The organism is Arthrobacter sp. P4_H3, from assembly GCF_056400885.1.
In genome coordinates, this window is record NZ_JBFUKK010000002.1 from 170,712 (window position 1) to 400,664 (window position 229,953).

At 65.9% G+C, this 229,953-nt stretch carries 206 protein-coding genes, 5 tRNA genes, 1 other RNA gene and 2 riboswitches (1 of these 214 cut by a window edge); of the genes, 139 read left to right on the top strand and 73 right to left on the bottom strand.

Going from position 1 to position 229,953, the window contains the following annotated elements; all coding sequences use genetic code 11:
- From prfB to ssrA, 6 genes are all read left to right on the top strand, one after another.
- Window positions 1–340 carry the end of a peptide chain release factor 2 gene (prfB, locus tag AC1DRE_RS04105; RefSeq protein ID WP_476983456.1) on the top strand. 776 nt of this gene lie to the left of the window's left edge, so the window shows 340 of its 1,116 coding nt (coding positions 777–1,116); its start codon lies beyond the left edge, outside the window; the stop codon is at window positions 338–340.
- A 188-nt stretch (window positions 341–528) separates the two neighbouring features.
- Window positions 529–1,326, top strand: coding sequence for a cell division ATP-binding protein FtsE (gene ftsE, locus AC1DRE_RS04110; RefSeq protein ID WP_364123180.1), 798 nt, complete (start codon window positions 529–531; stop codon window positions 1,324–1,326).
- The gene (ftsX, locus tag AC1DRE_RS04115; protein ID WP_104172294.1) at window positions 1,323–2,237 is read left to right on the top strand and encodes a permease-like cell division protein FtsX; all 915 of its coding nucleotides are present in this window, start codon (window positions 1,323–1,325) and stop codon (window positions 2,235–2,237) included. Before ftsE ends, ftsX begins: the two co-directional genes overlap by 4 nt.
- Before the next feature lie 36 nt (window positions 2,238–2,273).
- A complete protein-coding gene (locus tag AC1DRE_RS04120) occupies window positions 2,274–3,653 on the top strand; it encodes a peptidoglycan DD-metalloendopeptidase family protein (protein ID WP_476983615.1) in 1,380 nt (459 codons plus the stop codon).
- Window positions 3,654–3,791: 138 nt separating this feature from the next.
- Window positions 3,792–4,262 (top strand): SsrA-binding protein SmpB, encoded by a 471-nt coding sequence (gene smpB, locus AC1DRE_RS04125; RefSeq protein WP_214842159.1) that lies wholly within the window; start codon window positions 3,792–3,794, stop codon window positions 4,260–4,262.
- 163 nt (window positions 4,263–4,425) lie between these two features.
- Window positions 4,426–4,794, top strand: a transfer-messenger RNA (tmRNA) gene (gene ssrA / locus AC1DRE_RS04130).
- Between the two features lie 118 nt (window positions 4,795–4,912).
- Here the strand turns inward: ssrA and AC1DRE_RS04135 are convergent.
- From AC1DRE_RS04135 to AC1DRE_RS04185, 11 genes are all read right to left on the bottom strand, one after another.
- Window positions 4,913–5,047, bottom strand: coding sequence for a hypothetical protein (locus tag AC1DRE_RS04135; protein WP_258073794.1), 135 nt, complete (start codon window positions 5,045–5,047; stop codon window positions 4,913–4,915).
- Between the two features lie 145 nt (window positions 5,048–5,192).
- Window positions 5,193–5,564: a hypothetical protein gene (locus tag AC1DRE_RS04140; RefSeq protein WP_364123175.1), complete on the bottom strand. Its 372-nt coding sequence runs from the start codon at window positions 5,562–5,564 to the stop codon at window positions 5,193–5,195.
- 91 nt (window positions 5,565–5,655) lie between these two features.
- Entirely contained in the window at window positions 5,656–6,024 is a 369-nt protein-coding gene (locus AC1DRE_RS04145; protein ID WP_476983457.1) for a fluoride efflux transporter FluC, read from the bottom strand.
- Window positions 6,021–6,440 (bottom strand): fluoride efflux transporter FluC, encoded by a 420-nt coding sequence (locus AC1DRE_RS04150; protein ID WP_476983458.1) that lies wholly within the window; start codon window positions 6,438–6,440, stop codon window positions 6,021–6,023. The genes AC1DRE_RS04145 and AC1DRE_RS04150 overlap by 4 nt, the downstream gene beginning before the upstream one ends.
- Window positions 6,441–6,470: 30 nt before the next feature.
- Window positions 6,471–7,184 (bottom strand): metal-dependent transcriptional regulator, encoded by a 714-nt coding sequence (locus AC1DRE_RS04155; RefSeq protein WP_476983459.1) that lies wholly within the window; start codon window positions 7,182–7,184, stop codon window positions 6,471–6,473.
- Window positions 7,185–7,215: 31 nt separating this feature from the next.
- Window positions 7,216–7,989, bottom strand: a complete 774-nt coding sequence (locus AC1DRE_RS04160) for a class I SAM-dependent methyltransferase (protein ID WP_476983460.1) — start codon at window positions 7,987–7,989, stop codon at window positions 7,216–7,218.
- Between the two features lie 63 nt (window positions 7,990–8,052).
- Window positions 8,053–9,480, bottom strand: coding sequence for an aminotransferase class V-fold PLP-dependent enzyme (locus AC1DRE_RS04165; protein WP_476983461.1), 1,428 nt, complete (start codon window positions 9,478–9,480; stop codon window positions 8,053–8,055).
- A gap of 34 nt (window positions 9,481–9,514) precedes the next feature.
- Window positions 9,515–9,628, bottom strand: a riboswitch (SAM riboswitch).
- Window positions 9,629–9,821: 193 nt separating this feature from the next.
- Window positions 9,822–10,634, bottom strand: coding sequence for a histidinol-phosphatase (gene hisN, locus AC1DRE_RS04170; protein ID WP_476983462.1), 813 nt, complete (start codon window positions 10,632–10,634; stop codon window positions 9,822–9,824).
- A gap of 111 nt (window positions 10,635–10,745) precedes the next feature.
- Window positions 10,746–11,861: a ribosome small subunit-dependent GTPase A gene (gene rsgA, locus AC1DRE_RS04175; protein ID WP_476983463.1), complete on the bottom strand. Its 1,116-nt coding sequence runs from the start codon at window positions 11,859–11,861 to the stop codon at window positions 10,746–10,748.
- Complete coding sequence (gene aroA, locus AC1DRE_RS04180; protein ID WP_476983464.1) at window positions 11,851–13,227, bottom strand: 3-phosphoshikimate 1-carboxyvinyltransferase; 1,377 nt, start codon at window positions 13,225–13,227, stop codon at window positions 11,851–11,853. Before aroA ends, rsgA begins: the two co-directional genes overlap by 11 nt.
- A 6-nt stretch (window positions 13,228–13,233) precedes the next feature.
- Window positions 13,234–13,782, bottom strand: a complete 549-nt coding sequence (locus AC1DRE_RS04185) for a DoxX family protein (protein ID WP_476983465.1) — start codon at window positions 13,780–13,782, stop codon at window positions 13,234–13,236.
- A gap of 363 nt (window positions 13,783–14,145) precedes the next feature.
- Here AC1DRE_RS04185 and AC1DRE_RS04190 point away from each other — a divergent pair, with 363 nt between their 5' ends.
- Together AC1DRE_RS04190 and rsrA are read left to right on the top strand one after the other, a co-directional pair.
- On the top strand, window positions 14,146–14,934 hold the full coding sequence (locus tag AC1DRE_RS04190; protein ID WP_476983466.1) for a sigma-70 family RNA polymerase sigma factor: 789 nt from the start codon (window positions 14,146–14,148) through the stop codon (window positions 14,932–14,934).
- On the top strand, window positions 14,931–15,191 hold the full coding sequence (gene rsrA, locus AC1DRE_RS04195) for a mycothiol system anti-sigma-R factor (RefSeq protein WP_028270137.1): 261 nt from the start codon (window positions 14,931–14,933) through the stop codon (window positions 15,189–15,191). Before AC1DRE_RS04190 ends, rsrA begins: the two co-directional genes overlap by 4 nt.
- 139 nt (window positions 15,192–15,330) lie before the next feature.
- Here rsrA and AC1DRE_RS04200 read toward each other — a convergent pair whose 3' ends face one another.
- From AC1DRE_RS04200 to AC1DRE_RS04225, 6 genes are all read right to left on the bottom strand, one after another.
- Window positions 15,331–15,405 carry a 50S ribosomal protein bL37 gene (locus AC1DRE_RS04200; protein ID WP_104061284.1) on the bottom strand — a complete coding sequence of 25 codons (75 nt, stop codon included), beginning with the start codon at window positions 15,403–15,405 and terminating at the stop codon, window positions 15,331–15,333.
- Window positions 15,406–15,488: 83 nt separating this feature from the next.
- Window positions 15,489–16,112, bottom strand: coding sequence for a PadR family transcriptional regulator (locus tag AC1DRE_RS04205; protein ID WP_476983467.1), 624 nt, complete (start codon window positions 16,110–16,112; stop codon window positions 15,489–15,491).
- Window positions 16,113–16,940 carry a DUF4097 family beta strand repeat-containing protein gene (locus AC1DRE_RS04210; protein ID WP_476983468.1) on the bottom strand — a complete coding sequence of 276 codons (828 nt, stop codon included), beginning with the start codon at window positions 16,938–16,940 and terminating at the stop codon, window positions 16,113–16,115.
- Window positions 16,941–17,020: 80 nt separating this feature from the next.
- Window positions 17,021–18,307 (bottom strand): serine hydrolase domain-containing protein, encoded by a 1,287-nt coding sequence (locus AC1DRE_RS04215; RefSeq protein WP_476983469.1) that lies wholly within the window; start codon window positions 18,305–18,307, stop codon window positions 17,021–17,023.
- Between the two features lie 122 nt (window positions 18,308–18,429).
- Window positions 18,430–19,029, bottom strand: coding sequence for a GDSL-type esterase/lipase family protein (locus AC1DRE_RS04220; protein ID WP_104172308.1), 600 nt, complete (start codon window positions 19,027–19,029; stop codon window positions 18,430–18,432).
- A gap of 163 nt (window positions 19,030–19,192) precedes the next feature.
- A complete protein-coding gene (locus AC1DRE_RS04225) occupies window positions 19,193–23,002 on the bottom strand; it encodes a multifunctional oxoglutarate decarboxylase/oxoglutarate dehydrogenase thiamine pyrophosphate-binding subunit/dihydrolipoyllysine-residue succinyltransferase subunit (protein ID WP_476983470.1) in 3,810 nt (1,269 codons plus the stop codon).
- Between the two features lie 271 nt (window positions 23,003–23,273).
- Here AC1DRE_RS04225 and AC1DRE_RS04230 point away from each other — a divergent pair, with 271 nt between their 5' ends.
- From AC1DRE_RS04230 to AC1DRE_RS04255, 6 genes are all read left to right on the top strand, one after another.
- Window positions 23,274–24,776, top strand: a complete 1,503-nt coding sequence (locus AC1DRE_RS04230; RefSeq protein ID WP_476983471.1) for a GuaB1 family IMP dehydrogenase-related protein — start codon at window positions 23,274–23,276, stop codon at window positions 24,774–24,776.
- A 364-nt stretch (window positions 24,777–25,140) separates the two neighbouring features.
- Window positions 25,141–26,478 (top strand): hemolysin family protein, encoded by a 1,338-nt coding sequence (locus tag AC1DRE_RS04235; RefSeq protein WP_476983472.1) that lies wholly within the window; start codon window positions 25,141–25,143, stop codon window positions 26,476–26,478.
- Window positions 26,475–27,545, top strand: coding sequence for a hemolysin family protein (locus AC1DRE_RS04240; protein WP_476983473.1), 1,071 nt, complete (start codon window positions 26,475–26,477; stop codon window positions 27,543–27,545). Before AC1DRE_RS04235 ends, AC1DRE_RS04240 begins: the two co-directional genes overlap by 4 nt.
- A gap of 134 nt (window positions 27,546–27,679) precedes the next feature.
- Entirely contained in the window at window positions 27,680–28,645 is a 966-nt protein-coding gene (locus AC1DRE_RS04245) for a metal ABC transporter solute-binding protein, Zn/Mn family (protein WP_476983474.1), read from the top strand.
- Between the two features lie 138 nt (window positions 28,646–28,783).
- Window positions 28,784–29,599: a metal ABC transporter ATP-binding protein gene (locus AC1DRE_RS04250; protein WP_476983475.1), complete on the top strand. Its 816-nt coding sequence runs from the start codon at window positions 28,784–28,786 to the stop codon at window positions 29,597–29,599.
- A complete protein-coding gene (locus AC1DRE_RS04255; protein ID WP_476983476.1) occupies window positions 29,600–30,487 on the top strand; it encodes a metal ABC transporter permease in 888 nt (295 codons plus the stop codon).
- Window positions 30,488–30,495: 8 nt separating this feature from the next.
- On the opposite strand, the gene AC1DRE_RS04260 is transcribed toward AC1DRE_RS04255, so the two are convergent.
- Entirely contained in the window at window positions 30,496–30,960 is a 465-nt protein-coding gene (locus AC1DRE_RS04260; RefSeq protein ID WP_476983616.1) for a Fur family transcriptional regulator, read from the bottom strand.
- A 144-nt stretch (window positions 30,961–31,104) separates the two neighbouring features.
- Between AC1DRE_RS04260 and AC1DRE_RS04265 the strand changes: the two genes are divergently transcribed.
- Entirely contained in the window at window positions 31,105–31,761 is a 657-nt protein-coding gene (locus AC1DRE_RS04265; RefSeq protein WP_476983477.1) for an MBL fold metallo-hydrolase, read from the top strand.
- Here the strand turns inward: AC1DRE_RS04265 and AC1DRE_RS04270 are convergent.
- Window positions 31,758–32,858, bottom strand: a complete 1,101-nt coding sequence (locus AC1DRE_RS04270; RefSeq protein WP_476983478.1) for a PLP-dependent cysteine synthase family protein — start codon at window positions 32,856–32,858, stop codon at window positions 31,758–31,760. The two genes, AC1DRE_RS04265 and AC1DRE_RS04270, sit on opposite strands and share 4 nt — an antisense overlap.
- A 136-nt stretch (window positions 32,859–32,994) precedes the next feature.
- On the opposite strand from AC1DRE_RS04270, the gene AC1DRE_RS04275 reads away from it, so the two are divergent.
- From AC1DRE_RS04275 to AC1DRE_RS04285, 3 genes are all read left to right on the top strand, one after another.
- Entirely contained in the window at window positions 32,995–33,831 is an 837-nt protein-coding gene (locus tag AC1DRE_RS04275) for a sulfurtransferase (RefSeq protein WP_476983479.1), read from the top strand.
- Window positions 33,832–33,893: 62 nt separating this feature from the next.
- Window positions 33,894–35,075: an NAD(P)-dependent alcohol dehydrogenase gene (locus AC1DRE_RS04280; protein ID WP_476983480.1), complete on the top strand. Its 1,182-nt coding sequence runs from the start codon at window positions 33,894–33,896 to the stop codon at window positions 35,073–35,075.
- Window positions 35,072–35,500 (top strand): HIT family protein, encoded by a 429-nt coding sequence (locus AC1DRE_RS04285; protein WP_476983481.1) that lies wholly within the window; start codon window positions 35,072–35,074, stop codon window positions 35,498–35,500. Before AC1DRE_RS04280 ends, AC1DRE_RS04285 begins: the two co-directional genes overlap by 4 nt.
- A gap of 119 nt (window positions 35,501–35,619) precedes the next feature.
- Here the strand turns inward: AC1DRE_RS04285 and hrpA are convergent, their stop codons facing one another.
- The 3 genes from hrpA to AC1DRE_RS04300 all read right to left on the bottom strand — a co-directional run bounded on the left by hrpA (window position 35,620) and on the right by AC1DRE_RS04300 (window position 40,896).
- Window positions 35,620–39,573 carry an ATP-dependent RNA helicase HrpA gene (gene hrpA / locus AC1DRE_RS04290; RefSeq protein WP_476983482.1) on the bottom strand — a complete coding sequence of 1,318 codons (3,954 nt, stop codon included), beginning with the start codon at window positions 39,571–39,573 and terminating at the stop codon, window positions 35,620–35,622.
- Between the two features lie 13 nt (window positions 39,574–39,586).
- A complete protein-coding gene (locus AC1DRE_RS04295; RefSeq protein WP_476983483.1) occupies window positions 39,587–40,603 on the bottom strand; it encodes a helix-turn-helix transcriptional regulator in 1,017 nt (338 codons plus the stop codon).
- A 125-nt stretch (window positions 40,604–40,728) separates the two neighbouring features.
- Complete coding sequence (locus AC1DRE_RS04300; protein ID WP_476983484.1) at window positions 40,729–40,896, bottom strand: hypothetical protein; 168 nt, start codon at window positions 40,894–40,896, stop codon at window positions 40,729–40,731.
- 81 nt (window positions 40,897–40,977) lie between these two features.
- On the opposite strand from AC1DRE_RS04300, the gene AC1DRE_RS04305 reads away from it, so the two are divergent.
- Window positions 40,978–41,946 (top strand): GlxA family transcriptional regulator, encoded by a 969-nt coding sequence (locus AC1DRE_RS04305; RefSeq protein ID WP_476983485.1) that lies wholly within the window; start codon window positions 40,978–40,980, stop codon window positions 41,944–41,946.
- Here AC1DRE_RS04305 and AC1DRE_RS04310 read toward each other — a convergent pair.
- From AC1DRE_RS04310 to AC1DRE_RS04335, 6 genes are all read right to left on the bottom strand, one after another.
- A complete protein-coding gene (locus tag AC1DRE_RS04310) occupies window positions 41,943–42,245 on the bottom strand; it encodes a protealysin inhibitor emfourin (protein WP_476983486.1) in 303 nt (100 codons plus the stop codon). The two genes, AC1DRE_RS04305 and AC1DRE_RS04310, sit on opposite strands and share 4 nt — an antisense overlap.
- A gap of 62 nt (window positions 42,246–42,307) precedes the next feature.
- Entirely contained in the window at window positions 42,308–43,354 is a 1,047-nt protein-coding gene (locus AC1DRE_RS04315) for a M4 family metallopeptidase (RefSeq protein ID WP_476983487.1), read from the bottom strand.
- A gap of 136 nt (window positions 43,355–43,490) precedes the next feature.
- Window positions 43,491–43,563 (bottom strand) — tRNA-Arg (locus tag AC1DRE_RS04320).
- A gap of 76 nt (window positions 43,564–43,639) precedes the next feature.
- Complete coding sequence (locus tag AC1DRE_RS04325; protein ID WP_476983617.1) at window positions 43,640–45,151, bottom strand: FAD-dependent oxidoreductase; 1,512 nt, start codon at window positions 45,149–45,151, stop codon at window positions 43,640–43,642.
- Window positions 45,152–45,156: 5 nt separating this feature from the next.
- Window positions 45,157–46,029, bottom strand: coding sequence for an FAD:protein FMN transferase (locus AC1DRE_RS04330; protein ID WP_476983488.1), 873 nt, complete (start codon window positions 46,027–46,029; stop codon window positions 45,157–45,159).
- Window positions 46,030–46,073: 44 nt separating this feature from the next.
- A complete protein-coding gene (locus tag AC1DRE_RS04335) occupies window positions 46,074–46,550 on the bottom strand; it encodes an FMN-binding protein (protein ID WP_476983489.1) in 477 nt (158 codons plus the stop codon).
- Between the two features lie 229 nt (window positions 46,551–46,779).
- Between AC1DRE_RS04335 and argS the strand changes: the two genes are divergently transcribed.
- The 10 genes from argS (at window position 46,780) to AC1DRE_RS04385 (ending at window position 59,608) form a co-directional block, all read left to right on the top strand.
- On the top strand, window positions 46,780–48,444 hold the full coding sequence (argS, locus tag AC1DRE_RS04340; RefSeq protein WP_476983490.1) for an arginine--tRNA ligase: 1,665 nt from the start codon (window positions 46,780–46,782) through the stop codon (window positions 48,442–48,444).
- Window positions 48,445–48,449: 5 nt separating this feature from the next.
- A complete protein-coding gene (lysA, locus tag AC1DRE_RS04345) occupies window positions 48,450–49,952 on the top strand; it encodes a diaminopimelate decarboxylase (protein ID WP_476983491.1) in 1,503 nt (500 codons plus the stop codon).
- The gene (locus AC1DRE_RS04350) at window positions 49,953–51,269 is read left to right on the top strand and encodes a homoserine dehydrogenase (RefSeq protein ID WP_476983492.1); all 1,317 of its coding nucleotides are present in this window, start codon (window positions 49,953–49,955) and stop codon (window positions 51,267–51,269) included.
- Window positions 51,270–52,376 carry a threonine synthase gene (thrC, locus tag AC1DRE_RS04355; RefSeq protein ID WP_476983493.1) on the top strand — a complete coding sequence of 369 codons (1,107 nt, stop codon included), beginning with the start codon at window positions 51,270–51,272 and terminating at the stop codon, window positions 52,374–52,376.
- A gap of 2 nt (window positions 52,377–52,378) precedes the next feature.
- Window positions 52,379–53,365: a homoserine kinase gene (thrB, locus tag AC1DRE_RS04360; protein WP_214952977.1), complete on the top strand. Its 987-nt coding sequence runs from the start codon at window positions 52,379–52,381 to the stop codon at window positions 53,363–53,365.
- A 346-nt stretch (window positions 53,366–53,711) separates the two neighbouring features.
- The gene (gene rho, locus AC1DRE_RS04365) at window positions 53,712–55,898 is read left to right on the top strand and encodes a transcription termination factor Rho (protein ID WP_476983494.1); all 2,187 of its coding nucleotides are present in this window, start codon (window positions 53,712–53,714) and stop codon (window positions 55,896–55,898) included.
- 157 nt (window positions 55,899–56,055) lie between these two features.
- On the top strand, window positions 56,056–57,129 hold the full coding sequence (gene prfA, locus AC1DRE_RS04370) for a peptide chain release factor 1 (RefSeq protein ID WP_476983495.1): 1,074 nt from the start codon (window positions 56,056–56,058) through the stop codon (window positions 57,127–57,129).
- Between the two features lie 18 nt (window positions 57,130–57,147).
- Complete coding sequence (prmC, locus tag AC1DRE_RS04375; protein ID WP_476983496.1) at window positions 57,148–58,056, top strand: peptide chain release factor N(5)-glutamine methyltransferase; 909 nt, start codon at window positions 57,148–57,150, stop codon at window positions 58,054–58,056.
- The gene (locus AC1DRE_RS04380; RefSeq protein ID WP_476983497.1) at window positions 58,053–58,853 is read left to right on the top strand and encodes an L-threonylcarbamoyladenylate synthase; all 801 of its coding nucleotides are present in this window, start codon (window positions 58,053–58,055) and stop codon (window positions 58,851–58,853) included. Before prmC ends, AC1DRE_RS04380 begins: the two co-directional genes overlap by 4 nt.
- Window positions 58,850–59,608: a WecB/TagA/CpsF family glycosyltransferase gene (locus AC1DRE_RS04385; protein ID WP_476983498.1), complete on the top strand. Its 759-nt coding sequence runs from the start codon at window positions 58,850–58,852 to the stop codon at window positions 59,606–59,608. The genes AC1DRE_RS04380 and AC1DRE_RS04385 overlap by 4 nt, the downstream gene beginning before the upstream one ends.
- Here the strand turns inward: AC1DRE_RS04385 and AC1DRE_RS04390 are convergent.
- Window positions 59,605–60,501, bottom strand: a complete 897-nt coding sequence (locus AC1DRE_RS04390; RefSeq protein WP_104172339.1) for a glycosyltransferase — start codon at window positions 60,499–60,501, stop codon at window positions 59,605–59,607. The genes AC1DRE_RS04385 and AC1DRE_RS04390 overlap by 4 nt on opposite strands.
- Window positions 60,502–60,797: 296 nt before the next feature.
- On the opposite strand from AC1DRE_RS04390, the gene AC1DRE_RS04395 reads away from it, so the two are divergent.
- From AC1DRE_RS04395 to AC1DRE_RS04460, 14 genes are all read left to right on the top strand, one after another.
- Window positions 60,798–61,958: an MraY family glycosyltransferase gene (locus tag AC1DRE_RS04395; protein WP_476983499.1), complete on the top strand. Its 1,161-nt coding sequence runs from the start codon at window positions 60,798–60,800 to the stop codon at window positions 61,956–61,958.
- A gap of 107 nt (window positions 61,959–62,065) precedes the next feature.
- Window positions 62,066–62,557: a hypothetical protein gene (locus AC1DRE_RS04400; RefSeq protein ID WP_476983500.1), complete on the top strand. Its 492-nt coding sequence runs from the start codon at window positions 62,066–62,068 to the stop codon at window positions 62,555–62,557.
- Window positions 62,544–62,873, top strand: coding sequence for a hypothetical protein (locus AC1DRE_RS04405; protein WP_476983618.1), 330 nt, complete (start codon window positions 62,544–62,546; stop codon window positions 62,871–62,873). Before AC1DRE_RS04400 ends, AC1DRE_RS04405 begins: the two co-directional genes overlap by 14 nt.
- Before the next feature lie 91 nt (window positions 62,874–62,964).
- Complete coding sequence (gene atpB, locus AC1DRE_RS04410; protein ID WP_104172342.1) at window positions 62,965–63,765, top strand: F0F1 ATP synthase subunit A; 801 nt, start codon at window positions 62,965–62,967, stop codon at window positions 63,763–63,765.
- An 80-nt stretch (window positions 63,766–63,845) separates the two neighbouring features.
- Complete coding sequence (gene atpE, locus AC1DRE_RS04415) at window positions 63,846–64,064, top strand: ATP synthase F0 subunit C (protein ID WP_011692451.1); 219 nt, start codon at window positions 63,846–63,848, stop codon at window positions 64,062–64,064.
- 52 nt (window positions 64,065–64,116) lie between these two features.
- Entirely contained in the window at window positions 64,117–64,674 is a 558-nt protein-coding gene (locus tag AC1DRE_RS04420) for a F0F1 ATP synthase subunit B (RefSeq protein ID WP_476983501.1), read from the top strand.
- Window positions 64,674–65,501: a F0F1 ATP synthase subunit delta gene (locus tag AC1DRE_RS04425; protein WP_476983502.1), complete on the top strand. Its 828-nt coding sequence runs from the start codon at window positions 64,674–64,676 to the stop codon at window positions 65,499–65,501. The genes AC1DRE_RS04420 and AC1DRE_RS04425 overlap by 1 nt, the downstream gene beginning before the upstream one ends.
- Before the next feature lie 82 nt (window positions 65,502–65,583).
- Window positions 65,584–67,221: a F0F1 ATP synthase subunit alpha gene (gene atpA / locus AC1DRE_RS04430; protein WP_104172345.1), complete on the top strand. Its 1,638-nt coding sequence runs from the start codon at window positions 65,584–65,586 to the stop codon at window positions 67,219–67,221.
- A 76-nt stretch (window positions 67,222–67,297) separates the two neighbouring features.
- On the top strand, window positions 67,298–68,191 hold the full coding sequence (locus AC1DRE_RS04435; RefSeq protein WP_104172346.1) for a F0F1 ATP synthase subunit gamma: 894 nt from the start codon (window positions 67,298–67,300) through the stop codon (window positions 68,189–68,191).
- A gap of 81 nt (window positions 68,192–68,272) precedes the next feature.
- On the top strand, window positions 68,273–69,727 hold the full coding sequence (gene atpD / locus AC1DRE_RS04440) for a F0F1 ATP synthase subunit beta (protein WP_214952964.1): 1,455 nt from the start codon (window positions 68,273–68,275) through the stop codon (window positions 69,725–69,727).
- A gap of 1 nt (window position 69,728) precedes the next feature.
- Window positions 69,729–70,013, top strand: coding sequence for a F0F1 ATP synthase subunit epsilon (locus AC1DRE_RS04445; RefSeq protein ID WP_104172348.1), 285 nt, complete (start codon window positions 69,729–69,731; stop codon window positions 70,011–70,013).
- Between the two features lie 10 nt (window positions 70,014–70,023).
- Window positions 70,024–70,455: a DUF2550 domain-containing protein gene (locus AC1DRE_RS04450; RefSeq protein WP_476983503.1), complete on the top strand. Its 432-nt coding sequence runs from the start codon at window positions 70,024–70,026 to the stop codon at window positions 70,453–70,455.
- A gap of 5 nt (window positions 70,456–70,460) precedes the next feature.
- On the top strand, window positions 70,461–71,789 hold the full coding sequence (locus AC1DRE_RS04455; RefSeq protein ID WP_476983504.1) for an alpha/beta hydrolase: 1,329 nt from the start codon (window positions 70,461–70,463) through the stop codon (window positions 71,787–71,789).
- Window positions 71,786–74,407 (top strand): phosphatidylglycerol lysyltransferase domain-containing protein, encoded by a 2,622-nt coding sequence (locus AC1DRE_RS04460; RefSeq protein WP_476983505.1) that lies wholly within the window; start codon window positions 71,786–71,788, stop codon window positions 74,405–74,407. The genes AC1DRE_RS04455 and AC1DRE_RS04460 overlap by 4 nt, the downstream gene beginning before the upstream one ends.
- Window positions 74,408–74,584: 177 nt before the next feature.
- On the opposite strand, the gene AC1DRE_RS04465 is transcribed toward AC1DRE_RS04460, so the two are convergent.
- Window positions 74,585–74,788, bottom strand: a complete 204-nt coding sequence (locus tag AC1DRE_RS04465; RefSeq protein WP_011692441.1) for a cold-shock protein — start codon at window positions 74,786–74,788, stop codon at window positions 74,585–74,587.
- A 298-nt stretch (window positions 74,789–75,086) separates the two neighbouring features.
- Window positions 75,087–75,782 (bottom strand): endonuclease NucS, encoded by a 696-nt coding sequence (nucS, locus tag AC1DRE_RS04470; protein WP_011692440.1) that lies wholly within the window; start codon window positions 75,780–75,782, stop codon window positions 75,087–75,089.
- Window positions 75,783–75,851: 69 nt separating this feature from the next.
- Here nucS and AC1DRE_RS04475 point away from each other — a divergent pair, with 69 nt between their 5' ends.
- Both AC1DRE_RS04475 and AC1DRE_RS04480 read left to right on the top strand, forming a co-directional pair.
- Entirely contained in the window at window positions 75,852–76,196 is a 345-nt protein-coding gene (locus AC1DRE_RS04475; protein ID WP_214952954.1) for an ATP/GTP-binding protein, read from the top strand.
- Window positions 76,197–76,206: 10 nt separating this feature from the next.
- The gene (locus AC1DRE_RS04480) at window positions 76,207–77,007 is read left to right on the top strand and encodes an alpha/beta hydrolase (protein ID WP_476983506.1); all 801 of its coding nucleotides are present in this window, start codon (window positions 76,207–76,209) and stop codon (window positions 77,005–77,007) included.
- A gap of 111 nt (window positions 77,008–77,118) precedes the next feature.
- Here the strand turns inward: AC1DRE_RS04480 and AC1DRE_RS04485 are convergent, their stop codons facing one another.
- Window positions 77,119–78,312: an AI-2E family transporter gene (locus AC1DRE_RS04485; RefSeq protein ID WP_476983619.1), complete on the bottom strand. Its 1,194-nt coding sequence runs from the start codon at window positions 78,310–78,312 to the stop codon at window positions 77,119–77,121.
- Window positions 78,313–78,609: 297 nt separating this feature from the next.
- Between AC1DRE_RS04485 and AC1DRE_RS04490 the strand changes: the two genes are divergently transcribed.
- The 8 genes from AC1DRE_RS04490 (at window position 78,610) to AC1DRE_RS04525 (ending at window position 88,182) form a co-directional block, all read left to right on the top strand.
- Window positions 78,610–80,400, top strand: coding sequence for a hypothetical protein (locus AC1DRE_RS04490; RefSeq protein ID WP_476983507.1), 1,791 nt, complete (start codon window positions 78,610–78,612; stop codon window positions 80,398–80,400).
- Between the two features lie 51 nt (window positions 80,401–80,451).
- On the top strand, window positions 80,452–81,477 hold the full coding sequence (locus tag AC1DRE_RS04495; RefSeq protein ID WP_476983508.1) for a co-chaperone YbbN: 1,026 nt from the start codon (window positions 80,452–80,454) through the stop codon (window positions 81,475–81,477).
- Complete coding sequence (locus tag AC1DRE_RS04500; RefSeq protein WP_476983509.1) at window positions 81,477–82,577, top strand: NADH:flavin oxidoreductase/NADH oxidase; 1,101 nt, start codon at window positions 81,477–81,479, stop codon at window positions 82,575–82,577. The genes AC1DRE_RS04495 and AC1DRE_RS04500 overlap by 1 nt, the downstream gene beginning before the upstream one ends.
- Window positions 82,578–82,632: 55 nt before the next feature.
- A complete protein-coding gene (locus AC1DRE_RS04505) occupies window positions 82,633–83,439 on the top strand; it encodes an ABC transporter ATP-binding protein (protein WP_104172359.1) in 807 nt (268 codons plus the stop codon).
- Window positions 83,421–84,992 (top strand): transporter, encoded by a 1,572-nt coding sequence (locus AC1DRE_RS04510; RefSeq protein WP_476983510.1) that lies wholly within the window; start codon window positions 83,421–83,423, stop codon window positions 84,990–84,992. The genes AC1DRE_RS04505 and AC1DRE_RS04510 overlap by 19 nt, the downstream gene beginning before the upstream one ends.
- A 50-nt stretch (window positions 84,993–85,042) precedes the next feature.
- Window positions 85,043–85,825: a glucosamine-6-phosphate deaminase gene (nagB, locus tag AC1DRE_RS04515; RefSeq protein WP_476983511.1), complete on the top strand. Its 783-nt coding sequence runs from the start codon at window positions 85,043–85,045 to the stop codon at window positions 85,823–85,825.
- Between the two features lie 38 nt (window positions 85,826–85,863).
- Window positions 85,864–86,199: a DUF3039 domain-containing protein gene (locus AC1DRE_RS04520; protein WP_104172362.1), complete on the top strand. Its 336-nt coding sequence runs from the start codon at window positions 85,864–85,866 to the stop codon at window positions 86,197–86,199.
- Between the two features lie 207 nt (window positions 86,200–86,406).
- On the top strand, window positions 86,407–88,182 hold the full coding sequence (locus AC1DRE_RS04525; protein ID WP_104172363.1) for a DEAD/DEAH box helicase: 1,776 nt from the start codon (window positions 86,407–86,409) through the stop codon (window positions 88,180–88,182).
- Between the two features lie 25 nt (window positions 88,183–88,207).
- Here the strand turns inward: AC1DRE_RS04525 and AC1DRE_RS04530 are convergent, their stop codons facing one another.
- Both AC1DRE_RS04530 and AC1DRE_RS04535 read right to left on the bottom strand, forming a co-directional pair.
- Window positions 88,208–88,858 carry an isochorismatase family protein gene (locus AC1DRE_RS04530; protein ID WP_476983512.1) on the bottom strand — a complete coding sequence of 217 codons (651 nt, stop codon included), beginning with the start codon at window positions 88,856–88,858 and terminating at the stop codon, window positions 88,208–88,210.
- 9 nt (window positions 88,859–88,867) lie between these two features.
- Window positions 88,868–90,196, bottom strand: coding sequence for a nicotinate phosphoribosyltransferase (locus AC1DRE_RS04535; protein WP_476983513.1), 1,329 nt, complete (start codon window positions 90,194–90,196; stop codon window positions 88,868–88,870).
- A gap of 95 nt (window positions 90,197–90,291) precedes the next feature.
- Between AC1DRE_RS04535 and clpS the strand changes: the two genes are divergently transcribed.
- The 6 genes from clpS to rdgB all read left to right on the top strand — a co-directional run bounded on the left by clpS (window position 90,292) and on the right by rdgB (window position 94,657).
- Window positions 90,292–90,660: an ATP-dependent Clp protease adapter ClpS gene (gene clpS / locus AC1DRE_RS04540; RefSeq protein ID WP_028270073.1), complete on the top strand. Its 369-nt coding sequence runs from the start codon at window positions 90,292–90,294 to the stop codon at window positions 90,658–90,660.
- Window positions 90,653–91,219, top strand: coding sequence for a DUF2017 domain-containing protein (locus tag AC1DRE_RS04545; RefSeq protein WP_104172367.1), 567 nt, complete (start codon window positions 90,653–90,655; stop codon window positions 91,217–91,219). The genes clpS and AC1DRE_RS04545 overlap by 8 nt, the downstream gene beginning before the upstream one ends.
- A gap of 112 nt (window positions 91,220–91,331) precedes the next feature.
- Window positions 91,332–92,348, top strand: a complete 1,017-nt coding sequence (murI, locus tag AC1DRE_RS04550; protein ID WP_476983514.1) for a glutamate racemase — start codon at window positions 91,332–91,334, stop codon at window positions 92,346–92,348.
- A complete protein-coding gene (locus AC1DRE_RS04555; protein ID WP_476983515.1) occupies window positions 92,345–93,142 on the top strand; it encodes an MBL fold metallo-hydrolase in 798 nt (265 codons plus the stop codon). Before murI ends, AC1DRE_RS04555 begins: the two co-directional genes overlap by 4 nt.
- A gap of 82 nt (window positions 93,143–93,224) precedes the next feature.
- Window positions 93,225–93,983 (top strand): ribonuclease PH, encoded by a 759-nt coding sequence (gene rph, locus AC1DRE_RS04560; RefSeq protein WP_104172370.1) that lies wholly within the window; start codon window positions 93,225–93,227, stop codon window positions 93,981–93,983.
- Window positions 93,980–94,657 (top strand): RdgB/HAM1 family non-canonical purine NTP pyrophosphatase, encoded by a 678-nt coding sequence (gene rdgB, locus AC1DRE_RS04565; protein ID WP_476983516.1) that lies wholly within the window; start codon window positions 93,980–93,982, stop codon window positions 94,655–94,657. The genes rph and rdgB overlap by 4 nt, the downstream gene beginning before the upstream one ends.
- Before the next feature lie 117 nt (window positions 94,658–94,774).
- On the opposite strand, the gene AC1DRE_RS04570 is transcribed toward rdgB, so the two are convergent.
- Window positions 94,775–95,545: a VTT domain-containing protein gene (locus AC1DRE_RS04570; protein WP_476983517.1), complete on the bottom strand. Its 771-nt coding sequence runs from the start codon at window positions 95,543–95,545 to the stop codon at window positions 94,775–94,777.
- A gap of 139 nt (window positions 95,546–95,684) precedes the next feature.
- Here AC1DRE_RS04570 and AC1DRE_RS04575 point away from each other — a divergent pair, with 139 nt between their 5' ends.
- On the top strand, window positions 95,685–96,701 hold the full coding sequence (locus AC1DRE_RS04575; RefSeq protein ID WP_104172373.1) for a 3'-5' exonuclease: 1,017 nt from the start codon (window positions 95,685–95,687) through the stop codon (window positions 96,699–96,701).
- 102 nt (window positions 96,702–96,803) lie between these two features.
- Entirely contained in the window at window positions 96,804–97,388 is a 585-nt protein-coding gene (locus AC1DRE_RS04580) for a DUF4395 domain-containing protein (RefSeq protein WP_476983518.1), read from the top strand.
- On the opposite strand, the gene AC1DRE_RS04585 is transcribed toward AC1DRE_RS04580, so the two are convergent.
- Complete coding sequence (locus tag AC1DRE_RS04585; RefSeq protein WP_476983519.1) at window positions 97,375–98,496, bottom strand: ADP-ribosylglycohydrolase family protein; 1,122 nt, start codon at window positions 98,494–98,496, stop codon at window positions 97,375–97,377. The two genes, AC1DRE_RS04580 and AC1DRE_RS04585, sit on opposite strands and share 14 nt — an antisense overlap.
- 209 nt (window positions 98,497–98,705) lie before the next feature.
- On the opposite strand from AC1DRE_RS04585, the gene AC1DRE_RS04590 reads away from it, so the two are divergent.
- From AC1DRE_RS04590 to AC1DRE_RS04605, 4 genes are all read left to right on the top strand, one after another.
- Complete coding sequence (locus AC1DRE_RS04590) at window positions 98,706–99,713, top strand: MIP/aquaporin family protein (RefSeq protein WP_476983520.1); 1,008 nt, start codon at window positions 98,706–98,708, stop codon at window positions 99,711–99,713.
- Window positions 99,714–99,773: 60 nt separating this feature from the next.
- Complete coding sequence (locus AC1DRE_RS04595) at window positions 99,774–100,946, top strand: exonuclease SbcCD subunit D (protein WP_476983521.1); 1,173 nt, start codon at window positions 99,774–99,776, stop codon at window positions 100,944–100,946.
- Window positions 100,943–103,999 carry an AAA family ATPase gene (locus tag AC1DRE_RS04600; protein WP_476983522.1) on the top strand — a complete coding sequence of 1,019 codons (3,057 nt, stop codon included), beginning with the start codon at window positions 100,943–100,945 and terminating at the stop codon, window positions 103,997–103,999. The genes AC1DRE_RS04595 and AC1DRE_RS04600 overlap by 4 nt, the downstream gene beginning before the upstream one ends.
- 120 nt (window positions 104,000–104,119) lie before the next feature.
- On the top strand, window positions 104,120–105,517 hold the full coding sequence (locus AC1DRE_RS04605) for an MFS transporter (protein WP_476983523.1): 1,398 nt from the start codon (window positions 104,120–104,122) through the stop codon (window positions 105,515–105,517).
- An 18-nt stretch (window positions 105,518–105,535) separates the two neighbouring features.
- Here the strand turns inward: AC1DRE_RS04605 and AC1DRE_RS04610 are convergent, their stop codons facing one another.
- On the bottom strand, window positions 105,536–106,270 hold the full coding sequence (locus AC1DRE_RS04610; RefSeq protein WP_476983524.1) for an IclR family transcriptional regulator: 735 nt from the start codon (window positions 106,268–106,270) through the stop codon (window positions 105,536–105,538).
- Between the two features lie 184 nt (window positions 106,271–106,454).
- Here AC1DRE_RS04610 and AC1DRE_RS04615 point away from each other — a divergent pair, with 184 nt between their 5' ends.
- The 3 genes from AC1DRE_RS04615 (at window position 106,455) to AC1DRE_RS04625 (ending at window position 109,993) form a co-directional block, all read left to right on the top strand.
- Entirely contained in the window at window positions 106,455–106,952 is a 498-nt protein-coding gene (locus AC1DRE_RS04615) for a flavin reductase family protein (protein ID WP_476983525.1), read from the top strand.
- Window positions 106,953–107,024: 72 nt separating this feature from the next.
- A complete protein-coding gene (gene hpaB / locus AC1DRE_RS04620) occupies window positions 107,025–108,479 on the top strand; it encodes a 4-hydroxyphenylacetate 3-monooxygenase, oxygenase component (RefSeq protein ID WP_476983526.1) in 1,455 nt (484 codons plus the stop codon).
- Window positions 108,480–108,658: 179 nt separating this feature from the next.
- Window positions 108,659–109,993 carry an MFS transporter gene (locus AC1DRE_RS04625; protein WP_476983527.1) on the top strand — a complete coding sequence of 445 codons (1,335 nt, stop codon included), beginning with the start codon at window positions 108,659–108,661 and terminating at the stop codon, window positions 109,991–109,993.
- Window positions 109,994–110,065: 72 nt separating this feature from the next.
- Here the strand turns inward: AC1DRE_RS04625 and AC1DRE_RS04630 are convergent, their stop codons facing one another.
- The 5 genes from AC1DRE_RS04630 to AC1DRE_RS04650 all read right to left on the bottom strand — a co-directional run bounded on the left by AC1DRE_RS04630 (window position 110,066) and on the right by AC1DRE_RS04650 (window position 114,975).
- A complete protein-coding gene (locus AC1DRE_RS04630) occupies window positions 110,066–110,893 on the bottom strand; it encodes an alpha/beta fold hydrolase (protein ID WP_476983528.1) in 828 nt (275 codons plus the stop codon).
- Window positions 110,894–110,897: 4 nt separating this feature from the next.
- Window positions 110,898–111,227 carry a biotin/lipoyl-containing protein gene (locus AC1DRE_RS04635; protein ID WP_476983529.1) on the bottom strand — a complete coding sequence of 110 codons (330 nt, stop codon included), beginning with the start codon at window positions 111,225–111,227 and terminating at the stop codon, window positions 110,898–110,900.
- On the bottom strand, window positions 111,220–112,272 hold the full coding sequence (locus AC1DRE_RS04640) for an alpha-ketoacid dehydrogenase subunit beta (RefSeq protein WP_476983530.1): 1,053 nt from the start codon (window positions 112,270–112,272) through the stop codon (window positions 111,220–111,222). Before AC1DRE_RS04640 ends, AC1DRE_RS04635 begins: the two co-directional genes overlap by 8 nt.
- Window positions 112,265–113,233, bottom strand: a complete 969-nt coding sequence (locus AC1DRE_RS04645; protein WP_476983620.1) for a thiamine pyrophosphate-dependent enzyme — start codon at window positions 113,231–113,233, stop codon at window positions 112,265–112,267. The genes AC1DRE_RS04640 and AC1DRE_RS04645 overlap by 8 nt, the downstream gene beginning before the upstream one ends.
- Before the next feature lie 356 nt (window positions 113,234–113,589).
- Entirely contained in the window at window positions 113,590–114,975 is a 1,386-nt protein-coding gene (locus AC1DRE_RS04650) for an amino acid permease (protein ID WP_476983531.1), read from the bottom strand.
- A 172-nt stretch (window positions 114,976–115,147) separates the two neighbouring features.
- Between AC1DRE_RS04650 and AC1DRE_RS04655 the strand changes: the two genes are divergently transcribed.
- The 6 genes from AC1DRE_RS04655 to AC1DRE_RS04680 all read left to right on the top strand — a co-directional run bounded on the left by AC1DRE_RS04655 (window position 115,148) and on the right by AC1DRE_RS04680 (window position 121,635).
- A complete protein-coding gene (locus AC1DRE_RS04655) occupies window positions 115,148–115,618 on the top strand; it encodes an Lrp/AsnC family transcriptional regulator (protein WP_476983532.1) in 471 nt (156 codons plus the stop codon).
- A gap of 143 nt (window positions 115,619–115,761) precedes the next feature.
- Window positions 115,762–116,472, top strand: coding sequence for an NUDIX hydrolase (locus AC1DRE_RS04660; protein WP_476983533.1), 711 nt, complete (start codon window positions 115,762–115,764; stop codon window positions 116,470–116,472).
- Entirely contained in the window at window positions 116,469–117,785 is a 1,317-nt protein-coding gene (nadA, locus tag AC1DRE_RS04665; RefSeq protein ID WP_476983534.1) for a quinolinate synthase NadA, read from the top strand. Before AC1DRE_RS04660 ends, nadA begins: the two co-directional genes overlap by 4 nt.
- Window positions 117,786–117,796: 11 nt before the next feature.
- Window positions 117,797–119,563 (top strand): L-aspartate oxidase, encoded by a 1,767-nt coding sequence (gene nadB / locus AC1DRE_RS04670; RefSeq protein ID WP_476983621.1) that lies wholly within the window; start codon window positions 117,797–117,799, stop codon window positions 119,561–119,563.
- Entirely contained in the window at window positions 119,560–120,474 is a 915-nt protein-coding gene (nadC, locus tag AC1DRE_RS04675) for a carboxylating nicotinate-nucleotide diphosphorylase (RefSeq protein WP_476983535.1), read from the top strand. The genes nadB and nadC overlap by 4 nt, the downstream gene beginning before the upstream one ends.
- A gap of 6 nt (window positions 120,475–120,480) precedes the next feature.
- Entirely contained in the window at window positions 120,481–121,635 is a 1,155-nt protein-coding gene (locus AC1DRE_RS04680) for a cysteine desulfurase family protein (protein ID WP_476983536.1), read from the top strand.
- A gap of 31 nt (window positions 121,636–121,666) precedes the next feature.
- Here the strand turns inward: AC1DRE_RS04680 and AC1DRE_RS04685 are convergent, their stop codons facing one another.
- The 4 genes from AC1DRE_RS04685 to AC1DRE_RS04700 form a co-directional block, all read right to left on the bottom strand.
- The gene (locus tag AC1DRE_RS04685; RefSeq protein ID WP_476983537.1) at window positions 121,667–122,203 is read right to left on the bottom strand and encodes a GtrA family protein; all 537 of its coding nucleotides are present in this window, start codon (window positions 122,201–122,203) and stop codon (window positions 121,667–121,669) included.
- 35 nt (window positions 122,204–122,238) lie between these two features.
- The gene (locus AC1DRE_RS04690; RefSeq protein WP_476983538.1) at window positions 122,239–123,081 is read right to left on the bottom strand and encodes a fumarylacetoacetate hydrolase family protein; all 843 of its coding nucleotides are present in this window, start codon (window positions 123,079–123,081) and stop codon (window positions 122,239–122,241) included.
- A gap of 74 nt (window positions 123,082–123,155) precedes the next feature.
- The gene (locus AC1DRE_RS04695; RefSeq protein ID WP_476983539.1) at window positions 123,156–123,737 is read right to left on the bottom strand and encodes a DM13 domain-containing protein; all 582 of its coding nucleotides are present in this window, start codon (window positions 123,735–123,737) and stop codon (window positions 123,156–123,158) included.
- A 75-nt stretch (window positions 123,738–123,812) separates the two neighbouring features.
- Entirely contained in the window at window positions 123,813–124,475 is a 663-nt protein-coding gene (locus AC1DRE_RS04700) for a DUF1684 domain-containing protein (protein WP_214952879.1), read from the bottom strand.
- Between the two features lie 136 nt (window positions 124,476–124,611).
- Between AC1DRE_RS04700 and AC1DRE_RS04705 the strand changes: the two genes are divergently transcribed.
- Both AC1DRE_RS04705 and AC1DRE_RS04710 read left to right on the top strand, forming a co-directional pair.
- Window positions 124,612–125,418: a hypothetical protein gene (locus AC1DRE_RS04705; protein ID WP_476983540.1), complete on the top strand. Its 807-nt coding sequence runs from the start codon at window positions 124,612–124,614 to the stop codon at window positions 125,416–125,418.
- Window positions 125,419–125,493: 75 nt separating this feature from the next.
- Entirely contained in the window at window positions 125,494–126,300 is an 807-nt protein-coding gene (locus AC1DRE_RS04710) for a transglutaminase-like domain-containing protein (RefSeq protein WP_476983541.1), read from the top strand.
- Window positions 126,301–126,316: 16 nt separating this feature from the next.
- On the opposite strand, the gene AC1DRE_RS04715 is transcribed toward AC1DRE_RS04710, so the two are convergent.
- The 8 genes from AC1DRE_RS04715 to bcp all read right to left on the bottom strand — a co-directional run bounded on the left by AC1DRE_RS04715 (window position 126,317) and on the right by bcp (window position 136,516).
- Complete coding sequence (locus AC1DRE_RS04715; protein WP_476983542.1) at window positions 126,317–126,778, bottom strand: MarR family winged helix-turn-helix transcriptional regulator; 462 nt, start codon at window positions 126,776–126,778, stop codon at window positions 126,317–126,319.
- Window positions 126,778–127,902: an LLM class flavin-dependent oxidoreductase gene (locus AC1DRE_RS04720; RefSeq protein WP_476983543.1), complete on the bottom strand. Its 1,125-nt coding sequence runs from the start codon at window positions 127,900–127,902 to the stop codon at window positions 126,778–126,780. The genes AC1DRE_RS04715 and AC1DRE_RS04720 overlap by 1 nt, the downstream gene beginning before the upstream one ends.
- A gap of 213 nt (window positions 127,903–128,115) precedes the next feature.
- Window positions 128,116–131,343, bottom strand: a complete 3,228-nt coding sequence (locus AC1DRE_RS04725; protein ID WP_476983544.1) for an efflux RND transporter permease subunit — start codon at window positions 131,341–131,343, stop codon at window positions 128,116–128,118.
- A gap of 69 nt (window positions 131,344–131,412) precedes the next feature.
- Window positions 131,413–132,918, bottom strand: a complete 1,506-nt coding sequence (locus AC1DRE_RS04730) for a malate:quinone oxidoreductase (protein ID WP_476983545.1) — start codon at window positions 132,916–132,918, stop codon at window positions 131,413–131,415.
- Between the two features lie 79 nt (window positions 132,919–132,997).
- On the bottom strand, window positions 132,998–134,674 hold the full coding sequence (locus AC1DRE_RS04735) for an ABC transporter substrate-binding protein (protein ID WP_476983546.1): 1,677 nt from the start codon (window positions 134,672–134,674) through the stop codon (window positions 132,998–133,000).
- 222 nt (window positions 134,675–134,896) lie between these two features.
- The gene (locus AC1DRE_RS04740; RefSeq protein ID WP_476983547.1) at window positions 134,897–135,571 is read right to left on the bottom strand and encodes a fasciclin domain-containing protein; all 675 of its coding nucleotides are present in this window, start codon (window positions 135,569–135,571) and stop codon (window positions 134,897–134,899) included.
- A gap of 248 nt (window positions 135,572–135,819) precedes the next feature.
- Window positions 135,820–135,901, bottom strand: a tRNA-Leu gene (locus tag AC1DRE_RS04745).
- A gap of 144 nt (window positions 135,902–136,045) precedes the next feature.
- Window positions 136,046–136,516 (bottom strand): thioredoxin-dependent thiol peroxidase, encoded by a 471-nt coding sequence (gene bcp, locus AC1DRE_RS04750; protein ID WP_476983548.1) that lies wholly within the window; start codon window positions 136,514–136,516, stop codon window positions 136,046–136,048.
- 96 nt (window positions 136,517–136,612) lie between these two features.
- Here bcp and AC1DRE_RS04755 point away from each other — a divergent pair, with 96 nt between their 5' ends.
- Entirely contained in the window at window positions 136,613–137,095 is a 483-nt protein-coding gene (locus AC1DRE_RS04755; protein WP_476983622.1) for a MarR family winged helix-turn-helix transcriptional regulator, read from the top strand.
- A gap of 269 nt (window positions 137,096–137,364) precedes the next feature.
- Here the strand turns inward: AC1DRE_RS04755 and AC1DRE_RS04760 are convergent.
- The 3 genes from AC1DRE_RS04760 to AC1DRE_RS04770 all read right to left on the bottom strand — a co-directional run bounded on the left by AC1DRE_RS04760 (window position 137,365) and on the right by AC1DRE_RS04770 (window position 139,909).
- Window positions 137,365–137,440: transfer RNA gene (locus AC1DRE_RS04760), tRNA-Lys, on the bottom strand.
- A gap of 106 nt (window positions 137,441–137,546) precedes the next feature.
- Entirely contained in the window at window positions 137,547–138,683 is a 1,137-nt protein-coding gene (locus tag AC1DRE_RS04765) for a PQQ-dependent sugar dehydrogenase (protein ID WP_476983549.1), read from the bottom strand.
- A gap of 29 nt (window positions 138,684–138,712) precedes the next feature.
- Window positions 138,713–139,909, bottom strand: a complete 1,197-nt coding sequence (locus AC1DRE_RS04770; RefSeq protein ID WP_476983550.1) for a sunset domain-containing protein — start codon at window positions 139,907–139,909, stop codon at window positions 138,713–138,715.
- A gap of 115 nt (window positions 139,910–140,024) precedes the next feature.
- Here AC1DRE_RS04770 and AC1DRE_RS04775 point away from each other — a divergent pair, with 115 nt between their 5' ends.
- The 17 genes from AC1DRE_RS04775 (at window position 140,025) to AC1DRE_RS04855 (ending at window position 162,529) form a co-directional block, all read left to right on the top strand.
- Window positions 140,025–140,948, top strand: coding sequence for a LysR family transcriptional regulator (locus AC1DRE_RS04775; RefSeq protein WP_476983551.1), 924 nt, complete (start codon window positions 140,025–140,027; stop codon window positions 140,946–140,948).
- Window positions 140,949–141,088: 140 nt separating this feature from the next.
- Window positions 141,089–142,810: a dihydroxy-acid dehydratase gene (gene ilvD, locus AC1DRE_RS04780; protein WP_476983552.1), complete on the top strand. Its 1,722-nt coding sequence runs from the start codon at window positions 141,089–141,091 to the stop codon at window positions 142,808–142,810.
- A 383-nt stretch (window positions 142,811–143,193) separates the two neighbouring features.
- Window positions 143,194–145,095 (top strand): acetolactate synthase large subunit, encoded by a 1,902-nt coding sequence (locus tag AC1DRE_RS04785; protein WP_476983553.1) that lies wholly within the window; start codon window positions 143,194–143,196, stop codon window positions 145,093–145,095.
- A 2-nt stretch (window positions 145,096–145,097) separates the two neighbouring features.
- On the top strand, window positions 145,098–145,610 hold the full coding sequence (gene ilvN / locus AC1DRE_RS04790; protein ID WP_056628144.1) for an acetolactate synthase small subunit: 513 nt from the start codon (window positions 145,098–145,100) through the stop codon (window positions 145,608–145,610).
- A gap of 117 nt (window positions 145,611–145,727) precedes the next feature.
- Window positions 145,728–146,753 carry a ketol-acid reductoisomerase gene (ilvC, locus tag AC1DRE_RS04795; protein ID WP_476983554.1) on the top strand — a complete coding sequence of 342 codons (1,026 nt, stop codon included), beginning with the start codon at window positions 145,728–145,730 and terminating at the stop codon, window positions 146,751–146,753.
- 126 nt (window positions 146,754–146,879) lie between these two features.
- Window positions 146,880–148,469: a phosphoglycerate dehydrogenase gene (gene serA / locus AC1DRE_RS04800; protein WP_364122980.1), complete on the top strand. Its 1,590-nt coding sequence runs from the start codon at window positions 146,880–146,882 to the stop codon at window positions 148,467–148,469.
- A gap of 209 nt (window positions 148,470–148,678) precedes the next feature.
- Window positions 148,679–151,474, top strand: a complete 2,796-nt coding sequence (locus AC1DRE_RS04805) for an ABC transporter permease (RefSeq protein ID WP_476983555.1) — start codon at window positions 148,679–148,681, stop codon at window positions 151,472–151,474.
- On the top strand, window positions 151,471–152,226 hold the full coding sequence (locus tag AC1DRE_RS04810) for an ABC transporter ATP-binding protein (protein WP_476983556.1): 756 nt from the start codon (window positions 151,471–151,473) through the stop codon (window positions 152,224–152,226). Before AC1DRE_RS04805 ends, AC1DRE_RS04810 begins: the two co-directional genes overlap by 4 nt.
- 66 nt (window positions 152,227–152,292) lie before the next feature.
- The gene (metG, locus tag AC1DRE_RS04815) at window positions 152,293–153,852 is read left to right on the top strand and encodes a methionine--tRNA ligase (RefSeq protein ID WP_476983557.1); all 1,560 of its coding nucleotides are present in this window, start codon (window positions 152,293–152,295) and stop codon (window positions 153,850–153,852) included.
- 419 nt (window positions 153,853–154,271) lie between these two features.
- A complete protein-coding gene (locus AC1DRE_RS04820; RefSeq protein WP_476983558.1) occupies window positions 154,272–155,018 on the top strand; it encodes a hypothetical protein in 747 nt (248 codons plus the stop codon).
- An 89-nt stretch (window positions 155,019–155,107) separates the two neighbouring features.
- Entirely contained in the window at window positions 155,108–155,896 is a 789-nt protein-coding gene (locus AC1DRE_RS04825) for a class F sortase (RefSeq protein WP_476983559.1), read from the top strand.
- Window positions 155,897–156,008: 112 nt separating this feature from the next.
- Entirely contained in the window at window positions 156,009–157,061 is a 1,053-nt protein-coding gene (locus AC1DRE_RS04830) for a 3-isopropylmalate dehydrogenase (protein ID WP_476983560.1), read from the top strand.
- A gap of 101 nt (window positions 157,062–157,162) precedes the next feature.
- On the top strand, window positions 157,163–158,275 hold the full coding sequence (locus tag AC1DRE_RS04835) for a branched-chain amino acid aminotransferase (protein WP_476983561.1): 1,113 nt from the start codon (window positions 157,163–157,165) through the stop codon (window positions 158,273–158,275).
- 196 nt (window positions 158,276–158,471) lie between these two features.
- Complete coding sequence (locus tag AC1DRE_RS04840) at window positions 158,472–159,254, top strand: MBL fold metallo-hydrolase (protein ID WP_476983562.1); 783 nt, start codon at window positions 158,472–158,474, stop codon at window positions 159,252–159,254.
- A gap of 97 nt (window positions 159,255–159,351) precedes the next feature.
- Window positions 159,352–160,128, top strand: coding sequence for a fumarylacetoacetate hydrolase family protein (locus AC1DRE_RS04845; protein ID WP_476983563.1), 777 nt, complete (start codon window positions 159,352–159,354; stop codon window positions 160,126–160,128).
- Between the two features lie 149 nt (window positions 160,129–160,277).
- Complete coding sequence (gene gltX, locus AC1DRE_RS04850) at window positions 160,278–161,792, top strand: glutamate--tRNA ligase (protein ID WP_476983564.1); 1,515 nt, start codon at window positions 160,278–160,280, stop codon at window positions 161,790–161,792.
- Window positions 161,792–162,529, top strand: a complete 738-nt coding sequence (locus tag AC1DRE_RS04855) for an HAD family hydrolase (protein ID WP_214952820.1) — start codon at window positions 161,792–161,794, stop codon at window positions 162,527–162,529. The genes gltX and AC1DRE_RS04855 overlap by 1 nt, the downstream gene beginning before the upstream one ends.
- Window positions 162,530–162,546: 17 nt before the next feature.
- Here the strand turns inward: AC1DRE_RS04855 and AC1DRE_RS04860 are convergent, their stop codons facing one another.
- A complete protein-coding gene (locus AC1DRE_RS04860; RefSeq protein ID WP_476983565.1) occupies window positions 162,547–163,947 on the bottom strand; it encodes a hypothetical protein in 1,401 nt (466 codons plus the stop codon).
- A gap of 343 nt (window positions 163,948–164,290) precedes the next feature.
- Here AC1DRE_RS04860 and AC1DRE_RS04865 point away from each other — a divergent pair.
- From AC1DRE_RS04865 to AC1DRE_RS04880, 4 genes are all read left to right on the top strand, one after another.
- Window positions 164,291–164,362, top strand: a tRNA-Gln gene (locus tag AC1DRE_RS04865).
- Window positions 164,363–164,489: 127 nt separating this feature from the next.
- Window positions 164,490–164,565: transfer RNA gene (locus AC1DRE_RS04870), tRNA-Glu, on the top strand.
- Between the two features lie 178 nt (window positions 164,566–164,743).
- The gene (locus AC1DRE_RS04875) at window positions 164,744–166,525 is read left to right on the top strand and encodes a dynamin family protein (RefSeq protein ID WP_476983566.1); all 1,782 of its coding nucleotides are present in this window, start codon (window positions 164,744–164,746) and stop codon (window positions 166,523–166,525) included.
- Window positions 166,522–168,141, top strand: coding sequence for a GTPase (locus AC1DRE_RS04880; protein WP_476983567.1), 1,620 nt, complete (start codon window positions 166,522–166,524; stop codon window positions 168,139–168,141). Before AC1DRE_RS04875 ends, AC1DRE_RS04880 begins: the two co-directional genes overlap by 4 nt.
- Before the next feature lie 14 nt (window positions 168,142–168,155).
- Here AC1DRE_RS04880 and AC1DRE_RS04885 read toward each other — a convergent pair whose 3' ends face one another.
- Both AC1DRE_RS04885 and AC1DRE_RS04890 read right to left on the bottom strand, forming a co-directional pair.
- Window positions 168,156–168,701 (bottom strand): DUF1697 domain-containing protein, encoded by a 546-nt coding sequence (locus AC1DRE_RS04885; RefSeq protein ID WP_476983568.1) that lies wholly within the window; start codon window positions 168,699–168,701, stop codon window positions 168,156–168,158.
- A 71-nt stretch (window positions 168,702–168,772) separates the two neighbouring features.
- Window positions 168,773–169,492 carry an IclR family transcriptional regulator gene (locus AC1DRE_RS04890; protein ID WP_011692361.1) on the bottom strand — a complete coding sequence of 240 codons (720 nt, stop codon included), beginning with the start codon at window positions 169,490–169,492 and terminating at the stop codon, window positions 168,773–168,775.
- A 112-nt stretch (window positions 169,493–169,604) separates the two neighbouring features.
- Between AC1DRE_RS04890 and leuC the strand changes: the two genes are divergently transcribed.
- From leuC to AC1DRE_RS04920, 6 genes are all read left to right on the top strand, one after another.
- Window positions 169,605–171,059, top strand: coding sequence for a 3-isopropylmalate dehydratase large subunit (leuC, locus tag AC1DRE_RS04895; RefSeq protein ID WP_476983569.1), 1,455 nt, complete (start codon window positions 169,605–169,607; stop codon window positions 171,057–171,059).
- Between the two features lie 65 nt (window positions 171,060–171,124).
- A complete protein-coding gene (leuD, locus tag AC1DRE_RS04900; protein ID WP_104175385.1) occupies window positions 171,125–171,727 on the top strand; it encodes a 3-isopropylmalate dehydratase small subunit in 603 nt (200 codons plus the stop codon).
- 245 nt (window positions 171,728–171,972) lie between these two features.
- Window positions 171,973–173,298: a UDP-N-acetylglucosamine 1-carboxyvinyltransferase gene (murA, locus tag AC1DRE_RS04905; protein WP_364122949.1), complete on the top strand. Its 1,326-nt coding sequence runs from the start codon at window positions 171,973–171,975 to the stop codon at window positions 173,296–173,298.
- A 10-nt stretch (window positions 173,299–173,308) separates the two neighbouring features.
- Window positions 173,309–174,055, top strand: coding sequence for a lysophospholipid acyltransferase family protein (locus tag AC1DRE_RS04910; RefSeq protein WP_476983570.1), 747 nt, complete (start codon window positions 173,309–173,311; stop codon window positions 174,053–174,055).
- Complete coding sequence (locus tag AC1DRE_RS04915) at window positions 174,052–175,104, top strand: NAD(P)H-dependent glycerol-3-phosphate dehydrogenase (RefSeq protein WP_476983571.1); 1,053 nt, start codon at window positions 174,052–174,054, stop codon at window positions 175,102–175,104. The genes AC1DRE_RS04910 and AC1DRE_RS04915 overlap by 4 nt, the downstream gene beginning before the upstream one ends.
- 2 nt (window positions 175,105–175,106) lie before the next feature.
- Window positions 175,107–176,255 (top strand): D-alanine--D-alanine ligase family protein, encoded by a 1,149-nt coding sequence (locus tag AC1DRE_RS04920; RefSeq protein WP_476983572.1) that lies wholly within the window; start codon window positions 175,107–175,109, stop codon window positions 176,253–176,255.
- Between the two features lie 35 nt (window positions 176,256–176,290).
- On the opposite strand, the gene AC1DRE_RS04925 is transcribed toward AC1DRE_RS04920, so the two are convergent.
- A complete protein-coding gene (locus AC1DRE_RS04925) occupies window positions 176,291–176,791 on the bottom strand; it encodes a DUF3515 domain-containing protein (RefSeq protein WP_476983573.1) in 501 nt (166 codons plus the stop codon).
- 74 nt (window positions 176,792–176,865) lie between these two features.
- Here AC1DRE_RS04925 and thiL point away from each other — a divergent pair, with 74 nt between their 5' ends.
- Genes thiL through rsmD form a run of 4 tightly spaced genes read left to right on the top strand, consistent with a single transcriptional unit; the run spans window position 176,866 to window position 181,793 of the window.
- Complete coding sequence (thiL, locus tag AC1DRE_RS04930; protein ID WP_476983574.1) at window positions 176,866–177,891, top strand: thiamine-phosphate kinase; 1,026 nt, start codon at window positions 176,866–176,868, stop codon at window positions 177,889–177,891.
- Window positions 177,892–177,913: 22 nt separating this feature from the next.
- The gene (locus AC1DRE_RS04935; RefSeq protein WP_476983623.1) at window positions 177,914–178,915 is read left to right on the top strand and encodes a DAK2 domain-containing protein; all 1,002 of its coding nucleotides are present in this window, start codon (window positions 177,914–177,916) and stop codon (window positions 178,913–178,915) included.
- Entirely contained in the window at window positions 178,905–181,175 is a 2,271-nt protein-coding gene (locus tag AC1DRE_RS04940; protein ID WP_476983575.1) for an ATP-dependent DNA helicase RecG, read from the top strand. The genes AC1DRE_RS04935 and AC1DRE_RS04940 overlap by 11 nt, the downstream gene beginning before the upstream one ends.
- A gap of 39 nt (window positions 181,176–181,214) precedes the next feature.
- A complete protein-coding gene (rsmD, locus tag AC1DRE_RS04945; protein ID WP_476983576.1) occupies window positions 181,215–181,793 on the top strand; it encodes a 16S rRNA (guanine(966)-N(2))-methyltransferase RsmD in 579 nt (192 codons plus the stop codon).
- Window positions 181,794–181,838: 45 nt separating this feature from the next.
- On the opposite strand, the gene AC1DRE_RS04950 is transcribed toward rsmD, so the two are convergent.
- Both AC1DRE_RS04950 and AC1DRE_RS04955 read right to left on the bottom strand, forming a co-directional pair.
- The gene (locus tag AC1DRE_RS04950; RefSeq protein WP_476983577.1) at window positions 181,839–182,624 is read right to left on the bottom strand and encodes a spermidine synthase; all 786 of its coding nucleotides are present in this window, start codon (window positions 182,622–182,624) and stop codon (window positions 181,839–181,841) included.
- A gap of 2 nt (window positions 182,625–182,626) precedes the next feature.
- Window positions 182,627–183,835 (bottom strand): aminotransferase class I/II-fold pyridoxal phosphate-dependent enzyme, encoded by a 1,209-nt coding sequence (locus AC1DRE_RS04955; protein ID WP_476983578.1) that lies wholly within the window; start codon window positions 183,833–183,835, stop codon window positions 182,627–182,629.
- A 138-nt stretch (window positions 183,836–183,973) separates the two neighbouring features.
- Between AC1DRE_RS04955 and coaD the strand changes: the two genes are divergently transcribed.
- From coaD to AC1DRE_RS04995, 8 genes are all read left to right on the top strand, one after another.
- Window positions 183,974–184,474 carry a pantetheine-phosphate adenylyltransferase gene (coaD, locus tag AC1DRE_RS04960; protein ID WP_476983579.1) on the top strand — a complete coding sequence of 167 codons (501 nt, stop codon included), beginning with the start codon at window positions 183,974–183,976 and terminating at the stop codon, window positions 184,472–184,474.
- 175 nt (window positions 184,475–184,649) lie between these two features.
- The gene (locus AC1DRE_RS04965; protein ID WP_476983580.1) at window positions 184,650–185,174 is read left to right on the top strand and encodes a YceD family protein; all 525 of its coding nucleotides are present in this window, start codon (window positions 184,650–184,652) and stop codon (window positions 185,172–185,174) included.
- Window positions 185,175–185,210: 36 nt separating this feature from the next.
- Window positions 185,211–185,414: a 50S ribosomal protein L32 gene (rpmF, locus tag AC1DRE_RS04970; protein ID WP_009356569.1), complete on the top strand. Its 204-nt coding sequence runs from the start codon at window positions 185,211–185,213 to the stop codon at window positions 185,412–185,414.
- An 18-nt stretch (window positions 185,415–185,432) separates the two neighbouring features.
- Window positions 185,433–186,155, top strand: coding sequence for a ribonuclease III (gene rnc, locus AC1DRE_RS04975; RefSeq protein WP_364122926.1), 723 nt, complete (start codon window positions 185,433–185,435; stop codon window positions 186,153–186,155).
- 7 nt (window positions 186,156–186,162) lie between these two features.
- Window positions 186,163–187,137 (top strand): bifunctional DNA-formamidopyrimidine glycosylase/DNA-(apurinic or apyrimidinic site) lyase, encoded by a 975-nt coding sequence (mutM, locus tag AC1DRE_RS04980; RefSeq protein ID WP_476983581.1) that lies wholly within the window; start codon window positions 186,163–186,165, stop codon window positions 187,135–187,137.
- Window positions 187,138–187,270: 133 nt separating this feature from the next.
- Window positions 187,271–188,002 (top strand): hypothetical protein, encoded by a 732-nt coding sequence (locus AC1DRE_RS04985; protein WP_476983582.1) that lies wholly within the window; start codon window positions 187,271–187,273, stop codon window positions 188,000–188,002.
- Window positions 188,003–188,007: 5 nt separating this feature from the next.
- The gene (locus AC1DRE_RS04990) at window positions 188,008–189,297 is read left to right on the top strand and encodes an MFS transporter (RefSeq protein ID WP_476983583.1); all 1,290 of its coding nucleotides are present in this window, start codon (window positions 188,008–188,010) and stop codon (window positions 189,295–189,297) included.
- Entirely contained in the window at window positions 189,294–190,322 is a 1,029-nt protein-coding gene (locus AC1DRE_RS04995) for a TolB family protein (protein ID WP_476983584.1), read from the top strand. Before AC1DRE_RS04990 ends, AC1DRE_RS04995 begins: the two co-directional genes overlap by 4 nt.
- A 242-nt stretch (window positions 190,323–190,564) precedes the next feature.
- Here AC1DRE_RS04995 and AC1DRE_RS05000 read toward each other — a convergent pair whose 3' ends face one another.
- The gene (locus AC1DRE_RS05000; protein WP_476983585.1) at window positions 190,565–195,340 is read right to left on the bottom strand and encodes a DUF4082 domain-containing protein; all 4,776 of its coding nucleotides are present in this window, start codon (window positions 195,338–195,340) and stop codon (window positions 190,565–190,567) included.
- Between the two features lie 366 nt (window positions 195,341–195,706).
- Between AC1DRE_RS05000 and smc the strand changes: the two genes are divergently transcribed.
- Entirely contained in the window at window positions 195,707–199,315 is a 3,609-nt protein-coding gene (gene smc, locus AC1DRE_RS05005) for a chromosome segregation protein SMC (protein ID WP_476983586.1), read from the top strand.
- 74 nt (window positions 199,316–199,389) lie between these two features.
- Window positions 199,390–200,604 (top strand): signal recognition particle-docking protein FtsY, encoded by a 1,215-nt coding sequence (ftsY, locus tag AC1DRE_RS05010; RefSeq protein WP_476983587.1) that lies wholly within the window; start codon window positions 199,390–199,392, stop codon window positions 200,602–200,604.
- Here the strand turns inward: ftsY and AC1DRE_RS05015 are convergent.
- Window positions 200,601–201,767, bottom strand: a complete 1,167-nt coding sequence (locus AC1DRE_RS05015; RefSeq protein WP_476983624.1) for an MFS transporter — start codon at window positions 201,765–201,767, stop codon at window positions 200,601–200,603. The two genes, ftsY and AC1DRE_RS05015, sit on opposite strands and share 4 nt — an antisense overlap.
- A gap of 344 nt (window positions 201,768–202,111) precedes the next feature.
- Here AC1DRE_RS05015 and AC1DRE_RS05020 point away from each other — a divergent pair, with 344 nt between their 5' ends.
- Window positions 202,112–203,467: an ammonium transporter gene (locus AC1DRE_RS05020; protein WP_476983588.1), complete on the top strand. Its 1,356-nt coding sequence runs from the start codon at window positions 202,112–202,114 to the stop codon at window positions 203,465–203,467.
- Entirely contained in the window at window positions 203,464–203,802 is a 339-nt protein-coding gene (locus tag AC1DRE_RS05025) for a P-II family nitrogen regulator (protein ID WP_011692333.1), read from the top strand. The genes AC1DRE_RS05020 and AC1DRE_RS05025 overlap by 4 nt, the downstream gene beginning before the upstream one ends.
- Window positions 203,803–203,883: 81 nt before the next feature.
- On the opposite strand, the gene AC1DRE_RS05030 is transcribed toward AC1DRE_RS05025, so the two are convergent.
- Window positions 203,884–205,272, bottom strand: coding sequence for a glucose-6-phosphate dehydrogenase (locus AC1DRE_RS05030; protein ID WP_476983589.1), 1,389 nt, complete (start codon window positions 205,270–205,272; stop codon window positions 203,884–203,886).
- Window positions 205,273–205,423: 151 nt separating this feature from the next.
- On the opposite strand from AC1DRE_RS05030, the gene ffh reads away from it, so the two are divergent.
- Both ffh and AC1DRE_RS05040 read left to right on the top strand, forming a co-directional pair.
- Window positions 205,424–207,013 carry a signal recognition particle protein gene (ffh, locus tag AC1DRE_RS05035; RefSeq protein ID WP_476983590.1) on the top strand — a complete coding sequence of 530 codons (1,590 nt, stop codon included), beginning with the start codon at window positions 205,424–205,426 and terminating at the stop codon, window positions 207,011–207,013.
- An 81-nt stretch (window positions 207,014–207,094) separates the two neighbouring features.
- Complete coding sequence (locus tag AC1DRE_RS05040) at window positions 207,095–207,829, top strand: alpha/beta fold hydrolase (protein ID WP_476983591.1); 735 nt, start codon at window positions 207,095–207,097, stop codon at window positions 207,827–207,829.
- Here the strand turns inward: AC1DRE_RS05040 and thiC are convergent.
- Complete coding sequence (gene thiC / locus AC1DRE_RS05045) at window positions 207,798–209,681, bottom strand: phosphomethylpyrimidine synthase ThiC (RefSeq protein WP_476983592.1); 1,884 nt, start codon at window positions 209,679–209,681, stop codon at window positions 207,798–207,800. The two genes, AC1DRE_RS05040 and thiC, sit on opposite strands and share 32 nt — an antisense overlap.
- Window positions 209,676–209,783: riboswitch (TPP riboswitch) on the bottom strand. (Overlaps the previous gene by 6 nt.)
- 85 nt (window positions 209,784–209,868) lie before the next feature.
- Here thiC and AC1DRE_RS05050 point away from each other — a divergent pair.
- From AC1DRE_RS05050 to AC1DRE_RS05130, 17 genes are all read left to right on the top strand, one after another.
- Window positions 209,869–210,951 (top strand): amidohydrolase family protein, encoded by a 1,083-nt coding sequence (locus tag AC1DRE_RS05050; protein ID WP_476983593.1) that lies wholly within the window; start codon window positions 209,869–209,871, stop codon window positions 210,949–210,951.
- Between the two features lie 84 nt (window positions 210,952–211,035).
- Window positions 211,036–211,911: a VOC family protein gene (locus AC1DRE_RS05055; protein ID WP_476983594.1), complete on the top strand. Its 876-nt coding sequence runs from the start codon at window positions 211,036–211,038 to the stop codon at window positions 211,909–211,911.
- Window positions 211,912–212,024: 113 nt separating this feature from the next.
- Window positions 212,025–212,462, top strand: a complete 438-nt coding sequence (locus tag AC1DRE_RS05060) for a hypothetical protein (RefSeq protein ID WP_476983595.1) — start codon at window positions 212,025–212,027, stop codon at window positions 212,460–212,462.
- 184 nt (window positions 212,463–212,646) lie between these two features.
- Window positions 212,647–213,069 carry a 30S ribosomal protein S16 gene (rpsP, locus tag AC1DRE_RS05065; protein WP_104175432.1) on the top strand — a complete coding sequence of 141 codons (423 nt, stop codon included), beginning with the start codon at window positions 212,647–212,649 and terminating at the stop codon, window positions 213,067–213,069.
- 1 nt (window position 213,070) lies between these two features.
- The gene (locus AC1DRE_RS05070) at window positions 213,071–213,313 is read left to right on the top strand and encodes an RNA-binding protein (RefSeq protein ID WP_011692324.1); all 243 of its coding nucleotides are present in this window, start codon (window positions 213,071–213,073) and stop codon (window positions 213,311–213,313) included.
- Window positions 213,314–213,454: 141 nt separating this feature from the next.
- The gene (gene rimM / locus AC1DRE_RS05075; protein ID WP_476983596.1) at window positions 213,455–214,033 is read left to right on the top strand and encodes a ribosome maturation factor RimM; all 579 of its coding nucleotides are present in this window, start codon (window positions 213,455–213,457) and stop codon (window positions 214,031–214,033) included.
- The gene (gene trmD, locus AC1DRE_RS05080; protein WP_476983597.1) at window positions 214,034–214,858 is read left to right on the top strand and encodes a tRNA (guanosine(37)-N1)-methyltransferase TrmD; all 825 of its coding nucleotides are present in this window, start codon (window positions 214,034–214,036) and stop codon (window positions 214,856–214,858) included. It begins immediately after the preceding gene.
- Between the two features lie 258 nt (window positions 214,859–215,116).
- Window positions 215,117–215,476 (top strand): 50S ribosomal protein L19, encoded by a 360-nt coding sequence (gene rplS, locus AC1DRE_RS05085; RefSeq protein ID WP_011692321.1) that lies wholly within the window; start codon window positions 215,117–215,119, stop codon window positions 215,474–215,476.
- A gap of 84 nt (window positions 215,477–215,560) precedes the next feature.
- Window positions 215,561–216,238: a signal peptidase I gene (gene lepB, locus AC1DRE_RS05090; RefSeq protein WP_476983598.1), complete on the top strand. Its 678-nt coding sequence runs from the start codon at window positions 215,561–215,563 to the stop codon at window positions 216,236–216,238.
- Window positions 216,239–217,201: a signal peptidase I gene (lepB, locus tag AC1DRE_RS05095; RefSeq protein ID WP_476983599.1), complete on the top strand. Its 963-nt coding sequence runs from the start codon at window positions 216,239–216,241 to the stop codon at window positions 217,199–217,201. It abuts the gene before it with no gap.
- A complete protein-coding gene (locus AC1DRE_RS05100; protein WP_476983600.1) occupies window positions 217,202–217,867 on the top strand; it encodes a ribonuclease HII in 666 nt (221 codons plus the stop codon).
- A gap of 96 nt (window positions 217,868–217,963) precedes the next feature.
- Window positions 217,964–218,290 (top strand): DUF2469 domain-containing protein, encoded by a 327-nt coding sequence (locus tag AC1DRE_RS05105; RefSeq protein ID WP_003806068.1) that lies wholly within the window; start codon window positions 217,964–217,966, stop codon window positions 218,288–218,290.
- Window positions 218,291–218,785: 495 nt separating this feature from the next.
- Window positions 218,786–219,142 (top strand): YraN family protein, encoded by a 357-nt coding sequence (locus tag AC1DRE_RS05110; RefSeq protein ID WP_476983601.1) that lies wholly within the window; start codon window positions 218,786–218,788, stop codon window positions 219,140–219,142.
- Window positions 219,143–220,687, top strand: a complete 1,545-nt coding sequence (locus AC1DRE_RS05115; RefSeq protein ID WP_476983602.1) for a YifB family Mg chelatase-like AAA ATPase — start codon at window positions 219,143–219,145, stop codon at window positions 220,685–220,687. It begins immediately after the preceding gene.
- Between the two features lie 10 nt (window positions 220,688–220,697).
- Window positions 220,698–221,882, top strand: a complete 1,185-nt coding sequence (dprA, locus tag AC1DRE_RS05120) for a DNA-processing protein DprA (RefSeq protein WP_476983603.1) — start codon at window positions 220,698–220,700, stop codon at window positions 221,880–221,882.
- Between the two features lie 105 nt (window positions 221,883–221,987).
- The gene (locus AC1DRE_RS05125; RefSeq protein WP_476983604.1) at window positions 221,988–222,914 is read left to right on the top strand and encodes a tyrosine recombinase XerC; all 927 of its coding nucleotides are present in this window, start codon (window positions 221,988–221,990) and stop codon (window positions 222,912–222,914) included.
- A 304-nt stretch (window positions 222,915–223,218) separates the two neighbouring features.
- The gene (locus AC1DRE_RS05130; protein WP_011692312.1) at window positions 223,219–223,722 is read left to right on the top strand and encodes a DUF3145 domain-containing protein; all 504 of its coding nucleotides are present in this window, start codon (window positions 223,219–223,221) and stop codon (window positions 223,720–223,722) included.
- An 81-nt stretch (window positions 223,723–223,803) separates the two neighbouring features.
- Here the strand turns inward: AC1DRE_RS05130 and fabF are convergent, their stop codons facing one another.
- The 6 genes from fabF to AC1DRE_RS05160 all read right to left on the bottom strand — a co-directional run.
- A complete protein-coding gene (gene fabF / locus AC1DRE_RS05135; RefSeq protein ID WP_476983605.1) occupies window positions 223,804–225,042 on the bottom strand; it encodes a beta-ketoacyl-ACP synthase II in 1,239 nt (412 codons plus the stop codon).
- 159 nt (window positions 225,043–225,201) lie between these two features.
- A complete protein-coding gene (locus tag AC1DRE_RS05140; RefSeq protein ID WP_011692310.1) occupies window positions 225,202–225,447 on the bottom strand; it encodes an acyl carrier protein in 246 nt (81 codons plus the stop codon).
- Window positions 225,448–225,571: 124 nt separating this feature from the next.
- Window positions 225,572–226,633, bottom strand: coding sequence for a beta-ketoacyl-ACP synthase III (locus AC1DRE_RS05145; protein ID WP_476983606.1), 1,062 nt, complete (start codon window positions 226,631–226,633; stop codon window positions 225,572–225,574).
- Window positions 226,630–227,559, bottom strand: coding sequence for an ACP S-malonyltransferase (locus AC1DRE_RS05150; RefSeq protein WP_476983607.1), 930 nt, complete (start codon window positions 227,557–227,559; stop codon window positions 226,630–226,632). Before AC1DRE_RS05150 ends, AC1DRE_RS05145 begins: the two co-directional genes overlap by 4 nt.
- Before the next feature lie 87 nt (window positions 227,560–227,646).
- Window positions 227,647–228,891, bottom strand: a complete 1,245-nt coding sequence (locus AC1DRE_RS05155) for a PucR family transcriptional regulator (protein WP_214952738.1) — start codon at window positions 228,889–228,891, stop codon at window positions 227,647–227,649.
- Window positions 228,892–229,058: 167 nt separating this feature from the next.
- The coding region (locus AC1DRE_RS05160) for a transketolase-like TK C-terminal-containing protein (RefSeq protein WP_476983608.1) at window positions 229,059–229,953 on the bottom strand (895 nt) is incomplete at its 5' end.

The window sequence follows — 229,953 nt, forward strand, 5'->3', positions numbered from 1 at the left end:
CGTGCGCCTCACCCACATCCCCACGGGCACCGTGGTGTCCATGCAGAACGAAAAGTCCCAGCTCCAGAACCGGGCCGCCGCCCTGCGGGTCCTCCAGTCCCGGCTCCTGCTCCTCAAGAAGGAGCAGGAGGACGCGGAAAAGAAGGCCTTCGCCGGAGATGTCAAGGCGTCGTGGGGAGACCAGATGCGCTCCTACGTGCTGAACCCGTACCAGATGGTCAAAGACCTCCGGACCGAGCACGAAGTCGGCAACACCTCGGCCGTGTTCGACGGCGAAATCGACGATTTCATTGACGCCGGCATCCGCTGGCGCACCGACAACCGCAACGCCGCCAACTAGGACCACACAGTTACGGGGCATTCCATTCGGTGGCTGAAAACACGCGACACGCCCCGGAACTCAAGCTTTTCTGCAGGTGCCCGTGCGTATAGTCGAGGAGCCGGAGCTCTACTTCCCCCAAAAGAAAGCCCGTGCGCCGGCTGCAGTACGGGGCTCCATCAGCCGTGTCCTGCAGGGTACTTAGGGCAATGATCCGTTTCGAAAATGTCACCAAGGTCTACGACCAGACGGCCCGGCCGGCGCTGGACTCTGTCAACCTTGAAATTGACCGTGGCGAGTTCGCGTTCCTCGTGGGCGCTTCCGGTTCCGGCAAATCCACCTTCCTCCGACTGGTACTCAAGGAAGACCGGGCCACCTCCGGCGCCGTGTACGTGGCCGGCCAGAACGTAGCGAACATTTCAAGCTGGCGCGTTCCGCGGCTGCGCCGGGGGATCGGCGTTGTGTTCCAGGACTTCCGGCTCCTCCCGCAGAAGAATGTCTTCGCGAACGTCGCCTTCGCCATGCAGGTCATTGGCAAAAGCCGCAGCATCATCCGGGACACGGTCCCCGAGGTCCTCAAAACGGTGGGCCTGGAGGGCAAGGAACACCGGATGCCCCACGAGCTCTCCGGCGGCGAGCAGCAGCGCGTGGCGATCGCCCGCGCCGTCGTCAACCGTCCGGGAATCCTCCTGGCGGACGAACCCACCGGAAACCTCGATCCCACCACTTCGATGGGCATCATGGGCGTCCTGGACAAGATCAACCAGAACGGCACCACTGTGGTGATGGCAACGCACGACGACGACATCGTCAACGAGATGCGTAAACGCGTGGTGGAGCTCCGGAACGGCGTTGTCATCCGTGACGAGGCCCGTGCCCTGTACACCTCGATGATTCCGGTCGTAGGGCAGTCCCGGCGCCTCAAGGATGCCAGCGGACGCCCGGATGAGTCCGCAACCGAACCCGGTGACGGGTCCGTCCCCTCGTCCGCAGGGGAGGCCAAGTGAGGCTCGCATTCATCCTCGGCGAAATTGGCAGCGGGCTGAGGCGCAACCTGTCCATGGTGGTGTCGGTGATCCTGGTGACTTTCGTGTCGCTGACGTTCGTTGGCGCGGCGGGTATGCTCCAGCTGCAGATCAACCAGATGAAGGGCTACTGGTACGACAAAGTCCAGGTGGCAATCTTCCTTTGCGGTGACGGCTCGACGGCGGCCGGATGCGCCACGGGGACGGCCACCCCGGAACAGCAGGAGAACCTGCGCACGCTCCTGGAATCGCCCGCCGTGTCCCAGTACATCAACGACTTCCAGTTCGAATCCAAGGACGACGCGTACAAGCACTTCAAGGAGCAGTTCTCCAATTCACCGATCGTTGACTCGGTGACCCCGGACCAGCTGCCCGCCTCCTTCCGGATCAATATGAAGGATCCGGAAAAGTACCAGATCATCAGCGAGACGTTTGCGTCACAGCCCGGAGTTGAAACCGTGATCGACCAGCGCCAGGTCCTGGAACGGCTCTTTTCGGTGATGAACGCCGCCTCGCTGGTGGCTGTCATCATCGCCGGCGTGATGATCGTCTGCGCAATCCTGCTGATTGCCACCACCATCCGGTTGTCCGCGTTCAGCAGGCGACGGGAGACCGGAATCATGCGGCTGGTCGGCGCCTCCAAGATCGTCATCCAGCTGCCGTTCATTCTCGAAGGCGTCATCGCCGCCGTGATTGGAGCGGCGCTGGCTTCCGGCACCCTCTGGGCCGTGGCCCACTTCTTCCTTGGCGAGTACATGTCCAAGCAGTATCCGGACACGGCATTCATCTCGCCGGCGCAGACGCTGCTCCTGGCCCCGGCGCTGCTCGCCCTTGGCGCAACCTTGGCTGGAATTTCGTCTCTCTTGACCTTACGTAGATATTTGCGGGTCTAGGCTGTGGCTACCAACGAAGGAATGATGATGACAGCTATGGACCGCAAGGCCCGCCGGTTCCGGACCGCGGGACGGGGCAGCCGCATGATCAGTGCCGTCCTGGCGCTATTTCTGGCCGCGAGCCTGGGTGCCTCGACACCCGTGGCCTTCGCAGACGAGCTTGAGGACAAGCAGGCCGCTCTGGAAGCCGAGGCCGCCCGCGTACAGCAGTCCCTTGAGTTCGTGGACGCCAAGATTGCCAAGGCTGCAGGCGACCTGGTGATCTACCAAGGGCAGCTCCCTGCCGCGCAGCAGGCGCTGCTCGAGGCACAAGGCCGGGTTGCGAGTGCAGTCAAGGAAGTCGAGGCCCTCGCCGCCCGTGTGGATCTTGCACAGCAGAACAAGGCCAAGATCACCCAGCAGCTTGAAACCGACAAGCAGAAGATCGCCGACACCAAGAAACTCATCGGCCAGATTGCCACCCAGGCCTACAAATCCGGGGGCGTTCCGTCGAACCTCACGCTCTTCTTTGGATCCAAGAGCGGCGGAAGCCTGACGGACACCATCGACCTCGCGGACCAGGCCATGCGCAGCCAGAACTCCGCCATGGACAAGCTGTCACAGCAGAATGCCACCAACGTCAATTCGCAGGCCCGCCTGCAAGCCGTTGAGGCGGAGATCAAGGACCTCAAAGCCAAGGCGGACGCCGCCCTGGCCCGGGAGAAGGCAGCCCGCGACGAGGCTGCCGCCAAGAAGGAACAGGTGGACAAGCTCATCGCTGACACCACCCGCCTCAACAACGAGCTGCAGGCAGCCAAGCCCGGTATCCAGAGCCAGCTCTCCAAGGTCCAGGCGGCGCAGGATGCAGTAGCCTCCGAGATCGTGGAGCGCGACCGGAAACTCCGGGAAGCCTGGGAAGCGGAACAGCGCCGCATTGCCGAGGCTGCCGCCGCCGCGGCAAGGGCAGCCGGCCAGGCAGCCCAGCCGTACGTCCCGCAGATCGGGCCGCCCTCAGCCTTCGGGCTGCGGCACCCGTTCTCGTCCGACGTCCCCATCACCTCGGGATTCGGCTGGCGCGCGACGCCGCCCGGCACCGTGGACTTCTACGGCTCCGGCGGATACATGCACACCGGAATCGACTTCGGCGCCAGCTGCGGCACCCCTGTCTACGCCCCTGCGGCCGGCACCATCGTGTCAGCCGGATGGAGCAACGACGGCGGCGGCAACAACGTCAAGATTTCCCACGGCGTTGTCCAAGGCAACTCGTTGACCACCATCTACTACCACAACAGCAGCGTGGTGGTTTCGATGGGCCAACAGGTCAGCCAGGGCCAGCTCATCGCCTACTCAGGAACGACCGGCAACTCAACCGGCTGCCATTCGCACTTCGAGACGTGGCTCAACGGCAAGGCCGTAGATCCCATGATCCTGCTCTGACAGACCCTGGGCGCCGGGCCCTGGGTACAGGGTAGTGACCGGGTCAAACGGCATGCCCCGCGCCTGCCGTAGAATTAAGTAGCTTCGAGCCGCCGCGGCCGGGGCATCCATCAAGACCAAGAGCTGAGGAGTTCCACCGTGCCGAAAGAAAGTGGCCGTAAGGTAGTGGCCACCAACCGGAAGGCCCGGCACGACTACCATGTCCTCGACACCTATGAGGCCGGCATCGCCCTGATGGGGACGGAAGTCAAGTCCCTCCGCGAGGGCCATGCCTCCATGGTGGACGGGTTCTGCACGTTCTACAATGACGAGCTGTGGATGGAGGGTATCCACATCCCCGAATACAACCAGGGAAGCTGGACGAATCACTCCGCCCGCAGGCGGCGCAAACTGCTGCTCCACCGCGAGGAACTGACCAAGATCTCGCACAAGATCCGTGAATCCGGCTTCACCATCGTCCCTCTCCAGCTGTATTTCCTGGACGGCCGGGCGAAGGTGGAGATCGGCGTCGCCCGCGGTAAAAAGGAATACGACAAGCGGCAGACGCTCCGCGAACAGCAGGACAAGCGCGAGGCGCTGCGGGTCATGCGCGAACGCAACCGCGGCTGACCTCCCGGCCAGCGGCGCGAAAGCAGCCGCCGTCCGCAACACGCAGGTTGCTGCCGGGAATGATTCCGCGCGGCAGTGCGTTATGATTGGTAGTCCGGGAAGGAACGGCGCGGAACCCATGAAAGGTTCTGCAAGGGTCCGGACCGGTTTGATAACAAAATACGGGGATGATCGGTTTCGACGATGTTAGTCGCGACAGGTGAAGCGGGCCGAGGATGCAGAATTATCTCGTAAACGCTGTCTGCAAAACAATAAGTGCCAAACAAACGCGCACTGACTTCGCTCTCGCTGCCTAAGCAGTAAGACAGTCCGTCAGCCCGGGAATGCTATCGTCCCGGATCCTGGCGTCATTAAGATAGCCACTGCTGTTTACCCTCGTCATTGGGGTGAACGGGACTCTTAAATGACTGGGCCCGGATCAGCTACCTGTTCGCAGGATAGCTGGGGCCGAGAAAATCCGACGCGAACTGCGCCCGGAGAAGCCCTGACAACACGACATCGGACGGGGGTTCAATTCCCCCCATCTCCACCATCGGGACGGCGGCAACGCCGTTCCACCCCGTGCAAAAGGCCGGAAGCGAAAGCTTCCGGCCTTTTGTGTTTCGGCACCGTTCCTGCGTCCGCCAGCGGCCAGCCGTGGCTGCGGCGCGTCAGCGCTTCTTGATGTGCGCTACAGGGTCCACGTGGGCGTCCACCTCATGCTTGGACTTCTTTTCGGCCCTTTTTTGCTTGATGGTCTTGTCCGACTTCTTGGTGACCTGCCGGTGCGGCGATTTGTCAGGCATGTCGCCCTCCCTAACGTCGGGGCCCTGAATAGGCCCCGTGTTTGTAAGGTACGCCTGTTTTGTCGTGAATGAAACTGGCACCAACGCCGGCTTCGGGCCCTGCCCGATTCACGCGGTCAGGCGGGCACCGCCCGGGCGCCGGCCGTCAGGAAGCGGGGACTTCAACGTCAACAATGCCGACGAACCGGCTGCCGATCCCCTCATACTCGCTGCGAACCAGGCCCGGCAGGACCGGCGGGAGGTCATCGAGGGCGTGATGGGCGCAGCACACGTACGTGAACGGCGGCCACCATTTCTTGGGCCGGGCGGCTTCCGAGAAGCCGCAGACGGCACAGGTCAGCTGGACCCAGACAGGGCGCTTGCCGGTCCGGTTGGCCTTGGACTGGACGAGCCAGGCCGGGGGATTGTCCAGGAGCTCGGACAGCTCGGCATCCGACAGCCTGGCAGGGATACCGTGACGGTGTGCCATTTCCAGTGGAATATCAAGGATCTGAGCTGCTTCACGTCGCGTAACCATCGTTTAACGATACGGGATGCAGGACCCCTCGAGATTCACATATTCAGACCGCAGGGCGCTGGCTGGCGTCGGTTGGAAAGCCGCGGGCCTGTCAGCCCGCGAGGACTATGCCTGCCGCCGCCGCGGAGAGCCCTGCGACGAGATTGACAGCCACGTTCAGCGCCGCCGCCGGGTACCGCCCTTCACTGACAAGCCGGATGGTTGCAGTGGTCCAGGAGCTGAACGTCGTCAGGCCGCCCGCGAGACCCGTGGCGACCGCGGCATGCCATTCCTCGTCGAGCCCCAGCCGTCCGCTGACGCCCACGGAAAGGCCGATGATGAGTGACCCGGTGACATTGACCAGCAGCGTTGCCCAGGGCCAGTGCCGGCGCGTGCCGGTGCGGTGCGCGAACCAGGTGTCGATGGAAAACCTGAGCAAGGCCCCGGCAACGCCAAAAATACCCACCAGCACAGCTGTCATGAGGCTCCTCCGGTCCGGTCACTCAATGCCTTGCCGGCCTTCCAGCCCGCAGCGGCCGCACCAAGCCCCAGGACCAGCGAGAGCCCGAGATAGATCAGCCATGGCGTGTGTAGGCCGGAACGTGCCTGCTGGTCAACGGAGAAGACCACCGCCGAGAAGGTGGTGAAGGATCCCAGGAGCCCCGGCCCGATTCCGGCCCTCAGCCAGAACGCCGTCGTCGGCCGTGCGATCCAGAGCGTGGTGAGGGCCGCGAGGACGAAGCTGCCGCTGACGTTGATGGCCAGGGTGGTCCAGGGGACCGCTCCGGCGGTTTCCGGGATGACCACGCCCAGGCCGTAGCGGAGCTCTGTCCCAACGAGCGCCCCGACGGCCACCGCCGTCCAGGCGCGCCAGCCCGGGCCCGCGACACCCTTCATTCAGGCCGCACCGTTACAGGCGGCACGCGTTCAGGCGTCCGCAAGCCGGCATCCGGCATGGCCCGTGTCGCTGTGCACCCACAGTGCTGACGAAACCTCGTCGGCAAGATCGAATTCGCGGTCGGCGCCCGGCGGGCCGATCCGGACGACGAGGGCACCGCCGAAGGGTTTCCGGCCGAGTACTTCTATGTCTGCATCGAGATCGATCTTCTCGGCGGACAGATAGCGCAGGAGATCGGGGTTTTCGTCGCTGATCCTGGTGATCCGGCCTGTGTGGCCCTCGTCGAGTTCGCTCATACGGTGGGCGCGGGGCATGCGGACGGTGCCGTCCGCTGCGGGGATGGGATCGCCGTGCGGGTCGCGGAGCGGATTGCCGAGCTTGCCGGCCATCCGCTCGATGAAGGTGTCGGAGACGGCGTGTTCCAGGAGCTCCGCTTCGTCGTGGACCTCGTCCCAGCTGTAGCCCAGTTCCTGGACGAGGTAGGTCTCGATGAGCCGATGACGCCGGACCATGGACAGCGCCAGCCGGATGCCGTCGGCCGTGAGCGTGATGGCGCTGTACGGCTTGTGGTCAACCAGGCCCTGGTCCTTGAGCTTGCGGACCATTTCCGAGACCGAGGAGTTGGCGACCCCGAGCCGCTGTGCAAGCTGCGAGGAGGTGATGGCTTTGTCCTGCCACTCCGTGAAGGAGTAGATGACCTTGACGTAGTCCTCAATAGAGGAGGAGGGCGCGCTGGTCTTCACGGGTCCTAGCCTACCGCTTTGTCTGCAGGACTCATGCTTTGAACGCCCGCCAGGTCTGGGTCAGGTAGGGGAGTCCGACGACGTCGCCGCGCGAGTGCGCCAGATGCTCATGCAGGTACCAGTCCAGGTTGTCCCGGACTTTGGCCCTGGTGCCTTCGCTGGCGGCAAGGTAATAGCTGCGGGACTTCGCCAATTCCACAATGTCCCCGGAGGTCACCGGGTCTTCCCAGCGTGTCAGGTGGCTCTCAAGCCCGGTGAACTCCGGCCCGATCGCGGGACGGAAGTCCGGCTTGTGCACATCCCCGGCATGCATGATCCGGGAGAGCCGGTGAACCCACGGGACCGACGTATCCAACTGGTTCCAGACCAGCCCCAGCACGCCGCCGGGGCGGAGGATGCGGGAAAGTTCCGTGCTCGCAAGGAGCGGATCGCACCAGTGCCACGCCTGGGCAACGCTTACGACGTCGAACGCACCGTCCGCGAGTCCGGTCGCCTCTGCGGTGCCCTCCGCCGCGGGAACTCCCGGCAGCGCAAGCCGCAGCTGGGCGAGCATGTCCGGCGAGGGGTCCACGGCGGAGACCGTGAGACCACGCTGCACCAGCAAGGCAGTGAATTTGCCCGTCCCGGCTCCAATGTCAGCGGCGTTGGCGGCCCCGGCTGTCCCGCCGGCGCTTCGGATCAGCCAGTCCGCCGAATCGGCAGGATAACCCGGACGGACACGGTCATAATGCTCACCGCCGTCCTGGAAGCTCTGTCCGAGTTCGTACCGGCGGCGGTGGTGCAGTTTGGGGCCTCCCCGTGCCACGTGCAGTCTCCTTCGGGCAGGCTGGATTACTTACCCCTCGAATTTACCGCAAACGCCGGGCCCTTAGTCTTCGGTGCAGGGCGCGGCTCCCGCGGTGCCGGGGGTGTTGGGTGCCCAGTCCGGGTAGCTGCGGGTGTCGTTGGCCGGCACCCAGCGTCCGGAGTCCACCACGTAGTCCCAGCCGAGACCGGTCCGGCGGAGTTCCTCGATGCCGGCCAGCAGGCGCTGGGCGTCCTCCAGCCTGGATCCGACGCCGAAGCTTGCCCGCAGCGAACCGGACGGAAGGCCCAAGCGCTTGAGCAGCGGGTGGGCGCAGAAGCGGCCGTCGCGGAGGCCAACACCGTGTTCCGCGGACAGGTAGGCGGCCACGAGGCCCGCGTCGTAGCCCTCGACCGAGAAGTTGACCACGCCGATGGTGTCCGTTGCCTGGTCGGTGTCGCTGAAGATCTGGTGGACCGTAACGCCGTCGATCCTCCGCAGGCCTTCAACGAGGAAGGACCTGATGGCGGTCTCGTGCGCGTGCCACAGCTCCTGGTCCAGCGCACCGATGACCTGCGTGGCGCGGGCCAGCGTGGCTGCACCCAGCACGTTGGGCGACCCGCCCTCATGCCGGGCCGGTCCGGTGGCCCAGCTGACGGAGTCCAGCCGGGCCTCACGGACGGCTCCGCCGCCTGCAAGGTGGGGCGTGCCGGCGTCGAGCCAGTCCGGCCGTCCCACGAGGACACCCGAGCCGAACGGTGCGTACAGCTTGTGGCCGGAGAAGGCGAGGTAGTCGACGTCGTCCGCCGCGATGTCGATGCGGCGGTGCGGGGCCAGCTGCGCCGCGTCCACGACGATCCTTGCGCCGTGTTCGTGGGCCAGCGCGGCCAGCTCGCGGACGGGGAGGATTTCACCGGTGACGTTGGAGGCTCCCGTGACGGCCAGCAGGCTGATGTCGCCCTGGCTGAGCTCGGAGCGCAGGTTCTCGAGCGTGGCGCTCAGCGTGGGAGCGGCAACAACGCTGCGGTGCGGGACGCCCTGCCAGGGGAGCAGGTTGGCGTGGTGTTCGATGTCGAGATACAGCACCTCACCGGTGTGGCGGCCGTCCGCCACGGGCAGGCAGCCCGCCAGCAGGTTCAGGGAGTCCGTGGTGTTCCTGGTGAAGATGACGGAATCGTCAGTCCTGCCGCCGACGAATGCGCGGACAATGTTCCGGGAGTTTTCGTACACTGAGGTGCTGATCTGCGAGGCGTAGCCGGCGCCGCGGTGAACGCTGGCGTAGTACGGCAGGATTTCGTTCAGGTAGGCCGATACGACGGACAGGGCCGGAGCGGACGCTCCATAGTCCAGGTTCGCGTAGCGGACGTGGCCCCCCTGGATCAGCGGTGCCTGGATCTCGGCGCCGGTGACGGCCGAGAGCGGCCGCTTGGCAATGGTGAAGCGTTCGTCCAGGAGGCCTGCGGCCGTCGCGGACGCGGTTCCGGGGTTTGCGGGGAAAGTGGCAGTAGTCATGGGGACCTCACTGTAAAGGACCCCTCACTCCGGGGATCCGCGCTTGCCGGGTCCGTTCCGGACCGGCCTGGTCGTCACCCGGGGCACCCCACCGCGAATGGAGGGTTGCCGGCCAGCAAACCGGGGTTTCGCGCTGGCACTCGTGACCTGTTTCGAGATTAGGACATTCGCGGCGCCGCGGGAAAGCCACGCCAATTATTAAGCCGTTTGTTACGCATGCCTGGAGAAGCGGGTTCCGGCCGAATAAACGACGGCGGACACCCACTTGGGAGGGGTGTCCGCCGTCGTTTATTCTGCAGTCCGTCCATGCGTCCGCACCGTGTTCCAGTGCGGGGCACGCGTCAGAGGAGGTCGTCGAGGTCCGGGTTCAGCCGTTTGAGGACTTCGGAGTGGAGGATCGAGTTGGTGGCCAGGGCGTTTCCGCCGAAGGGGCCGTCCACTCCCTCCAAGGACGTGAAGCGGCCGCCCGCTTCGGTGACAATCGGCACCAGCGCGGCCATGTCGTAGAGGTTCAGCTCCGGCTCGCAGGCGATGTCCACGCATCCCTCGGCCACCATGCAATAGGACCAGAAGTCGCCGTAGGCGCGGGTCCGCCAAACCTCCTCGGTGAGGCCGAGGAACTCGTTGAGGTTGCCGCGTTCCTTCCAGCCGCCCAGGCTCGAGTAGGAGAGTGAAGCGTCCGAAAGCTCGGACACGTTCGAGACCTTCAGCCGCGTGGCCGCAGCAAGGGACCGCCCCATGTAGGCGCCGGCGCCCTTCGCGGCCCACCAGCGCTTGCCCAGTGCCGGCGCGCTGACCAGGCCAACCACGGGTTCGCCCTCATCCACGAGGGCAATCAGGGTGGCCCAGACAGGCACACCACGGACGAAGTTTTTGGTGCCGTCGATCGGATCGATGATCCAGCGGCGGGAACCATGCCCGGAACTGCCGAACTCTTCACCGAGGACGGCGTCGCGCGGGCGGGAGCGCGAGAGCTGTCCGCGGATGGATTCTTCAGCTGCCTTGTCAGCATCCGTGACCGGGGTAAGATCCGGTTTGGTTTCAATCTGAAGATCCAGCGCCTTGAAACGGCTCATGGTCTGGGAGTCAACAGAGTCGGCCAGGACATGGGCGAGGCGCAGGTCATCGTTGTAGCTCGAAGCGGGTTGGGTCATGCTTCCAAACTACCGTCTCTGCGGCCGGCTGGCTGGGAGGCCACGTCCTGCACCGTGCTGCCCGGGAACCCGCCCCGCGGCGGGGCCCCTGGCACAGGCGGCGAAACGGCGCTACGAAACAATGCCGAGTTCCTTGGCTTCCTGCGCTTCCATCCGGGGATCGGTGCCGAGCAGACGGCGCAGTGACGCCAGCCGTGCTGCGCCGGACGGCCCTGCGTGCCCTTCGGACACCCAGGCGTCCACTCCGCAGTTAACGGCGGAGGAATCATGCTTGCAGCCGCGTTCGCAGGCGTCCGTGCCGGGTTCGAGATCGGGAAAGGACCGGAGGATCCGGTCCGGGTCCACGTGGGCGAGGCCGAATGACCGGATGCCCGGGGTGTCGATAATCCAGCTCCCGGCGGGCGCGTCACTGATCCGCAGGGCCAGTGCCGACGACGACGTGTGCCGTCCCCGCCCGGTGACGGCGTTGACGCCTCCGGTAGCGCGCTCTGCGCCGGTCAGGGCGTTGACCATGGTGGACTTCCCCACGCCGGAATGGCCAAGCATGACCGTCACCTTTCCGTCGAGGTGGGTGCGCAGCTGCGACACGGCGTCGCTGTCGAGCCGGGCGGACAGCCCGTCATCGGAGCGCGCATCGATTCCCGAGGCGGCCGCATCGGCGGTCCTGCTGATGATCACGGGGAAGTCCAGGTGCCGGTAGTTGGACAGGAGTTCGGTGGGATCCTTGACGTCCGCCTTGGTGACGAGGAGCAGCGGCTCGATCCCGGCGTCGTAGGCCGCCACCAGGGCGCGGTCAATAAAACCGGTGCGCGGTTCGGGATTGGCCGCGGCCACGACCACCACGAGCTGGTCGGCATTCGCAACCACCGCCCGTTCGATCGGGTCGGTGTCATCGGCGCTGCGCCGCAGGAGAGTGTGGCGGTCCTGGATCTTCACGAGCCGGGCAAGGGTGTCCGGCTCGCCGGAGACATCGCCGACGAGGGACACGAAGTCACCGGCCACCACCGGCGAACGCCGCAATTCGCGCGCCCGCGCCGCGATGACAATGCGTTCGTTGCCGGTATCCTCGCCCACCACAGCCGTGTAGCGGCCGCGGTCCACGGTGATGATGCGACCGGTGACGGCGTCGTCATGGCTGGGCCGGTCCTTGGTCCGGGGACGGGTGCCTTTCTTATTGGGGCGGATCCGGATATCGGACTCGTCCCAGGAACCGGTGCTACGCCCCACTGGCCTGTTCCGTCTGCCGGCCAAGCTGCGTCAGCATGGCTTCCCACAATTGCGGGAAGTCCGGCATGGTCTTGGATGTGGTGCCGATGTCTTCGACTTCGACTCCGTGGACGGCGAGGCCCAGGATTGCCCCCGCCGTGGCCATGCGGTGGTCAGCATAGCTGTGGACGACGCCGCCGTGGAGCTTCGCGGGCCGGATCACCAGGCCATCGGCTGTTTCCTCGGCATCACCGCCCAGGCGGTTGATTTCGGTGACGAGGGCGGCAAGCCTGTCCGTCTCATGGCCCCGGAGGTGCGCTATGCCGCTGAGCCGTGAGGGGCCGGTGGCCAGCGCGCACAAGGCGGCCACTGTGGGCGCCAGTTCACTGGTGTCGGCGAAGTCCGCGCCCTTGATTTCGGGGCCGCCTGTGACGGTGAGTGTCCCGTTCTCCAGCGTGACAGCGGCACCCATCTCTGCCAGGATGCTGCGCCAAAGATCGCCCACCTGTGTGGTGGGGGCCGGCCAGTTGGGAATGCGGACCGTGCCGCCGGTTGCCAGCGCCGCGGCGAGGAAGGGACCGGCGTTGGACAGGTCCTGCTCAATCCGGCGGTCGAACGCCCGGATGGAGCCGGGTGCCACGATCCAGTGGTTCGGGACGGAATCGTCGACGGACACGCCGACTTCGCGCAGAACGGCCACGGTCATGTTGATGTGGTCCAGGCTCGGCACGGGCTTGCCGACGTGCTCCAGGTGCAGGCCCTCGGTGAAACGCGCACCCACGAGGAGCAGTGCCGACACGAACTGCGATGATGCGCTCGCGTCAATCACCAGGTGGCCGCCGCGCACTTCGCCCGTGCCTTCCACTACGAAGGGAAGCGACGTCGGCCTCGTCCCGTCGGCGGCAGTGACCTCAACGCCGAGTGCAGCCAGTGCCTCGATGATGGTGCCCATGGGCCGCTTGCGGGCGTGCGGATCGCCGTCGAAAACGGTGGCGCCGTTGCGGAGCGCAGCCACCGGGGGGACAAACCGCATCACGGTTCCGGCCAGGCCACAGTCGATCGCGGTACCGGCCGCCGCCGCGTCCGGGCTGAGCGGCGTGATCTCCAGGTCGGGCCCGAACGAGCCGTCCCCCGGGACCTCACGGATACCGGCTCCCAGCTGGCGCAGGGCCTGGATCATCAGCGCGGAGTCGCGCGAATGCAGGGGTGCACGGAGGCGTGACGGGCCGTCGGCCAGGGCAGCAAGGACCAGGTACCTGTTGGTCAGCGACTTGGAGCCCGGGACGGTAACCGTCGCGTTTACCGGTGTGTCAGCGAACGGTGCGGGCCAGTGGGTTCCATCCGCGGGTGCTGAGGGAGCCGGGGTGGTGGGGGCAGTGCCTGTCATTCGTGCCTATGCTTTCACTGCGTGGTCCACGGCCTTGCGGACGGCCTTGTCGGCCTTCTTAAGTTGCTTGCCGGTGGTCTTGCGAACGTCCGACGTCAGGTGGCTGGCACCTTTGCGGGCATCAGCGGCCAGGTGTTCGGCCCGCCAGGCCAGGCTCGGCGTGCCGGCGGTGTCCACGGAGGCCAGCAGCACGCCGCCAGTGAGCGTGACGTTCTTGAGAAGCTGCGTGCGGCGTGCGTCCCGTGCTGCCTTGGACGTGATATCCGCGCTGCGCCACTCGACGTAGGCATTCAGAACTGAAATAACCGCGAGCACGGAGGCGGCGAGCCGGGCTGACTTGCCCAGGGCGAACAGCACGCCGGCGCCCACCTGGGTGCCACCGATGACCCGGGCCAGCACCTTTTCGTTCGTGGCGAACGGGAGGGTGTCCGCCGCACGCCGCAGCAGGGGGGACAACTGCGTCGCAGTGTCATCCGCGTTCTTGAGCTTGTCCAGGCCGGCGAGGACGAAACTGGAAGCCAGCATGGGCCGGGCGAGAAAACGGACTAAGGACATGAATTTCCTCCTGGGTGGACGAGCCGCGGAACTTCTGCGGGGGAACCGGTTCTAGTCTTGCACTTTTGCGGAATATTTGCCCGCCGGACGTGGTTGTGAAAAGCAGGTCCCAAGGAGTCAGGGGCCGCGCATGGGCGCGGCCTTGGGACGTTTGCGGACACCGGGCGGTTGCTCGCTCCAGCGTCAGCGCGGGGCGTTAACAACAAGGGCCCCCACAGTAAGGACACGGAGCGGAGATGGAGCTTGACATTGGTTAGGGACAGCGTGGAAGTCCTCGCTCCGTTGGAGTTCCCCGGAGGCGACGGCGAAGCCGGCGGACTCCCGCCGGGAGCTGCCGGACGCGTCACAGTAGACTTGAAGGCAATGAGCACCATTGACCCGGCCGTTGCGGCCATATATGAGGCTGCCGGAAACGACGCCAAGACCATCAGTGAGCCCCCGAAGGACGCTGCGGTCCGCCCTGGCGGCGCGCCGCAAGCTGCGGAGACAGACGCTGAGGAGACGGACGCTGCGGAGGCGGAAGTCGACGTGGTGTCCGAGACCACGGAGCAGCGCAGGCAGCGGTTTGAACGCGACGCCATGCAGTACGTCGACCAGCTCTATTCCGCTGCCATGAGGATGGCGCGGAACCCTGCTGACGCAGAAGACCTGGTCCAGGAGGCGTACACCAAAGCCTTCTCCGCCTTCCACCAGTACAAGCCCGGCACGAACCTCAAGGCGTGGCTCTACCGGATCCTCACGAACACGTACATCAACCTGTACCGCAAAAGGCAGCGCGAGCCGCTGCAGTCGAACTCGGACACGATTGAGGACTGGCAGCTGGCACGGGCGGAGTCGCACACCTCAACGGGTCTGCGCTCCGCGGAAGCCGAAGCGCTGGACCACCTTCCCGATTCCGATGTGAAGCGGGCCCTGCAGGCGATCCCGGAAGAATTCCGGCTCGCGGTGTACTTCGCTGACGTGGAGGGGTTCGCCTACAAGGAAATCTCGGACATCATGAACACCCCCATCGGCACCGTGATGTCCCGGCTCCACCGCGGCCGGAAAATGCTGCGGGACATGCTCGCGGACTATGCCGCAGAGCGGGGTTTCAAAGCCGCAACCGATTCAGGCGCAGCGGCCGAAAGCACAAAACAGGAGAACAGGAAATGAGCGACTGCCAGGGACTGGGCGATTGCGACGACGCCCGGATGCAACGTATTTACGAATACCTGGACGGTGCGCTGACACATAGCGACATCGCCGAGATCAAGGATCACCTGGACGGTTGCCCGGAGTGCCTTGAGGAGTACGATCTCGAGTGCGTCATCCGCAAGGTGGTCAAGCGGTCCTGTACGGAAGCCGCTCCGGAGAACCTGAAAAACGCGATCCTGGACCGGATCCACTCGATTCGTCCCGTGGAGGCTTAGCTCCCCGTCGGCGGTCCGACTGCCGGGTGGCCGCCAGGTCAGTTCCGGCAGCCCGCCCCGGATTGTTAAAGCGAAGGGCCCCGGAAACCATGTGGTTTCCGGGGCCCTTCGCTTTAAAGCTCATGTTCCAAACCGTAGTTTAGGCGTTGGGGCGCTTCCCGTGGTTCGCGCCGCCACGCTTACGGTCACGACGTTTACGTGCTCGCTTGCTCATAGCTGGCCTCCTTAATCTTGGTACTCAAAAGAGCTGCCCTCAAGTCTCCCACATCACGCGACGGCCCGCGAACCGAGTCAGGCTCAGTGACTGTCGGCCTTCAGCGAGTTACGGATGGATATCCGGGCCTGATCCAGTACCGTTCGGATCGTTTCCAGGGTGACGCCGCTGATGGGGGCGGAGCCGGCCCTAACCCGAAGCTCAACCCGGAGGCTGTCCCTGAATGCCTGGAGCAGCATTTCCGCTTCTTTGAGCGTTCGGTCGCTTTCGGGGCCATGCCGGGTGGCGCGGTCGGGAAATGCGGCGGAACGTGCTGATGACCTCGCAGCTTCCGCGGTAGCGGCAAGATCGGCCCGGAGTCCGCGCATATTGGCGCGGGTGTCCTCGCGCAGGTTGTCGGCCAGCCTGCGCACGGAGTCCGAAATATCATTTTCGACTCCGGCGAGTTCGTCCCTTCGCCGGTTGAGCTCCACCAGCCCGGCGGGCGTGATGCGGTAGTTGGTGCGGCGCCCCGCGGACTCCGTGGCCACTAGCCCCTCTTCCTCCAGCTTGCCGAGCCGCGGGTAGATGGTGCCGGCGCTGGGGGAGTAGGTTCCCCCGAACCGCTCGCTGAGGGCCTTGATGAGTTCGTAGCCGTGTTTGGGGCCGGACTCCAGCAGGGAGAGGAGATAGAGACGCAGTGCGCCATGGGCGAAGACCGGAGGCATCTAGGCCCCCGAGTCGGCTTCTGCGGGCGACCCGCTGTGGATGATGGACGTCTTGCCGGAGATGGAGTTGGTCCGGACCAACATAAGCTGCGTATCCGGGCCGGCGATGGTTTGGACCTTGCCGCCGGGCTGGACGTATTTGTGGTCGTCAATGACCACGGCGCCGCTGGCGGACTTTGCCACGATGTCCACGCCGACGTCCTGGGGCACCCGGACCGTGAGGTCGCCTGACACTGAATTCGCCCCGAAGTCGTGGGTGAAGCCGTGCAGGTCAAAGCTCATGTCGCCGCTCACGGTGTTGGCGCGGATGTTGCTGAACCGGCCGGAGGCAGTGACTTCGCCGGAGACGCTCTTGGCGGTGAGGACGCCGTCGTGGTTCCGGGCGATGACTTCGCCGCTGACCGTGTTGACGTGGAGCTCGCCAGCCGTGCCGTCCGCCATGACTGATCCTGAGACGGTATTCAGCCTGGTGTGCCCGCTGATCCCGGAGACGAGGCCGTCGCCGCTGACGGTACCGGCTTCGACTTCGACTCCGGCCGGGAGCGCAATGCTGATCACGATGGAGTTGGTGCTGTTGTTGTGGACTGTTCCCATCAGGTTCTTGAACCAGCCCTGGGCGCCTTGAAGCTGGTGGCGCACCTCAAGCCTTCCGTTGGCCAGCGTCACGGTCAGCGGGTCGCCGTGTATTTCGGAGACTTCGATCCGCGTGACATCCTCGGCGTGGGTGACCACATCGAACCGGCCCCGGATGATTCCGAGTTTGAGTGACCTGACGCCGTCGACGTCGATGGTCTGCGGACCGGTGACGGTCCAGGAGTTGTCGTCCACAGTTCCTCCAAGTTGCGATATATCGTGAATATGAATTGACGATATATCGCGTCTTGGCCAAAAGCAAGAGTCCACAGCCGTTAGCTGTAGAGCTTCCCGATGAGGGTGCGGGCGATGGCCGTCGCCGGGTCCCGGCCGTCCGGCGTTGGGGCCAGGTTGGTCCAGACAATCAGGGTGACCTTGTTCCCGGGGTCATAGCCGGCGAAGCTGTTGAACCCCGGCAGTTCACCGGTGTGCCCGAAGAGGTTGCCGAATTTTGCGATGCCCAGCCCGTAAAGGGCGCCGCCCGGGTCGTCGGCCTTAACCGGCTGGAGGCTGTCCAAACGCAACTTCTGCAAGTCGGGCCCGAGCACCTTCCCGCCGCCTAGCGCCTCGGCCCAGGTGGCCAGGTCCTCCGCCGTCGAGATTCCCGCCCCGGCGGCCCAGCCCCATGACGGGTTCATGGCTGTCTGGTCTGTGGGCTGGAGCGTCCCGTCCGCGGCAGCCTTTTGCATGTCCTCGGGGAGGGCCGGATCGTCGAGGGTCAGCACGTTATTCCCGAACATGTACCCCTGCGGATGCGGGGCGGGAATCTCGTTGGACGCCCGCTCGGGAAACACGGATCCGGTCAGGCCAAGCGGCGTGAACAGCCTGTCGCGGAAGGACGCTGCCAGCGGTTTACGGTCCAGGGCTTCCGCGATCAGGCCTAGGAGCACCGTATTCGTATTGGAATAGTGGAAGCCCTCGCCGGGAGGAAAGTACGGCGGGTTGCGGAAGGCAACGGCGAGCAGTTCGTCGGTGTTCCACGTCTTCCCGGGATCCGAGTCGAGGACCTGGTTTATTTCCTGGGCCTCCGTGTAGTTGTAGAGCCCGCTGCGCATCGTCAGTAGCTGCTCGATGGTGATGCTGGCACCGTTCGGTACATCCGGGCGGTAGTCCGCCACCGGGTCATCGAGCTTGATCCTGCCTTCCTGGACCAACTGCAGGATGACCGTGGCGGTCCATGTCTTGGTGATGGAGCCGATCCGGACGTGGTCTTCCGGCGTCACCGGATCGGATCCGCCAATGCTTCGCACGCCGTAGGTGCGCGTGAGGTTACCGCCAGGGGTCCGCAGCAACATCACTGCCCCGGGGACGCGCAGTTCGCGGGCAGCTTCGCTGAAGGTCTGCTCAAGCGCGGCCTGGTCAAAGGGGTGCAGCGCACTGTCGCCCGATGACGGTGTCGGTGGACCTCCGGTGGCGTTGGACGGCGACGTTGGGGCTGAGTCCGACCCCGGGCTGGACGGAACCGGAGACTGGCCCGGACTGCACCCTGCCAGGGCAAGCATCAGTGCCACGGCCAGGGCTGCGGGGGCAAAGGAGGCCTTGGAATTTCCGGGAGCGGTCATGACCCACAACCTTCTGTCGACGGCGCTATGGGGCCATTGGGTCACGGGCGCGACTCAGGTGTCGAGCCTTACCGGGTGCGGTGCAGCGAATTGCCCGCGGCGCCGCGGCAGGGATGTGGTTCTTACTCCGGAGCGGCGATGCCGAGCCACTGGAACCAGCCGCGGTGCAGCACCAGCCAGGCCATCAGTCCGTAGCCGGCCTGTCCCGGTGTGCCGCTGTTGGCGGCGAGGTCCTGGCGCCACTGCTCGTGGTTGAGCAACGGCGAAAACGTGTCAACGTAGAGGTGCTTGCGCCGTGTGGTGACGTCCGCGAACGCCGTGTTCAGTTCACCCAACCGCCGGTTTTGCGCCGGATCGAGCGACGGCGGCGGGCCCACCACAAAGACCTCGATTTTGTTCTGCGATGCGGAGTCCAGGATGTTGGCGAGGTTCAGCCGGCTGCGGGCCGTGGACAGCCCGAACTCGACGTCGCGCCCGCTGAGCCCGATCACGAGCCGGTTTTCGTGGTTGTTGCCGAAGCGACGCCCCGCCTCGTCAAGCCACCGTGCGGCCAGGCCTTCGGTGCCTTCCTGCGGACAGGGGAGGGCATAGCACTCGACGGTGATGCCGTCCTGCGGAGTGCGGGCCAGCACGCGGCCCAGCCAGCCCAGCGCCCGGGGATCGCCCAAGCCGGCCAACAGTTCATCTCCAACAGCCGCAATCCGCAGCTTCCTGTCTTCCACGACTACCTCTTTACCTCAATATGCAACTAAATTCAGCGTTCCATGGAAACGGGCTCCCGGCCAACTCCGGCGGCGGACGGTCTGTTGACGGCAGCCCCTTCCATTAAGCAGCGCTGCCCGGCCGGAGTCGTGAATTTCGAGCTCCGACCGGGCAGCGTTCAAGCTACTTCCGTGCGAACGCCTGCTTAAGGAGGGCATCCTGCTCCGCGGCGTGCCGCTTCATGGAACCGGCGGCCGTGGAGGCCGAGGCCGGACGGGAAACCAGCCTGACCCTGCGGTCCAGTGCCTCGGGCAGGTTCAGGCCCATGAACGGCCACGGACCCTGGTTGGCCGGTTCGTCCTGTGCCCACACCACTTCGGCGTTCGGGTACTTGGCGAGCTCGGCAGCGATTTCAGCGGCGGGCAGCGGGTAGAGCTGCTCGACGCGGACGATCGCGGTGGTCTTGTCGCCGGTCTTCTGCCGGGTGGACAGGAGATCGTAGTACAGCCGGCCGGAGACCAGCAGCACACGCTCGACAGCGTCTGCCTGCAGGTGCTCGTGCTCGCCGATGACGGGCCGGAAAGCGCCCGTCGTGAAGTCCTCCACGGACGAGGCTGCGGCCTTCAGGCGGAGCAGCTGCTTGGGCGTGAAGATGATGAGCGGCTTCCGCGGCCGGCTGTACGCCTGGCGGCGCAGGAGGTGGAAGTGGGAGGCCGACGTCGTGGGGTTGGCCACGATCATGTTCTCTTCGGCGCACATCTGCAGGAAGCGCTCGATCCGTGCCGACGAGTGGTCCGGACCCTGGCCTTCGTAGCCGTGGGGCAGCATGAGCACCAGCGAGGACCGCTGGCCCCACTTCTGCTCGGCCGAGGAGATGAACTCATCGATGATGGTCTGGGCACCGTTGACGAAGTCACCGAACTGCGCTTCCCACAGGACCAGTGCGTCAGGGCGCTCCACCGAGTAGCCGTACTCAAAGCCCATGGCGGCGTATTCGGACAGCAGGGAATCGTAGATCCAGAGCTTGGCCTGGTCATCGGAAAGGTTGCCGAGGGGCAGCCACTCGTTGCCGTTGGCGCGGTCGTGGAACACAGCGTGGCGCTGCACGAAGGTGCCGCGGCGGGAGTCCTGGCCGGCAAGCCGGACGGGGACGCCTTCCATGATGAGCGAGCCGAAGGCTGCGATCTCGCCAAAGCCCCAGTCGATGCCGCCTTCGCGTGACATCTGTTCCCGCTTTTCCAGCAGCTGCTTGAGCTTGGCGTGGACGGTGAAGCCCTCGGGGATTTCAACGTGTGCCTTGCCGATGCGCGCCAGGGTTTCGGCGGAAATCGCGGTGGAGGCCGGTGCGTTGATGCCGAAGTCGGCCTGCTGGGCGATGGGCCGTTCGATGTCCGACACGGCAGCGGAATCCGCAGTGATGATCGGGATCGGGGAGGTCTGGGCCGCGTGGGTTTCTGCGAAGACGCGTTCCAGCCGTTCCTGGTAGTCGCGGAGCAGCTGCTCGGCTTCTTCCTCAGTGATGTCGCCTCGGCCGATCAGCGATTCGGTGTACAGCTTGCGCACCGAACGCTTGGCTTCGATCAGGTTGTACATCAGCGGCTGGGTCATCGAGGGGTCATCGCCCTCGTTGTGCCCGCGGCGCCGGTAGCAGACCATGTCGATGACGACATCCTTGTGGAAACGCTGGCGGAATTCGTAGGCGAGCTGGCCGATGCGGACCACAGCCTCAGGGTCGTCGCCGTTCACGTGGAACACCGGCGCCTGGATCATCTTGGCGACGTCCGTGGAGTAGGTGGAGGAACGTGACGAGGACGGCGCGGTGGTGAAGCCGACCTGGTTGTTGACCACCACGTGGATGGTACCGCCGGTGCGGTAGCCGCGCAGCTGGGAGAGGTTGAGCGTTTCCGCCACCACACCCTGGCCTGCGAAGGCGGCGTCACCGTGCACCATGATGGGCAGCACGGGGAAGGCCTCGCCCTGGTCCAGGCGGTCCTGCTTGGCGCGGACGATGCCTTCGAGGACCGAGTCCACGGCCTCGAGGTGCGAGGGGTTGGCCGCGAGGTAGACCTTGGTCTCCTTGCCGTTATCCGACGTGAAGGTACCCTCGGTGCCGAGGTGGTACTTGACGTCGCCGGAACCCTGCACGGAGCGCGGGTCCTGGGTGCCTTCGAATTCGCGGAAGACCTGTGCGTAGGTCTTGCCGGCGATGTTGGTGAGCACGTTCAGGCGGCCGCGGTGGGCCATGCCGATTGCGACTTCGTCGAGGTTGTCGTCGGCCGCATCGGAGATGATGGCGTCCAGCAGCGGGATCAGCGATTCGCCGCCTTCCAGCGAGAACCGCTTCTGGCCCACGAACTTGGTCTGCAGGAAGGTTTCGAAGGCTTCCGCGGCATTGAGCTTGGATACGATGCGCAGCTGCTCTTCGCGGCTCGGCTTGGAGTACGGGTGCTCCAGCTGGTCCTGGAACCACTTGCGTTCGGCCGGGTCCTGGATGTGCATGTATTCGATGCCGGTGGTGCGGCAGTAGGCATCGCGGAGCACGCCCAGGATGTCGCGGAACGCGAGCATGGGCTTGCCGCCGAAGCCGCCGGTGGGCCACTCGCGGTCCAGGTCCCACAGGGTCAGTCCGTAGGTGAGGACGTCCAGGTCAGGGTGCTTGCGCTGGACGTACTCCAGGGGATCGGTGTCCGCCATGAGGTGGCCGCGGACACGGTAGGAGTGGATGAGCTGCTGGATCCGGGCGACCTTGTTGATCTGGTCGGCGGGGTCAACCTGCAGGTCCGGGCTCCAGCGCACGGGTTCGTACGGGATGCGCAGGGACTCGAAGATCTCGTCATAGAAGTTCTGCGCGCCCAGCAGGAGCTGGTGCACGAGCTTCAGGAATTCGCCGCTGCCGGCACCCTGGATGACGCGGTGGTCGTAGGTGGAGGTCAGCGTGAGGACCTTGCTGATGGCGTTGTGCGCAATGATCTTCTCGCTGGCGCCCTGGAACTCGGCCGGGTAATCGAGTGCGCCGACGCCGATGATGGCCGCCTGACCCTTGGAGAGGCGCGGCACCGAGTGCACGGTGCCGATCCCGCCCGGGTTGGTCAGGGACACGGTGGTGCCCGAGTGGTCATCCGCGGTCAGCTTGCCGTTGCGGGCGCGCTTGATCAGGTCCTCGTAGGTGTGCCAGAACTCGGAGAAGTTGAGGGTCTCCGCCTTCTTGATGTTCGGCACCATCAGCAGGCGGGTGCCGTCCGGCTTGGGCATGTCGATGGCGATGCCGAAGTTCACGTGTGCCGGCTGGACCGCTACGGGCTTGCCGTCCACTTCGTCGTAGTAGACGTTCATGGAGGGGAACTGGGACAGCGCACGGATGACGGCATAGCCGATCAGGTGCGTGAAGGAGACCTTGCCGCCGCGGGCACGGGCCAGGTTGGAGTTGATGACCACGCGGTTGTCGATCAGCAGCTTGGCAGGGATGGCCCGGACGCTCGTGGCGGTGGGAACCTCCAGGCTGGTGACCATGTTGGAGGCGATGGCCTTCGCCGGCCCGCGGAGGACGGAGACGACGTCCTCTTCGGGTGCCGTGGGGGCCTTGATGTTCTTGGGCAGCTGTGCCGGGATCGGCGAGGTGCCTGCGGACTCGGGCTTCTTTGCGCCGTCGCGGGCAATAGTGGCAGGAGCTTTCTTTGCCGGGGCCGCCTGCGGCTGGGCAGCGGCGGGCTGGGCAGGAGCAGCCGGCTTGGCAGGGGCTGCCGGCGACGCTGCCGGTGCTGCCGCAGCGGGGGCTACAACTGGAAGTTCGCGAGTTGCGGGGTCGGCGGGCGCCGGTGCCCCCGAGGTCCCGTTGGAAGACGAGCTGTCACCGGCGTCGAAGGATTCGAACAGCGGCCACCACTTGGCATCAACCGTGTTCTTGTCCTGCTGGTAACGCTCGTACAGTTCGTCAACGAGCCACTCGTTTCCGCCAAATTCCTCTGGTAGACGGTGGCTAGGCTGCTCTGGCACTTGAAATACGCCTCTTCCATGAGTTTGATTTCCCTCTGGTCGCCTTCGGTGCCTCAGCACAACAATCGAACCAGTTTCTGCGTCCTGTGAACCCAGACCTTTGCCAGTCTAGTGACGATTCTTGGTTAACTGCCAATAAGGGTGACCCAAATCATGTAGCGGCGAAACTATTGCGGGAATAAGCCTCCGGAGCCGTCCCCGGCATCGTCCCTCTGGGGGTGCGCCCTCGCCTAGACTCGCAGGGAGAACCCCTTTTCGATGAGGAGCAGACGTGCGTTTTCTGAGTGAACCGTCCACCGACCTGACTTATTCGGATGCCTTCCTGGTGCCCTCGCGTTCGGACGTGACGTCACGGCTGGATGTGGACCTTGCAGCCGACGACGGCACCGGCTCGTCCATCCCGCTGGTGGTGGCCAACATGACGGCCGTGACCGGAAAGCGGATGGCCGAGACGATGGCCCGCCGCGGCGGGCTGGCGGTCCTGCCGCAGGACGTTCCGCTGGAGGTGCTTCGGGACGTCACAGCCTGGATCAAGTCCCGCCACACGGTATTCGAAACTCCGGTGAGCCTGATGGCCTCGGAAACCGTCATTGACGCCCTCCACCTGATGGGCAAGCGGCCGCACGGGGCAGTAGTGGTGGTGGACGACGCCGGCAAGGTTGCCGGAGTGGTCCGGGCGGCGGACTGCGAGGGGCAGGACCGTTTTGCCTCCCTCGCGTCCGTGATGCGGCAGTCCCTGGTGCTCGACGCCGCCGATTTCGACGCCGCCGATTTCGGCGCCGGTGCCGGCACCGCGGACAGGGCAGGAACAGGCCCGGCCGCCCGTGATGCCTCGCTCCGTGCTGCTTTTGCCGCCATGGACTCCGCGGGTACGGACTTCGCGCCCGTTCAGCTGGGCAGTTCCCTCGCCGGGGTCCTCACCCGCAAGGGCGCGCTCCGTTCCACCATCTACCGGCCGCTGCTGGATGCGGAGGGGAACCTCAAGGTGGCTGCCGCCGTCGGAATCAACGGTGACGTGGCGGGCCGGGCAGCGGAACTCCTGGCCGCCGGAGTGGACGTACTCGTCATCGATACGGCCCACGGGCACCAGCAGAAGATGTTCGACGCCCTGGCGGCCGTCCGCAGCCTGGACCCCTCCGTTCCCCTCGTGGCCGGCAACGTCGTGACCGCGGATGCCACCCGCGAGCTGATCCACGCCGGCGCGAACATCGTCAAGGTGGGCGTTGGCCCGGGCGCCATGTGCACCACCCGCATGATGACCGCGGTCGGTCGACCCCAACTGTCCGCCGTGCTTGAGTGCGCGGCTGCGGCGCGCGCCGCGGGAGGGCGGATCTGGGCTGACGGCGGCGTGCGTTACCCGCGTGACGTTGCCCTGGCACTGGCGGCAGGGGCAAGCCAGGTGATGATCGGCTCGTGGTTCGCAGGAACCCACGAAAGCCCGGGGGATCTGCAACCGGATGTGAACGGCCGTTTATATAAGGAGAGCTTCGGCATGGCGTCGGCCAGGGCAGTGCAGAACCGCAACCAGCGTGAAGGCGCCTTCGAAAAGGATCGGAAGGCGCTCTTCGAAGAAGGCATATCCACGTCGCGCATGTATCTGGACCCCGCCCGGCCGGGTGTGGAGGACCTCGTGGACATGATCACCGCCGGACTTCGCAGTTCCATGAGCTATGCCGGCGCCGCCGACCTCGCCGGCTTCCGCGAGCGTGCCGTTGCCGGAATCCAGTCTGCAGCCGGCTACGAGGAAGGCCGGCCCGTTCCGCAAAGCTGGTGAGGGGTGCGGGCGTTGGCGCGGCGGCGGCTGCCGGCCGCCGCACCGGTACGCCGTGGCTGCTCCTGTAGACTGAAACTCTTATGGACAGTAAATCTAGGTGCCGGCCTGGGGGCTGTCAGCGGAGCAGGAACACCAGCTCCCCGCAGCACACCCACAGAGCCGGCAAACCCCGTTCACGCGCCCATCACTCTGCAGCAGTTCACTCCGCCGCAGCCTTTCAGGAAACAGGGTCGGCACCGGCCGACCATCCTCCGCCGGCCAGTTTCCCCGGCAACACCTTCCACTCTTTGCCCTGTGGATCCCCGGCGCCCACTGATCCCGGGAAGGGACATCTGCTCGCCGGACATCCGGAGGCCAGCCGCTGATGGAATGGTTTTTGCTTGGAGCAGGCCTCCTGCTCATCCTTGGCACGGGCTTCTTCGTCGCCGTCGAGTTTTCCCTCGTCGCCCTTGACCAGGCCACGGTCCAGCGGGCCGTGGACAACGGCGACGCCGCGGCCGTGCCGCTGCTCAAGTGCCTCAAATCGCTATCGACCCAGCTTTCCAGCTGCCAGCTGGGCATTACCCTGACCACCCTGCTGACCGGCTACGTTATGGAGCCATCCGTCGGACAGCTGCTGGAAGGTCCGCTGGCCGCGGCCGGCGTTCCCGAGGCGGCAGCGGCGTCAGTATCCCTGGTGCTCGCCATGACCATCGCCACCCTGCTGTCGATGCTGATCGGCGAACTGGTCCCCAAGAACATGGCCATTGCGCTCTCGCTGCCCATCGGCAAGGCAGTGGCGCGCCCGCAGCTGGTGTTCACCGCGATCTTCAAACCGGCCATCGTCGTGCTCAACGGATTCTCCAACAAGGTGCTGAACGTCTTCGGACTCGAAGCCAAGGAAGAGATTTCGGGGGCGCGGACACCGGCCGAACTGGCCTCCCTGGTGCGGCGCTCGGCCGCCATGGGAACGCTCGACGCCGGCACGGCCAACTTCATCGACCGGACGCTCAAGTTCTCCGGCCGCACGGCCGCGGACGTTATGACGCCCAGGATCAGGGTGGAGACCATCGCGGCCGAACAGCCGGTGTCGGACATTGTGGACGCCGCGAAGCGCACGGGGTATTCGCGTTTCCCGATCATCGGCGAGTCCGCGGACGACATCCGCGGCCTGGTTCACGTCAAGAAAGCAATTGCCGTGCCCTGGGACCGGCGCGCCAACCTCGAAGCCGGCGCCATCATGACGGATGTGCTGAGGGTGCCCGAAACCATCCACCTGGATGCACTCCTGGCTGAACTGCGGGAAGGAAACCTGCAGCTCGCCGTCGTGCTGGACGAATACGGCGGCACGGCCGGCATTGCCACTCTGGAAGACCTCGTCGAGGAAATCGTCGGCGAAGTCGCGGATGAACACGACAAAGTCAGGCCCGGGCTCCTCCAGAGCGCTTCGGGTGACTGGTACTTCCCGGGGCTGCTGCGCCCGGACGAGCTCTCGGAACAGATTCCCGGCCTGACAGTTCCCGATGAGTCCGCCTACGAGACGGTCGGCGGCTATGTCATGAGCCAGCTCGGCCGGATCGCGGTGGTGGGGGACAGGGTCGACGTCGGAGGCGGAACACTGAGCGTGACCCGCATGGAGGGCCGCCGGATCGACCGGATCTGTTTCAAGCCATCTCCTGTCCACGGCGAAGAGCATGTTGCCGGCAAGGGAGGCACCGTATGAGCGACTGGGTAGGAATCCTGTGGCTCGTCATCCTCCTGATCGGCAACGCCTTTTTCGTGGCTGCGGAGTTCGCCGTGATGTCGGCGCGCCGGAGCCAGATCGAGCCGCTGGCGGAAGCCGGGTCCATGCGGGCCCAGACCACGCTGCGGGCCATGGAAAATGTCTCGCTGATGCTGGCCTGTGCACAGCTGGGCATCACGGTCTGTTCCCTGCTCATCCTGCAGGTGGCTGAACCGGCGATCCACCACCTGATGGCGGCGCCTCTGGAAGCAGTGGGCCTGCCGATGGAAATCGCCGATGTCGTGGCGTTCGCCGTGGCGCTCCTCGTGGTGACCTTCCTGCATGTGACCTTCGGCGAGATGGTGCCGAAGAACATTTCGGTTTCCGTCGCGGACAAGGCGGCCCTGTTGCTGGCGCCGCCGCTCATGTTCATTGCGCGGCTCGTGAATCCGGCCATTGTGGCCCTCAACTGGTCCGCAAACCACATCCTCCGCGCCATGCGGATCGAACCCAAGGATGAGGTCAACTCCTCGTTCACGCTGGAGGAAGTCCAGTCGATCGTGCAGGAATCCACCCGGCACGGGCTGGTGGACGATGATGCCGGACTGATCACGGGTGCATTGGAATTCTCGGAACATACGGCCTCCCACATCATGGTCCCGCTGGACAAGCTGGTCATGATGAAAGCGGCCACCACGCCGGTTGAGTTCGAAAAGGCTGTGAGCCGCACCGGGTTCTCCCGCTTCCCGATGATGGATGAGGACGGCATGCTCTCGGGATACCTCCACATCAAGGATGTGCTGTCCATTCCGGAAGGCGACTACGAGCATCCGATTGCGGAAAGCCGGATCAGGTCGCTGGCGAACCTGTCCATGGACGACGAGATCGAAAAAGCGATGTCCGTGATGCAGCGCACCGGTTCGCACCTGGCGCGCGTCATCGGGCCCGACGGGAACACCCGGGGCGTGCTGTTCCTGGAAGACGTGATCGAGCAGCTGGTCGGCGAGATCCGCGATGCGACGCAGGCGAAGGGTATCCGCCGGCTGGGTCAGCCGGACGGAGAGTAGCCGCCGGCAGCGCCCGCGCTTGACCGGTGTAGCCCTAAATAGGAATCATTCCCATTTAGGGCTACACTCGTCTTGTTGCTAATGCTCCTGATTCTCATGTAGCAAGTCCTAACAACCAGATCCGAGGTCCTTCCGTGCGCCGTTCAGCCGTCCTTTCCGTCACCGCCCTTGCCGGCCTGAGCATGCTGCTGTCAGCCTGCAGTACGACGGCGGGCAGCCAGCAGGAGGGTTCCGGCGCCATCGAGGTGGTCACCTCTACGAACGTCTACGGGGACATCGTCCGCGAAATCGGCGGGGACAAGGTCAATGTCAAGGCACTCATCACCAAGGCCAGCCAGGATCCGCATTCCTACGAGGCCACCACCCAGGACAAACTGGCGGTCTCCAAAGCCAAGCTGGTCGTTGAAAACGGTGGCGGCTATGACGACTTCATCCACAAGCTTGCCGATGACAGCAACCTTGGCCATGACAACATCATCAACGCCGTTGAGGTGTCCGGGCTTGCCCCCGAGGAGGAGCCGGCCGCCGGTTCCACAGCCGAGGCCGACGAGCACGGTCACTCCCATGACCACGGCGCCTTCAACGAACATGTTTGGTACAGCCTCGGCGCCATGACCAAGCTGGCCGATGCCGTTGAGGCCAAACTCGCAGCGCTGGAGCCGGCCTCGGCCCAGACCTTCCAGGCCAATGCCGCCGCGTTCAAGCAGGAGATTTCCGGGCTCAACGCGCAGGTCACCGGCCTCACGGCGACGTCCGCCCAGGCGCCCGTGGCCGTCACGGAACCTGTACCCCTCTACCTGCTCGAAGCCGCCGGCCTGGTGAACAAAACGCCGGCCGACTATACGGCCGCGATCGAGGAAGGCTCCGATGTGCCGCCCGCGGCGCTCAAGGAAGCCACGGAACTGGCCGGTTCAAAGGACATCAAGTTCCTGGCGTACAACACGCAGACCGAAGGCCCGCAGACGCAGGCCCTCAAGAAGGCGGCCGAGGGAGCAGGGGTTCCGGTGCTGGACTTCAGTGAAACCCTTCCCGACGGGAAGACCTACGTTCAGTGGATGACCGCCAACGTGGACAGCATCAAGCAGGCGCTGGTCAAGTAGCCTGCCGCAACTTGACCGCTGGCAAAACGCCGCAACTGGACCGCCGGCAGCGGACCGTGCCGGATTGAACCATCCTTGGGCGGGCCGTCCTAAGATGGTGGGGGCGCTTCGCCCCGCATGAATCGAGGATATAGAACGTTGAAACCGGTAGTGAGCCTCCGCGGAGCCACCCTGAAGTTCGGCAAACGGACGCTCTGGGAGGACCTGGACCTCGACATCAATCCCGGCGAGTTCTTTGCCGTCCTCGGCCCGAACGGCAGCGGAAAGACCACGTTCCTGAAGGTCCTGCTGGGACTCCAGGAGCTCCATTCCGGGTCCGCGACCTTGGGTGGCCGACCGGTGGAACGGGGCAGCAACCTGATCGGCTACATTCCGCAGCAGAAATCATTCGCACCGGACACGCCCCTGCGCGCCCGGGACCTTGTGGGCCTGGGCGTTGACGGCCACCGCTGGGGCCTGCGGGTGGGTGCCGCCAAAACCAACCGCCGGATCGATGAACTGCTGGACCTTGTAGGCGCCACGGAGTATGCCAAGGTGCCGGTGGGTCAGCTCTCCGGCGGTGAACAACAGCGGCTCAGGGTGGCCCAGTCGCTGGCCGCGGATCCGCAGGTCCTCCTGTGCGACGAGCCGCTGCTCTCTTTGGACCTCCAACATCAGCAGGCTGTGAGCGCACTGATCAACAAGCAGTGCCGCAGCCAGGACAGCGCCGTGGTCTTCGTGACGCACGAGATCAACCCGATCATCGATTACGTGGACCGCGTCCTCTACCTTGCCGGCGGACGGTTCCGGGTGGGCACGCCGTCCGAAGTGATGACTACCGAGGTGCTCTCCGACCTCTACGGCAGCCGGGTGGAAGTGATCCACGCCAACGGCCGGATGATCGTGGTGGGGCTGCCCGAGGCCGCAACGCACCACCACGAGGACGCACACTCCGTGGCAGGGGAGGCGGGCTAAATGGATTTCGACAGCATCCTGCGAGCCATTTTCAATTTCGAGAACTACGGCGAGCTCCTGGCCCTGGTGCAGAACTCCATCTGGGCTGGCGCGCTGCTCGGCCTCCTGGGCGGCCTCATGGGCACCTTCGTGATGAAGCGCGACCTCGCTTTCGCGGTCCACGGAATCTCCGAGCTATCCTTCGCCGGCGCAGCCTTTGCGCTGCTCATCGGGGCAGACATCGTTTTCGGATCCCTCATCGGTTCGGTGCTCGCGGCGCTGCTCCTGGGAGTGATGGGCGTCCGCGCCCGGGACAAGAATTCCATCATTGGCGTGATCATGCCGTTCGGCCTCGGCCTGGGCATCCTGTTCCTCTCGCTTTACGAGGGGCGGGCTTCAAACAAGTTCGGACTCCTGACGGGACAGATCGTGTCTGTGGACACCGTCCAGCTCCAGGTGCTGGCCACGGCCGCCCTGGTGGTGATGATTGCGCTGGTGGCGATCTGGCGTCCGCTCACTTTTGCCAGCGTGGACCCGGAGGTGGCGGAAGCGCGCGGTGTGCCCGTCCGGACGCTGGGCATCGGCTTTATGGTGCTGCTGGGAATCAGCGTGGCGCTGTCCATCCAGGTAGTGGGGGCACTGCTGGTGCTCGCGTTGCTGATCACCCCTGCGGCCGCGGCGCTGCGCGTGACGTCCTCACCCCGGCTGGTGGTGACACTCAGCGTGGCCTTCGCGGTGACTGCCACGGTGGGCGGGATCATGCTTGCCCTGGGCGGCCGGATTCCGATCAGCCCGTACGTGACCACGCTGTCGTTCCTGATCTACGTTGTGTGCCGGACCGTCGGTGGTGTACGGGCCGGGCGCGGCCTGAACGGGCGTGTGCTCCCGGCGGAGGCCGGAGCGGCTTAGGCGTACGCCTAGCCTCCCGCGGCCTTCCGTGCAGTGCAGTCCGGGCACAGGCCGTAGATCTCCACGGTGTGGGCCACTTCGGTGTAGCCGTGTTCCGCTGCAGTCCGCGCGGCCCAGGTCTCTACCGCGGGAGCCTCGACTTCCACGGCCTTGCCGCAGTTGCGGCACAGCAGGTGATGGTGGTGGCCGGTGACGGCGCACCTCCGGTACACGGCCTCGCCCTCGCCGTTGCGCAGGACATCCACCAGCCCGTCGTCGGCGAGCGACTGCAGGATCCGGTAGGCAGTGGCCAGCGACACGGAGGTGCCCTGGTTCTGCAGGATCCGGTAGAGCTCCTGGGTGCTGACGAAGTCGTCAAGCTCATCCAGGGCGGCGCTCACCGCCAGTCGCTGCTTGGTGACACGCTGCTCCCTGCCGCCGGTGGCAGCCGGTGCGGCTAGCTTGGTGCCGTCGGCTTTGGCGCCGTGGGCCATGGATGGACTCGCTTCCCTGAGGGGTGTTGGCAATGTCCAAGATTACCAGCCGGGGGTTCATGGGCATTGCCGTCCATATGCATTGCCGTCCACATGCATGGCCGTTCATGGACACTGCCGCGCGGGCCACCCTAGGCTGGCTCCATGAAGTTGACCAAATACACCCACGCCTGTGTCCGGCTCGAGAAGGACGGCCAGGCGCTCGTGCTGGATCCCGGCACGTTCTCCGAAACCGGCGCGGCCCTCGACTCCGCCGGTGCCGTCCTGATCACGCACGAACACGGCGACCACGTTGATGTTCCGGCCGTAGTCGGGGCCCTGCAGGGCAACGATGCGCTGCAGGTCTTTGCACCCGCTGGTGTAGCAGCGAAGCTTCGGTCCGAGGCGCCGTCAGCGGCCCCGCGGATCCATGCCGTGGACCCGGGCTCGACGTTCACGGCTGCCGGATTCGATGTGCGGACCTTCGGCGGGCAACACGCGCTGATTCACCCGCAGATACCCGTGGTGGCCAACATCGGATACCTCATCGACTCCAATGTGTACCACCCGGGGGACTCCTTCGTTATTCCGGACGGCATCGCGGTCCGGACGCTCCTGGTGCCGGTCCACGCGCCCTGGAACAAAGTGGGCGAGGTGGTGGACTTCGTCATCGGGGTCCGTGCCGCCAAGGCGTTCCCCATCCACGACGCCCTGCTGAACGAAACCGGACTCGGCCTCATTGAAGGGCACGTGAAGCGGTTGGGGGCCAAGTACGGCACGGAGTATGCGCACCTTTCCAGCGGCGATTCGGTCGAGGTCTAGCTCCCTCCGGGCCAGGATCCTTTATCGAAGAATTCCCTGATGGTGGCCTCGTGCGGCCGCGGGTCCAGGCCGCGCGCCTGAAGCCACGCGTCGTTGTAGTAACTCCCCGCGTACCGGTCTCCGGCGTCGCACATCAGCGAAACCACGCTGCCCTGCGTCCCGTCCGCGACCATCTCCGCGATCAGCTGCCACACGCCCCAGAGGTTGGTCCCGGTGGATGGTCCCGCGTGCAGTCCTGCGAGGCCACGCAGGTGCCGCATCGCGGCCACCGACGCGGCATCGGGCACCTGGATCATGTGGTCGATCACGGCGGGCACGAAGCTCGGCTCCATCCGCGGCCGGCCGATTCCCTCGATGCGGGAAGGCAGCCCCGTGCTGAAGTCGGCCACGCCGTCCCTCCAACCGGGGTAGAAGGCGGAGTTCTCCGGGTCCACGACGGCGAGTTCCGTGTCGTGGCGGTGGTAGCGCAGGTACCTGCCGATGGTGGCGCTGGTGCCGCCGGTGCCCGCGCCCACCACGATCCACCGGGGGATGGGGTGCTCTTCGAGGGCCAGCTGCCCGAAGATGGACTCGGCGATGTTGTTGTTCCCCCGCCAGTCGGTGGCACGCTCGGCGTAGGTGAATTGGTCCATGTAGTGCCCGCGGGTTGTCGTGGCGACTTCCTCCGCGGCCGCGTACACCTCCGAGGCGTGGTCCACCAGGAGGCAGGAGCCGCCGAACTGCTCGATCAGGTCGATCTTCTCCGGACTGGTGGTGCGGGTCATGACGGCGATGAACGGCAGGCCAAGGAGCTGGGCGAAATAGGCCTCGGAGACGGCCGTGCTGCCGCTCGAGGCCTCCACGATGGTGGTGCCTTCCCGGATCCAGCCGTTGACCAGGCCGAAGAGGAACAGCGAGCGTGCCAGCCGGTGCTTGAGGCTGCCCGAGCGGTGCGTGGATTCGTCCTTCAGGTACAGCTGGACGCCCCAGTGTTCCGGCAGCGGGACGGAGTAGAGATGCGTGTCCGCCGACCTGTTGTTTTCGGCGTTGATCCTGCGGACGGCTTCATCGGCCCAGGCGCGGTCCTGGCTGCTCACGCGGTTACCTGCTCTGCTCACCGATTCAGCCTACCCGGGACGGCGGGCCACCACGGCTACAGTTGGAATCGGCTGGCCGCCGGCAGCAAAGCCTTGCGCCTACGCGCGCTTCCTGCACCGGACCGGACAGCCTGTCATCCGAACCAAAGGAGATTTGATGAACCCCCTGATGGACGTGTCCGCGCTGAACCACCGGATGACCTCCGGTGAGCGCACCGTTCTGCTGGACGTGCGCTGGGCGCTGGGCGATCCCCACGGCCGCGAGCACTACCTGGCGGCCCACATTCCCGGCGCGGTCTACGTTGACCTGCCCACCAAGCTGGCAGCGCCGGCGGATCCGGGCCAGGGCAGGCATCCCTTACCGCCGCTGCAGCAGTTCCAGGAATCGGCGCGGTGCTGGGGCATCCGGAACAACGACGTCGTGGTGGCGTACGACGACACGGGCAGCACTGCTGCGGCGAGGCTCTGGTGGATGCTGCGCGACGCCGGTCTTTCCACCGTCTTCCTGCTCGACGGCGGCTTGTCCGCCTGGCGGGCGGCCGGATACCCCGTCGAAGGCGGCCTCGAACAGGCATCGCTGGGCGACGTCACGCTGACCGAGGGTGCGATGCCGGTGATCGGTGCGGGCCAAGCGGCGGAGTGGCCCGGGCGCGGCGTGCTGCTGGACGCGCGGGCGGGGGAGCGCTACCGCGGTGAGATCGAACCGGTCGATCCGCGGGCAGGGCACATTCCCGGCGCGGTGAGTGCCCCCACTGCCGGAAACGTCGGAACCGACGGACGGTTCCTGCCCCCGGATGAGCTGCGGGACCGTTTCACTGCCCTGGGGGTGCGTCCGGACGTGCCCACCGCCGTCTACTGCGGCTCAGGCGTAACGGCAGCGCACGAAATCGCTGCCCTGGAAATCGCCGGCTTCCCGGCGGCGCTGTATCCCGGATCGTTTTCCCAATGGTCCAACGACCCAGCGAACGAGGTGGCCACGGGGGCAGCTCCCTAAGGGTGGCACCGTTTGCCCGGCTCCGATTGGAACAGCGGACGGGGCGGGGGTAGCGTCGGAGCATGACTCCCGGACGACCCGTACCGCCGCCCCTTGCCAAGCCCATCCCCGGCACTCCGATCCCTGAGGCCGCACCCCATGCCCCTGGATCCACACCTGTTTCCAGCCCGCGGCTGGCCGCGGCGTACGGCGCCACGGCCAGCGACAGCGGCCTTGTGCCGCTGACCGTCGCCCGCCGGGCTCCGAAGGACGACGACGTCGAGATCGCCATCGAATTCTGCGGGCTCTGCCACTCGGACGTGCACGCAACACGCGGCGAGTGGGGCGCGCAGAAATACCCGCTGGTGCCCGGCCACGAAATCGTCGGCCGCGTCCGCCGGGTAGGTGCCGCCGTCGGGGATTTCGCCCCGGGGGACCTCGTCGGAGTGGGCTGCATGGTGGATTCCTGCCGGGAATGCGACAGCTGCCTGGACGGTCTGGAGCAATATTGCGAAAACGGCATGACCGGCACGTACGGGGCAGCGGATGCCCGCAACGGAAACTCCGTCACCCAGGGCGGCTACGCGACCTCGGTGGTGGTGGACCGCCGCTATGTGCTGCGGGTTCCGGAAAACCTTGACCCCGCCGCCGTTGCGCCGCTGCTCTGCGCCGGCATCACCACCTACTCACCGCTGCGGCATTTCGACGTCGAGGCCGGGGACGTCGTGGGAGTGGTGGGACTGGGCGGACTGGGCCACATGGCCGTGAAGCTTGCCAAGGCCATGGGCGCCGAGGTGAAGGTGTTCACCACCTCCGAATCGAAGTTTGAGGCGGCCCGCGAACTTGGCGCCGACGATGTCATCCTGTCCCGTGACGAAGCGTCCATGGCAGCTGCAAACCGGACCATCGACGTCATTATCGACACGGTCGCGGCACCGCATGACCTGAACCCCTACTTCCGGACCCTGCGCCTGGACGGAGCGCTGTTCCAGCTGGGCCTGCCGTCCGAGGCAATGCCGCCGGTCAACCCGGGGACCCTGATCCGGCGCCGGATCGCCTACGCGGGCTCCCTGATCGGAGGCATCGCGGAGACCCAGGAGATGCTGGAATTCTGTGCCGAACACGGCGTGGTGTCCGACGTTGAGGTGGTGCGCGCCGACCAGCTGAACGAGGCTTATGACCGCATGGTGGCAGGCGACGTCAAGTATCGTTTTGTCCTGGACACCAGTACCCTCGGGACCCCATCGGAAAAGGCAGACGCATGAGCACCGTTTTCACCAAGATCATCAACGGCGAGATCCCCGGACGGTTCGTCTGGCGCGACCGGGACGTTGTGGCGTTCCTGACCATGGGCCCGCTCGCTGACGGCCACACCCTGGTGGTTCCCACTGAGGAAGTGGACCGCTGGACGGACGCCCCGCCCGCGCTCCTGGCCCGGGTGATGGAGGTTGCCCGGAAGATCGGCGCGGTCCAGGTCGATGTTTTTGATGCCGCACGGGCCGGACTGATCGTTGCCGGGTACGAGGTCAACCACCTCCACGTCCACGTGTGGCCGTCCAACTCCATGGCTGATTACGACTTCGGTTCGGCCGACCAGAATCCCGATCCCGCAGAGCTGGACGCCAACGCCGAGAAACTCCGCGAAGGGCTCCGCAGGGCCGGCCACGGAGAGCACGTTCCCTCCGCCTGACGCGCGTTCCCTGCCCGGCAGGATTCCATCGAGCGCGAACGGACACTTGAGGCCCTCCTTGGATGAAGGGCCTCAAGTGTCCGTTCGCGCATCTCTGTGAGCAGTTCCCCTTCCCGGGGCTACGCCGGGGCCAGAGCCTTGTTCAGCACGGCGCGGATCCGCTTCTCCGAGACGGAATAAGCCGTTCCGAGCTCGACGGCGAAGAGGCTCACGCGCAGCTCTTCGATCATCCAGCGCACCTGGGTTAACTCTGCGCCCGCGCGGCGGCCGGGCAGCAACGCGGAGACAGCGTCGTCGTAGTCGTCTTCTAGTCCCTGCACCGTTGCCATGCTCAGGGCGTCCCTCTGGACGTTGCCGGGCAGTTTCTCGAGGCGCTTCTCGATGGCGGCCAGATAGCGCGGCAGCTGGCTGAGCTGGGCGTAGCCCGAGCGTGCTACGAAGCCGGGGAAGACGAGCTGTTCGAGCTGGCTTTTCACATCGTTGAGAGCGCTGATCAGGGCCAGGCTGGTGGTCGCCCTGAGCTGCTTTTCGATCCGCCGCGTACTGGCCAGGATCCGTTCGACGACGGCGGTGACCGTGAAGACCGTGTCGATCAGCTCCGCCCGGACCTGCTCGTAGAGTGCCTTGAAGGAGGCCTCGTCCCACGGCAGTTCGGCCGGTGTGAGCTTGTCGATGGCTGCCAGTGCGCAGTCTGCGATCAGCGCGGACACGGAGCCGTGCGGGTTCTGGCTGAACGTCAGCTTCTCAGTGTTGTTCAGGTGCTCCAGGACATACCGGTCCGGCGGCGGCACTTTCAGCGCCAGCAGGCGTATGACGCCGCCGCGCATGGCCTGTTCCTGTTCGGACGTGGTCTGGAACAGCCGTAGCGCAACGGAGGAGCCCTCATCGACCAAGGCGGGGTAGCCGGTGACAGTGTGTCCCTTCACTACTCCCTGGACCTGGCGCTGCACTGTGCCGAAGCCCCAGTCGGTCAGCCCGGTCTTCTCAGCGAAGCCTGGTGTGCCTGCCCCGTCCGGGGACGCCGCAAAGCCGCCGGCCGTCTGCGGGGACCGCGTGGACTGCCCGCCCTTCGGCCCCTTGGGGGCCGTCGTCACCGGGGTTGCACCGAGGGATTCGGCGATGGCCCGCCTCGTGGCCGGTGCCAGCCGTTCCTGCAGTTCCGCGAGGTCCTTGCCTTCATCCAGCGTCCTGCCCTTGGAATCGACCACCCGGAAACTCACGCGAAGGTGGGACGGCACGGCATCCCAGTTCCAGGAACCCGGCGGGATGATCTGTCCGCGGATCCGGCGCAGGACCAGCTCCAGGGAGGGCTCCAGCTCGTCGGTGGCGGGGTCGAAGTCGGCCTCCAGTGCGGCCACGGCCTGTCGCGCCACATCCGGGGCGGGCACGAAGTTCTTGCGCACCTGCTTGGGCAGCGACTTGATCAGGGCCGTGACGAGCTCCACCCGCTGGCCCGGAATGAGCCAGCGGAACGCGGCGTCGTCCAGCTGGTTCAGGAAGAGCACGGGCACCTCGGCCGTGACGCCGTCGGACGGGTTGGGCGGGGAGCCCGGCGCAACGGGGTGGAACTCGTAGCTCAGGGGCAGTTCGAAGCCCTTGTGCAGCAAGGTCTTTGGGTAGGCCGAATCGTCGAGGGCGTCCGCGTCCTCGCTGATCAGCAGCGCCTGGTCGAAGTCGAGCAGCGCGGGATCCTGCTGGCGGGCTTCCTTCCACCACTTGTCGAAGTGGCGTTCGGACACCACGTCATTGCCGATCCGGGCGTCATAGAACCCGAACAGTGTTTCGTCGTCCACCAGGATGCCCCGGCGCCGCATCCGGGCCTCGAGCTCCTCGACTTCGTGGAGCAGGGCCCGGTTGCGGTGGAAGAACTTGTGGTGGGTCTGCCAGTCGCCCTCGACGAGGGCATGCCGGATGAACAGCTCCCGGCACAGTTCCGGGTCCACCTTGCCGTAGTTGATCCGCCGGCTGGCAATGATGGGCACCCCGTAGAGCGTGACCTTCTCGTGGGCCATCACCGAGCCCATTTTCTTGGACCAGTGCGGTTCGCTGTAGCTTCGTTTGACGAGGTCCGGCGCCACCTGTTCGGCCCACAGCGGATCGAACTTCGCCGCCACGCGGGCCCACAGCCGGCTCGTCTCGACGAGTTCCGCGGCCATCACGAAGGTGGGCGACTTCTTGAACAGTGCCGAGCCGGGGAAGACCGCGAACCGGCTGCCGCGGGCGCCCGCGTACTCGCGCTTGCGCTCGTCGAGGATGCCGATATGGCTCAGCAGGCCCGAGAGCAGGCTGATGTGGATGCCCTCGTGGTTGCCCACCGGATCGGCCAGGCGCTTGTTGTCGAGGCTGATGCCCAGCGGCCTGGCGAGCTGGCGGAGCTGGGCGAACAGGTCCTGCCATTCCCGGACGCGGAGGTAGTTGATGAACTCGGTGCGGCAGAGCCTGCGGAACTGGGTGGAGGAAAGCTCCTGCTGCTTCTCCTGGAGGTAGTTCCAGAGGTTCAGGAAGCCGGTGAAGTCCGAGTTCTCATCCCGGAACCGCGCATGCTTCTCGGCGGCGAGCTGTTGCTTGTCGGTAGGGCGCTCGCGCGGGTCCTGGATGGTCAGTGCCGCGGCGAGGATCATGACTTCCCGGACGCAGCCGCGCTTGCCGGACTCCACGATCATCCGGCCGAGCCTTGGGTCCACGGGCAGCTGGGCAAGCTGCTGCCCGACGGCGGTCAGCCCGCCGCTTTTCGCGTCACCCGGGCGCACCGCAGTCAAGGCGCCGAGTTCCCGGAGGAGCGTGACGCCGTCGTTGATGGCGCGCGAGTCCGGCGGCTCCACGAACGGAAAGTTCTCCACGTCCTTGGGTCCGCGGGCCACGCCCATGGCCGTCATCTGCAGGATGACGGCTGCGAGGTTGGTGCGCAGGATCTCGGGATCCGTGAACTGCGGCCTGGACTCGTAGTCCTCTTCCGAATACAACCGGATGGCGATGCCGTCGGAGACACGGCCGCAGCGCCCGGAGCGCTGGTTGGCCGAGGCCTGGGAGACACGCTCGATGGGCAGACGCTGCACCTTGGTCCGGTGCGAGTACCGCGAAATGCGCGCCGTGCCCGTGTCCACGACGTACTTGATGCCGGGCACGGTGAGGGAGGTTTCCGCGACGTTGGTGGCCAGCACGATCCGTCGATTGCGGCCGGGATGGAAGACCTTGTGCTGCTCCTGCAGGCTCAGCCGGGCAAAGAGCGGCAGCACCTCGGTGCCGGCCAGCCGCCGGTTGGACTGGATCCGGGCGTTGAGGGCCTCGGCGGCGTCGCGGATTTCGCGCTCGCCGGAGAAGAAGATGAGAATGTCGCCCGGCGCTTCGAGAGCCAGTTCGTCGACGGCGTCGCAGACGGCGTCGAGCGGGTCGCGGTCCTCCTCGAGTTCGTCGTCGGAGGAGGTGTCTTCCTCATCGCCGGCAGATGCGGCCCCGCCGGCCGGCTGGGAGAGCGGCCGGTACCGGATTTCCACCGGGAACGTCCGGCCGGAAACCTCGATAATGGGGGAGGGATCCTCTTCAGTGCCGAAGTGCTTGGCGAACCGCTCGGGGTCGATGGTGGCGGACGTAATGATGATCTTCAGGTCCGGGCGCTGCGGCAGGATGCGCTTGAGGTACCCGAGGATGAAGTCGATGTTGAGGCTGCGCTCGTGGGCTTCGTCGATGATGATGGCGTTGTACTTGCGCAGCAGCTTGTCGCGCTGGATCTCCGCCAGCAGGATGCCGTCAGTCATGAGCTTGACCTTGGTGGACCGGCTGACCTCGCCGGTGAAGCGGACCTGGAAGCCCACCTCCTGGCCGATCTCCACACCGAGTTCTTCGGCGATGCGTTCAGCCACCGTGCGGGCAGCGAGCCGGCGCGGCTGGGTGTGGCCGATCAGTCCGTTCTCACCCAGGCCCAGTTCCAAGCACATCTTCGGAATCTGCGTGGTCTTACCGGAACCGGTCTCGCCGGCGATGATGGTCACCTGGTTGGCCGCTATGGCGGCCATCAGGTCCTCGCGGCGCTCGGAGACCGGCAGCTCGGCGGGGTACGAAATATGAAAAGTCATGGCTGGAACCAGTCTACTGTGGCGCAGCCGGTGAGCCCGGTTCATAGCCAGGGATACCGCCTGCCGCCGGCCTGCCGCCGCCCGCCGCCTTCCCCAGCCGTTCGGCCAGCTTGCTGACATGCTGCGCGAACTCCGCCGGAGCGAGGATCTCGAAGTCCATGTCCAGCCCTGCCAGGTGTGCGGCAGGGGCCTCGAGCCGGTCCCAGCCCGCGCGCAGGATGGTCCGGTCCGGTCCTTCAGCGGTAAGCGTGGCCACATGCGGGCCCACCAGGGCCGCCACGTCGTGCAGCGGGGCGTGCAGCCGCACCACCACCTCGTACCTGTACGGGGACCGCGTCACCGAGCGCTGCACATAGGCTGCCAGGTCCGGTGCGGGCAGCGGACGCGGCACATACTTCTTCCGTTCCGCCGGCATGGAGGCGAGGCGGTCCGCCCGGAACGTGCGCCAGTCCGCCCGGTCGCAGTCCCAGGCGACCAGATACCAGCGGCGCCCCGTGTCCACGAGACGGTACGGCTCCACCAGGCGGCGGCCCGCGCCGCCGTCGGCCTTTGTGTAGTCGAAGCTCACCTGGCGGCGGTCCGCAATGGCCGTCGACACCGCCGTCAGAAACAGCGGATCAACCGGCGCGGCGTCGCTTGCCAGCGTGGTCACTGCATTTCGCAGCGTGGAGAACCGGGTGCGCAGCCGGGACGGCAGCACCTGTTCGAGTTTGGCCAGGGCCCGCACGGAGGCCTCGCCGATCCCCGCAACCGGGCCTGCCGCCACCGAGCTGAGGCCCAGGGCCACGGCCAGGGCCTCGTTGTCGTCAAGCAGGAGCGGCGGAAGCTGGGCTCCCGACCCCAACTGGTAGCCGCCGGCAACACCGGGGGAAGCCTGGATGGGATACCCCAGGCTGCGGAGCTTGCCGATGTCGCGGCGGACGGTCCGTTCCGTCACCTGCATGCGTTCGGCCAGGGCCGGTCCGGTCCATTCGCGGCGCACCTGCAGCAGGCTCAACAACTGGAGCAGGCGGGCGGACGTCTGGATCATAGGAACGAATGTACGCCCCTATGCGGACCATAACTGTCCGGATAGGGGCGTAGGTTGCTGTGATGGGTGGGATGTCGGGCCGTTGGCCGGGTTTGCCCTGCGTCAGCCGGCCACGATGGCGGTGGTCAGTAGTTCCTGAGGGTGTAGCTGACGCTCGGCAGTTCCAGTGCGGACCAGTCCTTCTCCGAGCGTTCGGGCGGCGTGTGGCCCCGTCCGTCCTTGAGGAGTGCGGCGATGGTGGCTGACAGGATGACGAGCAACAGGACGATGAGTACGACTCCGATGGTTTCCATGCCTCCATGTTTCTACCGTTGCCGGCGACAAAACAGTGGCAGAAATGACCAAAAAGCTATAATTTCTGCCACAATGGAAGCATGCTCAAATCAGTGGCAGTGATTGTTGTTCCCAACTTTTCCATCTTCGAGTTCGGGACCGCGTTCGAGGTGTTCGGCATTGACAGGTCGGCCCGGGGGACCGGGGTGCCGGCCTTCGATTTCCGCGTCTGCACGCCGGAACCGGGCGATATCCGGCTCAAGTCCGGACTGTCCCTGCACGTGGACCTGGGGCTGGAAGCGGCCGCCGATGCGGACCTCGTGATCATGGCCCCCTACGGCCACGACGAGGACGTCCCGGAGTCGGTTTTGGATGCCCTGCGGGCCGCCCATGCCCGTGGCGCCTGGGTGATGTCCATCTGTTCCGGTGCTTTCGCACTGGCGCGGGCCGGCCTGTTGGACGGGCGCAGATGCACTACGCACTGGCACTATTCGCAGGTGCTGGCCAGCCGCTACCCGGCCGCCCTGGTGGATGAAAATGTGCTGTATGTCCAGGACGGCCGGATCATCAGCAGCGCAGGCACCGCAGCCGGCATTGATGCCTGCCTTCACCTGGTGAGGGTGGAACTCGGTGCCAACGTGGCGGCGAGCATTGCCCGCGACATGGTGGTCCCGCCCCACCGCGACGGCGGGCAGGCGCAGTTCATCGACCGTCCCATTCCTGCCTGCGGTTCACAGCCCATGGAAGAGCTGCTGCGGTGGATGGTCCGGAACCTCGAAAACGAGCACACCGTGAACGAACTTGCGGCCCGGGTCCACATGTCGCCGCGGACGTTCGCGCGCCGCTTCCGGTCCGAAACGGGGGCCACTCCCGCCGCCTGGCTGAACTCCCAGCGCGTGCTGCGGGCGCAGGAACTCCTCGAATCCACCGAGCTGAACATCGACGAGATTGCCCGCGAGTCCGGGTTCGGCCATTCCGTGCTGCTCCGGCACCATTTCGGCAAGGTGCTGTCCACCAGCCCCCAGTCCTACCGGAGGGCGTTCCGAGGGCAGCTGGAGCCGGCGCTCTAGCCGGGCCGGCGTTGGCTGTTCCGGGCGGCTTCGGCGGCCGCCCGGGTGTTGTCCACGAGGACCCGCCACGGCCCCGTGACAGCCTGCTCCGGGAGGGTGGCGCGGTGCTGGCCGGCCTTGATCGAATACATGAACCTGTCCGGCTGGCCCCCGGCCTCAGCGGACCGCGGGACGGCGTCCCAGGGGCAGGCCTCAACGAGCGGCTCCCAGCGGCTCTTGTCCGTGGGCGTCGTGGCCTGGACACTCCACACCCGCTTGAGCGCAGCAATCCCGCCGCTGCGCTGGACAGTGATCTTCATGGCCTGGTTCCTGTGCTTCCGGTACTGCTGGCCGCCGGCTGACCGCTCCGGCGGCGATCCAGTTACAGCTTTACCTTCACAGTTTCCCACGCCTTCCGGACGGCGTCATGTTCGGGGGAGTCTTCGCCGAACAGTTCCTTCGCGGATGCGGCGGTGGCTTTGGCGAACTTGGTGAACGTGGCATTGGCCGGCAGGGATCCTCCGGTGAGCGTGTCGTACCAGATCCGGCCCGGGGTTTCCCAGGCGTTGCCGCCGAGTGCCGACGCCACCAGGTAGAACGCGCGGTTGGGGATGCCTGAGTTGATGTGCACGCCGCCGTTGTCCGCACCGGTCCGCACATAGGAATCCATCGAGTCGGGCTGGGGATCCTTGCCCAGCACGTCGTCGTCGTAGGCGGTGCCGGGAGCCTTCAGCGACCGCAGGGCCGCACCTTCCACCTGATCGGTGAACAGGCCCTCGCCGATCAGCCAGCTGGCCTCCGACGACGGCTGCTGGCCGACGTACTGTTCCACCAGGGCGCCGAACACATCCGAAAGCGACTCGTTGAGGGCCCCGGCCTGGTTCCGGTAGACGAGGCCGGCAGAGTGCTGTGTGACACCGTGGGCCAGTTCGTGCCCGATGACGCTCAGGGACCGGGTGAAGCGCTGGAAGATCTCGCCGTCGCCGTCGCCGAAAACCATCTGGGTTCCATTCCAGAACGCGTTGTCGTACAGCTTTCCGAAGTGCACGGTGGCATCCAGCGGGAGGCCCTGGCCGTCGATCGAATTCCTGCCAAAGGCCTCGGCGTACAGACGGTGGGTGTGCCCAAGGCCGTCGTAGGCCTCGTCCGCCGAGGGGTCTCCCGTGGCGGGTTCGCCCTCCTTCCGGACCACCTGGCCTGGCAGGGATTCGGAGCCCTTTGCGTCATAGACCGAGCGGCTGGGCGGCCCGGGCTTGAGCTGCCGGATTCCGGACGCGACCGGCGGCAATGGAAGCGCACGCGTGGCCTGGATGGACCTGACATGGAGCAGCGCTTCCTTGGCTGCCCGCGCAACTGCCTGCATGCGGGGTTCGTGCTGTGCAGCAAGGCGACGCAGCAGGTAGGGCGGGATGATGGAGCAGTAGTACATATATGTCCCCTTTACTCGTCGGCGATGAAGACAGCCTACGAGGGGGTTACGACATTGCGGCGGACGGGACACGCCTGAAGCGCCACACACGCCTTAAGCAGGAAACCCCGCCAGCTGGGCTGGCGGGGTTTGTCTGTGCCCTCGATAGGATTCGAACCTACGACCTTCTGCTCCGGAGGCAGACGCTCTATCCCCTGAGCTACGAGGGCAGTCAGGGTTCCTGCCGTTGCCGGCGGGACGTCCTAGAGCTTAGCAGGAAGGTGGCCCCCAATGGAAAATCGGCGGTCAGTAGCCTGCAAACGAGTCGGTGCGGATGCGCCGCGCACCGGCGCTGCGGGCGGCGGCCCGCAGCGAGCGGACACTGGCAGGCGACCCGGAAACGAACACTTCGCGGCCGGCGATGTCCGGAACAAGCTCCTTAAGCGCAGGACCGTCGAACCGAGCCGGCGGCCGCGATACTTTGCCCGCGTCTTCCATGAACGACGGCGGTGCGGAGCCGTCGGACAGGCGCGCAATGACGCGGGCACCGGACTGCTCAAGCGCGTCCGCGTAGGCGAGTTCAGAGGCGGACTTCGCCAGGTAAAGCAGGACAACGTCGCGGTTCTTCGCAGTACCCGCGGCGAGCTGGGCAAGGTAGGGCGTAATGCCGATGCCGGCCGCAACCAGCAGGAGGGGGCCTCCCGGCCTTCGGGGGAGGACGAAGTCTCCGCCCACCGCGGTTGCCGTCACGGAATCTCCGGGCTGCAGGGCAAGCAGGGCACGCTTGGCGGCGGACACGGGTTCGGCAGTCCCGACACCGATCGTGACGTCCCGGGCGTCCGGTGCGCTGGTCAGACTGAACACGCGCCGCCGGCCTTTCCCGTCGGACTTGGCGTGGGGCAGGTGCAGCTCCATGTACTGTCCCGGCGCGAACCGGACCGCGCGTTCGGGCCGGAAGCTGAATTCCGTCGTCGTTGGTGTCAGGGGCCGCGATTCCCGGAAGTTCAGGCGGATGCCGCCGCGCTGCCCGGCCAGGAAGGCAAGCAGGTTTCCCACGAGCAGCGCCAGCTCGGGCGAGTTTGCCACGAATCCCAGGTTGTAGGGCACCGCGAACACCACCCCGACGACAGCGGCAAGCGCCAGCTGCTGCCAGCGCCGCGGCGGAAGGGTCAGCGGTTCGGTCAGCATGAAGCCCACGAAGAACAGCACCGGGCGCTGCGCGAGCGGCTGCCAGAGTGCCCCGCCCAAGGTCATCCCGGCCCGGAGGAGTTCCGTGGCCACAATGGATACGGACACGGCCGTGAACACGGCGCCCATGAGGACTTTCCTGGTGCGGTAGTGCACCAGCAGGATGCCGGGAACCAGGAGGAAGAGCATCGCGGGAGTGGCCGCCCACCACGTGGCGATGTTCAGTCCCGTCAGGCCCGCCGTGAAGGCGCCTGCCGCAGCCGGGTTGAAGATGTGCCGGCCACGCCAGGCCAGGGCGTATTTCGAGGCTGACGCCAGGACACAGGCGAGCGCGACGCCTGCGACGTCCAGGGCCTTGAAACTGGGCCAGAACAGGAAATACAGCAGCAGCCCCGTGATGAGCGATGATTCGGAGTGCGGCCGGACGTGGAACAGCGCGGCCAGGCCGCGGTTCGAGGCGTAGGTCAGTCCCAGGCAGAGCGCCAGGTGGGCCAGCATTTCGGGGATGCCGAACGTCAGCCAGCCAAGGACGTTGAGCAGCAGGCTGTATGCGGCCAGGACGGCAAGCACCCACAGCACCAGGCGGTACATGGTCAGGCGGTTCAGGGACGTGTCCACCTGCTGGATCATGGAACTCATGCGAACAGCACTCCTTCGAAACCTGCTGAGTAGGCGGCACTTCCGTCCGAAAAGACCGTAAGCCAGGAAAACTCAAAATCGTGTTCAAGCGCCTTGCCGGAAACGAAGAACAGCGCCGTGGCGAGCGCGTCGGCCGTCATCGCATTCCCCGCCAGTGCCCACGTGGCAATGACGGTCCGGACCGGTGTCCCCGTGGTGCCGTCCAGCACATGGTGCAGCCCGTCGCCCCAGGCCCGCCGGTTGGCGGCGGAGGCGCAGAGGGCGCCGGCGCCCAGGCTGATGGTGCCGATGGCCCGGCCGGGATCGTACGGATGCTCCAGGCCGACGGCCACCGGAGCCGGGCCGGAATTGAGGAGGTCGCCGCTGGCGTCGATGAAGTGCTCGCTGACGCCTTGGGACCGGAGTTCCGCTGCCAGCAAATCGGCCAGCTGCCCCTTGCCCGCGGCCCCGACGTCCACCACCACGGGAGCCGTGGTGGTCAGCACAGTGTCCTGCCAGTCCAGAACGTCGTCCCACGGCGGTGCGGGCAGCGGGGTTCCGCGGGACCGCAGCGAGTAGTCCGCGTCGTAGCCCAGCTGTTCCAGGCTGCCGCCGATCAGCGGAGTCATGGCACCTGCGCTCAGCCGGTAAAGGCTCCGGTACAGGCGGCCGAGTGCTCCTGCCCCGTCCGGCATCTGGTAGCGCCCCGCTTTCCTTGCCGCCTGCGCCACGAGGGAGTCCGTCCGGAAACGGGACCACGCGGCGTCGTAATCCTCCACCACGTCCAGGAGCCGGCGGCGCTGGCCCGTGTCCAGGGGGCCGGGCGTGGAAATCTCCCAGGCGGTCCCGATTCCCTCGAAACTAAAGGCTGCCCAGCCGGGTTGCGGCACGTTATTTCCTTTTGACGCGGTGAACTCCGGACACGGTGCCCCAGCTACTGGGCTTCGGACTTGATCTTCTCCACGGCCTCATTGAAGCCGCCGCTGGTCAGCGAAGAGCCGGCAACCTTGGAGACGTTCAGCTCATCCAGCTTCTTGCCCACGATCTGCGCCTTGATCCCGCCGGCGAACTCGCCCTGGAACTTGCGCGTGTTGGGATTGGAGGGATGCTGGGTGATGTTGACGTCGGATACCGTTCCGCCGGAAAGCGTCAGCTCAACGCCCACGGTTTCCGTGCCGTTGGGGGAGACATAGTTTCCGTCGGCGCTGTAGGTGCCGTCCTTGTAGCCGGACGCGGCCGATGTCGAGGCGCCAGTACTCGCAATGGGGGCACCGCTGGCTGCCGAGCCGGTTGAGGCGGCAGAGGACTGGGCAGCCGGTGCCTGGGCGGACGGCGCACAGCCGGCCACGGTGCCGATCAGGGACATGCCGGCGAGGCCGACGAAAACGCTCTTGCGTACCGGGAAGCTCATGCAGGGACTCGATTCGTGTGGTTGCGTATGGGTGCGTCCTTTGGGGACCCGGCACCGGGGTGGGTCAGCCAGGCAGTTACAGGATGGACAACGTTGGAATCAGCGTAATGGTTCAGGCTGTGACGAACCCGATTCAATTCTGTGAGGCTTCTTATTCCTGTGCGCCTTCACAGCGTCATGGCATTGCCCCGATTCCGCCGGGATCGCGGGCCACCGGTAGGCTAGAAGTGTGACTCCCGAAGAACTCTCCCTCGCCATATCCGCCTGCCTGAAAGACGCCGTCGCCGCCGGTGATATTGCACTTTCCGCATCAGCCGTGCCGGACGAGGTGCGGGTGGAGCGGCCCAAGAACCGGGACCATGGCGATTGGGCCACCAATATTGCCCTCCAGCTGGCTAAGCAGGCGGGCACGAATCCGCGGGAGTTCGCCACCATCCTCAGCGCACGGCTCAAGACCATCGACGGCGTGTCGGCCGTGGACATCGCCGGGCCCGGCTTCCTGAACATCACCGTCGACGCCGCCGCAGCCGGAGCGCTGGCCAGGGCCATCGTCGAAGCCGGTCCGCGGTACGGCACCAACTCGGCGCTCGCCGGCCACGTGGTCAACATGGAATTCGTCTCGGCCAACCCCACCGGCCCGCTGCACATCGGCCACACCCGCTGGGCTGCGCTGGGCGACTCCATCGCCCGCGTGCTCCGTGCCTCCGGCGCAAAAGTCACCGCCGAGTACTACATCAACGACGCCGGCTCCCAGATGAACGTCTTCGCCCATTCCGTGCTGTCCCGGCTGCACGGCCGCGGCGTCCCGGAGGGCGGCTACCCGGGCCAGTACATTTCCGACCTGGGCCACCACGTCCTGACGGAACACCCGGACATCCGCGAGCTGACCGATGTGGCGGCGCTGCCGGTCATCCGCAGCGCGGCGTACAAGGCCCAGATGAAGGACATCAAGGACACCCTCGCCGACTTCGGTGTTGCCTTCGACGTCTACTTCTCCGAGCAGGAACTGCACGACGCCGGCGCCATCGAAAGTGCCGTGGCGCGCCTTCGGGAACAGGGCCACGTGTTCGACGACGGCGGTGCCGTTTGGCTGCGCACCACGGACTTCGGCGACGACAAGGACCGCGTGATGATCCGCGCGAACGGCGAACCGACGTACTTCGCCGCGGACGCCGCCTACTACCTTTCCAAGAAGGACCGCGGCTTCGACCAGAAGATCTACCTGCTGGGAGCTGACCACCACGGCTACATCCACCGCCTGAAGGCTATCGCCGCCGCCGCCGGCGACGATCCCGAGGCCAACATCGAGGTGCTGATCGGCCAGCTCGTGTCAGTGAACGGCGCCAAGCTGTCCAAGCGGGCCGGCAACATCATCGAGCTCAAGGACCTCATCTCCTGGCTGGGCAAGGACGCCGTCCGCTACTCACTGGCGCGGTTCCCCGCTGACTCCCCGCTCACCCTGGATCCCGACCTGCTCAAGAAGCACAGCAACGAGAACCCGGTCTTCTACGTCCAGTACGCCCACGCACGCTCCCGCGGCACGGCCCGCAATGCTGTGGCGGCCGGAGTGGAACGCCAGGTCGATGGCGAAGAGGTGTTCGACGCAGCCCTCCTGGACCACGCCACGGAGAACGAACTGCTGTCCTACCTGGGCAGCTACCCGTCCATCGTGGCCAAAGCCGCCGAACTGCGCGAACCGCACCGCGTGGCCCGCCACCTGGAAGTCATTGCAGGTGCCTACCACCGCTGGTATGACGCCTGCCGCGTGGCGCCGCAGGGCGATGAGCCCATCACTGACGTCAACCGCACGCGGCTGTGGCTCAACGACGCCACCAGCCAGGTGCTGGCCAACGGACTGGAACTGCTTGGCGTTTCGGCGCCGGAACGGATGTGACCCCCATGTCAGAACAGCCCGGGAATCCCCTAAACCATGCATCCCCGCTGGCACCGGAATGGCTTGCCGTCCCGGCAGACCTCAATGCGCTCCATGAGCCCATGTGGGCGGCCGGCGTTGCCCGGAACGACGCCGGCGAACTGGCCATCGACGGCATTCCGGTCAGTGAGCTCCAGCGCCAGTTCGGCACGCCGCTGTTCGTGATGAGCGAGAGCGACTTCAGGGCACGCGCCCGGGCCTTCAGCGACGCCTTCAATGACGCCTTCGCCGACATCTGCGGGGGAGCGGATGTCTACTACGCCGGGAAGTCCTTCCTCTGCACTGCCGTCGTCCGGTGGGTGGAGGAAGAAGGGCTGCGGCTGGACACAGCTTCCGGCGGGGAACTCGCCGTCGCCAACCGCGCCGGCATCCCGGGCGCCGACGTTGCCCTGCACGGGAACAACAAGTCCGACGCCGAGATCCACCGTGCGCTGGACATGAAGCTGGGGCGGATCGTCGTGGACAGCCTCGCGGAGCTGGAGCGCGTCGCGAAGATCGCCTCGGACCGCGGCGAAACCGCCAAGGTGATGCTGCGGCTCACCCCCGGGGTGCATGCGCACACGCACGAATTCATTGCCACCGCCCATGAGGACCAGAAGTTCGGCCTCTCCATGGCGGAGGACACCACCGAACAGGCCGGTCTGTCAGCAGCGGAAGAGGCCGTAGCGGCAGCAACGAGCTACCCCGGCATCGAACTGCTCGGGCTGCACTGCCATATCGGTTCCCAGATTTTCGAACCGGACGGCTTTGCCCTGGCCGCCGAGAAGCTCCTGCGCTTCCTTGCCGCCATGCAGGAAAAATACTCCATCGTGATGCCCGAACTGGACCTCGGCGGCGGCTACGGCATTGCCTACACGCCGGCGGACACGCCGCGCCCGCCGGCCGAAATCGCGCAGGCGATGGCCGCCGTCGTGCGTTCCACCTGCGCCGAGCTGGGCATCACCGCACCGCGGATCTCCATTGAGCCGGGGCGCGCCATTGTGGGGAGCACCACCTTCACCCTGTACGAAGTGGGAACGCTCAAGACCGTTCGCGTGGACCCGCCCGGCGCCGGAACCGGCGACGGCGGCGGAAATGCCGCGAATGCGGAAGGAACCGTTACGCACCCCCGCCGCTATGTGTCGGTGGACGGCGGCATGAGCGACAACGCCCGTCCGGTGCTTTATGACGCGGATTATTCGGCAATTGTGGCGTCACGGAGCTCCGACGCAACCCCGCAGCTGTCCCGCGTAGTGGGCAAACATTGCGAGAGCGGCGACATAGTTGTTAGAGATGTATATCTGCCCGAGGACGTGGCAGCCGGTGATCTGCTCGCTGTACCGGGGACCGGCGCCTACTGCTGGGCCCTGTCAAGCAACTACAACTATCTGGCCCGGCCGGGCGTTGTCGCTGTGCGCGACGGATCAGCACGGCTGATTGTCCGCGGGGAAACCGAACAAGATCTGCTGAACCGCGACATGGGAGTCTGAATGACTGAATTGCGAACCCTGAAGGTGGCCCTGCTGGGCTGTGGCAACGTTGGGGCCCAGGTGGCGCGGATTCTGATTGAGGACGCCGAAGCGCTGGCCGCCCGCACCGGAGCCCGCCTGGAACTGACCGGCATCGCCGTGCGCACCCTCGATGCGCCCCGTGACGTTGAGCTGCCGCGGGAACTCTTCACCACCGACGCCGACACCCTGGTCAAGGATGCCGACCTCGTCATCGAACTGATGGGCGGCATCGAACCTGCCCGCACCCTGATCCTCGCCGCCATCGAGAACGGCGCCAGCGTGGTCACGGGCAACAAGGCCCTGCTGGCCCAGGACGGCCCCACGCTCTACGAGGCGGCAGACAAGGCCGGCGTCCAGCTGTCCTACGAAGCAGCCGTGGCCGGCGCCATCCCCATCCTGCGACCCATCCGCGACAGCCTCTCCGGCGACCGCATCACCCGGGTCCTCGGCATCGTCAACGGCACCACCAACTTCATCCTTGACCAGATGGATTCCACCGGTGCACAGTTCGCCGATGCCCTCGCCGAGGCCCAGCGCCTTGGCTACGCCGAGGCGGATCCCACAGCCGACGTCGGAGGCCTTGATGCCGCGGCCAAGGCGACCATCCTCGCCTCACTGTCCTTCCACACGCGCTTCGACCTGGAGAACGTCCACTGCGAAGGCATCACCGAAGTCAGCGCGTCGGATATCGCCGCGGCCAAGGACGCCGGGTTCGTCATCAAGCTCCTCGCCATCGCGGAGAAGCTGACCGCCGCCGACGGCAGCGAGGGCGTCTCCGTCCGCGTGCACCCCACGCTGCTTCCGCGCGAACACCCGCTGGCGGCCGTCCACGGCGCGTTCAACGCCGTGTTCATCGAAGCCGAGAACGCCGGCGAGCTGATGTTCTACGGCCAGGGCGCCGGCGGAACCCCGACGGCGTCGGCCGTCCTGGGCGACCTCGTCTCCGCTGCCCGCCGGATTGTCCTGGGCGGGCCCGCGCAGACCGAGACCACCATCGGCCACGTTCCGGCGCTGCCCATCGACGCCGTGAACACGAGCTACTACATTGGCCTCGACGTTGCCGACCAGCCGGGCGTGCTGGCACGGATCGCCCAACTGTTCGCAGAGCACGGCGTGTCCATCGAGATCATGCGCCAGACCATCCACCGCGATGCCGACTCCAACGTCGAATCGGCCGAACTGCGGATCGTCACCCACCGCGCAACCGAAGCTGCACTGGCAGCAACCGTCCAGGCCGTGAAGGGCCTCGACGTCATCAATTCCGTTACATCCGTTCTTCGGGTAGAAGGAGTCTAAGTGGCTCACCAATGGCGCGGTGTCATCCGCGAATACGCTGATCGTTTGCCCGTAACGGAGACCACCAAGGTCATCACCCTCGGTGAGGGCGGCACGCCGCTGGTCCACGCGCAAAAGCTGTCCGAGCTGACCGGCTCCACCGTGTACCTCAAGGTCGAAGGCATGAACCCCACCGGCTCGTTCAAGGACCGTGGAATGACCATGGCCATGACGGCGGCGGTGGCCTCCGGCGCGAAGGCCGTCGTGTGCGCCTCCACCGGGAACACCTCGGCTTCCGCCGCCGCCTACGCCACGGCCGCAGGGCTGAAGTGTGCCGTGCTGGTGCCCGAAGGCAAGATCTCCATGGGCAAGCTCAGCCAGGCCATCGCGCACGGCGCGACGCTGCTGCAGGTGGACGGCAACTTCGACAACTGCCTGGACATCGCCCGCAAGCTCGGCGAGGCCTACCCCGTCTTCCTGGTGAACTCCGTGAACCCCGCCCGCATCCAGGGCCAGAAGACCGGCGCCTTCGAGATCGTTGATGCGCTCGGCGACGCCCCGGACATCCATGTCCTGCCGGTGGGCAACGCCGGAAACATCACCGCGTACTGGAAGGGCTACAAGGAGTACGCCGCGCCGTTCGAGTCCGAAACTGCCGGCACGCTCCCTGCCGTGTCCACCCGGACCCCGCAGATGTGGGGCTTCCAGGCCGCCGGCGCGGCCCCCTTCGTGGCCGGCCACCCCATCACGGAGCCGGACACCATCGCCACGGCCATCCGGATCGGCAACCCTGCCTCCTGGGACGGCGCCATCGCCGCCCGTGACGAGTCCGGTGGTTTCATCGACGCCGTCACCGACGACGAGATCCTGGCAGCCCACCGCTGGCTGTCGGCCCGCGAAGGTGTCTTCGTCGAGCCCGGTTCCGCCGCCGGCGTCGCCGGACTGATCAAGAAGCACGCGGCCGGCGAGGTACCCGCGGGAAAGATCATCGTGATCACGGTGACCGGCCATGGCCTGAAGGACCCGCAGTGGGCGCTGCGCACCGAGGACGGCAGCGATGTCCAGCCTGTCAAGGTGTCCAACGATGTGGTCACCGTGGCCGCCGAACTGGGCCTGGAAGAAAAATAGCCTTGGAAACCACCCTCACAGTCCCGGCCGAGTCTGCCGCCGGCACGCCGGCAGTCCCGGCCGGGCAGCTGGTGACCGTACGCGTGCCCGCCACCAGCGCCAACCTCGGCCCGGGATATGACAGCCTGGGCCTGGCTCTTTCGCTGCATGACACCCTGACCGTGGAAACCCTGGGCAGCGGCGAACTGCAGTTCGAGCTCAGCGGCGAAGGTGCGGAGACGCTTCCGCGCGACGCCAGCCACCTCGTGGTCAGGGCCGTCACGGAGGCCCTGCACCGGCTGGGCTTCCGGCACGAGGGCCTCCGCATTACTGCCGACAACGTCAACCCGCACGGCCGCGGCCTGGGTTCCTCGGCTTCGGCCGTCGTGGCGGCGGTGACCGCCGCGAATGCACTGGTTCCGGAGGCTTCCCGGCGGGGCAAGGACTGGATCCTGCAGCTCACGAGCGAAATGGAAGGCCATCCTGACAACGTCGCACCGGCCATATTCGGCGGGCTGGCGCTGTCGTGGCAGGACAGTGACCAGTACAGCAGCACGTGCGCTACCGTGGCGGATTCGGTGATTCCCGTCGTCGCAGTACCGGACTACGAGCTTTCCACCGAAGCGGCCCGCGCGCTCCTGCCGGCGTCCGTGGGCCATCATGCAGCCGCCATGAACTCAGGCCGGGCGGCGCTGCTCATCCACGCCCTCACCAGCAAACCGGAATTCCTGCTCGCCGGCACGGAGGACTACCTCCACCAGAGCTACCGTGCGGAGGCCATGCGCCCCAGCGCGGAGCTGATCCGGGCCCTGCGCCGTGCCGGGCACGCAGCCGTTGTTTCCGGCGCGGGACCCACCGTCCTGGTGCTGGCCAACGGCGAAGACGAGGCCGGCACGGTGGTGGACTTCATTGACGCCTACACCCGGGCCAACACGCCGGATGTTGGCTGGCGCGTGATGAAGCTGGCGGTGGACGTCGAAGGTGCTAAAGTGGGAGTGCACCGGCGGTAATCCCGCAGGCAGTTAGTCAAAGAATCAGAATCGCAGTCAAAAGAACCCGATGTTGGCCATGGCGCCTGTCTAATCGTTTGCTGCTCTGAATATCAACTGCGCAATAGTCTCCGGTGCCGCCTGCTTTGGTCTGTCGCAGGAACCTGCAGAATCACTCTGCACCCCTGAAGCGTCAGTCCGCCATTCCGGTCTCTTGTTGGAATGTCGAGGTGTATCAGTATCCGGCCCTGCTGGCCGAATTCCATCCGGCAAGGCCGAAATCCGGCTGTAGATCTGAACTGCAGCCCAGATCAAATCATCGCGTCCAGCTCCCAGTCTGGACGCCGTCGAGGGGGAAGGATCCTTCGTGACCGAAACCACTGAGCTGTCTCCAGCTGTGGACATATCATCTTCTGCTACCGATTTGTCGGCAGCACCCGCCAAGAGCAGCGGCCTTGCCGGCCTCAAGCTCGCCCAGCTGCAGGCTCTCGCCAGCCAGTTGGGTATTTCCGGCGGATCCCGCATGCGCAAGGGCGATCTGGTAACCGCCATTTCCGCTCATCGTGCGGGCACTCCGGCCACCAAGGCTCCGGCCAAGGGCGCTGCGAAGACCGGCGAAACCATCTCCACCCGGGCAAAGGCACCGGCTGCTGCGGCCCCTGCGGCTGAAGCCGCGGAGGCTCCCGCCGCGGAAGGCACCCGTGCCCGCCGTGGCCGCAGCCGCCGCGCCGGCAGCGACGGTGTTGTGACCGCTCCTGCCACCGAGGCGCCCGCCCCGGAAGCCGCACCCAGCGAGGCGCCCGCAGCCCCGGCGGCTCCTGAAGCCGGCCAGGCCGCCGTGTCCGAAGCTGCTGCACCTGAAGCCGCAGAGCGCCGCCAGCCCCGCACCCGGAACCGCCGCCGCGGCGAAGCGGCAGCCCAGGCTCCGGTCATCGAAGCTGAAGCGCCGGCCGAGGCCCCCGCCGAGCAGCCTGGCGAGCAGCGTGAACAGCGCGGGGAGCAGCGTACGGAACAGCGTGAGCAGCGCACGGAACAGCGTGAACAGCGCACCGAACAGCGTGAGCAGCGCGGAGGTGACCAGGGCGGCGAGGCTGCCGAAGCCGGTCAGCGCAACGAACGCCAGACCACCCGCACCCGGGGCGGCCGCGACGGCGGAGACACCACCGGTACGCGTGAAACGCGCCGCGACGACACCCGCGAAAGCGATGATGCAGACGGCGGAAGCCGCCGCAACCGCCGCAACCGCCGTGACCGCAACGACCGGACAGGCGGCCAGGACAGCCGGGACAACTCCCGCAACGACCGCAACGACCGCTTCCGCGACCGTAACGACCGCCGTCGTGGACGCGCCCAGGGACCGGACGTCGACGACGTCGAGGTCACCGAGGACGATGTCCTGCTGCCCGTCGCCGGCATCCTGGACGTGCTGGAGAACTACGCGTTCATCCGCACTTCCGGTTACCTGCCGGGCCCGAACGACGTCTACGTGTCCCTCGCCCAGGTCAAGAAGTACAACCTGCGCAAGGGCGACGCCGTAGTCGGCGCCATCCGGGCACCGCGTGAAGGCGAAGACCGCAGCCAGCAGACGGCCCGCCAGAAGTTCAACGCCCTGGTCCGCGTCACTTCAGTGAACGGCAAGACGCCTGAAGAGCTCAAGGACCGCGTCGAGTTCGCCAAGCTCGTTCCGCTCTACCCCTCCGAGCGCCTGCGCCTCGAGACGGACCCCAAGAAGATCGGCCCCCGCGTCATCGACCTGGTTGCCCCGATCGGCAAGGGCCAGCGTGGCCTGATCGTTTCGCCGCCGAAGGCCGGCAAGACGCTCATCCTGCAGTCCATCGCCAACGCGATCACCACCAACAATCCTGAGGTCCACCTCATGATGGTGCTCGTTGACGAACGTCCCGAAGAAGTTACGGACATGCAGCGCACCGTGAAGGGCGAGGTCATTGCCTCCACCTTCGACCGTCCCGCCGACGACCACACCACCGTGGCCGAGCTTTCCATCGAACGCGCCAAGCGCCTCGTGGAAATGGGTATGGACGTTGTGGTGCTCCTCGACTCCATGACCCGCCTGGGCCGTGCCTACAACCTGGCGGCACCGGCTTCCGGCCGTATCCTGTCCGGTGGCGTCGACTCCGCAGCGCTGTACCCGCCGAAGCGCTTCTTCGGTGCAGCCCGCAACATCGAAAACGGTGGCTCGCTCACTATCCTGGCCACCGCGCTCGTCGAGACCGGTTCCAAGATGGACGAGGTCATCTTCGAAGAGTTCAAGGGCACCGGCAACATGGAACTGCGCCTGTCCCGCCAGCTCGCGGACAAGCGCATCTTCCCGGCCGTGGACGTCAACGCGTCCGGTACCCGCCGCGAAGAGAACCTGCTTTCCCCCGAGGAAGTCAAGATCATGTGGAAGCTGCGCCGCGTCCTTTCCGGACTCGAAACGCAGCAGAGCCTTGAGCTGCTGACCAACAAGATCCGGGAGACCCAGAGCAACGTTGAGTTCCTCATGCAGGTCCAGAAGACGACGCTTGGTGCGAAGTCGGATAACGACAAATAGCTGAACTAGGGGCGGGGCCGTCGGTTTGTTTTCGCCGGCCCCGCCCCTTTGTCGTTCCGTTTTTTCCGCCCCGCCTTCTCCGTTTGGGGGCCGCCCCCGTCACCTACCGCTGTGAGCATCACTAGACTTATACACACAGCGTTGAAAGGTTTTGAAAATGTTTGAGTCCGTACACGGCCTGCTTGATGAGCATGATGCTATTCAGGCGCAGCTGGGGGATCCTGCTGTTTATGCTGACCAGCGGCTGGCCCGTAAGCTGGGGCGGCGGTCTGCGCAGCTTAACGGCATTGTGGAGGCGTACCACAAGTGGCATGCGATCCAGGATGATCTCGCGGCCGCGAAGGAAATGGCTTCTGAGGACCCGGAGTTTGCGGCGGAGGTTCCCGAGCTGGAGGCTGCACTGGAGGCGGCTTCGGCCAAGCTGCGGCGCCTGCTGATCCCTCGCGATCCGGACGATGCCCGCAACGTGATCCTTGAGGTCAAGGGCGGTGAGGGCGGCGACGAGGCTGCCCTGTTCGCTGCGGACCTCCTGCGCATGTATAGCAGGTATGCGGAATCACGGGGCTGGAAGACGGAACTCATTTCAGCCACCGAATCGGACCTCGGCGGGTACAAGGACGTCCAGATGGCCGTCAAGGGCAACTCCAACGATCCGGCAGAGGGCGTTTACGCCCGGCTCAAATTCGAAGGCGGCGTGCACCGTGTTCAGCGCGTCCCCGTGACGGAATCCCAGGGCCGCATCCACACCTCGGCCGCCGGCGTGCTGGTGCTTCCGGAAGTGGACGAGCCCGAGGAACTCGAGATCAACCAGAACGATCTCAAAATCGACGTCTACCGGTCCTCCGGACCCGGCGGACAGTCCGTTAACACGACGGACTCCGCGGTCCGTATCACCCACCTTCCCACCGGAATCGTGGTGGCCATGCAGAACGAGAAGTCCCAGCTGCAGAACCGTGAAGCCGGCATGCGCGTCCTGCGTGCCCGCATCCTGGCCCACCAGCAGGAACAGATCGACGCCGAGAACTCCGCGCAGCGGAAGTCCCAGATCCGCACGATGGACCGCTCGGAGCGGATCCGTACGTACAACTACCCGGAAAACCGGATCGCGGACCACCGCACCGGTTACAAGGCCTACAACCTGGACCAGGTCATGAACGGCGACCTCGAGCCCGTGATCCAGTCGGCCATCGAGATGGACGAACAGGCCCGCCTCGACGCCATCGGCGAATAGTCCCCGGCCGGTCGCTTGATGACACTTGGAACAGGACTGAGCCTGGCGGAGGCCGTCCGCGAAGCAACCGCACTGCTGGCCGATGCCGGTGTTCCCAGTCCCCGCGTGGACGCGGAACTGCTGGCGGACCACCTCCTGGGCGTCGGGCTGGGCAGGCTGCGGGCCATGCTCCTGGGGGATTCCCCGGAACCGGACGGCTATGCCGAGCTGGTGGCGGAGCGCGTGCGTCGTGTCCCGCTGCAGCACATCACCGGTGTGGCCCACTTCCGGTACCTGCAGCTTGCCGTGGGCCCGGGAGTGTTCATTCCCCGGCCGGAAACCGAGTCGGTAGTCCAGCTGGTCATTGACTGGCTCAAGGACCTGGAGCGGCTGCACGGCAGGGACCACCCGAAGGTGGTGGATCTGGGCACAGGCTCAGGAGCCATCGCGGGCTCGGTGGCGCACGAGGTGCCCGGTGCGGAAGTCCACGCAGTGGAGTTCAGTGAATTCGCGCATGCCTGGGCGGCACGGAACCTGGCGCCGCTGGGCGTCAAACTGGTCCGCGGGGACCTTCGCGATGCGCTGCCGGAGCACAACGGAACCTTCGACGTCGTGGTGTCGAATCCGCCATACATTCCCGCGGAAGCGATTCCCAACGAACCCGAGGTGGCCCTGCACGATCCGCCCGAGGCGCTTTACGGCGGGGGAGCGGACGGAATGGAACTTCCGACGGCGGCAGCGGCATCCGCTGCCCGGCTGCTCGTTCCCGGCGGCTACTTCGTGATGGAACACGCCGAAGTCCAGGCAACGTGGATCGCAGCGATGCTGAAGAACTCCGGTTGCTGGTCCGATGTGACAACGCACGTGGACCTCAACGGCAAGGAACGTGCCACCAGCGCGGTCCTTGCCGAACCGTCCGACCATAGTGATGAAAGAATAGGCCAGTGACCACAACCTATGACTGTACGGCAGCCGACCAGCGGGCTGAAGGGCTGGAGCATGCCCAGCGGGCCATCCGCCAGCACAAATGCGTGGTGTTCCCGACGGACACGGTTTATGGAATCGCCGCGGACGCCTTTTCGCCGCAGGCCGTCACCATGCTGCTCGTCTCGAAGGGCCGCAGCCGGCAGATGCCGCCGCCCGTCCTGATCCCGAGGCTCAATGCCCTGGACGGACTGGCAACTGATGTGCCCGCCGAGGCCCGCAAGCTTGCCGAGGCCTTCTGGCCGGGCGGCCTCACCATGATTTTCCACGCACAGCCTTCGTTGGACTGGGACCTGGGTGAAACCAAGGGGACCGTGGCGCTGCGGATGCCGGCGGACGACGTCGCGCAGGACCTGCTGACGCTGACGGGACCCTTGGCGGTGTCCTCCGCGAACCGCACCGGCCAGCCGGCTGCCCGGACCGCCGCCGACGCCATGACCCAGCTCGCGGAATCGGTGGAGGTCTACCTCGAAGGTGGGCTGCGGCCGGCAGGCGACCGGGACGTTGAGGCTCTTCCGTCCACGATCGTCGACGCCACTGCCCAGCCGCTCAGGGTGGTCCGCCAGGGTGCCATCACGCTGGAACGGCTCCGCGAAGTTGTCCCGGGCCTGTTGGACATCGACGGTAATGCCGCCGACCTCGCGGCGTCCGGCACGGAAGCCGTCAATGAATCGGTGGCTGAACCGGAGCCGGCATCAGATGGGCCTGCTGAAGCGGCTCCCGCTGCCCAACCGCGCGTGACGGGAACCGGCACCGCATGATCATGACGCGGCAGCGCATCCCTGTTCTTGGCGTGGACGCGACGCCACTCACCGTGTCCGAGATGACCGCGACGCTCAACCGCTTTGTCGCCGAAGGCGTCACCCGCACGGTGGTGGGCCACAACCTGCACAGCGTCACGCTCTTCCATTCCGACCCGGAATTCCGCGCCCTCTACGAAGACAGCGATGTTGTGCTGCTCGACGGCGCTCCGGTCCTGTTGCTCTGGGGACGCTCGGGGGATGCCGACGGGCCGGTCATGGATTACCGGCTGGGCTCCACCGACTGGATCCCGGCCCTGGGGAATGTCGAAGGCCTCGAACGGATTGCCGTGATCGGCGCCGGAGCAGAGGCCAACGCCAAGGCAGTGGCGCGCCTGGCGGGGATCGTGCCGAACGCCAAGGTTGCGGGCATGCCCGGCGAAGGCTGGAACGGCGACATTGAGGACCAGGCTGTGGCCTGGCTGGCGGAGCTTCGCCCGCAGCTGGTGCTGATCGGTCTCGGCATGCCCCTGCAGGAGATGGTTCTCCGCCGCCGGTTGGACGACCTCCCGCCGGCCGTATATTGCGCAGTGGGCGGAGCGATCGAACAGATTGCCGGTATCCAGAGGCTGGCGCCGCGCTGGCTCGGCCGCCTGGGCCTGGAATGGGCGTGGCGGCTCATGCTGCACCCGCGCAGGGTGGCTTACCGCGTGTTCGGTGAGCCGTGGGTGCTCCTGGTGCTCCTGGTCCGCCGACGCCTTACCTCAAACCGCTAGAACTTCTGGTCCTTCAGGGGTGCGAACCCCTTGCCGCGGAGTCCGGTGGAAAACGCCCGGAACCAGTCGGCCAGCCCGCGGAAGTCGCCGCGACGCAGGAAGTAGCCGAGGTACCCTCCTACGTCCGCCACGAGGGACTTGACCCGGAAGTGACGGCGGATCAGGTAGCCGCGGTTCCGGTAATAGTAATAGCGCTTGAAAGCGGTCTCCGGAACAATCACGTGCCACCGGGCGCCGAAAACGTGCTTCGTCTCGGCAAACGCGTGCGGATGCGTGATGGCCGTCGTGGTTACCGTGCCGAACCGGATTCCCGCCTTGCGGAGCCTGATGGTGAAATCCACCTCGTCGCCGCGGATGAACAGCCGCATGTCGGGCAGGCCCACCTTGAAGAAAACGTCCGAACGGATCAGCGCGCCGTTGAAGAAGTGGCCGTCGTCGGGCAGGAAGCCGAGCTTCTCCACTTCCGCACGGTCATGCGTCACTTTGCCGTCGAGACGGAAGAAAAAGGACAGCCGATCGGGGTGGCCGGGCGCAGCCACCAGCGGGACAACCGCGTCGAGGCCGCGCGACTCAGCCTCGCGGAGCAGCGTGGCGAGGCATTCCGGGTCACCGGGCTCGGCGTCGTCGTCCATCATCCAGATCCAGTCAGCACCGCTGGCCACGGCCTTGAGGATGGCCAGCGAGAAGCCGCCGGCGCCGCCCAGGTTCGCTTCCGACCGGACATAGTCCACGTTGGAGTGCTCTTCTGCCACGTCTTTGGCGGGTACGGTGCCGCTGTCCACGAGGCAGATGGAACGGACAGGCGAAGTCTGCCTGTTGATGGCATTCAGCAGAACGGCGAGCTCACGGGGACGGTCAAACGTCACGGCAGCAACTGCAACCGACATGGACATTGCTGGTTCCTTTCAACACGGCCGCCGGTGGTTTTCCCGCCGGCGTTGGGCCGTGTGACGCGAAGCCAGCAAGCCGTTGGCATTAGTATCTTGACTAGAGTCCACTGTAATACAGCCCTGTCAGGCACTACGCACTGCCTGCCGCGCGCACGGCGACGGAGAAGTTTCATTTATCGAAAGTCAGTTCCACAGCAATCCCGCCCGAGCTATCCCAGCCGCCCGGCATTGACCCGGCCGCAGGGATACACGCTGCCGTGGGCCGGTTCCGCTGACGGCACGGGGAAGGTGGCGTCCCCATGATCATGTACCTGCTCATGATGCTGGCTGCGGCCGTGGTGTCCTATGGTGCAACCTGGGGCGCACGCCTGATCGGCAACAGGCTTCAACTCTTTTCGCCGATCCGCAGCCGCGACACGCACTCGCACAAGGTCTCCAGGCTGGGAGGCCTGGGCATTTACGCAGGATTCCTGGTGGCGCTCTGTGTTGCCAGCCAGTCATTCTTCGTCAAAGACATCTACCGCGGCAACGCCTCCCCGTGGGGGGTCCTCGCCGGCGCGACGCTGATCGTCATAGTGGGCCTCGCAGACGACTTGTTGGACCTGCGGTGGTGGGTGAAGCTGATCGGCCAGAGCGCCGCAGCCATGGTGGTGGCCATCTGGGGCGTGAGGATGGCCATCGTCCCGTTCGTACCCGAACCGATCATCCTCGAGAACGAGATTGTGAGCATAGTCCTCACCGCCGGGCTGATCGTGACCACCATGAACGCCTTCAACTTCATCGACGGGCTCGACGGGCTGGCCGCCGGCGTTGCCATCATCGGCGGCGCTGCCTTCTTCCTGACGGCCTACTGGGTGCACCGCAACTCGGACGTGCTGGACAAGTCCGACCTCGCGACACTCCTGACCGCCGTCGTGGTGGGCAGCTGCGTGGGCTTCCTGCCGCACAACTGGTTTCCCTCGAAGATCTTCATGGGCGACTCCGGCGCCATGCTCATCGGCCTGCTCCTGGCCTCCGCGGGCATCGTCTCAACCGGCCAGATCACCTCCGGACTCTATGACCGCGCCAACGGTATACCGACCATCATCCCCATCCTCCTGCCGTTCGCGGTATTGTTCCTGCCCTTGCTGGACCTTGGCCTGGCTGTCGTTCGCCGCACGGCGCTGGGACGTTCGCCCTGGTCCGCCGACCGCGGGCACCTCCATCACAAACTGATGGACATCGGATACTCCCACCGGACCGCCGTCGTCCTGATGTACATGTGGACCTGCATCCTGGCGTTCGGCGGCCTGGCATTCGCCATCTTCCCGTGGCAGACGGTGCTGGCCATGGATGTGGCCGCGGCCGCCGTTATGGCCGTGGTGACCGCATGGCCGTACCTTCGCGACAAGGCCCCGAAGCCGGGTCCGCGGTCGGAAGCAGAGGCCGAAGCCGAAGCCGAGGCAGCGGGGCAGGAATGAGCGTTGACGTCTCTTTTCCGAATAATTTCTATCTCATGTAGAATTCCAGTGCGGCCATTCGCCGCACCCACCCTTGCCAGCGCGCAGTACACGACGATTGGGATCTCATGACCTCCAACGCCGAACCCGGACCTAGCTCCGGCAACGGACCCGTTGGTGTCTCGGGCCCCACAAAATCACTGTGGCTGCGGCTGTTGATTCTGAGCAGCGGCGCCGGGCTGGCCGGTCTTGTCCTCGCGGGAATACCGGCCGCCATCCTCAACGGCACCGGGGGAGTGCTGTCCAGCACTTTCGGCGGCCTCCTGGTCATGGCCTTCTTCGCGATCAGCCTCCTGGTTGGCCATTTCGTCGGCCGGAACAATCCGTCAGGTGCCATCGGGGTCTTTGTCGTCACCTACTTCGTCAAAGTCGTGGGTTTTGCCGTGGTGCTCTTTGTCATCGGCACGCCCGACTGGCTCCACGACCGCTGGTTCCTGATCGGAGCCGTTGCCTGCGTCGTGTTCTGGCAGGCTGCCGAGATCTACGGTTTCAGCAAAGCCCGCTTCCGCATCTATGACGATCCCGAACCCGTGAAAGACGGCCATGATGAACAGCCGTAATTCCAAGCGCAAAAACGTGCGGCAAATCCCCAATTCCACGTCCGGTTCTCCGGGCGTATCTTCCGACGGCGGGGACGGCGGATACAACGCCGGCATCGCCGTTTTTAGCTACATAATTGGCGGAATCATCGTCTGGAGTTTGATAGGGTGGGGTCTGGATTATCTGTGGGGAACCCGCTGGATTGTGCTCGCAGGCGCTCTGCTTGGAGCTGCGGGAGGGTTCTATCTTTCTCATATGCACGGCCTCACCAGTAACAGAACGTCAACTGGTGAAGACAGTGCAGCCAGCGGCCCGTCCAAGGACGAGGAACAGTAATGCCTAACAATTTCACATGGGGAAGGGCGGTCATGAAGATCGCCGGACCCTCACCAACGCCCAATGATGGACACTGCAGAGAGGAAACGCGTTGATCGCGCTTGCGCTCCCGGCCCAAGATTCAGGAGAGTTCAATCCTCCTGGAATTGACGAAATGCACCTGCCGGCAATCCTGCCGTGGGGTGTGGCAGACGGATTCTCCAAGCAAATGCTGCTGGTAATCCTGTCGGTCGTCATTATCGCTACATTCTTTCTGCTAGCTGCGCGGAAGCAGCAGCTTGTTCCAGGCAAACTGCAGTTTGCAGGTGAGGCCGCCTACGGCTTCGTCCGCAACAGCATCGCCAAGGACATCATTGGCGGCAAGGACTTCATGAAGTACGTCCCGCTGTTGTTCAGCCTCTTCTTCTTCATCCTGGTGAACAACATCTACGGCGCCATCCCCGTGGTCCAGCTTCCGAGCTTCTCACACGTTGGCGGCGCCTACGTCCTGGCAGGCATCGTTTACTTCACCTGGATCGCCATCGGCGTCAAGAAGAACGGGCTCAAGTACTTCAAGCTGGCCACCGTTCCCTCGGGCGTGCCGGTGTACATCCTCCCGATCGTCATTCCGATCGAGATCATTTCCAACTTCCTGGTCCGGCCCGTCACGCACAGCCTCCGTCTGTTTGCCACCATGCTGGCCGGACACCTCATCGTGATGATTGCCGGATCCGGCATCGAGTACCTCGTCATGCAGGAGAACATCCTCCTCAAGGGCACCTCGGTACTGGTGCTCGCCGGCGCCATCGCCATGTACATGCTGGAAGCGCTGATCATGGCGCTGCAGGCTTACGTCTTCACGCTGCTGACTGCCATCTACATTGAAGGCGCACTGCACGCGGACAGCCACTAGGCACCCACAAACTTCCCCTTCGCGGGGATGAAGCAACCCAAACAACCTGCCACACGGGTGGCATCTTGAAAGGAAGAAAAATGGAAGGCTCCATCAACGGCTCCCTCAACCTCATCGGCTACGGCCTCTCCGCTATCGGCGGTGGTATCGGTGTGGGTCTCGTCTTCGCGGCTTACATCAATGGTGTGGCACGTCAGCCGGAAGCCCAGCGCGTCCTGCAGCCGATCGCGTTCCTCGGCCTTGCGCTGACTGAAGCACTCGCCATCCTCGGCCTGGTCTTCGCTTTCGTTCTTTCCTAAGCGTTAGAACCTATCGAACATCCAGAACCGAGTAGATAAGGACGGGTGAAATATGAATCAGATGATCATCTCAGCCGCCACCGAAGGCGCCGAGCCGACTAATCCGCTCATTCCCAATGTATGGGAAATGGGCGTAGTCCTGGCCGGCTTTGCTGTCCTCTTTTACATCGTGGTCAAGTTCGTTGTCCCGATGTTCGAGAAGACGTTCGCAGAGCGTGCCGAGGCTATCGAAGGTGGCATCGCCAAGGCTGAAAAGGCCCAGGCAGAGGCTTCTGCCGCACTCGAAGAGTACAAGCAGCAGCTCACCGACGCCCGTGCCGAAGCCAACCGCATCCGCGAGGAAGCCCGCGGCGAAGGCGCCCAGATCCTGGCGGACCTGAAGGAAAAGGCAGCTGCAGAGTCTGCCCGCATCACCGCCCACGCCCACGCGCAGATCGAATCCGAGCGGCAGGCGGCCGTTGTGTCGCTGCGCGCGGAGGTCGGCACGCTGGCTACCACGCTGGCGAGCCGCATCGTCGGCGAGTCACTCAGCGATGACGCGCGTGCAGCCCGTGTGGTTGACCGCTTCCTGGCAGATCTGGAGAACCAGAACGCAGGTGCAGCTAAGTAATGGCAGGTGTATCGAGCGAATCGCTGACCGCGGCGCTGGTGGCGTTGGAAGCCAAGCTTCCCTTCGCTTCGCTGCAGTTGGCTAAGGAACTCTTCGGAATCCTGGGAACGGTGGACAGCTCGGCTGGCTTGCGCCGCGCCCTGACTGACCCGTCCCGCAGCGGTGACGAAAAGTCGGCGCTGGTCAAGCAGCTCTTCGGTGGGAAAGTCTCTACTGATGCTGTGGAAATTGCGAGCGGACTGGCCGGTTCACGCTGGGCGTCGGCTCGGGATATCGGCGATGCACTCGAGACTCTTGCCGCTTCGGTGGTAATTGCCGTTGCTGAGAACAAGTCGGCCGTCTCTGCCTCAGGAATCACCGGACTGGAAACGCTGGAGAACGATCTGTTCGCCTTCAACCAGGCCGTTATTTCCAACCACGAGGTGCAGCGTGCTCTGTCCGAGCCGCAGGCGAGCCCGGCTGCCAAGATTGCCCTCGCCGAAAAGCTCGTTCCCAATGCGAGCGAGGAAGCGAAAGTCCTTATCGGACAGGCAGTTACGCAGCCCCGTGGCCTCAAGGTGACAAACCTTGTGCGCCGTTTCGCAGAGCTTGCAGCCAAGCGCCAGCAGCGTTGGATCGCAACGGTCAGCATCACCCGTCCGTTGACGGAGACGCAGACCAGCCGACTGCAGGCAGGGCTGAACGCCCTGTATGGGCGCGAGCTCAAGATCAACATGAACGTTGACCCGGCACTGATCGGTGGCATCCGGATCCAGGTTGGTGACGAAGTGGTTGACGCTTCGGTCATCGCCCGCCTGGGCCAGCTCCAGCGTCAGCTTGCCGGCTAACCGGACAAGCACAACTTAACTGATAGAAACCCCGGTCATCGTGACAACGATGATCACGAAAACAGGAGAGCAGGGACTGCAGATGGCCGAATTGACCATCAACGCCGACGACGTCCGTATTGCGTTGAACGAGTTCGCGGCGTCCTACGAACCCGGAAACGCAGAGCGCGTAGAGGTCGGCCGTGTGACCACCGCAGGTGACGGCATCGCCCGTGTTGAGGGCCTTCCCTCGGTCATGGCGAACGAGTTGCTTCGTTTCGAAGACGGCACGCTGGGCCTGGCCCAGAACCTCGACGTCCGCGAAATCGGTGTCATCATCCTCGGTGACTTCACCGGCGTCGAAGAAGGCCAGGAAGTCCACCGCACCGGTCAGGTTCTGTCCGTGCCGGTCGGCGACGCCTTCCTCGGCCGCGTGGTTGACCCGCTGGGCCAGCCGATCGACGACCTCGGTGAAATCAAGGCTGAAACCACCCGTGCACTGGAACTCCAGGCGCCCGGCGTGACCCAGCGTAAGTCGGTTCATGAGCCGATGCAGACCGGTCTGAAGGCTATCGACGCCATGATCCCGATCGGCCGTGGCCAGCGTCAGCTGATCATTGGCGACCGCCAGACCGGCAAGTCGGCAATTGCCATCGACACAATCATCAACCAGAAGGCCAACTGGGCTTCCGGGGATGTCACCAAGCAGGTGCGCTGCATCTACGTGGCCATCGGCCAGAAGGCGTCCACCATCGCGGCGGTCCGCCAGACGCTCGAGGACAACGGCGCGCTGGAATACACCACCATCGTGGCTTCTCCCGCGTCCGACCCCGCAGGCTTCAAGTACCTGGCACCTTACGCCGGTTCGGCTATCGGCCAGCACTGGATGTACGGCGGCAAGCACGTCCTCATCGTGTTTGATGACCTCTCCAAGCAGGCTGAGGCCTACCGTGCAGTGTCGCTGCTGCTCCGCCGCCCGCCGGGACGCGAAGCCTACCCGGGCGACGTCTTCTACTTGCACTCCCGCCTGCTGGAGCGTTGTGCCAAGCTCTCCGACGAGCTGGGCGCGGGCTCGATGACCGGCCTGCCGCTCATCGAGACCAAGGCAAACGACGTCTCCGCCTACATCCCGACCAACGTGATCTCCATTACCGATGGCCAGATCTTCCTGCAGTCGGACCTCTTCAACGCCAACCAGCGTCCCGCCGTCGACGTGGGTGTCTCCGTGTCCCGCGTGGGTGGTGCGGCGCAGGTCAAGTCCATGAAGAAGGTCTCCGGTACCTTGAAGCTGGAACTGGCTCAGTACCGCGACATGCAGGCATTCGCAATGTTCGCGTCGGACCTCGACGCCGCATCGCGTCAGCAGCTGACCCGTGGTGCACGCCTGATGGAACTGCTCAAGCAGGGCCAGTACTCGCCGTTCCCGGTTGAGAACCAGGTTGTGTCGATTTGGGCCGGTACCAACGGCTACTTGGACGACGTTCCGGTTGAGGACATCAACCGCTTCGAGACCGAGTTCCTGGAGCACCTGAAGCACAAGTCCTCCATCCTGACGACGCTGGCACAGACCAACGTCATGGACGATGACACTGCGGAAGCACTGAAGACCTCGATCGTGGCCTTCAAGAAGGGCTTCTTCGGCGAGGGCGACAACCTCCTGGTCGGTGCGGGGCATGAGGAACACGCCCCCATCGACGAGGCGCAGGTCGACCAGGAAAAAATCGTCAAGCAGAAGCGCTAGTTTCGCTGGCAGGGACTGCCGGGACCCCGACGGGTTCCGGCAGTCCCGGCCACCGGGATCTTAGGAAAGGATAAGTATGGGAGCCCAGATTCGGGTCTACCGCCAGAAGATCAGCTCGACGACGTCGATGCGCAAGATCTTCAAGGCGATGGAACTGATCGCTACCTCGCGCATCGGCAAGGCCCGCGCACGCGTAGCGGCTTCACTGCCTTACGCAAACGCGATTACGCGTGCCGTTTCTGCTGTCGCAAGCCAGAGCGAAATCGACCACCCGCTGGTCACCGAGCCCGAGCAGATCCGGCGCGCCGCTGTCCTGGTCATCACCTCGGACCGTGGCCTCGCAGGTTCCTACTCGGCAAGCGTGCTCAAGCAGGCGGAAGGCCTCACCGAGCTGCTTCACGAGGAAGGCAAGGAAGTCAAGACGTACGTTCTCGGCCGCAAGGCCCAGGCTTACTTCGACTTCCGCAACCGTCCTTACGCCCAGGTGTGGACCGGCAACACGGACGCGCCGGAGTTTGCCACCGCGCAGGAAATCGGCGCAGCACTGCTGGAGGATTTTGCCACCGCGTACGAAGAGGGAGGCGTGGACGAGATTCACGTTGTCTACACCCGCTTCAAGTCCATGGTGACGCAGGAACCGACGGTCATCCGTCTTCTTCCCCTCGAGGTCGTCGAAGAGCAGGCGCAGTCCGAATCGGACCTCCTGCCGCTCTACGAATTCGAGCCGGAGGCGGAGCAGGTTCTCGATGCCCTGCTGCCGCGCTACATCGAATCACGCATCTTCGCCGCAATGTTGCAGGCAGCAGCTTCCGAGCTCGCAGCCCGTCAGCGGGCGATGAAGTCCGCCGGCGACAACGCCACGGACCTCATCAAGAAGTACACGCGTCTGCGCAACACTGCCCGCCAGGCTGAAATTACGCAGGAGCTTTCCGAAATTGTGGCCGGCGCCGACGCCTTGAACGCGTCCTAGCCAGCACGGTTCCGGATCCAGCTGTACCTGCATCAAAGATAAACTTAACATCCACGCCATCTACTGAGTGAAGTGAGAGAGATGACTGCCACCGCTACCGAACACGTAGCCGCGACGACCGGTGCAACCGGCCGTATTGCACGTGTTATTGGCCCGGTTGTCGACGTCGAATTCCCGGCTGACGCAATCCCTTCGATTTACAACGCACTCACCACGGAGATTACTCTCAACGGTGAGACCAAGACCATCACGTTCGAGGTTGCCCTGCACCTGGGTGACAACCTCATTCGCGCCATCTCCCTGCAGGCCACCGACGGACTCGTCCGCGGCACCAACGTAGTGGACACCGGTTCGCCCATCACCGTGCCTGTCGGCGACGGCGTCAAGGGCCACATCTTCAACGTCCTCGGCAAGCCGCTGGATGTTGACGAGTCCGAGATCCAGGCTTCGGACCACTGGGCCATCCACCGCAAGGCCCCGGCCTTCGCGACCCTCGAAGGCTCCACCGAGATGCTGGAAACCGGCATCAAGGTGATCGACCTCCTCACCCCGTACATCAAGGGTGGAAAGATCGGCCTGTTCGGCGGCGCCGGTGTCGGCAAGACCGTGCTGATCCAGGAAATGATCACCCGTGTTGCCCGCAACTTCGGCGGCACCTCGGTGTTCGCCGGCGTCGGCGAGCGTACGCGTGAAGGTAACGACCTCTGGGTTGAAATGGAAGAGGCCGGCGTCCTCAAGGACACCGCCCTTGTATTCGGCCAGATGGATGAGCCGCCGGGAACGCGTCTGCGCGTTGCACTGTCCGCGCTGACCATGGCGGAGTACTTCCGCGATGTGCAGAACCAGGACGTGCTGCTCTTCATCGACAACATCTTCCGCTTCACGCAGGCAGGTTCCGAGGTCTCCACCCTTCTCGGCCGCATGCCTTCCGCCGTGGGTTACCAGCCGAACCTTGCTGACGAGATGGGCCTCCTCCAGGAGCGCATCACGTCCACCAAGGGCCACTCCATCACCTCGATGCAGGCCATCTACGTTCCCGCGGATGACTACACCGACCCGGCACCGGCCACCACCTTCGCACACCTCGACGCGACCACGGAACTTTCCCGTGAAATCGCTTCCCGTGGTCTGTACCCGGCTGTGGATCCGCTGACGTCGACTTCCCGGATCCTGGACCCCCAGTACATCGGCAAGGACCACTACAACACGGCTGTCCGTGTGAAGCAGATCCTGCAGAAGAACAAGGAACTCCAGGACATCATCGCCATCCTCGGCGTTGACGAACTGTCTGAAGAGGACAAGATCGTCGTGTCGCGTGCACGCCGCATCCAGCAGTTCCTCTCCCAGAACACCTACACCGCCAAGCAGTTCACCGGCGTCGAAGGCTCCACCGTGACCATCAAGGACACGGTCGAAGGCTTCACCGCTATCTGCGATGGCGAGCTTGACCACGTTGCAGAGCAGGCGTTCTTCAACGTCGGTGGCCTGGATGACGTTGAGCGCCAGTGGGCCAAGATCCAGGAACAGACCAAGTAATATGGCTGAGCTTGAGGTTGAGATTGTCGCAGCGGATCACTTCGTGTGGTCCGGAGCGGCCAAGATGGTCAAGGCCCGCACCAGCGATGGTGAAATCGGAATCCTGCCCGGCCACTCGCCCCTGCTGGCGATTCTGGCCGAAGGTGAGCTGGCCATTGAGCCTGTTTCCGGTGACCGCATTGCTGTAGTTGTCGACGGCGGATTCTTCTCCGTCGACAACAACAGGGTCGTCATTGTTGCTGACAACGCCCAAATGGGTGACGCGGCTACTGCGGGGATCCGCTAGCACGACCTTGATGAACGATCCTGGTTTTCCGTTCATCGCGTTGGCAACGGCCCTTGCGTTGCTGATTTTTGCACTGTGCCTGTCCGGGGTACGCCGCTTTAACCTGCGGCGTGCCCTGGGCACAGTGGACGCCTCCATTTGCACGGCTGGAAAGAGCTGGCAGATGGGGGTTTGTCGTTATCAGGACAACGACCTGGAGTGGTTCAAGCTGCTCTCGCTCAGCGTCCGTCCCAAATACACTTTCCGGCGCAGCTCGCTGGAACTCGTCGGGCGCCGCAAGCCCACCGAAGCGGAACTCGTCAAGGTGCAGCCCGATTCCGTCATCGTGGAACTTCACTACGAGGGCCAGGAAGTCCTGCTGGCCATGAAGTTCGACGCCTATGCCGGACTGTCATCGTGGCTGGAGGCCGGCCCCGTCATCGGTGTTGGCACCTGGCGCTAACGCCGGTGGATTTCATAGCTGACATCCATCTCACCGATGGACCCGTGCTCTGGATTGCCTGGGCAGCCGGAGCCGTTGGGCTTGGCTGGCTGCTGTGGGCCCGGGGACGCCGCTGGGCCCTGAGCGCGGGCGCTGCCCTCCTCCTGTCGGCCGGCGTTGTGGCCGGGGTGCACTGGCTGCTCATCTATGCGATTTCCACCCTGCCCGAGGTACTCCCGCGCGAAGTGCTCGCATGGTTTGTGGCAGCGGTCTTTGCCCTGTTCCTTTGGGTGCTGCGGCTCTGGAAATTCCGCCCGCCGTCCCCTCCGAAGAGCCGAGGCGCGTGGCGGGCGAGGACCGCCGTGACAGCTGCCATGCTGGGAGTGTTCCTGCTCGCCGCCGTCCAGATCAATGCCTACTTCGGCCTCAACCATACGGTCAGTGATGTCATGGGCACGGCCGTGGCCAGGATCCAGCCGCTCGAATCCGCATTGAAGCGGCAGCCCGCGTCCGCGGTCCCCACCCCCTTGGCAGCCTGGCGGGCACCGGAGGGACTGCCGGCGGGCGGAGTGCTGCGGCGGGCCGTGATCCCCGGCCCCGTGTCGGGCTTCAGCAGCCGCGAGGCCTATGTCTATCTTCCGCCCGCCTACCAGTCCGCCCCCCGCCCTGCCCTTCCGGTCCTGGTCCTCTTCTCCGGCCAGCCCGGCGGACCATCGGACTGGCTCACCGGCGGGGCGCTGCGCAGCCGGATGGACCGTTTCGCAGCGGAGCACGACGGCGTCGCGCCGGTCGTCGTTGTGGTGGATCCCAACGGAACGGCGTCGGCAAACACGCTCTGCATGGACAGCCGCATTGCCCGGGCCGATACGTTCCTGTCCCGGGACGTACCGCAGTGGATTGAACAGAACCTGGACATTGATACGGACCACCGGCAGTGGGCGGCCGGCGGATTCTCCTTCGGAGCTACGTGTGCCATGCAGATGGGCACCCGCCATCCCGACGTCTACTCTTCCGTCCTCGCCTTCTCCAGCGAGCGTGAACCGGCGCTTGCCAAGGAGCGGCAGAAGACGGTTGACGCGGCGTTCGGCGGAGACGTGCCGGCCTTTGATGCGCAGACTCCGCTGAACATCATGCAGAAGACCCGGTTCGAGGGCCATGCCGTGTACTTCGGTGCCGGTTCCAGGGATCCGGAGTTCATGGCCTACATGGACGAACTTTCCGCAGCCGCGCGCCAGGCAGGCTTCACCGTCCGGGCCCAGCCGGTGGCCAATACCGGTCACTCCTGGGAAGCCGCTTCCAGAGGCCTTCCGGCAGCCCTGGACTTCATGGCGGAGCGGTGGGGAATCCTGCCGTGACCAACGAGCGAGTTACCGGCCGGCCGGAGGCCAAGGACAGTTCCACAGCCGGGAGCGGCGTGACGTGGGCCGCTGTCATCCTGCGGGCGCTCCGGCGTACGCGGGACCACTTCAAGGCGGTGCCGTTCACCCTGGTTGTCCTCGGCCTGTTCCTTGGAACGGGCGCAGCCACCAACAGTTTCCTGTCGGGTCCTCCGGAAGCCCTTCTCGACGTCGCCTCGGTGAACATGACGGCCCTGAAAGGCGGGCAGTGGTGGTCCCTGTTCACGTCGCTCTTCTTTGCCACGAACCCCGCAGCCTACCTCACCGCCGCGTCCATGATCCTGCTGCTGCTGGGACTCGCCGAGCGCCGGCTGGGCACGCTGCGGACGGCCGGGTTCTTCTTCGGCGGACAGTTTGCCGCCGTTTCGCTGTTCCTGCTTTTCACCCAGCTCGCCCGCTACGCCGGCGACGGCTGGCTGGGACTCATGGTGGACGCCCGGCTCATTGGACCGTACGCCGCGGTCCTTGCCGCGACGCTGGGGGCCAGCGGACTCGTGCCCGCCCTGTGGCAGCGGCGCCTTCGCGCCGGCATCGTATCGGCGTCGCTGCTCCTTGTCCTCTATGTGGGGCATCCGGAGACCGTGGTGGGGTTCCTCGGTGCCTTGGCCGGGCTGACCACCGGGTGGTGGATCCAGAGCGACCACGGGACCCTCCACCGGCACCGCTCCACCGGCCGCGAGACGAGGAATCTCCTGTCCCTGATCGTGGGCATTTTCGCGGTCGGGCCCATCCTGACAGCTGCCGTCCGGAGTCCCACCGGCCCGCTGGCGCTGCTGCGGGACGTGGTCCTGAACCCGTTGCCCACCCTCAGCCAACTGGAGCAGAACTGCGGCGGGACTGTGGACGTGGACTGCCTGGAGATCGGACGTGCCGGGTTCGCGGGACCGCTGGGCCTTGCCCTGGCCGTGGTACCCGTGCTGCTCCTGCTGATCTGCGCCGACGGGCTCAGGCGGGGCCGCCGGCTCGCCTGGCGGATCACCATCGGCGTCCAGGTGGCCGTCATTGCGTTGTCCGCCGTGTACCTCTCGCTTTTTGCGCGGATACCGCACTACCCGTCGCGGCCGCACACGGCTGTGATGGGTTCCGGGTTTGTCCATGTTCTTCCGCTGGTGGCAGTTCCGCTGCTGCTGGTGGTGCTGCTGTGGATCAACCGCCGCCAGTTCCGTGTGGAAACCTCGGCAGCGGACAGGCGGCGTCTGACCCGGGTGCTGGCGGGAACCTGGCTGGCCCTTGCCGGCACTTACACCATCGCCTGGCTGGCGGCCGGCGGACTGGAGCGCGACGGCGGCCCGTCCGGGCTCGTGGCCGAACTCGCCCGCCAGTATCTGCCGGTACCCATTCCCAGCCTGTACAACCGGATCTTCCAGGACCGCAATTCGGTTGAGGCCTTCCTGTTCGCCTATTCGGGCATCGCTTTCTGGGCTGTGGCCCTGGCCGGAGTGTGGGTGGCACTCCTCGGGCAGCATCACGGTGCGGGGGCCGGTGTTGAGGAGAGGGACGTTGCCCGCCGACTGGTGCGCAGGGGCGGTGATTCACTGTCCTGGATGGCCTTGTGGGAACCCAACAAGTACTGGTTCACTCCCGCCCGCGACGCCGGTGTGGCCTACCAGCAGCATGGCAGCGTCGCCCTGACGCTGGGCGGTCCGTTCGGAGACCCGGACCTGCGGGATGAGGCTGCCGCCGGATTCCTGCAATATTGCGCGGAACACGCCCTGGTTCCTTGCTTCTATTCCTGCACCGACGGGCTGTGGCCCATGCTCCAGTCGCGGGCGTTCAGCCGGGTGGCCGTGGCACAGGAGACCCGGCTGGCCGTCAGGGAGCTGGAGTTCAAGGGCAAGGAATGGCAAAACGTGCGGACAGCGCTGAACCGCGCCCGAAAAACCGGGGTCACTGCTGTGTGGGGACGCTACAGCGGGTTTCCCGCGGCACTGCGCGCCCAGCTGCTTGAAGTGTCCGAGGAATGGGCCGCCCAGAAGTCCGTCCCGGAGATGGGTTTCACGCTCGGCGGCATGGACGAACTGATGGACGACGACGTGCTGTGCTGCGCCGCCGTCGACGGGGACGGCATGGTGCACGGCGTGACCAGCTGGCTCCCGGTTTTTGAGGACGGCAGCGTGGTCAGCTGGACGCTCGACTTCATGCGCCGGCGGGAGGACGGCTTCCCCGGCGTCATGGAGTTCCTGATTGCCTCCGCCGTCCTTGAACTGCGGAATTCGGTCGGGGTCATTTCCCTGTCCGGCTCACCCCTGGCCAAGGAGCCTGCTGACGCGGCGGCATCCGCCGCGCACCGGGACCCTGACCGGGAGCCTGACCCGGACCCGAAGCGGGAGAAGGACGGGGAGCCGGAGGGCCTGGCGGCGATCCTTGATGTGGTGGGGCGGGCACTGGAACCTGTGTACGGCTTCCGCTCCCTGGCCACCTTCAAATCCCGCTTCAAGCCTGACTACCGTACGCTCTACCTCTACTACCAGGACCCCCTGCAGCTGCCTGCCATTGGCCGGGCGCTGAGCCGCGCCTACCTTCCCGGGCTCTCGGTCCGCCACAGCGCCCGCCTGCTGCGTACATTGGTGCGCTAATTCCGTAACACCGGCCGAGCATTTTCGGCATCATGTTTTCAGATTCTGAAAACATTTGTGACAAGAAACAATGCGCCGGCCGGCATCGGATAATGGCAAAAAAATGATCCCCGGCGGTAATGCCGGGGATCATTTCATTCGTTGGAGGCCGCCGTCAGGCGCCACTCCGACGAGGGACTAGACCAGCGTTACGCCGGTAGCCTGGGGGCCCTTGGCGCCCTGGCCGATCTCGAACTGAACGCGCTGGTTCTCGTCGAGGGTCTTGAATCCACCGGTCTGGATCTCCGAGTAGTGAACGAAGACATCGCCATCGGAGTCGTCCGGGGTGATGAAGCCGAAGCCCTTTTCAGCGTTGAACCACTTGACGGTTCCCTGTGCCATTTATTTCTCCTCATTGTGGAACTTGCTTAAGTCCGGCACACTTCGTGCCGCACTTGGTCACTCCGCGAGAAGAATCCTGGCTTGCCGCCCGGTGGAACCGGACACTAGCTGACGAAGCTTCGCGCTCGCAACATGTCTTGCGAGCATGAAAAACACCTACACAAAGACTTATATAAGAATTTCATGTGGGTTGCGTCAGGTCAACGGGCAAAACGGGGAATTCGATAAATTTTGCGTAAAGCCCATGTGAACCGCTGCCTTATGACAGTGCGCCGCGCGCTATTGGGCGGCCGCCAATTCAGAAGAGGCGGGATTCGCTGTCGTCAACGCCGCGCATGGCGTCGTAGTCGAGGGTGACGCAGTCGATGCCGCGGTCGTTGGCGAGCACCTTGGCCTGCGGTTTGATCTGCTGGGCGGCGAAGATGCCGCGGACCGGAGCCAGCAGCGGATCCCGGTTAAGCAGTTCCAAGTAACGGGTCAGCTGTTCGACGCCGTCGATGTCGCCGCGCCTTTTGAGCTCGATGGCCACCGTGGCACCGTCTGCGTCCCGGGCCAGTATGTCCACCGGACCGATGGCCGTGAAGTATTCGCGCCGGATGAGGGAAAAGCCGGTGCCGAGCCGTTCGATCTGATCGGCCAGCAACCGCTGGAGGTCAGCTTCGACGCCGTCCTTGATAAGGCCCGGGTCCTGGCCCAGCTCATGGGAGGTGTCGTGCAGCTGCTCATGGATATTGATGATGAGCCGGTCATCGGTCTTGGCGGACTGGACCGTCCACTGCTCGGTGACGCCGAGCTCCAGGTCCACCTCGTCGGGCGTGGAGACCCGGAGGCTGGCCGGGGGGCTCATCCAGTTCAGCGGCTTGTACGAGCCGCCGTCGGAGTGCACCAGGACGGACCCGTCCGCCTTGACCAGCAGGAGCCTGGTGGCAAGGGGGAGATGGGCCTTGAGCCGGCCAACATAATCAACTGAACAACGGGCTATGACTAAACGCACCCGGTAAACACTACCGTCTGGGCCCAAGGCAGGAACAACGCGGGTCAGAGCCTGGGGCAGAATGGAGGCATGCCCCGTTCCAACCGCCCCCGCCGTGCCGCCTCCGGAAAATTGGGACAGGCCAGCCGCAAACACGCCGGCGGCCCCGTGCCGGAGCTGGACCTTGAACGTGCCCGGTCCGGCATCGCCCGGCGGGAAAGCGCCCCCGACGGCGAGTGGATGGTCCGCACCATGACGGCCAAGCGGGCCGAAAAGTCCTACATTTGCCCGGGATGCTCCACAGCGGTCCTCCCCGGCGTGGAGCACCTGGTGGTCTGGTCCGAGGATCACCTGTTCGGCGCGGCGGCCGGCCTTTCGGAACGGCGCCACTGGCACTCCAACTGCTGGACGTCACGCACGTACCGCTATCGCTAAGCTGTTAGTCATGACTTTTGACCCGGCGTCGTTCGTATTCAGCCAGCCTTCCGAAGCAACCGCAATCCGGGCTTCGACAGTTCTTCCCGCCCGCCGGGAGAACGTGGAAATACGCACCGAAGACGGTCACGTCCTCGTCGGCGAACTCGCCGTCCCGGAATCCGGCGAGATCACCGCCACACTGATCACGCTGCACCCGCTGCCCACCCACGGCGGGTTCATGGACTCGCACGTGTACCGCAAAGCGTCCTACCGGCTGCCCGCGCTGGCCGGTGTGGCCGTTCTCAGGTTCAACACCAGGGGCACCAGTTCGCCCCGCGGCACCAGCGAAGGCCGGTTCGAGGAGGGCATCGGCGAACGGCTCGACGTCGAGGCGGCCGTCAGGTTCGCCGTTGGCCGGAACCTGCCCAACCGCTGGCTGGTGGGCTGGTCGTTCGGCACCGAGCTGGCCCTTATGTACGGGGCCACGGAACCGGTGGCCCCGGCGGTGGAAGGTGCCGTGCTGCTTTCGCCGCCGCTGCACCGGGCGACGGATGTTCACCTAAAGGAGTGGGCGGCCGCAGGCAAGCCCCTGAAGGTGCTGGTTCCCGAACACGACGACTACCTCCAGCCGGCCGCCGCCGCCGAGCGCTTCAGCCTGGTGCCGCAGGCGGACGTGGTGGGGGTCGACGGCGCCAAGCACCTGTGGGTGGGGGAGAAGTACGCTGCCCGGGTGCTGAACGAAATCGTCGACGAGGTCACGGAGCGCGGCGCCGGACCGGACGGCCTGCCCCAGGAATGGAACGGGCCCGTGGCCACGGCCGCGCCGTAGGACGGAACCGCCACAGAACAGGACAGCCGCCCCGTGGACCACGGGGCGGCTGTCCTGTTTCCTGGCGGAATCGCAGGTCAGTGCTTGTCCTGTTCCTGGCGGAATCGCAGGTCAGTGCTTGTCCTGGCGGACGATGAAGATTTCCTTCACGAGCAGCATGACCGCCGCGGCGGTGGGAATGGCGATCAGGGCGCCGAGCACGCCCAGGAGGCTGCCGCCCGCGATCACGGAGATGACGGCAACGGCGCCGGGCACCGCCACAGCCTTCTGCATGATGCGGGGGGAGATGAAGTACGCCTCGAACTGCAGGTAGGCAAAGTAGCAAATGGCATAGACAACGGCGGTCTGCCACCCTGCGGTAAGGGCGATCAGGGTGACCAACACGCCCGCGATCATTCCGCCGACCAAGGGGATGAAAGCCAGCAGCGCCACAACGAACGCCAGCAGAACGGCAAAAGGGACGCCAACAATGGACATCACGATGAACGCAAAGGTCGCGTTGACGAGGGCAACGCAGGCCTGGCCGATGACGTAGTTGCCCACGGAACCGGTGATCTCTTCCGCAAGGGCTTCCACCCGCACCCGGCGGGAGCGGGGTGCCAGCCGGTAGCCCCACTTCTTCATGGCGGGAAGGGCAGCAAGGAAATAAAGGCTCAGTACGAGGACAATTAGGGTTCCGAAGAGCCCGTTCGCCACGGTGGACCCGAAGCCGACGACCCCGCCGAAGATGCCACCCACGGCATCCGGATTGTTAACGAACTTTTCCAGCTCCTGCGTGATGCGCTCCCGCACGCCAAACTGGTCGTCGAGGCTGCGGAAGAAGTCCGAATCGATGAAGTCCTGGATCCAGCGCGGTGCTTCCTGCACAATCTGGGTCACCTGCTGGACGATGGTGGGGATCAGCGTGGCAAAGAATCCGACGACGGCGGAGACAAGGACGGTGACCGACACCAGGATGCCGACGGGCCGCGGCAGCTTGCGCCCTTCCAGCCAGCGCACCACCGGGTCCAAGCCCAGGGCGATGAAGAGCGCGGTCACAATCCACAGCAGGAGCTGCGTGGTGTTGGACCCGATCCAGTAGACGAGCAAGGCCAGGCCGACGCCGACGGTTCCCATGAATCCCATATAAAGGGGATGCTGGGATGACATGCGCGGACCGGGATGGCCGAAGCGGGCACCGGTCTCGGTTTCGGGGGTGATGGAGTCCTCCGCGGACTCGGGCGGCATCTCGAAGCGCAGCCGGGGCTGGGCGCCGGGAAGGGGCGTCCGCAGCCTGCGTACCACCGCCGCCGCCAGGTCCGGCAGCCGCCGTCTGCGTTCGTGTTGCCTGCCGTCCGTTACACCTTCCTGGGCACCGGATCCCGTGATGTCTTGCTGTCCTGGGGTGGACGAATCCGTGTGTTCAGTCACTGCGTTTTGGGGCCCTTTACCGTGTGTGGCACCGCCTTTGCGGGCCTTGTGATGATCATCGCAAACACTATCAGCAGGCCTGTCAGCGCCCCGTTTTCCTGCGGTCGCGGCCAGTTGCCCTAGGCTGGGAACAAAGCCCCGATCTGACTCATTGGTAACAAAACGGTTACTATTGAAAGTAAACCCCCGCTGATGATAGGTATCCTTTTGCGTTTCAAGACTGCAGTTGCACTAGTGCTGCTCGGCCTCCTAACACTGCTGGCCGGCGTAGGACAGAAGACCATCTGGGCCCCGGCCGAGACCGTTACAGCCTCGGTGCCCGCCGACGGCACCGCCGCACCACTTACCGTCATTGACCAGAAGTTGAGGACCCTTCACGGGGGAACGGTCAAGATCAACGTCAAGGGCGAAGGCAGCTTTATGCTGGCCGCCGGCCGCCCCGACGACGTGGATGCCTGGGTCGGCAAGACGGCCCACAACACGGTCTCCGGTGTTACCGAGGACAACAAGTCCCTCCAGCTGGCCCACACGGACGGCGAAGCCGCCGCACCGTCGCCCGCCGGTTCCGACCTGTGGGTCTCCACGGAGAACGCCAGCGGTGAGCTGAACTACACCTGGAGTGCCCCGGCCGACGGCGAGTGGTCGCTCCTGCTGGCCTCGGACGGCACCAAGCCGGCGCCGTCGTCCATCTCCATGACGTTCCCCAATGACACTTCCACTCCGTGGGCCGTGCCGTTGATGGTCCTCGGCGGCCTCCTGATGCTGGCCGGACTGGCGCTGCTGGTGCTCAAGCCCAAGGGCGGCAAGCCCGCCGACATTGGCGGAGACGACACCGGCGAATCCCTGAAGGACAAACTTGTCCGCCGGGCCCGTGCAGTCCGTCCGGCCGACAAGACGGCGCCCACAGCCCCCTCGCCTGTTGAAAAGCAGCCCGGCGGCGCCGGCTCCACCGCCACCTTCAGCACGAGGCGCGCAGGCGTGGCAATGGCCGCGCTCGCTGCCACGATCGTTGCCGGCACGGGCGTAGCCGCTCAGGCCGCCACCACCCCGGCCCCGTCGCCGTCAGCCAGTGCAGCCGCCGGGGCGGACACCGCCGCGGACTCGCCGGTGCTGCTGGATGCCCAGTTCCGCCGGATCCTGGAGCAGGTCTCCAGCACCGTGGATGCCGGCGACGCTGCCAAGGATGCCGCGAAGCTCAAGTCCCGCGTTGACCGCACCGAACTCGAGGTCCGCACGCAGAACTACAAGATCCGCTCGCAGGTTGGTGCCTACGAAGCGCGCATGCCCGTCCGCGCCACCAAGCTGCTGACCACCGTTGTCACCAGCAAGCGCGCCTGGCCCCGCTCGGTCATGGCCGTCACCCAGGGCGAAGGCAACGTTGTGCCCCAGCTGCTGACCCTGGTGCAGAAGTCCCCGCGCGAGAACTACAAGCTCGTGGAGACCACACCGCTGCAGCCCGGCACCACGTTCCCCGCCATCGGACGGGACGGCACGGAAACCCTGGCCGCCGACGACAAGTCGGGCCTGCTCTACAGCGGCGAGGAAGCCCTTGCCGGACTCGGGGATCGCCTGACCAAGGCCGATTCGACGTTCAAGGACAAGCTCGTGGAGGGTCAGTCCTCGCCGTATATCGCCGATACCCTGGCGTACCAGGCCGACGTCGCCAAGACCGGCGTGGACGGCAACTTCAGCTTCACGCACAAGGTGGCACCCGAGGAAACGGTGGTGTTCCGTACGGCAGACGGCGGCGCCCTGGTCCTTGGCCGCCTGAACTTCGCTTTCGACGGAACGCCCAAGGCCGAAGGGGACAAGCTCGCGATCGGCGACGACGCAGCCGTCCTGGCCGGAGGCAAGGAAACGAGCTCCGGCATGGTGCTCAACTTCGCCGAGTCCATGGCCGTCTACATCCCGCCGACCGGGTCCAAGGACCCGATGAAGCTCGTGGCCGCCACCCGCGGACTCGTCGGAGCAAGCTTCAAGTAGCGCCTGCTCCGGGTATGACCAGCAGCGGCCGGAGTGGCTAGAGTGGAAGCTATGAGTTCGCCAGCCTCCCGTCCAGTCCCTCCAGCCGCTGCCAGCCAGCTCAACCTGCGTGGCGCCGTCGACCTATCCAGCCTGAAACAGCGTCCTGCGCCACCGGCGGGAGGGCAGCCGCCCGCGGGTCAGCCTTCTGCCGGGCAGCCGGCCGTGCCCCCGTCGGCGCCTGCCGAGGGGGCGGCCCCGGACACCGGCGGACAGCCGTTACGCGTCGACGTCACCGAGGCAAACTTCCAGCAGCTCGTTGAACTGTCCGCGCAGGTACCCGTGGTGTTCGGCCTCTGGGCAAGCTATTCGCCCGCTTCGGGCGAGCTGATCAGTGTCCTTGAGGACATCGTCAACAGCTATGGCGGACGCCTGGTCCTGGGTGCCGCAGACATCGACGCATTCCCGCAGCTTGCCCAGGCATTCCAGGTCCAGGCAGTCCCGACGGCCGTGGCCGTGGTGAAGGGACAGCCGGTGCCCCTGTTCCAGGGCGGAGCCGACGAACAGCAGGTGCGCAGCCTGCTGGATGAACTGCTGAAGGTCGCGGCCGCCAACGGCGTCACCGGCAGCCTGGGCGGCGCCGGAGCCGCACCCGCCGACGCCGAACCTGCCCCGCTGCCCCCGCTGCACCAGGCGGCCTACGACGCCATCGAGGCCGGAGACTACGCCGCTGCGGCCGCTTCCTACCGGCAGGCGCTGCTGGAGATGCCCGCGGACGCGGAAGCCAAAGCCGGCCTCGCCCAGGTGGAACTGATGGAGCGCCTGCAGTCGCTGACCGGTCCGGACGGCGATGCGCTCCGCCAGCTCGCCGCTGATCAGCCGGACAACCTCGATGCCCAGCTGGGCGTGGCGGACCTGGATATTGCCGGTGGACACATCGACGACGCACTGGGCCGGATCGTCGGTTTCATCGGAAGGAACTTCGGTCCGGAGCGCGAGACCGCACGGGTCCGGCTGCTGGATCTCTTCGAGGTAGTGGGCCCGTCCGATGAACGCGTCGCCAAGGCACGGCAGGGGCTGGCACGGGTGCTCTTCTAATGCCCTCGGCCCTCTTTTCACCGCTGGAGCTGCGTTCACTGACACTGCGCCACCGCGGCTGGGTCTCGCCCATGTGCCAGTACAGCTGCGGCCCTGACACCGGCGAAGGCGTCCCCCACGACTGGCATCTCATGCACCTCGGGTCCTTCGCGGCAGGGGGAGCGGCCCTGATCCTCACTGAGGCTGCGGCCGTCAATGCAGCCGGCCGGATCAGCCCCATGGACGCCGGAATCTACAACGACGAGCAGGCGGCCGGCTGGGAACGGATCACGGCGTTTGTGCACCGCTACGGCGCCGCGGACGCCAAGATCGGCACCCAGCTGGCGCACGCGGGCCGCAAGGCCTCGACCTACTGGCCCTTCTCGGGAAAGCACGGTTCAGTGCCGGCGTCCGACGGCGGCTGGGAGACCGTGGGGCCGGGAACCTCGGCGTTCGACGGGTACGCGGCACCGGGCGCCATGACCGCGGCGGAAATTGACGGCGTCATCGCCGACTTCGCCGCGGCCGCCGTCCGGGCCGTCGACGCAGGGTTCGACACGATCGAAATCCACGGCGCCCACGGCTATTTGCTGCATCAGTTCCAGAGCCCGCTCATCAACTACCGCACTGACGCATGGGGCGGCGACGAGTCCGGACGAAACCGGCTGACCCTGGCCGTGGTGGACGCGGTGCGCAACGCCATCCCCGACTCGATGCCGCTGCTGCTGCGGATCTCCGCGTCGGACTGGGCCGAAGGCGGGATCGACGCCGCGGCATCGGTCCGTTTGGCCGGAGCGGCCGCCGAACACGGCGTGGACCTGGTGGACGTGTCCAGCGGGGGAGCGGTGGCGCACCAGCAGATTCCCGCCGGTCCCGGCTACCAGACAGGCTTCTCGTCCCGGATCCGGCGCGAGGCAGGCGTCCGCACCGGCACCGTGGGGCTCCTGACCTCGGCAGGGCAGGCGGAACACGCCGTCGCCACCGGCCAGGCTGACGGGGTCTTCATTGCGCGCGCGGCACTGCGCGACCCGCACTGGTGGCTGCGGGCCGCCTTCGAGCTCGGCCACGAGCTCCCGTGGGCCCCGCAGTATGAACGGGCCATGCCCCGCCACTCTTTCTAGGAAGTAACCCTTTCGGACGATCCTCCCGGCACATCCGGGAGACTACGCTGGCACCATGACTGAACCGCAACCCGGGCCTGATCCGTCCGCCGGCCCTCAGCAGCATCCCGTTCCGGCCCTTGCCATCCGCGGCCTTGCGAAACGCTTCGGCGGCAAGATCGCAGTCGACGGCATCAGCCTCGACGTGCCGGCAGGGTCCTTCTACGGGATTGTGGGTCCCAACGGTGCCGGCAAAACCACCACGCTGTCCATGGCCACGGGGCTCCTCCGGCCCGACTTCGGCACCGCCCTGGTGCATGGCGTCGACGTCTGGGCAAGGCCGCTCGAAGCCAAGAAGCTCATGGGCATCCTTACCGACGGCGTGCGGCTGTTTGACCGGCTCACGGGGGAACAGCTTGTGAGCTATGCGGGGCTCCTCCGCGGGATGGACAAGGACGTGGTGTCCGCCAGGGTGGCGGAACTGCTGGCCGCGCTTGACCTTAGCGCCGACGCCGGAACCCTGGTGGTGGATTATTCAGCCGGCATGACCAAGAAGATCGCCCTGGCCTCCGCCCTCATCCACGCCCCCAGGCTGTTGGTGCTCGATGAACCGTTTGAATCGGTGGACCCGGTCTCCGCGGCGAACATCCGGGACATCCTGGACCGCTACGTTGAATCCGGCGGGACGGTGATCGTCTCCAGCCACGTTATGGACCTGGTCCAGCGGATGTGCGACCACGTGGCTGTGGTTGCCGCAGGCAGGGTGCTCGCGGCCGGCACAGTGGAGGAAGTCCGCGCCGGGGCCTCCCTGGAGGACCGGTTTGTCCAGCTGGTGGGCGGCCGGAGCCAGACGGAGGGCCTGGAATGGTTGCGCACCTTCTAAGGCTGAAAATCACGCTCCTGCGCAACAGCCTCCGGCGCAGCCCCTGGCAGCTGCTGGGACTGATCATCGGCGGGCTGTATGCCGTCGGGATCGCCGGTTTCTTCGGCGTGGCACTGGTACTGCTCCGGACGGCTGAGCTGGAGCTTGCCCAGACCGTGGTGGTGCTGGGCGGTTCCGCCGCCTTCCTGGGCTGGGCCATCGTCCCTGTTGTTGCTTCCTCCGCCGACATGACCCTGGACCCGGCACGCTTCACCACCGCGGCAGTGCCCATGCCGCAACTGCTTGCCGGGCTTGCCCTTGGCGGACTGATCGGGATCCCCGGCATCGCCACCGCCCTCGTCGCGCTGGCCACCGTGGGCACCTGGAGCAGGGGAGTGCCTGCTGTCCTGGCTGCCATGTTGGGTGCCGCCCTGGGCGTGATGACATGCGTTGTCCTCTCCAAAGTGGTGACAACGGCGACGGCGGGCCTGGCGTCCTCCCGGCGGTTCAAGGATGTCAGCGCCCTTGCCTTTATGGTTCCGCTGATGTTTATGGGGCCGCTGGCGGCATTTGTTGCCCAGGGCGCCGCAGGCTCCGCCGGGTTCCTGGCCGATCTGGCCGGGTTCCTGGCGTGGACACCGGCAGGCGCAGCGTGGTCGCTCGGCGGAGACGCCGCTGCGGGTCACTACGGACCGGCCGTGCTGAAACTCCTCATCTCGCTGGCAACCCTGGCCGGTTTGGCCTGGTGCTGGAAGGTACTCCTGCAGCGCGCCCTGGTCACCCCGCCCTACACGGCCGGCGGCAAGAAGCGCGCCGGAAGAATGGGGCTGTTCGCAGTCATGCCGGCGACGCCCACGGGTGCCATTGCGGCGCGCTCGCTGACCTATTGGCTCCGCGATCCCCGGTACTCGGGCTCACTGGTGGTCATTCCGCTGCTGCCCGTCCTGCTGTTCTTCCAGGCGAGCCAGACCGGTGAGTACGGAGTGCTTGCGATTACCGGCCCGCTGGCGGCGTTCCTGCTGGCTTGGTCGATTTCCGCGGATGTCTCGTACGACAACACCGCGTTTGCCCTCCATCTGTCCAGCGGCGTCCGTGGTGTCCACGACAGGCTGGGGCGGGCGCTTGCCTGCCTGGCGTTCGCACTCCCGATCGTGCTGGTCTTCAGCATCGGCCCGTTCTTCTTCACCGGGGACTGGGAATGGCTTCCGTCGCTGCTCGGGCTGTCCCTTGGCATCCTGTTCACCGGGCTGGGCCTGGCGTCCGTTGTTTCGGCGCGGTACACCGTTGCGGTTCCGCTCCCGGGCGACAGCCCGTTCAAGAAGCCCCCGGGAAATGTCGCCCAGACCATGGCCGTGCAGTTCGGCGGGATGGGCGTGCTGCTGGTGCTGGTGCTGCCGGAAGCCGCGCTGTTCATCGCGCAGTCAATCACGGGCAGCATGGTGCCCGGTTGGATCAACCTTGTGCTGGGTCCGGTCCTCGGACTGGCCCTCTTCGTGGCAGGCGTCCGCCTCGGCGGCAAGTGGCTTGACGCGCGCGGCCCGGAACTGCTGGCTCAGCTCGCAGTGAACCGCTAGGCCGGCCAGGGGCATGATGTAGTGATAGCGACGCGGAAAGGCGGTTGGCCATGGAAATCGTGATTCTCCCGGGGAGCAAGCAGATCGGAGCCCTGGCGGCGGACGCCGTCGAGGACCTGCTGCGCCGGAAACCGGATGCTGTCCTGGGCCTTGCCACCGGGTCCTCCCCGTTGCCGGTCTACGACGAACTTGCCCGCAGGCACGAACAGGATGGCCTCGACTTCAGCCGGGCACACGGCTTTACCCTGGACGAGTACGTGGGCCTTGAGCCGGGGCATCCGCAGTCCTACCGGGAGGTGATCCGGCGGGAGTTCACGGACCGCGTGAACATTGCTCCGGAGAACGTCCACAGCCCGGACGGCTCGGCGGCTGACATCCCGGCCGCCTGCCAGGCGTACGAAGAAGCCATCAAGGCGGCCGGAGGCGTGGATCTGCAGCTGCTGGGGGTGGGGACCGACGGCCACATCGGGTTCAATGAGCCGGGCTCGTCGCTGGTGTCGAGGACCCGGATCAAAAGCCTGATCGAACAGACGCGCCGGGACAATTCCCGGTTCTTCAAGAGCATCCATGAGGTTCCCCACCATGTGCTCACCCAGGGGCTGGGCACCATCATGGACGCCCGCCATGTGATCCTCATTGCCACCGGCGCCCAGAAAGCACAGGCTGTCCGGGACCTCGTGGAGGGTCCGGTCGCCGCCATCTGCGCCGCGTCCGTGCTGCAGATGCACCCGCATGCCACAATCCTGGTGGATGAGGCCGCGGCGTCGTCGCTCCGGCTGGCGGACTACTACCGCCACACCTATGACAACAAGCCCGGGTGGCAGGGCCTGTAGCCCCGGGGTTCAGTTTTTTGTCCGGGACAACGGCTAAGATGGATGCCATGACTAGCATGACGGATCCCCTCGAAAACGACCCGATGCGTGAGCTTTCCGGAGCAGGAACGTCCACTGCCACTATCGAGCGCGAGGAACTGCGCCAGGAAGTGGAGCCCGGTGACCGGGAACGGTTCTCCCACTACGTGCGCAAAGAGAAGATCATGGAATCGGCCGTGACGGGCGACCCGGTCATCGCACTGTGCGGCAAGGTGTGGACCCCCGGCCGCGATCCCCAGAAGTTCCCGGTCTGCCCCGAATGCAAAGAGGTCTACGAAGGCCTGCGTCCGGGCAACGACGGCGGCAAGGGCTCGGGCGACGATTCCGGCAAGTAGCCGGTGCTTCCTGCGGTCTCCTATTCGTTGAGGTGACCGTGCCCGGCCAGGGCAACAAATCACGGTGCGCTATTCCCTGCTGCGCGCGTCCCGTGACGTGATGATCGTGGTTACCGGACCAGTGCGGCTCTTCCGGAACAGATTGGTGTTTATGTTTATGTGTCTTTCGCTGACGGCTGCCGCAACGCGGGGAATTGAGGGCTCTGCGTGACGGAGACACTCTTTGGCGGGCCAACGCTGCCACCGGCCTACCCCGAACGGGCAGCGTGGGGAACCGCGCAGAAGCTCCGTGCCTGGCAGCAGGAGGCGCTTGACCGCTATTTTGCGACCGGCCCCAGGGACTTCCTGGCCGTCGCAACCCCCGGAGCAGGAAAGACCACCTTCGCCCTGCGTGTGGCCTCGATGCTGATCGAGGCCGGCACCGTGAACCGCGTGACCATCGTGGCGCCCACGGACCACCTGAAACGCCAGTGGGCTGATGCGGCGGCCCGGGTGGGGATCGCGATCGACCCCAACTTCAAGAACTCGGACGGGCAGCACGGCCGCGGCTTCATCGGTGTGGCGGTCACGTACGCCCAGGTGGCCAGCAAGCCCATGCTCCACCGTGCGAAGACTGAGGCTGCCCGGACCCTGGTGATCCTCGACGAGATCCACCACGGCGGCGAAGCCCTGTCCTGGGGTGACGGCCTCCGTGAAGCCTTTGATCCGGCAGCACGCCGCCTTTCGCTGACGGGAACGCCGTTCCGCTCGGACACTTCGCCCATTCCGTTCGTGGAGTACGCCGAGGACCGGGACGGCATCCGCCGCTCCAAAGCCGACTACACCTACGGCTACGGGAATGCCCTCCGTGACCACGTGGTCCGTCCCGTCATGTTCATGGCCTACTCCGGACAGATGCGCTGGCGCACCAGCGGCGGCGAGGAGATGGCCGCTTCCCTGGGCGAGACGGCCGTGACCAAGGACATCATTTCCCAGGCGTGGCGCACCGCCCTCAACCCTGCAGGCGAATGGATCCCGGCTGTGCTGGCCGGCGCGGACAAGCGCCTGAGCGAGGTCCGACGGACCGTGCCCGACGCCGGCGGCCTGGTGATCGCCACCGACCACGACGACGCCCGCGCCTACGCTGGCCAGCTGAAGAAGATCACCGGCGAATCGCCCACCGTGATCCTTTCCGACGATGCCAAGGCATCCAGCAAGATCGAGGAGTTCACCGCCAGCGAAAAGCGCTGGATGGTTGCGGTCCGCATGGTGTCCGAAGGTGTGGACGTGCCACGGCTTTCGGTGGGCGTCTACGCCACGTCCACATCCACGCCGCTGTTCTTCGCCCAGGCCGTGGGCCGATTCGTGCGTGCCCGGAAGCGGGGCGAGACGGCCTCCGTGTTCCTGCCCTCCGTTCCGCAGCTGACCGCGCTGGCGAACTCGATGGAGGCCGAACGGGACCATGCCCTGGACCGGCCGGAGAAAGAGGACGGCGACGGCCTGTTCAATCCGGAGGACTCGCTGATGGAGGAGGCCAACCGGGAGGACAAGGCCTCCGACAGCCTCACCAAAGGCAAGTTCGAGGCCCTGGACTCGCAGGCACTGTTCGACCGGGTGCTGTTCGACGGCGGCGAGTTCGGCACCGGCGGCGACATCGGATCAGATGACGAACTGGACTTCCTCGGCATCCCGGGTCTCCTGGACGCCGAGCAGGTGGGCACGCTGCTGCGCCAGCGCCAGCACGAACAGCAGAGCCGCAAGAAGCTCAGGTCCACGGAGCCGGTTGCCGCGCCGGCCGTGCCGGACCACCGGATGCTGATGGACCTCCGCAACGAACTGGCAAAGAATGTGGCTGCCTGGTCCGCCCGGACCGGAACGCCGCACGGCGTGGTGCACACCAAGCTCCGCACCGTCTGCGGCGGCCCGCCGGTGGCGCAGGCCAACGAGGAACAGCTGCAGGCCAGGCTGCGGAAGCTTCAGGACTGGTTCATCGGCCGCAAGTAGGGCCGGCCATCAGCGAACGGCCGGCTCAGGCCAGGTCCACGCCGCCCAGCTCCATTTCGGCGTAGGCGTCGTCGAGGTCGTCGGCGATCCCGGCCGTGAGGTCCCGGATCACCGTCACGGAGTAGCCTGCCTGGACGGCATCCAGGGACGTGGCCATCACGCAGTAGTCGGTGGCGAGGCCCACGATCACTACGTCTTCCACGTCATGGCTCTGCAGCCAGTCGTCCAGGCCGATCGCATCCTCGTCGGCGAATGAACTGGCGGTGAACGCCGCCGCGTCGTCCGGCAGCGGCAGGGCGCCGGGCTTGCGGTCACCTGTGGGGACGGCGTCCTCGGGGGCAAGGATGCCCTCGAAACCGGAGTACGCGGCCGTGAACTGGCCCTTCTGGAAATAGGCCTGGATGTACTCGGTGTCCAGGTCCGGATGCAGTTCCGCGCCTTTGGTGCCGGCGACGCAGTGCGGCGGCCAGGTGTCAATGAAGTCGGGTTTCTCCGCGAAGTGCAGGCCGGGTTCGATGTGCCAGTCCTGGGTCGCGACGATGTGGTCGAACTGGCCGTGATGGGCGTCGACGTACTCGCTGATTGCCCCGGCGACGTCGGCCCCGCCCTTGACGGCGAGGGAGCCTCCTTCGCAGAAGTCGTTCTGGACATCAACAATGATCAGGGCGCGGGACATCAGTTCTCCTCAGTTTTCTTCGTAGAGAGTGGGGATGGCCGGTTCGCCGCGCTGCAGGCGGTTGACCACCGCGGGCAGTTCCGCCATGGAGTCCACGTGCCGCTGCCGGGCGCGGAACACGCCCTCCGTTCCGGTCCAGCCGGGGAGCAGCTCGCCGTTCTTGATGAACTGCTGCAGTAGCTGGCGGTCGTTGCCGTCGTCCTCGGGCCGGTGTCCCACCCCGACGATCTCCTGGGTGGCGACGCCCCGCTCGTTGAGCCGTCGCAGCGCGTACTTCCGGCCGCCCTTGCTCGCCTTGTTCTTAGCGGCCTTGGCCACCGAAACGAATTCCCCGGCGTCATCCGTGCGGCTGACGAGTTTGTACACCATGCTCGCAGTCGGGGCACCGGAACCGGTGACCAGCGAGGTGCCGACGCCGTAGGAATCAACCGGTGCCGACTGCAGTGCTGCGATGGCGTACTCATCCAGGTCCGAGGTGACCACAATCTTGGTGTTCTCGTTGCCAAGGTCGTCCAGCAACTGCCGGACCCACTGGGCCTGCGCCACGAGGTCCCCGGAGTCCAGCCGGACTGCCCCCAGCTTGGGGCCCGCAAGGTCTACGGCCGTACGGACGGCCGTTTCGACGTCGTACGTGTCCACCAGCAGCGAGGTTCCGGTGCCGAGCGAGGCGATCTGCGCCTCGAACGCTTCCCGTTCGGTGTCGTGGAGGAGCGTGAAGGAGTGGGCGGCGGTGCCCACGGTCTTGATGCCGTAGCGCCTCCCGGCTTCCAGGTTGGAGGTGCTGTCGAAGCCGGCGATGACGGCTGCGCGGGCGGCCGCGGCCGCGGATTCCTCCTGGGTTCGCCGGGAGCCCATTTCGATGCAGGGACGGGTGCCTGCGGCAGTGATCATCCGGGACGCTGCGGAGGCGATGGCGCTGTCGTGGTTGAGCACCGAGAGAATGTACGTCTCCAGGATGCAGGCCTCTGCGAACGTTGATTCCACAATCAGGATGGGGGAGTGGGGGAAATATGCTTCGCCCTCCGCATAACCCCAGATGTCGCCGGTGAAACGGAACCCGGCCAGGTAGTCCAGGGTTTCGGCGTTGACCACTCCGGTGCTCCGGAGGAAATCCAGCTCAGGGCCGCCGAAGCGGAAGTCCGCGATGCCCTCCAGCAACCTGCCCGTTCCGGCCACGATCCCGTAGCGGCGGCCGTCCGGAAGCCGGCGGGCGAACGCCTCAAACACCGACTTCCGGTGCGCGGCGCCGGAATGCAGGGCCGCCTGGAGCATGGTCAGCTCATAATGGTCGGTGTACAAAGACGTGCGGGGATGGTCCCAGCCAGCAGAGGTACTCACGAATTCACTCTAGTCCCCACCGGCTCCCACGTCTCGCTTCGCTTCGCCGCGGGGCCCTCGCCGGCGTGGGCCCATCATCGCCCTAGAATGGACAGATGACCTTAAGCGTTGCGCTCGGCCCTGACACCCAGGAGAGCACCCAGACCGGAACAGTGACGTCCACCGACGCCCTGACGGCCCCGGACATTCCCTGGAACCTGGTGATCTGGAATGATCCCGTCAATCTGATGAGCTACGTGAGCTACGTCTTCCAGAGCTACTTCGGCTATTCGGAGCCCAAGGCCAACAAGCTGATGATGGAGGTCCACAAGAAGGGACGTTCCATCGTGGCGCACGGCAGCAAGGAACAGGTGGAGCAGCACGCCGTCGCCATGCATGGCTTCGGCCTGTGGGCAACGGTGGAGAAAGCCACCGGTGGCGGCAAAGACGGCGGATCCGGCAAGGGTAAAGGCAAACGTGGCTAAGGCATTCAAATACGGGCTCAAAGGCATTACCGGCTACCTGGAACCCGCGGAACGGGAACTGCTGCGCAGCCTGATTGACGACGTCATCTCCATGCTCGAGCCGGCAGAAAGTGCCAGCGAAGATCCGCTGACCGCCCTGATCGGGCTGGACATGAATGTCCAGGAACCGTCGGACCGCGCGCTGCGGCGGCTCCTGCCCAACGTGACCAAGAACGACGACGCCGCCTCCCTGGAGTTCCGCCAGCTCACCGAACGCTCACTGCGGGAAAACAAGATCGGTGCCCTGCGGGCGGCGGCGCTGGGGCTGGACACCAACGACGTGGTTCTTTCGCCCGCCGATGCCCGGCTCTGGTCCCAGGCGCTCAACGACGTCCGGCTTGTCCTGGCCGAACGGCTGGACATCCGGGACGACGCCGACGCCGACCACGTCCACACCATGCAGGACTGGTCCCAGGCCGAAGACGTGGAAAGCTACCTGGCGCTGGTGTACAACTTCACTACGTGGCTGCAGGAATCACTGGTGCAGGCCATGCTCCAGTCCATGGAATCGCGCGGCTGACCGGAAGCGTGCGCCCCCGGCGGCCCGTCACGCAAGTGTGACCCATCCGACATGAGTCGGACGACACAATGTGATGGCCGCACCAACAGGGAAGCCCTATCCTCGAATAATCATGACAACAGCCTCGAGCACGGATCCGGCAGCGGGAGCTGCGGCGGATTCCCCAGCGACCAGCACGGACAACAGCCCCATGGGCTCGCGGCCTATCGGCATCTTCGACTCCGGAGTCGGAGGGCTGACGGTGGCGCGGTCCATCATCGACCAGCTGCCCAACGAGTCGATCCTCTATGTGGGCGATACCGCCAACGGCCCGTACGGACCCCTGCCCATCGCAGAGGTCCGGGCCAACGCCCTGGGCGTGATGGATGAGCTGGTCGATTCCGGCGTCAAGCTGCTGACCATCGCGTGCAACTCCGCCTCCGCCGCCGTGCTGCGGGATGCCCGTGAACGGTACACGGCGCGTTACGGGATCCCGGTCATCGAAGTGATCCAGCCGGCCGTGCGCCGGGCCGTAGCCGCCACCCGGAGCGGGCGCGTGGGCGTCATCGGGACGTCCGCGACCGTGGGCTCGCGCGCCTACGAGGACACCTTCGCCGCCGCCCCGGACCTGCACATCACGTCCGTGGCATGCCCGGCGTTCGTCAGCTACGTCGAAGCCGGCGTTACCACCGGTCCGGAACTGCTTGCCGTCGCCCGGGAGTATCTTGAACCGCTCCGCGCGGCAGGCGTGGATACCGTTGTCCTTGGCTGCACGCATTACCCGCTGCTCACCGGAGTCATCTCGTACGTCATGGGCGAGGACGTCACGCTGGTCTCGAGCGCGGAGGAAACAGCCAAGGACGTTTACCGGGCACTCGTCTCGCACGATCTGCAGCGGACACTCGAGGCGCCGCCGCAGCACCACTTCATCGCCACCGGGGAGGCCGGCCAGTTCGAAACCCTGGCCAGGCGCTTCCTGGGCCCGGAAGTGCTCAGTGTGCGGCACGTGGACCATGTCGCCGCGCAGTACCCCACAGGCAGCCTGGCAAAAATAACGCCGGAGATGATCGCGGCCGCCCAGGCCGGCGCCGCCCGGCCGCGGCTCTCGAACTTCGTCAGCGGATCCGCGGCCGGAGGTTCCCGCCTGTGAAGCTGACCATTGTTGGCTGCACCGGGTCCTTCCCGGGCCCCGGCTCCCCGGCGTCGTGCTACCTGCTCACCGCACACGACGGCGAGCGGACCTGGAAGATCGTGATGGACCTCGGCAGCGGGGCGCTCGGTGCAATCCAGCGGTACACGGACCTGGAGGACATCGACGCGATCTTCCTCACGCACCTCCACCCGGACCACTGCATGGACCTGTGCGGCCTCCATGTTGCTGTGCGGTGGAAGCCCGGCGGCTGGGGACGTGACCGGATTCCGGTCTGGGGCCCTGCCGCCACGGCGGACCGCATGGCCACGGCGTACGGGCTGGAGCTTGACCCCGGCATGCACGAGGAATTCGACTTCACCAACTGGATTGAACGGCAGTCCGTCACAGTCGGTCCGTACACCGTGACGCCGTTCGCAGTGAACCACCCCGTGGAGGAGGCCTACGCCCTTCGGGTGGAGGTCACCGAACCGTCCGCCAACGGCGTTCCGGTCACCCGGGTGCTTACCTATTCGGGGGACACGGACTCCTGCGCCGGGCTGGAAGAGGCCGCGAAGGACGCGGATCTGTTCCTGTGCGAGGCCGCCTTCGAGGAAGGCCGCGACGACGACATCAAGGACGTGCACCTGACCGGCAAGCGTGCCGGCGAGGCCGCAGCCGCCGCCGGGGCGCGCCGGCTGCTCCTCACCCATATTCCGGTCTGGACGTCGCAGACCAAGGTGATGGCCGAGGCCAAGCCGGTGTTCAACGGCGACGTCGCGGTTGCCGTGGCCGGAGTCCACTACACGGTCTAAGGCTTCCGGCCGGAGTGTGCCGGTTTACCAGCGCGTTTTGACCGGTGTCCGGCGGGACCGCGCGGGTCGATAAGCTAAAGGCATGACTTCTGAAGCAATTGCCACCCCCGTCATTCGTGCCGACGGCCGTACCCCTGATCAGCTCCGCCCGATCAGCATCACCCGCGGCTGGTCCAAGCAGGCCGAAGGCTCGGCCCTGATCGAATTCGGCAACACCCGGGTGCTGTGCACGGCTTCCCTGACCGAAGGCGTGCCGCGCTGGCTCAAGGGGGAAGGCCGCGGCTGGGTCACGGCCGAATACGCCATGCTGCCCCGGGCCACCAACACCCGCTCCGACCGCGAGTCCGTCAAGGGCAAGATCGGCGGCCGCACCCACGAGATTTCCCGCCTGATCGGCCGCTCGCTCCGTTCCATCATCGACACGAAAGCCCTCGGCGAGAACACCATTGTGCTGGACTGCGACGTCCTGCAGGCCGACGGCGGCACCCGCACCGCCGCCATCACCGGCGCCTACGTGGCGCTTGCCGAGGCCATCCGCTTCGCCCGCGAAAACAAGATGATCTCCAAGAACGCGCAGCCCCTCATCGACACCATCGCCGCCGTGTCCGTCGGCATCATCGATGGCATCCCCATGCTGGACCTGCCGTACGTTGAGGACGTCCGCGCGGAGACCGACATGAACGTCGTGGTCACCGGGTCCGGAAAGTTCGTGGAGGTCCAGGGGACGGCCGAGGGCGCCCCCTTCGACCGCGACGAGCTCAACCAGCTGCTGGACCTGGCCCTGCTGGGCACCGAACAGCTCGCGGCCATCCAGCGCGAAACGCTGGCGGAAGCCCCGTGACGGAGAGCGTCCCCGCACCGGCTCCCGTGCTGGTCCTTGCCACGCACAACAAAGGCAAACTCCGCGAACTGCGGGAGCTGCTGCGCGGGCAGGTTCCAGGGCTCGACGTCGACACGCAGGTTGTGGACGCCGGCGCCGTCGGCGCGCCGGACATCGCCGAGACGGGCGTGACGTTTGCCGAGAACTCCCTGCTGAAGGCCCGCGCAGTCGCCGAGGCAACCGGCCTGGTGGCCATAGCCGACGACTCAGGACTTGCGGTGGACGTCCTGGGCGGCGCACCGGGAATCTTCTCGGCGCGGTGGAGCGGCCGGCACGGAGACGACGCCGCCAACCTGCGGCTCCTCCTCGCCCAGCTCGCGGATGTTCCGGATGAATACCGCGGGGCCGCCTTCGTCTGCGCGGCGGCTCTCGCCGTTCCGGACCGGGCAGCGGATGGTGGCGGACGCGAGGTGGTGGAGTACGGCCAGCTTGAGGGCTCGCTGCTGCGCGAGCCGCGGGGGGAAGGCGGCTTTGGCTACGATCCGGTGCTGCAGCCCAGCGGCCTTGACCGCAGCTGCGCCGAACTGAGCCCGGAGGAAAAGAACGCCATCAGCCACCGCGGCCAGGCATTCAGGGCGTTGCTGCCGGCCATCGTCGAGGCACTGGCGGAGCATCACCGGCGGAACCAGGCCTAGCCTCAGGACCAACGACGCCTCAGGAACAACGACGCCTCAGGAACAACGACGAAGGCGCCCCACACTGGTGGGGCGCCTTCGTCGTTATCCGTGTGCCTGGCTTTCCGCAAGCCGGAGCTACATGTTTGTCTTGCGCTCGTCTTCGGCTTCGTGCTCTTCGATGAACTCGTCCACGGCGTCCGTGCCGAAGTGGGCGGCCTGGCGCTTGGCGGACAGCCCGCGCAGGACTTCGATGCCGATGGGGATCACGGAGGCCAGCACGATGACGATGAAGATGATGTCCAGGTTGTCGCGGACCCACGGCACCCGGTCGCCCAGCAGGTAGCCGAGGAGCGTGACTCCGCCGCCCCACAGCACGGCGCCGATGACGTTAAAGAGGAAGAACTTCCGCTTGCTCATCTGCGCGACGCCCACGATCACCGGAACGAAGGTGCGGATGATGGGGACGAAGCGCGCGAGGATCAGTGCCTTGCCGCCATGCTTTTCAAAGAAGGCGTGCGCGCTTTCCACGTTCTCGCGTTTGAACAGCTTCGAATCCGGCTTGTTGAAGATCGCCGGTCCGGCCTTGGAACCGATGAGGTAACCGGTCTGGTTTCCCACGATGGCCGAGACGATGATCAGCGCGGCAAAGAGCCAGATGTTGAACTTGATGGTGTCAGTGGCCACCAGGAGGCCCGCCGTGAAAAGCATGGAATCTCCGGGCAGGAAGAATCCGATCAGCAGGCCCGTCTCCGCGAAGATGATGCCGCAGACCAGCAGCACAACCCAGGGGGCAAGTGCCGGGTCGGCCAGGAAAATCTGGGGGTTGAGCCAGTCAGGGAGGAACGAGGCCAGGTGCGGCTGCACGGGTCCCGCACCCCCGAGGGTGGACACGGCAAAGTCACTCATCGCATGTAGGTTCACCCCTCAAGGTTACTGGACCTCCGGCGACGGACTGTGCCCGGCGGACCCCGGCGTGACCATCGACACGCACGACAGGCGGGGCAACGGTACCGGGTCCCGGGCGGGCCGACGGTAAAGTTGACGCGTGGGTTTGGACTTTACGGCGATCGACTTCGAGACAGCCAACGGCTTCCGCGGTTCGCCGTGTGCCGTTGGGCTCAGCAAGGTCCGTGGCGGGGTGGTGGTGGAGGAAGCCTCGTGGCTGATGCGGCCGCCCGAAAACCATGACCGGTTCGACTACCACAATGTGCGGATCCACGGCATCCGGCCCGAGGACGTTGCCGGCCTGCCGCGCTTCGGCGAGCTCTTCCCCGAAATCGGCGCATTCATCGGGGGAGACGTGCTGGCGGCGCATAACGCCGCATTCGACCTGGGCGTGATCCGCTCCGCGCTGGAAGTGTCCGGCCTGCCGGGCCCTGCCTACGACTACGCCTGCACGGTGATGCTCTCACGCCGGTGCTATTCGCTCGTCTCCAACTCGCTGCCCTACGCGGCCGAGGAAGCCGGCGTCCCGCTGGTCAACCACCACGACGCGGCAGAGGACGCCAGGGCGTGCGCGGGCATCCTGATCGACATTGCGCGGCGGAACGGCGCCGGCAGCATCGCCGAACTCTTTATGTCACTTGGACTTGCTCTCCCGCATCAGCAGGCGTTCGATCCGGCCCGCGACGGCCTTTCGAAGGCAACGCTCACTGCCCTGGGGGCGGCCGGCGGCAACGGAGCCGCGCCGGTGCGGGCGTTCAAACCGGGCTGGCCCGAAGAAGGGGCCAATCCTGTGCCGAACACCGACGCCGAGCCCGGTCATCCGCTGTTCGGGCAGACGGTGGTGTTCACGGGCGAACTGGCCATGCCCCGGCCCGACGCCAAGGTCCTGTCGGCCGAGTTTGGCGCGCAACCCGAAAGCAGGGTGACCGGCCGGACCACGGTGCTGGTGGTCGGCGACGGCTTTGTGGCGTCCGATCTTCGCTCCGGCCGCCTGACGGGCAAAGCCAGGCGCGTCCTGGAGCTCCACGAGCGTGGCCAGCGCATCGAGGTGCTGTCCGAAGGCGAATTCCTGCAGATGGTGGGCGGCCAGGTTCCGGCAACCGCAGCGCTGCTCTAGCCGGGGCGTTGGCTCCGGGCGCCGGCTTCCGCACGAAGCTGCAGCGGGTCATACGGCGCAACAATGCTTCCGGTGCCGGAGGGCGCCTCCTAGCCTTGCACCATGGTCAAACTCCGAGTCACCGACACTACAGCTGACACTTCCGCTGACGCGAGCCCGGGCAACGGCAGCGTGGTTGCGGCGGGAAGCCGGCGCGCCGGCGTCGACTGGCGCAAGGTGTTCGAATTCCCCAACCCGGTCAACGAGTATGCCGCCCGGATCACCGCCGGCCTGGTGGTGGTGCTGGCCGCCGTCACCCTGCTGACAGGCTGGGGATGGGGACTGGCCGTCATCGCCGCCGGTTTCTGGCTGCGCGTGCTGTTCGGCCCCCGCATTTCGCCCCTGGCGCAGCTCTCCGTCAAGGTCCTGGCACCGCGCCTGGGCCGGGCAAAGCTGGTCCCCGGCCCGCCCAAGCGCTTCGCGCAGGGCATCGGGGCGGCGATATCAACAGCCTCGGCACTGCTCTTCGCGGCAGGGCTGGCACCCGCCGCCTGGATTCTCCTGGCCGTGCTGGTGCTGGCAGCCTCGCTGGAAGCGTTCGCGGGGTTCTGCCTGGGCTGCGCGATCTTCGGTTTCCTTCAGCGCCGCGGACTCATTCCGGCGGAAATCTGCGAAGCCTGCAACAACGTCAGTTTCAACCGACCGTAACCGTGATCAGCTGCCCGGCCATTCCCCGGATGACCTCCGGGGCTTCGAGGGCTGCCAGCCAATCGGCCGGAAGGCATTCCTCGCCGTAGAAGGCGCCCAGGATGTTCCCGGCGATGGAGCCGGTGGAGTCGCTGTCTCCGCTGTGGTTCACTGCCAGCACAATGGCGTCACGGAAGTGCGCCTCGGGTTCAATGCCGGCCGTCTCCGGTGTCACCTGCCGTGCGGGCGCAGTGGCCAGCACCGCGTATAGGGCGACGGCGAGGGCCTCCTCGGCCACCCAGCCTTCTCCCAGCTCGCGGACCAGGTCTTCCGGACTGAGCAGTTGGCCGGTGGCCGCCCCGGCCACCGAACCTTCCGCGAGCTGAAGGGCCCGCTCCAGCCGGTCAAGGAGCGCCGGCTCGGCGTCGGCCTGGCCCCGCGTATGGTTGAGGGCGAATTCGGCCGCTTCAAGGAGACTTTGGCCACTCATGAGGGCGTGGATCAGGAGGCTGAACGCTCCGGCGCTCTGCCGGGCCGAACGGTGCCCGTGGGTCAGTGACGCCGCGTCCGAGCTCAGCTTGTAAACCGCCTCGGCAGGGACGTGCGGAATGAGGCCAAACGGCGCCGAGCGCATCACGGTGCCGCATCCCTTGGAATCAGGATTCACCGGTCGGTACACCGTGCCCATTTCGCCGGTGGCCAGTCCGCTGAGGCAGGCGTTTCCGGGAGCGCGCCGGTGCTTCAGGGCTGCCTGGGCGTCAATCCAGCGCGGTTGCGGGACCGGTGCAGACGGCGGGACTGGCACCCCCTGCGTCGCGAGCCACCGCAGGTAGGCAAGCCACACGCAGGCGTTGGCGTCGGCGGCCGTCCCGTCGTTGGCCCACTCCAGCGCCTCTACGAGGCCGTCAACCGTGTAGAGCGTCATCTGCGTGTCGTCCGAGAAGTGGCTGCCGCCGTCGAGCGTTGAAAAATCCTGGAGCCCTGCGGGACCGAAGCGGCTCCGGATGGTGGAAATATCATCGAATTCCACGGCGTAGCCAAGGGAATCGCCCAGGGCGCCGCCCAGCAGGCAGCCATGGATCCGGGACTCGGGCGTCGGCGCCGTCCGGCGGAAAGGTTCAGTGCTCATGTCAGTAAATTTACCCCGGGCAGGTCACGCTCGGGTGCGCGGGCAGCCGCGCAGTCGCAACGGCAGGCGCCCGCCCGCTAAGCTCGGATCCAGCAAGCGTCCAGACTCAATTGGCAGAATACGTCGGACAGTACATTGCCGGGTGCACCGCCGCCCGCACGCGCACCGGAATCACCGGCTGCGCACCGAAGCAAAGGATCTTCCCACACATGACCTCCCCTGTGCCTGCACACCTGACCTCACGTCCCGATTTGCACGCCGCTCCGGAGGCCTTCAAACCGGGGCTTGTGGCCCGTTTGTCAGCCGAGGCCTTTGGCACCCTGTTCCTGGTGATCGCTGGGCTGGGCGTCCCGCTGTTCACGATTCCGCAGTCCAACCCGCTGCCCGCTTCCCTTGCCACGGGACTGGCCGTCACCGCGGCCATGCTCGCGTTCGCGTACATTTCCGGCGGTCACTTCAACCCGGCCGTGACGCTGGGCAACGCCATCGCCGGCCGCATCAGGCTGCCGGAAGCCGCGGCGTACCTCGGCGCGCAGCTTGTTGGCGCCCTCGCCGGAACCCTTGCACTGTTCGGCGTCCTGCGGACTGTCCCCAAGATCGAGGACACCCGCGCCGCTTTTGACACCGTGACCGCAGGCTTCGGCGAGCATTCCATCATCCAGGCGCCCATGGCCGGCGTCCTGCTCGTCGAGGTCCTGGGTGCGGCCCTGCTGGTCGCCGTCTTCCTCGGCACCACGGCTGCGCGCAACACCAACAAAGCCGCCGCACCCTTCGCCGTGGGACTCACGCTGGCCGTCCTGCTGCAGCTTGGCCAGGCAGTGGGCAACACCCCGTTCAACCCCGCCCGGGCAACTGCGTCAGCCATCTTCAGCAACACCTGGTCCCTCGAACAGCTGTGGCTCTTCTGGGTGGCGCCGCTGGTGGGTGCCGCGATCGCCGGCCTCGTCTTCCGCGGCTTCGCCGAGACGCCGGCGGTGCCGGCCCGAACGCACGCCGGGGACGGCTTCGCACTGGACTCCGACGACGACGGTCTGGACGACGACCTGGACTCCGACGGCCTTGACTCCGACAACCTGGACTCCGACGACCTTGACTCCGCGCAGCGGCCTTCGGCCCGTGCAGCTGACCCGCGCACGACGGCGGCACAGTCGAAGTCCGACGCCGCCGTCGTCAACGACGACGCCCGCGACTTCTTCGACGGCAAGCGCGGACAGTAGTTGCCCGCCCTGCCGTGTCTGTTCCGCAATACTGTCGGTACCCGCGGATAGCTTAAGAACATGCGGTTATTGCACACTTCCGATTGGCACCTGGGCAGGTCGTTCCACGGCGTTGGCATGCTGGACGCCCAGCAGCGCTTCATCGACCAGCTGGTCGATTTCGTCCGCGCGGAACAGGTGGACGTCGTCCTGATCGCCGGTGATGTCTACGACCGTGCCCTGCCGGGGGTTGACGTGGTGCGCCTCCTCGACGATGCCCTGGTGCGGCTGACGGACGCGGGAGCGCAGGTGGTCCTCACCAGCGGCAACCACGATTCCGCCATCCGCCTCGGCTTCGCCTCACGGCTGCTGGAACGCGGGGGAGTGCACCTGCGGACCCGGCTGGCCGAACTGGACGTTCCGGTGCTGTTTCCGCTGGACTCTTCGGCTGACGGTCCCGTGCTGGCCATCTACGGCATTCCGTGGCTCGAGCCCCGGCTGGTCGCCGAGCAGCTGGGCGTTGAGCCCGCGAGCCACTTCGAAGTGACACGCGCGGCCACCGGGAGGATCCGGGCTGACGTGGGCGCCCGGGCCACGGGCAGGCAGGTCCATTCCGTGGTGCTGGCCCACACTTTCGCGAGCGGCGGCATCAGCTCGGACAGCGAACGGGACCTGAGCATCGGCGGAGTCGGCGCCGTTCCGCTGGACCTGTTCGACGGCTTCGGTTACACCGCGCTGGGCCACCTCCACGGCAGGCAGTCGCTCTCGCCAACGGTCCGGTACTCCGGATCGCCGCTCGCCTACTCGTTCTCCGAGGCAAAGCACCGCAAGGGAGGCTGGCTGATCGAAGCGGATGCCACGGGCATCACCGAGGTCAGTGAGGTCCTGTGGGACGCCCCGCGCCCCCTCGCCGTACTGCGGGGCACGCTGGACCACCTGCTCTCAGCAGAGGAGCATTCCTGGGCCGAGGCCGCCTATTGCCAGATCACCCTGACGGATGCCCAGCGTCCCGCCCAGGCCATGGACAAACTGCGGGCCCGCTTTCCGGACACACTGGTTCTGGGCTTCGATCCCGAAGGCGCGGCTGCCGACGCCAGGACGAGTTACAGCAGCAGGCTCGCCGCGGCGGAGGACGATCTTTCCATCTGCTGCGGCTTCCTCGAACACGTTCGCGGCCGAAGCACCGACGACGCGGAAGCTGCCGTCCTGGGGGAAGCCCTCGAAGCCGTACGCCTGGAGGAGATGTCACGATGAGGATCCACCGCCTCGAAATTTCCGCGTTCGGCCCCTTCGCAGGCACCGAGCACATCGACTTTGACCGGCTCAGCGCGCACGGACTCTTCCTGCTGAACGGGGCCACCGGCGCCGGCAAGACCAGCGTGCTCGATGCCATCTGCTTTGCCCTCTACGGATCCGTGCCGGGCGCACGCCAGGAAGGCAAGCGCCTCCGCAGCGACCACGCCGATGCCTCCGCCGAACCACGGGTCACGTGTGAGTTCTCCGCCAAGGGCAGGCGCTTTGAAGTGTCACGGATCCCTGCCTGGAACAGGCCCAGTGCACGGGGCAGAAACGGATTTACGGAGCAGAAGGCCAACACCCTGCTGCGCGAACGCGTCGACGGGCAGTGGATCGAGAAGTCCGGCCGGAACGATGAAGCCGGAGCGGAAATAAGCTCGGTGCTGGGTATGGACCGGGACCAGTTCACCCGGGTGGTCATGCTGCCGCAGGGCGACTTCGCCGCGTTTCTCCGGTCGAAACCCGCGGACCGGCTCGACCTGCTCCAAAGCCTCTTTGGCACGCAACGGTTCGAAGCCGTCGAACAGGAACTTGCCCGCCGGGCCGCCGATTCCCGTGCGGAGGTCGCCGGCCTGAACACCCAGTTGGACTTCCTGCTGGCACAGGCCCGGTCCGAAGCGGCGCCGCCGGAACAGGACCTGCCTGGCGCCCTCCCGCAGCCGGAGGCCCCGGAGGAACTCCTTGACTGGCTGCAGGAGTCCGTTACGGCCAGGGCAGCGGCATTGCAATCCGCAGCTGAACAGGCGGAAGCGCAGCGCACCGGGAGCGCCAAACGCCTCGAGGCGGCCGCCGCCCGCGCCGCCCGCCAGGCGAAACTCTCAGCAGCAGAACGGCGGCGGGACGCCGCAGACGCCGCAGCCCCCGAGCTCGAGGAAAAATCTGAGCGCCTTGGCCTGCACCGCAAGGCCGAAGTCCTTGGTGGCCAGCTTCAGGCCATGGACAGGGCCGGGGACGCCGAAGAGCGGGCTGCCAGGGCGATGGCCGCGGCGGCCGACGAACTGCATGCGGCGGTACTTCTGGACCCGGAGCTTGTTGCCCTTTCCGCCGCCGCCGGCCAGGGCGAACCGCTTTTCGAGGCTGAAGTACTGCGCAGCGAGCTCACCCGCCTGAGGTCCCTCCGCGCCGTGCTCGAGGAACGCCTGCCTGACGAGGCCAGGCTGGACGGGGTGGTGGTCCGCAGGACCGAACTTCAGGCGACGTTGAAGCAGCTGGGGCAGGCAAGCCGGGCGGGCGCGGCGGCCCTTGATGCACTGCGCGACGAGGCTGCCGCGCTGCAGCAGCGGGTGCAGCCCCTTGAGGAGCTCGCTGCGGAGGCCCAGCTGCGGACGAAGGAAGCCGCGGCCGCAGAAGAACTCGTGGCCATGGTCAGCCGGCACACCGCAGCGGTCCAGGTATGTTCCGGCGTTGCGGAACGGCACCGCCTGGCCCGGGATGACCACCAGAACCACCGTCAGCGCTGGCTGGATCTGCGGGAAGAACGGCTCGCCAATGCCGCTGCGGAACTCGCTTCCCAGCTGCTGCCGGCCGAGCCCTGCCCGGTGTGCGGGAGCCCCGAGCATCCGTCTCCCGCGCCCGCGGCCACGGCGGCGTTGGCCGTTGCTGAAGCGGAACGGGGCGCCCAGGAAGCCTGCGAGGCAGCAGAAGCGGTCCTTGCGTCACTGGAGACCGAACTTGCCAACGTGCGGCAGCAGGTCGCTGTCCTGGCGGCCCAAGGCGGCGACACCCCGCCGGAGGAAGCCCGCGCCGACGCCGCCCTGGCGAAGGAACGGGCGGACCAGGCCATCCTGGCTGCCAGGGAACTCGCTGCGGACCGGGAACGGCAAATGGAACTGGGCGAGCAGATCGCCGCTGCCGAATCGACGCAGGCGGCCACTGAGTCCCGCATCGCGAAAACGGAATCCACCCTTCTGGAGGTCCTGGAACAGGCCGACGCCCTGGAGGGGGCGCTGCGCAAACTGCGTGCCGGCTACCCGACCCTTGGCGGCCGCATCACATCCCTGCGTGGAACAACGGCGCTCCTGGAACGAACAGATGCAGCGCGGACCGGTCTCGAACAGGCCCGGCTGCGGGCCGCGGACGCAGGCCAGCAGCTGGAGCAGGCGCTCCCGGACTCCGGCTTCGAATCCGTGGAGGCGGTGCGGTCAGTCCTGCTGCCCGCCCCGGACGCGGCCGTGCTCGAAGCAGCCATCCGCGCCGGCCAGGACGAGGCCGCGCGCGTCGCGGAACTCTTCGCCGGTGAGGAGCTCACCCTGGCCGCCCGGGAGCTGGCAGCGGACGGCCCGGTGGAGACCGCGGAGCTCGAACTGCTCCGCGCCGAGGCTGCTGCCGCTGAACGAACCGCCAGGCAAGCCGTCGTGGGCGCAGGCCTCGCGGACAAGTCAGTGCTGACCGTCCGGCGGATCGCGGCGGACTATGCCCGGCTCGCAGCTTCGGGCCAGGGACCCAGGGAACGTGCAGCGCTGCTGACCGCCGTGTCCGAAGCAGCCCGCGGCGCCGGGGACAACACCTACCGCATGAGCCTGAGCAGCTACGTGCTCGCCGCCAGGCTTGAGCAGGTAGCCATCGCCGCCTCGGAGCGGCTGGTCGGCATGAGCGACGGCCGCTATACCCTGCAGCACACGGACGCCAAAGCGGCCCGCGGAGCCAAATCCGGCCTGGGACTGGAGGTCGTGGACCAATGGACCGGCCACCGCAGGGACACCGCCACGCTGTCCGGCGGCGAATCATTCATGGCCTCGTTGGCCCTGGCCCTGGGTCTCGCCGATGTGGTGCAGCAGGAGTCCGGCGGAGTCGACATCGAGACACTCTTCGTGGACGAAGGTTTCGGCAGCCTCGACGAACAGGCCCTTGAACAGGTGATGGACGCCCTCGAGGGGCTCCGGGACGGCGGCCGCGTGGTCGGGCTTGTGAGCCACGTGCCGGAAATGAAGCAACGCATCAACACCCAACTGCAGGTGGTCAAGGGTCGGAACGGCTCCACCCTTCACATTTCCGACGACGCCGTGGCATGACCCGCAGGCACGCGCCGGGTCCTCGTTCACCGCATTGAGGCCTCGGCTACAATTGAAGAGTTACCGGGTCGCGCGCATCGGGAGGAGGGACGATGCGCACTCTTGAACGAACCCGGAATAATGACTCCTTCAACGTCTTTGCAGGCATCTGCCGCAACATCATCGGCCGCGGACACCGCACACCCCGCCCCTCATTCTGAGCAGGATCTCCCGAACCCGCCTTCGCCGACGGGTGGCCGCTACGCCCGGCTCCCTTTGCTGGCCGGCAGGGGATTCATCCCGCTGGGACTCTTCGCCCGTCTTCCCCTGGCCATGCTGACAGTGGGCGCCCTGACCCTGGTTACCGCGGTCACGGGCTCGTACGCCGTGGGCGGAGCAGCAGCCGGAGCGGTGGGCATCGGCTCCGCGCTGGGGGCACCTGTCCTCGGTGCGTGGGCGGACCGCCTGGGCCAGCGGCCCGTGCTGCTGTTCGCCGCGATTTTCAATACCGCCGCCGTGGTGGGCCTGATCCTCACGGCCTATCTCGTCCCGTCAGGCCGGGACCTGGCGGACGCAGTACCCGTCCTTGCAGCGGGTTTCGTGGCCGGAGCGAGCTGTCCCCAGGTGGGTCCCCTTGCCCGAGTCCGGTGGATGGCCCTGACCGCCCGGGGCAGCAGGGCGGGCAACGCACAGGACCTGGACGCCGCCCTGTCCTACGAAAGCACGGCGGATGAACTGACCTTCGTCCTCGGCCCTGCGTTGGTGGGCATCCTTGCCAGCCTGATCGCCCCGTGGCTCCCGCTTGCCCTCGCCGCCGCCCTGACCATCACCCTGGTTCCTGCGTTCGCCGTCCACCGCACGCACCGTGCGGTACCCCTGAGCGTGCGCCGCCGGCGTGGCACTCCCGCGGCTGCTGGCCCCGGCCCCGCCGGCTCTCCGGCTGCTGGCATCCGGGGCGCGGGCATGGCGGCCGTAGCCTTGCCCGTCCTGGCCATGGTGTGCATGGGAACATTCTTCGGTTCCACCCAGACCGGGCTGAGTGCCTTCTCCGCGGGCTTCGCCACCGCCGAAATCGCCGGGCTGCTGTACGCCGTCATGGGGCTGAGTTCCGCCGCGGCTGCGCTGAGCGTTGCCTACTGGCCCCAGCGCTTCACGCTGTCAGCACGCTGGATGGTCAGCGCCGTGCTGATGGCCGGCCTCGCCGTGCTCCTCCTGCTCCCGGCCTCGGTGCTCCCGATGGTATTGGTTCTGCTGGTCCTGGGACTGCCGGTGGGCCCGCTGATGGTCACCGTGTTCGCCATCGGCGGGGTGGTGGCTCCTGCCGGGCGCCTGGGAACGGTCATGACAGCCCTCGCCAGCGGCATTGTCGCCGGCACGGCTCTGGGGTCCTCCATCGCCGGACAACTGGCGCAGCACCAGGGGTATTCCGCAGCGTTCCTCGTACCGGTGTGCGCCGCAGCGGCGCTGTTCCTGCTCGGGGCGGCCGCCGCCGTCGTCATCCGCCAGCGCCGGACGGCGACGCCGGCAGCCGCTGGGTAGGGCAGCCGGCCAGGCGCGTTACAGCAGTTGCTTCTCGATGCGGGCCGCGCTCGATGTCAGGGCGGACGCCACCTCGGCAGGATCCTGCGTTGAGCGGATATAGACGACGGCGACCGATGCGGGGCGGCCGCCCGGCACGTTGATGGGGGCGGCCAGCGATGAAACCCCGGCGATGACTTCGTCGTGGCTTGCCGCGTAGCCGCGTTTCCGTGCTTCCGCCGCCTCGGCCCGGTAGGGGATATCCGGTGCCAACAGCTTCCAGTCCTGTTCCGTGAGCGCCGACTGGATGGCGATGCCCGGGGCTCCGGCGCTGATCGGGTGCCGCGAGCCGGGGTGCTGGACCACTGTCGCGGACGAGTGCCTGGGCTCCACCGTCACGAGGGTGATGCAGTCCTGGTGGTCCCACACCGCGATAAAGGCGGTCATGTTCAGGCTGTTGGCAAGTTGGGTCAGCTCAGGCAACGCTGCAGACTGCAACGTGCGTGAAACCCCCCTCGCCAGGACGGCCAGGCCCGGGCCGGGCTGGACCCTGCCGGCGTCGTCCCGGACCAGGAGTGAATGGTCCTCCAGCGTGCGCAGGATCCGGTAGGCCACGGAACGGTGGACACCCATGGCGTCCGCGAGTTCCGCGATGGTGAGTGGCTGCGCGGCTTCGGCCAGGATTTCCAGCGCGCGGATGCCGCGCGAAAGGGTCTGGGAGGGAGAAGCCGGCGCGGGCGCAGCCTGTGCGCCGGCGCCTGCGGTCTGAGTCATGCAGTCCATCCTAGGCCGGGATCTGTGGCGCCCTGTCCGCAGGGTCTTGTGTTGCGTCTCACTTTGGGCTAGCGTTCCATATGGGAACTATAAGTTCAATTATAGAACAATTCAAATATAGAACAGCCAGTCCAAGGGATCAATGATGATTGCCAGGCCCCGCCCGGGAGAGGCTCCCGAAGCCATGGGCAGAACACCCGCCCCGCGGTCCCACCATTTCCGCGGGAGCCTCGGCAGGTTTGCCACCGGAGTGGCGATCGTGACGTTCGACGGCGTCACCAAGCGCCACGGCATCACCGTCAATTCGTTCATGTCCGTGTCCATGGAGCCGCCCCTGGTCCTGGTCGGTATTGCGCGGACCGCCAAGGCGCATGATGAGCTGGCCGGCCGTCCGTTTACCGTGAACATCCTGGGCGCCGAACAGCGGCAGCTGGCCATGCACTTCGCCGGCCGCCCGGGGCCCGAACCCCGGTGGGTGGAAGGCGGGACAGCGCCGCGGCTGTCCAGCGTCCTCGCCTACTTCGAGTGCACGCCATGGGCGGAGTACGACGGCGGCGACCACACCCTGTATGTCGGCGAGGTGGTGGATTTCAATTACCGCAACGGAGACGCCCTGGCTTTCGCCAACAGCGCCTTCACCACCATCCCGGAGAGCCAGTTGGGCATGGAGGACCTTCTGTAGCGCTGCCATCCCCGAACCCTGGGGGCCACTGATTAACCCGACTACAGCTCAACGACGACTGGAGGAACAACAATGGGCATCCGAACCGGCCAGCAGTACCTGGACAAGCTCAACGCAATGACGCCCCATGTGGTGATCGACGGGGAAGTGGTCAGCGAGAAAATCGCCGAACACCCCGCATTCCGCAACGTGGCAAAGTCTTACGCGAAGCTGTTCGACATGCAGCACGACCCCGCATACCAGGAAGCCCTGACGTACACCTCGCCCGCAACCGGCGACCTGGTGAACGCGTCCTTCCTGGTTCCCCGTACGGTTGAGGACCTTCAGCGCCGGCGCAGGGCCATCTCCACCTGGGCCGAAGCCTCCAACGGTTTCCTCGGCCGCTCGGGAGACTATATGAACTCATCCCTGACGGCGCTCAGTACCGCAGAGAAATGGTTCGCGCAGGCCGACCCCAAATTCGGCGAAAATATCCGGAAGTACTACGAGTGGGCGCGCGAGAATGACGTCCTGGCCACGCATACGCTCATCCCGCCGCAGGTCAACCGCTCCGTCTCGGGCTCCGAGCAGATGGGCGGGCAGCTGACGGCGCACATCGTCGAAGAGCGCGAGGACGGCATTGTGATCAGCGGCGCGCGCATGCTGGCCACCATCGCGCCGATTGCCGATGAACTCCTCGTTTTTCCGTCCACTGTGCTGCGCGGCACCCCCGAGGATGCGCCGTACTCCTTCGCGTTTGCCATTCCCAACGATGCGCCGGGCTTGCGCTACCTGTGCCGCACCTCGCTGTACAACGGCGGAAGCACCCACGACGAACCGCTGGCCTCGCGCTACGAGGAGATGGACGCCGTCGCAATCTTCGACAAGGTGTTCGTGCCGAGTGAGCGGATCTTCATGCTCGGCAATCCGCAGCTGTGCAATGCCTTCTACTCGGAGACCGGCGCGGGTGCCCTGATGACGCACCAGGTGGTCACGCGGACCATCGCCAAGAGCGAGTTCTTCCTCGGCCTGGCGTCCGAGCTCGCCGATTCGATCGGCATCGACAGCTTCCAGCACATCCAGGAGGACATCGCGGAACTCATCATCGACGTCGAAATCGGCAAGGCGCTGGTCCGGGCGTCCGAGGCGGACGCCCAGCTCAACGAGGCCGGGATGATGCTGCCCAAGTGGTCCACGCTGAACGCCGCCAGGAACTGGTACCCCAAGATCGCCCAGCGCTTCCCGCAGATCATCCGGAAGTTCTCGGCGTCCGGGCTGATGGCGCTGCCCGGCGAGGCTGACGTCAACAGCGGGGCCAGGGCCGACATCGACACGTACCTGCAGGGCAAAACGCTCACGGGCCCTGAGCGTGTCCGCCTGTTCAAGCTGGCCTTCGACGCCTCCATCTCAGGGTTCTCGGGCCGCCAGTCCCTCTATGAGTACTTCTTCTTCGGGGATCCCGTCCGGATGGCCAGTGCCCTCGTCAACACCTACGACCGCGAGCCGGTCCGGGCCCGCGTTCGGGAATTCCTCAACCGGAAGGACTGACATGGCGGAAATGTGCGGTTCCCGGTCGCCGCCGCCGGTGACGGCCGAGGGCCCCGCGAAGATTTAAGTGCGCTTTGTCACACAATCGAGTATCCTCATACCAACTGACCGTTCGATCAGTAAATCGCACGGCCCAATTAATCTCCGGCAGTGTCCCTGCCCCCAGCCACGGAGTTCCAATGACCGCAACTTCACACGTCGATTCAGAGGCGGGCCCCAGCAGCAAGCATGAGGAACGCAAAGTCCTCGCAGGCACGCTGGTCGGCACCACCATCGAGTGGTACGACTTCTTCATCTTTGCCCAGCTGACAGCAACGCTGCTGTCGCCGCTGTTCCTTGCCCCGCTGAACGCCTCCAATCCGGGCCTGGCGCAGATCCTGTCCTTTGCCCTGATCGGCATCAGCTTCCTGTTCCGCCCGCTCGGCGCGATCATTGCCGGGCATCTCGGGGACCGCCTGGGCCGAAAGGCCATGCTGGTCTTCACGCTCATCATGATGGGTGCCGCCACGGCGCTGATCGGCGTGCTGCCGACCTACGAGACCATCGGTGTCTGGGCCCCGATCATGCTGATCACCCTCCGCATCATCCAGGGCTTCTCCGCCGGCGGCGAATGGGGCGGTGCGGCCCTGATGGCCGTCGAGCACGCCCCCATGAGCAAGCGCGGCCTGTTCGGCGCCTACCCGCAGATCGGGGTTCCCGTCGGCATGATCCTGGCCACGGGCCTGCTGTACTTCCTCAACACGAGCATGTCGAAGGAAGACTTCGCCGCGTGGGGCTGGCGCGTGCCGTTCCTGCTCTCCATCGTGCTGATCGTGGTCGGGTACCTGATCCGCCGCGCAGTTGCCGAGAGCCCCGTCTTCAAGGAAATGATCGAGCGCAAGGAGAAGGCCAAGGCCCCGCTCGGCCAGCTGATCAAACACCATAAGAAGTCCGTGCTCTACTCCACCATGATCTTCATCGGCAACAACGCCGCCGGATACCTGCTGATCGCGTTCTTCATCTCCTACGCCACCAAGACACTGAAGATGCCGGTCGCGGAGATCCTGCTGGCCACTACGCTGGCGTCCTTCGGCTGGCTGATCTTCACGCTCGTGGGAGGCTGGCTCTCCGACAAGATCGGCCGGGTCAAGACGTTCCTCATCGGCTATGGCATCGTGTTCGCCTGGATGATCCCGATGTTCGCCCTGATCGATACCAAGAACATCATGCTCTACGGCCTGGCCCTCTTCGTCCTGACCATCGGCCTCGGCCTGTCGTACGGTCCGATGTCGGCCATGTATGCCGAGATGTTCCCGGCCAACGTCCGCTACTCCGGCATCTCGATCGGCTACGCCTTCGGTGCGATCCTGGGCGGCGCGTTCGCCGCGACCATCGCCGAAGCGCTGATGCAGAGCACCAAGTGGACCGGGTCCATCGGCATCTACATCATGATCCTGTGCGTCATCTCCGCTGTGGGCGTCATCCTCGCCAAGGAAACCAAGGGACGCCCGTTGGGCGTCAGCAGCCACCACTAGGCCACGCTGATCAGGCGGCGGCGGGCACGGACCGAATGCGGTCCGTGCCCGCCGTTCTTGGTGCAGGACTCTCTAGACGCTCAGGAAGTCGATTGCGCCCTGCTTGAATGCCCTGCTGGTGATCACGTTGCTGTGGTTCCGGCCCGGAATCAGCAGCTGCTCCACGAGTGCCCCTGACTTGGCGCCCAGTTCGGCGAGCTCGGGCATGGTGGCGGCGCGGTCGTCCTTTTCGCCGGCCACGAGCAGCATGGGCATATGCGGGATGGCTTCGGCCGGGTCGAAGGGCTCGCCCTTGATCGCCTCCACGAGGGACAGCAGCGCAAAGATGTTGTTGCTGGGCAGCCCCTGCGCCATCTTCAGCAGCCCGGCAGTGGACTCGTCCGCGATGGGCGTGCCGTCCGCCAGGTACCGCTGCGCGGCCACCAGGTCGAAAGCGGCCAACGGGTCCGCGATGTTGGGGCCCCCGAGCACCAGCCGGTGAACCAGTTCCGGCTGGGTGGCGCCGAATTCCCATGCGAGCCGGGATCCCAGGGAGTAGCCGATCACGTCGAGACCGCTGGCCGGGTCGCCGTCCCGCAAAGGACGGGCGCCGGCGTCGAACGCCACCTGCAGGAGGTCTGCCCGGATCCTGCTCGGGCTGTACGAGTCCATGTCCTCCGGGGCTCCGCTCCGGCCGTGGCCGGGCAGGTCCACGGTGATGACGCGGCGGCCGGCTTCCAGCAGGGCGGACAGCCAGCCGGTGTCCTGCCAGTTGAGCCTGGTGGAGGACGAAAATCCGTGCAGCAGCAGGACGGGCCGCAGCCCGGCGTCGGCCTCCGGTTCGTGCACCTCCACGTAAAGCTGGGGGTCGGTGCCCTCCACGGTGTGGTGGTGCTGCTCGCCGGTGTGCCTGCCGCTCATGGTGTCAGTCCTCATCAAGTACGGCGCTCAGGCGGACCCGGCGCTTCGGTGCCTCTTCCTTCGGGACCGTGCCCACGATGCCGGCGGTGTTGTCCGGCACCTCAAACACAATCAGGGGCTCGCCGACATTGATCTTGTCGCCGGGCCCGCCGTGGGTACGCACCACTTTACCTGCCTGCGGACTGGGCAGTTCAACGGCCGATTTGGTGGTTTCCACCTCGACGAGCGGCTGGTTCCGTTCCACCTGGTCACCCGGTGAAACCAGCCATTCCAGTACTGTCGCCTCGATCAGGCCCTCGCCGAGGTCGGGAAGCGGGAAGGAAATTTCAGCCACGGCGGTACTCCAATACTCGCTGGATGCCAAAGAGGATCCGGTCAATGTTCGGGATGTATTCGTCTTCCAGGTCGCCGGAGGGGTACGGGACGTCGAAGCCGGTGATTCGCTCCACGGGAGCCTTGAGCGTGTCAAAGCAGCCCTGCGTGATCAGCTGGGCCACTTCGGCGCCCAGCCCCGAGGTCAGCGGCGCTTCGTGGACGACGACGGCGCGCCGCGTCTTCCGCACGGACGCCGTCAGCGCCGCTTCGTCGATGGGCTTCAGCCAGCGCAGGTCCAGGACTTCAATGTCGATCCCGTCCTCGGCGGCGAGCTCGGCCACCTGCAGGCAGCGGGCCACCATGGCACCCCAGGCCACGAGGGTCAGGTGCCGGCCTTCGCGCATGACCTTGGCGCCGGTGGGGGAGGAGCCGGACGGGTCCGCGGAGTCGAAGTTGACCTCGCCCATCTGCCAGTAGCGGGACTTCGGCTCCATGAAGATCACCGGGTCCGGGCGGGTGGCTGCGTACTTGAGCAGGTGGTAGGCCTCGTGCGGGTTCGACGGCGAAACCACCTTGAGGCCGGGAACGTGGGCGAAGAGTGCCTCGAGGCTTTCGCCATGGTGTTCGGGGGCGCGGATGCCGCCGAAGCTGGGCACCCGCAACGTGATGGGCATCGGCATGGTGCCCCGGCTGCGGTAGTTCATCCGAGCCATCTGGCAGACGATCTGGTTGATCGCCGGATAGGCGAAGCCGTCGAACTGGACCTCGGGGATCGGGTGGAAGCCGGCCATCGCAAGGCCCACGGACATGCCGAGGATGCCGGACTCGGCGAGCGGGGTGTCAAACACCCTGCCGGTTCCGTACTTCGCCTGGAGCCCGTCCGTAATGCGGAACACGCCGCCCAGCCGTCCGCAGTCCTCACCGAAGATCAGCGTTTTCGGATTCCCGGCCAGGACCTCGTCGAGGGCGCGGTTCAGCGCCTGCTGCATGGAAAGCTGTTCGACTCCGCGGCGTGGGGTTCCATCGGCCATGGCGGCCTCGCTTTCAAGGATGGCGTTAGACATGTTCGGACTCCTCGCGCCAGTTGGCTGCCTGGGCCTGGAGTGCAGGTGTGGTTTCCTGGAAGACCAGATCGAACATTTCGCTGCCGGGTCGGGAGCCGAGCGCCTGGATGCCGGCGCGGATTTCTTCCTCTTCGGCCTTGGCTGCTGCGAGGGCTTCGGCGAAGAAGGCCTCGTCGGCGACGCCGTCGGCGAGCAGCCGCTTCCGGAACCGTTCCAGCGGGTCCTCCCCGGCGCCGTCGCGCTCCTCGTTGAGGGAGCGGTAGCGGCCCGGATCATCAGAGGTGGAGTGCGGGCCGCGCCGGTAGGTTATGGCCTCGATCAGCACCGGGCCGTTGCCTGCCCGGCAGTATGCGAAGGCGTTCCGGGTCGCTTCGACGACGGCGACGACGTCGTTCCCGTCAATCCGCAGCGCCGGAATGCCGTACCCGGCCGCGCGGGCGGCGACGGAGCCGCCAGCCACCTGGCGTTCGGTGGGGACCGAGATAGCCCAGCCATTGTTTTGCACGAAGAAGACCACGGGAGCCTTCATGACTGCCGCGAAGTTCATGGCTTCATGGATGTCGCCCTGGGAGGAGGCGCCGTCGCCGAAGTAGGTCATGGCCACGCCGGGCGTGGCGTCGGCGGTGCCGGCCAGTGTCTGGCCGTGGGCCCAGCCCACGGCGTGGAGCACGGAACCGCCCACTACAGCCTGGATCGGCGCCAGCCGGGATTCCAGGGGGTTGTAGAGTCCGCCGTGCCACGTGGCCTTGTGCGTGGACATGTACGCCACCATGTCCACTCCCATGGCCCGGGCCACGCCCATTTCGCGGTAGGTGGGAAAGACGAAGTCGCGGGTGGTGTCCACGGCGTAGCCGCTTCCCACCTGTGCGGCCTCCTGGCCGAGTTCGGGCGCGTAGCCGGGAATGAGCCCCTGGCGCTGCCAGGCGATGGCCGAGGTGTCCAGGTGCCGGACGGCCACCATAAGCGAATACAGTTCGCGGAGCTGTTCGGCGGTCAGCGGCTCGGACGGAAGGCCGGACAGTTGCCCGGAGTGTGGTTCCGACGGCGGGACGGCGTGGGTGCCGGCGGTCGGGGAAAGCGGGGTATCCATAGCTGTGACCCTAGTCACCAGTGTACGGCTGGGCAATCAGCTCAGGAATCACTGGCCAGATTGCCGAAAGCTGCCATCAGTGAAGCCGAACCGCATAGCAATTTGCCTAGCGGAATCGGGATTGGTCCGCAGGCCGTGACCCAACTAGGTCGCAGTTAATGTCGTTTTGAGCGCTCATAACGACATCTACTGCGACCTAGTTGGGCTGCGACTAGGCGGGGGTGAAGTTACGGGGTTGGGCTGTCCTGGCGCGATGCGGCGACCTTGGCTCCGATCCGGCACGCTGCGGCAATCGCGGCGATCAGGATGATGGTGCTCACCAGTTGGCGGCTGCTATCGGCGTTGCTGAACCCGACGGCAAAGATCAGGGCCAGCAGGACCAGGCCGAAGATCGTCAGGCCCGGGAAGCCCTTCATCCGGAGCGGAAGTTCAGTGCCGTCGCGGTCAGCCCGGCGGCGCAGGATCAGCTGCGAGACGAGGGCGGAGCCCCAGACCATGAGGCAGGTGGAGCCCACGAGCTGGAAGAGTGCCGGCAGAATCTGCTCCGGGAAGAGGAGCTCCAGCACGGCGGCAATGAAGCCGAAGGCCACGGACATACCGACGGCGACCATCGGCACCCTTGCCTTGTTCAGCTTCGACAGGAAACGCGGGGCTTCGCCGCGTCCGGACAGGGAATAGATCATCCGGGAGGCACCGTAGAGGTTCGCGTTGAGGGCGGACAGCAGCGCAATGACGGCCACGAGGGTGATGGCTGTGCCGGCACCGGGGATCCGGGCGGCATCGAGGACACCGGCGAACGGCGACGCCAGGGATTCGGACGTGGCGGGCAGGACGGCCGCGATGACAAAGACGGAGCCGATGTAGAACACGAGGATCCTCCACACCACCGTGCGGATGGCCTGGCCCACGCTGTGGCGCGGGTTCTCCGTCTCAGCGGCGGCGACGCTCACGATCTCGGTGCCGCCGAAGGCAAAGATCACAACGAACAGCGCGGCGGCAATTCCGCCAAGGCCTTCGGGCGCGAAGTTTCCGGTGATGTTGGCCAGGCCCGGGCTCGCTACTTCCGGAAGCAGGCCCAGGAGCAGCGCGGTGCCGACGCCCAGGAACAGCAGGATCGCGGCCACCTTGAGGATCGCGAACCAGAACTCAAACTCGCCGAAGTTGCTCACGCCCGCCAGGTTGATGGCGGTGAAGAGGGCCATGAACGCCAGGGCCAGGACCCAGACGGGAATAACCGGCCACACGGTGAAAAGCAGGCCGGCCGCGCCGAGGGCCTCGGCCGCGATCACCACTACCAGCTGCAGCCACCACAGCCAGCCCACTGTGGCCCCTGCGGTCCGGCCCATGGCCTTCTCGGCGTAGACGGAAAAGGCGCCACTGTTCGGATTGGCCGCGGCCATTTCGCCCAAGGCCCACATCACCAGAATGATCAGTGTGCCGGCTACGAGGTAGGAGATCAGCACGGCGGGCCCGGCGGCCTGGATGCCTGCTCCCGAGCCGAGGAAGAGGCCGGCGCCAATGGCGCTTCCCAGCCCCATCATGGTGAGCTGGCGGGGTTTCATGCTGTGCCCAAGACTGGTGGTGGGGCGCACTGCGGTGGACTTCATTGTCATGCTTGCGAACCTTCTTGTGGTCGGTGGTGTGGTCCTTTTGGGACAACTTGAATTTACCGCCCCGGCACGTCCCTGCGCGCACCGTTCATGAGAGCATGGTGGCAGTTTGCAGGTACGTCGTCGCTTTATTCGATGATTTGTGACCTGGCCGGCCAGCTTGGAAGGAAATTCGATGAATGTGGACGCGGTGGACGCTAAAATTGTCCGGTTCTTCACGGATTCGCCCAGGGCCTCGGTGCTTGAAGCCTCGCGTGTTTTGAAGATCGCCCGTGCCACCGTCCAGTCGCGGCTGGACCGGATGACCGCGGGCGGGGTCATTGGGTCGTGGGTGCCCCAGCCGGATCCGGCCCACTTCGGCTACCCGGTGGTGGCGTTCTGTTCCCTCACCATCAACCAGGACCTGGGGCATGATGCGGTAGTGGAAGCGTTGGCCCGCATCCCCGAACTGATCGAGATCCATACCGTGTCCGGCAGTTCGGACCTGATGGCCCGGATCGCGGCCAGGTCCAACCTCGACCTGCAGCGCGTGCTGGATGCCATGATCGCCACCAGGACGGTGTTGAGGTCCTCGTCCGTGATTGTCCTGAACACGCACTTCGAAGGCCGGACGCTGCCGCTGCTCGAAGCAGCGGCCGCAATGTGACCTGAAACATTTTGCCTACGGGCCCGGCAGTCGTACCATTAGTTCTAGTCAGTTTGACTATAACTAACCGAGGCTCCCGGCGGGCGGGTGCCCGACGAAGCCCAGAGGCGCCGCCGGGCGTGAGGAAAGCGGGGTGAACTGCCGTGTACACGAGCTCTGCCAACGTTGCCGAGCGGCAGGCCGCACCGCCGTCGCTGGCCATTTCCACGGTGATCTTCGCCCTCCGCCCCAGCGAGAAGTCCGGCCGCCCCACCCTGTGGCTTCCGTTGGTGCGCCGGATCCGTGAGCCGTTCAAGGGACTGTGGGCACTCCCCGGAGGCCCGCTGACCCACGCCGAATCCCTGCAGGACGCGGCGTCGCGGAACCTGCGGGAAACCACCGGCCTGGCGCCCAGCTACCTGGAACAGCTTTACGCCTTCGGCGGGCTCCACCGCTCTCCGACGCAGCGCGTGGTGTCCATCGTGTACTGGGCCCTGGTGCAGCCTACGGAAGCCGCGCTCGCCGATGAGTCCGAAAACGTCAGGTGGTTCCGTGCGGACCGCCTGGGAGACCTGGCGTTCGACCACAACGCGATCGTGGACTACGCCCTCTGGCGCCTGCGGAACAAGCTGGCCTACGGCTCCGTTGCCTACCACCTGCTGGGGGAGTACTTCACCCTCGCCCAGGTCCGGGAGGTCTACGAAGCGGTCCTGGACCGCGAACTGGATCCCGCCAATTTCCGCCGGCAGCTCAAGTCCACGCCGGAGATCGAAGAAACCGGCGAATACCTGCAGGGCGGCAAACACCGCCCTCCCCGCCTCTACCGCTTTACCGGCCGCCCCGGCCTTGACCCAGATAACAGGAGCACACCATGAGCAGCGTCAACACAGCAATCCAGTTGATCACTCGCGAACAGGCCGAACAGAAAGCTCTGGGTCTGGCGACCGGAGCCGCCGCCACCTGCAGCCCGGCACTGGCCCGCGGACCATGGGACTACGATCTTGCCGAGGCACTGGCCGGTGTGCCTGCATACGGCCCGGGTGCCTCGAGCACGGATGTTGCCCCTGCCGCGACCCCGCGCCAGGGCCAGCTGCCCGAGGAATACAAAAAGGCCAGCGACGCCGAACTGGACGCACGCATCCGGGCGGCCAAGGCCACTTTGGGGGACAAAGCCGTCATCCTCGGCCACTTCTACCAGCGGGACGAGGTCATTGAGTACGCCGACTTCGTGGGCGACTCCTTCCAGCTGGCCAATGCCGCGCTGACCAAACCGGACGCCGAGGCCATCATCTTCTGCGGCGTGCACTTCATGGCGGAAACCGCGGACATCCTGTCCAAGCCTGACCAGGCCGTCATCCTGCCGAACCTCGCCGCAGGATGCTCGATGGCCGACATGGCAGACATCGATTCCGTGACCGAATGCTGGGAGCAGCTGGAAGAGCTCTACGGCACCGAGCCCGACGCCGACGGCCGGGTTCCGGTCATCCCCGTCACCTACATGAACTCCTCCGCCGCGCTCAAGGGCTTCTGCGGGGAGCACGGCGGCATCGTCTGCACGTCATCCAACGCCGCCACCGTCCTTGAGTGGGCCTTCCAGCGCGGCCAGCGGGTCCTGTTCTTCCCCGACCAGCACCTGGGCCGCAACACGGCGAAAGCCATGGGCGTGCCGATGGAGCAGATGCCCATGTGGAACCCGCGCAAGGACCTCGGCGGCAACGACGAACAGACCCTGCTCGATTCCCGAGTGATCCTCTGGCACGGCTTCTGCTCGGTGCACAAGCGCTTCAACGTGGCCCAGATCGAGAAGGCCCGCGCCGACTTCCCCGGCGTCAACGTGATCGTCCACCCTGAATGCCCCATGGAAGTTGTGGACGCCGCCGATTCCGCCGGATCCACAGACTTCATCAAGAAGGCCATCGCCGCCGCCACGGAACCCACCACGTTTGCCATCGGCACCGAGATCAATATGGTCAACCGGCTGGCAGCGGAGTACCCCCAGCACAACATTTTCTGCCTGGACCCGGTGATCTGCCCGTGCTCCACCATGTACCGGATCCACCCGGGCTACCTCGCCTGGGTGCTGGAGGCGCTGGTCAACGGCGAAACCCTGAACCGCATCACCGTGGATCACGACGTTGCCGCTCCGGCGCGGGTGGCCCTCGAGCGGATGCTGGCGGCCCGGCCGTGACCAGGCCCGGTGTGGCCCGGCCGACCCCGGCCGACGGCGGGGCGACCCGCAACGGCGGCGCCGCGCCGCGCCGACTCGTGGTGGTGGGCAGCGGCATCGCGGGGCTGTACGCGGCGCTGCTGGCGGCCGACGCCGACGGAGGCGCCGCGGCGGAGGTGGTCCTGCTGAGCAAGGGGCAGCTGGAACACAGCAACACGTTCTACGCGCAAGGCGGCGTGTCCGCCGTGCTGGAACCCGGCGAGGCGGCCCCCGGCGACTCCGTGGAGGCACATATCGCAGACACGCTGGCAGCCGGCGCCGGACTGAATAACAGGGAAGCCGTGCGGATCCTCTGCACGGAAGCAGCACAGGACATCGCGGGGCTGCGGCGGTACGGAGTCACTTTCGACGCCGATGCGCAGGGGGACACCGCGCTGGGGCTGGAGGCTGCCCACTCAGCGCCGCGCATCCTGCACGCCGGAGGAGACGCCACCGGCGCCCGTATTGCCCGCGGCCTGATCGCCGCCGTCCTGGAGCGCGCCGTGTCCGGCCGGCTCCGGCTGGAAACCGGCGCGTTCGTCACGGAGCTGACGACGGCGGGCGGCCGGGTGACCGGGGTTGAGTACCTTCAGAACGGCGAACTCAAGAGCCTGCAGGCCGCAGGCGTCCTGCTCGCCACCGGCGGCGCCGGCAGGATCTTTGCCCGCACCAGCAACCCCGCCGTGGCCACGGCGGACGGACTGGCGCTCGCCTGGCGTGCAGGCGCCGCGGTGGGTGACCTTGAATTCTTCCAGTTCCACCCCACCACCATGGCCATGCGCGAGACGGCCGGAGGGCCTCCGCCGCTGCTGGTGTCCGAAGCTGTCCGCGGCGAAGGCGCGGTACTGCTCGACGCCGAGGGCCACCGCTTCATGCCGGACTATCATCCCGACGCCGAGCTTGCACCGCGCGACGTCGTCTCCCGCAGCATCGCGCTGCACCTTGCCCGCACCGGGGCTCCCGCCGACAGCCCGGTGTTCCTGGATGCCCGGGGGATAGAGGCCGCCAGAGGTTCCGGCTTCCTGGCGCGGCGCTTTCCCACCATCAACGCCGCCACGCGGGCGGCAGGGTACGACTGGACCGCCGAACCGCTCCCGGTGTCCCCGGCAGCCCATTACTGGATGGGCGGGGTGTCCACCGACCTGGCCGGACGAACCTCCGTCCCGGGACTGTACGCAGCAGGTGAGGTGGCCTGCACCGGCGCCCAGGGCGCCAACAGGCTGGCCAGCAATTCGCTGCTCGAAGGATTGGTATTCGGCCGGCGTGCCGTTGAGTCCTTCCTTTCACCTGAACCGTCGGTTGGGGCGTCGTTCGACGCCGTTCCTCCGCGTGCTAGCTCGGCCGCGGGCGGCCTCCCTTTTACGCACGCTTCCGGAACACCCTCGAACGACGGCGGCCAGCGCGACTTTACCGGGAAGGAAACCTCGCCAGCTGCGGCCGAAGGTGTTGTGACGTCTTTGCCGGAGCCCGGGATGTTCTCCCGTGACGCCCTGGGTCGGTTGATGACGAGCGCCGCCGGGGTGTTGCGCACGGGGCCGGAACTCGACGCCGCGGCCTCGCAGCTGGCTGAGTGGGCGGACTCGATCGGCCCCATTGAAGCCCGGGACCCACGGGAGTACGAGGACCGCAACCTGCTGCTGGCCGCCCGGCTGCTTGTGGACGCCGCCCGGAACCGGACCATATCCGTGGGCGCGCATTACCGGGCTGATACGGACCACGCGCCAGCCCCCACCCATTCCATGCAAAGGATTTCCTCATGACCACCACCGCCCCGGAAACGCCGGCCCTGACGGCCGTTGAGCTCACCGGCAGCCTTCCCGAAGCCGCCGTGCTGGGTGTGCTGCGGGCTGCGCTCGCCGAGGATGCTCCGTACGGTGACATCACCTCCCAGGTCCTCATCCCGGCGGAAGCCCGCGCGACGGCGGTGCTCAACGCGCGGGTCCCGGGTGTCCTGAGCGGGGGAACCGTGTTCGCCGCCGCCATGAAACTCACGGACCCGGACGCCGTCGTCGAGCTGCTTGTGGCGGACGGCGAACGGTTCGGCGCCGGTACGCCGCTGGCCAGGGTCACCGGCAACGCCCGGGCAGTCCTGCTGGCGGAACGCGTGGGCCTGAACCTGGTCCAGCGGATGAGTGCCATCGCCACCAAAACCGCCGAATTCGTGGACCTCGTCCAGGGGACCAAGGCCAGGATCACGGACACACGGAAGACGACGCCGGGGCTGCGCGTGCTGGAGCGCTACGCCGTTCGCTGCGGAGGCGGTGCCAACCACCGCTTCAGCCTGTCGGACGCCGTGCTGGCCAAGGACAACCACCTCGCAGTCATCACCGGAGGGGACCCGGCGAAACTCACGGCGGTGCTCAGGGCGGCCAGGGCCCAGCTCGGCCACACCACCCACTTCGAGGTTGAGGTTGACCGCATGGACCAGGTGGAGCCGGTCCTCGCCGCCGGGGTGGACACCATCATGCTGGACAACTTCACGCTCGACGAGCTGGCTGCCGGCGTGGCACTGGTCGGCGGACGGGCCCGGGTGGAGGCCAGCGGCAACGTCAACCTCCAAACAGTGGCCGCCATTGCCGGCACCGGCGTGGACGTGATCTCCATCGGCGGCCTCACCCACAGCGTCATCGCCCTCGACCTGGGCCTGGACGTTGAGCTGACGGTGGGCTGAACCGCCATGATTTTCCTGGACGCAGCGGCAACCACGCCGGTCCGCCGCGAGGTGCTGGAAGCCATGTGGCCCTACCTCACCGGCGACTTCGGGAACCCGTCGAGCCATCACTCGCTCGGCGAGTCCGCCGCGGCGGCGCTCGCCGGCGCCCGGACGGGTGCCGCCAAAGTGTTGAACTGCCGGCCGGCAGAGATCACCTTCACGTCCGGCGGCACGGAGGCGGACAACCTCGCCGTCAAGGGCATTGCCCTGGCCAGGCAGGCAGCCGACCCGACCCTGAACCGTGTGGTGATCAGCGCCGTCGAACATCCCGCGGTGGAGGAATCGGCGCGGTACTTGGCACGGTTCCACGGTTTTGCCGTTGATGTCGTCCCCGTGGACGGCTTCGGGCAGGTCACGCCGGAGTTGCTCGCCGCCGTGCTCCGGCCGGAGACGGCGCTGGTCAGCATCATGTACGCGAACAACGAAGTGGGAACGGTCCAGCCGGTCCGGCAGCTCGCAGCCCTCAGCCGTGAACACGGCATTCCATTCCACACCGACGCGGTCCAGGCCGCGGGCTGGCTCCCGCTGGACACGAAACTGCTGGGCGTGGACGCCATGAGCATCTCCGGGCACAAACTGGGCGCACCGAAAGGCAACGGGGCGCTGTTCGTGCGGAGCCGCACCCGGCTTGAACCCCTTATCCATGGCGGCGGGCAGGAACGCGGCCGCCGCTCCGGGACCGAGAACGTTGCCGGTGCCGTGGCCCTGGCCACCGCACTGTCGCTGGTCCGCCCCGACCGGGACCTGCCTGCGCAGGTTGCCGCCCTGCGTGACCACTTCATCCGGGAGGTCCTGGCCGGCGTTCCCGGCGCACAACTGACGGGTCACCCCCTGAACCGGCTGCCGTCGGTGGCTTCGTTCTGTTTCCCCGGAACCAGCGGGGAGTCGGTGCTCCTTGAGCTGGAGCGGCAGGGGGTGGTCTGCTCCAGCGGGTCGGCCTGCGCGGCGGGATCCGACGCTGCCTCGCCGGTGCTGCTGGCCATGGGCATTCCGGCCGAAGTCGCCCAGACCGCCGTCCGGTTCAGCTTTGATGCCACCGTGACGGCGGCGGAACTGCAGGAAGCGGCAGCAGCCGTCCGCAACGCCGTCGGCAGCGTGCTCGCGCTCGGCATCCGCTAGGCGTTATCTGTCCGGCGTTGTCTGTAGGGCGTCAGCGGTGCCGTGCGCGGCGGAAGATCCAGTGCCGCAACAGTGCGAAGCGCACGGCCGTGGCCAGGAATCCGGACAGGGTTGTGGTCCACAGTTCGTCAGACATCGTGGCGTCAGGGTTGAGCCAGTGCAGCACGCCGAGGCTGCCGCCCGTGATCACCAGCGCAATCACGATGACGACCAGTCCGCTGAGATGGTCCCTGGCGATTTTTCCGCGCCCGGCGATCTTGAACGTGAGGCGCCGGTTCAGGGCCGTGTTCATCACGGAGGTAATGATCAGGGCCGAGGCATTGGCCAGCTGGGGTCCCAGCCAGGGCCGCAGCAGGGCATACAGGGCCAGCGAGGTCACCGTGCATACGATGCCCACGCCGGTGAACCGGAGGAGCTGCCGGACTGCCGGAAAACGAAGGATGCCCGAGTAGTGCTTCGTGGCGGGCTGGCGCCGGAGGGCGGCTTCGGGAGCGGGGGCATCGGGCATGTGGAGGCCGGAACCGGGCTGTTGCGTCAGCGGGGCCGCGGTCGCAGCAGGTGACTCCATCCATCAAGCCTGCCATACGGCAGCGCGGATTCCCGTCAGGCTGAGGCCCGCACGGGGTTCGTCAGTTCGCCGATTCCCTCCACCCGGCACGTGACGGTGTCTCCGGGGTGAAGCTGCGCGCTTTCGGCGGGGAACCCCGTGAGGACGAGGTCGCCGGGGTGCAGCGTCATGAAGGACGTCAGGTAGACCAGGATTTCGTCGACGCCCCAGCCGAGGTCCGCGGAGCTGGCATGCCGGAGATCCTTGCCGTTGTGGACAATGCCGATGGAAAGCGCGCCGGTGTCCAAAGTGCTGTTCAGGCCCGTCACGATCCATGGTCCCGCCGGCGTGAACGTGTCCTGGCTCTTGGCGCTGATCCACAGGTCGTCGGTTTTCTGCAGCTCGCGGGCCGTGACGTCGTTGCCGATGGTAAATCCGAGGACGGCTGTCCGTGCATTTTCCAGGGTCAGTCCGCGTGCCCGGCGCCCGACGACGATAGTCAGTTCCGCTTCCGGGTCCACATGGCCCACGCCCGGTGCGAGTTCGATCGCGTCGCCCGGTCCCACCACGCTGGTGGCCGCCTTGTGGAACGCCTGGGGCGGAAGGTCCCGGCCCGCCTGGCCGGTGTTGTGCGCCATGCCGAGCACGTTGGCCGGAATGCTGGGCGCAAGGAAGATGAATGAGTCTTCGCCAACAGCGGATCCGTGCTGCCAGCCTGTCCGCGGCGGAGCCCCGGCGTTGGCCAGGGACCCGGGGAACGGGCTATCGATGACCATCCAGACCTTTCCCGCATCGCTGCCAAAATCCGGGGCGTCATTGGCCACGAAGAACTGTTCCAGCTCAGAAGCAGGGGAGTGCGGACGGACTCGGGCAATTCGGCGCGTTTGCATGGCGGTCATCATGACATCCTACGTCCTGTCCGGCGCTGGGGTGGAGTGTGTCGTCCGCAGGCTGCCGGCACAAGTCCGGGCCGTCAGGCGAGGGCGGCAGATCCGAATGCCACACTGAACCTGTCGCACCAAAGCACCACGGTGTCCAGCCCGCTGAGGTCCGTTCCCGGCGGGATGGCGTAGCTGTGGTTGCCGTGGGTTGCCTTGACTGGCCCGAGATCCAGGAACCTGCCGGAACGGTACTTGAACCAGTCGCCGCCTGCCTCGCGGTCGCTGAGCCATACTTTGACGTCGGGGCCGTCGCTGCTGGCAAGGTTCTCGAGTCTGACCACATGCGAACCGTCAGGCAGCTGCACCAGGCTCGCGCTGCCTGAGGTGGGATGTTCCTGGGACTGGAATGGCCCCGTGGCCAGAACAGTGGGCAGTGCGGCTGCCGTAGCGACGGGAGCGGAGATTGCAGCGGGCGGCGTTGCAGCGGCCGGTGTTGAACCGGGCGATGTTGAACCGGCCGGTGCAGTGGCAGCGGGGCGCGGCGTCAAGGGTTCATCGATCGAGCTGCTGGTGAACAGCCGCCATGGCTGGAACAGTGCCATTCCGGCAACGAGCAGCACCAGGAAAGCCGCGGAGGCCAGGGCCAGGATGGTACGTCGTCGGGTCTTTCCCATAATCAAAGGCTAAGCGCGGTGCGAGCGCGCCGTCCCGCGGTTTTTCTTACGGTTCCCTATCGGCGCGGGAGGGTGTCAGTAAAGTTCTCCCACGGGGATCTCTACGGCCAGCCGGTTGGACGGACCGGCCAGCGGGCACGCCCACGCTTCGTTGTACGCGCAGGACGGGTTGTACGCGAAGTTGAAGTCCAGGATGAATTCGGCGTCGGGACCGGATCCCAGGACGCCGTGGAAGGCTCCCTTGATCGTGTCCAGGAGGTAGCGCCCGGCGCCGTAGCTGCCGCCGGGCTGGCCCGCCGTCGCATCCCGGAACGGCACGAAGATGCCGCCGCCGTAACCGTGCAGCTTCCAGACGGCCAGCTGGCCCATCTCCGGCAGGTCGAAGGTGCCCAGGCGCACAAACCTGACAACGCCGTCGGTCGCGGTCTCGACGTTCATTTCGCGGCCCTCGCCCTCTTTTGTCAGGGGCACGTGGAACCGGTAGATGGGGTCGTAGTCGGCGGTCCGGAGGCCGCTGAACGTGGCCTTGTCCGCTGCAGTGAGGGCGGAGGCAGGGTGGGTGCCGAACATCCGGTCCCGTTCCTGGCGCCAATACGAGTGAGCCTCGGCGGGGCTGTCCGCAGCGATTCTGCGGACATCCTGGTACATGGCGAACGTCCGGACCCGCCAGTCGGCAATGTCCAGGGCCGAGATGTCCGCCACGCTGTCCTGGTCCGCGTCAAAGTGCTGTTCCGCCATGTCCCCAGCGTATCCCTCTTTGCGGGCGGGAAAGCCCGCACGCCAGAGTAACGCCGCCCGCGGCGGCGGGCGCAGATGCCACAACACTCCGTCCGGAACGCGGGGGCTGCGGCGGCGGCGCGGCTACGCTTGCCTCATGACAGGCAAGGCAGTGGCCCGCGGGGCCCGGTTTGGGACGGCGCTGGTCGTTGTGGCTGCGCTGATGTCCGGCTGCAGCGGCGACGGCAAAGGCGAACCCGCCTGGACGGCGGGCAGCAGTCCAACGGAAAGCGCGACGCCGGCGGTCACCCCGTCGGCGTCGGCACCGGGAACAACTCCCGGAGCCTCCGCCACGGGTACGGAATCCGCGTCCGCCGGCGCGACAGCGTCGGCGTGGAAGGTCTTCTCCGATTCCGCCAAGAACGTCAGCTTTGAACTGCCTCAGGACTGGATCGCGCAGGCAGTCACGCCGGACCAGGGGACGCTTCCGGGCGCCCTCAAAATCGAGGTCAAAGATGCCAAGGGCAACTACCTGGCCACGCTGCAGACCGGCCTGCCATCGCCGGCCGCTGCCTCGTGCGCGGAGGGGGACCGGAAGCCGTATGTGGTGGTCAGCAGCGTCCCCCTGGACCTGCCGCACCGTGAGGGCGAGGGCCTCATTACCCCGCATGTGGTGTTCCGCGTCATTCAGGGATACAAGTTCTTCGGCTCCTACGGCATCACCAACGTGGTGGGAGGAGGCGACGGCAGGGCCTGCGCCCTCCAGAACATCGTCCGGGGACCCGAAGGCAAAGGGGACGTCTCGTTCGGTGACCTGACCGCACTGAAGACCTTCGCGACCGACGAGAAAGTGGCCCCCGCCAAGGCGTTCGACACCCTGGACCTGGCTGCCAAGTACGTCAACGAGGGGTCCGAATTCGCGAATGTCCAGCGGATGCTAATGTCTCTGAAGATCAAAAGTTAGTCCCGCCGCCCTCCTGTAAACCCAACCGGCCGGCACTGGGGACTGTTCTGCCGCTACCTCACACCCCGGAGATACATGGAACGCAGCGTAGCCGCCCGGCTCGTCTTCAAGACCGTAGCTGAAACCAAAGTCGCACTGGCGGTTTCCGTAGCCAGGAACCCGGGGTATTCGTCCCTCGTTGAAACGCTTTCGGTGACGTCGGGGGCGGACCAGGTTCCGGTCACGGAACTGTCCGACCATCATGGCGGGCGCTTCCACTACATGGAGTTCGCGGAACCCACGGAGGTGACGGTGGAGTACACGGCTGCCGTCTCCGGGCTGGCGGTTCCGGAAGAGCCGAACCGGATGGAGCTCATCCGCTACGTCCGGCCCAGCCGCTACGCGGAGTCCGACCGGCTGCTCCCCACGGCCTATGCCGAATTCGGCGGGGCCCAGGGCGAAGAGCTTCTGCATGCTGTGCGCAACTGGGTCTTCAGCGAGCTTCGCTATGTCAGTGGCTCCTCCCGCGGAACCGACGGAGCGGTGGAGACGCTCCTGCACCGCCGCGGCGTGTGCCGGGACTTTGCGCACCTGGCCATCGCCCTGCTGCGGTCCAAGGATGTCCCGGCACGGCTCGTGGCCGTCTATGCACCCGGGCTTAGTCCGATGGATTTCCACGCCGTGGCCGAGGCCTACATCAACGGTGCCTGGTATGTCATCGACCCCACCGGTCTCGCCCCGCGGGAGAGCATGCTGAGGATCACCGCCGGCAGGGACTCCTCGGACACGGCCTTCCTGTCCACAGTGGGCGGAAGCCTGTCCCTGAGGGAGCTTCGCGTTACGGCTGTGGTGGACGGCGACTTGCCCGTGGAGGATCCCACGAAGCTTGTCGCCATCACCTGAGGCACTGCTCTACCTCCTATCGCCCTGACACGGCGCCGCGCAGTTTTTCGGTGAGCCGCAGCAGTTCGCGCTGTTCGCTGGCAGTCAGGGCCGGAGTGATCAGGGCGGAGATGTCGCGTACGTGCTCCCGCCCGATCTGCTTTTGCAGGTCCCGGCCGGCGTCCGTCAGCTTCAGCAGGACGCCCCGGCCGTCCTGGGGTGCCGGCATCCGCTCCAGCAGTCCGCGCTTTTCCAGCCTGTCCACGAGCCTGCTGAGGCTGGATTGGCTGAGCAGCACGTTGTCGTTCAGCTCGTTCAAGCGCAGCCAGCCGGAGGGGCAGCGGGAGAGCGTGAACAGGACGTCGTATTCGTTGACCGCCAGTTCCTTGAAGGCAGGGCCGGACTGCAGCCTGCGCATCACCGCCACCTGGGCGCGGAACAGCGATTCCCAGGTTTCGGCGGCGAGCCGGACAGGCGACCCGCCTGGCTGGGCGGCCATCAGGCGTCCTGCGCGGTCGGCTTGCTCAGGGTGTCCTCCTGCACCTGGGCAGCCATCCGCGCTGCCACCCGCCCTGCATGCGTGGGCGGTTCCGGTACATGGGCGGGCGTGAGGGCGGCGTACTCCTTGCGCAGTACCGGTAGGACTTCCTCGCCGAACAGGTCCAGTTGTTCCAGCACGGTCTTCAGCGGCAGGCCTGCGTGGTCAATCAGGAAGAGCTGGCGCTGGTAGTCGCCGAAGTACTCACGGAACGTGAGGGTCTTTTCGATGACTTCCTGCGGACTGCCGACGGTCAGGGGTGTCTGCGAGGTGAAGTCCTCCAACGAGGGGCCATGGCCGTAGACGGGCGCATTGTCGAAGTAGGGGCGGAACTCCTTCACGGCGTCCTGGGAGTTCTTGCGCATGAAGAACTGTCCGCCCAGTCCCACGATGGCCTGGTCGGCCTTGCCGTGGCCGTAGTGCTCGTAGCGTTCGCGGTAGAGGCTGATCAGCTGCTGGTAGTGCTCCTTGGGCCAGAAGATGTTGTTGGCGAAGAATCCGTCGCCGTAGTACGCGGCCACTTCCGCAATCTGCGGAGTGCGGATGGAGCCGTGCCACACGAAGGGGGCCACGCCGTCGAGCGGGCGCGGAGTGGAGGTGAAGTTCTGCAGCGGCGTGCGGTGCTTGCCGGACCAGTTCACCGTGTCCTCATCCCAGAGTTTGCGCAACAGGCTGTAGTTCTCGATGGCCAGCTCGATGCCGTCCTGGATGTTCTTGCCGAACCAGGGGTAGACCGGGGCCGTGTTGCCGCGCCCCAGCACCAGGTCCACGCGGCCGTCGGCCAAGTGCTGCAGCATCGCAAAGTCTTCGGCGATCTTCACGGGGTCGTTGGTGGTGATCAGCGTGGTGGCAGTGGACAGGATGATGCGTTCTGTCTGCGCCGCGATGTAGGCCAGCGTGGTGGTGGGGGAGGAGGAGAAGAACGGCCGGTTGTGGTGCTCGCCGATGGCGTAGACGTCCATGCCGATCTCTTCGACTTTTTTGGCGATGGCCACGGAGGCCTTGATGCGCTCGTGTTCCGTGGGCGTGCGGCCCGTGGTGGGATCAGTGGTGATGTCACTGACACTGAATACGCCGATCTGCATGATGTGCCTTTCCGATTTCCGAACTGTTCCGGGTCTTGTTCCAGTGTAGCCGATTTACATGCATTTGCATCTATCGGTGAGTGTAACGTCCGGCACGCCAGGATATTCCCGCACGGTTAAAGCAGCAGTGCCCGTTCCGCCGGGGCGGCACGGGCACTGCTATTTTTCGGGCACTGCTATTTTTCGGGCGGTGTCGTGTTTGGGCCGCTGATGCTATTCGGGCTCTCCGGCCGCAGCCCGCCGGCCGGAGACCTTGGGAACCGTCCCCGTTGTCCAGTCGACGAACTCTGCGTCGACGTCAACTGCCGGCCCGAAATCAGGGCGTTCGTGCATCGCGCGCAGCAGGGCCTTCCTCTCCCGGTGCCCCTCCACCAGCCGGTACAGCACCGGTACCAGGACCAGCGTGAGTGCGGTTGAGGAGATCAGGCCACCGATCACCACGATGGCCAGCGGCTGGGAGATGAAGCCACCGCCGCCGGTCAGTCCCAGCGCCATGGGCGTCAGTGCGAAGACGGTGGCCAGGGCGGTCATCAGGATGGGACGGAGGCGCTGCCGTGCGCCGTGCGTGATGGCGTCGGCCACGTTCATCCCCGGCGAGTTACTTCCGGAAGGGCCGGTCCGCGGCTGCCGGTACTGGTTGATGAGGTCGATCAGGACGATTGCGTTGGTCACCACGATGCCCACCAGCATCAACATGCCGATCAGTGACGGCAAGCCGAGCGGCACCCTGGTTGCCAGGAGCAGCGCGATTGCCCCGGTGGCCGCGAACGGCACGGACACCAGGAGGATCAGCGGCTGGATCAGCGACTTGAAGGCGGCCACCATGATCACGTACACAATGGCGATGGCGGCAAGCAGGGCCAGGCCCAGCTGCTGGAATGACTCCGTCTGCTGGGTGGTGGCCCCGCCGATCTCTGCCGTGACGCCCGCGGGAAGCCCGACTCCCTTGAGCCGGTTCTGCACCTCTGCGCTGACCTCGCCGAGGTTGGCGCCCGACGGTGTGACTGAGACGCGGGCGGTGCGCTGGCCGTTGCTGGCGGTGATGGAAACCGGGATGTCCACTTGCTCCACGGAGGCAATGCTTCCCAGTGTCACGGCTCCGCCGGACGTGGGCAGCGGAATGTTCCGCACGGCGCTGACGCTCGTGAAGCGGGTGCCCTCGCCGATCTGCACCGGGAAGTCATTGGTGTCGATCCGCACGGTACCGGCCGGAATCGGGCTGATGGTGGAAGCCAGGACACCCGCCACCTGTTCCTCGTTCAGGCCGGCGGCGACGGCCTTGGCACGGTCCACCTTGACCTGCACCACGGGTTGGCTGGCAGCCAGGTTGGTGGCAACCTCCGTGCTGCCGGGAACGCCCTCCATCGCCTTGACCATGGCATCGCTCGCAGCGCGGAGGTCCGCGGAGTTGGCGGCCTTGAGCGTGATGTCCACGGTGGACGTGGTGCCGAAGCCGCCCTGCTGGGAGCCGACGGAGATCTTGCCCGCGTCGCTGATCTTGGCCAGTTCGGTGCGGACGGTCTCCTGGAGCCGGGCCTGGTTGGCTTTTTCCTCGGTGACAACGGTGAACGAGGAGTTCGAGGCACCGCTGGAGGTCAGCGCGGTGAAGCCGGTCTGGGCGTTGCCCGAGGTGACCTGGACGTCCTTGATGCCGTCGATGCTCCGCAGTACTTCTTCGACCTTCACGGCGGCCGCACTGGTGTCCGTCAGGCTGGTTCCGGCCGGCAGGACCTGGCGGACCGTCATGCTGTTCTCACCGGACCTGCCCAGCAGGTCGGTGGCAAGCAGCGGCGTCATGGCAGCCGTTCCGCCGAGGACCAGGACCGCCGCGATGAGCGTCACCACAGGATGCTTCTGTGTCTTGTTGAGGATCGGCAGGTAGCCGCGCTGCAGCCGGCTGCGCTGCTCTGCCTCATGCGCCTTGGCGGCGGCTTCCCGGGCGGCTCCGGCGGACAGTGCGGCGCCGGCGGCGGGTGTCTTGAGGAACCAGTAAGCCAGAACGGGAACGATGGTGAGGGACACCAGCAGTGACGAAAGCAGCGCGATGGTCACCGTCAGGGCGAAGGGCCGGAACAGCTCGCCGGCCAGTTCGCCGACGAAGGCTATGGGAAGGAAGACCGCCACAGTGGTCAGGGTGGATGCCGTGATGGCGCCGGCTACTTCACGGATGGAGGTGAGGATGGCCTCCAGTTTGGCCTCGCCGTAGCTGAGGTGGCGCTTGATGTTCTCGATCACCACAATCGAGTCGTCCACGACCCGTCCGATCGCTATGGTGAGCGCTCCGAGGGTCAGGATGTTCAGGGAGTATCCGGTCGCGGACAGTCCGATGAACGTGATGAGCAGGGACAGCGGGATGGAGACGGCCGTGACCAGCGTGGACCGCACGGACATCAGGAACACCAGGATCACTGCGACAGCAAACCCGAGGCCCAGCAGGCCTTCGGTGGTCAGGTCCTTGATGGACTTCTCGATGAACGGTGCCTGGTCGAACACCGGGGTGAACTTGGCGTTCGATCCAAGCTCCGCTTCGAGCTGGCCGATGGAATCCTTCACCGCGTGCGAGATGGCCACCGTGTCGCCTTCGGGCTTTTTCGTCACGGACACGGCAAGCGTTTCCTTGCCGTTGGTCCGCGTAATCGACGTCCGGACGTCGTCCTTGATGCTGACGTCGGCCACGCTGCCGATGGTGGCTGCGTCCTTGGCGCCGCCGAGCGGCAGGGCCTTGACGGCGTCCAGGGAGTCCACCGGGCTGCCGATCTGCAACGAAAGCGTCTTGCCCTGTTCCTCGATGGTGCCCGCCGGGATCAGGGCCCCGTTGTTCTTCAGCGCATTGCTGATGGACTGGACGCTGGCACCCTTGGCGGCCATGGCCTCAGGCCGGGGAAGGATCTGGATGTGCTGGGTGGCGCCGCCGGTGACGTCGGCGCCCCTGACGCCGTCGAGCTTCTGAAGGCGGGGAACGCTGAGGCGCTGGAGGTCGGCGTTCAGCTCACTGAGCGGCTTGTCGGACGAGACCGCCAGGAACACGATCGGGAAATCGCTGATGCTGCCGGCGATGGCCTGCGGCTGGACGTCATCCGGCAGCGCGCGCTTGGCGTTGGAGATGGCACGGTCGATCTGGTTCCGCGCACGGTCCAGGTTTGTCCCGTACGTGAACACCATGGTGATTTGCGAGACGCCCGTGCGGGAGGTGGACGACGTCGACTCCAGCCCCTCGACACCGTTCAGTGCGGTTTCGAGGGGCCCGCTCACCTGTTTGTCCACGACTTCCGGGGACGCCCCGGGCATGGACGAGATGACCGTGATCTGCGGGAACTCGATGGAAGGGATGAGTTCCTGCTTCAGCGAGGACATGGTGATCACGCCGAACACCGACGCGAAGACGGTGATCAGCGCGATCAGGGCCCTGTTTGCCAGCGAAAGTTTTGCCAGCCGGTACATCTCATCGTCTCCTGGTGGGTTATCGGACTTGTGGTTGGGGGTGAAACCTGCCGTAACCCGAACAGGGCGTCAGCTGGAAGGTGCGTCCACGGCCTCCAGCTGGAGGGTCTTGGCAGTTTCTGCCTCCAGCTTTGCGGCCAGTTCCGGGTTGTCGTTGAGCTTGACGCCGTAGCCTGGCATCATCTCCTTGAGCTTCGACTGCCAGCTCCGGAAGTTCTTCGGGAAGGACTTCTGGAGCAGTTCGATCATGATGGGAACAGCGGTTGACGCTCCCGGGGACGCCCCAAGCAGCGCGCCGATGGAACCGTCGCGGGCCGCGATCACTTCAGTGCCGAACTGCAGGACACCACCCTTCTTCGGATCCTTCTTGATGATCTGAACACGCTGGCCGGCGGTGATGAGTTCCCAGTCGCCGTCTTTTGCTTCGGGGTAGTACTCGCGAAGGGCCTCCACCTTGTCGCCGTGGCGCTTGGCGACTTCCTTGACCAGGTAGGCAGTCAGGTCCATGTTGTCCTTGGCCACGGCCAGCATCGGGATGATGTTGCTGGGGCGGATGGACAGCGGCAGGTCCAGGTACGATCCGTTTTTCAGGAAGTTGGTGGAGAATCCTGCGTACGGTCCGAACAGCAGGGAGCGCTTGCCGTTGACGTAGCGGGTGTCGAGGTGCGGGACGGACATGGGCGGGGCTCCGACGGATGCCTGGCCGTAGACCTTGGCGCTGTGCTGGGCGGAGAGGGCCTCATCGGTGCAGCGGAAGAACTGGCCGGAAACCGGGAAGCCGCCGTAGCCCTTGCTCTCCGGAATTCCGGAAGCCTGCAGCAGGTGGAGGGCGCCGCCGCCGGCGCCGACGAATACGAACTTCGCGCGGATGTTGCCGTGCTCGCCGGACTTCTTGTGCTTGAGCGTGAGGTCCCATCCTCCGCCCGGGGCGCGGCGGATGCCGTTGACGTCGTGGCCGTAGTTGATCTCGACGCCGTTGTTGCCCAGGTAGGTGGTCAGCTCGCGGGTCAGCGCGCCGAAGTCGACGTCGGTTCCCTCGGCTGCGCGGGTAGCGGCGATCCGCTGTTTGGCGTCGCGGCCCTTGACGATCAGGGGCGCCCACTTGGAAATCTGGGCGTGGTCTTCGGAGTACTCCATGGAACGGAAGAGGGTGTTCGGCTTCAGTGCCTCATACCGGGTCTTCAGGAAGTCCGCGTTGGCGTCCCCGATCACGAAGCTCATGTGCGGGACCGTATTGATGAAGCCCTTGGGGGACCCGATGAGGGAGTTGCTGACAAGGTGGGACCAGAACTGGCGGGACAGCTGGAACTGCTCGTTGATGTGCAGCGCCTTGGAGGGGTCAACCGAGCCGTCTTTGGCTGCGGGAGAGTAATTAAGCTCACACAGGGCGGCATGGCCGGTTCCTGCGTTGTTCCACGGGCCTGAGCTTTCCAGGCCGGCTTCGTCGAGCCGTTCGAACAGCGAGACGGTCCAGTTCGGTTCGAGCTGCTTGATGAACGCACCCAGCGTGGCGCTCATAATGCCGCCGCCAATCAGAACGACGTCGGCATGTTGGGTCTTGGAAATGAAAGTCACAATGAGTCTCCGATAGCAGCGGCTCTGGCTGTCACAGAATATCCCCGAGCACCCCACTAACTGAAATTGGTTCAGTCCGTCAAGGTTTCAGCTCGACCTTTGTGAAAACTTCGTTTAATACCGGGGACGCGGGGTACTTCAGCACCCGGTCGGACAGCGCCAGGGCCGATATGGGGAAGGCGATGGGGACGGCCGGGACAGACTGGGCAATCTGGGCGTTGATGGTGCGGTACTGCTCCGTCCGCTCCTCGCCCTCCGGCAGACCCCGGGCCCGGGCGATCTTGGAAAAGACCTGCGGATCCTGGTAGCCGAATTCGCCGGTCTTCTCGCCGAACAGGGGGCCGACGAAGTTGTCCGGGTCGGCGTACGAACCGTTCCAGCCAAGCAGGTGCAGGGCATGGTCGCCCGGTGACTGCACTTTTTGCAGGTACCCGTCCGACCACTCCACCGGAACGGGCTTCACGTTCAGGCCCACTGCGGTGAGTTGCCTGCTGAGCTCGGCGTAGACCTTTTCGGGTGTGGGGAGGTACGGCCTTGTCACATTAAGGGGGTAGTAGAACTTGAGTTCCTCGCCCTTGTACCCGGCTTCCTCCAACAACGCCTTGGCCTTGGCCGGGTCGTAGCCCAGGGAAGGGGCGTTGTTATTGAACCCGCTGAGTTTGGGCGGGACGAACTGGGTTGCCTGCGTGGTGTTGTCGATGAAGAACCTGCGGATCAGTGTTTCCTTGTCCACTGCCATTTCGATGGCCTGCCGCACCTTGAGGTTCTGCAGGATGGGCACTTCCTGGTTCATGCCGAGATACATCACGGAGAAGGGGTCGCGCTGGATGATCTGTTTTCCGCGCTTGACCAACTGATCGAAGTTCCCCACGGTGACGGCGTCGTAGGCGTCGATCTTCCCGTCGAGCAGGGCCTGCAGCCTCGACTGGGGCTGGTCGTAGGTGACGAAGTTGATGGTGCCGATCTGGCCCTTGTCGCCCCAGTATTGCTTGTTGCTGACCAGCTTGACGCTCGAGTCTTCCCACGCTGCGAAGCTGTAGGGACCCGTGCCGACGGGATGCAGTGCATAGTTCGACACTGGCTGGCCGTCGCGGGTCTGGCTGAGGGTGTCGGCCTTCTGCTCCGCCATGGCCTTCGGGGACGACATGGCGAAGGCCGGCAGCGTCAGCGCCTGGAGGAAACCGGTGAAAGGCTGCGTGAGGTCGATCCTGACATTCCCGGCGGAGAGTGCGGTGCAGCCCTTGTAGATGGATAGCGAAGCCTGGTCGGCATGGGCCTTGAAGACACCCTTGAATGACGTGCCGGGGGCTTGCTTCCGCAGGCTTTCCGGGAAATTGAACCAGCGGTTGAAGTTGGTGCAGACCGACGCGGCATCGAACGGTGACCCGTCCTGGAAGGTGACGCCTTCACGGAGCTTGAACGTATATGTGCTGCCCGCGTTGGATTCTGCCCACTCGGTCGCGAGCAATGGAGTGGGATGGCCGGTGGTCTGGTCCACTCCGACCAGGCCTTCGAGGACCTGGCGGGTGATCCGGTAGGACTCCGTGTCGGATGCCAGCGCCGGATCGAGTCCCAGCGGCTGGGCCGCGGTGCCGAACGTAAACGTCGCCGTCGGTGAGGTAGGGGCCGAGCTGGTCGGAACCGCAGAGGACGACGCCGGCGCGGGAGCGGGCACGCCCATGCACGAGGCAAGCAGCAGCGACAGGACACCTGCACCGATACTGACTGCAATGCGGCGCGATTTACTGCTGGGCACTCGATTATCACCTCTGGACGGCCGGAAGGCCTCTGGACGGCTGGGAGGTCCGCGGGCCGGGACCGCTCCCCAGTCTAATTGACCGATCCTGGACGCTGGCCGGGTCCGGGACGCGCCGCCCAGGGCAAAACGAAGGTCCGCACCATCGGTGCGGACCTTCGGTTTCTCCAGGGTCGGCCCAGGGAGTCAGGCTGGAGCCGGATCAGGAGTGTTTTGGGTTGCCTACTTTGGCATCAGGACGGAGTCCACCAGGTAGACCGTGGCGTTGGCGGTCTTGACGCCGCCGCAGATGACGCTGGCGTCATCGACCTTCAGCGCATCCTTGGTGCCGGTCACGGTGACGGAACCGCCCTGGACAGTCTTATGGGTGCCCACAATCTTGTCGGGGGTGATCTGGCCGGGAACCACGTGGTAGGTCAGGATCTTGCTCAGCAGGGCGTCGTCGGTCTTGAGGGTTTCGATGGTGGCGGGGTCGATCTTGGCGAACGCGTCATCCACCGGTGCGAAGACCGTGAATTCGCTGCCGTTGAGCGTATCCACCAGGTCAACCTTCGGGTTGAGCTTGCCGGAAACTGCTGCCGTCAGGGTCTTCAGCAGCGGGTTGTTGGACGCTGCAACCGCGACCGGGTCGAGGGCCATGCCGGCCACCGAGCCTGCGCCGTCCGGAACCTGCTCTGCGTAGCCTGCACAGCCGGGGCCCACCAGGTTGGCGGCCGGGTCCATGGCGGCCGAGGAGCTGGCCGACGGGGACGGTGCCATGCTCGAAGCGGAGGGCGTGGAAGCCGGTGCCGACGAGCTGTTTGCCGTCGTGGCGGAGCCTCCGCAGGCGGTCAGGCTGAGCAGAGCGGCAGCTGCAACGCCTGCAACGGTGAAGGTAGTGCGCTTGAATGACTGCATTTCGATTCTCCTTGTTAGTGCCGATCATTGCCTGCGGCGAACGACTCTTTCGATCACTGCACTGGCTCAATTCCGACTGTGGGCACCGACCCTTGGTTGGTGTCTCAATGGGTATTCGGCAGTTCGGCGGCACCGGATGGGTGGACCTGGAGAATTCTTTTCCTGCGGACTTTTCCGGCACCGGGCATTGGCGTTAAACGACGGAATCCCGGACCGTGAGGTCCGGGATTCCGGTGTTCCTACTGCTGTGCGCAAGGGGGGACTTGAACCCCCACGCCCGAAGGCACAGGAACCTAAATCCTGCGTGTCTGCCAATTTCACCACTCGCGCGCGGCGCCGTCGTGCGTAATCCTGACGCTGTTCCTGCGAAAGCGAAGGACGTACGACGGCGGATGCCAGGCTCCAGTGTACCTGCCGGCCGGGCCTTTCGCTCGGTGGCGGAAGACGCGGTTCCTACCCGCGAGGGAAGGAAACTTAGGCCAGGCCGAGGTCCCGGCGGAGCTTGGCTACGTGGCCGGTGGCCCGGACGTTGTACTGTGCCACCGCCACCTTGCCGTCCGGATCCACCACAATCGTGGATCGGATGAGGCCCTCGTAGGTGCGTCCGTAGTTCTTCTTTTCCCCCCACGCTGCGTAGGCCTCAGCCACGGAGTGGTCCTCGTCGGACAGGAGCGGGAAGGTCAGCCCTTCCGCCTCGGCGAACTTGGCGAGCTTCTTAACCGGATCGGGAGATACGCCAAGGACGTCATAGCCTTCCCGTTGCAGGGAGGCGAGTGTGTCGCGGAAGTCGCACGCTTCCTTGGTGCAGCCGGGCGTGGACGCTGCCGGGTAGAAGTACACAATGGTGTTCCGGCCGCGGTAGCTCTTCAGGCTGACGTCGTTCCCTGCGGAATCCTTCAGCGTAAAGTCCGGTGCCGGAGTGCCGGGAATGAGTCGTTCAACCAAGATGTTCTCCTCTGGAATGTTGTGGACATCCAAGCTTAGTGAGTGGGGGAGCGGGCGACGAATCCCACGCTGGCTATACTAAGTGGTATGCCTGATATGGATCGCTGGCCCACAGGGCGCCTCTTGTCCACGGCGGCACGCCTCGTCGAACATTCCTGGAATGAGAAGCTGGGAGCCATCGGGCTTACCCATGCCGGGGTCATCGCCATGGAGGTTCTCGCCGTCAACGGACCCATGACCCAGGCACAGCTGGCCCAGTTGGTCCGCGTCCAGGCCCAGACTATGGGGAAAACCCTTACCCGGCTTGAGTCGCATGGACACATCCGCCGGGAGCGCAGCACGTCTGACCGCCGAAGCCATGTGGTGTCCCTGACCGAGCGGGGTGTTGAGGCCGTGGCTGCGGCGGCGGACATGGAACGAACCGTATTGGCTGCTGCTTCGATCGACCCCGACGTGCTGCGGCAGGAGCTCCAGGCCGTAGTGACTGTCCTGGCCAGCCGATTTGCCTCGCCGGAGACCAAGGCCATTGTGGCCAATGCCGAATCCGGGCTCACCGTGGATGCCAACAGCGCCAACTGAAGGGCCCGGTCGCCCACGGGGCCGGTGATCGGTGCTGGCTGGCGGGTCTGTCCTATCCCAGCAGCCTGACGGCTATCGCCTCCAGGGCCTGAATGTCCCAGCTAGTAATCGCCAAGGGCGGTCGGTCAACCCCGGCCGCCCTTTGCTGTTGCCGGATCCGGGGCGGTCCGTGAACATATCCGGTCTCAGCACCGTCGCCGTAGGGGCGGCTTCCGGGCAAAACGAAACCCCGCCTTCATGGCTTGTGGCCAGTGAAGACGGGGTTTCTGTGGTGCACCCCCCGGGACTCGAACCCGGAACCCATTGATTAAGAGTCAATTGCTCTGCCAGTTGAGCTAGAGGTGCAGCTGTTGTTTTGGCTGTTCCCGCGGGCTTTTGTTTCCCGCGTTCATCTCCGCAACGACATGAAACTCTACACGAGATTTAGCGCCGTGTGAAATCGGCGCCCGCTTCAGCTCCCCGGCCGGGCTGGAGGGGCCAAAATCAGCGCGGAATCAGGGTTTTCGTTGTTCGTAAGCATCCACAAGGTGCCGTCCGGGGCGAGTGAAACGTCCCTGATACGCCCGTACTTGGTTGTGAAATGGCTCACAGGATCGCCCGCATTTTCGCCTTCGAGCGGGACCGCCCACAGCCGCTGGCCCCTGAGTGCGCCGAGATAAGCCGTGGAGCCCACAATCTCAAGCCCGCTCGGGGATGATTCCGCGGTGGATGGCCAGACCACCTTGGCATCGATGAAGCCTGGCCTGCCCGGCGCCCCTGTGACCTCCGGCCAGCCGTAGTTGCCGCCCGGCTGGATCAGGTTCAGCTCGTCATCCACGTTCGGGCCGAATTCGCTTGACCATAGCCTGCCGGAGTCATCCCAGTCCAGGCCCTGCACATTCCGGTGGCCAAGGCTGTAGACGGGGTTGTCTCCGAACGGGTTCCCGGGGGCGGGACGGCCCTCCGCGGTAATCCTGAGGATTTTGCCGCCCAGCGCGTTCGGATCCTGCGGTTGGTCGCGGCGTTGTGAATCACCGGTTCCCACGTACAGATATCCATCCGGTCCAAAACGGATTCGGCCGCCGTTGTGGGTTGCGGCCTTGGGGATGCCGGAGAAGATGATCTCCGGCTGTCCAAGCTTCAACGGGCCCCCGGGTTCGGCTTCCGCCAGCGTGAGACGGGCAATCCTGTTGTCCACACCGGAGGTGAAATAAGCGAACAGCGACTTGTCGGATTCGTACTCGGGTGACACTGCCAACCCCAGGAGGCCGCCTTCCCCGCCGGGAACAACTCCGGGGACGCTGCCAAGCACCGTAGTCTTCCCGTCCGTGACCGATATGAGTTCGCCGCGGTCACGTTCCGAGATGACGGCGGTGCCATCCGGCAGGAACACCGTGGACCAGGGCAGCTGCAGCCCTTCAACGGTCCGCAGCACCTGGGGTTCCTGGGCGGCCGGGTTGCTACCCGTGACTGAACCTGCGTTGCCTGTGGGAATGCCGCTGCCGCCGCCGGTACAGGCGGCCAGGGCGAGCGATGCGAATAGCGCGGTGGAGGCATAAAAAAGGCGGAGCACACGCCTGGACGTGCACACCGCCTTCTCCGGGTTCATGGTTTACCCCGCCTCGTGGACGGCCCGGCCTAGTGCCGGCTCCGACGCGGGGCCCGGAACCCTGCCGCTTCCGCGTGCGCTGCCGACTCGAACCAGACCTCAGCGGTGGTCTCCGCGTAATCCGGGCTGGTCTCGTCGTGGTAGATCATCGACTGAGCATTCCCTTTGACCGTGTAGCCCTCCGGTCCGCTGCCGTCCGGGCCGGGAGCTGCGGATCCGTCACCGTAAGGCTTGTCGGCTGCAAGGTGTCCGGCGGGCTCAGCCGTGTGGCTTGCGGCCGCTTCGGTGGCCGCTGATGACGCCGCCGCCTGCAGTGTTTCAGCATCTCCCCCGGAGAGCTCGCCTGTGTGGGTCCCGGCGGCCGGTGCGGCACCGCCGGCGGGTGACGGTTCTGACGGTTCCGCTCCGCCTTCAGCGGCCGCGACATCCTCCGTCACGGCGTCCTCCGCCGCGGCGGATTCGGCGCCGGGAAGGGTGGGGGCGTGGGGTTCCGTGTACTCAGGGTGGTGGACGGGTGCCCGGTTGCCTCCGTCGGCGGACGGAATTTCCCGTGCCGCAGGTTCTTTGGCTGCTGTCTCCTTGGGGTGCGTTTCGACGGCATGCGGAGTGCTGGCCGCCTCGGACCACTGCGCTTCCCACTCGGCCTTGTCGGCCACAGCGGCACGGTCCGGCGCTGCTGCAGCATCCTGTGTCGCCGTGCTGGCTGTCCCTGCCGCAGGCGCGTCCGCTGATGAGTCCTCGTCCCAGTCATCCACGTCCCCCCCGGCGTTCGCCGGAGCCGGGCTCAGTGAAGTGGCGCTCGCGGGAGGTGACGCCACCTGCGAGGACGCGGCCGGTTCAGCTGGTTCAGCTGCCGGGGTAGCTTGCGATGAAGGACGCGGAGTCGAAGGTTGGGCAACCGGCGCCTCGGCGGCAACGGGCGCCTGCGGCCGCTCCCTGGCATCGTCCGCCGTCGTGGGCGCCGCAGGTGTCGCCGGAGGGCCGAAGCCTGCGGCGCTCGCCATTCCTGCAGTGGCGGCCGCCTCTGCCGACACGGCCGCCCCTCCGCCAGCCGGTGCGGCTCCCGTGGGCCTGCCTGAGCCGGCCCGCTCTGCGTGTGGAGCGGACACACCGGAATCGGAGGACGTTGATGTTCCGGTGGTATTCCCTGAACTGTTGCGGTTCAGGAGCCACCAGACGACCCCCACGATGACTACGATGACGATGACCCAAATAATCCAGTCCATAGCAGAGCCCTTCTGTCCACAAGGCAAGGTTTGCCGTTGCTTGACGTTACGTCGGTGTGATTACGGCTGTAAAGGCTTACATCGGGGAACCGGGGCCGTCCTGTAGCCTCGCCTCATGGATTTGAAACGGCTCCGGATTCTCCGCGAACTTTCGGACCGGGGCACCGTGGGCGCCACTGCCGAAGCAATGGAGGTGACGCCCTCTGCCGTCTCCCAACAGCTCAAGACACTCCAGGACGAACTGGGTGTTGTCCTGGTTGAAAAGTCCGGCAGGGGAGTGCGGCTCACAGAAGCGGGCCGAGCCATGGCGGCGGCCGCGGCGGACGTTTCCACGGCCATGGCCCGCGCTGAAGCCACCATCGACACGTACCGGCAGGGCTGGCAGACGCACGTCAAGGCGGCCTTCTTTCCGAGCGCCGCTGAGATGTTCCTCCCCGGCCTCCTGCATCGCGTCAAGGAGGTGGAGGGCCTTCGGTTCGAGGCCTGCTTCGAGGACCCGGGCGTCGCAGGATTCACTGCCCTGGCCGCTGATTACGACATCGTGCTGGCCCATAGCGTGGATGGCCCCGATGTCTTCGCCCGGCAGGGGCTTGTGGTTGTTCCGCTGCTGAACGAGCCGCTGGATGTGGCCATGCCGGCCGGGCACGTCCTGGCGACAAAGCCATCCCTGACGGCCAGCGATGTGGTGGGATTTCCCTGGATGGGCGTGCCGGAAGGCTTTCCGTTCGACACAGTGCTTCGCCAGATTGAGGTGCAGGCGGGGGCTCCGGCATTGCGCGCGCAGCTGTTTCCCGACCTGCGGGTGTTGGAAGCGCTTGTCAGCGCCGGCCACGGGTTGAGCCTGTTGCCCCGGTACACGGCCCGGAGAAACCAGCAGCGTGGCTTTGTGCTGCGCCCACTGCTGGGGGTAACTGCCCGCCGCAGCATCGTCGCGCTCGCGCGCCCGGATGTGGCGGCCCGGACCACCATCCAGCAGGTCCTGTCCATGCTCGAGGCGGAAGCCACATCGATTAACACCGCCGGCCTGAGTGACGCGTGACACATCCAATGCGGCGGCGAGCCTCGTGATCTCATTATTTGAGACGAGAGTCCACTATTTGATCGAAATATTCCCGGTTTTCGGCTTAACCCTCCATCCGGGGTCGTTGGCGTCCCAATCGGAGTCATAGACTTTGACCCATGAGTGAGGACACCCAAACAGCAACCGAGAACAAGATCGACATCAAGCCCCGCAGCCGGGTCGTCACCGACGGGATCCATGCCGCCCCCGCGCGCGGTATGTTCCGCGCGGTCGGCATGGGCGATGACGACTTCGCGAAGCCCCAGATCGGCGTTGCGAGCTCCTGGAATGAAATCACTCCCTGCAACCTCTCCCTGAACCGGCTGGCCCAGGGCGCCAAGGAAGGCGTCCACGCCGGCGGCGGCTTCCCCATGCAGTTCGGGACGATCTCCGTTTCCGACGGAATTTCCATGGGCCACGAAGGCATGCACTTCTCGCTCGTTTCCCGCGAGGTCATCGCCGACTCCGTGGAAACCGTCATGCAGGCCGAGCGCATCGACGGCTCCGTCCTTCTCGCCGGCTGCGACAAGTCCCTCCCGGGCATGCTCATGGCAGCAGCCCGCCTGGACCTGGCCAGCGTCTTCCTCTACGCGGGCTCCATCATGCCGGGCTGGGTCAAGCTCGAGGACGGCTCCGAAAAGGAAGTAACCCTCATCGACGCCTTCGAAGCCGTGGGCGCCTGCGCCGCCGGCAAGATGAGCCTCGGGGACCTGGAGCGCATCGAAAAGGCCATCTGTCCCGGCGAAGGTGCCTGCGGCGGCATGTACACGGCCAACACCATGGCCTGCATCGGCGAGGCCCTGGGCATGTCCCTGCCGGGCTCCGCCGCCCCGCCCTCGGCAGACCGCCGTCGTGATGAATTCGCCCGCAAGTCCGGCGAAGCCGTGGTCAACCTGCTCCGGCTCGGCATCACTGCCCGGGACATCATGACCAAGAAGGCCTTCGAAAACGCCATTGCCGTGACCATGGCATTCGGCGGCTCCACCAACGCCGTCCTGCACCTGCTGGCCATTGCCCGCGAGGCCGAGGTTGAGCTGACCCTGGACGACTTCAACCGCATCGGCGACAAGATCCCGCACCTGGGTGACCTGAAGCCCTTCGGCCGCTACGTCATGACCGACGTGGACAAGATCGGCGGCGTGCCGGTCATCATGAAGGCACTGCTCGACGCCGGGCTGCTGCACGGAGACTGCCTCACCGTTACCGGCAAGACCCTTGCCGAGAACCTCGCGTCCATCAACCCGCCGGACCTGGACGGCAAGATCCTGCGCGCCCTGGACAACCCGATCCACAAAACCGGTGGCATCACCATCCTGCACGGTTCCATGGCGCCGGAAGGCGCCGTCGTCAAGAGCGCCGGCTTCGACGCCGATGTCTTCGAAGGCACGGCCCGAGTGTTCGAGCGCGAGCAGGGCGCCCTGGATGCGCTTGACAACGGAAAGATCAACAAGGGTGATGTTGTGGTCATCCGCTACGAGGGCCCCAAGGGTGGTCCGGGCATGCGCGAAATGCTCGCCATCACCGGTGCCATCAAGGGTGCCGGCCTGGGCAAGGATGTGCTGCTGCTGACCGACGGCCGTTTCTCCGGAGGTACCACCGGACTGTGTATTGGCCACGTTGCGCCGGAAGCGGTCGACGGCGGCCCCATCGCCTTCGTCAAGGACGGCGACCGGATCCGCGTGGACATCGCCGCCCGCAGCTTCGACCTGCTGGTGGACGACGCCGAGCTCGAGTCCCGCAAGATCGGCTGGGAGCCGCTGCCGGCGAAGTTCACGAAGGGCGTGCTCGCCAAGTACGCCAAGCTGGTGCACAGCGCCTCCACCGGCGCATACTGCGGGTAGCACCCCGTAGTCGCGCTAACCCAACTGACTGGCAGTTAACGCCCGCAAACGCGCTTTTCGGAGCGTTAACTGCGAGTCAGTTGGGGGCGGCGTTCATTTTGTGGACAATGGAGTCCATATGGTGAGATGTGCGCCGTCGTCGTTGACATGCATCTCACACAGAGGGAAAACTGAACGCATGATCGCATTCGTTACTAGCTGCGCCGCTGCAGAAGCAGTCGTCGTCCTTACCAAGCGCGTGGCTCAATAGCCCGACTGGTAACGAACCGTCACGCGCAAACCCCTCGAAGAGCCACCAGGCTGAGGGGTTTTTTTATTTGTTGCAGTAATTGAATCCGCCATGAGAACCACCCGCTAATGAAGATCCACAAAGGAAGAGTCCGATGAGCAAAGGATCGCCGATCAGCCCCTCGCTGATGGCTACAAAGTCCGCTGGAGCCCCCAAAGCTCCGGAACGCGCCGACCGCACGGCCGATGCCGGTGTCGACCACGCTGCTGCTGTCTCTCCTGTCCTTGGACCGAACAACGTCGTACCCCCGACGGTGATGACCGGTTCACAAGCTATTGTCCGCTCGCTCGAAGAACTCGGCGTGGACGATATTTTTGGTTTGCCCGGTGGCGCGATCCTGCCCACCTATGACCCCTTGATGGCTTCCAGGATGAATCACGTCCTGGTCCGTCACGAACAGGGAGCCGGCCACGCCGCGCAAGGCTACGCCATGGTTACCGGGCGGGTGGGTGTTTGCATTGCCACCTCGGGCCCCGGCGCCACCAACCTCGTTACCGCCATCATGGATGCCCATATGGACTCCGTGCCGCTCGTGGCCATCACCGGCCAGGTGTCCAGCGGAGTCATTGGTACGGACGCTTTCCAGGAAGCGGACATCGTCGGCATCACAATGCCGATCACCAAGCACTCGTTCCTGGTGACCGACCCCAGCGACATCCCGCACGTCATGGCGGAGGCGTTCCACCTTGCTTCCACCGGCCGTCCCGGCCCGGTGCTGGTGGACATTGCCAAGGATGCCCAGCAGGGCCAGATGACCTTCTCCTGGCCTCCCAAGATTGACCTTCCCGGTTACCGCCCGGTGGTCCGCGGCCACAACAAGCAGGTTCGCGAAGCAGCGAAGCTGATTGCTGCGGCCAGCAAGCCTGTGCTCTACGTCGGCGGCGGCGTGGTGAAGGCGCACGCTTCGGCAGAGTTGCGGGAACTCGCGGAAATCACCGGTGCACCCGTCGTAACCACCCTGATGGCCCGCGGCGTGTTCCCGGACTCGCATCCGCAGCACGTCGGCATGCCGGGCATGCACGGTACGGTCTCCGCCGTGACCGCGCTGCAGCAGTCCGACCTGCTCATCACGCTGGGCGCCCGTTTTGATGACCGGGTAACCGGCATCCTGAAGACGTTCGCGCCCAACGCGAAGGTCATCCACGCGGACATCGATCCGGCCGAGATTTCCAAGAACCGCACGGCGGACGTTCCGATCGTGGGATCCGTCAAGGAGATCATCCCGGAACTCACCGAAGCCGTGAAGACGCAGTTCGAGGCTTCCGGGAAGCCGGACCTGGACAACTGGTGGACGTTCCTGAACAACCTGAAGGAAACGTATCCGCTGGGCTGGACGGAGCCCGAGGACGGCCTCAGTGCGCCGCAGCGCGTCATTGAGCGCATCGGCGCCCTGACGGGTCCCGAAGGCATCTACGTGGCAGGCGTCGGCCAGCACCAGATGTGGGCGGCACAGTTCATCAAGTACGAACGCCCCCACGCGTGGCTGAACTCGGGCGGAGCCGGCACCATGGGCTACGCAGTCCCGGCGGCCATGGGCGCCAAGGTAGGCGAACCGGACCGTGTGGTCTGGGCCATCGACGGTGACGGCTGCTTCCAGATGACCAACCAGGAACTGGCCACGTGTGCCATCAACAAGATCCCCATCAAGGTTGCCGTCATCAACAACTCCTCGCTGGGAATGGTGCGCCAGTGGCAGACCCTCTTCTACGAGGGCCGCTACTCGAACACCGACCTGAACACCGGACACGAGACGGTCCGCATTCCGGACTTCGTGAAACTGGGCGAGGCCTACGGCTGCGCATCCTTCCGGTGCGAGCGCGACGAGGACATCGACGCCACCATCCTGAAGGCCCTTGAAATCAATGACCGCCCTGTGGTCATCGACTTTGTGGTGAGCCCCGACTCCATGGTGTGGCCGATGGTGCCCGCCGGAGTGAGTAACGACCAGATCCAGGTCGCCCGTAACATGACCCCGGAATGGGAAGAGGAGGACTGATCATGAGCCGCCACACGCTGTCCGTTCTGGTCGAAGACAAACCCGGTGTGCTGACCCGCGTAGCGAGCCTCTTCGCGCGCCGGGCCTTCAACATCAATTCCCTGGCCGTCGGCCCGACGGAAGTTCCGGGCATGTCCCGGATGACCGTCGTCGTCGACGCCGACGGTGACCTGATCGAACAGATCACCAAGCAGTTGAACAAGCTGGTCAATGTGATCAAGATTGTTGAACTCACCTCAGAATCTTCCGTGCAGCGAGACCACATCCTGGTCAAGGTACGTGCGGATGCCGCAACTCGTCTGCAGGTGACCCAGGCTGCAGACCTGTTCCGCGCTTCAGTGGTTGACGTCTCCACAGACTCCGTGGTTATTGAAGCAACCGGCCACCCCGAAAAGCTCACCGCACTGCTCTCAGTGCTCGAGCCCTTCGGCATCCGCGAAATTGTGCAGTCCGGCACCTTGGCCGTTGGACGGGGATCCCGCTCCATGAGTGACAGGGCGCTACGCTCCGCGTAAGGCATCAGCCTAAACACAGGCGGGGCACAGCCTCACCTGCGGCGCAAAGCCCGTGCATTACCGCAAAACCACAGACTATTTACACACCAGAGAATCCACTCAAAAGGAGTTACGCAAGTGACTGAAATGTTCTACGACGACGACGCAGACCTCTCCATCATCCAGGGCCGCAAGGTTGCAATCGTCGGCTATGGCTCCCAGGGCCACGCCCACGCCCTGAACCTGCGCGACTCCGGCGTCGAAGTGACCATCGCCCTCAAGGAAGGTTCGTCGTCGATCGCCAAGGCCGAGGATGCCGGCTTCCCGGTGAAGAACGTCGCAGACGCCGCCGAATGGGCCGACGTCATCATGATCCTGGCGCCGGACCAGTACCAGCGCTCGATCTTCAACGACTCCATCAAGGACAAGCTGACCCCGGGCAAGGCACTCGCCTTCGCGCACGGCTTCAACATCCGCTTCGGCTACATCGAGGCACCGGAGGGCGTTGACGTCATCCTGATCGCCCCGAAGGCTCCCGGCCACACCGTGCGCCGTGAATTCGAAGCCGGCCGCGGCATCCCGGACATCATCGCCGTGGAGCAGGACGCCTCCGGTTCCGCTTGGGACCTGGCCAAGTCCTACGCCAAGGCCATTGGCGGCACCCGCGCAGGCGTCATCAAGACCACCTTCACCGAAGAGACCGAAACCGACCTCTTCGGCGAGCAGGCTGTCCTGTGCGGCGGCGTGTCCCAGCTGGTCCAGTACGGCTTCGAGACCCTGACCGAGGCCGGCTACCAGCCGCAGATCGCCTACTTCGAGGTCCTGCACGAGCTCAAGCTCATCGTCGACCTCATGTGGGAAGGCGGCATCGCCAAGCAGCGCTGGAGCGTTTCCGACACTGCAGAGTACGGCGACTACGTCTCCGGCCCGCGCGTCATCACCCCCGAGGTGAAGGAAAACATGAAGGCTGTCCTCGCCGACATCCAGAACGGCGCCTTCGCCAAGCGCTTCATCGAGGACCAGGACAACGGTGGCGTTGAGTTCAAGGCACTGCGCGCCAAGGCCGAGCAGCACCCGATCGAGGCCGTTGGCCGCGAACTGCGCGGCTTGTTCTCCTGGCAGCAGCAGGACGAAGACTACGTAGAGGGCTCGGCAGCCCGCTAAGCCCGGCATCCAGCCGACAGACAGAAGACAACAGTGAGGCCGGGTTCACACTTAACAATGTGAGCCCGGCCTTTCCGTCAGCCTAGACTTGATTTATCCCCAGGACTGCAACGCAGAGGATCAGCCGTGTCAAAACCCGTAGTACTGCTCGCCGAAGAACTTTCCCCCGCCACAGTCGAGGCCCTCGGCCCGGACTTTGAAATCCGCCAGACCGACGGTGCCGACCGTTCCCAGCTGCTCGCAGCCATCGCGGATGTTGACGCTATCCTGGTCCGTTCTGCCACCCAGGTGGACGCCGAGGCCATCGCCGCAGCCAAGAACCTCAAGGTCATTGCCCGCGCCGGCGTGGGCCTGGACAACGTCGACATCAAGGCCGCCACCCAGGCCGGTGTCATGGTGGTCAACGCACCGACGTCGAACATCGTTTCCGCCGCCGAACTCACGGTGGGCCACATCCTGAGCCTCGCCCGCCACATCCCGCAGGCCAGCGCGGCGCTCAAGGACGGCGAATGGAAGCGCTCCAAGTACACGGGCATTGAACTCTACGAGAAGAAGATCGGCATCATCGGCCTGGGCCGGATCGGCGCCCTCGTGGCAGCCCGACTGAAGGGCTTCGACACCAAGATCCTGGCGTACGACCCCTACATCACCTCGGCCCGCGCGGCCCAGCTGGGCGTGCAGCTGGTCACCCTGGACGAACTGCTGGCCCAGTCGGACTTCATTACCATCCACATGCCCAAGACGCCGGAAACGGTGGGCATGCTCGGCGCCGAGGCGTTCAAGAAGATGAAGAAGACCGCTTACGTCATCAACGTTGCCCGCGGCGGCCTGGTGGACGAGGAAGCACTCCACGCGGCCCTGAAGGACGGCGAGATCGCCGGAGCCGGCGTCGACGTCTTCGTCAAGGAACCCAGCACGGACCTGCCGTTCTTCGAGATGGACAACGTCGTGGTGACCCCGCACCTGGGTGCATCCACCGACGAAGCGCAGGAAAAGGCCGGCGTTTCCGTGGCCAAGTCCGTCCGCCTGGCATTGGCCGGGGAACTGGTTCCCGATGCAGTGAACGTTGCCGGCGGCGTCATCGCTCCGGACGTCCGCCCGGGCATCCCGCTGATTGAGAAGCTGGGCCGCATCTTCACGGCACTGACTCACGCATCGCTGACCCAGTTCGACGTCGAAGTTGCCGGTGAGATTTCCTCCCTGGACGTCAAGGTGCTGGAACTGGCCGCGCTCAAGGGCATCTTCGCGGACGTCGTGACCGAACAGGTCTCCTACGTCAACGCTCCGGTCATTGCCGAGCAGCGCGGCATCAACGTCCGCCTGATCACCACTCCGGACACCGAGTCGTACCGCAACGTCCTGACCCTGCGCGGCGCACTGAGCGACGGCAGCCAGATCTCCGTGGCCGGAACCCTGACCGGCCCCAAGCAGATCCAGAAGCTCGTGGGCGTCAACGGCTACGAGGTGGAAATCCCGATCAGCGAGCACCTGGTGGTGGTGGCCTACGCCGACCGCCCGGGCGTGATCGGCACCATCGGGCACATCCTGGGCATGAACAACATCAACATCGCCGGCATGCAGGTAGCGCGCCAGGCGGAGGGTGGCCAGGTCCTGGCGCTCCTGACCATCGACAGCTCGGTGCCGCAGCAGGTCCTTGACGCAATCAAGGCCGGTATTGGTGCCGAAATGGTGCGCGAAGTCGATCTCGAAGACTGACCTCCCGCCTACTCGGTGAACATCCTGTGACAGAGGTTAACTTCTGCCACGTATGATTGGCCGGTCTGCGTACAATGGCTGGGTCCGATTTTCGGATCCGGCCGGCAGACCGGCCATTATTTTTTGCACACCCGGCAGGGGACGCCTTCACACCTAATTAGGTGTGACTGAGGTGTGCACACACGCAAATCCAGCTTTCAGGGAGCCCAATGAACGCCGTCCAGAGGTTCATCAGAAGCCGAGTGCTTTTGCTGACCGCGGCCATTTTGATCGTCGCCATGTGCCTGTCCGTCCTCGTCCAGGGCCAGTCACAAGCGGCGCTCAACCGAACAGTCGACGAGAATTCCCGCGGCCTCTATGACATTCTGGTCCAGGCCAAGGCCGGATCCGGCGGCGCGCTGATGCAGCCGGAAATCGCCAACGGCCAGGGCGGCATCAGCTTTGACCAGCTGGATGGCATCAGGAAGCTCTCAGGCACGTCTGTGGCGGCTCCGATCAGCCTGGTGTCACGGGTATCGCAGAACCTGGAGTCCCCGCGTCTTGACGCCATGGACTACCTGGGATTCAACGCGGGACTCGTGGGCACAGCCACCGCCGGGGAACCGGGAGCAACCGACCCCGGCAAGTGGCCGGCAGCCGAGTCCGTCCTCACCGACGAAGCGAAGAAATACCGGATGACCGCCAGCGCCGTCAGCTCGGACGGTAAGTCGGAACAGACCCTGTTCAAGTCCATGGCCGAAGGCTCGCTCGGCAAGGCGAGGCTCATTGAAGAGCAGACCGCCGGCGGCAAGAGCATCCGCATCGCGGGCCCCGAAGGCGAGACCGGCGTCAAGTTCCCGGCTCCCGCTGGCGGTTCCGAACACAACCTCTTCAATCTGTCTGTGTCGCTGCCGCTGGCGCCGCAGGTGACGGAGTCCGTCGTCGCCGTCGACCCCGTGTCCGAGCGTGCCCTGCTGGGCACTGCCGGTGACTTCCTGGCCCCGCTCGAAAAGGCGCCGCCCGCGGACGCCCGCAACGCCGGTGCGATCGGCCGGCACTTCGAAAGCCTGTTCACCACCGGAATCAGCATGAAAGAGCTGGAAGAGGGGCCGGACTTCCTCGGCGTCAAACTCAAGTACTGGGCGCCGCTGATGACCCAGTACCAGCAGGCAAAGCGGGACGGCCAGCTCACGGCCGATTCCCAGGCCATCCCGCTGATTGTCCGCTCCGGCACCTCCCTGGACCTCAAGTACTCGGTCAAGATCGAGGAAATCGACGATTCCGGAAACGTGGTCAAGGACGTGGGCACCGTGACCCGCTCCCTGGACAAGGACTACCTCCCGTTCGTCTCCAAATCGCCGTTCGCGCTCTCTTGGCCCGGATCGCAGGACTACTCCAAGCTCCTGGGCAACACCGGCAACTTCAGCCAGGGCCTCTACAACCCCGCGACCTGGAGCACAGACTTCGCGTCGGCCCCCAAATACACCGATGGCTCCACCGCCGGAAACGGTGCCGTGGACAAGACCGCCACACCGGGGGAGTGGGTGACCGTCAACCGGCTCCCGGAGAAGGGCGCCGGCGGCGCGCCGGTCGACCAGACCCAGCGTGAGCCGGTGGACGAGCGCTCCTACCGCGAAAGCCTGGAGACGGGCAGCAAGGTCGCAGCCCCGCTTGCCATGGTCTACGGCACCTTCGATGCCGACAAGGTGCAGGAAGCCGCCGGGGACATCAACCGGCTGCCCCTGGGCGGCTACGACCCCACACCACTTACCCTGACGGAGGACGCGCAGGGGAAAAAGGTCGAGAACACCGAACTCAAGCCGTCACTGAGCGCCACGGGCCTGGTCAGCCAGTCCGCCGGCGCCATCACCGACTACTACGGCCTCGCCGCAGCACGCGGATACGAAGAGAACGCATCCGTCATCGACGCCATCCGTGTCCGTGCCAAGGCGCCGGGGAGCTGGAAGCAGTCACAGCCCGAGGTCGAGCAGCTCGCCAACGAAATCCGCGACATGGGCCTCGAGGCCACCGTTGTTGCCGGCTCAGCGCGTGAAGACGCCAACATCTTTGTTCCGGGCTACTCCAAGGACGACGCCGGCAAGGAATCCGCGCTGGGCACCGTCACCCAGTCGTGGGTTCGCCAGGATGCGGCTGATGCCGTCTCAGGCTCCCTGACCGGAACGAACCTGACGCTGCTGTTCCTGACGCTCATCGGGGCGGCCCTGCTTACCGGCGCATCGACCGTAAGCTACATCCGTCAACGGCGCCTGGAGGCCGGCACGCTGCGGGCCATGGGCTGGACCCAGACGAGGATCCGCAGTTGGGTGCTTGCCGAATTCGCCGTCGGAGCCAGCCTCCTGGCAATTGCCGGCACCGTCCTGAGCCTCGTGAGCTGGAACATCGCGACGGTCATCGTCTCGGCATCGGTCCTGGTGCTCTACGCCGCCGCGGCCTACTTTGCGGCCAGGCAGCTAAGGCACCGCGACGAAGTGGACCAGGAACCGCAGCACGACGAGCGGCTGATCGCCGTGGACTCCCCGCTCACGTTCGCCAACCGCCAGCTGAGCACCAACAAGTTCAATACCATCTCCCTTGCGGTCGCGGTCGGTGTGTTTGGGGCCGCAGTGGGCGGGCTCATTGCCCTGCTGATCGACATTCCCCGGGCTGCCGGCGCGAGCGCCCTGAGCGGACTTGCCGCGGCCAGTGTGGCGCTGCCCAGCATCGTCCTGGCGCTGTCCGGAGTGGCCGTGGGCCTGGTGCTGACCCTGGTCACCGGGCGCTTTGAGCTCCAGGCCAAGCGCCAGTACCTCGGCACGCTCGAAGCGATGGGTTGGAACCCCGACATGCTCGGCCAGGTCCGGCTGTTCGAAAACGCCCTCGTGGGCACGGTGGCCTTGCCGCTCGGCGTGGTGGGCGCCCTCGGCATCGGCCTGCTGCTTGCACCCTATGCCGCACTCTGGGCCGCAGTGGCCGGACTCGTGGCTGTACTTTGCTGGATTCCAATTGCAACGAAAGTGGTCCAATGAACAACGACGTGAATCTCGACCGGATTCCCCAGGATGACGCCGAGGACGGCTCGATCCAGACCCGTGCCAACACCATCCTGAAGGCCGCAGACCACGGGACCCCGCTGGAACTGAGCAACATCACCATCCGTTACGGCGGCCAGAAGGGCGGAGCCGACGCCGTCAACGTCGTCGAGGGCTTCGACCTGACCCTCCACGCCGGCGAAATGCACTGCGTCGCCGGCCGAAGCGGTTCCGGCAAGACCAGCATCCTGACCGTCGGCGCGGGACTGACGCTGCCGACGTCGGGCCGTGTCTTCTGGGAAGGCCAGTCCCTCGAGAGCATGGGCGACGACGAAATCGCCGACCGCCGCCGGGCCCTGATCGGTTACGTCGACCAGGGCGGCGCCCTGATTGACGGCATGAGCGCCCTGGAGAACGTCCTGCTGCCCGCTGTTCCTGACGGTGAGGTGGACCAGCGCCGCGACATGGCCAAGGACCTCCTGGACCTGGTGGGACTGGGCCGGCGCATGCGGCACCGCCCCGCCCAGCTCTCCGGCGGTGAGCGTCAGCGCGTGGCGATTGCCCGCGCACTCATCCTGGGAACGCGGGTCCTGGTAGTGGACGAGCCCACCGCGAGCCTGGACCGCACGTCGGCCAACCGCATCATCAGCATCCTCAAGGACACCACGTCCGACGGTATTGCTGTCCTGGTGGCGTCACATGATCACGAACTTGTCCGGCTCAGCGATACCCTGACCGAACTGATCTAGATTTAGGGGTAGCGTTTCCCGTCTGCCGGCCCAGCCACCGCTTCCGAAAAAAGGTAACTTCCCAGAGTGTCGTCTTCAGCCCGAACCCCGTTCTACATCACCACTGCCATCACGTACCCCAACGGTGTACCGCACATCGGCCACGCGTACGAGTACATTGCCACCGACGCAATGGCCCGTTTCAAGCGCCTGGACGGGTTTGACGTCTTCTTCCTGACCGGCACGGATGAGCACGGCATGAAGATTGCGCAGGCTGCTGAGAAGGAAGGCATCACGCCCAAGGAGCTGGTGGACCGGAACGCCGAGATCTACAAGGCTGCCCACGCCGACCTGGGAATCTCGTACGACCGCTTCATCCGGACCACGGACGACGACCACTACGCCGCTTCGCAGGCCATCTGGAAGAAGATGGAGGCCAACGGGGACATCTACCTGTCCAAGTACGAAGGCTGGTACTCGGTCCGTGATGAAGCGTATTACGTCGAAGACGAGACCGTGGTCAAGGAAGACGGCCTCCGCTACTCCCGCGAGACGGACACCGAACTGACGTGGACGGCCGAGGAAAGCTACTTCTTCCGCCTTTCCTCCTACCAGGACAAGCTGCTGGCCCTGTACGAGGCGCATCCGGAGTTCGGCGCCCCGCAGTCCCGCTTCAACGAGGTCATCAGCTTCGTCAAGCGCGGGCTGGAGGACCTCTCCATCAGCCGCACGACGTTCGACTGGGGTGTTCCGGTTCCCGGCAACGACAAGCACGTGATGTACGTGTGGGTGGACGCGCTGACGAACTACCTCACCGGTGTGGGCTATCCCGACGTCGACTCCGAGTCGTTCAAGAAGTTCTGGCCGGCGGACGTCCACGTGATCGGCAAGGACATCTCCCGGTTCCACGCCATCTACTGGCCGGCGTTCCTGATGAGCGCCGGGCTGGAGCTGCCCAAGCGGATCATGATCCACGGCTTCCTGCACAACAACGGCGTCAAGATGTCCAAATCCCTGGGCAACGTCGTGGCGCCGGCGGACTTCGTGGCCCAGTACGGCCTGGACCAGGTGCGTTTCTTCTTCCTGCGCGAAGTTCCCTTCGGCGCCGACGGCAGCTACAACCACGAAGCGATTGTGGGCCGGATGAACTCGGACCTCGCCAACAACTTCGGAAACCTGGCGCAGCGTTCACTGTCCATGGTTGCCAAGAACTGCGAGGGCCGGGTTCCGGTCCCCGGGGACTTCACGGCGGAGGACACCGCCCTGCTGGCCCAGGCCAACGGCCTGCTGCACGCCGCCCGGGCGGCGTTCGAGAAGCAGGAATTCAGCCGTGCCCTGGAAGCGATCTGGGGTGTCCTGGGCGACACCAACGCCTACTTCGCCGAGCAGGCCCCATGGGTGCTGCGGAAGACCGACGTCGAGCGCATGAACACGGTGCTGTACGTGACGCTTGAGGTGCTCCGGATCGTGGCCATCCTCGTCCAGCCGGTGATGCCGACGGCGTCTTCCGCGCTGCTGGGGACACTCGGCCAGCCCGACGGCGATGCCCGCCTGTTCACGGCGATCCCCGCGCCGCTGGTTCCCGGCACGGAGCTGCCCGCTCCCGCGCCGATCTTCCCGAAGTACGAGGAACCCGCCGAAGCGTAGTTCGCGCCGGGCTGCCCCGGTACGTCATTCAGCAAAATATCCGGCGCTCCCTCACCTTTTCAACAGGGTGGGGGAGCGCTCTGTTGCGCACACAATGACGGTTCCAGCCACCCGTGAGCAGCAGCAAGCAGGTACTGCGTCCAAGTAGTTCAGCCTATGCATGCGAGTGAATATATTCAGCAAGCAGGTAATTGGCAGCCGTGCCCGACCGGGTAATCGCGTACCTGTTACTCGGGTTTAACCTTCGCCGCAAACCTAGCCTGAAAAGGCAAGCGAACTGATGACGAAGTCTGGGGAGTAACTGTCACCGTTCATTTCGCTGTTGAGGTCTCACACAGGTTTAGCAGTTCCTGGTCTCAAGACGGTTACTCCACGCAGTCTGGTCGGTTCGAATCGGAATTGCTATGGAGGGACCAAAAATGAAACGCACTATCGCCACACTGGGGGTGGTGGGGCTGGGGCTGATGGGTGCCACAGTTGCAGCGAACGCCGCCCCGCCGGACAAGATCACCATCTGCCACGCCACAGGTTCGGCGTCCAACCCCTACCTCTTCGAAACCATCAGCCTCAATGCCTTGGCCGCACACGTCGGTGATACCGGCGACATTGTGCCGGCGAACTTGGGGAATGACATTCCAAACGGGCAGAACCTCACGGCAGCGAACCTCATCCTGTTGGCTAACAACTGCGTGGCGCCACCCGTTCCGGTGGACCCGGACCCGGTGGATCCGGGGCCTGTGGACCCAGGTCCGGTTGATCCGGGGCCTGTGGACCCAGGTCCGGTTGATCCGGGGCCCGTGGACCCGGGTCCGGTGGACCCCGGTCCGGTTGATCCGGGTCCGGTGGATACCGTTGACGCGGTTGTCCCGCCGGCCGTTGTTGTTCCGGACGGAGTGCTGCCTGCCGCCGTGCCGCCGGCGGCTGCACCGGCAGCGGTTGTGCCGCCGGCCGCGGCAACGGTGGCGCCTGTTGCGTCAACGTCCCGGGGGGCTGCTGCCGGAGCTGTTCCGGCTGCGAGCAACGTGGGCTACAACGTCCAGACTGCTGTGGGGAGCTCCGGCACCGGGATCCCGGCCTGGCTGGGCGGGTTGACCGCTCTCTTTACGGCAGTGGGCGCCTGGGTGCTCGTGAAGGGCGGCCTGCGCTCCCGCGGCGCGAACGGCTAGGGTACTCAACCCAGGAGCGGGTGCCGTGAAGTTACGGCACCCGCCCTCCTGTTTCAGCATTTCAGTCTCAGCGTCATCAGGAGCCTTTCATGGTCAGTCACCGCCGTAACCGGCGAATGCGTGCCGCCCGGATCCGTGGCCTGCTGCTTAGCTACCGGGACATCCTGGTGCTCGCCGTTTGCGCGGCGGGGCTTCTGGCAGCCTGGCTGGTCTACGGCGTGACCGGCTCCGGCAGCCACGGGACGCCTGCAGCAGGGGAGCCGGCAGCGACAGTGCTGTCGGGGCAGATGCCTGACCCGCAGGTTCGTGCCGAAGTGCCCGCGACGTCGACCGCTGCACCGGAAGTGCCGGCGCCGGACCCGGCTGCGCTGCCCGCTGTGCCGCTGGCCGACGGCGGCGCGGCCGCGGCGCAGCCGGCCGCTTCCTACCCGGTTGCGTCCGCGCCGCAAAGGATTACGTACCAGGCGGCCGGAATGGACGTGGTGGTGCATCCGCTGGAGCCCGATTCCCTTGATGCCGAAAGCCACAGCATCGTCCCGCCGGAGACGATGGACGGCTATTGGCTGACTCCCTTCGGAACACCCGGGGCCGGGTCCACCAACACGACATACGTCATCGGCCACAGCTGGGAAGGCCTGGATGCGCCCTTCAACCACCTGAGTTCAGTCGCCGCGGCCGGAGACGAACTGACGGTCACCACAGCTGCCGGCACCATGACGTACACGGTGGAGTCCGTCACCACCTATACCAAGGCCACCTTGAAGGACAGCCCCATCTGGACGGTTGCCCCCAACCGTCTGGTCCTCATCAGCTGCTACACAGAGGATCCCTGGGGCAAGAACGTGGCTGTAGTGGCCTCACCGGTCCCGGGGCGCTGACGTCCCGGACCGCCAGCCTCGCAGCAGGGCCGGCTAACGGGCTCCCGGTCCGGTGTGTTCGAATATTGAGACAACTTGACCATCATGTGGATGCCTTGGCTACCCTGAAAGCATGAGCGCATCCACCATTAATCTTGCAGTCATTCCCGGCGACGGCATCGGCCCCGAGGTCATCGCCGAAGCCTTGAAGGTCCTGGAGAAGGTTGTGGCCGCTGAAGGCGTCACGCTGGACCAGACCCACTACAAGCTGGGAGCCCAGCACTGGCTGGAGACTGGCGAGACCCTCCCGGAGGAAGTGCTGAGCGATCTCCGGACCCGTGACGCCATCCTGTTCGGCGCCGTCGGGGCCGCCCCCGGCGACACCCGGATCCCGTCCGGCATCATCGAGCGGGAGATGCTCCTCAAGCTCCGCTTCAGCCTGGACCACTTCGTCAACCTGCGCCCGTCACGCCTGTTCGGCAGCGTGGGCAGCCCGCTGGCCAACCCCGGTGTCATTGATTTCATTGTGGTCCGCGAAGGTACCGAGGGGCCCTACGTGGGCAACGGCGGCACGCTCCGCGCCGGGACCAAACACGAAGTTGCCACCGAGGTTTCCCTGAACACCGCCCACGGCGTGGAGCGTGTGGTCCGCGATGCGTTCCGCCGGGCCAGCGAACGTCCGCGCAAGCACGTCACCCTCGTCCACAAGCACAACGTGCTGGTCTACGCAGGCCACCTGTGGAAGCGCACCGTTGAAGCGGTGGCGCAGGAATTCCCTGACGTCACCCACGACTACCTGCACATTGACGCAGCAACGATCTTCATGGTCACCGACCCGTCGCGCTTCGACGTGATAGTCACGGACAACCTTTTCGGCGACATCATCACGGACCTCGCCGCTGCCGTCACTGGTGGCATCGGGCTGGCCGCCTCGGGCAACATCAACATGGAGCGCACCGCCCCGTCCATGTTCGAACCGGTGCACGGATCGGCTCCTGACATCGCCGGCCAGCAGAAGGCAGACCCCACAGCGGCCATCCTGTCGGCTGCGCTGCTCCTGGACCACCTCGGTTACACCGACGCGGCGAAAAAGATCGAGGCGGCGGTCATCGCCGACGTCGAAGGCCGCAACGGCGAGGTGCGCAGCACAAGTGCTGTGGGCGACGCAATCGCTGCCGCCCTGTAGGGGCCTGCATCAGGCGTAAGCTTGTTTCGAATCACCAATATGCTGCCGTGGTCCGACGCTGAACCACGTTCACACACCAGGCAGCCGACCGTGGAGGAACCATGACTCAGACTGCCCATGGCGTCGAATTCACCCAGCAGCCCTCGGCAACCCCGAAGTCTGCTGACGAGCGTGCAGCCATCCTGGCAAACCCAGGTTTCGGCAACTATTTCACCGACCACACCGCGGTCGTCGACTACAGCGTCGACGAGACCGGCAAGGGCGGCTGGCATGACGCGCGCATCGAGGCATACGGTCCCATCTCGCTCGACCCTTCGGCGGCAGTGCTGCACTACGGCCAGGAGATCTTTGAGGGGCTCAAGGCCTACCGCCATGGTGACGGCTCGGTGTGGACGTTCCGTCCCGAGGCCAACGCCGCGCGACTGAACAAGTCCGCCCGCAGGCTCGCGCTGCCGGAACTTCCGGAAGAATACTTCCTTGGCGCCATCCGCGAACTTGTGCAGGCCGACCGGGAATGGGTCCCGGCGGGGGACGGCGAGGCTCTGTACCTCCGTCCGTTCATGATCGCCACCGAGGCGTTCCTGGGCGTCCGCGCAGCCAGGGAGGTCTCCTTCCGCGTGATCGCGTCACCGGCGGGCAACTACTTCGGCGGCGAGCTGAAGCCCGTTTCGATCTGGATCTCGCGTGAGTACGCCCGTGCGGGCCGCGGCGGAACCGGCGCGGCCAAGTGCGGCGGTAACTATGCGGCGTCCCTGATCGCGCAGCAGGAGGCTGAGGCCCACGGCTGCAAGCAGGTCCTCTTCCTGGACCAGTTCAACGACAACGCCGTTGAGGAACTTGGCGGCATGAACGTGTTCTTCGTCATGAAGGACGGTTCGCTGGTGACGCCCGCGCTGACCGGAACCATCCTTGAAGGTGTCACCCGGATGTCCGTCATCCAGGTGGCCAAGGACATGGGCCGCACCGTCACCGAGCGCAAGATCACCCTGGACGAATGGCGCGACGGCGTCGCATCGGGCGAGATCACCGAGGTCTTCGCCTGCGGGACCGCGGCCGTCATCACGCCCATCGGCGTCCTCAAGGACGCCACGGAATTCATCGGCTCCGAGGATGCGAAGGCAGGGGAGACCACCATGGCCATCCGCGAGCAGCTCCTCGGCATCCAGACGGGCACCGTCGAGGACACCCACGGCTGGCTGATGCGCCTCGCCTAAGTCCTTCTGACTGACGCACGACGCCGGGTGCCCCGCAACGCTTGCGGGGCACCCGGCGTCGTACTTTCCAGAGTTTTGCCCGCAGCGGGACTTTTCCTCCCTATTAATAGGCGAGCAACAGCAACGGCTCAGGCGAGCAGCAACAGCCGCCGGCCCGCGACGGGTCCTGCCGGCCCGGAAGTGCGAAGATGGACAGGTGAATCCCGCATCCTCACCGTCGATTCTTCCCGCCAGCGACCTGGCCCGTTTCCGGCTGGCACCCAATCCCGGGCCCATGAGCCTGGACGGGACCAATTCGTACTTGCTGGGCGGCCCGAGGTCCGGGAGCTCGGTAGTGGTGGACCCCGGGCCGTTGGATGAGCAGCATCTGCTGGAGCTGGCCGGGGAGGGGAGCGTGGAGCTCATCCTCCTCACACACCGTCATGCGGACCACACTGCAGCGGCCGCACGCTTCCACGAACTCACGGGGGCTCCGGTCCGCGCTGCGGACGCACGGCACTGCCACGGGGGTCATCCGCTCGTTGACGGTGAAACGATCCGCGCGGCCGGAGTTGAGCTACGCGTCATTGCCACCCCGGGCCACACCTCGGACTCGCTGTGCTTCCACCTGCCCGGCGATGGAAGGCACGGATCAGTGCTGACCGGCGACACCATCCTGGGACGGGGCACCACGGTGCTGGATTTTCCCGACGGCAAACTGGGCGACTACCTGGCAACCCTGGACAGGCTCGAAGAGCTTGGAGCGGCCACTGTCCTTCCCGGGCACGGGCCGGTGCTCCCTGCGCTGGATGCCGTTGTCCGCGCCTATCGGGAGCACCGCCACGAACGGCTTGCGCAGATCCGTGCGGCTTTGACGGAGCTCGGCGCCGGTGCAGGCGTGCGTGAAATCACCGACGCCGTATATTCGGACATCGATCCCGCCGTCCGTCCGGCAGCGGAGAACTCCGTGGCCGCGCAGTTGGAGTACATCCGGGGCTGAGCGCGCCGGACCGGTACGGTGGCGGCGATGCCGGGCGCATCCCGGCCCGGCAGTGCCCTTGGCAGGACGGCTGACCGGAGACGGTACGCTAGGAACCATGCGTATCGCCCGTTTTGTAGCTGATTCCGATCCCCTCTACGGCGTTGTTGAAGGCGAGCCCGGCAGTGAGGAAGTCACTGTCATCAAGGGTGACCCTTTCTTCAACGGCGTTGAACGCAGCACCGTCAAGTACAAGCTTGAGGATGTGCGGCTGCTGGCCCCCATCATCCCGCGCAGCAAAGTTGTGGGCGTCGGACGAAATTTCGTTGAGCACGCCAAGGAACTGGGCAACGAGGTGCCGCAGCAGCCCCTCCTGTTCCTTAAGCCGAACACCTCGGTGGTGGGCCCCAACGATCCCGTAGTGCTGCCGGAATTCTCGGACGAGGTTTCCTTCGAAGCCGAGCTGTGCGTGGTGATCGGACGGATCTGCAAGGACGTCCCCGAGGACCGCGTCGACGACGTCATCTTTGGCTACACCTGCGGCAACGACCTGACCGCCCGTGACGTCCAGAAGACGGACCTGCAGTGGGCGCGGGCCAAGGGGTTCGACACCTCGGCCCCGCTGGGCCCGTGGATCGAGACCGAACTGGACACCGAGGACCTCCGGATCCAGGGCTGGCTCAACGGTGAACTCCGCCAGGACGGCAGCACCAGCCAGATGATCCGCGGCGTCCGCGAACTCGTCTCGGTTGTGTCGCAGGCCTTCACGCTGCTTCCCGGCGACGTGATCATGACCGGCACGCCTGCGGGTGTGGGAGTGGTTACGGCCGGTGACCGCTTTGAGGTGGAGATCGAAGGCATCGGCCGCCTCTCCAACCCGATCGTCCGGCGCTAGACACAAAACCGGCGCTAGACAAGACCGCACAGAAACGCGGACAGCCGTCCCGGGAATTCCCGGGGCGGCTGTCCGTTTCCGGAGCGGAACTGGCAGCGGATTTGGTGGCGGGGCGGCGCCCCCGGGCAGGCGGTAAAGTTGGAGTCACTATGACTACTCCTTCTGTGGCCAACGCCGTTTCCAGTCCTGCCGTCACCCCCGAAACCCCGGTCCGGGTGCGGTTCTGCCCGTCGCCCACCGGCACCCCGCACGTGGGCCTGATCCGGACGGCGCTGTTCAACTGGGCCTACGCCCGGCACACCCAGGGAACGTTTGTCTTCCGCATCGAGGACACGGATGCGGCGCGCGACTCCGAAGAGAGCTACGAGCAGCTGCTCGAGGCGCTGAAGTGGCTGGGCATCTCGTGGGAAGAGGGCGTGGAAACGGGCGGCCCGCATGAGCCGTACCGCCAGTCACAGCGCCTTGACCTCTACAAGGACGTGGTGGCCAAGCTCCTGGACGCCGGCTACGCCTATGAGTGCTACTCCTCCCCGGAGGAAGTGGAGGCGCGTCACCGCGCAGCCGGCCGCGACCCCAAGCTCGGCTACGACAACTTCGACCGCAACCTCAGTGCCGAGCAGATTGCCGCGTTCAAAGCCGATGGCCGCGAACCTGTGCTCCGCGTCCGCATGCCTGACGAGGACGTCACGTTCACTGACATGGTCCGCGGCGAAATCACCTTCAAGGCCGGCAGCATCCCGGACTATGTGATTGTCCGCGCGGACGGCTCCCCGCTGTACACCCTGGTGAACCCCGTTGATGACGCCCTGATGGCGATCACCCACGTGCTGCGCGGCGAGGACCTGCTCTCCTCAACTCCCCGCCAGGTGGTGCTGATCCGCGCCCTGATGGAGATCGGTGTCGCCAGCTACATGCCAGTGTTCGGCCACCTTCCGTACGTCATGGGCGAGGGCAACAAAAAGCTCTCCAAGCGCGATCCGCAGTCCAACCTGTTCCTGCTCCGGGACCGCGGGTTTATCCCCGAGGGCCTGCTCAACTACCTCTCGCTGCTGGGCTGGAGCCTGTCCGCCGATGAGGATATCTTCACCGTGGAACAGCTCATCGAAAACTTCGACGTCCACGACGTCCTGGCCAACCCCGCGCGCTTCGACATCAAGAAGGCCGAAGCTATCAACGGCACGCACATCCGGATGCTGGCGACGGACGATTTCAGGGGCCGCCTGGTCCCGTACCTCCGCGCCGCCAACCTGGTGGGGGAGACCCTGACCGCACGCGAGGAGGAGATCCTCGCCGAGGCCGCGCCGCTGATCCAGGAGCGCATTGCCCTGCTGGGCGAAGCGCCCGAGATGATTTCCTTCCTGTTCAAGAACGATGACGCGATCGACGTCGCGGACGATGCCCGCAAGGGGATGCCGGAGAACCTCACCGAGGTCCTGGACGCCGCGATCGCCGCCCTGGACTCCGTCACGGACTGGAACGCGGAGAACATCCAGGCAGCGCTGAAGCAGGCGCTCGTGGAGGACCTGGGCATCAAGCCGAGGCTGGCGTTCGGTCCTGTCCGCACGGCCATCTCGGGGCGGCGGATTTCCCCGCCGCTCTTTGAATCCATGGTCATCCTGGGCAAGGCCTCATCGCTGGCCCGCCTGCACGCTTTCCGCGGCTGATGACTGCCATGCGCGGTGACGGCGGCGGTGTCCTCCATACGGGCTTTGGCGTCATCCGGGGTGTGCTGTTCGACATTGACGACACCCTGGTGGACCTTGAATTCGCCATGACCACCGCGCTGCGTGATGTCAGCGAACATCTCCTGCCCGGCCTGGACCAGGCCGGGTGGGAGAAGTTCGGGCGGATCTTCACGCACGAAACCACACACTTCTATGACCGCTACCTGGCCGGCGAACTGACCTTCAACGAGCAGCGGCTCCTCCGGGGCCGGGCTGCCCTGGGCCACTTCGGCGTGGAGCTCGAGGAGGGTGAGGAGTCCCATGCCTGGGTTACGTCTTACGCGGCCCTGCAGCACGGCTACGTCCGTGCGTTCGAGGACGTGACGCCGGTCCTGGACGCCCTTGACGCTGCCGGGATTCCCTACGGGGCGGTGAGCAACAACGTCCACGACTACCAGCGGGTGAAGCTGGACACGGCGGGACTGCAGCGCATCAGGGTGCTGGTGGGAACGGACACGGTGGGCGTGCCCAAACCGGATCCTGCCATCTACCTTGAAGGTGTCCGTCTCTTGGGCAGCAGCGCCGCCGAGACGCTCTACGTGGGTGACAACCGGCTGCTTGACGCAGAAGGTTCGACGGCGGCGGGTCTGCTGGGCGTCTGGCTGAACCGCAGCGGTGAAACCGAGTCTGCTTTTGCCGGACACCAGGTAGGTTCACTGGCGGACCTGCTCGGGTAAGGGGCCGGCGGCGGGCATCAGGCGGAATCCCGACGCGGCCGTTTGTTGCGCAAGGCCACAAAAGCACCCACGGAACCCAGTCCCAGCACCCCCACCATACCGATTGCTGTGCCGGCGTCGGGCCGTCCCGCCATATCTGAGGGCGACACCGCAGCGGCGCTCGAGTGCAGCGTCGCCGTTCCAGCTGCTACCTTGGCGTTCCCCTCCGCCAGTCTGCCGGCCCCTGCGGCGAGCTGTGTGGAACCGGCGGCAAGCTTGGTGTTGCCCTCTGAGAGTTCCGAGGCTCCGGCGGCCAGGGCCGCTGAACCGCTCAGGAGCCCGGGTTTGGCAGGGTCAGCCGGGTCGCCCTTGATGCCGGTGTTCAGGGCCACGACCCCGGCGGCAAGCCGGGAGGAGCCTTCGGTCATGCCGGCAGTGGCCTTGAGCAGGCCCGGGCGCTCGGCGTTTCCGGGCACACCGTCCATCCCCACCCTGATCTTGGCGGTGCCCTCGGCCAGGAGTTGCGTGCCGAGGACAACGCCGGGACTCGCCGGATCCTGGCTGTTGAGCTTGCCGCTCAGCGTGGTGAAGCCGGCGGTCAGCCTGCCGGCGCCGGCCTGCAATTGCCCGGTGCCTTCGTGGAGCCGTGCGGCGCCGGACTGGAGCTGGGCGGCTCCGGCGTCGAGCTTGTGGGCGCCTGCAGTGATTTTTGCAATCTTGTCTTTCACGACTGACAGCGGTACGAGCCCCTGGACGGGGTCTTCGGCGGCTGCCTGCAACAGCTCAAGGGCCTGGGCCAGGGCGGCGGTGCCCGTACCCGCCTCCGGATTGCCGTTGGCCCCGCGGTAGCCCACGAGCTGATCCGTCCCGGCGGCGAGCCGGCCAGCGCCGGCTTCCAGCCGTGAGGCACCGTCGCTGAGCTGCGTGGCGCCGTCGGCCAAATTGTTTTCCGCGTTTCCAGCGGGTGTGGGAGTCAAGGCCGCGGAAAGCTGGACCGCCCCGGCGGCAAGCTTCTGCGCACCGTCATCAACTTTGTACACGCCGGGGGCGAGCTTGTTGTTGACGTCTGCCTCGATCTTGACCGCTCCGGCCGCGAGCTTCTCGGCGCCCGCTTGGAGCTGGTCGGCGCCGGGAGCGAGCTTATCGGTGATGCCGGAACGGACCTTCTCTGCCCCGGCCGAGAGCTTTCCCGCCCCCGTGTCTGCCAGCGCGGCACCCGTGGAAAGTTTTCCGGCACCGTCCTGGAGCTGGTCGGCACCTGCGGAGGCCTGGCCGGCCCCGTCCTTGAGCCGCGCTGATCCGTCAGTAATGCGCCCGGTGACCACAGTGTAAAAACCCAGCAGTGCAATCAGGAGCAAGGCGAGTACCGCGATGGCGATCTGCTGGGTACGGGTGCGGATGCGGTTGTTGGGGGGAGCAGTGGCACGACTCTGTGGCACGGAGGTTCCTCTCGACGGTTCTGGCAGGAGCTGCTATCCCTGGACGCCTCCGACCGTGACGCAGCTAACACGTGAAGCTGGGCGTGAAACTGCCGGTCGGGAAGAGGCGGGGAGACTGGTTACTGAGTGGTAACTTACCGAGAGTAAACTTGTTTCGCCCGGAATTGCAAGGAATTTCTCGGCCTGCAGGGCTGATTCCCTCTCAGCCAAGCCGGGCGGCGGCCTCACCGGAGCGTTCAGAGCCCCGATTTGTGCCAGCCAAAACTCTCGGGTAAAGTAATTACTCGTGCTGAGGCGCTCGGAGCAAAGGTTTAGACCTGAATATCCGGCCCGAAAGCGTCATTGGGATATGGTGTAATTGGCAACACTACGGTTTCTGGTACCGTCATTCTAGGTTCGAGTCCTGGTATCCCAGCTCTGAAAAACTGCACTCCGGTGCGGCGGATCAGCGGTTTCAAAGCGGTTTAGTCGATTTGAAACACCGGCTCTGTGTATGAAACAATCACTGAGCCTGATGGCAGAAATGCCATCCGGAAGTACGCGGCCCCATCGTATAGCGGCCTAGTACGCTGCCCTCTCACGGCGGTAACGCGGGTTCGAATCCCGCTGGGGTCACCATTGAAACGGTCCCGGGCAACAGCCCGGGGCCGTTTTGCTTTTGCCCGGATACCTTCCGCGACAATTCCCCGCCGAAGGGTCTTTTCCCCTGGAATCGCAACGGGGAGATGACCGCCGGGCGGGGATTTCCTGGCCGGATGCACGCGCCGGACGGTAACCGAACTGGCATGATGAAGCTGTGACGTCCCCATCTGAGAGTTCGCCCCCGGGCCCGGCAGCGCCAAACTCAAGGGCTGCTGCTGCCGTGGAGCTGCTCGAGGCCGTCCGCGGTGATCTCAGCGCGGCCGTGCTGCCGCTCGCACTGCCGGGAGCGGAATCCGCCCGCCTTGATATCAGGAATGCGTTGTCGCAGCTGGATGACTACATCCTTCCGCGTTTCCGCAGCCTTGACGCTCCGCTTCTGGCGGTCGTGGGAGGATCCACCGGGGCCGGGAAATCCACCCTTGTGAATGCCCTCGTGGGCCACCCCGTCACACGGGCCGGTGCCATCCGCCCAACCACCAGGCAGCCGATCCTGCTGCACAATCCGGTTGACTCAGGCTGGTTCGAAGACCAGCGCGTGCTGCCGAGCCTAAGCCGTATCAGGGGTGTTGTGGTGGACGCTCAGGTGCCAGCCAACCGCGCCGGTGCCGCACCGGATGCCGCCGCGATATCGTCCTTGGTGCTGGTGGGGCATCCGGCGGTGCCGGCAGGGATTGCGCTGCTGGATGCTCCGGACGTCGACTCTGTCTCGGATGACAACCGGAAGCTCGCAGGGCAACTGCTCGCGGCGGCCGACCTCTGGGTATTTGTCACAACAGCGAATCGCTACGCTGACGCCGTCCCCTGGAAGCTGCTCCTCAACGCCGCAGCCAGGGACATCATGGTGGCCGTGGTACTGGACCGGGTGCCCCCTGCCGCGGAGGCGGAGGTGAGCGAGGACCTCCGGGCGATGCTGCAGCAGGAAGGCCTCGGCGCAGCGAAGCTGTTCATTGTCCGGGAGGTCGCCCTCGACCGCCGCGGAATGCTGCCCGCCGAAGCCGTGGAACCCCTGGGGCGGTGGTTGCGCGAACTGGCGGCAGATGCGGCGGGTCGGGCCGAGATTGCCCGGCGGACGCTGAACGGCACGGTGCGCACGCTCAGCGGGCGCGTCGCTGCCCTCGCCCGGGCCTCGCAGGAGCAGCAGCAGGCGGCGGAAGTGCTGGCCAAGGATGTCCGCACCGCCTATCAGGACGCGGTGGCCCGGATTCTGGAGGCCACACGGGACGGTGCCCTCCTGCGCGGTGAAGTCCTTGCCCGCTGGCAGGACTTCGTGGGCGCCGGCGAGTTCTTCCGCGTCCTGGAACAAAACATCGGTCGCATGCGGGACCGGGTGGGTGCGTTTTTCCGCGGAGAGCCTGCCCCGGCGGTTAGGGTCGAAACAGCCATCGAAACCGGGCTGCAGGCCGTCATCATGGACGAAGCGGCGAATGCGGCCGAGGATGCAGACCAGCGCTGGCGTTCGGACCCGGCGGGCCGGCAACTGCTGGGCACCGACGACCTTTCCGGCACCAGCGCCGGCTTCCCGGATAGGGTCGCGGCAGAGATCCGGGCGTGGCAGGGAGGGCTGATGGAGCTCATCCGCACCGAAGGCCAAGGCAAGCGCACGCAGGCCCGGTGGCTCTCCTTTGGGGTCAACGGGCTCGGTGCCGCCCTCATGATCGTTGTATTCTCCATGACTGCCGGACTCAGTGGACTGGAGGTCGGCGTGGCAGGCGGGACCGCCATCGTCGGTCAAAGGCTCCTGGAAGCCGTCTTCGGTGAAGATGCCGTACGGCGCCTGGCTCAGAGGGCGCGTGAGGACCTGAACGCGCGGTGCCGGAACCTGCTGCAGGATGAGCAGCAGCGCTTCCTCGAACGGCTGGACTTTGCCGCCGGCGAGTCACCGGACGTGCTGGCAGGCCATGCCCGCGCCCTGCAGCGGCTGGCGGAGTCCGCGTGAGCAGGCACAGCGGGACCAGGGAAGCCTCCCGGCTCCACACCCGGCTGGAAGCCCTGAACGACGCGCGGGAGCTTGCCGGCGGGGTCCTCCCCGAGGAGTCGCTGGATGACGTGCTGCAGGTCCTTGAGCGCGCCAGTTCGCGCCGTTCGCTGTCGTCGGAACACACGGTGGTGGGATTCTTTGGTGCCACGGGCAGCGGCAAGTCCTCGCTCTTCAACGCGGTGAGCGGCGCTGACATCGCGACGGCGGCAGCCCGCCGTCCCACGACCTCGGAACCGCTGGCCGGCGTCTGGGGAACAGAGGGCAGTGAACCGCTGCTGGACTGGCTCGGGGTGAACAAGCGGCACCATTTCCCGGCAGCGCCGGGATTGGCCGATGAATCCACGGGCCTGATCCTGCTGGACCTGCCCGACTTCGACTCCACGAAGGCCGCCAACCGGGAAATTGTCCAGCGGATGGTGGGGCTGGTGGACGTACTCGTGTGGGTGCTGGACCCGCAGAAATATGCGGACGCCGCAGTGCACAACGACTTCCTTGCGCCCCTGGCTTCGTACGGAGCGGTCACCCTGGTGGTCCTCAACCAGGTCGACCTGCTTCCGCCGCCGGACATCGCCCCCGTGCTGGAGTCGCTCAAAGCCATCCTGGCCCGTGACGGATTGGGCAAGGTCGAGGTCCTCGGTGCCTCTGCCCTGACGGGGACCGGCGTGGACAAAGTCCGGGCGGCCATCCGCCACGTGGCGCTGCAACGGCAGGCGTTATCCCAGCGGTTGGCGGCGGACGTTTCCAAGGCGTCGGCGCAGCTCGCGGCGGCCTCCGGAAGCGGGGAAGCGGCAGGTGTCAGGGCCGGCACCCGGTCGCGCCTGGCAGACGAGCTTGCGGCGGCCGCCAACGTCCCGCTCGTGGTCGAAGCCGTGTCGCGGTCGTACCGGCACGAAGCAACGCGGCGCACCGGCTGGCCACTGACCCGCTGGCTGGTCCGGTTCCGTCCCGACCCGCTGCGGCGGCTCAACCTCCGCCGTGAAGGGGCCAGCGCCGAGGTCAACAGGACATCGCTGCCGCCGGCGGGGGCACCGGAACGCGCCAGGACGGACGCGGCTGTGCGGGAATTTGCGGACGCGGCCAGTACCGGAGCTCCCGGGCCTTGGCGTGCGGCCATCCGCAGCGCGGCGCGGGAAGGACGGGACCGGTTGCCGGACGCGCTGGACCAGGCCATTGCCGGCACCGACCTGCTGGCCGGACGCAAGTCGTGGTGGTGGGGCCTTTTCAACGCCGTCCAGTGGCTGGCCCTTCTGGCAGCCCTGGGCGGACTCGCCTGGCTGGGCGTCCTTGCAGGCCTCGGCTATCTCCAGCTGCCGGTTCCGGAAGTGCCCAGGGTGGAGGGGTGGCCTGTGCCCACCCTGTTGATTGCCGGGGGAGCGGTGCTTGGCATCGTCCTGGCCATGGCCGGGAAGGTCATCGCCGGCGCGGCTGCCCGACTGAGGGCCGCTGCGGCGCGGAAAAAGCTCAACGCGGCCGTCGCCGCCGCGGCGGACAGGCTGGTGGTCGAACCGGTGGAAGTCGAGGTCAGCAGGCTGAAGTCCTTCAACGCGGCCCTGAAGTCCGCGGGCCGCGGCTAGCGTTCCTGCCGCTGTCAGCCTTCCTGCAGCGCTGCCGTGGCCTCGCGCACCTTGATCATGGTGCGCAGGTTGCGCGTGGTGGTGCTGGATTTGTAGCGGACCTTGGACGACACCTTGCTGAACGGGCTGTCCAGGGTGCCGCCGGCGGGTGCCAGCCAGGCCATCGCCTCCGGACCCAGTCTTTGCTGCCGGGTGCCGTCCAGGCGGGCGCCTGCCTCGAACAGTTCGTCCAGCATGGCCTTGTCCGAACTGAGCGTGATGTAGGTATGGGTCGCCTTGTCTTCGGCCGGGTACGGGCACGCCTCCACGATCGCGGCAACCCTGTCGGCGGTCAGTACCACTACCCACGCGTCATAACCAAAGGCTTCACGCAGGCAGGCTTCGACGTCTTTCTTAACTGCTGCCGCCCCGAGACTGCTGGCGAGGGCCACGTTGCCGCTTGCCAGGAGGGTCTTCACTCCGGTGAAGCCGCGGGACGCCAGCGCATTCTTGAGGTCCGCCATTTTGATGTTGATGCCGCCCACATTGATGCCGCGCAGGAATACCGCATAGCTCTTCATGGGCACAGCCTATAACCCGCGAACGGGCAGGGGACGCCGGGCAAACCGCGCCCCGCGGGTGTTATGCCGGGTCAGTCGTTGTTTTTGCGCAGTGCCTCGGTGAGGACACGGGCGGCATTGCAGACGACTTCGGCATGCAGCCGGCCCGGCTGGCGCGTCAGGCGCTCAATCGGCCCGGAAATCGAGACGGCGGCAATCACCCGTCCGGACGGACCACGGACGGGCGCCGAAACGGAGGCGACCCCCGGCTCGCGTTCGCCGAGGCTCTGGCCCCAGCCCCGCCGTCGTACTCCCGCCAGCACCGTGGGTGTAAAGCGCGCGGCCTGCAGTCCTTCGAGGAGGCGGTCGTGGTCCTCCCAGGCAAGCAGCACCTGGGCGGCGGAGCCGGCCTTCATAGAAAGCTGCGTACCCACCGGGATGGTGTCCCGGAGGCCGATGGGGCGTTCAGCCGACGCAACGCACACGCGCCAGTCACCCTGCCGGCGGAAGATCTGCGCGCTTTCGCCGGTGGCGTCGCGCAGCTGCATCAGCACCGGCCCCGCGGAAGCGATCAGCCTGTCCTCGCCCGCGGCGGACGCGAGCTCCACCAGGCGGCTGCCCAGCACAAAGCGCCCCTGGATGTCGCGGCTCACCAATCGGTGATGAACCAGTGCAAGTGCAAGCCTGTGCACGGTGGGACGCGCCAGCCCGGTGGCAGCCACCAGCTGCGCCAGGGTGGTGGGTCCGGCCTCAAGTGCGTCAAGCACGTGGGCCGCTTTATCGATGACGCCGACTCCACTAGAATTGTCCATGTACTGATATTGCCGTCTCAATATCTGAGATGCAAATCATTTGGCTGGCGTATTACGCGGGCGTGCTGGTTCAGTGGATACAAACAGCCAACAGCAGTGAAGGGAGATGGCCATGGCAAAGACATTGGCCGAGAAAGTCTGGGACGCGCACGTGGTGCGCAAAGGCGACGGCGAAGGTGCCAACGCTCAGCCGGACCTTCTCTACATCGACCTCCACCTCGTGCATGAAGTCACGTCGCCGCAGGCCTTCGAGGGGCTCCGCCTGGCCGGCCGCAAACTGCGCCGCCCGGACCTCACCATCGCCACCGAGGACCACAACACCCCCACGCTGGACATCGACAAGCCTATCGCCGACCTGACCAGCCGGACGCAGATCCAGACCCTCCGCAACAACTGCGCGGAATTTGGCGTCCGCCTGCATTCCCTGGGCGACGCCGAGCAGGGAATCGTCCACGTGGTGGGCCCCCAGCTCGGGCTTACCCAGCCGGGCATGACCGTCGTCTGCGGCGACTCGCACACGTCCACTCACGGAGCATTCGGCGCACTGGCCATGGGCATCGGCACGTCCGAGGTGGAACACGTGATGGCCACGCAGACGCTGTCCCTGAAGCCGTTCAAAACCATGGCGATCAACGTCGAGGGCACGCTCCGTCCCGGTGTTTCGGCGAAGGACATCATCCTGGCCGTCATCGCGAAGATCGGCACCGGCGGCGGGCAGGGCTACGTCCTGGAATACCGGGGCTCCGCCATCCGTGCGCTGTCCATGGAAGCCCGGATGACCATCTGCAACATGTCCATCGAAGCCGGTGCACGTGCAGGCCTGGTTGCCCCGGACCAGACCACCTATGACTACATGTACGGACGCCCGCACGCGCCGCAGGGCGCGGAGTGGGACGCCGCCGTCGAATACTGGAACACCCTGCGCACCGAAGACGACGCGACGTTCGACGTCGAGGTGGACTTGGACGCCGACACCCTGGAACCCTTTGTTACTTGGGGCACCAACCCCGGCCAGGGCGTTTCGCTGTCCTCCAAGGTTCCCTCACCCGAGGACTTCGGCGATGAAAACGCCAAGGCAGCGGCCGAACGGGCACTGCAGTACATGGGCCTGGAAGCCGGTACGCCGATGAAGGAGATCCGGGTGGACACGGTCTTCCTGGGATCCTGCACCAACTCCCGGATGGAGGACCTGCGCGCTGCCGCGGACGTCATTCGCGGCCGTACCAAGGACCCGAACATCCGCATGCTCGTTGTACCGGGCTCGGCACGCGTCCGGCTCGAGGCCGAAGCGGAAGGCCTGGACAAAGTCTTCAAGGAGTTCGGCGCTGAATGGCGTTTCGCCGGCTGCTCCATGTGCCTGGGCATGAACCCGGACCAGCTGGAAGTGGGGGAGCGCTGCGCCTCCACGTCCAACCGCAACTTCGAGGGCCGCCAGGGCAAGGGCGGCCGCACCCACCTCGTCTCGCCGGTAGTCGCGGCGGCGACGGCGGTCCGCGGAACGCTGAGCTCGCCGTCGGATCTGGACCCCGCCCCGGAGTCCGCCGCCGTCCGCACCAGCGCCGCCTAGACAACGCCGACTAGTTAACGCCGTTTAGACGCCGCCCAGACCTACCCAGCACCGAAGGATCCGCCATGGAAAAGTTCAGCACCCACACCGGGATCGGCGTACCGCTGCGCCAGAGCAACGTGGACACCGACCAGATCATCCCCGCCGTTTACCTCAAGCGCATCACCCGCACCGGCTTCGAGGACGCACTCTTCGCCGCCTGGCGCAAGGACCCGGCCTTCATCCTCAACCAGGCACCGTTCAACGCCGGCTCCGTGCTGGTAGCCGGGCCCGACTTCGGCACCGGGTCATCCCGTGAGCACGCTGTGTGGGCACTGAAGGACTACGGCTTCAAGACCGTCCTGTCCTCCCGGTTCGCCGATATCTTCCGCGGCAACTCCGGCAAGCAGGGCCTCCTGGCGGCTGAACTCGCCCAGGATGACATTGAGCTCATCTGGAAGGTGCTGGAGAACGCCCCCGGCACCGAGGTGACGGTGGACCTCGTCTCGAAGACCGTGATGTGCGGCAACATCGTGGCACCGTTCGAGATTGACGACTACACGCGCTGGCGCCTGCTGGAAGGCCTGGACGACATCGGGCTGACCCTCCAGCACGAGGAAGACATCACCACCTACGAGGCGACCAGGCCTGCCTTCAAGCCGAAGACCCTCCCGGCACGGCTGTCCTAGACCGGACGGTACTGCCGGACCGTTTGCCGGACGGGCGCGCTCACGCCGCGGGTCCGTTCCTGGTCCCTGCTGTGCCCGGGCCTGGTCCCTGCTGTGCCCGGGCCTGGGTCCCTGTGTGCCCGCTCCCGGACCGTGGCTGGCCCTTCGAAAGGCGTGCCGTATTTCAGATCGGTAACGCAAGCTCCTATGCTTAGCTGGAGCCTTTGTAAGGATTTGGGGGCGAGTAGTCGTGAGGAAACCGGTATATGAGTAGTGTTCTGACAATCCGCGGAGGCGTCCCGCTGACTGGCCGCGTCACCGTTCGCGGGGCCAAGAATCTTGTCCCCAAGGCCATGGTGGCTGCCCTTCTGGGCAACGAGCCGTCCGTGTTGCGCAATGTCCCTGAAATCAAGGACGTCGAGGTTGTCACCAGCCTGCTCCAGCTCCACGGGGTCACCGTGGACAAGGACCCCGTCACCGGGGACCTCACCTTGGATCCGAAGGGCGCCAAGACCGCGTCCAGCACCGCCATTGACGCCCACGCCGGCGACTCCCGGATCCCCATCCTGCTGTGCGGCCCGCTGATCCACGCGATCGGTGAGGCCTTCATTCCGGACCTGGGCGGCTGCAAGATCGGCGACCGCCCGATCGACTACCACCTGAATGTCCTGCGTCAGTTCGGGGCCGTCGTCGAAAAGCGCCCGGGCGGCATCCACATTTCCGCGCCCAAGGGACTTCAGGGGGCCAAGATCTCCCTGCCGTACCCGTCCGTGGGAGCCACCGAACAGGTCCTGCTCAGCGCCACCCGTGCCGAAGGCATCACGGAGCTCTCCGGTGCCGCCACGGAGCCGGAAATCATCGACCTCATTGCCGTGCTGCAGAAGATGGGCGCCATCATCAGCGTCCAGACGGACCGCACCATCCGGATCGAAGGCGTGAAGGACCTGGGCGGCTACAACCACCGCGCCCTCTCGGACCGCAACGAATCCGCATCCTGGGCCTCAGCTGCGCTTGTGACGCGCGGAGACATTTTTGTCGAGGGTGCATCCCAGCGCGACATGATGACCTTCCTGAACACCTACCGCAAGGTCGGCGGCGGCATGGACATCGGCGAGGACGGCATCCGTTTCTACCACCGCGGCGGCAAGCTGAACCCGCTCGTCCTGGAAACTGACGTGCACCCGGGATTCATGACCGACTGGCAGCAGCCGCTCGTTGTCGCCCTGACCCAGGCCGAGGGCGTGTCAATCGTCCACGAAACCGTCTACGAGAACCGTTTCGGCTTCACTGACGCGCTCCTCCGGATGGGTGCCAACATCCAGGTGCACCGGGAATGCCTCGGCAGCGTCCCGTGCCGCTTCGGCCAGCGCAACTTCCTGCACTCGGCCGTCATTTCGGGCCCCACGCAGCTCAAGGGCACCGACATCGACGTCCCGGACCTTCGGGGCGGCTTCAGCCATCTCATCGCAGCACTGGCCGCCACCGGCACGTCCCGGGTGACAGGAATCGACATCATCAACCGCGGCTACGAGCGCTTCACCGAGAAGCTCGCCGGCCTGGGCGCCGATTTCGACATCACCTCAGCCAAGTAACGGGGTCCCAGTGAAGGAAACGGCCAAGAGCCGCATCACCTTTGTCATTGTCGCCGGGATCGTCAGGCCCGTGATGAACCTGCTCATGAACAAGAAGTGGGAAGGGCTGGAAAAGCTGCCGGCGGGCGGCTTCATCGCTGCCCCCAACCACTGCACCGAGATCGACCCGCTGGTCATCGGCCACATGCTCTATAACCAGAAGCGGATGCCGCACTTCCTCGCCAAGGGCGGACTTTTCAAGGTGCCGGTCGTCGGGGCCGTGCTGCGCGCCACCAAGCAGATCCCGGTGGAACGCTCGACGGCGGGGGCCAACCGTTCGTTGAACGTCGCCAAGGAAGTGGTGTCCGAAGGCGGGGCAATCATCATCTACCCCGAAGGCACCCTGACCCGGGACCCGGACCTCTGGCCGATGAAGGGGCACACCGGCGCTGCCCGGATGGCACTGGAAAGCGGCATTCCGGTTGTTCCCATGGCCCACTGGGGAGCCCACCAGGTCTTCCCCCGCTATGCCAAGCGCTTCCACGTGTTCCCCCGCCGGACGTCCCGCGTCCTCGTGGGCGATCCGGTGGACCTCAGTGCTTTTGAGGGCCGTCCGCTGGACAAGGCCACGCTGACGGCGGCTACCGCCGTCATCATGGACGCCATCACCGGGCTGCTCGCTACGCTGCGTTCCGAGCAGCCTCCCGCCGAACGGTGGGACCCGGCCGCCCACAACCAGAGCAAACACGGACGCAACATCGAACGGGACGGCAAATGACCCAGGAACAGGTTGCAGCGGGCTCCGCGAAATCGGTCGCCGTCCTCGGAGCCGGCTCTTGGGGCACCACTTTTGCCAAGATCCTGGCCGACGCTGCCACGGCATCCGGCGTTCAGCGAAGCATCCGGCTCTGGGGCCGCCGCAGCGAAGTCGTGGAGCAGATCAACACCCGGCACCGCAACCCGCAGTACCTCAAGGAGATTGACCTCCCGCCCAGCATCATCGCATCGACCGTCGTCGCGGACGTACTTTCCGGCGCAGACCTTGTGGTGCTGGCCGTTCCCGCCCAGTCCCTGCGGCTGCAGCTCCGCGAGTGGCGGCACCTGATTTCGCCGGACGCCCTGGTGGTCTCCCTGATGAAGGGGCTGGAACTCAGTTCGGACGCCCGCATGAGCGAAGTCATCTGTGAGGAACTGGGCATCAAGGCAGACCGCGTTGCCGTGGTATCCGGACCGAACCTGGCCATGGAAATTGCCAGGGAGGAACCCACCGCGTCGGTCGTGGCCTGCTCGGACGCCGAGGTGGCGTCGTGGATCGCCCGCAGCTGCACCGCACCATACTTCCGCCCGTACACCACCACCGACGTCGTCGGCGTTGAAATCGGCGGCATCGTCAAGAATGTCATCGCCTTGGCCGTAGGCATCTGCGAAGGCAAGCAGATGGGTGACAACACCAAGGCCTCGGTCATTACCCGCGGCCTTGCGGAGACGTCCAGGCTGGCGCTCGCTCTCGGGGGTGAGGCACAGACCATGGCCGGCCTCGCCGGCCTGGGGGATTTGGTGGCAACCTGCTCCTCGCCGCTGTCGCGGAACCACACCGCCGGACGCCTCCTCGGCAAAGGCCTGACGCTGGAACAGGTGGCCGCGGAAATGACCCAAACGGCCGAAGGGATCAAATCGGGCCAGGCCGTGCATGAACTTGCCGGAAAACTCGGCGTCGACATGCCCATCACTGCGGCAGTCGTTGCCGTCCTGGCCGGAAAATTGTCCGTTGACGAACTGGGACCGCTGCTGCTGGCCCGGGACCTGAAATCCGAAGGCGATTACTGACTGTGTCGGAAGAACAATTGAACAAGAACACCGGCGGCGGCCGCACCAAACCACGCGTTGCCGTTTTGTTTGGGGGCCGTTCGAGTGAGCACGCCGTCAGCTGTGTGACCGCTGCCGGCGTTCTCGGGGCCATCGACTACGACAAGTACGATGTCATCCCCATCGGCATTGCCAAGACCGGTCAGTGGGTCCTTGCTCCGGGGGATACCCGGCAGTGGTCCCTCTCGGCGTCCGCGCTCCCCGAAGTGGCGCCGTCGGCCCGGACGGTCACACTCGCCGAAATCGGCGGCGAACACCAGCTGATCGTCGCCTCTCCGAACGAAGTCCCGCAGGAACTTGGGTCGGTGGACGTCGTCTTCCCGCTGCTCCATGGACCGTTCGGCGAGGACGGCACCATCCAGGGATTGCTGGAGCTCTCGGACACCCGCTACGTGGGTGCGGGAGTCCTGGCCTCCGCGGTTGGTATGGACAAGCACTACATGAAGGTCGTCTTCGAGGCCGCCGGCCTGCAGGTGGGTCCGTACATTGCCGTGACGGACCGCCAGTGGGTCACGGACCCCGAATCCGTCCGCAAGCGCGTTGACCTGCTCGGCTACCCCGTGTTCGTCAAGCCTGCCAGGGCGGGATCCTCCATGGGCATCTCCAAGGTGGACTCCCTGGAGGGCCTGGACGCGGCCATCGAGGCTGCCCGTGAGCACGACCTCAAGCTCGTGATCGAAGCCGGAATCGTGGGCCGCGAAATCGAGTGCGCCGTCCTCGAAGGGCGCGGCACCGAAGGCCCGCGGACCTCAATGCCGGGCGAGATCGCAGTGGCACCGGGTGAGCACGAGTTCTATGACTTCAATGCCAAATACGTGGAGGACGACGCCGCCTCGCTGAGCTGCCCGGCCGACATCCCCGACGAAGCAATCGCCCGGGTCCGCGAGCTGGCCGCCGCGGCATTCGATGCTGTGGGGGCGGAAGGGCTCAGCAGGGTCGACTTCTTCTACACGCCCGACGGTGAGCTGATCATCAACGAGATCAACACCATGCCCGGCTTCACGCCCAAGAGCATGTACCCGCAGATGTGGGCTGCCTCGGGACTGAGCTATGCGGAGCTTATCGACGAACTCATCTACCTGGCACTGAACCGGAAGACAGGCCTGCGCTAACCGCTCTTGCCGCCGGGCTACGGCCCGGCGAGCTACTATCCGGTGGGCAGGTTCTGCAGCTCTTCCTGGCCCACGCAGTTCCTGGTGGCCTTGATCTTCCCGGCAGCGGCGGACAGTTCCGCCAGTACGGTCGCGGAACTGATCTGGTCCGGATCCATGAGGATCTCTGTGGCCGGTTCACGGCCGAAGGTGGTCAGCGTCCACACTGGGTCGCCTTCCTTGATGACCCAGTCGATGCCGTTAACGCTGACGCAGCGGTCGGTGGTGGGGCCGGGCACGTTGACCCCGCAGCGCAGGATGACCTTGGACGGATCGCCCCAGGCGGCGGTTGCCTGGCTGTTGGTCTTCCGCAGCCCGGCGTCACCCATGGTGTCCGGAAGGGCAACCATCATGGGGGCACAGGCCGGGTTGGCCGCGTCCTTGGCCGGTGACACGTCCACCGTCGGGGCGCACGCGCTGAGGGCCAGCACCACGGCGGCCGCCGTTGCCGGGAGGCGAAGCGAACTGATGGTAACCGTGGTGCGGAGCGGGTGCATGATTTAAGCCTATCCCGCCCCGGCATGCCCGACGGACGCCGTCGGATGTCGGTCCCTGACTGTAGCGTAGAGCTGTGCCTGAAACTCACCTCACCGTCGCCGGACTCTCCGAGTCCGAACTCCTAGCCAAGATCTTCCCGCGCCTCAACAAGGGGCCCGGGCAGGGCACGGCGCTCCTGCTTGGACCCGGGGATGACGCCGCCATTGTGGCCGCCCCGGACGGGCGGACGGTTGTCAGCATTGATACCCAGGTGCAGGACCAGGATTTCCGGCTGGAATGGCGCAACGGATACCGGACCACAGGCTTCGACGTTGGCTGGAAAGCCGCGGCCCAGAACCTCAGCGACATCAACGCCATGGGCGCACGGCCCACGTCCATGGTGGTGAGTCTGACCCTGCCGCCGGAGACGGCGGTCGCCTGGGTGGAGGACTTCGCCGACGGCCTCTCCCACGCCATCCGGGACCTGGGCGCTGCCGGATGTTCCGTTGCCGGCGGGGACCTCGGCCGCGGGCGGGAACTTGCTGTCACCGTGGCCATCCTGGGGACGCTGGACGGCAAGGAAGCCGTCCTGCGCTCGGGCGCCCTCCCGGGTCATACTGTTGCGCTTGCCGGAACGGTGGGCCACGCGGCGGCCGGCCTTGCCCTGCTTGAGTCCGGGCCAAGCGTTGAGCTGCTGACGCCGGAGCAGCGGATCATCATGGACAGGCAATGCCGGCCTCTTCCGCCGCTCGCTGCCGGGCCGTCAGCGCTCGCCGCCGGAGCCTCGGCAATGATGGACATTTCGGACGGACTGATCCGCGACGGCAGCCGCCTTGCCGCCGCGAGCGGCGTCGTCCTGGACTTGGATCCTGCCGTGCTGAAGCTTCTCACCGGTCCTCTGGCTGCAGCCGCTGACGCGGTTGGCGGGGACCCCATGGCATGGGTGCTCGGCGGCGGGGAAGACCATGGACTTCTCGCCACATTCCCCGCGGGCGTACAGCTGCCTCCGGGTTTTGCTGCGATAGGCTCAGTAGAAGCCCTTGCACCAATGGAAAGCACTGGCGTCAAGATAGCGGGCCGGCCCGCGGACACTGTGGGATGGGATCACTTTGCAGACTAAGATTGCCGCCAACGCGCAAGCGATGAAGCGGTGGTTGGGCAAGGCCGAAACAGCGCTCGGGAACCACAGCGACCGGCTCAACGCCATAAACATCTTTCCCGTGGCCGACGGCGATACCGGCACCAACCTTTACCTGACGGTCCGTGCCGCCGCGCAGGCCCTCAACGGCCCCGCAGCACCACATGGCCCCGGGACTGCGAACCCGGCGGGGAGCCACGGCCAGCAGCAGGACGTCGGGGCACTGCTTGCGCGGGCTGGAGAGGCCGCCATGGAACAGGCTCGCGGTAACTCGGGCACCTTGTTCTCGGTGTTCCTGTGCGCCGCCGCCGAGCCTTTGGCCGGCCATACCCGCCTCAGCTCGCCGTTGCTGGCCGCCGCGCTGAACCGGGCCCAGATCCGGGCCTGGTCGGCTCTGAGCGATCCGGTACCGGGGACCATGCTCTCGGTGATGGAAGCGGCTGCACGGGCGGCGGCCGGCGTGGACGCCGACCAGAACGGGGACGACAGCAACCATGCCCTGGGGCTCGCCCTGGACGCCGCTGTTGAGGCGGCCCTGGAAGCGGTCGTCCGGACCGAGGACCAGTTGGCCGCCCTGCACGAAGCCCATGTCGTTGACGCTGGAGGGGTGGGGATGCTGCTGATCCTTGACTGCCTGCGCTCCGCTGTGCTGGGCGAAGAGCTGCAAAGCGAAATGCTGGACGGCCTGCACGGCTACGACGTCCAGGATCCCCACATCCATGCGGACCTGCCGGACGACGACGGCGTGGAAGTCATGTGTACCATCAGCCTCTCGCCCCTGGACGCGGCCACCCTCCGCCAGCGCCTGGACGAAATGGGTGATTCAGTGATCATGAGCCAGGTGGGCGGCACCATGGACGCCGGCGGAAAGTACCGCTGGCGCGTGCACGTCCACGTTTCCGCCGCCGAACCGGCCGTGGCACTGATCGGTTCCCTCGGGGAACCCACAGACATCTCGGTCAGCCAGCTCGCCTTGCCTCGGGACCCCAACGGACATGAACGCTGAGCTGGACCTCGGCCTGGAACGCCGCATCGGCAAACGGTCCGCGGCCGTCATCGAGAAGCATCTGGGCATCACCACGGTGGGCGGCCTGCTCAACTACTTTCCGCGCCGCTACCTCAATCGAGGTGAGCTGACCCCCATCAGCGAGGTGCCGCTGGATGAAGAGGTCACCCTCATCGCGCGCGTCGTCTCCAACAGCACCAGGGCCATGCGGGCCCGCCGCGGCACGCTCACCGACGTCGTCATTACGGACGATTCCGCAACCAAACACAACAGCCAGGGCAGCGCCGGCAGGCTTCCTGGTGCCGGCGTGCCCGGCACCCTGAAGGTGAGCTTCTTCAACGGTTACCGCGCCAAAGCGGAGCTGCTCCCGGGCCGGCGGGCCCTGTTCTCGGGCAAAGTCACCCGGTACGCCGGCAGCCTGAGCCTCACGAACCCTGACTTCCAGCTGCTCGACGAGGACCCTGACACCCCGGGCATGGACCCGGAGAAGCTCGCCGCCATGCCCATCCCGATCTATCCGGCAACGGCTAAACTCACCAGCTGGTCCATCCAGAAAGTGATCTCCACCCTCCTGGACACGGTCGACCTGGATGTCCTGGACGATCCGCTGCCGGCCGAGGTCTCGGCGCGGGAGAAGTTCCTGCCGGCGGCGGAGGCCTACCGGCTGATCCATACCCCGCAGGTGCCTGGCGACTGGCAGCGGGCCAGGGACCGTTTCAGGTACCAGGAGGCCCTGGTCCTCCAGTGCGCCCTCGCGCGGCGCCGCGCCCAGCTGGCCGCCGAGGAGGCCACGGCCCGCCGGCCGGTTACGGACGGAATCCTGACGGCGTTCGACCGCCAGCTGCCCTTTACGCTCACCGCCGGCCAGTCCGCCGTCGGAAAAACACTCGCCGAGGAGCTGTCGCAGGACAGCCCCATGAACCGGCTCCTCCAGGGGGAGGTGGGGTCCGGTAAGACCATCGTCGCCCTGCGCGCCATGCTCCAGGTGGTTGACGCCGGGGGACAGGCCGCCCTGCTGGCGCCTACCGAAGTCCTGGCGGCCCAGCACTTCGAATCGATCCGCAGGACGCTGGGGCCGCTGTCCCGCGATGGCCTGCTGGGCGGATCGGGCCCCGATTCCGTGCAGGTCTCACTGCTTACCGGATCGATGCCCACTGCCGCCCGCAAACAGGCCATGCTGGACGCAGCCACAGGCACTGCCGGGATCGTGATCGGGACGCACGCGCTGCTCAGCGACAATGTCTCGTTCTACGACCTCGGCCTGATTGTTGTCGATGAGCAGCACCGCTTCGGCGTCGAGCAGCGCGACGCCCTGCGGGCGAAAGCCAGCAAGCCTCCGCACCTGCTGGTCATGACCGCCACGCCCATTCCGAGGACCGTGGCCATGACCGTGTTCGGCGATCTTGAAACATCGGTGCTGGACGAACTCCCCGCCGGCCGCGCCCCCATTTCCACGCACGTCGTTGGCCTCGCCGAGAATCCCGGCTGGGCGGGACGCATCTGGTCCCGGTCCCGGGAAGAGATCGACGCCGGCCACCAGGTTTACGTCGTGTGTCCCAAGATCGGCGAGGACGACGACGGCGACTTCAGTCCCGGGGAAGCGGAACCGTCCGCCGCCGAGCTGGAAGGTGACGGCCCGGCCCGCGAGCTCGCGTCCGTCACCGCCGTCGTCGAACACCTCGCCGATGAACCGGCGCTGGCCGGCGTTTCGGTGGCGCCGCTGCACGGCAGGCAGGACCCTGTCCTTAAGTCCGCAACCATGGCCTCCTTCACCGCGAATGAAACCCAGCTGCTGGTGTCCACCACCGTGATCGAGGTGGGTGTTGACGTCCACAACGCCACGCTTATGGTGATCCTGGATGCGGACAGGTTCGGCATCTCCCAGCTGCACCAGCTTCGCGGACGGGTGGGCCGTGGCGGGCTGCCCGGTACGTGCCTCCTGGTCACCACGCTGGAACCCGGCCACCCCAGCCGCCGCCGGCTGGACGCCGTGGCGGCCACGACGGACGGTTTCGAGCTGTCGCAGGAGGACCTGAAGCTGCGGCGCGAAGGCGACATCCTGGGAGCCTCACAGTCCGGCGGACGGTCCGCGCTCAAACTGCTGCGCGTGCTGGAGCACGAATCCGTCATCTCGAAGGCGCGCCAGGACGCCCAGCGGATCGTCGCGCGGGACCCCGGCCTGACCGAGCATTCCGCCCTCGCGGAGGCAATCGAAGAGTACTTGAACCCTGAAAAGGAGGCGTTCCTTGAGCGTGGCTAGGAGTTGGCGCATGGCTGCAACCAGCGGGCAGGTGCGGGCATGACCCGTATCATTGCCGGCACGGGGGGCGGGATGCCGCTGGTCAGTGTGCCGGGTTCCACGACCCGTCCCACCACGGACCGCGTCAAGGAAGCTCTCTTCTCGCGCCTGGAGGCGTTCAACGTGGTGGCGGGTGCCCGGGTTCTTGACCTTTACGCGGGTTCCGGTTCCCTGGGCGTGGAAAGTGCCAGCCGCGGGGCGGAAACCGTAGACCTGGTGGAGTTCGACGGAAAAGCCAGCGAGGTCTGCCAGCGCAACGCCGATCTCGTCAACGGGGCCATAGGCCGCAAAGCAGTGTCCGTGCACCGGTCGCGGGTGGAGTCCTTCCTGGAAAGGACAGCGCAGGGCACCCTGTGGGACCTTGTGTTCCTGGACCCGCCGTATCCGCTGGACGAGCCCGCCATGGCTGCTGTCCTGCAAGAGCTGTCACCATACCTGGCAGAGGCCGCCGTCGTGGTGGTGGAGCGATCCTCCCGCAGCCCGGAACCGGGTTGGCCGGCGTCGCTGGAACGGTTCGCCGAGAAAAAATACGGCGAGACCAAACTGTGGTTTGCCGAACCCGTGGGCGGCGGCAGCTGACAGGACGGCAGCCGGGGTCCTGACCGTGCCTGCGGGCGCCGCGGCCTAGCCGGCTAGAGCGTCGAGGTCCACGCCGGCCAGCACCGTCGCGGGATGCGGGCCGCGCGCGGTCAGCTCCGCGGTCCATCCGGCGGGCCAGGGACCCTGGGTGCCGATGAGGATGATGTTGCCGGGGTGGCGGCCGGCGAACATTCCGGATTCGGCGAACGCTGATACTCCGGACATGGCCCGCCGCAGGGCCGCCACCTGGCTTCGGACCAGCGTCAGCCCCGGTTCGTCGCCCACGTTGACGATCAGCACGCCACGAGGTGTCAGCTTTGCTGCTGCTTCCTCGTAGAACCCGGTGCAGGCGATATGCTCCGGCGCCTCCGGCCCGGAGAAGATATCCAGGATCACGACGTCGAAACGCAGTTCCGCAGGCAGCTCCGCCAGCGCGTCGCGGGCGTCGCCGATCAGTGTGTGCAGCTCCGTTCCGTCCGGCATCGGCAGCTGTTGCAGCACAAAGTCCAGCAGCTCGCGTTCAAGCTCCACGGCGTACTGCACTGACCCTGGCCGGGTCGCCTGGATGTAGCGGGCCAGCGTCAGCGCCCCGGCCCCAAGATGCAGCGCACTGACGGGTTCGCCCACCGGGGCGGCCAGATCCACCACATGCCCGATCCGGCGGAGGTACTCATAGAAGATTTCGCCCGGCTCGGCGAGGTTCACATGCGACTGTTCCGCCCCGCCGATGCTGAGCACATAGGCTCCCTCGGTAAAGGCATCCGGTTCGATGGCTGCGTGCTGTCCGGTTGTCCGGAGGAAACGTGAAGATGCCGCGGGCCGGGCCGCCATCGTCAGAGCCTGTCGCGGAGCGTCGCGAGCCTGGCGGCGGCTTCTTCGAGGACTTCGTTCTTCTTGCAGAAGGCAAAGCGGAGCAGGCTGCGGGTCCGTTCGGCGCCTTCGGGATGGCAGAAGACGGGTACTGGGATGGCGGCGACCCCCACCAGTTCCGGCAGCCTCCTGGCCAGGTCGACGGAGTCGGAGATCCCCAGCGGGGCCGTGTCCACATTCACGAAATACGTTCCCTGCGGTGTGAAGACGTCCAGGCCGGCGGCCTTCAACCCGTCGCTGAGGATGTCGCGCTTGTGCCTGAGGGTCTCGGAAATGCCCGTGTAGAAATCGTCCGGAAGGCCGAGCCCCAAAGCGATGGCACCCTGGAACGGTGTGCCGGAGCTGTAGGTCAGGAACTGTTTCACTGTCCGGACGGCCGCCACCAGGTGTTCGGGTCCGCTCAGCCAGCCGATCTTCCATCCGGTGAAGGAGAACGTTTTGCCTGCGGAGGAAATGGTGACGGTCCTGTCGGCAGCCCCGGGCAGCGAGGCCACGGGGATGTGCCGGTCGCCGAACGTCAGGTGCTCGTAGACCTCATCGGTGATGATCACGGCGTCGTGCCGGGCGGCAAGTTCGACGACGCGCTGAAGCACGTCGCGGGGGAAGACCGCGCCGGTGGGGTTGTGCGGATTATTGATGAGCACCACCTTGGTGCGGCTGCTGAAGGCCGCTTCCAGTGCCGCCATGTCCGGCATGAAGTCCGGAGCGAGCAGTGGAGCCGTCACGTGCGTGGCGCCCGCCAGCCCGATCATGGCGCCGTAGGAGTCGTAGAACGGTTCGAAGGTGAGTACTTCGTCGCCGGGTTCCACGAGCGCCAGCAACGAAGCCGCAATGGCTTCGGTTGCTCCGGTGGTGACGATGATCTCTGTCTCCGGGTCCGGCGTCAGGCCGTAGAAGCGCTCCTGGTGCCCCGCAATGGCCTCGCGCAAGGGAAGGATTCCCTTGCCCGGTGCGTATTGGTTGGCGCCGGCAGCAATGGCAGCCTGCGCAGCCGCCTTGATCTCCGCCGGACCGTCCTCATCAGGGAAACCCTGTCCCAGGTTGATGGCACCGGTCCGGACCGCGAGGGTGGTCATCTCCTCGAAGATGGTGACCCCGAGGGTGCCGTCGGCTGCCAGCAGGTTGGCCCCTGATGCCGCCCGCTGCCACGGTGCCGGAACTGATGTGGTCACTGTCTGCCTGCCTGTCGGTTGGTTGCGGCGTTCGCTGCCCGCCCGACAAGAACGACGCCCACTGCAACGGTGCAGGGAATGTTCGACTCGGGCATCCAGTCATGTTATCCCGGCCCGCTAATGCGGTAGGTTCGGAGCATGAGACGTGCCGTATGCCCAGGCTCCTTCGACCCGATCCACAATGGCCATCTGGAAGTCATCGCGCGGGCCGCCGGCCTCTTTGACGAAGTCATCGTGGCGGTGTCAACGAACTACGCCAAGAAGTACCGCTTTTCGCTGGAAGAGCGGATCGACATGGCCCGCGAGACCCTGGCATCGCTGCAAGGCATCGTGGTGGAGCCGGTGGGGGAGGGCCTGCTGGCCGAATACTGCCGGCAGCGGGGTGTGTCCGCGATCGTGAAGGGCCTCCGTTCCTCCTCCGACTTCGACTATGAGCTCCCGATGGCAACGATGAACCGTCAGTTGAGTGGCGTTGAAACGGTGTTCCTTCCCACTGAAGGCCACTACCTCCACTTGTCGTCAACGCTCATTAAGGAAGTCTTTACGCTGGGCGGCAGTGTGTCCGATTATGTGCCCAGGTCGGTATTGAAACGGCTGCTTGCGGGCGGGGCGTCTTCGGATGAGCCCGGCAGAGGGTAGGCTTGATCGGTACGCAACGGCCCCTGCCGGTTTTGCGGCCCAATCCCTGCCTGTCACGTGGTGCTTTACTGTGTGGCGTCCGGCCGGTTTGAGTCCGCCCGGGAGATCAGGCTAAGATAGTACGTCGGTCATATGTTCAACAGGAGTTCTCATTAAACGAGATGCTAGTTCGCCCTTGGCGTTCGACGTCAAGGACCTCGGACGCAGTCCGGGGAGCATGCGGACGCTGATGGAACATGTACCTGCACCAAGTGATCTTGGTGTAGCGCTCATTGGCGTTCAGCAAGGCTCGGATATCGAGCTGGACCTGAGGCTTGAGGCCGTACACGAAGGAATTCTGGTATCAGGAACCGTTATCGTCGAAGTGACTGGCGAATGCGGCCGATGCCTGGATCCCCTTGCGTATGATCTCGAAGTCAATGTGCAAGAACTTTTCTTCTACGAGGGCGCCCAGTTCTCGGACGGAGAAGACGAAGAAGAGCAATATCGAATCGAGCACGATCTAATCGATCTTGAGCCGGTGTTGCGGGACGCAGTTGTAACCATGCTGCCGTTCCAGCCGGTGTGCCGGGAAGACTGCCAGGGCCTTTGCTCCGAATGCGGAGTACGCCTGGAAGACGAGCCGGGGCATCACCACGAGGTCGTAGATCCTCGCTGGGCTGCCCTAGCTGACTTGGCTAAGCCTGACCGGCAAAACTGATTTGTAAGTGTTTTTCTAGAGAGAAATGAGTTAGCCGTGGCTGTCCCGAAGCGGAAAATGTCTCGCTCGAATACCCGCGCCCGCCGCTCCCAGTGGAAGGCAACTGCCCCCCACCTGGTGAAGACTGTCGAGAACGGTCAGGTCACGTACAGCCTGCCGCACCAGGCAAAGGTCGTTACCGACTCGGCTGGCACCGCGCTGTTCCTTGAATACAAGGGCCGCAAGGTCGCAGACGTCTAATCGGCCCACTGGCTGAACATGACGTCTTCAACTGAAGAGCTTCTGAAGCGTCTCGGTGTCTCTATTGACGCCGGGACGCTTCGTCTTGCTCTGACACACCGTTCCTACGCCTACGAAAACGGCGGGATACCCACCAACGAGCGCCTCGAGTTCCTGGGCGATTCCATCCTGGGCTTCTCCGTGACGGATGCGTTGTACCGCGACAACCCGGCCTTGCCTGAAGGTGACCTCGCGAAGCGGCGGTCCGCCGTCGTGAGCACCCGGGCACTTGCCGGAATCGGCCGCAGCCTCGGCATCGGTGACTACATCTACCTCGGACAGGGCGAAAAGCTTACCGACGGCAAGAACAAGTCATCCATCCTGGCGGACACCATGGAGGCCCTCATTGGCGCCACCTACGTGTCCAACGACATCGAGACGGCCCGCCAACTGGTCATGAGGCTGATCGGGCCGCTGCTCCAGGACGCCGCTGCGCTTGGTGCCGGAACCGACTGGAAAACCAGCATCCAGGAGTTGGCGGCCAGCCGTCAGCTGGGCAGCATCTACTACGCCGTGGAGGGTTCAGGCCCGGACCATGCGCGGACGTTTGAAGCCGTGCTCCGGATCGGCGGGACCGACTACGGGCAGGGCGCCGGACGCTCCAAAAAGGAAGCCGAACAGGAAGCTGCCGCCGATGCGTGGCGGAAGCTGTCGGCTGCCGGGACGCCAGGCCTCCCGGCGGAATCCGAAGCCGGCCGCTAGGTTTTCCGTGCCCGAACTGCCGGAAGTCGAAGTGGTCCGCCGCGGACTGGTTAGTTGGGTCCGCGGCAGGACCATTACCTCTGTTGACGTCCTGGATCCGCGCTCTATTCGCCGGCACGCACTCGGCGCACAGGATTTTGCCGGCAACCTCGAAGGCGCACGGGTCCTGGACGTGGTGCGGCGCGGAAAGTTCCTCTGGCTTCCGCTGGAGGAAGCCCGTGCAGTGCAGCCGGGGGGCGCCGTGGCGGGCGGAGAATCCCCGCCCGCAGTGGCACTGATGGCGCATCTGGGCATGAGCGGCCAGCTGCTGATGCAGGATGCCGGCGTGCCGGACGAGAAACACCTGAAAGTCCGCCTGCGGCTGAGCCCGGCCGAGGGCATGCCGGAGCAGCTCAGGTTCGTGGACCAGCGCATTTTCGGCGGACTGTTCGTGACGTCCCTGATCCCGACATCCGACGGCGGACCAGGCGGCCTGGGGGAGTTACCGGCGCCTGTCATTGCCGAGGAAGCCGCCCACATCGCCCGGGACCCGCTGGATCCGCATTTCTCCTTCGAGTCGTTCTACCGCCGCCTTCGGATCCGAAAGACGGGCCTCAAACGTGCCCTGCTGGATCAGGGACTGGTGTCCGGTATCGGCAACATCTACGCGGACGAGGCACTGTGGCGGGCGCGGCTCCATTACGCGCGGCCCACCGATACGCTCCGCCGCGCCGAAGCGCTGAGGGTCCTCGAAGCCGCCCGTGAGGTGATGCTGGATGCCCTTGCCGCCGGCGGTACCAGCTTCGACTCCCTCTACGTCAACGTCAACGGCGCTTCCGGGTACTTCGACCGGTCCCTCAACGCCTACGGCAGGGAAAACCAGGAGTGCAAGCGCTGCGCCGCTGCCGGAATAGTGAGCCTGATGAAGCGCGAACAGTTCATGAACCGGTCGTCCTATACGTGCCCGGTGTGCCAGCCGCGCCCCCGTAACGGCCGGTGGTAGAAGTCCCAAAAAGCAGGTAGCGCCACTCTACCGAACTGTTCCTGACAGGTGACACACTGTGCCCAAGGCAGCCGCGGCTGCTGGAATCGCAGGCGCGTTGGTCTTCAACGCCTGAACGGGAGGCTGGGGCCCAATGATAGCCAAGAGGCTGGTCATCGTGGGGGTGAGTGTTGCAGCAGCGCTTGGCGGCACCGCTGTTTTTCTTGATCAGATGGCAGGGGCCCCGGACGTCAGCGCGGCCGCACCTTCAGGTTCCGTTCCCACGGCCCCGGCCGGTCCCGGCGGATCACCGTCGTCCGGAGGCTTGGCCCCGGGAGAACGGCCCGGTGGAGACGGGACAACTGCCGCACCGGAAGCGGCGGCCGGCGCCGGGAACGGGTCAGCTCCCGGATCCGGGGAATCAACGGGCAGCCCTGCACCGGCGTCGGGGTCGCGGGAAGTTCTTCCCCCGGTGGCGGCAGCCCCCACCGGTCTTCCGCTCCCATCCCAGCCGGCTGCACTGGTCAGCATGCCGCTGCCGGCCACGGCATCCGCCCAGGGGAAGACCGTTGAAGGCTTCCCTGCGGATGCCCTTCCGTTCCCGGAAGGAACCGTCGTCGTATCCACGGGCGTTTCGGCGGCGGACGCTGTCCTGCAGGTGACGGCGGATGCCATTTCTGAGTTGAGCCCGGACTCCGTTGTGGGTCACTTCCAGCAGCGGCTCTCAACCCTTAACTTCTGGTCCGAGCCGGCCCCGGCCGCGGAGGGGCAGCGGTCCGTCCGCTTCGTCAGGGGCAGCGATTCGATAACCCTGACCACGTCAACAACGGGCACGGGCAGCACGCGTTTCATGCTGCTCGGCAACCTTCACGCGACGGCAGGCTAGCGGCCATGTATATCTCGGTCTCGGATCGGAACGGCGGCAAGAAGGACGCACGGCCGGCGTCGAATGATCCCAAACTGCCGCAGCACGCTTTCCGCTTGTCCCCTGTCATCCTCTGGCTGGGCATCGTCAGCATGTTCACCGACATATCCTCCGAATCGGTATCCGCTGTCCTTCCCCTTTACATCACAGGATTTCTGGGCCTGACCGCCATTGCCTTCGGGATTCTTGACGGAATCAACCAGGGGGCCAGCGCCATTGTCAGAATCGCCGCGGGGTGGGCGGCGGACCGGAGCGGGCATCCGAAACGAATTGCGCTCGCAGGCTATGGCCTGTCCATGGCGGCCAGGATTGGTTTCCTATTCGCCGGCGGTTTCTGGGCGCTGACGGCGATCGTTACCGGTGACCGTATCGGCAAGGGTATCCGCACGGCCCCGCGGGACGCCCTCATCACCGTCTCCGCCCAGCCCGAGTATCTGGCACGGCACTTCGGCGTGCACCGGATGCTGGACAATATCGGCGCCGCAACTGGCCCGTTGCTGGCGTTCTTCATTCTCATGCTGATCCCCAACGGCTACGGAACCCTCTTTGTGGTTTCGCTTGCCTTCGCGGTGATCGGAGTGGCCACGCTCGCCCTGCTGGTGCCCAACCTGAAAACGGGCAAGCCCGCTGGGACCGCGCTTGAACCGCGCCGCAGCCCTTCCTTCGTTTTCCGCTGGAGCCTGTTCCGGGAACCCGGGCTCGGCCGGCTGCTCGTTGCCTCGGGGCTCCTCGGACTGCTGACGGTGGGAGACGGATTCATCTACCTTGTCCTGCAGGCTCGTGATTCTTTCGCAGTGCAGTGGTTCCCGCTGCTGTATGTGGGCACGAACGTGGTCTTCCTCATTCTTGCGATCCCGCTGGGCCGGTTGGCCGACCGGTGGGGGAAGGCAAAAGTCTTCGTGGCGGGTCATATTGCCCTGCTGCTGTGCTACGTCCTCGCTGCCGCACCGCTGGGCGGACTGGGGCCCACGCTGGGGTGCCTGGTTCTGCTCGGTGCCTTCTACGCCGCCACCGACGGAGTTCTCGCCGCCCTGGCCAGCCAGCTCACGCCGCCGGAGAAACTGGCCACCGGGATCGGCGCCGCCCAGACCGTCGTGGCACTAAGCCGTATGGCCGCCTCGGCCGGCTTTGGTGTCCTGTGGTTTTCGCTCGGTCCGGCCACGGCCATGATGGTGGTGGGTGGCTGTCTCGCCGTCGCCGTACCTGCCTCGCTGCTGATCCTCCGGGCGGGCGTTCGCCAGAGGCAGTCGGCTTGAACCCCGCCGGAGGCAGGAAGCGCTGGATCGTCCTGTTGGCGATCACTGTACTGGTCCTCGCCGGCGCCGGTTCCTATGCCGCGGTAGCTTTCCAGCGCTTTCAGGACAGCCGTTCGGCAGCGTCCGCCGTCAGCGTGGCTTCGGGCGGCCCCCTGCCGGCCGCGTCGTTTGTGATGTTCCGCAATACGGCTCCGGGCCAGGGATACGGCATGGCCGGCGCTGTTCCCCTCGCCGCACCTTCCGGCCCGCGGTTGCTGGCGGCTGAGGCATGCGACAGGATTTACGGGACGGCACGGAACGTCATCTGCATGAAGACAAACCGGGGGCTTGTCACCAACTTCGAAGCAGTGCTGCTGAACAGGGAATGGCAGCCGACCGGACGGTGGGCAGTGCCCGGTATTCCCAGCCGTACACGCATGAGTGCCGACGGCTCCCTGGTGTCCACTACCGTGTTCGTCTCCGGCCACTCGTACGGAGCTTCGGGCTTTTCGACCGAGACTTCCATCACCCGGACTGACGGGGGGCCCGGAACCGGGAACCTGGAAGATTTCGCCCTCCTTGTCAACGGATCACAGGTGACGGCAGCAGACCGCAACATCTGGGGCGTGACCTTCGTGCCCGGAGACGCTGACGCGTTCTATGCCACGGCGGCTTCGTCAGGGCGGATCTGGCTCGTCAAGGGAAGCATATCGGCCAGGACGCTCACGGCTGTCCACGACGGCGTTGAATGCCCGTCGGTGTCTCCCGACGGAAGGCGTGTGGCGTACAAGAAGAACACCGGCACGGCGCTGGCTGCTCATTGGAAGGTCGCCATCCTGGACCTGGCCAGCGACAAGGAAACAGTCCTGGCGGAGCCGCGGAGCGTTGATGACCAGATCGAGTGGCTCGATGACGGGACACTGCTCTACGGCCTGGCCCGGGACGGCGCCGAGGGCGACAGCGACATCTGGCAGATCAAGACGGATCCGTCCGCTGTTGCCTCCCTCTACATTGAGCACGCCTGGTCGCCTGCCGTGGTCCGCTAGCCCTGCAGCCAACGGCCGGCCGCAAAACCGGGTTCACCGATCCCAACATGTTCGCCTGGTCCCAATGCACGCCCCACCGCAAACACTGCCGCTGCCAGGGCGCGGCCATGTCGGCCGGGGCACCATGGTCCGTCCGCCGGTGGACGACCGTGGGCCCCAAAGGCAGGGGCCCCTTGGCAATTAGCCAGGGGCCCCTGCACATCCTGCCCTTTCGGCGCCCCCTTTCGGCGCCGGACCCAGGGCTACTTTGGAGCGAACACGACATCCACGAAATAGTTCCTCGCATTGGTCGTCTGGTTGGGCACGGCAGTTCCTGAACCAAACCGGTAGAGCCCGTTGTTGTTCGCCCGGGCTGTGAGGGCACCGCTGGTCCAGGCCGTGGTGAAGAAGTTTTGCGTATAGGAATAGCGGCCCAGCGGCGCGTTGTAGGACACGATGTAGTCGGTACCCACCGTCAGCGCTATGGGAGTGGGCAGCGTTGCGGCCTGCCAGCCGCTGAGCGTTTCGTTCGTGAATGTCACTTTGGCCAGGCGGACACCGGACGTCGTCCAGAGGGAACCGGTGTGCGTACCGAGGTTGGTGGCGCCCTTGTAGAACCGGATGGCGGTAACGGACCCGGCAACGGATGACTTGAATGCCACGCCAAGCTCAATCGCCCGGATATCCGTTGTTGCACCCACCTGCGGCAGCAGGGACGCAAAGAGGGATTGTGTGGGTGGGGGCGCCGGCGTGAGGGTCGTGAATTGCCACGAGGTCGGAGCAAGCGCCACGCCGGCAGTCGAGACGACGTTTGCGGCGCTCGCCGTGATGACAGTAGTGGCCGGCAGCTGTTGCGCCGGTGTGAACGTCACTGTGCGGCCGTCTGCGGACAGCGCTGACACCCCGGAGAATGATGTTCCGCCGGCCGTCAGCGCGAGCGAGGCGCCCGGCTGAACGGCAGAGGACAGGGTCAGGCTGGGCTGGGCATTGAGCGCCACTGCCGTGGCATTCGGTGCCGGCGATTGTGCCGTGACGGTCAGGGGCTCCGGCGGAGGCGGAGGGGCGACAGCCGAGGTCTGGAAGACCAGGTCCACAAGATAGCTCGAGCTGGAGGAAGAGCCGGGGAAGTCTCCACTGTACGAGAATCCGCCCGAGTCCTGTGCGGTCCGCAGTGGTCCGCTCGTGAAGCCTGTGGTGAATCCGCCCGGAGTGACGGAATAGGTGCCCGTCGGTGACTTGTAGGCAGCCACATATTCAGTGTCGGCCGCTATGGCAACCGGCTGGCTGAATGTCGCAGTCTGCCAGCCGGCAGTGGACTCGGCCGTGAACGTCACCGTCGCCAGCTGCTGGCCCGTGATGCTGAACAGGCTTCCCGTGTGCGTTCCGGTGTTGCCGGCCGACTTGTAGAAGCGGATTCCGGTGACCTGCCCGTTGGTGGAGCTGGCAAACCGTACGCCGAGGGCCAGCGGGACTCCGTCCTTGACTTCCAGAACGGACGGAGTCACGGTGTCCTGGTACAGGGTGCAAGGGCAGACGCCTTCGGTCCTCGGCGGCGGGGCAGTGGTGAACGTCCACGTCCCGCCTGCGCTGAGTGGCTGGCCCGTCGTCGACGTTGCCGCCAGTGTGGCCGTGTAGGCGGTGCCGGCCGTCAGCTGCGCCGACGGCGTGAAGGTCGCCTTTCCAGCCCCCGAGTCGTAGCTCATGGCGCCCGGGACATTCGTGCCGCCGGGCCCGGCCAGTGCGAACTGTACGCTGGACGCCACTGCCGGCTTGGAGAAGGTAGCGCTGACGGTGCTGGTCAGCGGGACGCTGGACGAGCCGGCAACCGGTGCCTGGGCGACGGCGACGAACGCCGGTTCAGGGTACTGGACGACGACGTCCACCAAATAGCTCGCGGTGGAGCGGACGTTGGGGAAGTCGGCGGTGTAGGAGTAGGCGCCCGCATCCATGTTCGCCCGCAGGTTGCCGACGCTCAGGCCCGGGCCGAAGCCGTTCGCCGTCGCGGAATAGGCTCCGGTGGTGGTCTTGTAGGCCATGATGTACTCGGTGTTCGCGGACATCCCCACCGGCTGGTTGAAGTAGGCGGTCTGCCAGCCTGCGGTGCTTTCGTTGGCGAAGGTCACTGTTGCCAGTTGCTGCCCTGCGGCCGTGAACAGTGTGCCGGTATGGGTGCCGGTGTTCCCGGCGGATTTGTAGAAGCGGATGCCCGTGACGGTGCCGTCGGCCGTGCTCGAGAAACGGATGCCGAGAGTCAGCGGTACGCCGTCCCGGATCTCCTGCATTCCGGGGAGGACGGAGTCATCGAAGAAACTGCACGGGCAGGTTCCGGGTGACGGCGGTGAAACCACCGTGGTGAACGACCACGATCCTCCGCCCGTCAGTGTTCCGCCGCTGGACGCGGTGGCGCTGAGGGTTGCGGTGAACGTGGTCGCCAGGGGGAGGGCGGCGGCCGGTGTGAAGGTGACTTTCCGGGTTGTTGAGTCGTAGGCAGTGGCCCCCGCGACGGCGGTGCCGTCGGCGGCCTTAAGCGTCAGCTGCACGCTCGACGCGGTGACCGGTTTCGAGAAGACTGCTCCGACTGTGGTGGCCTGCGGGACGCTGGAGGATCCGCCCAGGGGCCATTGCCCGGCTGCCGTTAGCGGGGTGTTGTCCACGGTGTCGAAGACGGCGTCAACGAAGTAGTTGCCGTTGCCAAAGCTGGACTGCGGGAAGACATCCGGGCCACCGTAAACGCCGGCTGGCTCGCTGCCGAATCCGCCAGCCACTGTGAGCGGCGGTTCGGTGAACCCGAAGCTGGCCCACTGGTAGTCCTTGATGGCGTAGTGGCCCCTCGGAGCGGTGTAGGAAACGACATATTTTTGCCCCGCGGAAACTATCACTGGCTGGCTGAACAGGACCTTCTGCCATCCTGAGGCTGATTCCGAGGTGAATGTGGCGGTCGCCAGCCGTTGTCCGGCCGAGTTCCAGAGGGAACCGACGTGGGTGCCGGTGTTTCCGGTGCTCTTGTAGAACCGGACCCCGGTGATGAAACCGTCCACGCTCGGCGTGATCTTCATACCGAGCTCGTAGGCCCCGCCGTCCTGCGAATCGGGGACGGCCGGGACCTGCTGGCCGAAGACTGTGTAAGGGCCGCTGAGCTGCAGGTTCCGCGTGGCCGCGGCGCCGATATTGGCGCTGTCGTCCACTGCCCGCACCATGATGCTGGCCGTGTTGAGCCCCTTCTGGATGTACGTGTAGGTCCAGGTCTGCCGTCCCTGGGCCGGATGCCACGTGCCGCCGCCGTCGGTTGAGACTTCGACGCCGGCCACTATGCCGCCGGTATCGCTGGCCGTGCCGGAAACCGTCACGCTGCTGCCATGGGCAATCGTGGCTCCTGCAGCGGGGGAGGAGATGGTGGTTGCTGGCCCGGCAGCATCAGTACTGGCAGTCGCAGCGGCCAAGGCAGGATCACGCGTTCCGGGCTGGGCGCCCATGTCCGCCAGCAGATTGAGCTGTGCCTGCTGCATCCGCGGGTCTGCGGCGGCGCCGTTGCCGTCGTGCTCCTGGTCGAGGCCCCAGGTCCATTGCACGGATCCGGCGGAAAAGACCAGTGCTCCGCTGGCCGCCCGGTACAGGGTGGTGTTGTGGGTGGTCGTTCCGGGTTTCACCGTGTTACCGAAATCCTGGAGGTATTGGTCTACGGCGCCGGTGGTGGTGGACAGCCTGATCAGCCCCGCGGGCCTGAACCCGTTGTCCAGGTCCTCATTGGACTCATAGCCCACCGTATGGGGCGCCAGTTGCGCGGAACTGCCGGCGGCGAGCGACGCGAGAGGTGTATTGCGCCACAGTCGCGCCTTGCCCTCCGCAGCGTTGACCGTAACGGGCAGGTCCGAGAAGTTGGACATGTACAGGGTCCCGGTCAGCCCGTTCTCTGGCAGTCCGCCCCCGTTCGCCTGTGAGGCGAACCTGGGATCGCGCCAGGTTCCGGTCCACTCGGTGGTGGGATCAATCTTGGCGTTGGACCACGTCTCTTTGTAGGAGGTGATGGTGCGGTACCCGGCCCCGTCCACCTGGGATGGTTCGTAACGCGTGCGCCAGTACATCTCGTTGCCGGACAGGAACTGCAGGTTCACGCCGGCGTCGCGGGCGGCCTCGACATTGGCGCGCTGGGCACCGGACCAGTATTCGTCGTGGCCCACGGAGAGGAAGACCTTGTGGTTCAGCAGCTGCGCACCGTTCCGGTGGGTGTCCACACCGCTGATGTAACTGACGTCGTAGCCGTTCTTCTCCAGGAAACGCACCATCGGGTACTCGTTGCCGAAGTAGAAATCCCGCCCCGAGGATTCGCCCCTGGTGGCAAAGGGCCGGTTGTAGCTGATCTTGTACGCCCTGCCGTTGACGGCACCTTGGTAGAAATCAGCCCCGCCATAAGTGTTGTAGGCCTGCCATGTTGTGTCGGAGGTCTGGAAGACCACGTCGGAATGGCTGCCGTCGGATCGGACGATGAAGGTGATGTGGCTTTGGTCGCCGTTGTCCGGCCGGGTCAGCAGGGCGACGTAGACGCCGGAAACCGCTGTGGCCGGCACCTGCCACGTGGCCGAGACAGCCCATGTTCCGCAGTCGTAGAGTTCGGTTGCCACATCCGAGCGGCATTGGGGCTGGGATTGCCTGAAGGCCAGCGGAGTGACGTTGGCGATCTTGCGGGCACCGAGGCCTTGGTACCAGCCGGTCCGGTAGATGGCGATGGTGTAGTTGGACGCGTTGGTGTCGACCTTGAAGTCAATCGGCTGGCCGGCATTGACGCTGATCTCTGTCGCGAATCCCTGGATGTCGGAATCGCCGGCGCCGACGATGTCCCATTCCGAAGGCGGGCTTCCGGGCTTGGAGTTTTCACACGCAACAGCGTTCACGAGCGGGGCACAGGGGTCCGCCGCGAAGGCGAACGGTAAGAGTGCCGAGGGGGCCGCAACCGGCAGGAGGGCTGCCACCATGGCAATGGCCAGCAGGAAGATGACCCGCTTGAAGGCTTTCAGCGTGCGATCGGCTGAGGATACGGACATGTGAACTCCTGGAGTGAGTGCGCAGTTGCGGAATCGGGCGGTGCGCAATGCACTGCCCTGCATGCCGCCCCCCGGCGCAGCCAAACCAAGATATTCAGTTATCCTTCAAGCCGGGTTGCACTGTTAAACGCCCCTCACTGCATCATGGCCAACCCAGCTCCGCTGGATCCTGCCAAGTCGAACCGATGTGAGACCACCGGCTCGAGCAGCGTCAAGCAACCCTTAGCCGCGAGTCTAAAGGCAGGTGGCCAACGGGGGCAAGGGTTTGGCAGCTGCAAAATGCCCAAATCCGGGTTTTGTCGTTGCCACGCAGTAGATTTAGGGCAGGAACAAGCCGCTTCAGCCACTCAGGAGATCCGAAACACCTTGCACCTCAAGAGCCTGACCGTCCGCGGATTCAAGTCGTTCGCGTCAGCCACGACGTTCGACTTTGAGCCGGGCGTCACTGCAGTGGTCGGCCCGAACGGCTCCGGGAAATCAAACGTCGTGGATGCGCTGGCCTGGGTCATGGGCGAACAGGGTGCCAAGACGCTGCGCGGCGGCAAGATGGAGGACGTCATCTTCGCGGGCACGTCCGGCCGTCCGCCGCTGGGCCGCGCGCACGTGTCCCTGACAATCGACAACACAGACGGCGCACTGCCGATTGAATACAGCGAAGTGACCATCTCCCGGACGCTTTTCCGCACCGGCGGATCCGAATACGCCATCAACGGTGCCGGCTGCCGCCTCCTGGACATCCAGGAGCTCCTGTCCGATTCCGGCCTGGGCAGGGAGATGCACGTCATCGTGGGGCAGGGCCAGCTGGACAAGGTCCTGCACGCCACGCCGGAAGACCGGCGCGGCTTCATCGAGGAGGCAGCAGGCATCCTCAAGCACCGCCGGCGCAAGGAAAAGACGGTCCGGAAGCTGGAGGCGATGCAGGCAAACCTGCAGCGGCTGAGCGACCTCACCAGCGAAATCCGCCGTCAGCTGACCCCGCTCGGCAAACAGGCCGAAGTGGCGCGCCGGGCCCAAACCGTCCAGTTCGACGTACGGGACGCCCGGGCGCGGCTCCTCGCGGACGACCTCGTGCAGTTGCAGTCCACCCTGGCCCAGGACGTGGCCGATGAGTCTGCCCTGAAGGCGCGCAGGGCAGTTGTCGGGCAGGGCCTGGAGACCGGACGCCAGCGGCAGGCGCACCTGGAACAACTTGCGGCCGAAGCCACACCAAAGCTCAACGCTGCCCGGGACACGTGGTACCAGCTCTCGGCGGGTCGGGAGAGGCTGCGCTCCCTCGGGTCTCTTGCCGAGGAGCGGCGCCGGTTGCTTGGTGCCGCGGACGATGTTCCGGACTCCGGGCGGGACCCGGAGCAGCTCGACCGGAACGCGGCGCGGGTCCGCGAAGAACAGCGGGCGCTGGAAGACGGCATCCTGGAAAAACGCACTGCACTGGAGGCCGCCACTGCAGCCAAGCAGGATGCCGAAAGTGCCGCCAGCGCCGAGGACAAAAGACTGGCCGCGGTCCTCCGCGCTGCAGCGGACCGCCGCGAAGGGCTGGCAAAACTGGCAGGCCAGGTGGGCGCCGCCCGCTCGCGTGTTGAGTCCGCGCAGGCGGAACTTGGCAGGCTCCGGGAATCCCAGGCTGCGGGCGACGAGCGCCGCCGCCGCGCCCAGAGCGAGTTCACTGCGCTGGAATCGCAAGTGGCGGGCGTCGAGGACGGCGAGGAAACACTTGACGCCGATTACGAGGACGCCAGCGCTGTCCTGGACTCAATCCTGGCGGACATCGATGAGCTGAAATCCGCCGAGCGTGAGGGCGAACGCGAACGGGACGCCCTCGTGGCACGGCGGGATGCGCTGCAGCTGGGACTCAGCCGTAAGGATGGTTCGGGCCGCGTCGCCGATTCGGGATTGCCCGGCATCGTGGGGCCCCTTGCGTCGATGCTCGCCGTTGAGGCCGGCTTTGAAGCGGCAATCGCCGCTGCCCTGGGAAATTCCTCTGACGCCGTCGTCGTCCGGGACGCCGGCACCGCCGTCGACGCCCTGCAGCTGCTAAAGGACGACGACGCCGGCCTTGCCTCGCTGCTGCTGGCAGCCCCTGACGGATGCGCCGCGGAAGTGTCCGCAGGGACACCCGCGCCTGGTCCACAGCCCCTTGCCGGCGGTGCCCGTTGGGCCGCGGACCTGGTCACGGCCTCGGAACCGCCGCTGGGAAGCCTCGTGCGCACGCTGCTGGCCGGAACAGCTGTTGTTGAGGACCTCGCATCTGCGTCGGAGCTCATCCAGGCGCAACCAGGGCTGACTGTGGTGACTCGTGCGGGTGACGCCTTCACTGCTTTTACTGTCCGGGGCGGTTCGGCGAATGCGCCGTCGCTGCTGGAAGTGCAGGCCGCCGTCGACGACGCTGAAGCAAGGCTCGCCAGTGTCAGCGCGGACCTTGAACGGAACCGGTTTGCTTTGGCCTCCGCACAGGCACGCCGGGCAGAAGCCCAGGAGCGCGCGGACACCGCCTTGGACCGGCTCCACGAATCGGATGCCAGGCTCGCTGCCGTGGCCGAACGGCTGGGCCACTTGAACTCAGTGCTGCGAAGCGCAGTGGGCGAGAGCGAACGGCTTGGCACGTCGCTGGCCAAGGCCGAGGCGAACATCGTTGCCGAGCAGGAGGCTCTGCAGGCCGCGGCCGCGCGCCTGGAAGCAGCCCGGGAGGCCCCTGAGGATGAGGAGCCCTCGCCGGAACTCCGCGACGAACTGGCGGTGGCGGCGTCGGCGGCGAGGTCGGCCGAGATGGAGGCCAGGCTTTCCCTGCGGAGTGCCGAGGAACAGCTGACGGCCACCCGCAACCGGGTCCTGTCCCTTGAACGGGCAGCGGTGGCCGAGCGCCGCGCACGTGAAGAGGCCGCTCAGCGCGCCCGCCGCCGGCGGCTCCAGGCCGGCAGGGCGGCGGCTGTTTCGGCCGCTGTGGAGCAGGTCATCGCCTTTATGGACGTCTCCGTGGATCTTGCCCTGCGCGCGCGGGATCTCGCAGAGGAAGAACGGGAGCACAGGGACCGCGAACTCGTGGAGGTCCGGTCGCAGAACGACGCCCTCAGCCGGGAGCTCGCGGATCTGACGGACTCGGTGCACCGCGATGAGCTGGCCCGCACCCAACAGCGGCTGCGGATCGAGGCCCTCGAACTGCGCTCGGTCGAGGAACTCGGCCTGTCGCCGGACCAGTTGGTGGCGGACTACGGACCTGACCAGCCGGTGCCCGTGCCCGCGGCGGAAACCGGTGACAAGTGGGCGGCACTCCGCGCACCCGTGGACGACGACGGAAAGCCGGTCCGGGAAGGCAAACCGTTCGTCCGCGAAGAGCAGGAAAAACGGCTCCGGAAAGCAGAGCGGGACCTGTCCTCCCTGGGGCGGGTCAATCCGCTGGCGCTCGAGGAATTCGCCGCCTTGGAGGAACGGCACCAATTCCTCAGCACCCAGCTCGAAGACCTTAAATCCAGCCGCAAGGACCTGCTGGACATCATCAAGGAAGTGGATGACCGGGTGCAGAAGGTGTTCGCCGAAGCGTTCGCCGACACCTCGGCGCAGTTTGTCCGCGTTTTCGCCCGGCTCTTCCCCGGCGGCGAAGGCAGGCTCGTCCTGACCGACCCCTCCGACATGCTGACCACCGGAATTGAGGTGGAGGCACGGCCGGCGGGCAAGAAGATCAAGCGACTCTCCCTGCTGTCCGGCGGCGAGCGTTCGCTGACGGCAGTTGCCCTGCTCGTTGCCATCTTCAAGGCGAGGCCATCGCCGTTCTACGTGATGGACGAGGTCGAGGCCGCCCTGGACGACACCAACCTGGGCCGGCTCATCACCATTTTCGAGGAACTCCGCGAGTCCAGCCAGCTGATTGTCATCACGCATCAGAAGCGGACCATGGAAGTTGCTGATGCGCTCTACGGGGTCACCATGCGGGGCGACGGTGTCTCAACGGTCATCAGCCAGCGCCTCGGAGCCGAAGTCTAGCCCGCATTCGGCCCGGCGCTGACGTCCGGCTGAGGCTCCGGCAGCGTCCGCTGTGATTGTGAGAAGCTAGGGGAGTGAATGACATCCTCCCCATTATTCTTGCCATCCTCGCTGCCCTGGTGGTCATTGGCGGGCTGATCCCGGTCTTCATGAAGACCCGCCGGAACATCACCAAGTACCCGGGGGCCCGCGACGCCAACGATCCCGTCGAACCCGTGCGCAGCGCGGGCGGAACGCTGGTGGAGGACCGCCCGGCGGTGACGCCTGAACGCAAGGCGCCTGACGCCGTCGACCTCGAAGACCTGGAAACGGCCGAGGTCCCCGACGACGCGGCAGGACTTGAAGTCATTGCGGTGGAGACGCCGCTTCCGGTGGCGGGACGCCTCACCCGGCTCCGCGAACGCCTGGTCAAGTCCAACAACATCCTCGGCAAGGGCCTGCTGGCGCTCCTGTCCAGCGACAGGATTGACGAAGACGTCTGGGACGAAGTCGAAGAAACCCTCCTGCTCGCCGATCTTGGCACCGAACCGACCATGCAGTTGGTCGATGCCCTCCGGGAGCGCGTCAAGGTGCTGGGAACACGGACCCCCGAGCAGGTCAAAGCCCTGCTTCGCGAAGAACTGATCAAGCTCGTGGACCCGACCATGGACCGCAGCCTCCGCACGGAGCGTCACGCCGACACTCCCTCCGTCATGATGGTGGTTGGCGTGAACGGCGTCGGCAAGACCACGACCGTGGGCAAGCTCGCCCGCGTCCTTGTGGCCGAGGACAAGGACGTCCTGCTGGGCGCAGCGGACACCTTCCGTGCGGCCGCCGCAGAACAGCTCGCCACATGGGGCCAGCGGGTGGGCGTGCCCACCGTCAAGTCCGACGTGGACGGCGCCGATCCCGCGTCTGTTGCCTATGAAGCGGTCAAGGCGGGCATCGACCAGGAGGTCGATGTTGTGATGATCGATACCGCCGGCAGGCTCCAGAACAAAGTCGGCCTCATGGACGAACTCAGCAAGGTCAAGCGTGTCATCGAGAAGCTGGCTGAGGTGGACGAGGTCCTGCTGGTGCTGGACGCCACTACCGGACAAAACGGCCTGAACCAGGCCCGGGTGTTCTCCGAGGTGGTCAACATCACCGGCATTGTCCTCACCAAGCTGGACGGCACGGCCAAGGGTGGCATCGTGGTGGCCATCCAGAAGTCGCTCGGCGTCCCGGTCAAGCTGATCGGTCTGGGTGAAGGCGCGGACGACCTTGCCCCGTTCGAAGTCGAGAGCTTTGTGGACGCGCTGCTGAACTAGTTCGTTGACGCGCCGCTCAGCGCGGTTCGCTGGAACGTCTCACGTGCGAACAGCCAGCCGGCGGCAGCGACGATCAGCACTCCGCCGGTGACGCCGAACGCCCAGCCGTAGCCGAGCCGGTCGGCGAGGAGCCCGGCGAGAACCGGGCCGATGATGGCGCCGGCGTCGGACATCATTTGGAAGACGGCCAGCACGCGGCCGCCGGAACGGCCATTGCCGATCACATCGGCAATGGCGGCCTGCTGGGCAGGTCCCAGCACGCCCGAACCAATTCCTGCGACGGCGGAGGCGGCCAGGAACCAGGGCATGTCGTGGGTCAGCCCGATGCCCGCTGTCGCCACTCCGGTGAGGACCAGCCCGGCTATCATCATGGGCTTCCGGCCGAGGCTGTCCGCGAGTTTCCCCGAGACCGTGAGCGCTGCGGCGTTGCCGCCGGCGAAGACGGCCAGGGCCCACCCCGCCGCCGCGGGTCCGGCACCCAGTGCCGCAACAGCGAAAAGCGGAACAGTGGCCATGCGGACACCGAAGGTTGCCCAGCCGTTGGCGAAGCTGGAGAAAAGGCCTGCCCGGTAGGCGCTGTCATGCAGAGCCTCACCCAGGCTCATCGCCTGCCCCAGTCCGCCGTCCTTGCGTGATTTACCGGGGACGTGGCTGAGCTGGGTCTGCACCACAAGCGCAGCCAGGACCAGCGCAGCCGCATACGCCAGGAACGGAATGCGAAGACCGAAGCCGGCAAGGAGCCCGCCCACAATGGGTCCGCAGACGTTGCCGATCAGGAAAGCGGAAGCGTACGCGCCGGAAACCCGGCCGCGGCTCTCCGGCGGCGCAAGCCGCACCACCAGGGCCATTGAAGCCACCGTGAACATCACCGAACCCGCGCCGCCGAGGCCGCGGAAAATGAGCAGCTGCCAATAGTCCTGGGCGAACGCGCACGCCGCGGTTGAGGCCGCCACGATCAGCAGTCCGGCCACATAGACGGGCCGTTCGCCCAGCCTCACGATCAGGGCACCGCCGGCTGGTGCGAACAGCAGCCGCATGAACGCAAAAATGCTTACAATCACGGCGGCGGCAGTGGCCCCGACGTCGAACGTGGTGGCGAACTGGGGCAACACCGGCGCCACGAGTCCGAAACCGAGCGCAATCAGGAACGCTGCGGCGAGCATCACCTTGATGTCACGCGGCAACCTGGTGGTAGCGGGCTGCGCCGCACCATCCGTAGGGCCGGTCTTTGCCCTGTTCCGGCGCGGCACGGCCTTGGCGGGGCGGAAACGGTCGGTCATGGGGCCGGTGTCCTTGCTGGGTGCTGTGGAGGGGCGGTTTGTGACTGCTGAAACATAACCGTAACAAGGAAGAGATGCACCATTTACTTCCGGGAGATTCTTGTAACAACCCGGACATCTAATTCCCTCGCCGGCGAAACACAGCCCGACGAAACTCTAATGAGAACGCAAACGGCGTTGGGACAGGCGGACAAGTCCGCACAATAAAGCAAGAGAGGACGTAGACCATGGAACTCACCGCAGGTCTCGTTTGGCTCCTGGTCGCTTCAGCACTCGTGTTGTTCATGACCCCGGGCCTGGCATTCTTCTACGGCGGCATGACTCGCGCCAAATCGGCTCTGAACATGATGATGATGAGCTTCGTCGCCATTGGAACCGTCGGCATCATGTGGGTCCTGTGGGGCGCCTCCATGGCTACGAGCAACGAAGACAATTTCTTCCAGATCTTCGCAAACCCATTCAGCCACTTCGGGCTGCACAACTTCCCCGACCCCGCGGATCTGCTCAAGGTAGGCTATGCCGCCACCTTCGCCATCATCACCGTGGCCCTGATCTCCGGGGCGGTCGCCGACCGCGCAAAGTTCTCGGCCTGGGTTATCTTCACCCCCATCTGGGCCACACTCGTTTACGCGCCGATGGCCTTCATGGTCTGGGGCGGCGGGCTCTTCTCCAAGGACGGCTGGTTCGGCCAGACGTTCGCTCCGGTGATCGACTTCGCCGGCGGCACCGTGGTCCACATCAACGCCGGCGTGGCCGGCCTGATCCTGGTACTGATCATTGGCAATCGCAAGGGCTTCGGCAAGGACCCGAACCACCGCCCGCACAACATCCCGTTCGTTATGCTGGGCGCCGCAATCCTTTGGTTCGGCTGGTTCGGCTTCAACGCCGGTGCCGCTGCCACTGTTGAGCAGGCCGGTCTGATCTGGATCAACACCCTCGCCGCCCCCGCGGCCGCAATGCTCGGATGGCTGGCCGTGGAGCGCTTCCGCGATGGTCACCCGACGTCACTCGGTGCCGCGTCGGGTGTCGTAGCAGGCCTGGTGGCCATCACCCCGGCCTGTGCCAATGTTTCCCCGATCGGTGCCATCGCCCTCGGCGTAGTCGCAGGTGTTGCTTCCGCACTGGCAGTCGGGCTGAAGTTCAAGCTCGGCTACGATGACTCCCTTGACGTCGTCGGCGTCCACCTGGTCTCCGGCGTCGTAGGCACTGTAGCCATCGGCTTCCTCGCAACCCCGACCCAGGGCCAGGCAGGTCTCTTCTACGGCGGAGGAACCAGCCAGCTCGTTGCCCAGGTTCTGGCGGCACTCATGTCAATCATCTTCACCGCGGTCATGACCGCCATCATCGCCTTCCCGATCCACAAGACCATGGGCTTCCGCGTCTCCCAGGAGCAGGAAGTTGTGGGTGTGGACCTCAGCCTGCACGCAGAAACCGCCTACGAATTCGGCGTCGGCGGCCACGGCGGGAGCTTCCAGCCGCTGCATGAACTGATCACCGGCAGGCAGGGCGACGAGCCGGCTCCGGTCTCGGAAGACGGCAAGAAGACTGACGCAGCATCAGGCAAGGAAAGTGTGGGGGCATGAAACTGATCACAGCAATCGTCCGGCCGGAAAAGCTCGACTCCATCCGGGAGGGGCTCGAATCCTATGGTGTGCAGGGCCTTACGGTCAGCGCCGCCAGCGGATACGGCAGGCAGCGCGGATACACGGAGGTGTACCGCGGGGCTGAGTACAACGTGGACCTGCTTCCCAAGATCCGCGTCGAGGTACTGGCCACGGACGAACAGGCGGACGACATCCTGGATGTCATCATCGCCAGCTCCAACACAGGGCGTGCCGGAGACGGCAAGGTCTGGACGGTGGATGTTTTTGAAGCTGTAAGGGTACGCACGGGAGAACGCGGCTCGGCCGCCATCTAGCACGCGGCAAGCCCAAGCCTTTCGGCAAAGAACGGGCCCGGCACCTGAAAAGGAGCCGGGCCCGCTTTTGTTGCGGAAGGCCTACACCGGCCAGTTTTCCGGTCCTGAGGTTCCGGCGGCATATTCCTCCAGCGGAACACTGCCGCGGCCCCATGCCTTGATCACCGGCTCAACGATCCGCCAGCAGTCCTCGGCGGTGTCCGCCCGCACCGAAAGCAGCGGATCGCCGGTGAGGACGCCCTCGAGCACCTCACCGTAGGGGAGCAGCTCGGACGCGCTGAGCTCGGCGTTGAGGGTGGTCCGGTCAAGGCTGAGGACGTTGCCGGGGCCGTTCACGTCGACGTCGAACTGCAGGGTGTCCGGCCCGAACCCGATCCTGAGCTGATTCGGCGAATCGACGCCGGTGAAACCCTTGGGCAGATGGGGCACCGGCTTGAAGGTGACCACGGCTTCCTTGCGTTTTGCCCCGAGCGCCTTGCCTGAACGGAGAATGAAGGGGACGCCCTGCCAGCGCCAGTTGTCGATGTCCACCCGCACCCCGGCCAGGGTCTCGGTGTTCCTGGACGCGTCCACGCCTTTTTCCTTGGCGTAGTCCGGCACCTCCCGCCCGTCAATGGATCCTGCCGTGTACCGGGCGCGGCGGGTGCTTGAGCGGTAGGGCGCCTTGATGCTGCTGGCGCGCAGGAGGGTGGCCACCGCATCCCGGAGATCGCGCTCGCCAATGGAGGCGGGTGGCTCAATGGCCATCAGGGCCATGATCTGGAGAAGGTGGCTCTGGATCATGTCCCGGAGCGCGCCGGCGGCGTCGTAGTAGCGGGCGCGGCCTTCCAAGGCCAGGTCCTCATCAAAGATGACCTCCACCTTTTCGATGTAGTCCCGGTTCCAGACCGGTTCAAGGAAGGTGTTCGCGAAGCGGAGGCCCAGGATGTTGAGCACCGTCGCTTTGCCCAGGAAGTGGTCCACCCGGTGGATGTGGTCCTCCGGGACCAGCGCCGCCAGGGTCTCATTGAGATGGCGGGCGGAATCCTCGCTGGACCCGAACGGCTTTTCCATCACGAGCCTCGTGCCCGCTGGAACGTCCCCGGGGGCCAGCACTTCGCACGCCTTCTGGCTGACGTGGGGCGGAAGCGCGAAGTAGACAGCCACCGGAGCCTCAAGGCCGGACAACAGGGCGGCGAGCTCCCCGCCCGCCGTCACGTCCAGCTGGTGGTAAGCGGTTGTTCCGGCGATTCGCTTGAGCTCCCGCTTGCCCGCAGCGTCTGCCTGCGAGTTCGAATCGGCGAAGGACGACTCCACACGCTCAAGCCACTGTTCCGGCGTCCACGGATCCGAGCCGGCCCCCACGAGCGCGAGCCCGGCCGCCCGCCCTTTGGCGGCCAACCGGGCTAGTCCCGGCAGCAGCAGCCTGCCGGTGAGGTCCCCGGACGCACCAAGGATGAGCAGGGTTTTTACAGTTGTTTGGCTGGCCATCCTGCCAGCATGCCATCTTGAAGGGCTGTCTTGGTACCCTAGATAGTCGAGTCCCGTTGTCGAGGCAGTTGGTCCAGGCCAACAACAGTCACGACTCTGGCGAGCCGCACCGGCCGCCAGCTGTAGATCCACTGAAAGAAGTGCACGGCGCGTGTTCAATTCACTCTCTGACCGGTTGACAGCAACCTTCAAGAATCTCCGTGGCAAGGGCCGCCTCACCGAGGCGGACGTTGATGCCACCGTCCGCGAGATCCGGCGGGCCCTGCTGGACGCTGACGTTGCCGTGTCCGTGGTGCGGGAATTCACGGGACGGGTGCGTGAACGTGCCCTCGGTGCCGAGGTTTCCGGTGCATTGAACCCCAGCCAGCAGATCGTCAAGATCGTCAACGAGGAACTGGTTGAGATCCTGGGCGGCGAAACCCGGCGCATCCGCCTGGCCAAGACCGGCCCCACCGTCATCATGCTGGCCGGCCTCCAGGGCGCCGGCAAGACCACCCTCGCCGGCAAGCTCTCCAAATGGCTGAAGTCCCAGGGCCACAGCCCCATCCTGGTTGCCTGCGACCTTCAGCGGCCGAACGCCGTCACCCAGCTCCAGGTGGTGGGTAAGCGTGCCGGGGTTCCGGTTTTCGCCCCCCACCCGGGCGCCACCTCCACCGAGCTGGATCACCCAGCCGGCGACCCCGTCGCGGTCGCCCGCGCCGGCGTCGAAGAAGCGCGCCAGAAGCTGCACGACGTCGTCATCGTGGACACTGCGGGACGGCTCGGCGTGGACGCCGAAATGATGGAGCAGGCACGCCAGATCCGCCGGGCCATTGTCCCGAACGAAGTGCTCTTCGTCATCGACTCCATGATCGGCCAGGACGCCGTCAACACGGCGCTCGCCTTTGATGAGGGTGTCAACTTCACCGGCATCGTGCTTTCCAAGCTCGACGGCGACGCCCGCGGCGGTGCCGCCCTTTCCGTCGCGTCGGTCACCGGCAAGCCCGTCATGTTCGCCTCGACCGGCGAAGGCGTGGACGACTTTGAGCTGTTCCACCCGGACCGCATGGCGTCCCGCATCCTCGACATGGGTGACGTCCTCACCCTGATCGAACAGGCCGAAAAGTCGTGGGACAAGGACGAAGCCGCCCGGATGGCGAAGAAATTCGCCGACCAGGAGGACTTCACGCTCGACGACTTCCTGGCCCAGATGCAGCAGATCCGCAACATGGGCTCCATGAAGAAAATGCTCATGATGATGCCGGGCGCGCAGAACATCCGACAGCAGCTTGAGCAGTTCGACGAACGCGAAATCGACCGGGTGGAAGCGATCGTCCGCTCGATGACCCCGCACGAGCGCGTTGCCCCCAAGATCATCAACGGTTCACGCCGGGCACGCATCGCCAAGGGCTCGGGTATGCACGTCTCGGACGTCAACGGCCTGCTGGAGCGGTTTGCCCAGGCGCAGAAGATGATGAAGAAGATGGCAGCTGGCGGCGGGATGCCCGGAATGCCCGGAATGCCGGGCATGGGCAGCGGCGGAGGTGCCCGCAAGGGTGTCAAGAGCGCGCCCAAGAAGAAGGCCAAGTCCGGGAACCCGGCCAAGGCGGCCCAGGAACTCCGCGACGCCGAGGCCCGGCGCGCGAATGCCGGGAAGGCACTTCCCAGCGGCGCCGCGTTCGGCCAGCAGGGAGCGGACTTTGATCCGTCACAGCTCAACCTGCCCAAGGGCTTCGACAAGTTCCTCGGCGGGAGCAAGTAGTTCCTGGCGGCGAAGTCACCCGTACGGGCAACTCCGGTGTCTGCTGGCCGGAATGTCCGGCGATTGCCATAGGGTTGGTCCATGTTTAAGCAGCGCGTAGTGTTCGTCCACGGCTCGGGGGCCTTCGGGTCCGCCGCGTGGCCCAAGCAGCACGGCATGGCCTTGGCCTACGACGCTCTGTTCCTTCGCCGCCATGGCTTTGACACTGCCGCGGAACCCCTCGAATCGGACTTCCAAGCCGACGCCGACATTGTCCTGGGTGCTTTGGCTGACGAGGGCCGGGGCGCTGCCGGCGGGCATGTTGTGGCGCATTCCCAAGGTGCCATTGCGGCCATGATGGCGGCCGTCGAACAACCGGCCCTGGTGCATTCACTCACCCTCGTGGAGCCCGCCTGCCTGTCCCTGACTGCCGAACTGCCGGCCACCGCCGCACACCGTGCCCTCATGCAGCCGCTGTTTGATGTGCGGCACCAGCTCGCAGACGATGACTTCCAGCGGGAGTTCGTCCGGCGGGCGTTCTCCGTGCACAGCGACAACCCGGCGACGCCGGAGGCGCGGAGCGCCGCCCGCCGGCTCCGGCTGCAGGCACCTCCGTGGGAGGCTCCGCTTCAGATCGTGCCGGGAGTCCCCACCCTGGTGCTCACCGGAGGCTGGGAACCGCTTTATGAGGAAATCGCCGGCTACCTGCGCGAAACCGGTGCCCTGCACCGCGTTGCCGCGGGCGGACACCGGCCTCAGGACTCGGTGGAGGGCGACCGGGTCATCCGGTCGTTCATCGCAGAGGTCAGCCGGCGTCAGCACTCACAGGCGTCTTAGCGGTTCCTTCACCGGCAGTGCTGCGCGCGCCCGGCCCCTTCGGGTCGGGAAGGCTAAGCTCCGGCAGGTAGACCTTGCCGCCCGCGGCAAGGAATTCGTTGCTCTTCTCGCGCATGCCGGCAGCCATCTCGGCGAGGGCCGTCTGGGCCTCGGCTGAACCGTATTCGTCCCTGATGTCCTGGCTGATGCGCATCGAGCAGAACTTGGGACCGCACATCGAACAGAAATGAGCAGTCTTCGCCGGCTCGGCAGGCAACGTCTCGTCATGAAACGCTTCCGCGGTGACCGGGTCCAGCGACAGGGCAAACTGGTCCCGCCAGCGGAATTCGAACCGGGCCTTGGACAGCGCGTCGTCACGTTCATGCGCGCCGGGGTGGCCCTTGGCGAGGTCGGCCGCATGGGCGGCGATCTTGTAGGTGATCACGCCGGTCTTGACATCGTCCTTGTTCGGAAGCCCGAGGTGCTCCTTGGGTGTGACATAGCAGAGCATTGCCGTGCCGTAGCGGGCGATTTCCGTGGCGCCGATGGCGGAGGTGATGTGGTCGTAGCCCGGGGCTATGTCCGTAACCAGGGGCCCGAGGGTATAGAACGGGGCGCCCTTGCACAGTTCCTGCTGGCGTTCCACGTTCTCGCGGACCAGGTGGAACGGCACGTGGCCGGGGCCCTCCACCATCACCTGCACGTCGAACTCCCAAGCGCGCTGCGTCAGCTCGGCCAGGGTGTCCAGTTCGGCGAACTGGGCGGCGTCGTTCGCGTCCGCCGTCGCACCCGGCCGCAGTCCGTCGCCCAGCGAGAACGCGACGTCGTACTTGGCGAAAATTTCGCACAGCTCGTCGAAGTGGGTGTACAGGAAGTTTTCCTGGTGATGCGCCAGGCACCACCCCGCCATGATGGCGCCGCCCCGGGACACGATTCCGGTGACCCGCTTGACCGTGAGCGGAACATAGCGGAGCAGCACGCCGGCGTGGATGGTCATGTAGTCCACGCCCTGTTCGCACTGCTCGATCACGGTGTCCCGGAAGATCTCCCAGGTGAGGGCGTTGGCCTCGCCGTTGACCTTCTCCAGGGCCTGGTAGATCGGTACCGTGCCGATCGGGACCGGGGAGTTGCGGATGAGCCATTCCCGGGTGGTGTGGATGTCGTCGCCGGTGGAGAGGTCCATCACCGTGTCGGCGCCCCACTGAGTGGCCCACTGCAGTTTGTCCACTTCCTCGGCAATGGAGCTGGTAACCGCCGAGTTGCCGATGTTGGCATTGATCTTCACAAGGAAGGCCTTGCCGATGATCATCGGTTCGGATTCCGGGTGGTTGATGTTGTTGGGGATGATGGCGCGTCCGGCAGCCACTTCGCTGCGGACCAGCTCCACATCGCAGTTCTCGCGGAGGGCAACGAACTGCATCTCGGGCGTCACCACACCCTGCCGTGCGTAATGCATCTGTGTGACAGTCTTGCCCTCGACGGCGCGGCGGGGCACCGGCTGCGCGCCCTTCCACTCTGCGGACGCGGCGCCGCGGCGCACTGCCGACTTGCCGTCGTCGAGCAGGTTCCGTTCCCGGCCGCTGTAGGGCTCGGTGTCGGACCGCGATTCGATCCACCGGGTCCTGAACGGTTCCAGGCCCACCACGGGATCGCTTCCGGGCCCCGCTGTCCGGTACACCCGGAACGGGGGGTTGGCGGCGCCGCCCGGAGAGTCCTCCAAGGCAATTTCGGTCACCGGCACCTTGATCCCGGTGGCCTCGTCGGCGATGAACGCCAACGAATGGGACTTCAGGGACTGCGTTTCAATCGTGCCCGGCTTGCCGGAATCGGCGTCGTTTTGGGCAGGGATCAGCTGTGTTTCTTGTGTATTCACGGAATACTCACTTCCTTCGCCGGCATTACCCGGACAGGTTCAACGGTCGCAGGCCGCGTCAGCCCGATCTCAGCCCCTGCAAGGGCACCCGTGTGGTCGTAAACGAAGCTACCACAGGGCCGGGCGGTGCCCTTGTCACATGGCGCTCAAGTCCGGCGGCGGCAGCCCGCCGGACTAGGCTTGAACCATGGCTGGCATTATCGAATTCAGCGGGACCGTGCTCACCGCCCCGGACCAGGAACGGCATGGCCTTTGGGCTGTCGACGGCAGGCTGACGTTCAAGCGGCCGGCCGTTCCCGCTGATGTTGTGCTGGACGGCTGGGTCCTGCCGGGCCTGGTGGATGCGCACTGCCACATCGGGCTCGGACCCGCCGGTGACGTTACCGAGTCCCTGGCCGAAGAGCAGGCCATGACGGACCGGAACGCCGGCGCCCTGCTGGTCCGCGACGCCGGCGCCGTGCACGACACCCGCTGGCTCCAGCACCGCCCCGAACTGCCCAGGATCATCAGGGCCGGCCGGCATGTTGCCAGGAAGAGCCGCTACCTGCGGGGATTCGCCGTCGAGGTTGAACCGGACAGCCTGGTCGAGGCAGTGCGGAAGCAGGCACTCGCGGGCGACGGCTGGGTCAAGCTGGTGGGGGACTGGATCGACCGGGGCGCCGGCGACCTAGCGCCGTCGTTCCCCGCCGCCGTGGTGCGGGACGCTGTCCGCGCCGCCCACGATGAAGGCGCCAGGGTGACCGCGCACTGTTTCGCCGAGGACACGCTGGATGACATGCTCGACGCCGGCATCGACTGCATCGAACACGGAACAGGCCTTCTCCCGCGGCATCTGCCCCGGTTCGTGGAACAGCGCGTCCCGATTGTTCCCACGCTCATCAATATTGCGACCTTTCCCGAAATCGCTGACCGGGCCGACGCGAAGTTCCCGCGCTACGCGGCGCACATGCGGGCGCTGTGGCAGGGGCGGAACGAGCGGATCCTGGAAGCCTACGAAGCGGGCGTGCCGATCTACGCCGGGACCGATGCGGGCAGTGTCATCGGCCACGGACGGATCGTGGACGAGATCCACGCGCTGCATGCTGCCGGCCTGCCGCCGGAAGCGGCGCTGGACGCGGCGTCATGGGCAGCGCGGGAATGGCTGGGGGCTGACGGCATCGCGGAAGGCGCCAGTGCCGACGTCGTGCTGTGCGCACAGGACCCGCGGATCAGTCCGGCGACGCTGCGGGATCTCAAACACATCGTTCTTCGGGGCACTCAGCTCCGCTAGGAATAAATTGAAGCTTCAAGTAATTTAACTCTATGTAATCGTCGCCGGACGCCGGTGGCGGAGTTTCGTGAGTTTGGAGTTGCCATGACCGCAGAATCCAGCAGCAAGGACCTGCTGCCCGCAGATCTCGCCATGGGCACGGTGATGCTCAAGGTGGGGAACATGAAGCTGATGACGGACTATTACCAGCGGGCGCTCGGGCTGGAGCCGGTGGCCGAGCAGGACGGCGGCATGTACCTTGGCCGGCGCGGAAGGCCCTTGGTCCACCTCGCGCCGGCCCCCGGACTGAACTTTCCCGCCCGGGGTGAGGCCGGACTGTTCCATACGGCGCTGTTGTTCGAGGACCGGGCGTCGCTCGCGGCCACGGTGGCCTCCGCAGCCCGGTACGAACCGGGTCTGTTCACGGGCAGCGCGGACCACCTCGTCAGCGAGGCCTTCTACTTCAGCGACCCGGAGGGCAACGGCATCGAGCTCTACTGGGACCGCCCGCGTGAGGCCTGGGCCTGGGAGGGCAGCAACGTGGTCATGGACAGCCTTGCCCTGCCGCCGCAGAGGTTCCTGCAGGAACACCTGACCGAGGAGGCGGTGAGCGGTCAGCGGGAGACGCGGGCCGGCGTCGGGCACGTCCACCTCCAAGTCGGCGATGTGCGATCAGCGCACGACTTCTATGTGGGCACGCTTGGTTTCGAGAAAACTGCAGGATGGCACGGGCAGGCCCTGTTCGTCTCGGCCGGCGGCTATCACCACCACATGGCCATGAACGTCTGGAACAGCAGGGGCGCAGGGCCGCGGCAGGACACGCTGGGCCTGGGTGAAGTCCTGATCGAAGTTCCCGAGGGGGACGACGTCGGCGCGCTCGCTGACCGTTTGCGGGTGGCCGGCGTCCAGTCCCACCACACGGGGGCGGAGCTGCGGTTCGAGGATCCGTGGCGCAACCGGATCCGCGTCGCGGTCCGCTAAGGGTGCGCTGACCAGCAAGTCCATCTGGGTTAGGCTGAATCCGGAAGGCCCCGGGCAGCCGCAAAGCTGCTCGTCAGGACCATCACACCGCCGACGGAATGAGGATGATTTCCATGGGTTTCACCGAAATCTTTGTTTCCACCCACGATGAGGCGCTCAAGCGCGCGGGGGTACTCGACGGCGGGGGGCCTGCGGCTCCGGAGGCGCTACGGATTCCGGACATCAGCGATTTTGAAATTGAACAGCTCGGCGACCTGGCTGGCACAGCGGTGCACGCGGCGGGCGCGGACTACGAACTGGCCATGGTGGATGTGGCCAGCGATTCACTGCTGGGCGTGCCGGAGGCCATGGTCCGCGCGCTGGCGGAACTCCTCAGCTATGAGACCGAGGGCGAGGGCAACATCCTGGAGGATGTGGCGGCCAGATGGGCGGCGGAGGAGGACATGCCCTTCGGGTCCGAGGAGGCCCTCGGCTATGTCCAGAGGCTTGCCCAGCTTGCCGGCAGCGTGGACCCCAATGCCCGAACCGGGCTGTACGTCTGGTCGTCCTGACCGGGCCGCTGCGTGTCAAGTCGAAATCCCGGCGTTGATCTGGCACAATGAACAGGTACTCGATCTGCGTGGCCCCTCTCTCCGCGTCCGGATCCTGTCCTTATAGAACCCCCTAGTACGGCCCGCCCCACGGGTGCAGAACGCCGGGCTCGACCCCGTTTCAGAAACAGGAGTGACCACAAAAGTGGCCGTAAAGATTCGCCTTAAGCGCTTCGGTAAGATGCGCGCACCGTACTACCGCATCGTCGTCATGGACGCACGCTCCAAGCGTGATGGCCGTGCCATCGAAGAAATCGGCAAGTACCACCCGACCGAAGAGCCCTCGTACATCGAGGTCGACACGGACCGTGCCCAGTACTGGCTCGGCGTCGGCGCACAGCCGTCCGAGCAGGTCGCCGCGATCCTCAAGATCACCGGTGACTGGCAGAAGTTCAAGGGTCTCCCCGGCCAGGAGGGCACCTTGAAGACCAAGGCTCCCAAGGCTGCCTTCGTTACGCCGGAAAAGGGTTCCGTGATCATCCCTGAAGCCATCACCAAGAAGGCCAAGAAGGACGACGCCGCCGAGGCCCCCGCCGACGCAGCAGCAGAGACCACCGAGGCTGAGTAAATTGCTGGCAGAAGCGCTCGAACACCTAGTCCGCGGGATCGTTGACAGTCCTGAGGACGTCAAGGTCAGTGCGAAGAACAACCGCCGCGGGGACACCCTCGAGGTGCGCGTTCATCAGGACGACCTCGGACGGGTGATCGGTCGTCAGGGCCGCACGGCACGCGCATTGCGCACCGTCGTGGCGGCGCTGGCCGGCGGCGAACAGGTCAGGGTCGACGTCGTCGACACAGACCGCCGCCGGTAAACGCCCCGCAATATTTGTCTCAAGTCCGGCCCCTTCACCAGATCATGGTGGAGGGGCCGGACTGTTTTCAGCAAGACCCGGCGCGGCAGTAGGCGCGCACAGTAGAACCCGAACAGAACGACTCCCGGAACAGAGGAACAGATGCAGCTTCAGGTGGCACGAATCGGCAAACCGCACGGCATCCGCGGTGAAGTGACCGTCCAGGTCCTGACCGACGCGCCGGAGGACCGCTTCATTCCAGGCACGGAATTCGTGGTTGAGCCCGCATCCGTGGGAACGCTGACCGTGGACAGCGCCCGCTGGAACAAGGACATCCTGCTGCTGGGTTTTGAAGGCATCGAGACCCGCAACCAGGCCGAAGCCCTGCGCGGCGCGAAACTGTTCATCGAGACCGAAGAGCTTGATGAGGATGACGACGAGGGCTGGTATGAGCACGAGCTCGTCGGCCTCGACGTCCGGGTGGGCGACGCCGTTGTGGGCAAGGTTTCCGGGCTGCACACCCTTCCGGTCCAGGACCTCATCGTCGTGGAAGCAACCGACGGCAAAGAGATCCTGATTCCTTTCGTCGAAGAGATCGTGCCCGAGGTCAACGTCGGCGAAAAGTACATCCTGGTCACCCCGCCGCCCGGGCTCTTCGACATCAACGCTGATGAGTCCGGCGAAATGACGGAGGCCGGCGACGCCGGATCGGGCAAGACCGAGGCCGGAGACAACGCGTAAATGAGGATCGATGTCGTCAGCATCTTCCCCGAGTACCTTGCGCCCCTGGAACTTTCCCTGATCGGGAAGGCGCGCCAGGACGGCCTGCTGGACCTTAACGTCCACGACCTCCGGGAGTTCACCACGGACAAGCACCGGACGGTGGACGACACCCCGTACGGCGGCGGCGCCGGCATGGTGATGAAGGCTGAACCGTGGGCACAGGCGCTGGCCTCGGTGGCCGCGGCCGGGGACCCCGACCCCTCCCGCAAGCCGGTGCTGATCGTCCCGTCACCCGCGGGCGAACGGTTCACCCAGGCGCTGGCACACGAGCTCGCGGAGGAAGAACAGCTGGTTTTCGCCTGCGGCCGGTACGAGGGCATCGACGAGCGGGTCATCGAGTGGGCGGATGAGCACTTCACTGTCCGGCCCATGAGCCTGGGGGACTACGTCCTTAACGGCGGCGAAGTGGCGGTCCTGGCCATGACCGAGGCCATCGTGCGGCTTCTTCCCGGTGTTGTCGGCAACCCGGAGTCCCTGGTCGAGGAATCCCACTCTGACGGTCTCCTGGAATACCCTGTGTACACCAAGCCCTCCAGCTGGCGGGACCGCGAGGTTCCGCCCGTGTTGTTGAGCGGCAACCACGGCAAAATTGCCCAGTGGAGGCGCCACGAGCAGTACCGGCGCACCGCCGAAAGGCGGCCGGACCTGCTCGAGGTGTTCGACGCCGGAAAGCTGCCGCGCGCGGACCGCACCGCGCTCGGGGACCTCGGGTACGACGTCGTCGACGGCCGCCTGCGGCTCCGCCCGGAGGCAGGCGGAGAGGGCACTGCCGCCCAAGGCTGACGTCCGGCGGAGCAACCGCCGCCACAAGGCGGTTCCTGATTCGCCGGAATCCTCCGAATGTGGCAAAATTAGTCCTTGTGCCTGCTGGGTGCGCACCTGCCACAGGGGGAGCGTCACCAACAGCCCCGGCACCCCGGTCCCGTCAATCAGTGATGGAGCCGGATCAGAAAACTTTCGGCAGTCATTTCCGGGTCTTTCCCGGGCTTGGCAGCCGTGACCCAAAGTGGATGACCTGTGGCGTTCACCAGGAGTGGATCAATGCATATCCTCGATACCGTAGATGCAGCCTCGCTGCGCACCGATGTTCCCCAGTTCCGCGCGGGTGACACCCTCAAGGTTCACGTGAACATCATCGAAGGCAAGAACTCCCGTGTCCAGGTCTTCCAGGGCTTCGTCCTGGGCCGCCAGGGCGACGGCATCCGCGAAACCTTCACGGTCCGCAAGGTCTCCTTCGGTGTCGGCGTGGAGCGTACCTTCCCGGTACACTCCCCGATCATCGACAAGATCGAGGTCGTCACCAAGGGCGACGTCCGCCGCGCCAAGCTTTACTACATGCGTGCACTGCGCGGTAAGGCTGCGAAGATCAAGGAAAAGCGCGACTTCAGCACCGCCAAGTAAGTCTTCCGGACTTCCACGGCGGGTCCAGAACCCGGATCCGGCCCGCGCCGGAGCCTTCCGCAACAGCGCCACAGGATACGGATCATGGACCAGTCAGAACGCCAGCCCAGGAAACTGGGCTGGCGTTTTGCGTTGCTGGCCCTTGGGCTGGCGCTGCTCATCAGCGGACTTGTCCGCGCCCTCTGGCTGGATGTGTACTTCATACCGTCTGCCTCCATGGAACCGCTCTTCGGCGCGGGGGACAGGATCCTGGTTTCCCGTACGGATTTCCACTCCGAACCGGTCCGGCACGGTGACGTCGTGGTCTTCGACGGCCGCGGGTCGTTCGCTCCGCTCAACAGCGGCAACGGACCGGTGCAGGATGCCGCCGCGGCGGCCGGACACTGGCTTGGCATTACAGGCAGTGATACAACCTACATAAAGCGGGTTATCGGGTTGCCCGGCGATCATGTCATCTGCTGCGATGACCAGCAGCGGCTCACAGTGAACGGTCAGGCGCTTGAGGAACCATACCTCTATGGCGGAGACGTGGCGAGCAAGCAGAAGTTCAGTGTGATCGTTCCGGCGGGACGGCTATGGTTGCTTGGAGACCACCGCTCCATGTCCGCTGATTCCCGAAGCCTGCTGGGCGCACCGGGGGGCGGCATGGTGCCCCTGGACCGGGTGATCGGCCGGCCGGTCCAGATCATCTGGCCACTCGACAGAATTGCGGCCGTGCCCCGGCCCGCAGAAACCAGCACGACGACGAAGGACGGACAGTAGATGCCCGAGACCGATCCCCGGACTCCTGATCCGCTCAGGCGCGATGCCTCCGCAGGCGCCCACACTTCAGGCGCCGACACAGGACGCGACTCCGCCGGACGCGACTACTCGGCAACTGCCACGGACGGGGATGCCGTGTCGCCGTCCGAAGCTCTGCCTGCAGTTCCCCCGGCCAGTCCGTCAGCGGCATCGGAGCAGGCCGCTTTCCGGTCAGATGGCCGGGCTGCTGGTTCGAAGGGCGCCCATTCCAAGGCCGGTCCGTCAAAGCCGGCGAAGGAGAGCAAGGCCCACAGCCCGCTGTACCTTTGGATCAAGGAAGTGGCCACTGTGGTGGCCATCGCGGTGGTGCTGTCCTTCCTGATCAAGACGTTCCTGTTCAGGGCGTTCTATATCCCGTCCGAATCCATGGTCAGCACGCTCGACGTCAACGACCGCATCTTCGTCAACCTGCTCGTGCCGGAGCCTTTTGCCCTCGAGCATGGTGATGTGGTGGTCTTCAAGGACACCAAGGGATGGCTGGTGCCGACTCCGGACAAGGCGGACGGTCCGTTCACGTGGGTCCAGGACGGCCTGACATTCGTCGGCCTGCTGCCGGACAATTCGGAGCAGCACCTGGTCAAGCGCGTCATCGGCCTCCCCGGCGACCACGTCGTCTGCTGCGACGCCGGCGGCAAACTCACCATCAACGGCAAGGAAGTGGATGAGACATACGTCAACCCCGCCGAGGTGCCCGATATCCGCAACTTCGACGTCGTTGTCCCGGACGGCAAGATCTGGGTGATGGGAGACAACCGGAACCACTCGGCGGATTCCCGCGCCCACCAGGACAGCAACGGCGGCTTCATCGACATGCCCGACATCGAGGGCAAGGCAGCCGTCATTGCCTGGCCACTCAATAGGCTGACCGGGCTGGGAAACTACCCCGACGTGTTCCGGAACGTTCCCGCACCGACTGGAAAATAGATGTCCATTGCACCAACCCTCGATTATGAGCACCGTTTCCTAAGCTCCGGTGCCAGGCTCCTGGCCGGCATCGACGAAGTCGGCCGGGGAGCCATCGCGGGACCCGTGACCGTCGGAATCGCCGTCGTCGACCTCAGCCGCCCGGTTCTTCTCGACGACGTCCGGGACAGCAAGCTGCTGAAGGAATCTGACCGGGAGCGGCTGGAACCCCTCGTGCGCAGCTGGAGCGTCGCGTCGGCGGTGGGGCACGCCTCGGCCGGCGAGATCGACGCCATGGGCATCATCGCGGCGCTGCGGACCGCAGGAACAAGGGCCTGGCTGCAAATCCTGGCTGCTGGCGTCACTCCCGATGTGGTGCTGCTGGACGGCAGCCACAACTGGCTCTCACCTGAGACACAAGCGTCCCTCTTTGACGACGCCCCGGCCGGTCCCGGGTGTGACGCTCCGGTCCACACCCTCGTCAAGGCGGACATGCAGTGCTTGAGCGTGGCCGCTGCCAGCATCCTCGCCAAAGTGGAGCGGGACCGGCTTATGCGGACGCTGCACACGGAGTTCCCGGCCTTCGCCTGGAATGAAAACAAAGGCTACGGAACGGCGTCACACAAAGAGGCCCTCAGGGCCGCGGGACCCACGCCCTATCACCGGGTCAGCTGGCAGATTCTCTGAACCGGGCCGCCGTGGAGTGGTGTCGGCGGGCGGGCAGCGGGCGGCAGGGCTGGCGCCATGGCCCACGGGGTGCGCTGAATAGTGCAAGATGGAACCATGAGTGCCGAGGATCTTGAGAACTATGAAACCGACATGGAGCTGCAGCTCTACCGCGAATACCGTGACGTCGTCGGGCTATTCAGCTACGTAGTCGAGACCGAACGGCGTTTCTATCTTGCCAACCACGTGGACCTGCAGGCGCGCAGCGCCGACGGCGAAGTCTATTTTGACCTCACCCTGCAGGATGCCTGGGTTTGGGACGTCTATAGGTCGGCCCGGTTCGTCAAGAGCGTCCGGGTGATTACGTTCAAGGACGTCAACGTCGAAGAGCTGCCCCGGAACGAGGAACTGGCACTGCCCAAGGACGTGGACCTGGGCAACTGATCCGTACAAGTGATCAACCGTATCGGCGGTTGCACTACCTGTTTTTTGCCCAGGGTCTGGCATCCCTGCCGTCCTTGGCGCGAGACTACTGTATGGGATTGATTCGCAGTTCTGTTCCGACGGCTTTACCGCATTGCGGAGGGTCTTGCGTCCGGCAGACACATCCTGACGGTGCTGGCAGTCGAGCGCCTCAGGGCTCGTACTGGCACCGCCTACCCGGCTGACATCAGAGAAGATCTCACCATGAAAATACTCTGCTGGTTCCTAGGGCACATCTGGAGCAGCCATGCCGGCTTCTACGATGAGCGGCCGCACCAGTCTGCACATTGCATGAGATGCGGAACCCGCGCCTAGCGGTTCCTGCTTGGCGGTTGCGTCCGCCGGACCTCCGCCCACCACTCCTCCACAGCACCTCTTTGCCGGAGTTTCCCACATAGCGCCCCAGGCAGGTATGCGTGGCTCCGCCGCTCCCGCAGGCTGGTGGCGGAGGTAAGAATGAGAGCCAAAGACTTGCTTGGCCGGCGCGGGGAAGAACTGGCTGCCGGGTATCTGGAATCACAGGGCATGCTGATCGTGGACCGCAACTGGCGCTGTCCCGAGGGTGAAATCGATATTGTGGCGCTTGACGGCGATTCGCTGGTCATCGCCGAAGTCAAAACGCGAAAGTCCCTGGCCTACGGGCATCCCTTTGAAGCCGTCGGTGTTGCCAAACTGGCGCGCCTTCACCGGCTGGCATCGGCCTGGTGCCGGGACCACGAACTCCGGATGCCCTTCCGCCGTGTCGACGTGGTTGGCGTCCTTGACGACGGACACGGCCAGCCGCGCGTGGAGCATCTCAAAGGGGTGGGCTAGGTGGGCCTCGGCAGGACGTACTCTGTGGCCCTCGTAGGCCTCAACGGCTACATCGTTGAAGTCGAAGCGGACATCGGCCAGACCCTCCCGGCCTTCATCATCCTGGGACTTCCGGATGCATCGCTGAACGAAGCCAAGGAACGGATCCGCTCGGCGGCCCAGAACTCCGGCATCCCGCTGAGCCGGCGCAAGATCACGGCCAACCTCATCCCGGCATCGTTGCCAAAACGTGGTTCCGGTTTCGACCTGGCCATCACCATGGCGGTTCTGCGCGCAGCAAACGACATCAAATCGACTGAGCGGACTGTCTTCATCGCCGAGCTGGGCCTTGACGGCAGGCTCAGGCCCGTCCGTGGCATCCTCCCGGCCGTGATGGCCGCCGTGCGGGCGGGCTATCCGGACGTTGTGGTGGCGCAGGCGAATGAGGGGGAGGCAGGGCTCGTGCCGGGTGCCAGGGTGCGCGGCTACAGGACCCTTGCCCGCCTCGCGTGTGACTTCGGGGCGGATCCGCAGGAACTTGCCTTGGACTTTGAACCCGATGAGGACAACACTTCCGGCGACGGTCCGTCCGTGGCGGAACCGGCCCCGGACATGTGTGATGTCGCCGGCCAGGCCGACGCCCGGAAAGCGCTGGAAGTCGCCGCTGCCGGGGCCCACCACCTGCTCCTGTCAGGCCCTCCGGGGGCCGGCAAGACCATGCTCGCCGAACGGCTCCCCGGCCTGCTGCCGGACCTGGCTGACGGCGAGGCCATGGAGGTCACCGCGATCCACTCCCTGTGCGCACTGTCGTCCGCTGCAGTGCAGCTCCTGCGCCGGCCGCCGTTCGAGAATCCCCACCATACGGCCACCGCAGCTGCCATCATCGGCGGCGGCTCCGGGCTGCCACGGCCGGGTGCAGCGTCCCGGGCGCACCGTGGTGTGCTCTTCCTGGACGAGGCTCCGGAGTATGAACGGCGGGTTCTCGACGCACTCAGGCAACCGTTGGAGAGCGGCGAGCTGGTCATTCACCGGTCCGCCGGCACTGCCGCCTACCCGGCACGGTTCCAACTCGTACTGGCCGCCAACCCTTGCCCGTGCGGAAAGGCTTCGGGGAAAGGGCTCGACTGCACCTGTACGCCCATGATGAGGCGCCGGTACCTTGCGCGGATGTCCGGGCCGCTGCTGGACCGGGTGGACATCCAATTGCAGGTGGAGAGGGTTTCGCTTGCTGATTTCGGCCAGACGGGTGCGGAAGAAGACACCGCGACCGTGGCCGCCAGGGTTCGTGCTGCCAGGATCCGCCAGCTGGAGAGGCTGCGTCCCCTCGGCCTGGAAACCAACTCGCAGGTGCCGGGCCGCGTACTTCGCGGTGCCCTGCGCCTGGCCCCACCCACCACCCGGATCCTCGACCGCTCGCTGGAACGCGGTATGCTCACCGCCCGCGGTTATGACCGGGTCCTCCGGCTGGCCTGGACGCTGGCGGACCTGGCTTGCCGTGACGCCCCGGACGACAACGACATCGGGCAGGCGCTGGGACTCCGGCAAGCCGCCTCGGCCACGGCCTGAAAGGAACACGATGACTGAACAGGAACACCTGGCCAGGGCTGCCCTGTCGCGGCTGATGGAGCCGCAGGACGCTGCCGGCCTCGCCCTGGTGATGGTCGCCGGCGCAACCGACGCGCTGCGTATCGCCACGGGCCAGCTGCGGGCCGGGCCGCAGCTTGAACGGGATATCACCTCGTTGCTCGCGGACAATGGCACAGGCAGCTGGCCTGGAATGCAAGCCTCACTCCAGCGCTGGGCGCCGCGGATCCCGGACCTGGCCCCGGAGCGGGACCTCGCCACCATGCACCGCCTGGGCGGGCGGATGATCATTCCGTGCGACGCACTATGGCCTCGGCAACTGGCTGACCTGGGCCTTCATGAACCTATCTGCCTCTGGTGGCGCGGCATGGAGCAGCCGCTGCCTGCGGCGGCGACGTCCATTGCCCTCGTCGGATCCCGCGACAGCACAAGCTACGGTGCTGCAGTCACCGGCGATCTCGCCTATTCGCTGGCACAGCGGGGTTTCACAATCGTCTCGGGCGGGGCGTACGGGATCGATGCGCACGCCCACCGGTCTGCCCTGGCTGGCGCCGTCGATGCCATGCCCACCATCGCCGTTATGGCCGGGGGAGTGGACCGCTTCTATCCATCCGGCAATGAAGACCTGCTCAGGACGGTAGCCAACCAAGGGGCGGTCCTGGCTGAGGTGCCGCCTGGCTCCGCCCCCACGCGATACCGGTTCCTGCAGCGGAACCGCCTCATCGCCGCGCTGGCGTCGGTCACGGTCGTCGTGGAGGCCCGCTGGCGCTCGGGCGCACTGAACACGGCCCACCACGCTGAATCGCTGGGCAGGGCCGTCGGTGCCGTCCCCGGTTCCGTGCACAGCGCCAATTCCGCAGGCTGCCACCGGCTGATTCGCGAAGGGGGAGCCGTCTGTGTCACGGACGCCGGTGAAATCGCCGAGCTTGCCGCTCCCAGCGGCGAATCGTTGGCGGACCTGGCCCCGGAGCAGCGCGCTGACCATGACGGGCTCACCCTGGAGGACCTCATTCTGCTTGATGCGTTGCCGTTGCGGTCCACCAGCTCAGTCGAGAAGCTGACGTCCGTTGCAGGACTGAGCGCCGATTCCGTCAGGGCGGGCCTGGGCAGGCTCGGACTTCTGGGGCTTGCCGAATCCGAACGCGGCGGGTGGAAACGGTCCCGGAAGGCCTGCTGAGTGCCTGTGGCCTGCCCCTGCCGCCCTACCGGCGGGCTTCCGGAATTGTGCCGTCTTGAGTGCGTGGTTCCTTGATTGGCGGCCGAATGATGGGAAAGTTGGAGCGTGGACACCCCTGATCTCCCGGCAGCCCTCGCTGGCGCCGCCGACGCCTTCGGCCGCTACCTCGACGGTGAGCGGGCCAGGTCGGCCCATACTGTCCGCGCTTACCTGTCGGACGTCCACAGCCTGCTGTCGGCTGCAGCCGCGGACGGCATCACCGATCTCGACGGGATCGAGCTCTCCACACTACGGCGGTGGCTCGGAGCACAGAGCGAAGCTGGCATGTCCCGTTCCACGCTGGCGCGGCGCGCTGCCACTGCCCGGTCCTTCACCGCCTGGGCCGTGCGGGAGGAACTCCTGGAGGCCGATCCCGCCCTGCGCCTGAAGGCACCGAAGCGCGAAAAGTCACTGCCCGGCGTCCTGCACCAGCAACAGGTCGTGCGCGTCCTGGACGGTCTCGGGACGGCGGCGGACGAAGGCGTACCGCTCGCGATTCGGAACCTCGCCATGGTGGAGCTGCTCTATGCAACCGGGGTCCGGGTGGGGGAGCTGGCAGGCATGGACGTCGACGATCTCGACCAGGACCGCCGCACGCTCCGGGTCATCGGCAAGGGAAACAAGGAACGGACAGTGCCTTACGGGGTGCCGGCGGCCGTCGCGGTCGACGACTGGCTCCGCCGTGGAAGACCGGTGCTGGCCTCGGATGCGAGCGGTCCGGCACTGTTCCTCGGAGCGAGGGGCCGCAGGGTGGACCAGCGGCAGGTACGTACCGTGGTGAAGGACCTGCTGGACGCACTGGGCGACACGGCCGCCACCGGTCCGCACGCGCTCCGGCACTCCGCCGCCACTCATCTGCTGGATGGCGGAGCTGACCTCAGGGCGGTGCAGGAAATCCTTGGCCACAGCAGCCTGGCAACGACACAGATCTACACCCACGTCTCGGTGGACCGGCTGCGGCGAAGCTACCAGCAGGCGCATCCCCGCGCGTGAGCCGTTGCCTGCGGCCCGTGGAGGTACGGCGCTGGGCGCCGCCCGTCCGCGGTCCGGGAAATTTTGAACACCCCGGCGCGCCGAATTGCACTGGCGTAATTATGCGGGGTACGGCACAATAAGAGTCATGCCCGGCAACTCTCAAGTCTGACTTGAACCTCGCCCTCCGGCGGGTAACGCAGTTCCGGGCACTAATTTCATAGTCTTGCAGAGATCACCGGCAGCATGCGGGAACCCTGCGCGGCAGACATACATACAGGCAGAGGTCGTTGGGGAAGACGTACCTACAGCTATGGAGGATGGAATGTCTGTTGCAATGACCCGCGGTGTCTTGTTCGTTCACTCGGCCCCGACCGCCCTGTGCCCTCACGTTGAGTGGGCCATTGGGTCGGTCGTGGACAAGCGCACGGACCTCGAGTGGACTGCTCAGCCTGCTGCGCCCGGAATGTTCCGTTCGGAACTGTCCTGGACCGGCAGCCCGGGTACCGGCGCCCTCTTGGCGTCTGCCCTGCGTGGCTGGGCGCACCTGCGCTATGAAGTCACCGAGGAGCCCAGCCAGGGCGTTGACGGCGGGAGATGGTCGCACACGCCGGAGTTGGGAATTTTCCACGCCGTCACCGATGTGCACGGAAACATCATGGTCTCTGAAGATCGCATCCGTTATGCCTATGAGTCCGGTGCGGGCGACCCGTCCGCGGTTTATCACGAACTCTCCCTTGCCCTTGGTGAAGCCTGGGACGAGGAGCTGGAGCCGTTCAGGCACGCCGCAGAGGGTGCCCCCGTGCGCTGGCTGCACCAGGTGGGCTGACCGGGCCGCTGCAATAACCTCCATAACGCAAGAGGCCCCTGCCGGACGGCAGGGGCCTCTTGCTGTTGCGACCGTGGAGGGTTAGATGCTCCGGACGGCGATGACGGCGTTGTGGCCGCCGAAGCCGAACGAGTTGCTCAGCGCCACGATGCTGCCCGAAGGCAGGTCACGTGCGGTCTTGGTGACGACGTCGAGCGGGATCTCAGGGTCCTGGTTTTCCAGGTTGATGGTTACCGGAGCCTTGCGCTCGTAAACAGCCAGCACGGTCAGCACGGCCTCTACGGCACCGGAGGCGCCCAGCAGGTGGCCCATCTGGGACTTGGTAGCGGACACCGCCACGTTGTCCACATGGGTGCCCAGTGCGGCACGCAGAGCCGTGTACTCGGGCTTGTCGCCGACGGGGGTCGAAGTCGCGTGTGCGTTGACGTGGACCACGTCCTCGGCCTGGATGCGGCCGTCGAACATCGCTGCCTTCAGCGCGCGGGTGGCGCCCAGGCCTTCGGGGTCGGGGGCGGTGATGTGGTAGGCGTCAGCCGTCACCGACGTGCCGGCGAGCTCGGCGTAGATCCGTGCTCCGCGGGCAAGTGCATGTTCTTCGGCCTCGATGACCAGGGCGCCGGCGCCTTCACCCATGACAAAACCATCGCGGTCCGTGTCGTAGGGGCGCGATGCAGCGGCGGGATCATCATTGCGGCGTGACAGGGCCTGCATCGAGGCAAACGCGGCAATGGGCATGGGGTGGATCGCTGCTTCGGCGCCGCCGCAAACAACGACGTCAGCCTTGCCGGAGCGGATCAGGTCCAGCCCCAGGTGCAGGGCCTCGGTGCCGGAGGCGCAGGCGGACACGGGAGTGTGGGCGCCGGCACGGGCGCCAAGGTCCAGGCTCACGGCAGCGGCCACACCGTTGGGCATCAGCATCGGCACCGTCATGGGCAGGACCCGTCGCGGGCCCTTTTCGCGCAGGGTGTCCCACGCGTCCAGCAGCGTCCAGACGCCGCCGATGCCCGTGGCGAAGGCCACCGCAAGGCGGTCGTGGTCGACTTCCGTAATGCCGGAGTCTGCCCATGCTTCGCGTGCGGCAACGACGCCGAACTGCGTGGACGGGTCCATTCGCTTTGCTTCTACCCTGCTCAGGACTTCCAGTGCGGGGGTTGAGGCGCGGGCTGCGAAGTGAACGGGCAGTTCATACTTGGCTACCCAGTCGTCCTCGAGCGTGTGCGCGCCGGAGACGCCCTTCAGCGCGTTCTTCCACATTGTGGGGACATCGCCGCCAATGGGTGTGGTGGCACCCAGACCGGTAATGACTACTTTGCGTGCCATGGGATCACTCTCTATCGGTGCGCATGCCGTGTCCGGGAAATACCTGGCCGGGGCCTGCGTGGGGAAACTTGAGGTCATTCAGCGGTGTTCGGTCCGGGGCGCTGATTCCAGCGCCCCGGACCGGCTACCAGGTTCGGCCGTTGCCGGCAGAAGCCAGGACTAGGCCTGTGCGTTTGCGATGAAGCTGACTGCGTCACCGACGGTCTTGAGGTTCTTGACCTCTTCGTCCGGGATGCGCACGCCGAACTTTTCCTCAGCGTTGACCACGATGGTCATCATGGAGATGGAGTCGATGTCCAGGTCCTCGGTGAAGGACTTGTCCAGCTCGACGGCTTCGGTGGCGAGGCCGGTTTCTTCGTTGACGATTTCAGCCAGGCCGGCCAGGATCTCTTCGTTGCTAGCCATTGGTGGCTCCTTTTCTTGTTGTTGCCGGCAGGTGCTGCCGGAAATGATTCAAGCCGAGATTACGGCTTGGTTCGCGAATCCGTGCTGTGCAGAACGTATTCAGTTGTGGGTAAAGGGGTGCGGCCTACGGGAGCACGATGACCTGTGCGCCGAAGACCAGGCCTGCGCCAAACCCGATCTGCAGGGCGAGTCCGCCGCTGAGTTCGGGGTTTTCCTGCAGCAGGCGGTGCGTGGCCAGCGGAATGGAAGCCGCCGAAGTGTTACCGGCCTCGGCGATGTCCCGGGCTACCTTGACGGTTTCGGGAAGCTTGAGCTTCTTGACCATCTCGTCGATGATGCGCATGTTCGCCTGGTGCGGGATGAAGGCCACGAGGTCCTCGGCCGCGATGCCGGCTGCGTCGAGGGCCTGCTGGGCCACCTTGGCCATTTCCCAGACCGCCCAGCGGAAGACGGTCTGGCCGTCCTGGCGCAGGGTGGGCCAGATGGCGGCGTCGGTTGCGGCGGCCTCCCCGGCGCTCAGCGAGCCTGCCTTGTTCGCGGTGAGGGCAAGTTCGCGGACATCCAGCAGGGAATGTGTCATGCCGATGGCATCCCACTTGCTGCCGTCCGAACCCCAAACCGACGGACCGATGCCCGCAGTCTCAGAGGGGCCGATCACGACGGCGCCGGCGCCGTCGCCGAGCAGGAACGAAATGGTGCGTTCGGTGTTGTCGATGACGTCCGAAAGCTTCTCGGCACCGACCACCAGCACGTACTCGGCCGCGCCGGAGCGGACCAGGGCGTCACCCTGGGCAATGCCGTAGCAGTAGCCGGCGCACGCGGCGGAGATGTCGAATGCGGGAGCAGGCGTGGCGCCGAGGCGGTCCGCCAGGCTGGCAGCCGCGGACGGCGTAGCGAAGGGATGCGTAACGGTGGAGACGATGACCGCGCCCAGCTGGCTGGCTTCGATTCCCGCCTTTGCCAGGGCTTCACGGGCCGCGCCCTCGGCCATGTCAATGACGCTGACATCCGCGGGTGCGCGGTGCCGGGTCACAATGCCGGTGCGCTGCCGGATCCATTCGTCCGAGGAATCGATCCACTGGCAGACATCCTCGTTCGTGACGATGACGTCGGGCCGGTAGGCGCCGAGTCCCAGGATGCGGGTGTGTTCCCGCAGCGGTGCCTGCTTGAGTGCGGGAGCGCTCATGCCTGTCCCTCCAGTTCTGCGAATAGTGCAAGGGCGGCAGTGAGGTCCTCGGGAGTCTTGACGGCTACCGTCTTGACCCCGGGCATGCCCCTCTTGGCGAGTCCGGCCAGGGTGCCGGCCGGTGCAAGTTCAATAACGCCCGTGACGCCGCGCTGTACCAGCGTTTCCATGCACAGGTCCCAGCGGACCGGCCGGGAGACCTGGGCGATGAGGCTGTTGACTGCCGCGCCGCCGTCGGTCACTTCCTTGCCGTCAAAGTTGGACAAAAGGGGCACCTGCGGGTTCTGCGGCTGAAGCGTCGGCTTCAGCGCTTCCAACGCCGCAACGGCGGGGGACATGTGTGAGGTGTGGAAGGCCCCGGCCACCTTCAGCGGGATCACGCGGGCCTTGGCCGGGGGATTGTCCGCGAGGGCCTTGAGCTGCTCGAACGTGCCGGCGGCAACGGTCTGGCCTGCACCGTTCACGTTGGCCGGTGTGGCGCCGGCGGCCTCAATGGCCGCCAGGACCTCGGCAGGGTCCCCGCCGACTACGGCGCTCATGCCCGTGGGCGTGACGGCGGCGGCGGCGGCCATGCTGTTGGCACGCTCCCGTACGAAGGTCATGGCCTCGGTCTCGGTCAGGACACCGGCAAGCGCCGACGCCGTGATCTCGCCGACCGAATGGCCGGCGAGGACAACGGGAAGGGTGCTGAGCTCGACGTCGAACAGCGCCTTGGCGGCGATCAGTCCGGCCGCAACGATCAGCGGCTGCGCCACCGCCGTGTCCTTGATGGTTTCCTCATCCGACGTGGTGCCGTGTGCGGTGAGGTCGATGCCTGCTATTTCACTGAGGGAGGCCAAATGGCCTGCGACGGAAGGAAGTTCCAGCCAAGGGGCCAGAAAACCAGGGGTCTGGGAGCCCTGTCCAGGGCAGACGATTGCAAGCACGTATCCAGCTTTCCAAATTACCGCGTGATTCTCGGTGTATTCATGCACCAAGCTCACTGGGTCAGTTTGTAGGAAGTCTACAACGGTTCAGTTGCCGTTCCGGGACGGTTGGCGTTCAGTGGGCGCCTTGGGCGGCACGGAAAGTCGTCCCACCACGAGTGCCGCCTGGAGCACAAACGCCTCCCGGGGGAGCAACGGATCCCAGCCGGTGACGTCACAAACCCGCTTGAGCCGGTAGCGGACCGTGTTGGCGTGCACGAAGAGTTCCCGCGCCGTTGCCTCCAGCGAGTGGCCCAGTTCGAGGTAGGTTCCCAGGGTCTCCACCAGCCCGTTGGACGCGGCGAGCAGGGGGCGGTAGATGTTCTTGATGAGGGACCGGCGGGCTGCATCGTCCCCGGAAATAACCCGCTCGGGCAGCAAGTCGTCAGCCGCCACCGGGCGCGGCGCCGAGGGCCAGGCCCGCGCCGCCGTCAGCCCGGCGAAGGCTGACTGCGCCGAACTGCTCGCTTCCAGCAGGGAGCCGGCTTCAGGGCCGTAGACAACGGGGCCGGGGGCGAACAGTTCGCTGAGCTTCAGGTAGGCACTCTCCCGGTCCTGGACGCCGCCGAGGATCAGGATGAGGCGGTCCCCCTGGATTCCCACGAGGGCGTCCTCTGCGAACCGTCCGGCCGTCCGGCGCAGCTCGCTGACGTAGCTGGCGCTCGGTTCCGACGGCGAATTGCCCACCATTACGGTAAACCGCTCCTGCGCTTTCCAGCCGAGGGCGGCGATACGGGACCGCAGGGCGTCCGTGTTTTCGCCGCGCAGGATCGCATCAACGATCAGTGCTTCCAGCCGGGTGTCCCAGGAGCCCCTCGATTCGGCGGCACGGGCGTAGACATCGGCGGCAGCAAAAGCCACTTCGCGTGAATAGCGGAGGACGGCTTCACGGAGGGCAGGCTGGTCCGCCTCCGGAGCGATCACGGGAACCTGGTCCTCCACCACCTCAACGACGATCCTGATGAGCTGGAGGGCCTTCTGCAGGCTGATGGAGCGGGTCAGCTCGGTGGGGGCGGTCCCGAAGACGTCGGTGAGGATCCACGACGGCGAGCTGGGGCGCTCGTACCACGTCACAAAAGCGGCGATCCCGTTCTGGGCCACCATGCCGAGGGCGGACCGCTCATCGGAGCTCAGCCGGCTGTACCAGGGAAGCGATTTTTCCAGCTGGCGCATGGTGGTGGTGGACAATTGCCCCACACTGGCCCGGAGTTTCTTCAATGTCTGGGCTTTTTCCGGCGTCAGGGCGCGCGATGCCGGCTTGCGCTTTGCGGGAGTGGGGTTTGGCTCTGCCATGCATCGAGCATACGGTGCGCGCAGGCCAACCTCCATTTGTGCAAAGGCTACAACTCGATTTGTGCTGCGTCACAGGACCGCCGGCTTCGCGGAACGCAGGGCACATAACGACGACGGCGGCCCCCACCGTCAGGTGGAAGCCGCCGTCGCAATTTACTGCTTACGGGTTAGGACTCTCCACCGGCGTTCCCGGTGGATCCCGCGTTCACATTGTGGAGCCGGTACTTCTCAATTGCCTGGACCGGAGCCTGGGCGTCCACTTCGCTGCGGCGTGCGAGCATCTCCAGCGAACGGACCACGATGGAGTGGATGTCGTTCTTGAAGAAGCGTCGTGCCGCGGCCCGGGTGTCGGAGAAGCCGAAGCCGTCCGCCCCGAGGGAGGCGAACTCGTTCGGGAGGAACTGGCGGATCTGGTCCGGGACGGCCTTCATGTAGTCCGAGACTGCCACGATGGGACCAGTTGCCCCTTCCAGCTGTGCCGTGACGAACGGCACCCGTGCCGGCTGGCCCGGGTTGAGGAACGCGTCCTCTTCCGCTGCCATGGCGTCGCGGCGCAGTTCGTTCCAGGACGTGACGGACCAGACGTCGGCGGAGACGCCCCAGTCCTCGGCCAGGAGCCGCTGGGCTTCCAGCGCCCACGGCACCGAAACACCCGAGGCCAGGATCTGCGTGCGGGGGCCGTCAATCTTGGCCGGTGCCAGCAGGTAGATGCCCTTGAGCACGCCTTCAACGTCCAGCTCCTCCGGCTCAGCCGGCTGGGAGATGGGTTCGTTGTAGACCGTGATGTAGTACATCAGGTTCCGGTCCGTGGAGTCCGGTCCGTACATGCGCTCGATGCCGTTGCGCATGATGTGGCCCATTTCGTAGCCGTAGGCGGGGTCGTAGGTGACCACTGCCGGGTTGGTGGCGGCGAGGATGGGGGAGTGCCCGTCGGCGTGCTGGAGTCCTTCGCCGGTGAGGGTGGTGCGGCCGGCGGTGGCCCCGATGATGAAGCCTCGGGTCATCTGGTCCGCGGCGGCCCAGAAGGCGTCGCCGGTGCGCTGGAAGCCGAACATGGAGTAG

Bases quoted from the DNA above. Each gene is read 5' to 3' on its own strand.
- ftsE (WP_364123180.1), top strand. From the start codon at position 529: ATGATCCGTTTCGAAAATGTCACCAAGGTCTACGACCAGACGGCCCGG.
- AC1DRE_RS04120 (WP_476983615.1), top strand. From the start codon at position 2,274: ATGGACCGCAAGGCCCGCCGGTTCCGGACCGCGGGACGGGGCAGCCGC.
- AC1DRE_RS04135 (WP_258073794.1), bottom strand. From the start codon at position 5,047: ATGCCTGACAAATCGCCGCACCGGCAGGTCACCAAGAAGTCGGACAAG.
- AC1DRE_RS04140 (WP_364123175.1), bottom strand. From the start codon at position 5,564: ATGGTTACGCGACGTGAAGCAGCTCAGATCCTTGATATTCCACTGGAA.
- AC1DRE_RS04145 (WP_476983457.1), bottom strand. From the start codon at position 6,024: ATGACAGCTGTGCTGGTGGGTATTTTTGGCGTTGCCGGGGCCTTGCTC.
- AC1DRE_RS04150 (WP_476983458.1), bottom strand. From the start codon at position 6,440: ATGAAGGGTGTCGCGGGCCCGGGCTGGCGCGCCTGGACGGCGGTGGCC.
- AC1DRE_RS04165 (WP_476983461.1), bottom strand. From the start codon at position 9,480: ATGACTACTGCCACTTTCCCCGCAAACCCCGGAACCGCGTCCGCGACG.
- hisN (WP_476983462.1), bottom strand. From the start codon at position 10,634: ATGACCCAACCCGCTTCGAGCTACAACGATGACCTGCGCCTCGCCCAT.
- aroA (WP_476983464.1), bottom strand. From the start codon at position 13,227: ATGACAGGCACTGCCCCCACCACCCCGGCTCCCTCAGCACCCGCGGAT.
- AC1DRE_RS04185 (WP_476983465.1), bottom strand. From the start codon at position 13,782: ATGTCCTTAGTCCGTTTTCTCGCCCGGCCCATGCTGGCTTCCAGTTTC.
- AC1DRE_RS04190 (WP_476983466.1), top strand. From the start codon at position 14,146: ATGAGCACCATTGACCCGGCCGTTGCGGCCATATATGAGGCTGCCGGA.
- rsrA (WP_028270137.1), top strand. From the start codon at position 14,931: ATGAGCGACTGCCAGGGACTGGGCGATTGCGACGACGCCCGGATGCAA.
- AC1DRE_RS04205 (WP_476983467.1), bottom strand. From the start codon at position 16,112: ATGCCTCCGGTCTTCGCCCATGGCGCACTGCGTCTCTATCTCCTCTCC.
- AC1DRE_RS04215 (WP_476983469.1), bottom strand. From the start codon at position 18,307: ATGACCGCTCCCGGAAATTCCAAGGCCTCCTTTGCCCCCGCAGCCCTG.
- AC1DRE_RS04235 (WP_476983472.1), top strand. From the start codon at position 25,141: ATGGAATGGTTTTTGCTTGGAGCAGGCCTCCTGCTCATCCTTGGCACG.
- AC1DRE_RS04240 (WP_476983473.1), top strand. From the start codon at position 26,475: ATGAGCGACTGGGTAGGAATCCTGTGGCTCGTCATCCTCCTGATCGGC.
- AC1DRE_RS04255 (WP_476983476.1), top strand. From the start codon at position 29,600: ATGGATTTCGACAGCATCCTGCGAGCCATTTTCAATTTCGAGAACTAC.
- AC1DRE_RS04260 (WP_476983616.1), bottom strand. From the start codon at position 30,960: ATGGCCCACGGCGCCAAAGCCGACGGCACCAAGCTAGCCGCACCGGCT.
- AC1DRE_RS04265 (WP_476983477.1), top strand. From the start codon at position 31,105: ATGAAGTTGACCAAATACACCCACGCCTGTGTCCGGCTCGAGAAGGAC.
- AC1DRE_RS04275 (WP_476983479.1), top strand. From the start codon at position 32,995: ATGAACCCCCTGATGGACGTGTCCGCGCTGAACCACCGGATGACCTCC.
- AC1DRE_RS04280 (WP_476983480.1), top strand. From the start codon at position 33,894: ATGACTCCCGGACGACCCGTACCGCCGCCCCTTGCCAAGCCCATCCCC.
- AC1DRE_RS04285 (WP_476983481.1), top strand. From the start codon at position 35,072: ATGAGCACCGTTTTCACCAAGATCATCAACGGCGAGATCCCCGGACGG.
- hrpA (WP_476983482.1), bottom strand. From the start codon at position 39,573: ATGACTTTTCATATTTCGTACCCCGCCGAGCTGCCGGTCTCCGAGCGC.
- AC1DRE_RS04295 (WP_476983483.1), bottom strand. From the start codon at position 40,603: ATGATCCAGACGTCCGCCCGCCTGCTCCAGTTGTTGAGCCTGCTGCAG.
- AC1DRE_RS04300 (WP_476983484.1), bottom strand. From the start codon at position 40,896: ATGGAAACCATCGGAGTCGTACTCATCGTCCTGTTGCTCGTCATCCTG.
- AC1DRE_RS04305 (WP_476983485.1), top strand. From the start codon at position 40,978: ATGCTCAAATCAGTGGCAGTGATTGTTGTTCCCAACTTTTCCATCTTC.
- AC1DRE_RS04310 (WP_476983486.1), bottom strand. From the start codon at position 42,245: ATGAAGATCACTGTCCAGCGCAGCGGCGGGATTGCTGCGCTCAAGCGG.
- AC1DRE_RS04315 (WP_476983487.1), bottom strand. From the start codon at position 43,354: ATGTACTACTGCTCCATCATCCCGCCCTACCTGCTGCGTCGCCTTGCT.
- AC1DRE_RS04325 (WP_476983617.1), bottom strand. From the start codon at position 45,151: ATGATCCAGCAGGTGGACACGTCCCTGAACCGCCTGACCATGTACCGC.
- AC1DRE_RS04335 (WP_476983489.1), bottom strand. From the start codon at position 46,550: ATGAGCTTCCCGGTACGCAAGAGCGTTTTCGTCGGCCTCGCCGGCATG.
- lysA (WP_476983491.1), top strand. From the start codon at position 48,450: ATGTCAGAACAGCCCGGGAATCCCCTAAACCATGCATCCCCGCTGGCA.
- AC1DRE_RS04350 (WP_476983492.1), top strand. From the start codon at position 49,953: ATGACTGAATTGCGAACCCTGAAGGTGGCCCTGCTGGGCTGTGGCAAC.
- prfA (WP_476983495.1), top strand. From the start codon at position 56,056: ATGTTTGAGTCCGTACACGGCCTGCTTGATGAGCATGATGCTATTCAG.
- prmC (WP_476983496.1), top strand. From the start codon at position 57,148: ATGACACTTGGAACAGGACTGAGCCTGGCGGAGGCCGTCCGCGAAGCA.
- AC1DRE_RS04385 (WP_476983498.1), top strand. From the start codon at position 58,850: ATGATCATGACGCGGCAGCGCATCCCTGTTCTTGGCGTGGACGCGACG.
- AC1DRE_RS04390 (WP_104172339.1), bottom strand. From the start codon at position 60,501: ATGTCCATGTCGGTTGCAGTTGCTGCCGTGACGTTTGACCGTCCCCGT.
- AC1DRE_RS04395 (WP_476983499.1), top strand. From the start codon at position 60,798: ATGATCATGTACCTGCTCATGATGCTGGCTGCGGCCGTGGTGTCCTAT.
- AC1DRE_RS04400 (WP_476983500.1), top strand. From the start codon at position 62,066: ATGACCTCCAACGCCGAACCCGGACCTAGCTCCGGCAACGGACCCGTT.
- AC1DRE_RS04405 (WP_476983618.1), top strand. From the start codon at position 62,544: ATGAACAGCCGTAATTCCAAGCGCAAAAACGTGCGGCAAATCCCCAAT.
- atpE (WP_011692451.1), top strand. From the start codon at position 63,846: ATGGAAGGCTCCATCAACGGCTCCCTCAACCTCATCGGCTACGGCCTC.
- AC1DRE_RS04420 (WP_476983501.1), top strand. From the start codon at position 64,117: ATGAATCAGATGATCATCTCAGCCGCCACCGAAGGCGCCGAGCCGACT.
- AC1DRE_RS04425 (WP_476983502.1), top strand. From the start codon at position 64,674: ATGGCAGGTGTATCGAGCGAATCGCTGACCGCGGCGCTGGTGGCGTTG.
- atpA (WP_104172345.1), top strand. From the start codon at position 65,584: ATGGCCGAATTGACCATCAACGCCGACGACGTCCGTATTGCGTTGAAC.
- AC1DRE_RS04435 (WP_104172346.1), top strand. From the start codon at position 67,298: ATGGGAGCCCAGATTCGGGTCTACCGCCAGAAGATCAGCTCGACGACG.
- atpD (WP_214952964.1), top strand. From the start codon at position 68,273: ATGACTGCCACCGCTACCGAACACGTAGCCGCGACGACCGGTGCAACC.
- AC1DRE_RS04445 (WP_104172348.1), top strand. From the start codon at position 69,729: ATGGCTGAGCTTGAGGTTGAGATTGTCGCAGCGGATCACTTCGTGTGG.
- AC1DRE_RS04450 (WP_476983503.1), top strand. From the start codon at position 70,024: ATGAACGATCCTGGTTTTCCGTTCATCGCGTTGGCAACGGCCCTTGCG.
- AC1DRE_RS04465 (WP_011692441.1), bottom strand. From the start codon at position 74,788: ATGGCACAGGGAACCGTCAAGTGGTTCAACGCTGAAAAGGGCTTCGGC.
- AC1DRE_RS04475 (WP_214952954.1), top strand. From the start codon at position 75,852: ATGCCCCGTTCCAACCGCCCCCGCCGTGCCGCCTCCGGAAAATTGGGA.
- AC1DRE_RS04480 (WP_476983506.1), top strand. From the start codon at position 76,207: ATGACTTTTGACCCGGCGTCGTTCGTATTCAGCCAGCCTTCCGAAGCA.
- AC1DRE_RS04490 (WP_476983507.1), top strand. From the start codon at position 78,610: ATGATAGGTATCCTTTTGCGTTTCAAGACTGCAGTTGCACTAGTGCTG.
- AC1DRE_RS04495 (WP_476983508.1), top strand. From the start codon at position 80,452: ATGAGTTCGCCAGCCTCCCGTCCAGTCCCTCCAGCCGCTGCCAGCCAG.
- AC1DRE_RS04500 (WP_476983509.1), top strand. From the start codon at position 81,477: ATGCCCTCGGCCCTCTTTTCACCGCTGGAGCTGCGTTCACTGACACTG.
- AC1DRE_RS04505 (WP_104172359.1), top strand. From the start codon at position 82,633: ATGACTGAACCGCAACCCGGGCCTGATCCGTCCGCCGGCCCTCAGCAG.
- AC1DRE_RS04510 (WP_476983510.1), top strand. From the start codon at position 83,421: ATGGTTGCGCACCTTCTAAGGCTGAAAATCACGCTCCTGCGCAACAGC.
- nagB (WP_476983511.1), top strand. From the start codon at position 85,043: ATGGAAATCGTGATTCTCCCGGGGAGCAAGCAGATCGGAGCCCTGGCG.
- AC1DRE_RS04520 (WP_104172362.1), top strand. From the start codon at position 85,864: ATGGATGCCATGACTAGCATGACGGATCCCCTCGAAAACGACCCGATG.
- AC1DRE_RS04530 (WP_476983512.1), bottom strand. From the start codon at position 88,858: ATGTCCCGCGCCCTGATCATTGTTGATGTCCAGAACGACTTCTGCGAA.
- clpS (WP_028270073.1), top strand. From the start codon at position 90,292: ATGACCTTAAGCGTTGCGCTCGGCCCTGACACCCAGGAGAGCACCCAG.
- murI (WP_476983514.1), top strand. From the start codon at position 91,332: ATGACAACAGCCTCGAGCACGGATCCGGCAGCGGGAGCTGCGGCGGAT.
- rph (WP_104172370.1), top strand. From the start codon at position 93,225: ATGACTTCTGAAGCAATTGCCACCCCCGTCATTCGTGCCGACGGCCGT.
- AC1DRE_RS04570 (WP_476983517.1), bottom strand. From the start codon at position 95,545: ATGAGTGACTTTGCCGTGTCCACCCTCGGGGGTGCGGGACCCGTGCAG.
- AC1DRE_RS04580 (WP_476983518.1), top strand. From the start codon at position 96,804: ATGGTCAAACTCCGAGTCACCGACACTACAGCTGACACTTCCGCTGAC.
- AC1DRE_RS04585 (WP_476983519.1), bottom strand. From the start codon at position 98,496: ATGAGCACTGAACCTTTCCGCCGGACGGCGCCGACGCCCGAGTCCCGG.
- AC1DRE_RS04590 (WP_476983520.1), top strand. From the start codon at position 98,706: ATGACCTCCCCTGTGCCTGCACACCTGACCTCACGTCCCGATTTGCAC.
- AC1DRE_RS04595 (WP_476983521.1), top strand. From the start codon at position 99,774: ATGCGGTTATTGCACACTTCCGATTGGCACCTGGGCAGGTCGTTCCAC.
- AC1DRE_RS04600 (WP_476983522.1), top strand. From the start codon at position 100,943: ATGAGGATCCACCGCCTCGAAATTTCCGCGTTCGGCCCCTTCGCAGGC.
- AC1DRE_RS04605 (WP_476983523.1), top strand. From the start codon at position 104,120: ATGACTCCTTCAACGTCTTTGCAGGCATCTGCCGCAACATCATCGGCC.
- AC1DRE_RS04610 (WP_476983524.1), bottom strand. From the start codon at position 106,270: ATGACTCAGACCGCAGGCGCCGGCGCACAGGCTGCGCCCGCGCCGGCT.
- AC1DRE_RS04615 (WP_476983525.1), top strand. From the start codon at position 106,455: ATGGGCAGAACACCCGCCCCGCGGTCCCACCATTTCCGCGGGAGCCTC.
- hpaB (WP_476983526.1), top strand. From the start codon at position 107,025: ATGGGCATCCGAACCGGCCAGCAGTACCTGGACAAGCTCAACGCAATG.
- AC1DRE_RS04625 (WP_476983527.1), top strand. From the start codon at position 108,659: ATGACCGCAACTTCACACGTCGATTCAGAGGCGGGCCCCAGCAGCAAG.
- AC1DRE_RS04630 (WP_476983528.1), bottom strand. From the start codon at position 110,893: ATGAGCGGCAGGCACACCGGCGAGCAGCACCACCACACCGTGGAGGGC.
- AC1DRE_RS04640 (WP_476983530.1), bottom strand. From the start codon at position 112,272: ATGTCTAACGCCATCCTTGAAAGCGAGGCCGCCATGGCCGATGGAACC.
- AC1DRE_RS04645 (WP_476983620.1), bottom strand. From the start codon at position 113,233: ATGGTGGCCGTCCGGCACCTGGACACCTCGGCCATCGCCTGGCAGCGC.
- AC1DRE_RS04650 (WP_476983531.1), bottom strand. From the start codon at position 114,975: ATGACAATGAAGTCCACCGCAGTGCGCCCCACCACCAGTCTTGGGCAC.
- AC1DRE_RS04655 (WP_476983532.1), top strand. From the start codon at position 115,148: ATGAATGTGGACGCGGTGGACGCTAAAATTGTCCGGTTCTTCACGGAT.
- nadA (WP_476983534.1), top strand. From the start codon at position 116,469: ATGAGCAGCGTCAACACAGCAATCCAGTTGATCACTCGCGAACAGGCC.
- nadC (WP_476983535.1), top strand. From the start codon at position 119,560: ATGACCACCACCGCCCCGGAAACGCCGGCCCTGACGGCCGTTGAGCTC.
- AC1DRE_RS04680 (WP_476983536.1), top strand. From the start codon at position 120,481: ATGATTTTCCTGGACGCAGCGGCAACCACGCCGGTCCGCCGCGAGGTG.
- AC1DRE_RS04685 (WP_476983537.1), bottom strand. From the start codon at position 122,203: ATGGAGTCACCTGCTGCGACCGCGGCCCCGCTGACGCAACAGCCCGGT.
- AC1DRE_RS04690 (WP_476983538.1), bottom strand. From the start codon at position 123,081: ATGACCGCCATGCAAACGCGCCGAATTGCCCGAGTCCGTCCGCACTCC.
- AC1DRE_RS04695 (WP_476983539.1), bottom strand. From the start codon at position 123,737: ATGGGAAAGACCCGACGACGTACCATCCTGGCCCTGGCCTCCGCGGCT.
- AC1DRE_RS04700 (WP_214952879.1), bottom strand. From the start codon at position 124,475: ATGGCGGAACAGCACTTTGACGCGGACCAGGACAGCGTGGCGGACATC.
- AC1DRE_RS04705 (WP_476983540.1), top strand. From the start codon at position 124,612: ATGACAGGCAAGGCAGTGGCCCGCGGGGCCCGGTTTGGGACGGCGCTG.
- AC1DRE_RS04710 (WP_476983541.1), top strand. From the start codon at position 125,494: ATGGAACGCAGCGTAGCCGCCCGGCTCGTCTTCAAGACCGTAGCTGAA.
- AC1DRE_RS04715 (WP_476983542.1), bottom strand. From the start codon at position 126,778: ATGGCCGCCCAGCCAGGCGGGTCGCCTGTCCGGCTCGCCGCCGAAACC.
- AC1DRE_RS04720 (WP_476983543.1), bottom strand. From the start codon at position 127,902: ATGCAGATCGGCGTATTCAGTGTCAGTGACATCACCACTGATCCCACC.
- AC1DRE_RS04725 (WP_476983544.1), bottom strand. From the start codon at position 131,343: ATGTACCGGCTGGCAAAACTTTCGCTGGCAAACAGGGCCCTGATCGCG.
- AC1DRE_RS04740 (WP_476983547.1), bottom strand. From the start codon at position 135,571: ATGCAGTCATTCAAGCGCACTACCTTCACCGTTGCAGGCGTTGCAGCT.
- AC1DRE_RS04755 (WP_476983622.1), top strand. From the start codon at position 136,613: ATGGATCGCTGGCCCACAGGGCGCCTCTTGTCCACGGCGGCACGCCTC.
- AC1DRE_RS04765 (WP_476983549.1), bottom strand. From the start codon at position 138,683: ATGAACCCGGAGAAGGCGGTGTGCACGTCCAGGCGTGTGCTCCGCCTT.
- AC1DRE_RS04770 (WP_476983550.1), bottom strand. From the start codon at position 139,909: ATGGACTGGATTATTTGGGTCATCGTCATCGTAGTCATCGTGGGGGTC.
- AC1DRE_RS04775 (WP_476983551.1), top strand. From the start codon at position 140,025: ATGGATTTGAAACGGCTCCGGATTCTCCGCGAACTTTCGGACCGGGGC.
- ilvD (WP_476983552.1), top strand. From the start codon at position 141,089: ATGAGTGAGGACACCCAAACAGCAACCGAGAACAAGATCGACATCAAG.
- AC1DRE_RS04785 (WP_476983553.1), top strand. From the start codon at position 143,194: ATGAGCAAAGGATCGCCGATCAGCCCCTCGCTGATGGCTACAAAGTCC.
- ilvN (WP_056628144.1), top strand. From the start codon at position 145,098: ATGAGCCGCCACACGCTGTCCGTTCTGGTCGAAGACAAACCCGGTGTG.
- AC1DRE_RS04805 (WP_476983555.1), top strand. From the start codon at position 148,679: ATGAACGCCGTCCAGAGGTTCATCAGAAGCCGAGTGCTTTTGCTGACC.
- AC1DRE_RS04810 (WP_476983556.1), top strand. From the start codon at position 151,471: ATGAACAACGACGTGAATCTCGACCGGATTCCCCAGGATGACGCCGAG.
- AC1DRE_RS04820 (WP_476983558.1), top strand. From the start codon at position 154,272: ATGAAACGCACTATCGCCACACTGGGGGTGGTGGGGCTGGGGCTGATG.
- AC1DRE_RS04825 (WP_476983559.1), top strand. From the start codon at position 155,108: ATGGTCAGTCACCGCCGTAACCGGCGAATGCGTGCCGCCCGGATCCGT.
- AC1DRE_RS04830 (WP_476983560.1), top strand. From the start codon at position 156,009: ATGAGCGCATCCACCATTAATCTTGCAGTCATTCCCGGCGACGGCATC.
- AC1DRE_RS04835 (WP_476983561.1), top strand. From the start codon at position 157,163: ATGACTCAGACTGCCCATGGCGTCGAATTCACCCAGCAGCCCTCGGCA.
- AC1DRE_RS04845 (WP_476983563.1), top strand. From the start codon at position 159,352: ATGCGTATCGCCCGTTTTGTAGCTGATTCCGATCCCCTCTACGGCGTT.
- gltX (WP_476983564.1), top strand. From the start codon at position 160,278: ATGACTACTCCTTCTGTGGCCAACGCCGTTTCCAGTCCTGCCGTCACC.
- AC1DRE_RS04855 (WP_214952820.1), top strand. From the start codon at position 161,792: ATGACTGCCATGCGCGGTGACGGCGGCGGTGTCCTCCATACGGGCTTT.
- AC1DRE_RS04885 (WP_476983568.1), bottom strand. From the start codon at position 168,701: ATGAAGAGCTATGCGGTATTCCTGCGCGGCATCAATGTGGGCGGCATC.
- AC1DRE_RS04890 (WP_011692361.1), bottom strand. From the start codon at position 169,492: ATGGACAATTCTAGTGGAGTCGGCGTCATCGATAAAGCGGCCCACGTG.
- leuC (WP_476983569.1), top strand. From the start codon at position 169,605: ATGGCAAAGACATTGGCCGAGAAAGTCTGGGACGCGCACGTGGTGCGC.
- leuD (WP_104175385.1), top strand. From the start codon at position 171,125: ATGGAAAAGTTCAGCACCCACACCGGGATCGGCGTACCGCTGCGCCAG.
- murA (WP_364122949.1), top strand. From the start codon at position 171,973: ATGAGTAGTGTTCTGACAATCCGCGGAGGCGTCCCGCTGACTGGCCGC.
- AC1DRE_RS04915 (WP_476983571.1), top strand. From the start codon at position 174,052: ATGACCCAGGAACAGGTTGCAGCGGGCTCCGCGAAATCGGTCGCCGTC.
- AC1DRE_RS04925 (WP_476983573.1), bottom strand. From the start codon at position 176,791: ATGCACCCGCTCCGCACCACGGTTACCATCAGTTCGCTTCGCCTCCCG.
- AC1DRE_RS04935 (WP_476983623.1), top strand. From the start codon at position 177,914: ATGAAGCGGTGGTTGGGCAAGGCCGAAACAGCGCTCGGGAACCACAGC.
- AC1DRE_RS04940 (WP_476983575.1), top strand. From the start codon at position 178,905: ATGAACGCTGAGCTGGACCTCGGCCTGGAACGCCGCATCGGCAAACGG.
- rsmD (WP_476983576.1), top strand. From the start codon at position 181,215: ATGACCCGTATCATTGCCGGCACGGGGGGCGGGATGCCGCTGGTCAGT.
- AC1DRE_RS04950 (WP_476983577.1), bottom strand. From the start codon at position 182,624: ATGGCGGCCCGGCCCGCGGCATCTTCACGTTTCCTCCGGACAACCGGA.
- coaD (WP_476983579.1), top strand. From the start codon at position 183,974: ATGAGACGTGCCGTATGCCCAGGCTCCTTCGACCCGATCCACAATGGC.
- rnc (WP_364122926.1), top strand. From the start codon at position 185,433: ATGACGTCTTCAACTGAAGAGCTTCTGAAGCGTCTCGGTGTCTCTATT.
- AC1DRE_RS04985 (WP_476983582.1), top strand. From the start codon at position 187,271: ATGATAGCCAAGAGGCTGGTCATCGTGGGGGTGAGTGTTGCAGCAGCG.
- AC1DRE_RS04990 (WP_476983583.1), top strand. From the start codon at position 188,008: ATGTATATCTCGGTCTCGGATCGGAACGGCGGCAAGAAGGACGCACGG.
- AC1DRE_RS05000 (WP_476983585.1), bottom strand. From the start codon at position 195,340: ATGTCCGTATCCTCAGCCGATCGCACGCTGAAAGCCTTCAAGCGGGTC.
- AC1DRE_RS05015 (WP_476983624.1), bottom strand. From the start codon at position 201,767: ATGCTCGCCGCAGCGTTCCTGATTGCGCTCGGTTTCGGACTCGTGGCG.
- AC1DRE_RS05020 (WP_476983588.1), top strand. From the start codon at position 202,112: ATGGAACTCACCGCAGGTCTCGTTTGGCTCCTGGTCGCTTCAGCACTC.
- AC1DRE_RS05025 (WP_011692333.1), top strand. From the start codon at position 203,464: ATGAAACTGATCACAGCAATCGTCCGGCCGGAAAAGCTCGACTCCATC.
- AC1DRE_RS05030 (WP_476983589.1), bottom strand. From the start codon at position 205,272: ATGGCCAGCCAAACAACTGTAAAAACCCTGCTCATCCTTGGTGCGTCC.
- AC1DRE_RS05040 (WP_476983591.1), top strand. From the start codon at position 207,095: ATGTTTAAGCAGCGCGTAGTGTTCGTCCACGGCTCGGGGGCCTTCGGG.
- AC1DRE_RS05050 (WP_476983593.1), top strand. From the start codon at position 209,869: ATGGCTGGCATTATCGAATTCAGCGGGACCGTGCTCACCGCCCCGGAC.
- AC1DRE_RS05055 (WP_476983594.1), top strand. From the start codon at position 211,036: ATGACCGCAGAATCCAGCAGCAAGGACCTGCTGCCCGCAGATCTCGCC.
- AC1DRE_RS05060 (WP_476983595.1), top strand. From the start codon at position 212,025: ATGGGTTTCACCGAAATCTTTGTTTCCACCCACGATGAGGCGCTCAAG.
- rimM (WP_476983596.1), top strand. From the start codon at position 213,455: ATGCAGCTTCAGGTGGCACGAATCGGCAAACCGCACGGCATCCGCGGT.
- trmD (WP_476983597.1), top strand. From the start codon at position 214,034: ATGAGGATCGATGTCGTCAGCATCTTCCCCGAGTACCTTGCGCCCCTG.
- rplS (WP_011692321.1), top strand. From the start codon at position 215,117: ATGCATATCCTCGATACCGTAGATGCAGCCTCGCTGCGCACCGATGTT.
- lepB (WP_476983598.1), top strand. From the start codon at position 215,561: ATGGACCAGTCAGAACGCCAGCCCAGGAAACTGGGCTGGCGTTTTGCG.
- lepB (WP_476983599.1), top strand. From the start codon at position 216,239: ATGCCCGAGACCGATCCCCGGACTCCTGATCCGCTCAGGCGCGATGCC.
- AC1DRE_RS05100 (WP_476983600.1), top strand. From the start codon at position 217,202: ATGTCCATTGCACCAACCCTCGATTATGAGCACCGTTTCCTAAGCTCC.
- AC1DRE_RS05105 (WP_003806068.1), top strand. From the start codon at position 217,964: ATGAGTGCCGAGGATCTTGAGAACTATGAAACCGACATGGAGCTGCAG.
- AC1DRE_RS05110 (WP_476983601.1), top strand. From the start codon at position 218,786: ATGAGAGCCAAAGACTTGCTTGGCCGGCGCGGGGAAGAACTGGCTGCC.
- dprA (WP_476983603.1), top strand. From the start codon at position 220,698: ATGACTGAACAGGAACACCTGGCCAGGGCTGCCCTGTCGCGGCTGATG.
- AC1DRE_RS05130 (WP_011692312.1), top strand. From the start codon at position 223,219: ATGTCTGTTGCAATGACCCGCGGTGTCTTGTTCGTTCACTCGGCCCCG.
- fabF (WP_476983605.1), bottom strand. From the start codon at position 225,042: ATGGCACGCAAAGTAGTCATTACCGGTCTGGGTGCCACCACACCCATT.
- AC1DRE_RS05140 (WP_011692310.1), bottom strand. From the start codon at position 225,447: ATGGCTAGCAACGAAGAGATCCTGGCCGGCCTGGCTGAAATCGTCAAC.
- AC1DRE_RS05145 (WP_476983606.1), bottom strand. From the start codon at position 226,633: ATGAGCGCTCCCGCACTCAAGCAGGCACCGCTGCGGGAACACACCCGC.
- AC1DRE_RS05155 (WP_214952738.1), bottom strand. From the start codon at position 228,891: ATGGCAGAGCCAAACCCCACTCCCGCAAAGCGCAAGCCGGCATCGCGC.